The organism is Streptomyces sp. NPDC050264 (assembly GCF_040655895.1).
GTDB lineage: Bacteria > Actinomycetota > Actinomycetes > Streptomycetales > Streptomycetaceae > Streptomyces.
Genome location: NZ_JBFAKV010000009.1, coordinates 36,283 through 218,382, shown reverse-complemented (window position 1 = coordinate 218,382; position 182,100 = coordinate 36,283). Strand labels below are relative to the sequence as shown.

The window sequence follows — 182,100 nt, the reverse complement described above, 5'->3', positions numbered from 1 at the left end:
CGGCGCCGGGGTGTCGGGGCTGGCCGGCCCTTGCGGGTAGCCGTACTGCGGAGCGGGCGGCGGGGTGTGGGAGCCGGCGGGGCCCTGCGGGGTGCCGTACGACGGTGGCGGCGTCGCGGACGCGTCCAGCGGCGGGGTGACCTCCGTCCGCGGCAGCCCGCTGCCACCGGAGATCAGGGCGGTCTTCGCGTCCGGGGTGACGCCGGGCGGCGGCGTGTCCTCGGAGAGCGGCGGCGAGAACACCGTCTCGGGCAACGGCACCGAGCGGTCCTCCTCGTCCCCCGCGCCGTTCGTGTCCGTACCGGCCCACGGCGTGGCACCGACCGGCGCCGCGGGAGAGGAGTCCCGCGGCTCGGCGGCGGCAGCCGGCGAGGACGCCTGGGACGACGTGGACGAGGCGCGGTGGTCCGGGATTCCCAGCTTGTCCGCCGCCTCCTGCAACCATTCCGGCGGGCTCAGCAGGAACGACGTCTGGTTGAGGTCCACCCGCTCGGGTGGCCGCGGTGCGGCGGGCCCGGCCGGGGCGTCCGGCAGCCCGTACTCCTCCTCGTACCGCCGGATCACCTCGCCCACGGGCAGCGACGGCCACAGCGTGGCCTCACCGCTGTCCCGCGCGAGCACGAGCCGCTGACGGCCGCCGTCGGAGACGGGACCGGTCTCCCGGTCCTCCGCCCAGACCACGAAACCCAGCTCGAACTCCCGCACCCGCACCTCACGGTGCTGGTAGGCGGGCACATCCCCGTTGATCCATTCCTCGGCGCGCTCCTGCGCCTGCGCGAACGTCACCATCGGACCTTCACCCCTCGTCCGCGTTCGTCGGCACGGCGTTCGCGAAACCGCCGTCCACCATCAAGTTCGCCACCGTCTCCAGCTCCGGGGGATTACCGGCCAGCCGGGACAGGAACACGTCGAAGTCGTCCCCGCACGGGAGCAGCAGCCGCTCCACGCGCTCGGCGGCCGACCAGCGGGCCGGGTCTCCGCCGTCCCGCGCGTCGTCGTACGCGCAGAACCACACGGAACCGGTCGCCGCGCCCCGCACCTTCACGGCGAGGATGCCGCCCTGCACGAACCCGACCGCCAAGTAGTCCTTCGTCAGGTGATCGCGCAGACATTTGTTGACGTAGAGGACGTCGTTGACCGCGGCCTCGTCGCGCACCGTGAAGAACGGCTGGTCGATGAGGAGTCCCAGCTCGGCGTCGAGCGCGGCCCCCACGGGCGCGCACCCGCCGGCCACCTTCAGGAACGACCGGTACGCGCCCGGCAGCCGGTACCCGAGGTCCTCCTCCACGCCGAGCACCTGCTGCTCGGTCACGGCCACCGACGACTTCGGCAGGGCGAAGTGCGCGGGCCGGGTGTCCTGCAGCGGACGCGTGCCCCGCTTGTGCTGGTCCACGGACGCCGTCGCGAGACCGCCGTGATGCCGCAGCAACGCCTTCACCTCGACGGGCACCAGCTCCAGGCGGCGCGAGCCGCGCACGTGGTGCCAGGTCCAGCCGTGCGGTGTCGCGACCGCCGGGATCGTGTCCCACAGCTCGTGTCCGGACGCGGCGAGCGCGGCGTTCGCCGACACGTAGTCCGTGAGGCGCAGTTCGTCGACGCCGAAGCCCTCGGGCGGCTCCGCGATCTCGGCCGCGGCCCGCGCGTACGCCGAGAAATCCGGATAGCCGTCGCCGTCCACCCGTACCCCTCGCGGGTGCCGGGCGGCGCGGACCGGGTCAGGGAAGTTCACTACCTGCCCGGCATAAGCCGCGTTCGGCGGCGCGGCCTGCTGCCCGAGCCGACCTGTCGTCATGGCGGTTGCCCCCTGCGGCGCTGTTGACGGTTCTTGTTCCGTACCGAACCCGTGCTCTGCTTTTTGACACGTATCGATCGCGGACAACGACAGCCTATGCGGTTGTACGACACGGGTCACCGGCCCTCCGGTTCCATGACCAGCAGTCACCCCAGTGTCACCACCCCGTGACGATCGGGCGTGTCGACGGGTACCGGCTTCCGCACCAGCCGCCCCATTTGGCACTCTGTGCAGGCAACCTGGGGGATTGCAGGAGGGGAAGCACCACATGCACAGCGGTACCGCAGAGCCATCCGCAACCACGGACGCGCCGTCCGGCGACGACCCGCGCGTCGGCTGGAGCGCCACCGATCCCAACGACGTCCCCGTACTGCGCGGTCGCCGCGACGGCATCCTGCCCGCCGTCGCCGCCGCGCTCTCCGTACGCGGCAGCACGCTCACGTCCACCGCCGCCCGCGGTGAACTGGCGCCCGCCCTGCACCCGTTGGTCCAGGATTTCCTGGATACGCTGACGAGTGCCCAGCGGGACCGCTTCACCGGACGCTGCGCCGAGGCCATCCTCATCTCGCGGCGGCTCGCGACCACGGACACCGAGCGTGCCGAGAAGTCCAAGCGCGCCCGGCGCAGACCCATGACGATGAGCGAGGCCCGCAAAGCCCTCAAGCACGCCAAGCTGACCACCCGGCGCATCCGCGAGGACGGCGACCCGCTGCACGGCGGCTTCGCCCGGCCCTGCCGCGCCTGCGCCGCGCTCGCCGCCCACTTCGGCGTGCGCGTCGTAGACCCCACAGCAGACACAGAGGACAGCGAGGCCGCCCACTGATGCCGAACTCCGCACCCGTGGAGCGCACTTCGAGCACCCGCTTCACCGGGCCCGTCGACGCCACGCTGCGGGCCGCCGGCTGGCAGCCCGGACGCTGGGACATCAAGCAGGCCGAGTTCTGGGCGGACGCGCTGCGCACCCACGTCTCCCCCGCGGGCCACCGGCACGCCGTCTTCCCCGCCGCGGTGGAGGCCTGGGCGGAGTTCGGCGGGCTGCATCTCACCCCCACGGGCCCCGGCCGCCAGATAGCCCCGGTCCAGCCGCACCTCGACCCCCTGCACGGGCTGCACATGGCCCGCACCCTCGGCGACCTCGGCCGCGCCCTGGACACGGAGGTCTGCCCGCTCGGCGCGGAATCCGGTACGGAAGCCCTGCTGGCCATCGACACCGAGGGCCGCGTCTACGCCCTCGACCACAGCGGCGACTGGTACCTGGGCCCCGGCATCGACCAGGCCCTGGAGACCCTGGTCACCGGCGTACAACCGCCGCGGCTGCAGGCGGTCCAGGGAGGCTAGGGGGCCGGCGCGGCTACGCCGCCGGCAGCACGGCCGACACCCGGAAGCCGCCCGCGTCCGTCGGCCCGGACACGAAGACCCCGCCGATCCCGGCCACCCGCTCCTTCATCCCGACCAGCCCGTTCCCGCCCGACGGCAGCCCCGCCGCCGCCGCGTCCGAAAGCACCGGCGGCGGCTCGTTCTCCACCTGCATCGCCACCTCCGCGCCCCGGTGCGCCAGCCGCACATACGTCTTCGCCCCGGCCGCGTGCTTGTGCACGTTCGTCAACGCCTCCTGCACCACCCGGTAGGCGGTCTGCTCCACCACCGCGGCGTACTCCCGCACCTCCCCCTCCCACGTCATCTCCACCACCATCCCGGCCTCCCGGGACTGCCCCACCAACTCGTCCAGGTCGGCCAGACACGGACCGCCGTCCACCGCCCCGGCCTCCTCCGCCTCGGCACGGGACGCCGCCGCGGCGGCCGCCATCCCCACCGCCGCCAGCGGCACCGCCTGCACCGCCCGGCCACCACGCTCCGGCACCGGATCACCCGCCCGCAGCACCCCGAGCATCTCCCGCAGCTCCGTCAGCGCCTGTCTGCCCATGTCCCCGACCAGCGCCGCGTTCTTCACCGCCTTCTCGGGGTCCTTCCTGGCCACCGCCTGCAGCGCCGCCGCGTGCACCACCATCAACGACACCCGGTGCGCCACCACGTCGTGCATCTCCCGCGCGATCCGCGTGCGCTCCTCACCCCGCGCCCACTCGGCCCGCTCCTCGGCCCGCTCCGCGAGCAGCGACAGCTCCCGCTCCAGCGACTCGTTCCGCTCCCGCAGCGACTCCATCAGCCGCCGCCGCGCACCCACGTACAGCCCGAGCAGCAACGGCGGCGCCGTCACACCCAGCGACGTGGTGATGGCGACGAACGGTACGAACCAGCCGCCCACCTGGAACCGCTCGCTGTGCACCATGTCCTGCTGGGCCCGGACCACCGAGACGATCAGCGTCCCGACGAACGACATCCCCGCCAGGGCGCCGATGATCCGGCGCGGCATCTCGGAGGCGGCCAGCGAGTACAGCCCGACGACGGTGAGCATGATGCCCATCTGGGCCGGTGTCACCGCCACCGAGACCAGCACCACGGCGATCGGCCACCGTCTGCGCAACAGCAGCGTCGCGCCGGTCAGCACGCCGAAGACGATTCCCATCCAGACCGGCAGCCCGGCCTTGTGCGCGAACGGCACTCCCTCGAACGCACACTCCGTGGCGGACGCCGCCGCGAGCCCCACATCCAGCCCGGCACTGCGCCACCGATCCCACCACCACGCCCCCCGGCCGTGGCTCGGTGAACTTCCCCCGTCGCGGTCATGCCTCCAGCCTACGGGCGCACACCGCCCGTTTTCCGGCGAGTTTTACTTACCGGCCCGCCACCGCGTCGGCCGGAGGGCCGAGTTGTACCGTCGCATCGAGGGCATCGGGTACGGCATAGTGTTGGGTGCCCACTCGGCGAACCGACGTAATGTCCGGTTTAACCGAGTTGTTCCCCCGTGGTGTAATTGGCAGCACTGTGGCTTTTGGTGCCATCTGTCCGGGTTCAAGTCCTGGCGGGGGAGCCTGCGCGGTCCGGGGCCCGGCCATCGGTCGGGCCCCGCCCCCATTTCTCCTCTCGAACGCCCCGGTATCCTGCGGATGTCCACCCCATTCGAAGCCGAAGGGCACACCCGTGAGCGCCAATCGCCCGGCCGCCGTCGTCGTTCTCGCAGCGGGTGAGGGCACCCGTATGAAATCGGCCACTCCCAAAGTCCTGCACGATCTCTGTGGCCGCTCGCTGGTCGGACATGTACTGGCCGCTTCGCGCGAGTTGGACCCTGAGCGGCTCGTCGTGGTCGTGGGGCACGAGCGCGAGAAGGTCGCCGCGCACGTGGGAGCCGTCGACCCCGCGGCCCGCACCGCCGTGCAGGCCGAGCAGAACGGCACGGGGCACGCCGTGCGGATGGGCCTGGAGGGCCTCACGCCCGAGGGCGCGCTCGACGGGACCGTCGTGGTCGTCTGCGGCGACACCCCGCTGCTGACCGGCGGGACCCTGACCACGCTCGCCGCCACGCACTCCGCCGACGGCAACGCCGTGACCGTGCTGACGGCCGACGTCCCCGACGCCACCGGCTACGGCCGCATCGTCCGCGACAGCGTCTCCGGCACCGTCACGGCGATCGTCGAGCACAAGGACGCCACCGAGGCGCAGCGCGCGATCACCGAGATCAACTCGGGTGTCTTCGCGTTCGACGGCCGGCTGCTCGCCGACGCGCTGAAGAAGGTGCGTACGGACAACAGCCAGGGCGAGGAGTACCTCACGGACGTGCTGGGGATCCTGCGCGCGGCCGGGCACCGGGTCGGCGCGTCCGTGGCCCGCGACCACCGCGAGATCGCCGGCATCAACAACCGCGTACAGCTTGCCGAGGCGCGTCGCACGCTCAACGACCGGCTTCTGGAGCGCGCGATGCTGGACGGCGTCACGATCGTCGATCCGGCCGGCACGTTCATCGACGTGACGGTGACCTTCGACCGGGACGCGACGATCCTGCCGGGCACGCAGCTGCACGGCGCGACGCACCTCGGCGAGGGTTCCGTCGTCGGGCCCAACACGCGCCTCACGGACACCGCGGTGGGCGCGGGAGCCCGGGTGGACAACACGGTCTCCGACGGCGCGGAGATCGGCCCGCAGGCGAGCGTCGGTCCGTTCGCGTATCTGCGCCCGGGGACGCGTCTCGGCGCCAAGTCGAAGGTCGGCACGTACGTCGAGTTGAAGAAGGCGACGCTCGGCGAGGGCACGAAGGTGCCGCACCTGTCCTACGTGGGCGACGCGACGATCGGCGACTTCACCAACATCGGCGCGGCGAGCGTGTTCGTGAACTACGACGGTCAGGACAAGCACCACTCCACGATCGGGTCGCATTGCAGGACCGGCGCGGACAACATGTTTGTGGCGCCTGTCACGGTCGGGGACGGTGCGTACACCGCCGCGGGCTCGGTCATCACGAAGGATGTGGCGGCCGGTTCACTGGCCGTGGCCCGGGGCCAGCAAAGGAATATCGAGGGTTGGGTGGCCCGTAAGCGTCCGGGGAGCGCGGCCGCGAGGGCGGCCGAGGCGGCCGCCCGGGAGCCGGGCAGCGAAGGCTGACCGGAAACAGGTGCGTCCGACACGGCGTACCGTGATAGATGCTCACGATTCGCCTGGCTCGCTGCTATAGGGACGCGCGGGCAGCTGCGGCGGACGAACTCGTCTGAGGAGACTAGTGCTGTGACCGGGATCAAGACGCAGGGCGAGAAGAAGATGATGTTCTTCTCTGGCCGCGCCCACCCCGAGCTTGCCGAGGAGATCGCGCACCAGCTCGGTGTCGGGATCGTCCCGACCAAAGCTTTCGATTTCGCCAACGGCGAGATCTACGTCCGTTATCAGGAGTCCGCTCGCGGCGCCGACTGCTTCCTGATCCAGAGCCACACCGCTCCGATCAACAAGTGGATCATGGAGCAGTTGATCATGATCGACGCGTTGAAGCGCGCGTCGGCCCGCTCCATCACGGTCATCGTGCCGTTCTACGGTTACGCGCGGCAGGACAAGAAGCACCGCGGACGTGAACCGATCTCGGCGCGCCTGATCGCGGACCTGATGGCGACCGCGGGTGCCGACCGGATCCTGACCGTGGATCTGCACACGGACCAGATCCAGGGCTTCTTCGACGGCCCGGTGGACCACCTGTTCGCGCTGCCGATCCTGGCGGACTACGTGGGCGCGAAGGTGGACCGCGCGAAGCTGACCGTCGTCTCCCCCGACGCCGGCCGCGTGCGCGTCGCCGACCGCTGGTGCGACCGCCTCGGCGCTCCGCTGGCGATCGTGCACAAGCGCCGCGACAAGGACGTCGCCAACCAGGTCACCGTGCACGAGGTCGTCGGTGACGTGGAGGGCCGGGTCTGTGTCCTGGTCGACGACATGATCGACACGGGCGGCACGATCTGCGCCGCCGCGGACGCGCTGTTCGCGCACGGCGCCGAGGACGTCATCGTGACGGCCACGCACGGCGTGCTGTCCGGTCCGGCCGCGGACCGGCTGAAGAACTCGAAGGTGAGCGAGTTCGTCTTCACGAACACGCTGCCGACGCCGAACGAGCTGGAGCTCGACAAGATCACGGTCCTGTCGATCGCCCCGACGATCGCCTCCGCGGTGCGCGAGGTCTTCCAGGACGGCTCGGTGACCAGCCTCTTCGAGGGCGAAGCCTGATCCTGCCGGGGATCTCGTAACTGAAGATCCATTTGGGTACGGCCTCCCTCGCCGAGTAGACTGCCAAAGTTGCTCGGCGAGGGAGGCCGTACTTTTCTGTACGGCGATCCGTTATCGACGCGCTCTTCGTAGCAGGCCGTTTCGTGGCCGGGTGACCACCTTTCTCTGGTTTTACCCCAGTTCTACGAGGAGTTGAGAGCGCATGTCCGAGGTCAAGCTCGCCAGCGAGGTCCGTACCGAGTTCGGCAAGGGCGCTGCCCGCCGCATCCGCCGCGAGAGCAAGGTTCCGGCCGTCGTCTACGGTCACGGTGGCGAGACCATCCACATCACGCTGCCGGGCCACGAGCTGCTGCTCGCCCTGCGTACGCCGAACGTCCTGCTCTCCCTGGACATCGACGGCACGACCCAGCTGGCCATCCCGAAGGCCGTGCAGCGCGACCCGCTGAAGGGCTTCCTCGAGCACGTCGACCTGCTCCTCGTGAAGCTCGGCGAGAAGGTCACCGTCGAGCTCCCGATCGTCGCCGAGGGCGAGCTCGCCGCGGGCAGCAACCTGCTCGAGTACGTGCTGAACACGCTGGCCGTCGAGACCGAGGCCACGCACATCCCCGAGTCGGTCGTCATCTCGATCGCGGGCCTGGACGCCGGTGACGCCGTGCACGCCAAGGACATCAAGCTGCCGGCCGGCACCACGCTCGCCGTCGACGAGGACGCCATCGTGCTGCAGGTCCTGGCCGCGCAGGCCGAAGAGGCCGCCGCCGAGAGCGACGAGTCCGCGGAGGCCTGAGCCTTCGGCTTCTGAGCTGTTGTACGGGGTGGCAGGCACGGCCTGCCACCCCGTACCGCTGTATCCGGCGGTATCCGGCCGCAACGATGTCCCGTACGTACGCGCGTGAGGAATGTGCATGTCCGACGACAACGCTCCCTGGCTGATCGCCGGGCTCGGCAACCCCGGCCCCGAGTACGCGATGAACCGCCACAACGTCGGCTTCATGGTGGCCGATCTGCTGGCGCGCCGGATGGGTGCCAAGTTCAAGCGGGCGACGAAGGGGCAGGCCCAGGTCGTGGAGGGCCGGATCGGCCCTCCCGGACTCGCGAGCCGGCGCGTGATCCTCGCGAAGCCGATGTCGTACATGAACGTCTCCGGCGGTCCGGTGACGGCGCTGCGCGACTTCTACAAGGTGCCGACGGACCGGATCGTGGCCGTCCACGACGAGCTGGACATCGACTACGGGGTGCTGCGCCTGAAGCTGGGCGGCGGCGACAACGGGCACAACGGGCTGAAGTCGATGACCAAGGCGATGGGACCCGACTACCACCGGGTGCGGTTCGGGATCGGCCGGCCGCCGGGGCGGATGCAGGTCGCGGACTTCGTCCTCAAGGACTTCTCGTCGGCGGAGCGCAAGGAGCTGGACTACTTCGTGGACCGGGCGGCCGACGCGGTGGAGGCGCTCGTCATCGAGGGCCTGGAGCGCGCGCAGTCGTCGTACAACTCCTGAGAGCGTTCCGGGACGGCGCCGAGTGTTGACCGTACGCGTATGCATGGCCAAAGATCACGGCCATGGCTTCAGCGATGTCGGTGTCCCGGCGGGTGGCGGCGTTGGCCCTCGCCCTGCTCCTGGTGGTGGCGGGGTTCTGGGCGTCGTGGGGCGCGGCGCAGCACGTGGTGTTCCCCAAGGGGCGCCAGCACGGTGAGCTGGTGGTGGCGCGGTGCGCGGGCGGCTCGTGCAGCGGTCCGCTGGCCTCGGGCGGCGGCGCGGACGTGTCGATCCGGCGCTCGGTCGGTGTGAAGAAGGGCGCCCGCATCCCCGTCGTCGTCAAACCGGGCACGCGGCAGGCGGTGCGGTCGGGTACGGCGGGGTTCTTCGGTTCCTGGATGCCGCTGGGCGGTGCGCTGCTGCTGGCGTCCGTGGTGCTCGCGGGCGGAATGCTGAACCGGCGCCTGGCGTGGATCACGTCAGGCGCCGGTTTCCTGCTGCTGACGGCGGCGTTCGTCACCGTCAGCCTGGTATAGCTGTCAGCCGGTGTTGCGCAGGCCGGCGGCGACGCCGTTCACCGTGAGGAGCAGGGCCCGGCCGAGGGTCGGGTCGGGCTCCTGGCCGGCGGCGGCCGCGTCGCGCTGCCGCTTGAGCAGGGCGACCTGGAGGTAGGAGATCGGGTCGAGGTAGGCGTCGCGGATGTCGAAGGTCTGCTTCAACACCGGGTGCGCGTCCAGGAGTTCGGTCTCCCCGGTGATCCGCAGCACCTCGCGGACGGTCAGCTCGTGCTCGGCCTCGATGTCGGCGAAGATGTGCTTGAGCTCGTCGGGCACGAGGGTGTCGACGTAGTGCCGGGCGATCCGCAGGTCGGTCTTGGCGAGCGTCATCTCGACGTTGGAGATGAAGTTCTGGAAGAAGTGCCAGCGCTCGTGCATCTCGTCGAGCACGCTGTCCAGGCCCGTCTCGCGCAGCGCCTTCAGACCGCTGCCCACGCCGTACCAGCCGGGCACGATCTGCCGCGACTGCGTCCAGCCGAACACCCACGGGATGGCGCGCAGGCCGTCGAGCGAGGCGTCCGAGCCGGGGCGTCGGGAGGGCCGGGAGCCCAGGTGCAGGTCGGCGAGCTGGTCGACCGGGGTCGAGGCGAGGAAGTACGGCGACAGGTCCGGGTCCTGCACGAGCTTGCGGTACGCGTCGTGCGCGGCGTCCGAGACGACGTCCATGGCCGCGTCCCAGCGGGCGAGCGCCTCGTCGGACTGGCGCGGCGCGGTGTGCAGGGCGGAGGCCTGCAGGGTGGCCGCGACGGTCAGTTCCAGGTTCTCCCGGGCCAGCGAAGGCACCAGGTACTTGTCGCTGATGACCTCGCCCTGCTCGGTCACCTTGATCTCGCCCTCCAGGGTTCCCCAGGGCTGGGCGAGGATCGCGTCGTGCGAGGGGCCGCCGCCGCGGCCGACGGTGCCGCCGCGGCCGTGGAAGAGGCGCAGGCGCACGCCGTAGCGGTGGGCGACGTCGCGCAGCCGGCGCTGGGCGCGGTGGATCTCCCACTGCGAGGTGGTGATGCCGCCGAACTTCGAGGAGTCGGAGTAGCCGAGCATGACCTCCTGCACGTCCCCGTTGAGCGCGACGAGGCGCCGGTAGGACGGGTCGGAGAGCATGTCCTCCAGGATCGTGTCGGCGGCCTTGAGCTCGTCCGTCGTCTCCAGGAGCGGCACGATGCCGATCTTCGCCCAGCCGGCGTGCAGGTCGATGAGTCCGGCCTCGCGGGCGAGGACGGTCGCGGCCAGGACGTCGTCGGCGCCCTGGCACATCGAGATGATGTACGACTCGATGACCTCGGGCCCGAACACGTCGAGGGCCTTCTTCACCGTGTGGAACACACCGAGGGTCTTCTCGCCGGCCGCGTCGAGCGGCGCCGGGGTCGGGGCGAGCGGGCGCCGCGACCTGAGCTCCTTGGCGAGCAGCTTGCCGCGGTAGTCGCGGGGCATGTCGGCGTAGCGCCAGGACTCCTCGCCGAGCCGGTCGAAGAGCTGGCCGAGGGCGTGGTGGTGGGCGTCCGCGTGCTCGCGTACGTCCATCGTGGCCAGCTGCAGGCCGAACGCGGAGAGCGTGCGGATCGTCCGGTTCATCCGGCCGTCGGCGAAGAGGCCGCCGCGGTGCTCGCGCAGCGAGGTCTGGATGAGGGTGAGGTCGCGCAGCAGTTCGGCGGTGCCGAGGTAGTCGCGGCCGTCGACGTGCGGGGTGTTCCTGGCGAGCCGCTCCTTGGTGTTCTCCAGCTTCTGCCGGATCGCGGTCGCCTTGAGCCGGTAGGGCTCCTCGGAGTTCAGCCGCTTGTAGCGGGGGCTGATCTCCGGCAGCCGCTCCAGGTCGCACTGGAGCGAGGTGAGCAGCTCCTCGGTGGCGCCGGTGTAGCGGATCGAGTTCGACAGGAAGCCGCGCAGCTCGTCGATCAGGTCGAGCGCGTCGTTGATGCCGTGCTCGTGCTGCAGGATCAGGACGTCCCAGGTCACCTGCGGGGTGACGTTCGGGTTGCCGTCGCGGTCGCCGCCGATCCAGGTGCCGAAGGTGAGCGGGCGGGTCTCGTCGGGGAGGGTGACGCCGACGCGCTCCAGCTCGGCGGTGAGGTCCTCCAGGACGTCGCCGACGGCTCCGGCGTGCAGCTCGTCGAGGTAGTAGATCGCGTTCCGCGATTCGTCGGTGACCTCGGGGCGCACCACGCGCAGCTCGTCCGTCTGCCACACCAGGTCGATGTTCTCGGCGAGACGGGTGTCGTAGCGGCGGCGGTCGGTCTCCAGGACCGGCGTCTCCAGGAGCGTGGCGATCCGGCGCAGCTTGTTCAGTACCGAGCGCCGGGCGGCCTCGGTCGGGTGGGCCGTGAAGACGGGGCGCACGTTGAGGTTCCGCACGGTCTCGCGCAGGTGGTCCGGGTCGGCGTCCTTGAGGCGGTCCGCGGTACGGGCGAGCAGACCGCCCTCGTCGGCGCGCTTGGCACGCAGCTCGCGGCCTCGGTGCACCTGCTCGGTCACGTTGGCGAGGTGGAAGTAGGTGGAGAAGGCGCGGACCAGCTTGGCCGCCGTCTCCAGTTCGGTTCCGCGCAGCAGCTCGGCGGCGGCCTCGCCGTCCTCACGCGTCAGGCGGCGGACCTTCTCGACGAGTTCGAGGAGCTCGGGCCCCTCCTGTCGTACGAGGGTCTCGCCCAGCAGATCACCGAGACGGCGGATGTCGGCGCGCAGCTCGGCGCTGGTGCTCGTCGGGGCGGTCGATTCGTCGGCACTGCTCACAGGTGCGGCTCCTTGCAGTGGTGAAGCTCGTCTGGAGGGAGGAGTCCCCGGAACCGGGTAGTAGTCCCAGGTGGAGATTCAGAGCGGACCGCGCTGTCCGACCGTGTCCAAGGATATGTGCCCGCGCTCTCGGCACTCTCCGGGGCCTCGCGGCATCCGGATACGCGCCGCGATGCTTACGACCCCGTAAGTTACGGAACCGTAGGAATGACGAAGGCTCTCTTCCGCGGATCTCCGTTGATCTCCTGACCCATCACAGACCCTCTCAACCCTCGACGTACAGGGGACTCCCATGGCCACACGTTCCGATGTGATCGACGACGTCCCGGAGGGGGCGCCCGGACCCACCTCCGGCCCACCGGTGTCGGCGACGCTCGGCGGTGAGCGCAAGCGTTCCGTGGAGCAGCTCACGCTGCTCCTGTTCATCGTCGTACCGTTCCTGGCCGTGCTCGCGGCGGTGCCGCTGGCCTGGGGCTGGGGGGTCAGCTGGCTCGACCTCGGGCTGCTCGTCTTCTTCTACTACCTGGGCTGCCACGGCATCACGATCGGCTTCCACCGCTACTTCACGCACGGTTCCTTCAAGGCGAAGCGCCCGCTGCGCGTCGCGCTCGCCGTCGCCGGTTCGATGGCGGTCGAGGGACCGCTGGTGCGCTGGGTCGCGGACCACCGCAAGCACCACAAGTTCTCCGACGCGGAGGGTGACCCGCACTCGCCGTGGCGGTACGGGGAGACCGTGCCGGCCCTGATGAAGGGCCTGTGGTGGGCGCACATGGGCTGGATGTTCGACGAGGAGCAGACCTCGCAGGAGAAGTACGCGCCGGACCTGATCAAGGACCCGGCGATCCGCGCGGTCTCCCGCCAGTTCATCGCATGGACGATGCTGTCGCTGTTCCTGCCCGCGCTGATCGGCGGTCTGGTGACGATGTCGTGGTGGGGCGCGTTCACGGCGTTCTTCTGGGGCTCGCTCGTGCGGGTGGCGCTGCTGCACCACGTGACCTGGTCGATCAACTCGATCTGCCACGCGGTCGGCAAGCGCCCCTTCAAGTCCCGCGACCGCTCGGGCAACGTGTGGTGGCTGGCCGTGCTGTCCTGCGGCGAGTCCTGGCACAACCTGCACCACGCCGACCCCACGTCGGCGCGCCACGGGGTGCTGCGCGGCCAGGTCGACTCCTCGGCCCGCCTCATCCGCTGGTTCGAGCAGCTGGGCTGGGCGCATGACGTGCGCTGGCCGTCGAAGGAGCGGGTGGCCGCGCGACGCATGACTGAGATCCTGTGAACAATGCCCCGTCGTCCGCCCGCAGCGCGGGCGGGGGAATGTTCACAGGATCCGAGGCCGCCGACGCGGGGTGACCCCGGCACGGCATGATGGGACGCGTGGCGACCGACTCAAGCACCCCGAGCAATGCGAGCAGCGACAGGCCCGACAAGCCGCGGCGTGCGCGCCGTACGCGGATGACGGGGGCCGAGCGCCGCCAGCAACTGCTGGAGATCGGTCGCACGCTCTTCGCCGCCAAGGGTTTCGAGGGCACGTCGGTGGAGGAGATCGCGGCGAGGGCCGGGGTCTCCAAGCCGGTGGTGTACGAGCACTTCGGCGGCAAGGAGGGCCTGTACGCGGTCGTCGTGGACCGGGAGATGCGCCAGCTCCTGGACATGGTGACCGGTTCGCTGACGGCCGGCCATCCGCGCGAGCTGTGCGAGCAGGCCGCGTTCGCGCTCCTCGACTACATCGAGGAGTACACGGACGGTTTCCGCATCCTCGTCCGTGACTCCCCCATCCCGCAGTCGACGGGTTCCTTCGCGTCGCTGATCTCCGACATCGCCACGCAGGTCGAGGACATCCTGGGCCGTGAGTTCAAGGCCCGCGGCTTCGACTCCAAGCTCGCCCCGCTGTACGCGCAGGCGCTGGTCGGCATGGTCGCGCTGACGGGCCAGTGGTGGCTGGACGCCCGCAAGCCCAAGAAGGCGGAGGTCGCCGCCCATCTGGTGAATCTGGCGTGGCACGGCCTGGACGGCCTGGAGCCGAAGCCGCGCCTGATAGGTCACCGGAAGAGTTAGCCCGGGCCTGCGCCCGAGAGCGTGCGGCTTCGCCGCTGCCCTGTGAGATGACGCACGAAGTGCGCATCTCACAGGCGCGGGGAACCGCGCGACCAGCCACGACGAGAGCGGCACCCGCCCGACGTCGGGAGAACCTGCGGCGCAGGCGCGTCGCCAGGCTCCCTCAGCGACAGACCCGCACCGAGCGCCACCACGGAATGTTCGGCGCGACCCCGGCGAACAGCACGGTGACCAGTGGCGCGACGGCCCCGGGGACGAGACGCAGGGCCACCGGCGACGGCACGGTCAGCGCGGAGCCCAGCTGCACCGTGCGCACCATCACGATCCGGTCGGCGATCCGCCCGGCGGGCAGATGCCGGATCCAGTACAGCTCCACGAAGGTGAGCGCCCCGAAGAGCGCCACGGAGCGCGAAGCCTTCGCGGTACGGGGCACTGGCTGGGGCATGCCGCAAGAATTCCGCTCGCCCCGCACGGCGGGCCGGCAATAGTCTGCCGTCTTATGCCGACCGTCCGCCATGACCCTTCGGGCACGTCCCGGGTGCCGCTGGCCCACGGGCAGCGGATCGACTGGCACCTGCACGACGACCACCAGCTCTACTTTCCGCACCGGGGCGTGCTGCGCGTACGGACCGCGCACGGCGACTGGATGGTGCCGCCGCACCGGGCGGTGTGGCTGCCGGCGCGGGTGCCGCACGGGCACGAGGCGCTCGGCCCGACGGAGCTGCGGGCGGTGGCCTTCGACGAGGAACAGAACCCGCTCGGCCTGGACCGCCCCGCCGTCCTGTCGGTGACGCCGCTGCTGCGCGAGGTCGTCGCCGCGCTGACCGACGACGGCGGACTGGCCCCGGGCCCGCGCCGGAACCTGAAGGCGGTCGCCCTGGACCAGTTGGAGCGGGTGGAGACGCTCCGGGCCCACCTGCCCACCCCGGACGACCCGCGCCTCGCGGACATCGCCCGGATCCTGCACGGGGAACCCGGCGACCCGCGCTCCCTGGCCGAACTGGGCGGGGCGATCGGCGCCTCGGAGCGCACGCTCAGCCGGCTGTTCCGGTCCCGTACGGGGATGACGTTCCCGCAGTGGCGGACCCAGCTGCGGCTGCACCACGCGCTGGCCCGGCTCGCCGCGGGCGCACCGGTCACGCGGGTCGCGGCGGAGTGCGGGTACAGCTCCCCCAGCGCGTTCATCCACGCGTTCCGCGCCGCGTTCGGCACGACGCCGGGGGCCTACGCGTCCGAGGGCTCCAGGAATTCGAGCCGGTTGCCGACGGGGTCGGCACAGTAGAACCGCCGGTGCCCGGGGAGCAGTTCGTCCCAGATGACCGTGGCGCCACGCTCCGCGAGCCGTCGCGCGCAGGCCTCGATGTCCCGTACCCGCAGCCCGGGATGGGCCTTGCGCGCGGGCCGGAAAGGGCCCTCGGTCCCGAGGTGCAGCCGGGCGTTCCCGGCCTCGAACCAGCAGCCTCCGCGCGCCGCGAGCGCGCGCGGCTTGGGCGTCTCGGTCATGCCGAGGACGTCGACGTAGAAGGCGCGCAGGAGCGCCTCGCTGCCCACGGGCGCCGCGAGTTGGACGTGGTCCAGTGCCTCGATCACGTCGGCTTGACCGCCACCACGAAGATCCGGCGGAACGGCAGCACCGTGCCGTGCGGTGTCGCCGGGTAGGCCTCGCGCAGCAGGTCGCGGTAGTCGGTGACGAACGCGTCGCGCGCCTCGGGGTCGTCGGCGAGGGCGGTGAGCACGGGTCGCAGGCCGGTCCCCTTGACCCAGTCCAGGACCGGGTCGGCGCCGGTCAGCAGATGCGCGTACGTCGTCTCCCACGCGTCGACCGCGCAGCCGAGGTCCGCGAGCCGTTCCAGGTAGGCGGGGGGCGTGAGCACCGCGTCGGCGTGCCGCAGGACTCCCGCGAGCCGGTCCCGCCAGGGTGCGGACTCGGCGAGTTCGCGCATCAGGGCGTGGCTGGGCGCCGCGAAGTTGCCGGGCACCTGGAAGGCGAAGGTGCCGCCGGGCGCGAGCCCGTGGAGCAGACGGGGGAAGGCGTCGGCGTGGCCCGGGACCCACTGCAACGTCGCGTTCGATGCGATCAGGTCGTACGTCTCGGTGGGCGTCCAGTGCGCCACGTCGGCGTGGGCGAAGTCGAGGTGCCCGCCGCCGGCCGTGGGTCCTGCGTACGGTTCGGTCCTGGCCAGCATCTCGGGTGAGTTGTCGTAGCCGGTGATGTGCGCGGTGGGCCAGCGGTCGGCGAGCAGTGTCGTGACGTTGCCGGGGCCGCAGCCCAGGTCGGCGATGCGGGCCGGTTCGCGGGGCAGGGCCGGGACGCGGGCGAGCAGGTCGGCGTAGGGGCGGCCGCGGTGGTCGGCGTGGCGCAGGTACTGCTGGGGGTCCCAGGTGGGAGAGGTGCTCGTCATGTCTCCAGCGTCCCGAATCCGATCTCTCGATGTCAAGAGACTCGACGTCAAGAGACTTCATGTCGACACACCCTCTACACTGATCGGCATGGAGGACGAGGTCGACCGTCTGGTCGCAGCGTGGCGCCGAGAGCGCCCCGACCTCGACGTGGAGCCCCTTGAGGTGCTCAGTCGGGTCAGCAGACTCGCGCGCCATCTCGACCGCGCCCGCCGCCTCGCGTTCTCCGAGCACCAGCTGGAGCCGTGGGAGTTCGACGTCCTGACGTCGCTGCGGCGCGCCGGGGAGCCGTATCAGCTCTCCCCCGGGCAGTTGCTCACCCAGACCCTGGTGACGTCCGGCACGATGACCAATCGCATCGACCGGCTCACCAAGAAGGGCCTCGTCGAACGCCTCCCGGACCCCAGCGACCGCCGTGGCGTCCTGGTCCGGCTCACGGAAGAGGGCCGCGACCGCGCGGACCAGGCCCTGGCCGGCCTCCTCGCGCAGGAACGGGCGATCCTGGCGGAACTCTCCCGCACCGACCGCTCCGAACTGGCCTCGCTGCTACGGCAGTTGACGGCACCGTTCGACAACATTCCCGGTTAGCGGGTTCGCCCCCGAAATGGCGCACGCAGTGCGCATTTCAGGGGCGCGCGACCAGCCCCCACCGGGCCCGCGACCGACCATGAGCCGGGACCCGGCAGGACTTCAGCTGGCGGCCTCAAGATCAACCGGCCCGACACCCGCCCGGCGCGCGAGCGCGACCGCGGCCAGCGTCGAGTGCACCCCCAGCTTCCCGAGCACATTCTGCATGTGCGTCCGCACCGTGTGCGGCGAGAGGAACAACCGCTCGGCCACGGCCTTGCGCCCGAGACCCGCGACCATGCACCGGAGCACCTCCCGCTCACGCGGGGTCAGGGACTCGACCAGCCGCTCCGACTCGGTCCGGTGCTTACGGGCCGCGGTCAGCTCCCGCAGTACACCCGTGAGCAGCGCCGGAGGCAGATGCGTCTCGTCCCGCAGCACACCTCGTATGACGGTCAGCAGCCGCGAGAGCGAGCAGTCCTTGGCGACCCAGCCGGAGGCCCCCGCCTGCAGCGCGAGCGCGGCGCGCCGCGGATCGTCCCGCTCGGCGAGCACCACCGTACGTACGGCGGGCTGGCCCGAACGGACGCCCGCGACCAGCGAGATGCCGTCGACGAGCCCTTCCTGCGCGGGACCGTCGGGCACGACGGTCGGCGGGCGCATGCCCTGCATGGACGCCGCGCCCAGGTCGGCGTCGACCAGCAGCACATCGAATCTGCGCCCCTCGGCGGCCGCCCGGTCCAAGGAACGCAGAGCGGCCGGGCCGCTGCCCGCGGCCGACACGTCGACGTCCGGCTCGGCCGCGAGCGCCGCGGCGAGGGACTCGGCGAAGATGCGATGGTCGTCGACGACCAGAACCCGGATACGAACCACTGATAACCCCCACTGGTCGGGAGACTGACCAACGCGGGTACGGCGCCCGGAGTACGGATCACCGCAGCCGCACGGCCGCCGCCGCGCCAAGACCGCTACCCCCACTCCGGGCGTCGTACCCGGCTGTCTCGCCCCCTGATCAACACCGGCCCCCACCGGTGTTGGTCCTCAGACTAGGGCTGCGGGCCCGGAGGGGAAGCCAATTCGCAGAACTGGTTACCCGTTGGCCGACAGACGACCACGGAGCGCGTTTAGGGTGAGTCACATGTTTCGCATTGAGACAGAAGTCGACAAAGAGCGCGGCCTTCTGCTCCAGTCACTGCTCCGGGAAACCAACGCGGCGGCCTCCCCCGCGCTGCGCGGTCTGCGCGGCACCGCGGCCGAACGCGAAACCCCGCTCCAGGTATGGGCGTTGGCGGACGACGGCACTCTCGCCGCGGGCCTGGACGCGCACACCTGGGCGACCTGGCTGCACGTGAACCTGCTCTGGGTCGCCGACCAGCACCGCGGCGCGGGCCTCGGCTCCCGGCTCCTCGCGGAGGCGGAGCGCATCGCCGTCCACGACCGCGACTGCGTCAACTCCCGCGTGGAGACCTGGGACTTCCAGGCCCCCGGCTTCTACCGGCAGCACGGCTACGACGTGGTCGCGGTGGTGCCGGACTACCCACCGGGGGTCAAAGAATTCACGCTGACGAAGCGGCTGGGCTGAGACAAACAGGTTCAGGCCACCCGGCGGGCGCCCGGCGAAGGCACCGCGGGGAACACGCGCGGCGCCGTGTGTCCGGCCTCGTCGAAGGCGGTCAGGACCGACTTGGTGACGGCGTCCGCGTCGGCGGTCTCCACCAGCACGACCGCCGAGCCGCCGAAGCCGCCGCCCGTCATCCGGGCGCCCAGCGCGCCGGCGGCGTTCGCCGTGGCGACGACCAGGTCCAGTTCCTGGCAGGAGATGCGCAGGTCGTCGCGGAGCGAGGTGTGGCCTTCGGTGAGGACGGGCCCGATGGCGCGTACGTCACCGGCGTCGAGGAGGTCGATGACCTGCTCCACGCGGTGGTCGTCGGAGACGACGTGCCGGACGTAGCGCACGACCTTCTCGTCCGCGCCGACCCGCTGCAACTCGCCGAGTGAGTCGGCGAGTTCGGCGTAGGCGACATCCCGCAGGTGCGATACGCCGAGGAGGCGCGCGCCCTCCTCGCAGCCGGCGCGGCGCTCCGCGTACGCCCCGTCGCCCAGCTCGTGCTTGACGCGGGTGTCGACGACGAGGAGCTGCAGGCCCTGCGCCGCCAGGTCGAAGGGGATCTGCCGGATCGACAGGTCGCGGCAGTCCAGGTGCAGCGCGTGGCCCTCGGTGCCGCAGGCGGACGCCATCTGGTCCATGACGCCGCACGGGACGCCGACGAAGACGTTCTCGGCGCGCTGCGCGAGGACGGCCAGCTCCTGGCGGTTCAGGCCGAGTTCGAAGAGTTCGTTCAGCGCGTACGCGGTCACGACCTCCAGGGCCGCGGAGGACGACAGGCCCGCGCCCGTCGGCACGGTGGACGCGAGGTGGATGTCCGCGCCGGTGACCGGGTGGCCCGCGTCGCGCAGCGCCCACACCACACCGGCCGGGTAGGCGGCCCAGCCGCCCTGCCCGTACTTGGACAGCGGGGTGAGGTCGTCGACGCGCAGTTCGGCGACGGGGGCGTCGATGTCGGCGGAGTGCAGACGCAGCACGCCGTCCGTCCGCGCGGCCACCGCGGCGACCGCGGTGTGCGGCAGCGCGAGCGGCATGACGAAGCCCTCGTTGAAGTCGGTGTACTCGCCGATGAGGTTGACGCGGCCGGGAGCCGCCCACACCCCCGCGGGCTCGTACCCGTACAGATCACTGAACTGCGCGGCGACAGACATGAATTGGCTACCTACCCCTGTTACGAATGACGACTGCCCTACGACGTACTACTGCCGGCGCGCCTGGGCGAACTCCCAGGCGTCGGCGACGATTCCCGCGAGGTCCGCGCGGGACGGGTTCCAGCCGAGGCGCTCGCGCGCGGTGGCGGCGGAGGCCACGAGGACCGCCGGGTCGCCGCCGCGGCGCGGGGCGACGACCTCGGGGATCGGATGCCCGGTGACCTGGCGGACCGTCTCGATGACCTCGCGGACGGAGAAGCCGTTGCCGTTGCCGAGGTTGCAGATGAGGTGCTCGGACGGGCGGGCCGCGTCGACCGCGAGGAGGTGCGCCTCGGCCAGGTCCGCGACGTGGATGTAGTCGCGGACGCAGGTGCCGTCGGGCGTCGGGTAGTCGTCGCCGAAGACGGAGATGGCCTCGCGCCCGCCCTGGGCGACCTGGAGGACGAGCGGGATGAGGTGCGACTCGGGGTCGTGGCGCTCACCACAACTTCCATATGCACCAGCCACGTTGAAGTAGCGGAGCGATACGGCGGCCAGACCGTGCGCGGTCGCCTCACCCGTGATCATGTGGTCGACGGCGAGCTTCGAGGCGCCGTACGGAGACGTGGGCGCGGTCGGGTCCGTCTCGGTGATCGGGGTGCTGACCGGCTCGCCGTACGTCGCCGCGGTGGAGGAGAAGACGAGCTTCCTGACGTCCGCGGAGCGCATCGCGGCCAGCAGGGCCATCGTCCCGCCGACGTTGTTGTCCCAGTACTTCTCCGGCTTCACGACGCTCTCGCCGACCTGCGAGAACGCGGCGAAGTGCAGGACCGCGTCGTAGGAGGAGTCGAGCCACTTGCCGGCGTCGCGGATGTCACCCTCGACGAAGGCCGCGCCCGCGGGCACGCCCTCGCGGAAGCCGGTGGAGAGGTTGTCGAGGACCGTGACGTCGTGGCCCGCCTCGATCAGGTGCTGCGCGACGACACTGCCGACATATCCCGCACCACCCGTGACCATGTATTTCTTAGGAACGCCCTTGCCCATTACTTGCTCGCTACCTCTCGCAGTCGCTCGGCCGCGGTCTCCGGCGGCACGTCGTTGATGAACACGCTCATGCCGGATTCGGAACCCGCGAGGAACTTCAGCTTGCCGGAAGTGCGGCGGATGGTGAAAAGCTCGAGGTGGAGCGCGAAGTCGTCGCGGTTGACGCCCTCGAACTCCTCCAGCGTGCCGAAGGGAGCCTGGTGCCACGCCGAGATGTACGGCGTCGGCGGCTCGCCCTCACCGAAGATCCGGTCGAAGCGCCTCAAGAGTTCCAGATAAATCTTGGGGAACTCTGTGCGCGCCGCGTCGTCGAGCCCGAGCAGGTCCGGGACCTGCCGCTTCGGGTACAGGTGAACCTCGTAGGGCCAGTGCGCCGCGTACGGCACGAAGGCCACCCAGTGCTCGCCTTCGAGGACGATCCGCGACCCGGCGCCGGTCTCGCCGAGCTCCTTCTCCACCACGTCGGCGAAGAGGTTCCGTCCGCCGGTCTGCTCCTTGTGCTGCGCGAGCGAGCGCAGCATCAGGGCCGTGCGCGGGGTGGTGAAGGGGTAGCCGTAGATCTGCCCGTGCGGGTGGCCGAGGGTGACGCCGATCTCGGCGCCCCGGTTCTCGAAGCAGAAGACCTGCTCGACGGAGTCCAGGTGCGAGAGCTCGGCGGTCCGGTCGGTCCAGGCCTCCAGGACCAGGCCGGCCTGCTCCTCGCTCAGGTCCGCGAAGGACTTGTCGTGGTCGGAGGTGAAGCAGACCACCTCGCAGCGGCCGGAGTCACCGGCGAGCGAGGGGAAGCGGTTCTCGAAGACGGCCACGTCGTACGAGGAGTCGGGGATCTCGCTGAGGCGCTCCCCCTCGGACGGGCAGAGCGGGCACTCGTCGGCCGGCGGGTGGTAGATGCGCCCCTGCCGGTGCGAGGCGATCGCGACCGCGTCCCCGAGCAGTGGGTCGCGGCGGACCTCCGAGGTGGTGACGGTGCGGTCGAGGGGACGGCGGTCGGCCGCCTCCCGGACGACGTCGTCGCGCGAGTCGTAGTAAATGAGCTCACGACCGTCGGCGAGCCGGGTCGACGTCTTCTTCACGTCCGATTGCTCCTCATCACACCAACCAAACAGAACCAAACACAACAAAGCATAAGTCAACAGGACCGTCAAGGGAACAGGCGGGACCGAGCGGACCGGGTCCGAAACGGGCTGTGTGCTTTCTGTGCAACAAAGAGGGTATCCGGGGAGCCGGAACGAGCCCTCGATCACAATCCAACAAAGAACATCACGCTAACTGTTCACTTATTGAAGACGGAGGCGTAGGTTCCGGTCTGATTCAGTTCGCGCAACGAAGCGAGTTCCCCCATGCAGTCCCCCACACTGTCTGCCACGACAACCCTGGCCGAAGGGCTACGGCTGCCCACCAACGGCCTCGACTACGCGATCCTCGCGATCTACTTCGTCGTCGTCCTCGGCATCGGCTTCGCGGCCCGCCGCTCGGTGAAGACGAGCCTCGACTTCTTCCTCTCCGGGCGCTCCCTGCCCGCCTGGGTCACGGGTCTCGCGTTCGTCGCCGCCAACCTGGGCGCCACCGAGATCCTCGGTATGGCCGCCACCGGCGCGCAGTACGGCGTCGCGGTCGTCCACTGGTACTGGATCGGCGCCATCCCGGCCATGGTCTTCCTCGGCCTGGTCATGATGCCGTTCTACTACCGCTCGAAGGTGCGCTCGGTCCCCGAGTTCCTGCTCCAGCGGTTCGACAAGTCCGCACACCTGCTCAGCTCGATCCTGTTCGCCTTCGCGGCGATTCTGATCGCGGGCGTCAACCTGTACGCCCTGTCGATCGTCGTCGAGGCCCTGCTCGGCTGGCCGCAGTGGGTGGCCATCGTGGTCGCGGGCGCCTTCGTCCTCGCCTACATCACCATCGGCGGCCTCTCCTCCGCGATCTACAACGAAGTCCTTCAGTTCTTCGTGATCCTGGCGGCCCTGATCCCCATCTGCATCATCGGCCTCAAGCGGGTCGGCGGCTGGGGCGGCATGAGCGACTCCCTGAAGGCCCAGCACGGCGACAACTTCATGTCGGCCTGGGGCGGCACCGGCATCGGTGACGCCAACCCGCTCGGCGCGAACTGGCTCACGATCATCCTCGGCCTCGGCTTCGTCCTCTCCTTCGGCTACTGGACGACGAACTTCGCCGAGGTGCAGCGCGCCCTGTCGGCCAAGAACCTCTCCGCGGCCCAGCGCACCCCGCTGATCGCCGCGTTCCCGAAGATCTTCATCGTCTTCCTGGTGATGATCCCGGGCATGGTGGCCGCGGTGCTCGTCCCGAAGATCGGCGGCGCCGGCTCGGACCTCACCTACAACGACGCGATCCCGTACCTGATGCAGGAGCTGCTCCCGAACGGTGTCCTCGGCATCGCGGTGACCGGCCTCCTCGCCGCCTTCATGGCCGGCATGGCCGCGAACGTCTCGTCCTTCAACACCGTCTTCACGTACGACATCTGGGCCAAGTACGTGAAGACCGACAAGCCCGATGGCTACTACCTGAAGTTCGGCCGCGCGATCACGGCGATCGGCGTCGTCCTCTCCATCGGTACGGCGTTCATCGCGTCGTCGTTCTCGAACATCATGGGTTACCTCCAGACCCTGTTCTCCTTCTTCAACGTCCCGATGTTCGTCGTCTTCATCATCGGCATGTTCTGGAAGCGCGCGTCCATGAAGTCGGGCGTCTGGGGTCTGCTCGCCGGCACCTCGGCCGCGATGATCAACTACTTCTACATCTACAAGCAGGGTGTCATCGACATCCCGACCGACCAGGGCGCCAACTTCGTCTCCGCGATCGTCGGCTTCGTCGCGGGCGCGGTCGTCATGGTGGTCGTCACCCTCTTCACGGCTCCCAAGCCGGAGGCGGAGCTGGCAGGGTTGGTCTACGGCACGACGGCCCCGGGCCTGGAGGAGCCGCCCGCCGAGGGCGACGACGCCTGGTACCGCCGTCCGGCGCTGCTCGGCTGGGGCGCCATCGTCGTGGCCGCGCTCTGCTACCTCCCCTACTCCCTCTGATCGGAGGCTCGACCCACCATGTCCGAACTCCAGAACGAAGTCTCCGAGTTGGAGCGCAAGTCGGCGACGGCGGCACGCCTCTTCGACATCCGTCGCATCATCGGCGGCCTGTTCGTCCTCTACGGCGTCATCGTCACGATCGCCGGCATCACGGCCTCCGACGCCGACCTCAAAAAGGCCGAGGACATCAACATCAACCTGTGGACGGGCCTCGGCATGCTCGCCCTGGGCCTCTTCTTCCTGATCTGGCTGAAGCTCCGCCCCACGGCGCCGCCCACGCCGGACGAGTCGGAGTAGCGCCCCTTTTCCTACGGGCCTGCGCGGGGCCGGAGTTCATCGCTCGAGGGCGAGGGGCTCCGGCCCCTTCGCTATGCCGCGCCCAGGTCGCACCACACATATTTGCCTCGGTCGTCGATGCCCGTAGCTCCGCCGCTCACCAGCGGATACCACCCCCAGCCATCGGCGCAGGCCCGCACCAGGTCGAGGCCCCGGCCCCGCTCCGCGTAGGCGGGAGTGAAGAGGGGTGGGGCGGGCGGCTTCGGGTCCGCGTCCCATACGCCGATCCGCAGCACCCCGTCCTTGAAGTGAAGACGCAGCCCGGCCGGGCCCTTGGTGTGGCGAACGGCGTTGGTCGCCAGCTCCGTCGCCAACAGCTCGGCCATTTCGGCCAGTTGAGGGGGCCCGTGCAGCGTGAGGATCAGGCGCAGGGTGCGGCGGCAGACCGTGACGGCTCGGGCGTCGTTCGGGAAGTACACGGTGTACTCCCAGGGCTCGGGTCCGGATTCGGGCATGCGTGTACTCCGTTGGTCAGTACGGAAGTTGGAGCCGGGCCGGTGGCATTGTCACGGCCGTCGGGGCGTGACGGGGTGGTGCGCTTCCGGCGCGATGATTGCGTTACGTAGCGATTACGTCGCTGACGGTACGCCTGAAAATTAAGGCGTTGCAAGCTTGTCGCGTAATCTGGCACCCGAATGAGGCAGCCGAGAGGGCGAGTTGGCACATGGCGACACGGCGCAACCCCACTGCACGCCAGATCCGCTTGGGTACTGAGCTGCGTAGACTCCGCGAGGCCGCGGGCCTCAAGGCGCGGGAAGCCGCGACTCTGCTAGGTGCCGACTCCGTCCAGATGAGTCAGATCGAGTCCGGGGCCTCAGGCGTCAGCGAAGAGCGGGTGCGTCGAATGGCAGCCAACTACGCCTGCGGCGACCCCGCATTGATCGACGCCCTCGTGTCATTGGCGACCGACCGGACGCGCGGGTGGTGGGAGGAGTACTTGGGAATCCTCCCACCGGCGTTCCTTGATCTGACCGAACTCGATCACCACGCCACGTTCCGGCGTGACGTGGAGTTCATCCACGTTCCCGGGCTTCTGCAGACCGAGGACTACGCCCGTGCCCTCTTCTCCTACATGGTCCCCGAGCTGCCGAAGAGCGAATTGGAACCCAGGGTCGAGCACCGTATGCGACGACGCACCATCCTCGATCGCGACAACCCGACCGCGTACGAAGCCGTGATCCACGAGGCCGCTCTGCGCATCCGCGTCAGCGGCCGGGAGGCTGCCCGCTCGCAACTTGCCCGCATCCTCGACGCGAGTACGGCGGAGCACGTGACGGTACGGGTCATCCCTTTCGACCTCGACAATTTCGCCGGGGCCAGCAGCGCCATGATGTACGCAGGTGGCGCGGTGCCCCGCCTGGACACCGTGCTCCGTGACGCACCGCACGGCAGCGCATTTCTTGACTCGGAAGCCCAACTGGCGCGGTTTCGAACGCTCTTTCATAAGGTGGGAGCGGCGGCACTCGACCCAAAACGGTCCCGTGACCTCATCCACCAGGTGATCCAAGAACTGTGAGGCACCCCATGGTCACCCCACTGCACTGGCAGAAATCGTCTTTCTCAGGCGGCGGCGACGGCAACAACTGCCTGGAACTGGCCGCTGCCAGCGGTGCCATCCGTCTCCGCGAGAGCGATGAACCCGGCGTCGAACTCGCCACCGGCACCGCCCCCTTGGCCAATCTCATCCGGGTCCTCAAGGCACAGCACCGCGATGGCTGACCTCAGCTGAAGGCCCGTAGGAGCCGCCGGAGGCCTGGTGCCCTGGTTCGGTCTCGTCGCGGGCGGTGCGGCCGGTGGGGGTTCAGGTCCGGCGCGTGCGCGCCGGTGGGGTGGCGTGGGTGGGTTTGATGTGTCTGCCGGCCGGTGGGCGCCTTCTTATGGGATTACGTGGCGGGTGCCCGGTGGGTGGTTGCTGTACCTCCGCATGTCTCGTCGCTGTCGCTCCGCCGTCTTGGGCTGGCTTTCGTGGGCTGGGGTGGTGGGTGGAAGGGGCGCGAGTCAGTCGTATGGCACTGCCCTTTCGGGCTCAGCCGCCGCAGTCGCCGGCGGGGCGAGTGCGGCTATGAGTGGGGTGGCCGTGGACAAGCGCAGCAAGAGCGAACGCGAGTGGGCGAGGGTGTCAGGGAGTCGGCGGAGTCCGGGCCAGGGCGTGGCGGATGCGGGTGATCATCTGGGCGGGGGAATGCATGACCTCGCCTGCGGTGAAGCGGAGGACGAGGCGTACCTGGGGGCACAGTTGGAGGTCGTTGAAGCGGGCGAGGTCGCGGCGGTGGGCCTCGCGGCTGCCGTGGTAGGCGTAACCCTCGATCTCGACCACGACCCCTTCACGGGTGAAGAGGAAGTCGGGCCGCACCCTTCGCCCCTCGGGGGTGGTCAATTCGGCCTGGCTTGTAGGACGTAGCCCCGCTTCGCGCATGCGCAGCCTGGCCAGGGTCTCGGCGGGGGAGGCGGCGTGGGGGTCGATGAGGCTCAGCCGCTGCAGGGCCTGGTGCCGCCCGTGTATACGAGGCTGGGCGGCCTCCGCCGCGACCCTGTCCAAGGTGGTGAGCGGGGCGCGCCGATAGGTGCGGATGCGCCGCCAGGTGAGGGCGGACTCGACGCCGATGACGGCCTCGTCCTGCCCGGCGCTGCGCAGCAGATCCCCCAGGGTCCGGTCCACCTTCGTGCACCGCAGCCCGCGCCGCACAGTGACGTCGGTCTCCGCCAGCGGCAGGCACCGTACGCCGGAACGCTTACGGCTGAGGTTGCGACGCAGCGCAGTGAACTCGGCGCTGGCATGTGGCAGTTCGACATCCCACAACCAGGCGGCGGCGGAGTGACTGACCACCAGATGCGGCGCGGCCCACTGCTCCGCCAACAGCCGCACTCGCACCCCTTCAAAAACCCCGGGCGCCAGCCAAGCCCCCTCACTGAGCCGCCGCCACCCGTCATCTTTCAGCCGCTGGTACAGGGAGCTCCGCTTCCACCCATGAGCCAGGGCCCAGGCACAGAGCAACACCCCTACAACAGCCAACTCCCGCAGCTCAACGCCCTTTTCACGCTTCAGCAACCGCTTTCCACACCCACTTTCCATCTCCCCACTCCCACCTGCCCGCACCCCGACCACCACCGGGACCAACGGTGCAGAAATCGCTTTCCCCGCCCCCGCCCCCGCCCACCCACAGAAACCAAACACCAGCATCCCGCGCCCCCCACCCCCAGAAGACCCCTGTGGATAACGGCCCCACCCGTCACTCCTCCTCCTGCTGCGCTTTTCGGCACCCACCGCACTGATAGCAGCACTCGCCCCGCCGGCGACTGCGGCGGCTGAGCCCGAAAGGGCAGTGCAATACGACTGACTCGCGTCCCTTCCACCCACCACCCCAGCCCACGAAAGCCAGCCCAAGACGGCGGAGCGACAGCGACGAGACATGCGGAGGTACAGCAACCACCCACCGGGCACCCGCCACGTAATCCCATAAGAAGGCGCCCACCGGCCGGCAGACACATCAAACCCACCCACGCCACCCCACCGGCGCGCACGCGCCGGACCTGAACCCCCACCGGCCGCACCGCCCGCGACGAACCCGAACCAGGGCAGCACTCCCCCGGCGGCCCCACAACGCACAAGTCCCACCCCGCCGAAGCGGGATGGGACTTGGGGTGGAGCGCCGGGCAGGCCTTGCACCTGCATTTCCCCGCAGGAAGCGGGGCGTCTTTCCTTGGACCACCGACGCACTGTCCGCCACCGCGTGTTGCGGTGACCAACGCATGATCGACTATAGCTCAGGAATCCGGATCCGCGGAATCCGCGGCCGAGCCCACAGGGCCCGCGCGATCCAGCAATCCGGTGCGCGCGGCCAGCGCGGCCGCTTCCAGGCGGGATCCCACGCCGAGTTTCATCAGCACGCGCTGGACGTGCGTGCGGGCCGTTGAGGGGGCGATGCCCATGCCGGCCGCGATCAGGCGCGTGTCCTCGCCGTCCGCGACCCGGACCAGGACCTCGACCTCACGCGGCGTCAGCATCTGGAGGAGGCGCTGGCCTTCGTCGTCCGGCTGGGCCGCGGGGTTGAGGAGTTCGCTGAACGCGCCCTGCAGCAGCGCCGGGGCGACCGCCGCCTCTCCAGCCCTGGCCTTCATCAGGGCGCGCTCGACGCCCTCTATGCGCTCGTCATGACGTACGTAACCGGCGGCGCCGGCCGCGAAGGCCGCAGCGATGCCACGGGGGGACGGGACCGGGCCGAGGACCACGACCGCCACCTGGGGGCGCTCCCGTTTGATACGGAGAACCGGGTCGAAGGTGCCCGGTTCGGCCGGGGTGGCCGTGCCGATGAGGCAGACCTCCGGAGCACGGGAGATGACCAGTTCGGCGGCGCCCGCGGCGGGCGCGGCCGCGGCGAGCACCCGGTGCCCGCGCAGTTTCAGTGCCGAGGCGAGCGCCTCGGCGAGCAATCGGTGGTCGTCGACCACCATGAGCCGAACACCCATTGAGAGCCAACCCCCCAGTTCGCCCCGAGAGCGTCTATGGACCTCCGGGACCCCCACGGACAGGCGAGCCCCCCGACTCCCGGTCCTCTTTCATCCCCGGAAGCTACACGCTTGTTCGACGTTGCGCGCCCCCTACTGATGAGAAGCGGCCCGCAATGCTGAAATCCCCTCCTTTCAGGGGTGATTGCCGGTAGAGGGGGGCGCATATGCCGACGGCTCCGCCCCCCGTCATCGGGGTGCGGAGCCGTCAATTACTTAAGGAAAAGGCTTACTTGGCCGTGAAGCCGATGGCCGCGTACTCCTTGTCGTCCGCGGAATACGGTTCGCTGATCAAGTCCTTGCCCAGGAACAGGCGGCCGTTGGAGTACAGCATCTCGGACGACTTGGGCACCATGTGGCTCAGCGCGTCCCGTACCGTCTGCGTCGCGGGCGTCTCGAGCAGCACCGTCTGCTTGCCGGCCTTGGGGTCGATGGTGACGACCTGGGCGCCCTTGTCGTACGGGCCGTCCTTGTACGCCAGCACGTTGCCGCCGTCCATGCGCAGCGGGAAGATCTCGTAGTCCGCGCCGCTGTCGAAGCGGTCGCCGGTGATCTTGCCGTCGGCCAGGGCGAACGACACGACCTCGTTGACCTGGTCGGTGCCGCTGCCGTCGTGCTGCTTGGACGGCAGGTAGAGGCGGTCGTTGCCGACGACGACGCCCTTGCAGCCGTGCACCTCGCCGACCTCGCAGTCGACGTCGTACTTCTCCGGGTCGATGGTGATCTTGGCGCGCAGCTTGTTGCCGCTGTCGTCGAGCGAGAACGCGTCGGTGTACTTGACCTCTTCGCCGAGCGCGACACCGAAGGTGACCGGCTTGGTGGAGAACACCGAGAGCAGGTTGACGCTGCCGGGCGTGCCGGGAACCTTGTACGTCGACTTCGGCTTGCCCGAGGCCGGGTCGAGGACCTGGACCTCGTACGTCTCCGCGTCGAAGTCACCGCACTTGCGGACCGCGACGAGCTGCTCGCCGCCGCGGTAGCCGACGTCCTCGCAGCTGCCCTGCTGCGGCTTCCACAGCGACTTGCCGGAGGTGACGTCGAAGGCCGCTCCGCCGTCGTAGCCGCCGCCGACCGCCAGCGTGGAGCCGCTGATGGACAGCTCCTTGAACGCGATCTTCTGGCCGCTGACCTCGACGCTGTCCGACCACACCTTCTTACCGGTGTTGACGTCGAACACCGTGATGTCGGTGCACTTGAAGTAGTCCTTGTCCTTCTTGCGCTTGCCGTCCTCGGAGAGCACGGCGGCCAGGCCGGCCTCGGTCACCTCGGGCGAGGCGCCGCAGGTCTGCCCGGACAGCGGCAGGGTCCACTTCTTGGTGCCGGAGTCCGGCTCGTAGCCGACGACCTGGTCGAGGTCCGCCTTGGCGTACGTCGAGTCGGTCAGCCAGGAACCCGCCACGCTCCACACGGCGTCCTTGGCCACCTTGGGGGCGGGCAGCTGGAAGGCGATGCTCGCGGCGGTGCTGGCCGGGACCTTCTCCTGGCCGGCGCCGAAGCCGTCCTTGCCGTTGTCGCCGCCCTTGTCGCCGTCGGCGGAGTTCTTCTGGTCGTCCTTGCTGTCGTCGGAGGAGGTCGCGTAGAGGATTCCGCCGCCGACGATCAGCGCGATCACGACGACGGCCGCGGTGATGATCCACACGATCGGCGAGGGCTTCTTGCCTCCGCCGCCACCGCCACCGGGGCCGGCCATCGGCGTGGTGGGCGGCTGCGGGTAGCCGTACTGCTGCTGCCCGTACTGCGGCTGACCATAGGGCTGCTGGCTGAACTGCGGCTGTCCGTACGGCTGTTGGCCGTAGGCGGGGGTGGGCGGCTGCGGGGCCTGCGGCTGCTGCTGGCCCGGGTAGCCGTAGCCCGGCGCGCCCTGGGGCGGCGGGGGCGGGGTCTGCGGGTAGCCGTAGCCCGGCGCGTCCTGCGGCGGCGGGGGCGGGGCGCCGAAGCCGCCGGGCGGGGGCGGCGTGGGCGCGCCGAAACCGCCGGCGGGCGGCGGCCCGGCCGGGGCGGCGGGGGGCTCGGGGGACTCGGGCTGCTTGCGGAACGGGTCCTGCGGGGGTTCGTTCGGCGGGGGCGGGGGCGGCTGCGTCATGACGTGGGTACCTCGGGGTGCCTGAAGACGGGGACGGAAGGTTACGGGTGGGGCGCGCGGTGTGTGACGTCAGTCGCCGTACGCCAGCATCAGCTTCTGCTGGCCCTTGGCACTGCCGGACAGGTTGGTGACGGAGATGTAGAAGCGTCCGTCGGCCCAGTCGACGGCCTTCGAGTAGAAGCCGCTCTCGATCTCGGCCGTGCCCGCCGGGTTCTGCAGCAGCGTCTTCGGCGTGTGGGAGCCGGAGACCGGGATGGACACCACGCGTCCCGCTGAGCCGCCGTACGACGCCTCCATGTACGCGACGACGGAGCCGTTCTCGACCTTCAGCGGCAGCAGCGACTGGTCCTCGGGCGACTTGGCCCGCCAGCGCTCCTTGCCGCTGGTGAGGCTGATCGCGACGACCTCGTTCTCGCCGCCCGTCTTGCCCTTGGTCGGCATGTAGAGGGTGGAGGAGTCCGCGGTCACACCCTGGCAGCCGTCCAGGTTGCGGGAGAGGAAGGAGAAGGTCGACCCGCAGCCCGTGTCGAGGCCGTCGACGCTGACCTCGGCCTGCAAGGAACTGCTGTTGTTCTTGAAGGAGGCGATGTTGTACTTCTTGTCGTCCTCGTTGGTGCTGTACACGACCAGCGGGCTGACGGAGTACACGTTCCCGATCGACCAGTCCTTGGGGAACTTCTTGGTCCACAGGACCTTGCCGGTCTCCGGGTTCAGCTGGCGCAGCTCCTCGTGCGAGTTGTTCCCGCCCGCGCCGCAGGACGCCACCGAGAGCAGCTTGTCCTTGGTGCCGGTGTAGGCCTTGGGGAAGCAGTCGGTGCCGTACTGCTCGACGACGAACTTCTTCTTCGTGCCGGTCTTGGCGTCGAGCGCGAGGCCGGACATCTGGCGGCCGACCATCAGGGTGTCGCCGCCGACGTAGGTCAGCGAGATGCTGGAGCCGGTCCCGTCGAAGAAGTTGTCCTCGTCCTCCCGCTCGGGGATCTTCGCCGTCCAGCCCTTGGCGCCGGTGGCCAGGTCGATCTCCTGGACCTGGTTGCACTTGGCGCGCGAGCTGGTGCCGCTCATGTACGCGACGATGATCTTGCCTGCGTCGGACGGGGTCTTCGTGACGGAGCAGATCTTCTGCGGCAGCTCGACCGCCGGCCAACTGACCTTGCCGTCGGCGACGTTGTACCCCAGGACCTCCTTGAACGCGGCCTTGGCCGCGACCTTGTCGGTGATCCACATGCCGGGGGCGGTGGCACCGTCGCTGCCCACCTTGGGGGCCGTCTTGTACCAGAGGACCTTCGCCTCGCCGCTCTGGCGGCCCGCGTTGAGGTCCTCCTCGCCGCCGTGCCCGTCGCCCTGGCCGTCGCCCGGGTCGACGGGGGCGGACACGGACGCCTTGGGGTCCTTGTTCTTGTCGGCGGTGTCCTTCTTGTCGTCCCCGTCGTCGCCGCCGACCACGGCGTACACGACGCCGCCCGCGACGACCAGCAGGGCGACGGCCGCGGCCGCGATCACCCAGGCCTTCTTGGAGACGCCGCCACCGCCCGGCGGGGCCGGCTGCTGCTGCTGCGGGTAGCCGTACTGCGGCTGCTGCTGCCCGTAGGGGCCGGGCTGCTGGGCGTACGGGCCCTGCTGCTGGGGATAGCCGTACGGTCCCGGCTGCTGCTGCGGCTGACCGTACGGGCCCGGCTGCTGCGGCGGCTGACCGTAGGGACCCGGCTGCTGCTGGTACGGGCCGGGCTGCTGCTGGGGATATCCGTAACCGGGCTGCGGCGCCGGCGGCGTCTGGGCCGGAGGCGTCTGCGGCGGAGCGGCCGGCGGAGGCGGCGTCGGGGCCGGCTGCTGCGGGCTCGGCGACGCCTGCGGATCCTGTGGTGCTCCGAAGCCGCCGGACGGCGGCTGGTTGGGCGGCTGAGTCATCAGCGCTCCCCCCTGTTCAGTGCTGATGTACCGGCACGCCTGGGTGTTTTCCGGACGTTCTCAGGTCGGTCACGGGATGCGCTCAGGCCGCTCCCAGCCGCCCTTTCTATCACTCTGGACACGCACGCAGAGGGCCGGTCCGCCCCCTGTTCCCAAGGGTGGACCGGCCCGTGATGCGTCCGTTACGCGTCTACACGCCGCCTTCACGCATCGTCGGCGAGTTCCAGCCAGCGCATTTCCAAGTCCTCGCGCTCGGCGACGAGTTCCCTCAGCCCGGCGTCCAGCTCGGCCACCTTCGCGAAGTTCGTGGCGTTGTCGGCGATCTGCGCGTGCAGTCTGGACTCCTTGTCGGAGACCTTGTCCAACTGCCGCTCGATCTTCTGCAGTTCCTTCTTCGCGGCGCGGGCGTCGGCGGCCGACGGCCCGGACTTCGCGGCGGCGGGGGCCGCCACGGGCGCCGGGACGGCGGCGTCGATCATCCGCTGCCTGCGCTCCAGGTACTCGTCGATGCCGCGCGGCAGCATCCGCAGGGTGGCGTCGCCGAGCAGCGCGAACGTGTTGTCGGTGGTGCGCTCGATGAAGAACCGGTCGTGGGAGATCACGATCATGGAGCCGGGCCAGCTGTCGAGGAGGTCCTCCAGCTGCGTCAGGGTCTCGATGTCGAGGTCGTTCGTCGGCTCGTCGAGGAAGAGCACGTTCGGCTCGTCCATGAGCAGGCGCAGGATCTGCAGGCGGCGGCGCTCACCACCGGACAGGTCGCCGACCGGCGTCCACTGCTTCTCCTTGCTGAACCCGAACTGCTCGCACAGCTGGCCCGCGGTCATCTCCCGGCCCTTGCCCAGGTCGACGCGGTCGCGGACCTGCTGGACGGCCTCCAGGACCCGCAGCGAGCCGGGCAGTTCGGTCACGTCCTGCGACAGGTACGCGAGCCGGACGGTCTTGCCGACGACGATCTTCCCGGCGGCGGGCTGCTCCTCGCCGTGCGTGCGGGCGGCCTCCGCGAGGGCGCGCAGCAGGGACGTCTTGCCCGCGCCGTTCACCCCGACCAGGCCGACGCGGTCGCCGGGGCCGAGGTGCCAGGTGAGGTGCTTGAGCAGCACCTTGGCCCCGGCCTGGACGGTCACGTCCTCCAGGTCGAAGACGGTCTTGCCGAGGCGGGCGTTCGCGAACTTCATCAGCTCGCTGGTGTCGCGCGGCGGCGGCACGTCCGCGATCAGTTCGTTGGCCGCCTCGATGCGGTAGCGGGGCTTGGAGGTGCGGGCGGGGGCGCCGCGGCGCAGCCAGGCCAGCTCCTTGCGCATCAGGTTCTGCCGCTTGCTCTCCTCGGTCGCGGCGATCCGCTCCCGCTCGGCGCGGGCGAACACGTAGTCCGAGTAGCCGCCCTCGTACTCGTAGACATCGCCCTTCTGCACGTCCCACATGCGGGTGCAGACCTGGTCGAGGAACCACCGGTCGTGCGTGACGCAGACGAGCGCCGAGCGGCGGGCCCGCAGGTGGCGAGCGAGCCAGGAGATGCCTTCCACGTCGAGGTGGTTGGTGGGCTCGTCGAGGATGAGCAGGTCGGGGTCGTCGATGAGCAGCTTGGCGAGCGCGATACGGCGTCGCTCGCCGCCGGAGAGCGGGCCGATGACGGTGTCCAGGCCCTGCGCGAAGCCCGGCATGTCGAGCCCGCCGAACAGGCCGGTCAGCACGTCCCTGATCTTGGCGTTGCCCGCCCACTCGTGGTCGGCGAGGTCCCCGATCACCTCGTGCCGGACGGTCGCCTGCGAGTCGAGCGAGTCGTGCTGTGTGAGCACGCCCAGGCGCAGCCCGCCGTTGTGCGTGACGCGGCCGGTGTCGGCCTCCTCCAGCTTGGCGAGCATCCGGATCAGGGTCGTCTTCCCGTCCCCGTTCCGGCCGACCACACCGATCCGGTCACCTTCCGATACGCCGAGGGAGACGCCGTCGAGCAGCGCACGGGTCCCGTAGACCTTCGTGACGTTCTCGACGTTGACCAGATTGACTGCCATTTCGCTCCTGCCAGGGGGTGACCGGTTGTCCAGCGTAGTCGGGGTCACGAGGTGGGCTTCGCGCCGCGGGTCCGGGGAGCGATGGCGGCCGCGGGCCGGCGGGGCTTCTCGCGCGGTTACCCGCGCCCCTGAGATGCGCACCGCGTGCGGCTGCGGCGGGAGCGCGCCCGGACCAGGGGGGAGACCTCCCTGGGGCGGAGGACGCGGCCCGTGCCGGGGGCCGGGGGCGGGAGCGGGTGGCCGCGCAGGGCCAGGGTCGCGTGCACCCCGAGCAGGGCGACCGCGCCCAGCGGGAGCGCGGCACGGCGCAGGCGGCGGCGACGGCGTCCGGAGGTCTTCATGGGGCTCAGCGTCCCGCGCCGGGCGGTCGCCGCGGCAGCGTGCGCGTACTCAACCGGGGGCTGAGTACGCCCCGTGCTCAGACGATCGTGGCTCCCGGGGCCGGCGACGGCGCCACCCGTACGGTCCGGCACGTGCCGGACGCGGTGAGGGTGTCGGCCACCCGGCGCGCGGCCGCCTCGTCCGCCGCGAGGAACGCCGTGGTCGGGCCCGAGCCGGAGACCAGGGCGGCGAGCGCACCGCCGGAGGCGCCCGCGTCGAGCGTGGCCCGCAGGGACGGGAAGAGGGAGAGGGCGGCGGGCTGCAGGTCGTTGGTGAGGGTCGCGGCGAGGGCCGTCACGTCACCGGTGCGCAGCGCGTCCAGCAGGGCGGGCGACGCGACGGGGTCGGGGGCGTGCGGGCTCAGCCGGTCGAACTCCCGGTACACGGCGGGCGTGGACAGGCCGCCGTCGGCGGCGGCGAACACCCACCAGAACTCCCCGCCCACGTCGAGGGGGTCGAGTTTCTCGCCGCGCCCGGTGCCGAGCGCCGCCCCGCCGACCAGGCTGAACGGCACGTCGCTGCCCAACTCGGCGCAGATGTCGAGGAGTTCCTCGCGCGAGGCGCCGGTCCCCCACAGCGCATCGCAGGCCACGAGGGCGCCGGCCGCGTCCGCGGAGCCGCCCGCCATGCCGCCGGCGACGGGGATGTCCTTGGCGATGTGGATGCGGACCTTCGGGTCGCCGAGTCCGTGCCGTGCGGCCAGCGCGATGGCCGCGCGGGCCGCCAGGTTGGTGGCGTCCAGGGGGACCTGGTCGCTGCCCGGGCCGGTGCACGTGAGGCTCAGGGAGTCCGCGGCCCCGACCGTCACCTCGTCGTACAGGCCGACGGCGAGGAAGACGTTGGCCAGGTCGTGGAAGCCGTCGGGGCGGGCGGGGCCCACCGCGAGCTGGACGTTGACCTTGGCGGGTACGCGTACGGTCACGCTCACGCGGCCGCCCCCTTGTGCTCGGCGATCCGCGCGAACTCCTCCACCGTCAGCGCCTCGCCGCGTGCCTGCGGCGAGACGCCGGCCGCGACGAGCGCCGCCTCGGCCGCGGCGGCCGAGCCGGCCCACCCTGCGAGTGCCGCGCGCAGCGTCTTGCGGCGCTGGGCGAACGCGGCGTCGACGACCGCGAAGACCTCTTCCTTGGACGCGGTCGTGGCGACCGGTTCCGTGCGGCGGACCAGGGCGACGAGGCCGCTGTCGACGTTGGGCGCGGGCCAGAACACGTTGCGTCCGATGCTGCCCGCGCGCTTGACCTGCGCGTACCAGTTGGCCTTGACGGACGGGACGCCGTAGACGCGCGAGCCGGGGCCCGCGGCGAGCCGGTCGGCGACCTCCGCCTGGACCATGACGAGGGTGCGCTCGATGGTCGGGAAGCTGTCGAGCATGTGGAGGAGGACGGGGACCGCGACGTTGTACGGGAGGTTCGCGACGAGGGCGGTCGGGGCCGGGCCGGGCAGCTCGGTCACCTGCATGGCGTCGCAGTTGACGAGGTCGAAGACGTCCTTCTTGGCGGGCAGGCGGGCCGCGATCGTGGCGGGCAGCGCGGCGGCGAGCGTGTCGTCGATCTCGACGGCCGTCACGTGCCGGGCCACGTCGAGCAGCGCGAGGGTGAGCGAGCCGAGGCCCGGGCCGACCTCGACGACGACGTCGTCCGCGGTGACCTCCGCGGTGCGGACGATCCGGCGGACCGTGTTGGCGTCGATGACGAAGTTCTGGCCGCGCTGCTTGGTGGGGCGCACGCCGAGGGCGGCGGCCAGCTCGCGGATGTCGGCCGCGCCGAACAGGGGGCCTTGGGGGTCAGGGGTGCTCACCGTTCAAGGGTACGGGGCGCCTTCGCCCGGGGGTCACCCGTGCGGCCCGGGTCAGCCGTGCAGCCTGGGTCCGCAGTGCGGCCAGGGGCTGGCGCCGCTGCGTACGTACAGCTTCTTCGCCCGGTACGTCTGTTCCGCGGCGGGTGCGTCCTGCGGGCGGCCCGAGCCGCCGAGGCTCTGCCAGGTGCGGGTGTCGAACTGGTAGAGGCCGCCGTAGGTGCCGCTGGCGTCGGTCGCGGCGGGGCGGCCGCCGGATTCGCAGCTGGCCAGCGAGGACCAGTTCAGGGTGTCGGCGCCGTCGACGGAGGAGGGCATCGGTTTCGTGCCGACCTTGATCAGCTGCGTGCGGGGTTCGCGCACCACCTCGGTCCTGACCCGGCGCGGCTTCTGCTTGACGCCGTTGACGGTGCGCAGCGTGTACGTGACCCGCCGCAGGCCCGCCTCGCCGGCCCGGGTGACGACCTCCGTGCCCTGGAAGGAGTTCGGGTCCTGGGTGCGCTCGGTGGCGTACGCGATGGGTTCCTCGCGCACTTCTTTCGTGCCGGTCACCCGCATCACCGTGATCGTCTGCCCGTCGCGCGGGTAGCTCGCCGCCGGTACGGAGGTGGTGTCCTGGCCGTGCAGCCGGATCCCGGCCTCGTCGAGGGCCTCGCGCACGGTCGCCGCGTTCGTGCGGAGAGTGCGGCGCCGCCCGTCGGCCATGACGGTGACGCTGCGCTCGGTGCGGACGTCGAGGTCGAGGCCGTGCCGTTCGATGCGCTGGGAGCGGGAGATGGAGACGTAGGCGCCCTCGGCCCGCACCCCGAGCTGTTTGAGCGCGCCGTCGACGGTGTGCGCGGTGGTCCACACCTGGCGGCGTTCTCCGTCGAGGGTGAGCCGGACGGGGCGGCCGTAGCGGACGGCGACCTCGTCACCGTTGGCCAGTGCGCTGGTTCTGCCGGGCGCCACGATGTCGTGCGCGCCGACGTCGACGCCCTCGTCGGCGAGGAGTTCGGTGACGTCGTCGGCGAAGGTGTGCAGGGTGCGTTCCTTGCCGTCGACGCTGAGCTGGATCGCCTTGTCGTTGGCGACGAACGCGGAGGTGCCGCCGGCGAGGAACGCGACGACCAGGGCCTGCGGGAGCAGCCGGCGCAGCGCGTCGGGGCGCTGGTCGGACTTCTTGCGGCGGGCGGCGCGCCGGGCGGCGGCCCGGCCGGTCTGCGGCGCGGGTGCCGGGCGGGCCGCCGCGGGTGCGGGGGTCTGGCGCGGCAGCCGGGGTTCGGTCGGGGCGGTGGCCTGTTCGTACGCGTAGGCGGGCCGGTAGGTGTCGTGCGCCGGGGCGGCGGGCTCGTAGGAGCTCGGCGGGTGGCCCTGCGGGTAGGACTCGTACAGCGTGCCGCCGGGGCCGGTGGGCGTCCGGTACGTCACGTACGTGTCCTCGTGCGTGGCCTCGTACGTGTCCTTGTACGTCTCGTACGGCGAATTGCTCACGACGACGCTCCAGGCGCTCCAGGGGTCCGGCCCCCGGGCGGGGGCGGATCGGGCGAGCAGAACCTAGCGGAGCGTCCGTCACTCTCCAAAGCAGCGCGACTACTCAGTGTCGCGACTCTGCCCGAAGGTGAACGGGTTCGACCGTTATCGGTCAGTAACCAAAAGCGCGGGCCGTGTTGGCGGAGACCGCCGCCGCAAGGGTTTCCTCGGTGACGTCCTTGACCGCGGCCATGGCCCGGAGCGTGACCGGAACGAGATACGGGGCGTTAGGCCGACCGCGGTACGGGGCCGGGGTCAGGAAGGGCGCGTCGGTCTCGACCAGGACGAGTTCGAGCGGGGCGACGGCGAGGGCGTCGCGCAGCGGCTGCGCGTTCTTGAAGGTGACGTTGCCCGCGAAGGACATGAAGTAGCCGTTCTCCGCGCAGACTTGGGCCATGTCGGCGTCGCCCGAGTAGCAGTGGAAGACGGTGCGCTCGGGGGCGCCCTCCTCCTTCAGGAGGCGTAGCACATCCTCGTGGGCCTCACGGTCGTGGATGACCAGCGCCTTGCCGTGCCGTTTGGCCATCTCGATGTGGGCGCGGAAGGACCGCTCCTGGGCGGCCTTGCCCTCGGGGCCGGTGCGGAAGTAGTCGAGGCCCGTCTCGCCGACGCCCTTGACCTGTGGCAGTGCGGCGAGCCGGTCGATCTCGGCGAGTGCCTCGTCGAGCCCGGCGTCGCCGAGCGGCTGCCGGGCGCCCTGCCGCGACCAGCCGTCGGGGTCGCCGTGGACGATGCGGGGGGCTTCGTTCGGGTGCAGGGCGACGGTCGCGTGCACGCCGGTGTGGGCGGCCGCGGTCTCGGCGGCCCAGCGGGAACCGGCGAGGTCGCAGCCCACCTGCACCACGGTCGTCACGCCCACCGATGCCGCTTTGGCGAGGCCCTCCTCCACCGTGCCCGCCTGCATGTCCAGGTGGGTGTGCGAGTCGGCGACCTCCACCGCGAGGGGCGCGGGCAGCGGCGGCGGGGTGACGTCCTTGGAACGGTCGGGGCTCATGCCCCGATCCTACGAAGCCGTGCTCACGCCTCCTTCTTGTGGTGCGCGAAGGGGTGCAGCAGATCGGACAGGTGCCAGTGGTGGTGCTCCGCCGGGGCCGCGGCTGCGGGCTCGGGGGCCTCCAGCGGACCGGCGGCCGGGCTCTGGTGGTGGCTCCGGTGCAGTACGTCCTGCACCGAGGAGACCCGGCCGGCCCGCATGATCCTTACGACGTTGCCGCCGCAGTTGAGGCAGGTGGGCCGGGTCAGCGGCGACGGCACCCGATCGCCGTTCGCTACGTACGTCACGAACTCCGCACCGTCACCGTCGACGTGGTGCTCTATCTCGTAGGACTGCTCCCAGCCGTGCCCGCAGCGCATGCAGGCGAAGGAATATGACTCGTGGGCTGTCGATATCGCCGCGCTGCGATTCGGGACGGGGGGCGCCTGCGCACCGGTGGCCGTCTTGGAGACTGCGAACTCGCTCATGCCAGCTCCTCTTGTCCGCTGGACAAGCGCTGCCCGGGGGCAGCGTGGGGACGGGTGCGTCCCTTCAACCAGTGGACGCCTCCGCCGGGCCGAGCGCAAAAGACCTGTCGACTATTGGATCCCTTTTGGCATTTCCCTGCCGAAATGGCCGTGACACCCGGTCTTCGCTTTGCTTTTCAGGTTAGTCCTTTGCGCGCCTATGGGGTGTCCCGGGACGCATTCTTTGCCGCGACCACCGCATCGAAGACGTCCCGCTTGGGCAGCCCGGCGTCCGCGGCGACGGCGGCGATCGCCTCCTTGCGCCGCTCGCCCGCCTCCTCCCGCACCTGGACCCTGCGCACCAGTTCGGCGGGGGTGATGTCCTCGCCCGACTTCTCGGGGGCGCCCTCCACGACGACGGTGATCTCGCCCCGCACGCCGTCGGCGGCCCACTCGGCGAGCTCCTTCAGCGGCCCGCGCTTCACTTCCTCGTATGTTTTGGTGAGCTCCCGGCAGACGGCGGCCCGGCGCGACTCGCCGAACGCCTCGACCATCGCGGCGAGGGTGTCGTCGAGGCGGTGCGGGGCCTCGAAGTAGACGAGGGTGCGGCGCTCGGCGGCGACGTCCTTCAGCCGGCTCAGGCGCTCGCCCGCCTTGCGCGGCAGGAACCCCTCGAAGCAGAACCGGTCGACGGGCAGCCCGGACAGCGCGAGCGCGGTCAGCACCGCGGACGGCCCCGGCACGGCCGTGACCCGGATGTCCTGCTCGACGGCGGCCGCGACGAGCCGGTACCCGGGGTCGGAGACCGACGGCATGCCGGCGTCGGTCACGAGCAGCACGCGCGAACCGGCCACCAGGGCCTCGACCAGCTCCGGTGTGCGGGCGGCCTCGTTGCCCTCGAAGTACGACACGACGCGCCCGCCGACCTGCACACCGAGCGCCTGGGTGAGCCGCTTCAGGCGCCGGGTGTCCTCGGCGGCGACGACGTCGGCGGCGGCCAGTTCCTGGGCGAGCCGCGGCGGCGCGTCGGAGATGGCGCCGATGGGCGTACCGGCAAGCACGAGCGTTCCGGCGGACTGGGGGGAATCAGGGCTTCCTGTCACGGTTCCATCCTCGCAGGGACGCATGTCCGGCCGAGTCGGGCCCGCGCACGGGACTCGCACAGCGCGGTTCCCTACGATGGCGCGGTGACCAGTACCGCGTCGTCGTCCCAGTCGACCCCGACCAGCGCCCCGCCCGAGCAGGCCCCCGACGGGGAGCGGCAGCCGTCGCCGTGGCTGCGCGGCCTGCGCCGTTTCGGGTACCGGGCGCCGGTGAGCGGCGGTGATGTCCGTGCGCACCTCGTGCCGCCGCACCCCGCGCCGTCGTCCCGGCTGTGGGCGTCGTTCGGCCTGAGCCGGTTCACCGCCGGGCAGGCGAACCGGCTGCTCGGCTGGGCCGGTCCGCTGCTCGTCACGCTCGTCGCGGGGCTGCTGCGGTTCTGGAATCTCGGCAGCCCGAAGGCCGTGATATTCGACGAGACGTATTACGCGAAGGACGCGTGGGCGCTCATCCACCGTGGCTACGAGGTGAACTGGGCCAAGAACGCCAACGATCTGATCCTGTCGAAGAACGGCCACGTCGGGATTCCGACGGACGCCTCGTACGTCGTTCATCCGCCGGTCGGCAAGTACGTCATCGGGATCGGCGAGTGGCTCTTCGGGTTCAACCCGTTCGGCTGGCGGTTCATGACGGCGGTCCTCGGGACGCTGTGCGTGCTCATGGTGTGCCGGATCGGGCGGCGCCTGTTCCGCTCCACGTTCCTGGGGTGCCTGGCCGGGGCGCTGCTCACGGTGGACGGCCTCGCGTTCGTGATGAGCCGTACCGCGCTGCTCGACTCGGTGCTGGTCTTCTTCGTCGTCGCCGCGTTCGGCTGCCTGGTCGTGGACCGGGACAGGACCCGGGAGCGGCTGGCGGCGGCGCTGCCGGTCGACGAGTACGGACTGGTCCGCCCCGACGCGCACATCGCCGAGACGCTGCGCCTGGGATGGCGCCCGTGGCGTCTCCTCGCGGGGCTCTGCCTGGGCCTGGCCGCCGGCACGAAGTGGAACGGCTTCATCTACCTGGCCGCCTTCGCGCTGATGTCGGTCCTGTGGGACGTCGGCTCACGGCGCGTGGCCGGGGCGCGGCGCCCGTATCTCGCGGTGCTCAAGCGGGACGTCGTGCCCGCGTTCGTCTCGACGGTGCCGGTCGCGGTCGCCACGTACGTCCTGTCGTGGCTGGGCTGGATCCTCTCGCCGTCCGACGGCACCGGCGGCTACTTCCGCGACTGGGCGGCGACCGCGGGCAAGGGCGGCCACTTCACCTGGCTGCCGGACTGGGTGCGCAGCATGTGGCATTACGAGCACGAGGTCTGGGAGTTCAACACCCACCTCAGCTCGCCGCACACCTACCAGTCCAACCCGTGGAGCTGGATGGTCGACGGCCGCCCGGTCTCGTACTTCTACGAGTCACCGTCGGCGGGGCAGCAGGGCTGCCCGGCGGACGCGGCCGACAAGTGCGCCCGCGAGGTCCTCGCGCTCGGTACGCCGCTGCTGTGGTGGGCGGCCTGCTTCGCGCTCCTCTTCGTCCTGTGGCGCTGGTTCTTCCGGCGCGACTGGCGGGCGGGCGCGATCGTCTGCGGTGTGGTGGCGGGTTACGCGCCCTGGTTCCAGTACCAGGAGCGGACGATCTTCTACTTCTACGCGGTCGTCTTCGCGCCGTTCCTGTGCCTGGCGCTGGCCATGATGCTGGGCGCGATCATCGGCCGGCCCGGGTCGGGCGAGCGCCGGCGGGTGGTCGGTGCGGCGGGGGCCGGAGTGATCGTCCTGCTGATCACGTGGAACTTCGTGTACTTCTGGCCGATCTTCACGGGCCATGCCATCCCGATCGACTCGTGGCGGTCGCGGATGTGGCTGGATACGTGGGTCTAGCTGGGCGAACGTACTTGAGGGGCGCGACTGTTGCCGCGCCCCTCTCGTCGTTATTGGTCGTTGTTGGTGGGCCTGGGCCGCCGTCGGACGGCCCAGAGACGGCCCGTGTGCAGGAGACGCGTCGCTCGACCAGAGGCCTGTGCCGTCGGCAAGCGGTCGCGCGACGTCGATCGCAACAACGCGCGACGAACTCCAGCCGACGATGTCGACGCGTGCTCACATTGCCGCCCTGACACGGCACTTGGCGTACTGGACTGACCTAGGGCACTGCCAACATGCGCCGTCCGCATCTCGTCCATGCAGTCGCACATCAGATGCGGCGCCTGTCATCATCGGGAACCAGCTGGGCATCGCCTCTACACAAGGGATTGCGACCTGCTGCTCGAAATCGCCTCCGGTAAGCAGCCACCAGCCGGCCTACGTCGACAGCTAGTCGCATCGCACTGACCATGGCTGACAACTCCGGACCGTGCTCCTGAACGAACTGCAACAACTCCATCTGCTTCCCCTGTCCGTGTCCTGACTGCTCTGGCGCCGTTTGGCACTCCTCTTGTGTAGGTTCGAAAGCTGCTGTCCAGAACCGTCATAGGACAGCGGCAGGACACCGGTGCGCCTACCTGCACCTTTGCGAGATGTCCGCCGTCCACCGGACGTCCGGCGGGACACCGAATAGGCTCGATGACGTGGGGAGCAGAGAGGCGGGAGCTTGCCGTGGGATTCGGACAGGTGGATGTCAACGCGCCAGGGGCCGTGCGGGATCTCGCCGAACGGCTGCAAGACGTTGCCCAACAGGCTGACTACCTAGGGGTGCGAGAGCTTGCAGCTGGTACCGGTGTGGGTCGTACGACCGTTTCTGATGCGCTAACAGCCAAGCGCGTCCCGACCTGGCAGACACTCGCGAGTCTCCTGCGCGGCTGTAACGTCACGCCAGATCGAGAGTGGGCCAGGGTCCACGAGATGGCCCGCATGGCGATGGAGCAGGGGAGGCAGGCAGCCAAAAACGACGACCGCCCTGCCGCAGAGCCCGCTGCTGAGGACCTGGCTGTGCCAACTTCGCACGGTCCAGGCACATTCTCCATCCGAGCGCCCTACGGAGATCTGCCGCCACGGCTGCGTGGCCGAGACGATGTCTTGGGCCAACTGGAGGCCAAGCTAGCGGAAGGTGAGAGCCGAGTTCAGGTTCTCTACGGCCTCGGTGGTTGCGGCAAGACCACTGTGGCGCTGCACATGGCTCGCTACGCCCGCGACCGGGGGTACAACGTCTTTTGGCTGTCTGCGGCCACCCCCGATCGGCTCGCCACTGGGATGCGGGAGGTCGCCCGCGAACTTGGCGCCGAGGAAGAGGCCATTACAGCTGCGTGGACCGGTCGGATCAGCGCAACCGATCTGGTCTGGCGTGAGCTGGATGCTGCCGAGCGACCTTGGCTGCTAGTCGTGGACAACGCTGACGAGCCTGGGGGGCTTGCCGCCGAGGGAGGCCGCCCCGGCGATGGCACCGGGTGGTTGCGGTCAAGTACTGCTGGCATGACCGTCGTTACTTCTCGCCTGAGCAACCCGGATACATGGGGGCGCAATTCTGACACTCATCGCATTGAGGTACTGAGCCCGGCGGATGGACGCGACGTGCTGCTGGACCTTGCGGGGCAGTCCGGCGATCCAGCCGAGGCGCTCGTTCTGTCTGAACGCCTCGATGGCCTGCCCCTAGCCCTGAAGCTCGCTGGGTCGTACCTCGCGCGATCGGCACGCGGCGCGGGCCTTCTCCGGCAACATGGTCGGAGTGGACGCAGAATGCGTACGTTCGCCGCGTACACCGAGGCGCTGGGAGAGGCTGGCGCCGCCTTTCTCGACGAAGGGGAAGAGTGGCGTCCAGAGGAGCCAGACCTAGAGCGCACCCATCGCCGCTTGATCGGGCGCACGTGGGAGATATCCCTCGACTTGCTGGATGAGCAACAACTGCCTGAAGCCCGCTCCCTCATGAGACTGCTGTCATGCTGTGCTGCGGGCCCACTGCCCGTCCAGCTACTCGATCCGGCTCTCTGGACCACGCCATCAGAAGCGGATCCTTTGATGGAACGCGCAGACCGAGCCCTTGACGCTTTAGTCGATCTAAGTCTCATCGACGTTGTCGATATCGAACCCAGCGGCGCACTTAAGGGCGGAGAACCGACTCCCTGCCTGGTTAGCCACCGGCTCGTATTGGAAGCAAATGCACTCCGCTTGACCGAGGCTCAGCCGCAGGAACGATTGGCCGTTTGGCGTGCCATCGCAAGAATTATCGAGGAGGGCTCGCACCCTGCTCCCGAGGTGCCTCGTAATTGGTCTTGGTGGCGCCTGCTAGAACCGCATGTGGCTTCCGCACTGAACGCGGCCCCCGAAAACGATGAAGTCATTTTACCGCTCCTCCGCGCAGGACTCAAGGCCTATGCGTTCCACGCCTTCTCCAACCATTACGAAAGAGCTAAAGACTTCGCGCATATACTAAAAATGCGCGAACCTCTCCTTTCCGATGCCGATCCAATCCGCCTTGCTATTCGACATCGCACGGCACTCTCCTTGCTCCAAGGAGAAGAGCAGCTGCTCGCATTCAATAAGATTCTCTCCGATCAGCTCTCAAACCTCGGTCCCGACCATCCGGAAACATTGATTACTAGACACGACGTTGCAGTGCACACTGAGGAAGCCTCTTCGGAGAAGGAAGCTGAGCTTCGATCAGTACTAGAAGCACGCCGTCGAGTCCTCGGCCCCGCTGACCCGTACACCCTCCTCACTCACGGCATGCTGGCAGCTACGATTGAAGCTCGCGGGCACGACGATAACGGAGCGAAGGCCGAGTACCGCTCGCTAATCGAGCACATACAGAGCACCACGCCAGGAGACCATCGATTCCTATCTGTGCATAGTCGCCACCACATGGCCCATGCGTTAGATTCCGCCGAGCGATGGCCCGAGGCCGAGGCGGAATACTATTCGATCCTTGAAGATCTGGAATCTTATGACGAGCAGAGCTCACATTTTTACATCGACATGAGCCAATGCCTCGCCCAGAACCTTCGCAAGCAACAAAAATACCCAGAGGCCGTTGAGACGTTAACCAGAGCACTTCCATGGTTCGACGGACGAGACGCACAACATTCCCCAACAAGCCCCAGAGCTCTCCACATTAGGCACCTTCGCGGGGATCTTCTGCGGAGTTGCGGGCGCTATTCAGAAGCACTTATCGACATTCAAGAAACTCTAGAAGAACGACGGCGCACGGCCGACGAAAATGACTCTGTCATCCTAAACGAACGTCACTGCCTTGCTCATTCACTGGAAGGCTTGAGTCGACTCACCGAAGCATGGAACGAGTTCCGCGAAGTTGCTGCGGCTCAGACTCAAATCCTAGGTCCGAACGCTACACGTACACGCACCACCCGTTTCTGCCTGGCCCGCTCTCTACATCGAAATGCGGAATACAGCGAAGCGCTAAGACTGTACAAGAAAGTACTTTTCTCGGAAAGCACTGAACTCGGATCCGCGCACTCCGACACACTAGTAACACAATTCAGACTCGACCAGTGCCGTTTCGACATGGGGTTATTTACAGTATCGGAGGCACTAGACAGGCTTGAGCGCACGAAGATGGAACAACTTAAGGCCGTAGCGAACCAGGGTCACACTCGCATAAAAGCGATCGAAAGGGTGGTCTCGGGAATTAAGTCAATCCAGGAGCGGAAGATATCCCAGGACCTGGCCGACCCTTCACAACGAGCCTAGATCCGTCCACCCGAAAATTTCATTGCTCGCTGAGCGCATCAAGATGCGCCGCGAAGTCCTCTACGAGACTCTCCAAAACTGCCTTGCCCTTCGCTGTCGTTGCATAAGAGGGAAATCCGATGACGCCGGTCTCGGTGTAAGCCTTCATACCGCGGGTTAGGAGGAACGGACGTTCTCCGCCGTCGTGGTCCGCAGTCTCATAACCGTCACGTACAAGGCTCGGCTCCGCGTGCAGCAGGATCGAGGTTTCAATCTCTCCCGCGTGCATGTCGCCGTGAGCGTCCGACACGAGGCCGGCGCGCTCGCGAGAACGATTCCACTCGCGCCCCTGCGGAAAGAGAGTCATCCGGGGCTCGGTGAGGTTCGCTTCCTGGACGATGTTCGAGAGCACGTAATTGCCGCCGTGAGCGTTGACGAGCACGAGCTTGCGAATGCCCTGTGCTTCAAGGGACACGGCGATGTCGTTGACCAAAGCGTGAAGGGTCCGAGCACTGATGCTCACCGTGCCGGGCCACGTGCCGTGCTCGTGGCTGCACGCGATCGTCACGGGCGGGAGTTGGAGCACCGGGTAGGCCGCAGCAATCTCGCGGGCGATGATGCACGCGATGGCCGTGTCCGTGACGAGCGGCAGGTGGGCGCCGTGCTGTTCGTACGAGCCGATCGGGAGGATGGCGACTCGGGGTTCCTGTTCCTGGACGTCAGTGGTTGTGATCGTGGGAAGCAGGTTCACGGTTCTCCTTCATCTCGTCAGGTCCCCCTCATACTGCCCAGGGCCCGGTTGAATTCCGCAACCTCCACGAGCTTGCGGAAGGGTGTCAGGTGCGTTTGCAGCCTGGTCAACTCTGCCAAGATCCGGGCCGATCCGGTCGCCTGCGCGATAGCCACGGCTTGCGATGCCACGTTGACGGCACCCTCCAGGTCCTCGCTCTGCGCGTACGCCGTGGCCAGTCGAGCAAGGCACAGGCCGCGGTCGCGTTCTTGCTGAACAGGCCACCGTGTGAGGCTTTCTTCCAACGTCTTCACCGCGTCCTCAGGCCGATTGAGCTCGATGGCACAGTTGGCCGCTTCCATGTCGATGTACTCGACGGAGACGTATGGCGCGAGGCCTTCATCGTCTTCTGGGGCCTTGGCCGCAAGGACACGGGCCCCTTCGAGCGCGCGGGCGGTCTCGCTAGCGTTGCCCAGCACAGCCAGGGCGTTCGCTCGTGCGCGTAGAGCGACGGCTTCCACCTGGCTCGGGATCTGGCCCGAGTAGTTCAGCGCGGCATTGACCAGACCTTGGGCGTAGCCAGCGTGCCCCGCCTCCGTCGCGATGTTGGCGCGTCGCTGCAAGACGTACGCACTCAAGGTCGGGTTGTCGAGCTCGTACGCGTAGTCAAGGGCCCGGTTCGTCCAGAGCATCGCTTCCTGAGAGTCCCCCGAGTCCTGATAGAGCCACCCCAGGAACTCCGCGTACCGCAGGCTGACGCGGAGGACTTCAGCCCTCATCGAGCCCCTTGTGTCCGCACACAGCTGCTCTATGAGCGGCATTTGGCTCAGCACCGGGGGCACGAGGAACCTTGGGCCGACCAGCGGCTCAGCCTGTGCGTGCTGCACGAACACAGACTTGAGATAGCCGAGAACTTCCGGCGAGGCCGTGGGGGCGGGGCCGCGCGGGCTGGGCAACTTTGGCAGCGCATCGAGCTGCGAGGGCGCTGTCTCCAGTGCGAACCCAAGTTCCTCGCGGGTCGCCTCGTAGACCTCGCAGAACATGGCCTGGTACTCGGGGCCGGGTGGCCGGCGCCCGTTCTCGAACATGGAGACCTGTGTCTTCAGGCTGGATCGAGACGGGAGTTCGAAGCCGAGTCGTTCGGCAGCGTCGTCTAGCGCGTCCATCAGTTCAGCCTGCGACCACCCACGCGCAAGGCGGGCGGCTTGCAACTTGGTCTTCATCGCTTCCCCAACGTCAGCGGTGCAGCAGATTTCCATGATTGCTCAACAACACCGCTGACGTGGGGAGTTAACAGGTAACACAGCGAGGGTGTTAACCCCTGTCCACTGTCAACCAGCGCGGAATCGGGCTTACTGGTTCTTGTCAGCGCGACCGGAGTTACCGGCTTCCAGCCTCTCGACTCGGTCGCGAAGTTCCGAGAGCTGGGAGGTGACATGTTCGAGCCGACGAAGGACTTCGGAGAGATCCGCAGCGCTGCCGGGCCTGCCAGCGTCGGCGGCCTGCTCCGGGTCCCGGGCGTAGTTACCTCGCCCGGTCGTCATCAGGAGCCCTTCATCACGAAGGACCCCAAGGGCTTTTTGGACGGTGGTCGGCGAGATGCTGAAGCGGCTCGCCAAGTCCCGTACGGAGCCCACCTTGTGGCCGGGCCTGATGACTCCATCCCTGATCTCGCGTCGCAGGGTTTCGGCTGCCTGCTCGTAAGGCTGTCTGGGGTCGTCCTCAGCAATCGTCACGCATCCGAGCGTACCCACTAGCACGACCTAGCACGTTCATTGCGCGCACCCCTTGCGCGATGTCACGTGCTAGTACATGCTGTTACGTATCAGCAAGGGGCCCGGAAGGGCTTCGCCGCTGCATGCACTGCTGCTTGACCTGCACGAACGCAAGACCAGGAGCCCCGCATTGGACGGGGGGAGGGCACCGGACAGTCGTCTACCTCACGGTGGGCGATCCCTTGGCAGTCCGGATGGCAGACCGAAAGGTCTGGTCTCTGCCTACAGCGGGGCCCTAGCGCGCTGTTCCTTGAACCGGCAGCCGCGTCCCCGAAAGAGACCACTCATCCACTGCCGCTCACCGAGCGGCCGATTGCCTCCGCTGCTCGTCTCGTACGAGCGGCGCTGAGGGGAGCCGGAGACTCCGGCCCCGGAAGGGGGCACGTCATGTCGTTCAAGGCTGGCGACAGGGTGCGGATCGTTTCCTGTGCGGACGACCCGCGTGCGGCCGGCAAGACCGGCCGGATCGTCGACGAGGTCCCGCCGGGCGCCCTGACGGGTGGTCGGTGGACCGTCGGCAACATCAGCTTCCTCATCGCCCCTGTGCTGTGCAGCACGGGCGAGCTGACGAAGCTCTGAACCTCTCCTCTCGGTCGGCAGTCGCCGACCTCATCGCCGCAAAAAGCGGCACCCCATCAACGGCGCGCGGCTCCCAGGTTGCACCCCGGGAGCCGCTGTTCGGGCCGTACCTACTGCTAGGGAGTCACGACCCATGGATCACATCGTCACTGTTCAGGAAGCTGTTACCGCGTTCGCCGACTTCATGGAGCCGACGGGCGGGGAGCTGGACGCGATCGAGCAGGAGATGCCCGTCATCCTGGCGGACGTCGACCTGCTTGACGCGCAGATCGTCACGCTGGACCGCACGCCGAGCGAGCTGGACGAGCGCCGCATCCGCCGCGCCCGCCGCCGGGCGCTCGCCGCCCGCGTCGCCCTGCTGAACAGCACGGCCACGGCGAACCTGTCCGGCGGTGTCGCATGAGCGTCGCCATCCGCGACCTGACCGCCGCGCATGCCGAGGTGAAGGCAGAGATCAGCCGGACCGACAGCAAGGCCAGTCTCCTGCTGGCCTTCATCGGCGCTGTCCTGGCAGGGGTGTGGAGCGCGGGCCAGGGCTTGCCGCTCAGCGTCTACGTGCTAGCACCGGGGCTTGCCGGGCTCGCGCTGCTGCTGGGCGCCGCGGCGCTGCTGCTGTCCTCGGTCCGGCCGAACCTGTCAGGCCGCCACGGTTTTCCCCTGTGGGCCACCCTCACCCCGGAACAGATCCGGGATGCGGTGGCCACCGACACCGCCGCCGACATCGCGGGCCTGTCCCGCATCGCCGTCACCAAGTTCACCGCCCTGCGCCGCGCGATCGACCTGACCCGCATCGGCGGCGCCCTGCTCCTCGTGGCCGCCGTGGCCGCGTTCGGGGGTGCGGCATGAAGAACGGCCACACCAACTCGCCATTGAGCGGCCTGCCGCTGGTCCTGATCGTGACCGGCACGATGGCGCTCATCCTGGCAATGACCATGCCCGCGGCGACCGGGCCCGCCGGATGGCGCTGGGTGACCGTCGGCGGGAGCGTCCTGCAGTTCGTCGGCTGGGTGCTGCTCGGCCGGCGCATCCGACGCCGGACGGGAGGCCAGGCATGAACCTCCATCGCAAGGGCCGCACGGCCCTCGTTCTCGCTCTGGTCGCCGTGGTCGCCATGGCGTTCCGGGTCTCCTGGAACGCGCTGCGCGACATCGCGGGTGCCGTCGGCGCGGACGAGACAGCGGCGACGCTGTACCCGTTCGTCGTCGATGGCTTGATGGCCCTGGCCCTGATTGCCACCCTCGTACTGGCGGGCAAGGACCGGACGTTCGCGCTGCGGGTGCTGGGCACCTACACGCTCGCCTCATTGGTCCTCAACTACGTGCACGGCCTGGTACCGGAGCTGCACGGCCGCACGGTCGAGTGGGGTCGACTGGCCGAGTGGGACCCGGCGAACTGGGCGCTTGTCCTGCTCGCCACGTCGCTGCCGGTCGGGTCGATCTACTTCGGCTCGGACCTGGTGGCGAAGGTGCTGCACCACCGGCCCGCCCCGATCGAGCCCCCGATCGGGAATGCGGAGGAATCTGCCGAGACCGAGATGAATCGGTCTACGGCTGACCTGCCGGTATCGACCCCGGCACCGATCACAGCGAACGTGCGGGAACTGCCCCGACCGGTCGCCGTCGGCTTCCTGAAATCGAGCATCCCGACCAAGTCCGTTCCCTCGATCGTCCCGGCCCCGGTCGAGCCAATCGAACGGCGGACAGTGGCCGCAGAATCGATCCGACCGCGCGGGGCCACCGGCCGCGTGCCAGACGTCGCCCGCACCCCGCGACCGAAGCGCACCCCGGACGAACTCCTCACCGAGGCCCGCACCGCGACGGCCAATTGGGCGGACGACAAGCTCACCGCCGAGGGCATCCGCCGCGAAGTCCGCACCTCCCCGGCCAGGGCCCGCACGCTGCGCGACACCCTGCGCTCCGAGCGCGGGTTGCAGGTCGCCTGATGGCCACGCTGCCGGTCTACCGGTGGCGCCTGGCCCCGGACGGCTACGCCACCGTGCGCCAACTCCGGGCCCGCGGCCTGCGCCCCGGGGGCCAAGACGTGGCCGCGCAGTTGGAACGACCGCGCCGCCGCCGGGGCCCGCTGGTCGCCTACCTCTACCGGATCGACCGCGCGCTTCCCGTGCGGCCGATGACCCCGGCCCGGTGGGCGGCCCTGGCCAAGGCCAACACCGCCCGCCGCATCTGCCCCGAGTGCGAGCGCGATGCCGGATACGTCATCCCCACCTCGCTCGGCATGTGCGTGCCCTGCCACGACACCCCCTCAGCCGCTGTTCGTGCCGCGTGACCTGCGGCGACACGTGATCGGAGACGCTGTGAAGCCCACCATCTCTACCTACCTGCTCCGCGGCCGACGCGACCTGCTCAGCGAGACCAAGCAGCTCGCCCCGCGGGCGATGAAGCACGTGAACTGGTCGGTCAACGGCCGCATGCCCGCCGTCGAGATCACCCTGACCAACACCCGGGGCCTGGCCGAACTCGCCGTGAAGGCCGAGGCCGAACTCACCGGATGCACCGACAAGAAGACCACCGGCCGCGCCCTGAAGGGCGCCACCCGGCACTCCCGCGACGCCGCCGGCCGCGCCGTGGCCCGCACGGATGGCTCGGTGCTGATCCTGCTCAACGGCGACAACCACCGCACCACCAAGGAAGTTGCCGTCACGCTCGTGCACGAGCTGGTCCACGCGATGCAGTTCTCCCGGCGCGGAGTGCGGGACCGGATGATCCAGTCCCTGCGCGACGAGTACGGCATCGAGAAGCAGTCCCGCCGCGACCAGCGTGAGCATCAGCGGCTCGTCGAGGCCGAGGAGCGCGAGGCGTACCAGGCCGAGCACATCGCCGACGACCTCCTGCTCTAACCCCCTCCTCCCCCTCTCGTCTTCCGGGGCCAGTCGACGGCTGGCCCCGGTTTTCCCTGCCCGCATGGGCTGTCAGGAGTCAACGCGCATGAGTGACAACGTCGTTCACCTGCACAAGCACACCGGCACCACGCCTGCACCCGAAGCGTCCGTGACCACGTTGAAGGTGGTGCCGGAGCTGGTGGCCAAGCCGGTGCCGTTGTGGGTGCGCTCCGGCCGGGCCGTACGGCACGTGGCCACCCACGACCGCACCAAGACCTCCGGCCGGTTGGCCGTCCGCCACACCATGTATGTGGCCGGTGGCACGAAGATCGTGGCCCACCGCGCCTGGGACGGCCGCACCGCTGCCCGCTACGAACGGATGCTGCGGGCCGCCGAGGCGGCCGGGAACACCGAGTTGGCGCAGGAGTGGGAGGAGCGCGGGCAGCGGTACCGCGAGGCCCGCCACCGCCGCCGCATGGACCTCTTGACGTCCCCGATCGACGCGGCCAAGGGCGCCGCCGCCGGGGTCGGTCTCGGCATCGGCGGCCTGCTCGTACTCGGCATCGCCATGGCCGTGGCCACCAAGGACGTGGGCGACGTGGTCACGCCGTTGATGGCGGTCGTCGGCTTCATCCGCCTCATGCTCTGGATTGTCCAAGTCGTCTGGGGGCCGCTGACCATCGTCGGGCCGTTGCTCGCCCTGCTCGGTCTGTGGGCGGTCGGCCGGCACTCGCAGGCAGCCCCGCACTGGGCTCTGCCGGACAACATCCGCAGCAGTGAGGGGGAGCCGATCACGCCGTCGATCGTGGTCAAGGCCCTGCGCGACCTCGGGGTGGCCCCGCTGCGCAACGCCATCAAGGACATGGGCGACGTCGGCGCCTCGATGCTCGGCCCGATCCGGATCGCCGGATGCGGCGTCGAAGTCGACGTCACGCTCCCGTCCGGGGTGTCGACCAACGAGGTGCAGGGGCGCCGCAAGAAGCTGGCAGAGAACCTGACCCGCCACGAGCACGAGGTGTTCATCACCATCCCCGAGGCGGCCCGCACGGTCCGCCTGTGGATCGCCGACTCGGGCGCGCTGGACGAGCCGATCGGCCCGTCCCCGCTGGTCACCGACGAATCGATGACCGCCAACTACAAGTCCGGAAAGGCCCCGTGGGGGCAGGACCTGCGCGGCGACGCCGCCGAACTCAGCGTCTACCAGCGCCACCTGCTCATCACCGGCCGCTCGAACCAGGGCAAGACCGCCGCCCTGCGCGCGCTGGCCCTGTGGCTGGCCCTCGACCGGTCCGTGCAGTTCTGGATCGCCGACCTGAAGGGCGTGGGCGACTGGAGCATGTTCGACGGCATCGCGGACGTCCTGATCGAGGGCCCCTCCGACGAACACGTCATGCAGGCGACCGAGATGATCGAGGCCGCAGTGGAGGAGATGAACCGGCGCATCGAGGTACGCCGCAACGACCCCACGGCCACGTTCGCGCCGCTCATCGTGACCGTGGACGAGGCGCAGATGGCGTTCATGTGCCCGGCCGTCGGCGACGACAGGCGGCCCTACGGCGGGGCCAAGGCCACCTCCCGCTACTTCATGGCCGCCCGCTACCTCCACAACCAGGGCCGGGCAGTCGATGTGCTGCTGTGGCAGGGCACCCAGGACCCCACCGACCAGAACCTGCCCAAGCTGGTCCGCGAGGGCGCCCACACGCGCGCCTCCCTCGTGCTGGGCACCGACACGCAGTCCCGCATGGCTTTGGGCGATAAGGCTGTCGACGACGGGGCCGCCCCGCACCTGCTGCGCCAGGGCCTGGACAAGGGAACCCTGGTCGTCGCCTCGGACGGCATCGACCTGCCCAAGGGCCAGTCGTTCATCACCGTGCGCACGCACTTCATCGACGACGACCCGGCCAAGGAGATCGCCGCACGCGCCAAGGCCCTGCGCGACGGCGTCACCACCCTGCACGTCATCGACAACACCGAGGACCGCGATGCGCTGGCCGACGTGGCAACCGTCATCGGCAAGGCCCCTCGGATGCGCACCGACGAGGTCCTGAAGCTGCTGCACGCCCTCGACACCGCCACCTACGGCGAGTGGAACAACGGCCGCCTCAAGCGACTGCTTGAAGAGCACGGCGAGACGCCGAAGAAGTCCCACGGCGTCATGGTCGTCCACCACGACGCCGTGGCCCGCGCACTCGCCAACCGCGACGAGACAGGTTCCGCTTCCGCCGCCGAGTAGCGGGGAGGAACGAGGGCCCGCGCCGGGGAGGCGGGGAGAACTCCCCAACCCCCTCCCCGGGACCAAATCCCCCTGCTGATCAGCGCAAACATCGTTTCAGGGAGGCGGGGAGGCGCCCTGCTCACACCCCTGAAACACCCCTCCAGGAGGCACCCCCAGGGGGGTGCCTCCACCTCCCCAGCCGAGCACCGGAAGGGATTCCGCATGCTGCCCGAACACGTCCACCCCACGGCCGCACAGGCGCCCGTCATCGTCCATCAGCCCGCCCCGATACAGCACGTCCAAGCCGCTCCGGTCGTCGCCGTGCAGCTGGGCCACATCCCCACCGTGCAGACCATCGTGCTGCCCGACGGGCGCGCGGTCACCGGCTACGCCATCAACCCCGTCCAGCCCGAACCGGTCGCCACCAAGCCGGCCGTGTCGCGGGCGGCGGTGAACGTCGCGCTCGGCGGCGTCGGCTTCCTCACCGTGTGCGGCGGGCTGCTGCTGCTCACCACGTTCATCGCCGCACTCGCCGCGCTCATCCAGCAACTCATCATCCTGACCGCGGTCGTCTTCGGCGGCTGGATCGCCGTGCAGGTCCTCGGCGCCTCCCGCGGCGGGACCACGGTCAACATCCGCAAAGCCGTCATCAAGCGCAACCACTTCCACAGTTGACCCCGCCGAAGGAGACCCGCTGATGACCAAGCGCACAGTCGACGCGGACCAGTACCCGCGCCGGGCCGCCGACGCCATCCGCACCTTCAACCACGCGACCCGCCCGCGCAGGGACGTCCGGTCCGCCATCGCCCACCCCGGCACCGCGTACCACGTGATCGGCGAACTCACGACGCTCGCACAGCGCCTGCCGCAGGCCCTGGATCAGACCGCCGAAGCCGTCGGCGCCATGAACGCGACCGGCCACCTCACCGCCGACCACGGCGTCCCCGCCCTGCACGTCGTCGACACCCTCACCGCCCTGCGCGACGCCATCCAGCACGCGAACGCCCTCACCGACGCCCTGGAACGCGCCCACGGCTCCATGAGCCCGCTCGGCTGGTCCGGCCCGCTCCCCGACACCGAGTAGCTACGCCAAGGGCGGCCCCACCGTCTCGCCAAAGCCGCGGGGCCGCCCTTGCCACCCAGCACTCAGAGAACTGGAGGACCTCCAGCATGACTCAACCGACCCCCCTTCAGGGAGAGCACCTGCGTAACGCTCTCGCCCTGGCCGCCTCCGGCGTGCCCGTACTGCCCCTGCGAGCCGGGAAGGTCCCGTTCGGCAACTGCCGCCGCTGCACCGACAACGCGTGCGGCGGCCGGCCGAACATGAAGACCCCCGGGCCGTGCGCCTGCCCCGGCCTCTGCCACGGCTGGTCCGCCGCGACCACCGACCCGCACATCATCAACTCCGGCATCTGGCGCCGCGCCTGGATGGCCGCGGCCGCGGTCGCCTACCACCCGGGCGGCGCGGGGTTGACGGTCGTGGACCTCGACGACGCCGACGCGATCACGTGGGCTCGCGAGAATCTGCCCACCACGCAGACTGTGCCCACCACCCGGGGTGAGCACTGGCTGTACCTCGGTGCGATGCCGTCCGCCAACGCGGTACTGCCCGGCGTGGACATCAAGTCCACCATGGCCTACGCCCGGTGGCTCGGATTCGGCACCGGCACCATGACCGCCCTGCCCGATGCTGTGCGCGCGCTGACCGTGAAGAAGCCCGCCGAGGTTCGGCCGGCGCCGCAGGCCATCACCGTGCCGGCCCCGGCCGGGGGCGGGGAGTGCCGCCACCGCACCCCGGCCTACCTGGACCGTGGCATCGCCATGGCGGAGCAGCGCATCACCGGAGCCAGCTCGGCGATCCACACGACCGTCTACCGGACTTTCCTGGCCGTGCTCTCCAAGCACGGCCGGTGCGGCTGCCTCACCGAGACGCACGTCGCGCGGCTGTTCACCGCCGCGCAGACCAAGGGCGAAACCGCCCGGCACTGCACCGACGCGTGGACCAACGCCCGCACCAGGTTGGGACTGTGACCATGGCTGACGACGAGAAGAACCCCGCCCGCGAGGTCATCACCGACTACGCGCAGGCGCACTTCCGGTACTTCCGCACCGCCGACGGCACCGTCTACGCGCAGAAGAACGGCCACCCCGTGGCCCGACCGATCCGCTCCCAGGGCACCACTGGAAGCCACCGCCAGGAACTCATGGTCGGCCTGTTCAAAGACGGGCTCGGCGTCTTCAACGGCACTGCCCTCAAGGAGGCGTTGGACTTGATCGAAGCACTCGCACTGAACGAGGACACCCAGGCCGTGCACATCCGCGTCGCCCCCGGCTTCGACGGGGCCACCTGGCTGGACCTGGGCCGCATGGACGGGCAGTCGGTGCGCATCCACCCCACCGGCTGGGACATCCGCGTCCCCGACCCCCGCGAGGTGTGCTGGCGGCGCACCCAGCTCACCGGGGAACTGCCCCTGCCGGCCAAGGACACCAACGGAACGGGCATCGACCTCCTGCTCCGGCTGTGCAACTTCGCCAACGCCGAGACCGAATGCCTGGCCATCGCCTGGCTAATCGGCTGCCTCGGCCCGTCCGTGCCCGTCCCCGCCCCGTTCCTCACCGGGCCACAGGGCGCGGGCAAATCCACGGCAGGCCGGATGCTGGTCCGGATCATCGAGGGCATGACCGGCGACCTGCGGCGCGCCCCGAAGGACGAGGAGAACCTGATCGCCGCCGTCTCAGCCGGGTGGGTCACCGCGCTGGACAACCTCTCTCACCTCACCCCGGACCTGTCCGACGCCGTGTGCTGCATCGTGACCGGCGCCGAGAGCGTCAAGCGCGCCCTGTTCACCGACGGGGACGTGTTCCGCGTCGGCTACCGGCGCCCCCTGCTGCTGACTGGCATTGACGTCGGGCTCATCCGGGGCGACCTGGCCGAACGCCTCCTGCCGCTGCGGCTGGAGCGCCCCAAGGTCCGGCGCACCGAAGCGGAGTTGTGGGCGGAGTACGCGGAAGTTCTGCCCGTCATTCTCGGCTCGCTCCTGGACCTGACGGTCAAGGTCCGCGCCGCCGACGCAGAGACTCCCACCGACCTGCGGATGGCGGACTTCGCGCACCTGTGCGCGCAACTCGACACGGCGACCGGCCTGGGGGCGCTCACCGCGTACCGGGCCAGCCTGGACGACCTCAACGACGACGTCATCGAGGGCGATCTGCTTGCACAGACGGTCCTTCGGCACGCCGAGACCCTCACCCCGGGCGCGGATCAGCGGATGACGTCCACTGAGTGGCTGCACCTCCTCAGCGGCCTCTACAACGACGATGGGCTGCGCCCGCTGCCCAAAGGGTGGCCGACCACCGGCAAGGTCCTCTCCGACCGTCTCAAGCGCCTTCAACCGACCCTGGCCGCCCGAGGTGTCCTCATCGACGCGGGGCGCACCAGCGAAGGCCGCTACCTCGAAATGACCCGCCCGGCCACCCCGCCCCCACACGAGCAGAAGCGGGCATTCTGACCCACGGACCGCGCGCCCGGACAAGCAAGAGGAGCACCACCACCAAGGCGTGCTCCTCTTGCTGTTCGGCGCAACGCGCCGCCTCATAAGACGCGCCGCCAAGGCGGCTCCTTCTTCACGCTTGAAGCGGCACCGCACCACAACAGACGCCCCCTCTTTTGTCCTAAGAGGGAAGACGCTGCGTCATCTGCGTCATGAAGGCCGAAAAACGGTTCCTGACCTGCGCCAAGAGGCATGACGCAGACGACGATCTCTGCGTCATCCTGCGTCATCTGCGTCACCCGATGACGCAGCACATGACGCGCCGATGACGCACCCCGCGCCTACTGCGTCACGCAAAGCCCCAGGTCAGAAGCTCACATGACGCTGATGACGCAATGACGCAGAAATCCGCACCTCGGACACACACGGACGCAGAGCAGCCGCGAACGCCAACACGACGCACTGCCGAGGACCCCATGAGCCGAAGCCCTTCCGCTCCATCCGACCCCCGCGCCACCCTCCGGGGCGGCCTGCCCGACCGGTACCTCACCCCCGACGACATCGCCGAAATCTTCGAGGTGCCCAAGGAAACCGTCTACCAGTGGCGCAAGAAGCGCACCGGCCCGCCCGGCTTCCGCATCGGCAAGCACATCCGCTACGACCCCGCCGACGTGAAGACCTACGTCACTGAGCTCCGCCGAGTGGACGCCGAGGCTGCCTGACCTCACCAGCCGAGACCACTCGTTCAACTCCCAAGGGAGGGCCACCCCGTGGCCCTCCCTTCGTGCTGTCGAGAAGGGACCGCCGCCACATGGCCGGCCACATCCAAGACCGCTGGTTCAAGACCGAAACGACCGCAGACGACAAGACCACCCGCGTCAGGACCGACCGCTACGGTACCGGCCTCCGCTACCGAGCCCGCTACATCGGGCCAGACGGAAGTGAGAAGTCGAAGAGCTTTCGCGACGGGCAGAAACGCCTCGCCGAGAAGTGGCTCATCAACGTCGAAGCCGACATGTCGCGCGGCCAGTACACCGACCCTCGCGCTTCCCGCACCACCTTCCGGCAGTACGCCGAGAAGTGGGTAAAGGCCCATCCCGGCGAGATCAACAGCCGCGAAGCGGCAGAACGGCGTCTGCGGCTGCACGCCTACCCGTACTTCGGGACCCGCCCGCTCGGCTCGTTCAAGCCCGAGCACATCCGGACCTGGCTTGCTGAGCTGGAGCCCATGGCCCCTGCCGAATCCAGCCGCCGCATCATCTATGGCACGGTCGCCGCAGTACTCAACGCAGCCGTCGACGACGGACTACTCGCGAAGAACCCTTGCCATGCAAGGTCGGTGACGATCCCCAAGGATGTTCCAGGGCAGATCGTTCCCTGGACAATCCCTCAGGTACTCACCGTGCAGGAGGCACTTCCCGAACGCTTCCGGGCCACGGTCGATGCCGGCGCCGGTTGTGGTCTGCGGCAGGGTGAAGTGTTCGGCCTATCCGTTGATGAACTCGACATCGACGGTGGCTGGCTTCACGTGAACCACCAGCTCAAGCGAATCCGGGGCAAATACGTCTTCGCCCGACCGAAGGGGAACAAGACCAGGAAGGTGCCACTCCCCCAGGCCGTCGGCGTGGCGCTCAGTGCACACATCAAGCGGTTCCCACCGGTGTCCATCACGCTGCCGTGGCGCGCCCCGGACGGGGCGCTCGTCACCAAGCGTCTGCTGTTCTCCGGAGACCGAGGCGACCACGTCCGAGTGAGCAACTTCAACGACTTGAAATGGAAGCCTGCTCTCGTGGCTGCCGGAATCATCCCGGAAGCGGAGAAGGGCGAGCGGTACGCGTCCGCGCCGGACAACGGCATGCACGCGCTGCGCCACTTCTACGCTTCGCTGCTGCTCGATGCCGGCGAGAACATCAAGGCCCTGAGCCAGTACCTCGGTCACGCTGATCCCGGGTTCACGTTGCGCACGTACACGCACCTCATGCCGAGCAGCGAGGGCCGCACCCGCAAGGCTGTGGATCGGGCATTCAGGGGGCCCGTTGAACAAGATCACGGCCCTGAGGCGGCCCAGGCGGCCTGACGAGCCGCAGGACTTACGGATCGTCGCAGGTCAGGGCTCACAGGGCCCTGGCCACTAGGGATTCCGTGTACTTCTGGCCGATCTACACGGGCCACGCCATCCCGATGGATTCCTGGCGTTCACGGATGTGGCTGGATACCTGGGTCTGAGCTGTTTTCGGCCGTATTCGCGATCACTCTTCGGACACCTTCGGACACCATCTGGAAAACACCCCGCACCACGGGCCCCTGACATGCCTACAGTCCCTTCCGTCAACCTGGGGAGGGGCGCGCACATGCGCAAGGGGGTCAAGGCCGCCATCGTCGGCGGGGTGTTCACCGTGATGGTGGGCGGTGCCGGATACGGGGCGTACAACATCATCTCGACGGTGACGGGGGACGGCGGTTCGTCGTCCGCGGGTGCGCCGGGGGCTCGCAGGAGCGGGCCGCCGACGAGCGACGAGGTCAAGGAGACGTCGCAGAAGTTTTTGTCGGCGTGGGCGAAGAACGACGCGTCGGGCGCGGCGGCGTACACGAACTACGCGACGAACGCGCGGAGCGCGCTGCAGGGCTGGCACGACGAGGCGCACATCACGCACACCGTCCTGACCGCGGGCACGCCGGCCGGGGCGAAGGTGCCGTTCAAGGTCAGGGCCACGGTGTCGTTCGACGGCAAGAAGCGGACGATGACGTACGACTCGTCGCTGACGATCGTGCGCGGCGACACCACGGGCCGGGCGCTGGTGCGCTGGCGGCCGTCCGTCCTGCACCCGGACATGCGCGAGGGCGACACGCTCGTCACCGGCGAGTCGGCGGCGCCGCCCATCGAGGCCGTGGACCGGAACGACACGGTGCTGACCAAGGCGAAGTACCCCTCGCTCGGGCCCGTCCTGGAGACGCTGCGCGCCAAGTACGGGGACGATGCGGGCGGTACGCCGGGCGTCGAGACGTTCATCAAGCGTGCGGGCGCGGACGGTACGACCACCGCGAAGACGCTGCTCACCCTCACCAAGGGCAAGCCCGGCAAGCTGCGGACGACGATCAGCGCGAGCGCGCAGGCGGCTGCCGAGCAGTCGGCGGCGAAGTTCTCCAAGTCGGCCGTGGTGGCGGTCAAGCCGTCCACCGGCGAGGTGCTGGCGGTCGCCAACCACGGGTACGGCGAATGGAACGCCGCGTTCGAGGCCAAGCTGGCGCCCGGCTCCACGATGAAGATCATCACCGCGGCGGCGCTGATCGACAACGGTGTCACGTCGATGACCGGACAGGCCCCCTGCCCGTCGTCGGTGGTCGCGCTGAGCCAGACCTTCCACAACCTCACGGGCATGCAGCCCAACGAGGGCGCGACGCTGTCCAACAGCTTCCAGCGCTCCTGCAACACCGCCTTCATCAAGCTCTCCGACGACCTGGGCGCGCAGAAGTTCGCGGCCGAGGCGCAGAACCGGTTCGGGCTCGGCAAGGACTGGCAGACCGGGATCGTGTCGTACGACGGTTCCGTGCCGGTCAACGGCGACTCGGACGACCCGGCCGGGATGATCGGCCAGGGCAAGGTGGCGATGAACCCGCTGAACATGGCGTCGGTCACGGCGACCGCGATCACCGGCACGTTCCATCAGCCGGTGATCGTCTCCCCGAAGCTCGGCGACCGTCAACCGGCCACCGCGCAGGGCCTGCCGAACTCGACCGTGTACCAGCTCAAGCAGATGATGCGGCTGACCGCGACCTCGTCCATCGGCACGGCCACGAACGCGATGGCCGGGCTCACCGGTGACATCGGGGCGAAGACGGGCTCCGCGGAGGTCGACGGGGCGAACGTGTCCAACTCCTGGTTCACGGGATACCGGGGCGATGTCGCCGCCGCCGCGATGGTGGAGGGCGGCGGCCACGGCGGCGACGCGGCCGGACCGATCGTGGCTTCCGTGCTGCGGGCCGGATCGTAACGAAACCACGGGCTCGTGTACGGCGTTCTGCCCTTCGGCGCAAGCGACTTGGGGCACGCCGTAATCTGAGCTTCCCGCAGAACCACCGGAGGACGACGTTGGGCACCAGAGGCAAGCGCAAGGCCGCGCCGCCGCGCCGGAACACCAACGCCGTGGTGATCGGCGCGGCCGCCGTGGTCGCCGTCGTCGGGGCGGGTGTCGGCGCCTACGTCCTGATGGACAGCGGCGGCCTGTCGTCCGCCGCGACGTCGGACGGGAAGCCCGAGGTGAAGACGGGTCCGCCGAGCGCCGCGGAGGTGCGGACGGCGGCCGACGGATTCCTCACCGCCTGGCAGTCCGGGGACGTGGCCAAGGCCGCCTCGTACACGGACGACACGAGCGCCGCGCGGACCGCGCTGACCGGTCTGACCAAGGACGCCCACCTCACCGACGTGAAGGTCACCCCGGGCACCCGAGCGGGCGCCAAGGTCCCCTTCCACGTCACGTCGATGGTCTCGTACGAGAAGAAGGCCGGCGGTCCCGGGATCAGCAAGCCGTACGCGTACGACTCCTCGCTGACGGCGGTGCGCCGCAAGAGCGACGGCAAGGTCCTCGTCGGCTGGCAGCCGTCCGTCGCGCACCCGGAGCTGAAGGACGGCGACCGGCTCGTCACCGGGGAGGCCGGCGACCCGCCCGTCAAGGCGGAGGACCGGGACGGCGGAGAGCTGACCGCCAAGAAGTACCCGTCGCTCGGCATCGTCATCGACGGGCTGCGCGAGAAGTACGGCAAGAAGGCGGGCGGCACGGCCGGCGTCGAACTGCGCGTCGTGCGCAAGGCCCCGGAGAAGGGTGCCGAGAAGAACGCGGTGCCCGACAAGACGCTGGTGACGCTCTCCGAGGGCACCCCGGGCACGGTGAAGACGACGATCAGCCCCGGTGTGCAGGCCGCCGCCGAGAAGCAGGTCGCCTCCCGCGAGCGGGCCTCCGTCGTCGTGCTGCGGCCCTCGACCGGCGAGATCCTGGGCGTGGCCAACTCCAGCCCCGGCTTCAACACGGCGTTCCAGGGCTCCCTCGCCCCCGGCTCCACGATGAAGGTCATCACGTCGTCGCTGCTCCTGGAGAAGGGCCTGGCGGGCGTGGACAAGAAGCACCCGTGCCCGAAGTACTTCACGTACGGGCACTGGAAGTTCCAGAACGACGACAAGTTCCAGATCAAGAACGGCACGTTCAAGGCGAGTTTCGCCGCGTCCTGCAACACCGCCTTCATCAGCCAGGCCCCGAAGCTGGAGAACGACTCGCTGACCAAGCAGGCACAGCAGGTCTTCGGGCTCGGCCTCGACAACTGGGCGATCGGCGTGCCGAGTTTCGACGGTTCGGTGCCGGTGCAGTCGGACGCGCAGATGGCGGCCTCGCTGATCGGGCAGGGCGGGGTGCGGATGAACCCGCTGAACATGGCGTCGGTCGCGGCGACCGTGAAGTCCGGCACCTTCCACCAGCCCTACCTGGTCTCGCCGGACGTCGACCACCGCACGCTCGCGAAGGCCGCTCGGACGCTGTCCGCCGGGACCGTCGCCGACCTGCGGGAGCTGATGCACTACACGGCGGTCGCGGGCACGGCCGTGGAGCCGATGTCCGGGCTCGGCTCCGACATGGGCGCGAAGACCGGCTCGGCGGAGGTCGACGGGCAGAAGGAGCCCAACGGCTGGTTCACCGCATGGCGCGGTGATCTCGCCTCGGCGGCGGTGGTGGAGCAGGGCGGGCACGGCGGCGACTCGGCGGGCCCCGTCGTACGCCAGATGCTGCTCAACGGCGCCGGGTGACCGTTCTCCCGAGGTCGTGCGTTACCCGGTCGCGTGGGCGCTACACCGACCGTTAGCGTGCCGGTCATGACGTCAGCAGCAAACGCAGCGCATCCTCTGTTCGCCTCGGCCGTGACCGACATGGGACTGGCCGGACTCCTGCCGCGGGTGCGGCGGTTCCCCGAGGCGACCCGTACCGCGCAGGAGGCCGCCGACGCGATCGGCTGCGAACTGAGCGCCATCTGCAAGTCGTTGATCTTCGCCGCGGACGGGGTGCCGGTGCTGGTCCTGATGGACGGCGCGTCGCGGGTCGACGTCGAGCGCGTGCGGTGGGAGCTGTGCGCGGCGAAGGTGACGCGCGCCAAGGCGGACGTGGTGCGGGAGTTCACCGGGTACGCGATCGGCGGCGTCCCGCCCTTCGGCCACCGCAACAAGACCAGGGTTCTCGCGGACCGTTCGCTGCTCGCGCACGACGTCGTGTGGGCGGCGGCGGGCACCCCGTACGCCGTCTTCCCGATGGCGCCCGAGGCCCTGGCCTCGCATGCGGGCGCCACACTCGTGGACGTGCGCGAGGACGCCCTCGGATGACCCCGGCAGTCGCCGCCGCGGTGCTGCTCGCCGCGGTCACGCACGCGTCGTGGAACGCGCTGGCGCACCACATCACCGACAAGCTCGTCGGCTTCACGCTCATCTCCGGCGGCGGCACGCTCATCGGGCTCGTCATCGCGCTGTTCGCGCCTGTCCCGGCGGCGGGCGCGTGGCCGTACCTGATCGTGTCGGCGGTCATCCACATCGCCTACTACGTGCTGCTGATGACGTCGTTCAAGCTCGGCGACTTCGGCCAGGCGTATCCGATCGCGCGCGGCACGGCGCCGCTGGTGGTGACCGTGCTCGCGGCGGTGTTCGCGGGCGAGGTGCCGGGCGGCTGGCAGGCGGCGGGCGTCGCGGTGTCCTGCGCGGGCCTGACCGGGCTCACGGTGTGGGGGCTGCGCGGCTCCGGGCGCAGGCCGGACTGGCGGGCGGTCGGCGCGGCGCTCGCGACCGGGGTCTCCATCGCCGCGTACACGGTGGTGGACGGGCTAGGGGTGCGCGCGTCCGGCTCCGCGATGGGGTACATCGCGTGGCTGATGGTTCTCGAAGGGATCGCGGTGCCGGTGTACGCGGCGTACCGCTGGCGCGGTGAACTGGTCGCGAGACTACGCCCGTTCGCGCTGCTCGGTCTGGTGGGCGCGGCGCTGTCCGTGGCGGCGTACGGCCTGGTGCTGTGGGCGCAGACCCGGGCGGACCTGGCCCCGATCTCCGCGCTGCGGGAGTCGTCGATCATCGTGGGGGCGGCGATCGGGGCGGTGTTCTTCAAGGAGCGGTTCGGGTTGCCCCGGATCGTCGCCGCCGGGGTGATGGTGGCCGGGATCGGGCTGATGCTGCACGCGGGGTGAGTCCCCAGGGTTCAGAGGGTGGTGCGCTTGAACCCTGTGTTCACCGCCGTGATCCCGCCGTCCACGGGCAGCACCACGCCCGTCACCCAGGCCGCGTCGCGCGACGCCAGGAACGCCACCGCTGCCGCGATGTCCTCGGGCTCCCCGACCCGGCCGAGCGGATACAACTCGCTCATGACGTCGGGGTTGCGGCCCCGGTCGGTCCAGGCGCGGGTGCGGACCGTTCCCGGGGCGACGAGGTTGACGCGGACGCCGCGGGGGCCCGCGTGTCCCGCGAGGGTGCGGGTCAGGGAGATCAGCCCGGCCTTGGCGGCACTGTAGGCGTGGTTGCCGAAGTCCTGGAGGCCGTTGACGGAGCCGATGGTGACGACGGCGCCGCGGCCGGACGCGGCGAGGTGCGGGAGGGCGGCCTTGCAGCAGCGGTAGGCGCCGGTGAGGGAGAGGTCCAGGTCGCGGGACCACGCCTCGTCGTCCTCGTCCTCGAAGAGCGCGGTGTCGGGGTGGCAGGCGTAGGCGTTGTTGACGAGGACGTCGAGGCGGCCGAAGCTCTCGACCGCGCCCGCGACGGCCGCCGCCACGGAGTCCCGGTCACCCACGTCGCAGTGCCACGCGGTGGCGGCGCCGCCCTGTTCCCGGATCTCCCCGGCGGTCTTCTCCGCGGCCGGCACGTCGATGTCGGTGACCAGGACGTGGGCCCCCTCGGCGGCGAGGCGGTGCGCGACGGCCGCGCCGATGCCGCGTCCCGCGCCGGTGACCAGTGCCGCGTACCCCTCGAAGCGTGTCATGGCCCCGACGCTACCCGGGGTGGCACGCGGAGGATCCCTAGGGGTCCAACCAGGGTGATTCCGGATCGAGTTGGCGCCGCGCGGCCTCGAAGATCGTCGCATGACAACCACACAGCAGCGCGCCTTCCTCTACGGTCCCGTCCTGTTCGGCGCGTACGGGGTGATCCGGCTTCTCGACGGGATCGACGGGGAGAAGGGCCCCGGGCTCGCCTGGACGGCCGGACATCTCTGCTTCCTCGCGGGCCTCGCCTTCTTCGCCCAGGGCTTCGCCGCCATGCGCGAGGCAGCGGTACGCAAGGCGGCGGGCCGCGACCGATGGTCGTCGGCCGGGCTGTGGATCGGCGGCGCCGGGATCGCGGCGCTCGTGGTGCAGTTCGGGGCGGACATCGTGACGGGCCTGATGGCCGCCGACCACGCCGGGATGAGCGACCGGGTCGGCGACTTCCAGGCGCTGCCGGGCGTCGAGCTCGCCTTCTACGTCCTCGGCCCGCTCCTGTTCTTCGTGGGCCAGCTCCTGCTCACCGGCCGGCTGGCCGCCCTGCGCACCCTCAAGGCGTGGGCGCCGGTCCTGGTCCTCGCCGACTCACTGCTCTCCTACGCCGTCAAGGACCTCATCCCGCTCGGCGCCGTCCTGCTGGTGCTCTCCTACGCTCCCCTGTGGCGCGGCACCATCGACACCACGCGCACGGCCTTCATCAAGGCCTGAGTTCACGTATCCACCGGATCTCGCCGTCCTGCCGGATGCCGGTGGGGGCGAGTCCGGCGGACCGGGCCACGGCGGCGGAGGCGTGATGGTCGGGGTGGACGTGGGCGATCACGGACCGCACCCGCTGCCCGCCCAGCCAGTCCACCAGGCCCCTGGCAGCCTCCCCCGCGATTCCCCTGCCCTGCCAGGGAGTTCCGACCACCCACGCGATCTCGGTGACGGATTCGGTCACCGTCGCCTGGACCGTGCCCGTCGGGCAGGACTCGTCGCGCAGCCGGATCACCCAGTTCAGCCAGGTGACGGCCGGGTCGGGGGAGCCCGCGGTCAGGCGCTCGTAGCGGGCCCGCAGGGAGTGCGGGGTGTGCGGGGCGCCGCCGATGAAGGTGTGCAGCGCCGGGTCCGACAGCACCCCGGCCATCTCCTCGGCGTGCGCGACCTCCAGGGGCAGGAGGTCGAGGCGTTCGGTGGCGAAGGACTCGGCCACCAGGAGGCTCAACGTGCCTTCCCCGCGACCGACTTGGGGTCGAATCCGAAGGGGAGCTCCAGGCGGTGCGCCCGCATGAGGTCCTCGTCCACGAGCAGGTCGCCGGTCGCGCCGTCCGCCGCGATGACGCCCTCGCTGAGGATCAGCGCCCGCGGGCAGAGCTCCAGGGCGTAGGGCAGGTCGTGCGTGACCATCAGGACCGTCACGTCCAACGAGCGCAGGATGTCGGCGAGTTCGCGGCGGGAGGCGGGGTCGAGGTTGGAGGACGGCTCGTCCAGGACGAGGATCTCCGGTTCCATCGCGAGGACCGTGGCGACGGCCACCCGGCGGCGCTGGCCGAAGGAGAGGTGGTGCGGGGGCCGGTCGGCGAACTCCTCCATGCCGACCGACGCGAGCGCCTTGCGGACCCGCGCCTCCAGTTCCGGCCCCTTCATGCCCGCCGCGGCCGGGCCGAACGCGACGTCCTCGCGGACCGTCGGCATGAACAGCTGGTCGTCCGGGTCCTGGAAGACGATGCCGACCTTGCGCCGGATCTCCGCCATGTGCCGCTTGCCGACGGGCAGGCCCGCGACGGTGACGGTGCCCGCGCCGCCGGTCAGGATGCCGTTCAGATGCAGGACGAGGGTCGTCTTGCCCGCGCCGTTCGGGCCGAGCAGCGCGACCCGCTCGCCCTGCCCGATGGTCAGGTCGACGCCGAAGAGGGCCTGGTGCCCGTCGGGGTAGGCGAAGGCGAGCCCGGACACCTGCAGGGATACGGCGGCAGAAGCAGAATCAGTCACAGCACCCATCCCAGCAGACACACCACGAGCGCCGCACCCGGCAGGGCCAGCGCGGACGACCACTGGGTCCGGGAGGCCGTCACCTCGTCGATCACCGGCATCGACCCCGCGTACCCCCGGCTGACCATCGCCAGGTGCACGCGCTCGCCCCGTTCGTAGGAGCGGATGAACAGCGCCCCCGCAGATTTGGCGAGGACCCCCCAGTGCCGTACGCCGCTCGCCTCGAAGCCGCGCGACTCCCGCGCGATCTTCATCCGCCGCATCTCGTCCGTGATGACGTCCCCGTAGCGGATCATGAAGGACGCGATCTGGACGAGCAGGGGAGGCAGCTTGAGCCGCTGCAGTCCGAGCAGCAGTTCCCGCAGCTCCGTCGTCGAGGCGAGGAGCACCGACGCGGCGACGCCGAGCGTGCCCTTGGCCAGTACGTTCCACGCGCCCCACAGGCCGCTCTCGCTCAGCGACAGGCCGAGCACCTGCACCCGCTCGCCCTCCGCGACGAACGGCATCAGGACCGCGAAGGCGACGAACGGGACCTCGATGAGCAGCCGCTTGAGCAGATAGCCGGCCGGTACACGCGCCGCGAACGCCACCGTGGCAAGCAGCATCGCGTACAGCGCGAACGCCCACATCGCCTCGCGCGGCGTGGAGACGACGACCACGACGAAGCCGAAGACGGCGGCGAGCTTGGTGTGGGGCGGCAGCGCGTGCACGGGCGAGTGCCCGGCGCGGTAGAGGCGGTGTGCGTGTCCGGCGCCCATCTCAGACGGACTCGCGCGCGGTGACCTCGGTGGAGGCCGCGTCGCCCGTACGCCGCCTGCGCAGCGCCCAGAAGATCCCGGACCCGGCGACGACGGTCACGCCGACGCCGATGATCCCGGCGAGGCCGCCGGAGAGACGGGCGTCGGTGACGTCCTTGACGCCGTAGTCGGCGAGCGGCGAGTCGGCGGAGGCGTGCTCCTTCGCCTTCTGGTCGATGCCCTTGTCGTGGGCGACCTTCTCCAGGCCGTCGGGGTTGGCGGAGGCGTAGAAGGAGACGAACCCGGCGAGCACGAGCGAGGTGATGAGGCCGGTGATCCAGATCTTGCGGTGCGAGCGGGCGGCCACGGGGGCGGGGGCCGCGGCCGGGACGTCGACCAGTTCGCCGCCGACCTTCAGCTTGAGCGGCTGCGTCAGGCCCCGGGCGCCGTGGACGAGGTCGGGACGGACGGCCACGACGGCGCCGACGGTGAGGGCGGTGATCGCGGCCTCGCCGATGCCGATGAGGACGTGCACGCCGATCATCGCGGTGGCCACCTTGCCGATGGAGACGTCGGTCGTCCCCCCGATGGCGTAGATGAGGGTGAAGACCACGGCGGCCGCCGGGACGGAGAGGACGGCGGCGACGAAGGAGGCGGCGGTGATCGAGCGGCGGCCGCGGGGCAGCACCTTCACGAGGCCGCGGAAGACGAGGTAGGCGACGACGGTGGTGGTGATCGCCATGTCCGTGATGTTCACGCCGAGCGCGGTCAGGCCGCCGTCGGCGAACAGCACGCCCTGCATCAGGAGCACCACGGACACGCACAGGACCCCTGTATAGGGGCCCACCAATATCGCGGCCAGGGCACCGCCCAGGAGGTGGCCGCTGGTGCCCGCGGCGACAGGGAAGTTGAGCATCTGCACGGCGAAGATGAACGCCGCGACCAGACCGGCGAGCGGCGCGGTGCGTTCGTCCAGTTCACGGCGGGCGCCGCGCAGGCTGACGGCGACGGCGCCCGCGGCGACGACACCGGCGGCCGCCGACACGGGGGCGTTGATGAATCCGTCGGGTACATGCATGGCAGGGCACTCCGGCGCTCGGGCAGATGGTTAACCGTTCGATGATAGTGCCTTGTTGCGAATGCCTTGCAAGAGCGTCTCGGCACCAATTAACCCTGGCCCGTAAACCCAGACATATGGGACATTGGATGGCATGACCGTCTCCGAGCAGTACGTGGAGCAGTACGCCCGGGCGCATGTCGTCACCGATTCCCCCGACGCGCCCCGGGCCGTGCCGGTCGTGCTGCGTTACGACGGCCGGATCCGCGTCACGCTCCCCGACGCCGGCGAGTGGATCTTCCCGCGCGATCTCCTGGAACAGGGGCTGCGCGCCCCGGTCACCGGTGACTCCGTGCGGATCTGGCCCTGCGGGCGGGTGCAGGCGGTCATCGAGTTCCACCCGCACGGCCCCGGACAGCCGAACGGGGTGACGGTCGTGCAGTTCGACGTCAAAGCGCTGATCCGCTTCCTGCGTCGTACGTACACGGCCGTCACCCCGGCGACGATCACGCACTGAGTCATCCGGTCAGGTCACCCGGCCGGGCCACCTGGTCGGGTCACTGGTCAGGCGTCGACGAGTTCCTTGTTCTCCCCGGGACGCCCGGCGGCCTCGGCCGCGTTCAGGCCCTCGCCCTCGACGTCCACGTTGGGCAGCGCGCGGTCCAGCCACTTCGGCAGCCACCAGGCCTTCTTGCCGAGCAGCGCGAGCACCGCGGGCACGATCGCCATACGGACGACGAACGCGTCGAAGAAGACGGCGATCGCCAGACCGAAGCCGATCATCTTCACCATCTGCTCCGAGGAACCGATGAAGCCCGAGAACACCGCGATCATGATGATCGCCGCGGCCGTGACCACCCGGGCGCCGTGCCGGAACCCGGTGACGACGGCCTGCGCGGGTCGCTCACCGTGGACGTACGCCTCCCGCATCCGGGTCACGAGGAAGACCTCGTAGTCCATCGCGAGACCGAAGACCACACCGACCATGAAGATCGGCATCATCGACATGACCGGGCCGGTCTGCTCGACGCCGAAGACCGAGCCGAGCCAGCCCCACTGGAAGACGGCGACGACGGCGCCGAGCGCGGCGAGCACCGAGAGCAGGAAGCCGAGGGCCGCCTTGAGCGGGACGAGGATCGAGCGGAAGACGACCATCAGGAGCAGGAACGCCAGGCCGACGACGAGTGCCAGGTAGGGCACGAGCGCGTCGTTGAGCTTCTGCGAGACGTCGATGTTCATGGCCGTGGAGCCGGTGACCGCGAGCTCGGCGCCGGTGTCGGCCTTGATGTCCTGGCCGGCGTCACGGATGGCGTGGACGACGTCCTCGGTCTCGACGGAGGACGGCTTGTACTTCGAGACGACGCTGATGATCGCGGTGTCTCCGGCCTTGTTGAACGTGGCCGGGGCGACGACCGCGACGCCGTCCGTGTCCTTGATCGTGGAGACGACCTTGTCGACGGCGGCCTTCGGGTCGTCCGTGCCCTTGGCGTCGACGACCGTCATGAGCGGACCGTTGAAGCCGGGCCCGAAGCCTTCCGACAGCAGGTCGTAGGCCTTGCGCTGAGTGGTGTCGGTGGGCTGGGCGCCGTCGTCGGGCAGGCCCAGCTCCAGCGAGGCGACCGGGATCGCGATCGCGCCGAGCCCGATGACGCCCGCGACCAGGACCATGACCGGGCGGCGCAGCACGAAGCGGGCCCAGCGGGTGCCCATGTTGGCCTTGGGCTCCGCCTTCTCGGTGGAGTCGAGCGTCTTGCGGGCCTTGCGGCCGTGGACCCGCTTGCCCGCGAAGCCGAGCAGCGCCGGGATCAGGGTGAGCGCGATGAGGACCGCGATGGCGACCGTGCCGGCCGCGGCGACGCCCATCTTCGTCAGCATCGGGATGTTGACGACGGCGAGGCCGACCAGCGCGATGACGACGGTCAGACCGGCGAAGACGACGGCCGAGCCGGCGGTGCCGACGGCCCGTCCGGCCGCTTCCTCGCGCTCCCGGCCCTCGGCCAGTTCGGTGCGGTAGCGGGAGACGATGAAGAGGGCGTAGTCGATGCCGACCGCGAGGCCGATCATCATCGCGAGGGTGGAGGTGGTGGTGCCCAGGTCGAGCGCGTTGGCGAGCGCCGTGATGCTGGAGACGCCGATGCCGACACCGATCAGCGCGGTCAGCAGCGGGAGCCCGGCCGCGAGCAGCGAGCCGAACGTGATGACGAGGACCACGGCCGCGATGGCGATGCCGATGACCTCGGTGGCGCCGGTCTCGGGCATGGCCTGCAGCGCGTCACCGCCGACCTCGACGGTCAGGCCGGTCTCTTTCGCCTGGTCGATGACCTTCTGCAGCGCGTCCCGGTCGTCGTCGGTCAGCTCCATCGAGGAGACCTTGTACGTCGCCGAGGTGTAGGCGATCGTGCCGTCCTTGCTGACCGTCTTCGCGGCGAACGGGTCGGCGACGGAGGCGACCTGCTTCGAGCTGGACTTGAGCTCGGCGACGGTGTCCTGCACGTCCGCCTTGTTCGCGGCGCCGGTGAGTTTCTCGCCGGCCGGGGCCTTGAAGACGACGCGGGCGGTGGCGCCGTCGGCGGAGGAGCCGGGGAAGCGCTGGTCGAGGAGGTCGAAGGCCTTCTGGGCCTCGGTGCCGGGTATCGAGAAGGAGCTGGAGGCGGCGGTCGGCGCGGTGGCCGCGCCGACGCCCGCGAGGGTGAGCAGGGCCACCCATATCAGGGCGACGAAGTGCCGTCGACGAAAGGCGAGTTTGCCGAGTTTGTAGAGGAAAGTGGCCACGAAGGCGTACTCCCGGTCAGGTCGTTAAATACAGCTGGGCAGGGAAGATCAGCCCGACGACGTGAGCGGTCGCGTCAGGTGCGGGGAAAAGCTGGTCGGATCAGGCGCTGAGGGCGGGGAGGACGACAGCGTCGATGTACGAGGTGAGGTACGCCTGTGTCGGTGGCTGCTCGTCGATGAGCGTCCGGGTGGCGAAGGCACCGATGATCATGTGGAGCACATAGCCGAGCGCCGGGTTGTCGGTCCGGATCTCGCCGCGCTCCACGGCTCTGCGCAGCAGCCGGTCGAGGCCAGACAGCTCGGGCGCGACGATCCACTCCCGGAAGGCCTCCAGGAGGTCCGGGTTGGCGTGCACGGCCACCATCAGGCCGCGCATCAGCGCGCTGTTCTGCTCCATGTGACAGTCGTCCTCGCGGACGGCCATCGCGTGCAGGTCACCGCGGAGCGAGCCCGTGTCGATCTCGGCGAAGCGCGGCTTCTGGTGCCGCAGCGCCTTCACGACCAGCTCGGCCTTGCCGCCCCACTGACGGTAGAGCGTCGCCTTGCTGGCCCGGGTGCGGGCCGCCACGGCGTCCATCGTCAGGGCGTCGTAACCGACCTCGCGGAGCAGCTCGAGCACGGCCCCGTACAGCTCGGCCTCGCGCTCGGGCGTGATCCGGCTGCGGCGCGCCGTTGCTTCCGCGACCATGATCGTCACCTCTCCTCGGTCCACCTACGCCCTGAACATACCCCGTCCACTAACGAAACGAAACCGTTTCGTACGTGCGGTGCGCCACATCTCTCACGAGGTGCCCGGTTGCCGGAGGTCCCGTCGCGGAAAAGCATGGGGAGGTGACAGAAGATGCAGCCGAGGCGTACCTGAGGTTCCCGCACGTGAGCGGCGAGCGACTGTGCTTCGTCGTCGAGGACGACCTGTGGGTCGCACCGCTCGACGGCTCGGCGCGGGCCTGGCGGGTCACCGTCGACCGCACCAAGGTCAGCCACCCACGGTTCTCCCCCGACGGCACGCACATCGCGTACACGACCTGGCGCAGCCTCGACCCGGAGATCTACCTGGCACCGGTCGACGGCGGCTCCGCGCGCCGCCTCACCTACTGGGGCAGCGTGGACACGCAGGTACGCGGCTGGTCCCCCGACGGGGACATCCTCGCGGTGGCCTCGCACGGCGAGCCGTTCTCCTACTTCACCTTCGCCTACAGCGTCCCCACCGACGGCACCCCCGGCGGCAAACTGCCCTGGGGCCCGGTCTCCGACATCCAGGTCGCCGACATCGACGGGGAGCGGCAGACCCTGCTCCTGACCGGTACGCCGCCGCACGAGCCGGCCGCCTGGAAGCGCTACCGGGGCGGCGCCCAGGGCCGGTTGTGGGTGCACGGGCAGCGCATCCTCGCCGACCTGGACGGGCACCTCGACGACCCGATGTTCGTGGACGGCCGGATCGCGTTCCTCTCCGACCACGAGGGCATCGGCAACGTCTACTCGTGCCTCCCGGACGGATCGGACCTGACCCGGCACACCGACCACGCCGAGTTCTACGCCCGGCACGCCTCCTCCGACGGCGCCCGGATCGTCTACCAGTGCGCGGGCGAACTGTGGCTCCTGGACGACCTCTCCCCCGGCTCGCAGCCCCGCCGCCTGCACGTCCGTCTGGGCGGCCCGCGCGCCGGGCGGCGCGGCTACCAGGTCCCGGCCGCCCTGCACGTCGACGCGCTCTCCGTCGACGAGACCGGCCGGGCCGGCGCGATCGTCGTACGCGGCTCGCTGTACTGGCTGACCCACCGCGACGGTCCGGCCCGCACCCTCAGCGACACCCCGGGCGTGCGCGTCCGGCTGCCCGAGATGCTCGGCTCCGGCGGGCAGGTCGCCTACGTCACCGACGCCGACGGCGAGGACGCCGTCGAGATCGCCTACCTGCCGCGCGCCTCCGGCGACCGCGCGCCGCGCCGGCTCGCCTCCGGCGCACTGGGCCGCGTACAGGAACTGGTCAGCGATCCGGACGGCGAACGGCTCGCCATCGCCTCGAACGACGGCCGGCTGCTGCTCCTCGACACGGCCGAGGAGTCCGACGGCGAGGTCACCGAGCTGATCCGGTCGGTGAACGGCCCGGTCCGCGATCTCGCCTTCTCCCCCGACGGCCGCTGGCTGACCTGGGCGCACCCGGGCATCGGCCGCTCGCTGCGGCAGATCAAGATGGCCCGCATCAAGGACCGCACCATCGTCGACGTCACCAACGGCCGCTTCGAGGACGAGAACCCGGTCTTCACCCGCGACGGCCGCTACCTGGCGTTCCTGTCGTGGCGCGGCTTCGACCCGGTCTACGACGTGCACACCGGCGACCTGTCGTTCCCGCTCGGCTGCCGCCCCTATCTCGTACCGCTGTCGTCGGCGACGCCCTCGCCGTTCGCGCTCTCCCCCGACGGGCGCACGGCGGCCGGCGGCCTCGACCCGGTCGAGGAGTCCGGCCTCACCCAGGCCGCGCCGACCGTGGAGATCGAGGGCCTGCCGAACCGCGTGGTCCCCTTCCCGGTCGCCGCGTCCAAGTACTCGGCGCTCAACCCCGTCGCCGGCGGCGGTCTGGTCTGGCTGCGCTGGCCGATCTCGGGCGCGCTCGGCGAGACGTTCGCCAACCCCGCCGACACCTCCTCCCAGCCCACCCTCGAACACTTCTCCCTCGCCAAGTGCAAGAAGACCCAGCTCGTCGACCACATGGACTGGTTCGAGGTCAGCGGCGACGGCACCCGGCTCGTCGTCGGCGACGAGGGCGAGCTGCGCGCCGTGCCCTCCACCGAGGCCGGCGACAACGACACGACCGTCTGGATCGACCTGCGCCGCATCCTGCACGAGGCCCAGCCGCCCGCCGAGTGGCGCGGCGCCTTCGAGGAGGCGGGCCGGATCATCCGCGCCTACTTCTGGGAACCGGACATGTGCGGCATCGACTGGCCCGGCGTGCTCGACCAGTACCGCCCCCTGGTCGAACGGGTCGCGTCGCCGGACGAGTTCGCGGACCTGCTGCGCGAGGTCCTGGGCGAACTGGGCACCTCGCACGCCTACGTCTCCGCGGCCCGCCGCAACGAGGGGCCGGCGCACTACCAGCGCGCCCAGGGCCTGCTGGGCGTCAACTTCGTCTGCCGGGAGGAGGGTTGGGCGATCGTCCGGATCCTGCCCGGCGACTCCTCCGACTCCAAGGCCCGCTCCCCGCTGTCCGGTACCGGCATCCGCGAGGGCGCGATCCTCACGCATGTCGACGGCCGCCCGGTCGACCCCGTCACGGGCCCGTTCCCGCTCCTGGCAGGCGCGGGCGGCACGACCGTCGAGCTGACCTTCACCCGGGCCGAGGGCGGCGGCCGCGCGCGCCGCGTGGCGGTGGTGCCCCTGGTCGACGAGCGGCCGCTGCGCTACCAGGACTGGGTGGCCCAACGTCGCGAGTACGTACGGGAGTTGAGCAACGGCGAGTGCGGCTATCTGCACATCCCCGACATGGGCGGGTCCGGCTGGGCCCAGTTCAACCGGGACCTGCGCAAGGAGGTCTCCCGGCCCGCGCTCATCGTCGACGTACGCGGCAACGCGGGCGGCCACATCAGCGAGCTGGTCGTCGAGAAACTCACCCGCAAGATCATCGGCTGGGACCTGAGCCGTAACGCCCAGGCCGTCTCCTACGCCTCGAACGCGCCCCGGGGCCCGGTCGTCGCCATCGCCGACGAGGCGACCTCGTCCGACGGCGACATGATCACCGCGGCGTTCAAGCTCCTCGGTCTCGGCCCGGTCGTCGGCCAGCGCACCTGGGGCGGCGTCGTCGGCATGACCGGCCGGCACCGGCTCGGCGACGGCACGGTGATCACCGTGCCGATGAACGCGGCGTGGTTCCCCGAGTACGGCTGGTCGATCGAGAACCGCGGCGTCGACCCCGACATCGAGGTGCTGCGCACCCCGCTGGACTGGGCGGAGGGCCGGCACGCGCAGCTCGACGACGCGGTCCACCTCGCCCTCGACCTGCTGAGGGAAGAAGGCGCGAAGAACCCGCCGGACCACTCGGACGTCCCGGACCGGCGCCGGCCCACGCTGCCGCCCCGGCAGTAACGGGGCAGGCAGGACAAGCAGTAGGGCCCCGCCCGGCGTCCCGGGTGGGGCCCACTTCGCTCAGGGAAGAGCGTCAGGAGTCGCGGTCCTGGCTGAACTTGTCCTGCTGCTCCTGGGCGCGGTCGCGAGCCTCGTCCCGGCCCTGCGAGCCACGCTCGCGAAGCTGGTCCTGGCCCTGCTGTCCGCGCTCGCTCGCCTCGTCCTTGGCACCGCTCGCGCGGTCCTTGGCCTTGTTGGAGAGCTCTTCGCCCTTGTCCTTGAACTGGTCCATGATGCCCATGCTTTGTTCACTCCCGTAGTGGGTTGGAGGGGGTGGGGCTCGACCAGATTGACACGCCAGGACATCACGCGCATTTCGATCAATAACGGACCGTGCGCAGCCGGGGAAACCGCGGGTCAGCGCCCCCGTACCGTCTCGTCGGCCGCACCGCCCGCACCCACCAGGCCCCGCGACACGCTGCCGAGCCGCGGCTCGAACCGGCGCATCTCGCGCTGCCCCACGGCCCCGATGACCCCGGGCAGATATCCGCGGATGCCCTGCATCCCGCGCAGCCACCACTGCGCGTACACGTGCGACGACCGCCGCTCGATGCCCGCCACGAGCCGGTCGACGGCCGGGCCCAGCGGATACGTCTTGTTCGACGGCCACGGCAGCCGCTGGCGCAGCTCGCGCATCACGTCGTCCTGGTCGGCGCCGCGCACCATGTCGGTGTCGGTCCAGGACAGATAACCGACGCCGACGCGTACGCCCTTGTAGCCGACCTCGGCGCGCAGGGCGTGCGCGTACGCCTCGACTCCCGACTTGGACGCGCAGTACGCGGTCATCATGGGCGCCGGCGTGATCGCCGCGAGCGAGGCGACCTGCAGCAGGTAGCCGCGCGACTCCATCAGGACGGGCAGGAAGGCGCGGGCCGTCACGGCGGAGCCGATGAGGTTCACCTCGATGACGCGGCGCCAGGCGACCGGGTCCGAGTCCACGAAGGGGCCGCCCGTGGCCACACCGGCGTTCGCCACGACGATGTCGACCTTCCCGAACCGCTCCTTCACCTCCTCGGCGACCCGCGCCATCGCCACGTGGTCCGTGACATCCGCGTGCCACCAGTCGGCGTCGGCGTGCAGCCGGCCCGCGACCTGCTTCAGCTCGTCCGGCTCCAGGCCGACCAGCGCGATCTTCGCGCCGCGCGCCGACAGCTTGCGCGCCAGCAGTTCACCGACTCCGCGCGCCGCGCCCGTGACGACCGCGACCTGACCCTCCAGGCTGACCCTGCTCATGCGACATCCGCCCCCTTCTCCGACTGATTCTGAGACTGCTGCTTCTGCGGCTGCTTCTGCGATTCCAGGTAGGCGGCGGCCAGTTCACGGATGTTCTCCGTGACGGTCTCCGGTGCCTCGATGGGCGTCATGTGCCCGAGGCCCGGCAGCTCGGTCAGGCCCACGCAGTGCGGCAGTTCGGCCGCGATCCGCCGGGCGTGCACGATGGGCGTGAGCCGGTCCACGGTGCCGCCGAGCACCGCCACCGGCATCGTCAACTCCCGTACGGCCTCGTCCATGTCGAGCGTCTCCAGGACGTGCGACCAGCCGTACCGCACCCCGCGCGGACACGCGTGCACGATCCGCGCGCAGGCCTCGACCTTGCCGGGCGACGCGCCCGGTCCCATGGTCGCGAACTTCAACACCCGCTTGCCCAGCGGCGTGACAGGACCGAGCGGCGCCTTCGACCCGAGGATCGAGCGGGTCACCCTGGTCCGCAGCGCGCCCGCGACCAGCAGCGGCACCACCGTCGCCTCCGCGACCAGCCGCGAGCTGCCGGTGCTGCACAGCAGGACGGCCGCGGCCCGTTCCTTGAAGCCGGGCCGCGCGGCCGCGGCCATCATCGTCATGCCGCCCATGGAGTGCCCGGCGAGCACGGCCCGCTCCCCCGGCGCCAGCGTCGCGTCGAGCACGGCCTCCAGGTCGTCGGCCAGCATGCCGGCGGTGTACGGCAGTCGCGTGGCGGCGGGCGAACGCCCGTGCCCGCGCTGGTCGTACGTGATCACCCGGTGGTCGGTGGCGAGCGCGCGGATCTGCGCGGCCCAGAAGGCCGTCGAGCAGGTCCACCCGTGCGACAGCACCACCGCGGGCGCGTTCTCGGGACCGTGCACCTCGACGTGCAGCCGCGCCCCGTCCGCCGAGACGGCGGTCAGCTCGCGGGCGGCGACGGGCGGCGCGAAGGGCCCGGTCTGCATGTGCATGAGACGGCTCACGCCGTGCTCACCTCCGTCTTCTTCTTCGAGCCCTTGGCCTGTACGGCACGGGCCTGCGGTACCTGGGCCGGGGCGCGCAGCACCTCGTACTCCCCCACGTCCACATGGCGTGTGGCCTGCCGGAACTCGGTCGTGGTGCCGGGCCACACGGTCGTGTTGACCCCGTTCTCGTCGAGGTACCAGCTGTTGCAGCCGCCGGTGTTCCACACGGTGCGCTTCATCCGGTCCTGTACGCGGTTGTTCCAGCCGGTGACGGCGCTCTCGCGCGGGGTGAGGGCGACGCGGCCGCCCAGCACGTTCAACTGCCGCATGTAGTCGGCCAGGTAGTTCAGCTGCGACTCGATCATCAGGATCATCGAGGAGTTCCCGAGGCCGGTGTTCGGCCCGATGACGGTCATGAAGTTCGGGAACCCGGCGGCGGTGGCCCCGCGCAGGGCGGCCATTCCGCCCTTCCAGCTCTCGGCCAGGCTGACGCCGTCCGCGCCGATGACGCGCCGAGCGATCGGCATGTCGGTGACGTGGAACCCGGTGCCGAAGACGATCGCGTCCACCTCGGCCTCGCTGCCGTCTGCGGCCACGAGGGTGTTGCCCCGGATCTCGCTGAGCCCCGACGCCACGACGTCGACATTCGGCTGCGCGAGCGCGGGGTAATAGGTGTTGGACAGCAGGATCCGCTTGCAGCCGATGCGGTAGTCCGGGGTGAGTCTGGCGCGCAGCGCCGGGTCCTTGACCGCCCGGTGCATGTTGCGCTTGGCGAGCTGCTCGACCATGCCCATCTCATTGGGCCGCTTGGTGAACGCCTGGACCTGCAACTCCCGTATGCCCCACAGGAGTCCGCGCCGTGCCTGCGTGGTGAAGGGCAGCCGGCGGTGCAGCCAGCGCTCGGCCTTGGTGATCGCCCGGTCGGCGCGCGGCATGACCCAGGGAGGCGTGCGCTGGAAGAGCGTCAGTTCGGCGACGTCCTTCTGGATGGCGGGCACGATCTGGATGGCCGAGGCGCCGGTGCCGATCATGGCGACGCGCTTGCCGCGCAGGTCGTAGTCGTGATCCCACTGCGCCGAGTGGAAGACCTTGCCCGGGAAGGTGTCGATCCCGGGGATGTCCGGCGTCTTGGGGTCGGAGAGCGGCCCGGTGGCGGAGACGACGACGTCGGCGGTGAGCGTCCCGCTCGCGGTCTCGATCTCCCACCACAGCCGCTCGCTGTCCCACCGCAGCTCCCGCACCTCGGAGTCGAGCCGGATGTGCGGACGCAGCCGGAAGACGTCGGCGACGTGCTCCAGGTACTCCCGGATGCGCCCCTGCGCCGAGAACGTGCGCGGCCAGTCCGGGTTCGGCGCGAAGGAGAACGAGTACAGGTGCGACGGCACGTCGCACGCGCATCCCGGGTAGCTGTTGTCGCGCCAGGTGCCGCCGACCGCGTCGGCCCGCTCCAGCACCACGAAGTCGGTGATGCCCTCGCGGCGCAGTCTGACCGCCGCGCCGAGCCCGCCGAAGCCGGACCCGATCACCGCCACCCGTACGTGCTCGTGTCCCTGCTCGGTCATCCCGGCGCCTCCCCTGCCGCGCGACTCTGCCAGTGAACACTGGCGCAATTGGAGCGTAGAGCAGCACCGTACCGATGGGTAGGGGTCGGGCCGAGGAAAGTTACCGGCAGTACGGCATAGGGTTTCCGACGTGGCAGAAATGGCGACCGAACCCGGTGACGAGGACAACGGCCTGCGCGAATTCCGCATGGAGGAACTGGCGAAGGAGGCCGGCATCACCGTGCGTACCGTGCGCTTCTACCGCGAGCGCGGCCTGATCAAGCCGCCCCGCCGCGAAGGCCGTATCGCCTGGTACGACGAGACGCACCTGACCCGGCTGCGCACGATCGCCGCCCTCCTGGACCGCGGCCACACCCTCAACGGCATCGCCGAACTCTCCGAGGCCTTCGACCGCGGCCGCGACGTCGGCGAACTCCTCGGCCTCGGCGAACCCACCGAGGAGACCCCGGTCCGCCTCTCCCCCACCGAACTGGCCGACCATTTCGCGGGCGAAGTGACCCCCGAGAACCTCCAAGCGGCCCTGGACCTCGGCTACTTGGGCACCGACGGCGAGGAGATCGTGCACATCAGCCGCCGCCTCCTGGAGGTCTCGGCGGCCCTGGTACGCGAAGGCATCCCGCTGGCGGAGGTCCTCCTGGCGGCGAGCCGCGTCCGCGAGCACGCCGACGCCATGGCCACCCTCTTCACCGAGCTGATCCTCGCGCACGGCACCGAGAAGGACGTCCAGCGCCTGCGCCCGCTGGCCAAGTCGGTGGTCGAGGCCGAACTCTCGATGGCCCTGGACCGCAAACTCGGCCCGCCCGCCCCCTGAGCGCGCTCAGACCGGCAGCCACCAGCGGGCCTTGTAGATCCCGCCGCCGAGAAGCTTGTACGCGCCCGGCGGCCGGTGCACGCTCACCGTCGTCGTCCACCAGGTCTCCCCGAGCCCCGCCTCGGGCACGGTGGTCACGACCCGCCCGGAGCGCGGATCGTTCCCGGCGCACTTCACGCCCTTGCGGACGATCTCCCCGGCCCCCGCGAAGTCCTGCGCGAAGGTCCGGCCGCGCGTCTCGTACTGGAAGACCGAGGCGCTGGTCGTCACCCACATCCGTCCCGCCCGCCCCGCGACAGGGAAGAGATCGTGCCCGCCGGCCGACTTCCCCGGCGTCGCGACCGGCAGCGGATCGGCGAACCGCCGCACGAGCCGCGGCCGCGCCACCGTCCCCGCCACCTCGAACGCCACCAGCTCGTCGTCCCCCATCGCCCACAGCACCCGGCGCTCCCGGTCCCAGTGCAGCCCGTGCCCGCCCTTCAGCTCGGCCTCCGTGAACCGCGTGGCCCGCGGACCGAGCGAGGCGGCATAGAGCCGCACGCGGGCCCCGGTGCTGCAGGCGACGGCGACGTTCCCGTCCGGCAGGATCTCGGCGGTGTGCGGGTTGTACAGATCGTCCCCGGGCCCGATGGCCGTACCCCAGTACCTGCGCCCGGTCGGCCACTCCACCACGCCCACGAACCCGAACGACGCCGTGGTCAGCACGAACGTCCGCCCGCGATGGAGCCGCACCTTCGCCTCGCTCGGATACACCCAGCTGACCTCGGGCGCGCAATCCCGGTACCGGGCGTCCCCGAGCGGCGAGAACGCCCACCGCACCACTCCCGGATCGGCCCCCGGGTCCCAGACATCCGTCCCCGGATCAAGCACCAGAATCCGCTTGCTCGCCTGCTCGGTGAGCAACACGGGCGGCACCCCCGCGCCCGCCGCGGCTCCCCCCGCCCCGGCCATCCCGAGCGCGGCCCCGGCCCCGGCCCCCGCGGCCCCGAGCAGCAGACCGCGCCGGGACGGGACATGAGAGGAGCGAGACATGAAGTACCCCCGTACGAAAGGCAGTTACCCCAGGGAGTCGACCCCGGGCTCATCATGTACGCGACCAGAATCTGCCATGCCGCACGAGGGTACGTAAGCCCTGCGACGAGCTCTGTTCCTACTCGTAGACGACTGTCACGGGGGCATGGTCCGACCACCGCTGCTCGTGCGTGGCGGCCCGCTCCACGAACCCCTTGACCGCACGCCCCGCGAGCCCGGGCGTCGAGACATGCATGTCGATCCGCCACCCGGTGTCATTGTCAAAGGCCCGCCCCCGGTACGACCACCACGAGTACGGCCCCTCGACATCCGGATGCAGCGCCCGTACGACGTCGACGTAGCCGCCGTCCGACGCCTCGAAGACCTGGCTCAGCCACTCCCGCTCCTCGGGGAGGAAGCCGGAGTTCTTCTTGTTGCCCTTCCAGTTCTTGAGATCGGCCTCGGCGTGGGCGATGTTCCAGTCGCCGCAGACGACGACCTCGCGACCCTCGGCGGCGGCCCGCACCCGCAGCCCCTTCAGGTACTCCAGGAACTCGGCCATGAAGCGGATCTTCTCGTCCTGCCGCTCGGTGCCGACCTCACCGGACGGCAGGTAGAGGCTGGCGACGACGACACCAGGGAGGTCGGCCTCCACGTAGCGGCCGCTGCCGTCGAACTCGGCCGACCCGAAGCCGATCCGCACCCGCTCCGGCTCACGCCGCATGTAGAGCGAGACCCCGGCCCGTCCCTTGGCGGCGGCCGGGGCGTGCACGACGTGCCAGCCCTCGGGCTCGCGCACCCCGGCGGGCAGCTGGTCCGGCTCGGCGCGCACCTCCTGCAGGCACAGCACGTCGGCGGAGGTCTCGGCGAGCCACTCCACGAAGCCCTTCTTGGCGGCCGCACGCAGCCCGTTCACGTTCACAGAGGTCACAGTCAGCACCGGGACACCGTACCGGCACACTTAATGCGTAAACCGCACCCTCAAGCATAGAGTTACGATCATCCGCATGAGTATTCATCCCGCGCCCGCCACCGTGCCCACCCTGCGCACCGTCTCCTTCGACCACCCCGACGCGGTGGCGCTGAACGACCGCGTCCAGCTCGAATACGCGGAGCGCTACGGCGACGAGGGCGATGTCACACCGCTCGATCCGACGATGTTCACCCCGCCGCGGGGCCTGTACCTGATCGCGTACGACGCGGCGGGCACGCCGCTCGCGACCGGCGGCTGGCGCGCGCAGGACGAGAACGAGGAGGGGTACGCGGACGGCGACGCCGAGCTGAAGCGCATGTACGTCACCCCGGAGGCGCGCGGCCTGGGCCTGGCCCGCCAGATACTCGCGGCTCTGGAGGCGGACGCCCGCGCGGCGGGCCGCACCCGCATGGTCCTGGAGACGGGCACGAAGCAGCCGGAGGCGATCGCGCTCTACGGTTCCAGCGGCTACGAGCCCTGCGCCAAGTTCGGTCTCTACCGTTTCGAGGACCTGAGCCGCTGCTACGCCAAGGCGCTGTAGCCCCTTGCTGCGCCCCTGCGTACGGGGGCAAAGCAAGAACCCCGCCGGATACCCGGCGGGGTTCTCAATTGCGGTGGACCTGTGGGGATTTGAACCCCAGACCCCCTCGATGCGAACGAGGTGCGCTACCAGACTGCGCCACAGGCCCTTGCAACGAGTGAAACTCTAGCATCCTCATCCGGGTGCTCGGAAATCGGTTCCCGAGCTGGTCAGCCCAGTCACTCGTTGGCGGCTCGCGGCCGTCCGTCGGCGCCGTCGTCGTACTGGTCGAAGAGCGGCGTGCGCCCGCGCTCGCGGGAGCGCCGGGCGGACGCGGCGCGGCGGGCGTCGCTGCGCCCGTCGTCGGCGACCTGCTCCTGCTCCTCTTCCAGCAGCGGCTCGGGCTCGGCCTGCTGCTCCGCCGCGGACGAGCGGGCCGCGCTCCACGTCTCGGGAGCGCCGTAGTCGATGCCACCGCCGGCGCGGGGGGCGACCGGGGCGGTCACGTAGGTGGGCAGCGGCACCGGGACGGGGTCCCAGCTGTCGCCGGGACCCGGGCGGCGCTGCCGCTCCCGCTGCTGGTCGACCCACTCCGCGTGGTCGGTCTGCTCGACGAGCGCGCGCCGGTCGGCGGCGAGCGCCTCCAGACCGGAGTCGGCGGCCGGGTCGCCGCCTGGACCCTCCTCCAGATCTTCGCCGCCGGCGCGCTGCCCGGCCGCCTGCCGCCTGCGCGGCTGCCGCTCCCGCAGGCGCTGCGCGGCGATCTCGGCGCGGCGGCGGTCCATGACGTAGGCGAAGCGGCGTCGTTCCTGGGCCCGCAGATAGACGATGTACGTGCTGAGCAGCAGTGCGGGCGCCACGGGTGCCCACAGGAACGCGGTGCCGCCGACCGCGGCCACGACGGCGCCGATGGAGAAGGCGACGAAGAGCAGCACGGTGGTGCGGCGGCGGCGCGCGAGCACCTTGGTGCGCCGGGCGCGGGCCTGCGCCTCGGCGGAACTGACGCGCGGGGGGCGGGACGTGACGGGGGCGGCGGGTTCCGGTGCCGGTTCCGGCTCGGGTTCGGGCTCGCGGACGGGCTCCGTGTACTCCCGCGCGACGGGCTCCCGCGTGACAGGCGGGGGCGTGACGAAGCTCCGGGCGTCCACCGCGTCGGTGGCCGCTTCCGGGTCGACCGGGGTGCCGCGCTGCTCGCCGGTCTCCGGCGAGCGCGCCTGCAGGTCCTTGGCGTACCGGCGCTCCATGCCCGCCCGTCCGGAGAGAAGCCGGATGGCGGTGCTGAAGCGTTCCGTCGGACGGGCTTCGTTCAGCTCGTCCTGCCTACGGAGCCACATCGGCACCAAGTAGGCGGCCCAGGCCCCGACGATGACTGCGTAGATGAGGCCGCTGCTGCTCACGCCTCACACCGTAGAGGGGTTTGCGTGAGGCCATCCGCCAATTGAGTCGGTGTGTCGCACGATCTGGCTGATATTTCGAGCTTTTTTTGCGACTGGTGCGATCAACTTGCCACGCGGGACGTGAATTTAATGGCTCCGGTGGCTGTTCGGTGATCAATTTCGAACATTTATTTTATTTCGAGGGAGCACCCGGGTCGATGGCGTTGGAGGCGCCCGGACCTGCGGTGTTGCCGCGCCGTCCGCGCCGCCAGCGCTTGAGGAGCCCTTCCGGGACCTCCTCGGCGGTGAGCGCGAAGACGAGATGGTCCCGCCAGCCGCCGTCGATGTGGAGATACCGTGGACGCAGGCCCTCCTCGCGGAATCCGAGTTTCTCCACGACCCGGCGGCTCGGCCCGTTCTCCGGGCGAATGCAGACCTCGATGCGGTGCAGGCCCACCGTGCGGAAGCAGTGGTCGACGGCGAGCGCGACGGAGGCGGGCATCACTCCGCGCCCGGCGACGCCCTGGTCCACCCAGTAGCCGACGTGGCCCGAGCACATCGAACCCCAGGTGATCCCGGCGACCGTCAACTGGCCCACGAGACGTCCCTGGTACTCGATGACGAAGGGCAGCATCCGGCCCGCGTTCGCCTCCGAGCGCAGATGGCGCACCATCTGACGGTAGGTCGGGCGGTGCGCGATCGGGCCGCTCGGGGTGGGCGGCGGGATGGTCGCCTCCCAGGGGCGCAGCCAGTCGCGGTTGCGGCGGTTGACCTCGCGCCAGGCGCGCTGGTCGCGCAGCCTTATGGGGCGGAGGACGACATCGCCCTCCGCCAGGACGACGGGCCAGGACGGGCTGTTCAGTGCGCACCCCCGGCGGCGTGGGCATCGGGTCTGGGGTGGTCGCCGCCGCGGATCTGGTCGACGGCGTGGGCCAGCAGCGGCTCCAGGACGGCGAGGCCGTCCTTCACGCCGCCGCTCGAACCCGGCAGGTTCACGATCAGCGTGCGCCCCGCGACTCCGGCGAGGCCACGCGAGAGCGCGGCGGTCGGCACGTGCTCCCGCCCGTACGCGCGGATCGCCTCGGGGATGCCCGGTACGGCGTACTCGATGACGCGGGCCGTCGCCTCGGGCGTGCGGTCGGTGGGCGAGATCCCGGTGCCGCCGGTGGTGACGACGACGTCGTACGCCGCCTCGACCGCGGCGCGCAGCGCGGCTTCCACGGGGTCGCCGTCCGGCACGACCTGGGGGCCCTCGACGTCGAAGCCCAGCTTCTTGAGGCCCGCGGCGATCAGGGGGCCGCCCTTGTCCTCGTAGACGCCCGCGGCGGCCCGGTTGGAGGCGGTGACGACGAGGGCGCGGTAGGTCCTGGTCATGGCGGTCATGCCCGGTCCCCGCGCTGCCAGTCGCCGGACTTTCCGCCCGTCTTCTCCTCGACGCGGACGTCCGTGATGACCGCCCCCTTGTCGACCGCCTTGACCATGTCGACGACCGTGAGCGCGGCGACGGAGACGGCCGTGAGCGCCTCCATCTCGACGCCCGTACGGTCCGTCGTCTTCACCGTGGCGAGGATCTCCACGGCGTCGTCCGCCACGGACAGGTCCAGTTTCACGCCGGAGACGGCCAGCGGGTGGCAGAGCGGGATCAGGTCGGGGGTGCGCTTGGCTCCCATGATCCCGGCGATCCGGGCCGTCGCGAGGGCGTCGCCCTTGGGCACGCCCTCGCCGCGCAGCAGTTCGACCACGCGCGGCGAGACGAGGACACGGCCGCTGGCGCGCGCGGTGCGCGCGGTGACGTCCTTCTGCGACACGTCGACCATGCGGGCGGCGCCCGCCGCGTCGATGTGGGTGAGTCGGTCCTGCGAAGTGCTCATGGTGCTGTGGCGCTCCCGATCCGAGCCGTGCGCGGTGCGGCGCGCCGGACTGTTGTGCGCGACACGGTATCGCGGGCCCCGGAAAAACAGGTCGGCCGGGCCGGTCAGCCCAGCAGAACCACGTCCACCTCGGTGCCGGGCTCGACGGCGGTCACGTCCTCGGGCACCACGATCAGCGCGTCCGCGTGGGCGAGCGCCGCGATCAGGTGCGAGCCGGAGCCGCCGACGGGAGCGACCTCGCCCGCCTCGGCGTCGTACGCGCCGCGCAGGAACTGGCGGCGTCCCTCCGGTGAGGTCAGTGCCTTGTCGGTGGTCAGCACCGCGCGCGTGGTGGGGCGTTGCACGCTGCTCTCCGGCAGGCCCATCAGCGCGCGGATCGCCGGCCGGACGAACAGTTCGAAGGAGACGTAGCTGGAGACCGGGTTGCCCGGCAGGGCCAGCAGCGGGGTGTGGTCGGGGCCGACGGAGCCGAAGCCCTGCGGCTTGCCGGGCTGCATCGCGAGCTTGCGGAACTCGACGCCGCTGCCCGCGCCGATGCCGTTCTCCTCGTCCGGGTCGCCGATCGAGGAGAGGGCTTCCTTCACGACGTCGTACGCGCCGACGCTGACGCCGCCCGTCGTGACGACGAGGTCGGCGCGGATCAGCTGGTCCTCGATGGTGGAGCGGAGCGTCTCGGCGTCGTCGGCGACCGCGCCGACCCGGTAGGCGATGGCTCCGGCGTCCCGGGCCGCGGCCGTGAGGGCGAAGCTGTTGGAGTCGAAGATCTGGCCCTGGCTCAACTGCTCGCCGGGCTGGATGAGTTCGCTGCCGGTGGAGACGACGACCACGCGCGGGCGCGGGCGCACCCGCACCGTGCCGCGGCCGATGGCGGCGAGCAGCGCGATCTGCGGCGGGCCGAGGACGGTGCCCGTCGTCAGTGCGCGGTCGCCTGCCTGGACGTCACTGCCCTGCGCGCGTACGTGCGCGCGTGCCTCGGCGGGGCGGTGGACCCGGACCTCGCCCGAGGCGCCTTCGGGGGCGGTGCTGTGGGCGGGCATCGAGGAGACCGGGCCCTCGCCGAGCCCTCCGTCGGTCCACTCCACGGGGACGACTGCCTCGGCGCCGGGCGGCAGCGGGGCACCGGTCATGATGCGGGCTGCCTGGCCCGGGCCGACGGTGGGCTGCTCGGCCTGGCCCGCGGCGACGTCGCCGATCACCGTGAGCACGGCGGGGTACTCCTCGCTCGCGCCGGCGACATCGGTGACGCGTACCGCGTACCCGTCCATCGAGCTGTTGTCGAACGGGGGCAGCGAGACCGGGACCGTCACGTCCTCGACGAGCACACAGCCCTGGGCGTCGAGGAGCTGGAGCTCGATGGGGTCCAGCGGGTGGACGGTGCTGAGAATGTCGTCCAGGTGCTCGTCCACCGACCACAGGTGCTGCCGGCCGACGGTGGACGAGGTGGTCGCGCTGCTCAAGGTGCTACATCTCCTCGGTGACGTAACTGCGAAGCCAGGCGCGGAAGTCCGGGCCCAGGTCCTCACGTTCGCACGCGAGTCTGACAATGGCACGCAGATAGTCGCCACGGTCGCCGGTGTCATAGCGGCGGCCCTTGAAGACGACGCCGTGCACCGGGCCGCCGATCTTCTCGTCCGCGGCGAGCTGCTGCAGGGCGTCGGTGAGCTGGATCTCCCCGCCGCGGCCCGGCTCGGTCTTGCGGAGTATGTCGAAGACGTGGGGGTCCAGGACGTAGCGCCCGATGACCGCGTAGTTGGAGGGGGCGTCGGCCGGGTCCGGCTTCTCCACGAGGTCGGTGACCTTGACGACGTCACTGTCCTCGGTGGCCTGGACCGCGGCGCATCCGTAGAGGTGGATCTGCGAGGGCGCCACTTCCATGAGGGCGACGACGCTGCCGCCGTGCCGCTCCTGGACCGCGACCATCCGGGCGAGCAGGGGGTCGCGCGGGTCGATCAGGTCGTCGCCGAGGAGGACCGCGAACGGCTCGCGGCCGACGTGGGGGGCCGCGCACAGCACCGCGTGACCGAGGCCCTTGGGGTCGCCCTGGCGCACGTAGTGCATGGTCGCCAGGTCGCTCGACTCCTGGACCTTCGCGAGGCGGGCGGCGTCGCCCTTCTTCTGAAGGGCGGACTCCAGCTCGTAGTTGCGGTCGAAGTGGTCCTCCAGGGGGCGCTTGTTGCGGCCCGTGATCATGAGGACGTCGTCCAGGCCCGCCGACGCGGCCTCTTCGACCACGTACTGGATCGCCGGCTTGTCGACCACCGGGAGCATCTCTTTTGGAGTCGCTTTCGTGGCCGGCAGGAACCGGGTGCCGAGGCCTGCTGCGGGGATGACAGCCTTGGTGATCCTGGGGTGCGAGTCAGTCATGCCCGTCACCATATCCGGCGACTATGGGCGGAATCTGTGCATCCGATTTGTTGTCACATATATGCACAGATTAGGAGAGGTTTGTGAGCCGACTATGAGCCCGCACACAAGTGATGCCCCCGGCGCCCACCCTGACAAGCGCACATTGCGGCGGAAGTTCCTCGCGGTGAGGAACACCTTGCCAATGGATGACGTGCGGGAGACGGAGAAGGTTCTGGCCGAGCGGGCTTTCGAGGTCGAGGAGTTGGCGGAGGCCCGAACCGTCGCGGCCTACGTCTCCGTGGGCGGCGAGCCGGGAACCGCGGCACTGCTCGACGCGCTCCGCGCGCGCGGGACGCGGGTTCTGCTGCCGGTGCTGCTGCCCGACAACGACCTGGACTGGGGGGCCTACGAGGGCACCTCCTCACTCGTTGACGTGCAACACCCGGGCCGGATGGCCCTGTTGGAGCCGGGTGGCGAACGGCTCGGACCCGACGCCGTGACGGCTGCCGATGTCGTGCTGCTGCCCGGGCTCGCCGTGGACGCGCGCGGGATGCGGCTCGGACGGGGCGGAGGCTCGTACGACAGGGTCCTCGCGCGCCTCGAAGCAGCCGGGGCGCACCCCACCCTGGTCGTGCTGCTCTACGACGAGGAAGTCGTCGCACACGTCCCGGAGGAGGCGCACGACAAGGCCGTGCACGCCGTGGTGACCCCCACGGGCGCGCGCCGCTTCACGTGAAGTGACTCCTGCTGCGGAAAGGGGGCCTCCACGCGCGCGTGGAGGCCCCCTTTCCGTACGTACTGCCGGTCTACGGTTTCAGGACCAGCGTGTCCGACGTGCTGTCGCCGACGGCCTTCTCGGTGAAGTGCCAGGGCAGCAGCTCGCCCTTGACCCACTTGTCGGTCTGGTCCGTGTAGTGGGAGCTGTAGGTGTGGCCCGAGGCGCCCGTGAGGTTGATCCACTTGGACTTGTCGAGGTCGGCCAGGTTGACCACCATGCGCATCGACGGCACCCAGTCGACGCCGTAACCGCCCGCCGCGTTCCAGCCGGTCGCGTTCACCGCCGCCTCGCCGCCGCCGAGCTTCCAGGGACCGCGGTTGAGCACGTACTGCAGCCAGCCCGGGCCCTCGGTGCCGAGGGTCTGGTTCTTCAGCTCCAGCTTGTGCAGGCGGCCCCAGCTCCAGGTGTCGATGTCCTTGCCGAGCTTGGCCGTGAGGTCCCAGCGGGCGTCGCCCAGGGCGCGCGCGAACAGCTGGTCACGGTTGACGGCCGCCTTGTCGGTGCGGGTCTTGGGGGCCCGCCACCAGTCGTTCTTCTCATCGTCGATGATCTTGCGGACGACCTCGAACCAGCGGTCGCCGCCGTCCGGCTGCGCCGAGTCCGCGTCCCGCTGACCGCACTCGCGCACCTTGACGTCGTCGTCGGCCGGACCGCTGTTGTCGACCGGCGTGACGCTCAGGCACTGGCCCTTGACCCGCAGCTCCTTGGGCAGCTTGTTGCCGAAGGCGAGCTTCAGGATGTTGCGCCACACGGAGTTGAAGTACGCGGCCGCCGCCGAGTCCGGGTTCTGGGTGTAGTCCCAGTTCTCCAGGAGCTGCTGCGCCTCACGGACGTCCTTGTCCTTGACGTCGATCTTGAGCAGCTTGGGCACGAGCAGCTTGGCGATCTCGCTGCTGTTGTCCATCTGCATGGTGCGCATGTCGTCGGTGGAGATCTTCCCGCCGCCGTCGATCTTCGACTTGATGAGATCGGTGATCCGCTGGCTGCGGGTGCCGTAGCCCCAGTCCGTGGTGAGCGTGTACGGGTACTTCTTGTCGACCACGGCCTGGTTGGCGGTCACGATGTAGCCGCGCTTGGGGTTGTACTCGTAGGGGAGTTCGGCCTGCTTGATGTAGCCGGTCCACTTGTAGTCGGAGCTCCAGCCCGGCGACGGCAGCGAGCCGTCGTCGCCCTCGCTGCGGGTCGGGATGCGGCCGGGCAGCTGGTAGCCGATGTTGCCCTCGACGTCGGCGTACGTGAGGTTCTGCGAGGGCACCTGGAAGTCGGCGGACGCCTTGCGGAACTCCGTCCAGTTCTTCGCCTTGTCGAGCCCGAAGACGGCGTCCATGGTGTTGCCGGGGTCGAGCGCGGTCCAGCGCAGCGCGACGCCGTAGCCGTCACCGCGGTCGGGCGCCGTGCTGCCCACCGGGGCCTTCTTGCCGACCTTGACCAGTTCGTCGTTGCGGTCCGACACCAGCGGGCCGTTGTTGGTCTCGCGCACGGTGATCGTCTTGGATTCGCCGCCGGCGACCTTGATGACTTCCTTGCGGGTCTTGAAGGGCACCGTCTTGTCGTCGTACAGGTACCCGTCGCCGTTGAACCGCTCCAGGTAGAGGTCGGTCACGTCGGCGCCCGAGTTGGTCAGGCCCCAGGAGATGTTCTGGTTGTGGCCGATGACCACGCCCGGCATACCGGCGAACGTGTAGCCCGTCACGTCGTACTGGCACTTCGCGGAGACGCTCGTGCAGTGCAGGCCCATCTGGTACCAGACGGACGGCAGTTGCGGCGCCAGGTGCGGGTCGTTGGCGAGCAGTGGCTTGCCGGTGATGGTGTGGTTGCCGGAGACCACCCACGAGTTGGAGCCGATGCCGTTCCCGTTGGGCCCCAGGCCCGCGGAATCGGGGATCTGGTCCAGAACGTCGGCGAGGCCGCCCAACTGGCTCTGGAGGCCGTCCGGGGCCTCTGCGTTGCCCGTCAGGCCGGTACCCGCCGTCCCGGCGGTGCCGGACTGCGTCTCGGTGCCCGACGCGGAGGAGTCGAACGACTGCGTGGCGCTGTTGTAGGCGCCCTCCTGCACGATCGGCTTGTTCCGGTCGTACGGGTAGTCGGGGTAGAGATCGGCGATCTGCTTCGGGCCGAGGCGGCTCGTCATCAGGGAGCGGTCGATCTCGTCCTGCATGTTGCCGCGCAGGTCCCAGGCCATCGCCTTCAGCCAGGCCACGGAGTCGACCGGGCTCCACTTCTGCGGCTTGTAGTCGTTCTCCAGGCCGAGGGCCACGTACTCGGCGGAGATCGCCTTGCCGCTCTTGCCGGCCAAGTAGGAGTTGACTCCCTTGGAGTACGCCTGGAGGTACTTCTTGGTCGACGGCGAGAGCTTGGAGTCGTACTCCTTCTGCGCCACCCGGTGCCAGCCCAGGGTGCGCAGGAACTCATCGGTCTTGACCTGGCCCTTGCCGAACATCTCGGAGAGCCGACCGGAGGTCGTATGACGGCGCACGTCCATCTCGTAGAACCGGTCCTGCGCCTGGACGAAACCCTGCGCCATGAACAGGTCCTCGTCCGAGGAGGCGTAGATCTGCGGGATGCCGTAACTGTCCCGCTTGACCTGCACGGGCCCGTCGAGCCCGTCGAGTTGCACGGAGCCCGTGGTCTGCGGCAAGGAGGCGCGGACGCTGTCGACGCCCCAGTAGGCGCCGTATCCGATGCCCGCGACGACGGCCAACACGAGGACGATCACGAGCAGTCGGGCTCGGCGCCCCTTCTTCTTGCCGGACTGGCGACCGGAAGAGGCGTTCGTAGTGGAGGGCATCGCGATCCTTGCTGTCCTTCGCTAGCGGCTGGCTGGAGCAACCATACGAGCAGTGCGGTGCGGGCCCGGACGCGGAGTCGGGAAGCGAGGGCGTACGAAGGTTCGCGGATGAGGCCCGAGCGTCAAGAAAGCGTTAACGATTAGGTAAGGTAACGAAGTAACCCTTCGCTCGCTGCCCACGGAGCGAAGGGGGCGAATCCCCCACACCCCGCCCTGCGACGACCTCTCGCGGAAGGAACAGCCCCTGACTGTCCACCACCTCAACCAGCTCCTGCTCGTGAGTGCTCTCGTGCTGCTCATCGCGGTCGCCGCGGTGCGCATCTCCTCGCGCAGCGGGCTGCCCAGCCTGCTCCTGTACCTGGGCATCGGCATCGCCATGGGCCAGGACGGCATCGGCGACGTCTCCTTCAGCGACGCCGAGTTGACCCAGGTCATCGGCTACGCCGCCCTCGTCGTGATCCTGGCCGAAGGCGGCCTCGGCACGAAGTGGAAGGAAATCAGACCGGCGCTCCCGGCGGCCGCGGCCCTGTCGCTCGTGGGCGTCGCGGTGAGCGTGGGCGTGACGGCGGCGGGCGCCCACTACCTGGTCGGCCTGGAATGGCGACAGGCCCTCATCATCGGCGCCGTGGTCTCCTCCACGGACGCGGCAGCCGTTTTCTCCGTCCTACGTAAGGTGCCGCTCCCGACGCGCATCACAGGCGTCCTGGAAGCGGAGTCCGGCTTCAATGACGCCCCTGTCGTCATTCTTGTCGTCGCTTTCTCGACAGCCGGCCCTGTAGAGCACTGGTACGTCCTCATCGGCGAGATCGCCCTGGAACTCGCCATCGGCGCCGCGATCGGTCTCGCGGTCGGCTGGCTCGGCTCCTACGGGCTGCGGCACGTCGCCCTGCCCGCCTCCGGCCTCTACCCGATCGCCGTGATGGCCATCGCCACCGTCGCGTACGCCGCGGGCGCCATGGCCCACGGCAGCGGCTTCCTCGCCGTCTACCTGGCCGCCATGGTCATGGGCAACGCCAAACTGCCGCACTGGCCGGCCACCCGGGGCTTCGCCGAAGGCCTCGGCTGGATCGCCCAGATCGGCATGTTCGTGCTGCTCGGACTGCTCGTCACCCCGCACGAACTGGCCGACGACATCGTGCCCGCGCTCCTCATCGGGCTCGTGCTCACGGTGGTCGCCCGCCCGCTGGGGGTGATCGTCAGCCTGGCACCCTTCCGCATCCCCTGGCGGGAAGAGGCCCTCATGTCCTGGGCGGGGCTGCGCGGCGCCGTGCCCATCATCCTGGCGACCATCCCGATGGTGACCGGCATCGCGGGCAGCCGACGGATCTTCAACATCGTCTTCGTGCTCGTCGTCGTCTACACCCTCATCCAAGGGCCCACACTGCCGTGGCTGGCCAGAAAGCTGCGCCTCGGCGCCTCGGAGGAGGCCGCCGACCTGGGCATCGAGTCCGCGCCCCTGGAGCGGCTGCGCGGCCACCTGCTGTCCGTGTCCGTCCCGGAGGGCTCCCGCATGCACGGCGTGGAAGTCGGCGAACTGCGGCTCCCCAAGGGCGCCGCCGTCACCCTGGTCGTACGCGAAGGAACCTCCTTCGTGCCCGGCCCCACCACCGTGCTGCGCCACGGCGACGAACTCCTGGTCGTGGCCACCGACCCGGTGCGCGACGCGGCGGAAGCGCGCCTGCGGGCCATCGCGCACGGCGGCAAGCTCGCCGGCTGGCTGGGCACCGGGGGCGAAACCGCCCGTTAACATGGTCGGGTAGACCAAAGATCCACGAACCACCGACTCTGCCTGACGTAGAGCCGGCGCGACCGCAAAGCGGCCGCGGTCCCCTTGCAGCACTGCGCTTCAAAGTGCCTGATCTGCATGGCCCAGGGCCTCTCCTGGCGCGGACCGTAGGTATCACTCGGTTCCCGGCGCACATGAGGACGGCTCTCGGCCCGGTGCCCCTCGACCACGAGGCCACCGGGCTACCAGGCGGCAGAAAGGCGAGGACCGTGCCACAGAAGGACACGGTTCCCGGCACCCCCGGCACACGCCCCGGCTACGGACAGCTGCTGCGCACGCGCGGGGCCTGGACGTTCCTGCTCCCCGGCTTCGCGGCACGCCAGCCGTTCGCGATGCTGACCATCTCCATCGTGCTGCTCGTCCAGCACACCACCGGCTCGTACGGGACCGCCGGCGCGGTCTCCGCGGCGACCGGCGTCTCCATGGCGCTGTTCGCGCCCTATGGAGGCAAGCTGGCCGACCGCTTCGGCCAGCGGGCCGTCCTGCTGCCCGGCGTCCTCGTGCACACCGCCTCGGGCCTCACGCTGACCGTGCTGGCCCTGTCCGGGGCGCCCACGTGGACCCTGTTCCTCGCGGCCGTGCCGACCGGCGCCTCCACACCCCAGGTCGGGCCCATGGTGCGCTCCCGGTGGGGCGTCAAGCTCCAGGGCTCGCCCCTGATGCAGACCGCGGCCGCCTTCGAGTCGGTCACCGACGAGTTCACGTTCGTACTCGGCCCCCTGTTCGCCACCGCCCTGTGCACCGGGATCAACCCTGCCGCGGGGCTCATCACGGAAGCCGCGCTGACCCTCGTCGGCGGCCTGCTGTTCGCCGCGCAGAAGGGCACGCAGCCCACGCCGTCGGCCCACTCCCCCGAGGGACACGCGCGCGTGGAGCACTCTTCCGCGCTGCGCGTCCCCGGCGTGCGGGTGCTGATCGTGGCGTTCCTCGGCATCGGCTCCGTCTTCGGCGGCATGCAGGTCTCGCTCGCCGCCTACACGGAGGCGATCGGCGAACCCGGCCTCAACGGCGTGCTCTACGGGACCTTCGCCGCGGGCAACATGCTCTCCGGCATCGTCTGCGGCGCCATCGCCTGGAAGATCGCGCCGCAGCGCCGCCTGCTCGTCGGTTACACGGCCCTGGCCCTGACCGCGTCCGGCCTCTGGGCGGCACAGTCGGTACTGCTGCTCGCCGGGCTCGGCCTGCTCGTCGGCGTCTGCATCGCGCCCGCCCTGATCACCGGCTACACCCTCGTGGAGTCGATCGTCCCGGCGAGCTCCCGCACCGAGGCCTTCACGTGGCTGACGGGCTCGGTCGCTCTCGGCCAGGCGGTCGCCGTGACGGTGGCCGGACAGCTCGAGGACCGCTTCTGGGACGGTGCCGGATTCCTGGTGCCGATGGGGGGCACGGTGTTGGCCCTGGGGGTCATGTATCTGCTGCGTTCACGGCTCGTGCCGCCGCCCTCGGGGCGCACCGTGGCACGTGGCGTGGGTCACCGCGTGCCGGTGGCAGTGGACTGATCTCGCGGAATACGTCACTATGGACCGTCGTTAGCACTCATCGAGTGAGAGTGCCAGGAGGAAGACACAGTGCCGACTTACCAGTATCAGTGCACCGATTGCGGCGAGGGCCTCGAGGCGGTGCAGAAGTTCAGCGATGACTCCCTCACCGAGTGCCCCAACTGCGGTGGACGCCTGAAGAAGGTCTTCTCGGCCGTCGGCATCGTCTTCAAGGGCTCGGGCTTCTACCGCAACGACAGCCGCGGCTCCTCGTCGAGCAGCAGCCCGGCGCCGTCGTCCGCGAAGTCGGCCTCCGAGTCGAAGTCGTCGGACACGAAGTCGTCCTCGGACACCAAGACCGGCGCGTCGAGTTCGTCCGGCTCGTCGACGTCCTCCGGTTCCTCCAGCCCGTCCAGCTCGTCGAGTTCCTCCAGCTCGTCGTCCGCCGCCTAGGCGCGACCTTCCACGAGACGTCTTACGAGACCCTGTCGTCCCCGACGGCAGGGTCTTCGGCGTTCCCGCCCTTGGTTACTGTGCTGACCATGGCGACCAATGCGAACACACCCGCCGATGCCGAGATCGGCGTGATCGGCGGCTCCGGCTTCTACTCGTTCCTCGACGACGTGACCGAGGTCCAGGTGGAGACCCCCTACGGACCACCGAGCGACTCCCTCTTCCTCGGCGAGGTCGCCGGGCGCCGGGTCGCCTTCCTGCCCCGCCACGGCCGCGGCCACCATCTGCCGCCGCACCGCATCAACTACCGCGCCAACCTGTGGGCGCTGCGCTCGGTGGGCGTACGCCAGGTCCTCGGGCCGTGCGCGGTGGGCGGGCTCCGGCCGGAGTTCGGGCCGGGGACGCTGCTGGTGCCGGACCAGTTCGTGGACCGTACGAAGTCCCGGGCGCAGACCTACTTCGACGGGCTGCCGCTGCCGGACGGCACCGTGCCGAACGTCGTGCACGTCTCGCCCGCCGACCCGTACTGCCCGACGGGCCGCAAGGTCGCCGTGAAGGCCGCGCGGGGCAAGGGCTGGGAGCCGGTGGACGGCGGGACCCTCGTCGTGGTCGAGGGCCCGCGCTTCTCGACCCGCGCCGAATCCCGGTGGCACGCCGCGATGGGCTGGTCGGTGGTGGGCATGACCGGGCACCCGGAGGCGATGCTCGCCCGTGAACTGGAGCTCTGCTACACGTCGTTGACCCTCGTCACGGACCTCGACGCGGGTGCCGAGAGCGGTGAGGGCGTCTCGCACGACGAGGTGCTCGAGGTGTTCGCGGCGAATGTGGACCGGCTGCGGACGGTGCTGTTCGACGCGGTCGCGGGGCTGCCGGCGAATGGGGAGCGGGACTGTTTGTGCGCGGGGGCGCTCGGGGGGATGGACCCGGGGATTCGGCTGCCGTAACTGCCTTGGCCCGCGGGGCAGGCGGGCGCGGGATCGGGCGCGGCTGTCTTTTCGGAGCTGGGCTGCGGAACTGCCCCTTCGGGTGAGGGAGTTGTCCACAACCGCGCGGTAGTGCACGGGGCTCAGCGGGATCCGGCGGGGCGGCGGATCGTGGTCGGCGAGACGGGCGTGGTGCCCGTCCGTTCCGACGCGATCCGCAGGCGGTGACGGCCTTGTCCTCGATGACTCCCCCGGCCCAGCTCAGTACTCCTCCGACGTCCGAGGTGCCCTCGTTCCCTCCCGTGCGCGTACGGGGTCCGCGGTGGCGCTCGGGACGCGCGGGGCGCCGTCGGCGCGGGCCCGCCGCGGCCGCGGGCCTCGTCCTGGCCGCGGCGGCGCTGGCGGCCGCGGTGCCGTCGTCCGGCGCGGGCCGTGCACATGAGAGGGCGCAGGCGCCGCCCGGCGAGCGGGCGCGCGGGCCCGCCGTCCTTGTGTCGGCGCCGGTGCGGATCGCGGATGCGGGGGCGGTGCGGCTGCTGCGGCCCGGCGACCGGGTCGACGTGGTGGCGGCGCGGGCCGACGGCCGGCCCGGGGTGCGGGTCCTCGCCTCGGGGGCGCGGGTGACGTCCGTTCCGGAGGAGGAGCCCCCGTCCGATCCGGCGGCGTCCGACCTGCCGGGCGACACCGTGACGGCGGGCGGGTCGCTGGTGGTGCTGTCGGTGGGACGCGCCACCGCGGCGCGGCTCGCGGGCGCCGGTGCCACCTCCCGGCTGGCGGTGACGGTGTGGTGACGGTGGAGACGTACGTGTCGTCAAGTCCCCCGATCGAGTTACCGAATTGGACAGGTCTGACCCGTGCTGTCGTAGGTTGCGAAGTCGATTGCTCCGCATCCTGTGCACGTGAAGAAAGGCCTCCTGGTGAGCGAGAAGAACCAGAAGAACCAACCGAGTCTGTGGGAGGGCTTCAAGGCCTTCCTGATGCGCGGCAATGTGATCGACCTGGCGGTCGCGGTCGTCATCGGCGCCGCGTTCACCAACATCGTGAACGCGGTGGTGAAGGGGGTCATCAACCCGATCGTCGGCGCCTTCGGCACCAAGGACCTGGAGGGCTACAAGTCCTGCCTGAAGGGCCCGTGCACCGCGGACGAGGGCATCGAGATCCTCTGGGGTTCGGTCCTCAGCGCGGCGCTCGGCTTCGTCATCACGGCCGCGGTCGTCTACTTCCTGATGGTGCTGCCCATGGCGAAGTACCTGGCAAGGAAGGCCGCGCAGGACGCCGCGAAGGACGGTACGCAGGAAGTGCTGGAGCTCTCCGAGCTGGAGGTCCTCAAGGAGATCCGCGACGTCCTCGTGGCCCAGCGTGGCTCCGGGCCGGGGACGGGAACCGGGTCCACCGAGGCCTAGTCCGTGCCGGACAGGGACTGGCGGCGCTTCACACGTGGTGGGGCGGCTTCTCGTCGAGGAAGCGGGCCAGGTCGGCGGCGCTGTTGTCGCCGGCCGCCGGCCGGTCGCCCCATCCGCGGTCCGTGTCGTCGGCGGACTGGGCCGTCAGCGGATCGTCGAAGATCAGCGCGGCCTTGGGGTCGCGCGGCTCGGGGCCGGGGGCGGTACTCATGCCTCCAGGGTACGTCGCGGGGGCGTCCCCCCGATCAGACCGCGACTCGGGCTGCGGATCAGATCGCGGCTCAGATCGCGGTGAGGCCGTGGGCCTCGAAGATCGTTCTGGCGGCGGCGATCTGCCCGGGGGCGGGCGAGGGGGTGTCGTGCAGCGTGAAGGTCCTGCCGAGCGCCTCCCACTTCGCCTCGCCGAGTTTGTGGAAGGGCAGCACGTCGACCCGGGAGACGTTGCCCAGGGACGCGGCGAAGGCGGCGACGCCCTCGATGTCGGCCGGGTCGTCGGTCAGGCCGGGGACGAGCACGTAGCGCACCCAGACGTTCTTGCCGAGGTCGGCGAGGCGGCGCGCGAAGTCGAGGGTGGGCTGAAGGGGCCGGCCGGTGACCTTCTTGTAGGTGGCGCGGTCCCAGGACTTGATGTCGAGCAGGACCAGGTCGACGTCGCGCAGCAGGGCGTCGGTGGCGCGCGCGCCGAGGAAGCCCGAGGTGTCCAGGGCGGTGTGCAGGCCCAGCTCGTGCTGGAAGCGGTGCAGGAGTTCACCGGCGAACACGGGCTGGAGGAGCGGTTCGCCGCCGCTGACGGTGGCGCCGCCGCCCGCGGCCTCGATGAACCGGGTGTATTTGGCGGCCTCCGCGACGACGGCGTCGGCCGAGGTCCGCTGGCCGTCGCGCATCCGCCAGGTGTCGGGGTTGTGGCAGTACAGGCAGGTCAGTGGGCAGCCGGAGAGGAACGTGACGAACCGGGTGCCCGGTCCGTCGACGCCGGTCGACAGGTCCCAGGAGTGCACCGAGCCCGCGGTGGGGCGGTGCGTCGCGGCGGCGGCCGGGGTGGTGGCGCCGTTCGGGCTCAGGTTCTGGGTGAGCAGCACGGTCATGGCAGGACTCCTCTCCGGTGCGGCTCAGAGGGAGCCGTGGAAGGTGCGGTGGATGACGTCCAGCTGCTGCTCGCGCGTCAGCCGGACGAAGTTCACCGCGTAACCCGAGACCCGGATGGTCAGCTGCGGATAGTTCTCCGGGTGTTCCATGGCGTCCTCGAGGGTCGTCCTGTCGAGGACGTTGACGTTCATGTGAAAGCCGCCACTGGCCGTGAAGCCGTCGAGGACTCCGGAGAGGTTGCCGATCCGCTCCGCGGGAGTGCGGCCCAGGGCGTCCGGCGTGATCGTGTTGGTCAGCGAGATGCCGTCCTCGGCGTCGTCGTAGGGCAGTTTGGCGACCGACAGGGCGGAGGCGATGTAGCCGTGCTCGTCGCGCCCGTTCATCGGGTTGGCGCCGGGGGCGAAGGGGGTGCCGGCGCGGCGGCCGTCGGGGGTGTTGCCGGTCTTCTTGCCGTAGACGACGTTCGAGGTGATGGTCAGCACCGACTGGGTGTGCACGGCGTCGCGGTACGTCGGGTGCTTGCGGATCTTCTCCATGAAACCGTGGACGATGGACCTGGCGATCTCGTCGGCACGGTCGTCGTTGTTGCCGTAGGCCGGGTAGTCGCCCTCGATCTCGTAGTCGACGGCGAGGCCGGTCTCGTCGCGGACGACCTTGACCTTGGCGTGCTTGATGGCCGAGAGGGAGTCGGCGGCGACCGAGAGACCCGCGATGCCGCACGCCATGGTGCGCAGGATCTCCTGGTCGTGCAGCGCCATCTCGATGCGCTCGTAGGCGTACTTGTCGTGCATGTAGTGAATGACGTTGAGCGCGTGCACGTACGTCTTGGCCAGCCAGTCGAGCATCGCGTCGTACTGCCGGGCGACGGTCGGGTGGTCCAGGTACTCGCCCTCGATGGGTGCGAAGCCCTGCACGACGGTCCTGCCGGTCTTCTCGTCGCGGCCGCCGTTGATCGCGTAGAGGAGCGCCTTGGCGACGTTGACGCGGGCGCCGAAGAACTGCATCTGCTTGCCGACTGCCATCGCGGAGACGCAGCAGGCGATGGCGGTGTCGTCGCCGTACTTGGGGCGCATCAGATCGTCGGACTCGAACTGGAGGGCCGAGGTGTCGATGGCGACCTGGGAGGCGAAGTCCTTGAAGCCCTTGGGGAGGTCACGCGACCAGAAGACCGTCAGGTTCGGCTCGGGGGCGGGGCCGAGGTTGTAGAGGGTCTGCAGGGCGCGGAAGGTGGTGCGCGTGACGAGGGGGCGGCCGTCCTCGCCGATGCCGGCCATCGACCAGGTGACCCAGGTCGGGTCGCCGGAGTAGAGGTCGTTGTACTCGGGGGTGCGCAGGAAGCGGACGATGCGGAGCTTGATGACGAAGTCGTCGATGAACTCCTGGGCCTGCTCCTCGGTGATGCGGCCGGCCGCGATGTCCCGCTGGAGGTAGACGTCCAGGAAGGCGTCGATGCGGCCGATCGACATGGCCGCGCCGTTCTGCTCCTTCACGGCGGCGAGGTAGCCGAAGTACAGCCACTGCACGGCCTCGCGGCCGGTGGTGGCCGGGCGCGAGATGTCGTGGCCGTACGTCAGGGCCATCGACTTGAGCTCGTTCAGCGCCTTGATCTGTTCGGAGATCTCCTCGCGGTCGCGGATCACGTGCTCGGTGGCCCACCGGGCGCCGGCCTCGTCCTTGTCGGCCTGTTTGGCTGCGATGAGCCGGTCGACGCCATAGAGGGCGATGCGGCGGTAGTCGCCGATGATGCGGCCGCGGCCGTAGGCGTCGGGCAGGCCGGTGATGATGCCGGAGGAGCGGCAGGCGCGGATCTCGGGGGTGTAGGCGTCGAAGACGCCCTCGTTGTGGGTCTTGCGGAGGTGGGTGTAGATCTCGCGGACCGCGGGATCGGCCTCGTGGCCATAGGCGTTGAGGGCTCCCTCGACCATCCGCCAGCCGCCGTTCGGCATGATCGCGCGCCGCAGGGCGGCATCGGTCTGGAGGCCGACGATGAGGTCCTTGTGGTCGGCGGGGGTGCCGTCGATGTAGCCGGGCTCGAATGCGTCGATGCGGGACGGGGTCCGCGCGTCCACGTCGTAGATGCCGCGCTCGATCTCCGTCGGGAACATGCCGAGGAGCTTGTCCCACACGGCGGTGGTGCGCTCGGTCGGGCCGGCGAGGAAGGAGCCGTCGCCCTCGTACGGGGTGTAGTTGTGCTGGACGAAGTCGCGGACGTCGATGGCGTCCCGCCAGAGGCCTCCCTGGAAGCCGTCCCAGGCTCCACCGTCCCGGGTTTCGCCTTCCCGGGCCTCTGTGTGCGCCGTCTTCTCCACGGGAGTGGCAGTCATCGCCGACACCTTCCCCATCATCTGCTCGACCGGTCTGTGGCGTTCTTCGCTACGTATTCATTGGACTCCGGGCGGGCCGGCCCGGCGGGCCGCAATGGTCCTGAGTTCGGGACCCTTGGGCCCTGTGCCGCTCCGAAGCGACGGACAATAGCTGCTCTGACCTGGTCTTTCCTCAAGGACTTTCGACCCAGGACCACTTGTGAACGCATTCACAAGAATGCGGCCGCCTTCGCACGCCACCGGTCCGGCCCGGGTGGGTCGCGCGTCGTGCCGCCCCGTCTGCTGTGCTTGCCGCATGACGTCCACGCCTGCCACACCCGCCGCGCCCGGCCCGGAACCCGCGCAGCTCACCTCATCCCACCGCTCCCCGATACGCCGCTTGAAGGAGAGGGGGCGGGACGAGAAGCACCGCGTCGCCTCGTCGCTCGAGCTGTTCTTCGACCTCTGTTTCGTGGTGGCAGTGGCGCAGGGCGGCGTGGAGCTCGTGCACGCGATCGCGGAGGGGCACGCGGGCGACGGCGTGATCGACTACGCGCGGGTCTTCTTCGCCATCTGGTGGGCGTGGATGAACTTCACCTGGTTCGCGTCGGCGTACGACAACGACGACGTGCTCTACCGGGTCGTCACGCTCGTTCAGATCGCCGGTGTGCTGGTGCTCGCGGCCGGGGTCTCGCGCGCCTTCGCGGACGATTTCACGGTGGTCGTGCTCGGCTACCTGATCATCCGGCTCGCCATGGCGGCGCACTGGCTGCGCGCGGCGAAGTCGACGAGCGGCGCCGAGCGGACCGTCGCGCTGCGGTACGCGGGCGGGGTGCTGCTCTGCCAGGTCGGCTGGGTCGCGATGATGTTCACCCCGTCCGGCGCGCGGAACTGGGTGTTCCTGGCGATGGCGGTCCTGGAGATGTGCGTACCGGTGTTTGCCGAGAGGCACCGTCGGACGGCGTGGCATCCGCATCACATCGCCGAGCGGTACGGCCTGTTCACGATCATCGTGCTCGGCGAGACGATCGCCGCGGCGACGGTCGCGGTGAAGTCCGGCGTGGAGGAGAACGACGCGCTCGGCGAGCTGCTGCCGATCGCGGCCGGCGGTGTCCTCATCGTGTTCGCGGCGTGGTGGATCTACTTCGGAGTGCCGATCCACGACCGGCTGCGGAGCCCCCGGCAGGCGTTCCTGTGGGGCTACGGCCACTACCTGGTCTTCGCGTCGGCGGCGGCGATCGGTGCGGGCCTCGAGGTCGCCGTGGAGCAGGCGGTCGGCGAGGCGCACCTCTCCACGACCGCGGCGTCCGCGGCCGTGACGATCCCCTCGGCGGTGTTCCTGCTGACGGTGTGGGCGTTGCACGCGCGGTACTTCAAGGTGGGCATCGCGCAGCAACTGACGTTGCCGGTGAGCGCGTTGCTGGTGCTGGTCTGCACGTTCGCCGGGCGCTGGGCGGTGTTCGCGGCGGGACTGGTGGCGGCGCTCACGGTGGCGGTGGGCGTGACGTTGTCGGCCGGGAGCGCGCGGGAGACGCGGACCGGGCCGGCCCAGCAGGTCTAGGCCCTTCTGATGGATCTCCGTGGGAGAAGGAGCGGCGTTCGGTGCGTGCCCTCGGTGTGCGGTGTGAAGGGTCATGTGGCGGAGCCACCCATCCCATTGCGCCGTGCGGCGAGGGTGCGTGCCGGAAGCCGCGACGCCGCGGGGATCCGTCAGAAGGGCCCTGGGGGGCCGCGCGGGTTCAACGGGTCCGACCGGGCCGCCCCGCGAGACCAGAGCCGGGCTCAACCCCCGTGGTACGCATGCCGCATGACGACGTACAACGATGCCCTCACCGACGTGGCGGGGCTGCGGGTCGGCCACGCCACTCTTACCGGGGACGGATTTCTGACCGGCACCACCGTCGTGCTCGCTCCCCGGGGTGGCGCGGTCACCGCCGTCGACGTGCGCGGCGGCGGCCCCGGCACCCGGGAGACCGACGCGCTCGACCCGCGCAATCTGGTGCAGCGCATCGAGGCGATCGTGCTGACCGGCGGCAGCGCGTACGGGCTCGACTCGGCGTCCGGGGTGATGGCCTGGCTGGAGGAGCAGGGGCGCGGGATTCCGGTCGACGGGCCCGAGCGGGTCGTCCCGGTGGTGCCCGCGGCCTGCGTCTTCGACCTCGGCCGGGGCGGCGACTGGCGTGCCCGTCCCGACGCCGTCACGGGCCGCGCCGCGGTGGCGGCCGCCGCGGCGACGGACCCGCACTCCCCCGTCCAGGAAGGCAATGTGGGCGCGGGTACCGGCACGCTCGTCGGGGCGTTGCGGGGCGGTATCGGCACCGCGTCCACCGTGCTCGGTTCCGGGATCACGGTGAGCGTGCTGGTGGTCGCCAACGCGGCGGGCTCGGCGCTGGATCCGGCGACCGGGGCGCTGTACGGGGAGTTCTTCGCGGGGCGCGGTCCGGTGACGTACCCCTCGCCCGGACTCCACGAAGCGGCCGCCGAACGCCTGGCCGACGCCACCACCGCCAATGGCCCGGCCCCCCTCGCGGAGCCCGCCACACCTCCCTCGGGATCCGCCACGCCCCCCTCGGACCCCGCCGCCGGAGGACGAACGCCCCCGGCCCTCAACACCACGCTCGCCGTCGTCGCCACCGACGCCGACCTCAGCCGTGCTCAGGCGCAGAAGGTCGCGGGTACCGCGCATGACGGGATCGCGCGCGCGGTGCGGCCCGTGCACCTGCTCAACGACGGTGACACGGTCTTCGCCCTCGCCACCGGCGCCCGCCCGCTGGACGCCGCGAACCCCCTCGCCCTGAACGAGATCCTGGCCGCCGGCGCGGACCTGGTGACGCGCGCGATCGTGCGGGCCGTGCGCGCGGCGGAGTCGGTGCGCGGGCCCGGCGGCACGTTCCTGTCGTACAGCGACCTCTACGGCCGTCCGGAGGCGGCGCCCTCGCCTACGTAACAGCGCGTTCACCTGCGTAACAGAACTGTCCCTGTGTCTCCCTTCACAGCAAACGGAAGGAACCTCTCCGGTCGCCTGGGGCTCTCTCCCCGTACCGGATCAATTACCGGATCAATCAACTGCAACACCACAGAAGGAGCAGACCGTGAGAAGGCAGAACATGGCCGTCGCGTGCGCCACTCTCGCCCTCGGCGCACTCACCCTCACGGCCTGCGGTGGCAATGCCAACGCCGACGACGACAAGGCGGGCAAGGGCGGCGCTCAGGACGCCCCGCAGATCACCCTCTCCGCCAAGGACGGTTCCACCGGCGCGTCCATCAACGCGACGGGGGTCAAGGTCAGCGACGGCAAGCTCACCGACGTGAAGCTGACCGAATCGGCGTCCGGCAAGCAGGTCCCGGGCACCATCGCCGCGAGCGGTGCGAACTGGAAGCCGAAGGAGCAGCTGGAGCGCGGCACCAAGTACCGCCTCTCCGCGACCGCCAAGGACGCGGACGGTCACACGGCCGCCGCCAACTCGATCTTCACGACGGTCTCGTCAGCGAACAGCTTCATCGGCACGTACACGCCGGACAACGGGTCGACGGTCGGCGTCGGCATGCCGGTGTCGTTCACGTTCGACAAGGCGATCACCGACAAGAAGGCCGTGCAGTCGCACATCACGGTCACCTCCAGCAGCGGGCAGCAGGTCGCCGGCCACTGGTTCGGCACGCAGCGCCTGGACTTCCGGCCCGAGGAGTACTGGAAGGCCGGCTCCAAGGTCACCATGAAGATCGCCCTGGACGGGGTCGAGGGGGCGAACGGCGTCCACGGGGTGCAGGACAAGACGGTCACCTTCACCGTCGGCCGCAAGCAGGTCTCCACGGTCGACGCGAACACCCAGAAGATGACGGTCGTGCGCGACGGGCAGACCGTCAAGACGGTCCCCGTCTCGACGGGCAGCACCGCGCACCCCACCTACAACGGCCAGATGGTGATCTCCGAGAAGTTCGTGCAGACCCGGATGAACGGCTCGACGGTCGGCTTCGGCGGCGAGTACGACATCGCGGACGTGCCGCACGCGATGCGCCTGTCGCAGTCCGGGACGTTCATCCACGGCAACTACTGGAGCTCGCCGGGCATCTTCGGCGCCCAGGGCACCAGCCACGGCTGCGTGGGCATGCGCGACGTCAAGGGCGCGGGCGGCGACACGACCGCCAAGTGGTTCTACGACAACTCGCTCGTCGGCGATGTCGTGGTCATGAAGAACTCCCACGACGAGACGATCGCCCCCGACAACGGCCTCAATGGCTGGAACATGAGCTGGAGCCAGTGGACGGCGGACAGCGCCGCCTGACCCTCCACCAACGCCCCCTCCACCAGCACAGAACGGCATGGGCCGCACGGGAACCTCCCGCGCGGCCCACACGTTGTGTAAGCAGGTTTCCCAAATCCCGTTCCCTGTTTGCGATTTCACGGACATGATGTCGGATGTAGGGGCTACGGTATGCACCCACAAGGTGACATGCAGCAATGCCGGGAGGTGCCTTGAGCGTTCCGCACGACTACGAATTCGACGCCCTGTCGTCCGCGTCGGCCACGGCCCCCACGTCACCCGACGAGCACCTGGCTCGTCTCCTCGGCCGCACGCTCAACTCCTTCGAACTGCCGGACGAGACGCTGCTCCTGCTCGACAGCGCGCTCGCGTACGCCGGTTCCCTCCACTCGGCGCACCACAGCGCGGGCCGGCACCGTGAGACGTACCGGCACACCTGGCTGCTCGCCGACGGCAACGCCCTGACTCTCTGGGAGCTGGTCCACAACACGGGCCGGGACGGCAGGGAGCAGCACGAGGTCTACGTCACGGAGGACGAGCTGCACCTGGCGACGGGCCGGCTGCCGCTGCCTCCGGAGGCCACTCCGGACTTCGATCTCCAGGTCCCCATCGCACCCCTGCAGCTTCCGATGGTCCCGCCGGAGCGGCGCCGCTTCGGCCCCGCCGACCCGGACAGCTCCGTGGACCACGCCCGTCGGCTGCTGCGCCGCGCGGAGAACCCGGACGCGGCGACCCGCCCCGGGCCGGGCACGGCCAGGCTGCTGCGGGAGGCGTGCGCGCATCAGATCACGCAGGCTTTCGGCCGCCGGGTCAGCCAGGGATTCGCGCTGTACGAGCACGCGTTCCTGCTGCGCGACGGCTGCGAGGTCAGTCTCTGGGAGGTCGAGCACACGGCGACGCCGGACGGGCGGCACATGTGCGAGGTCTATCCGACCCAGGAGGCGGCCCGCGCGGCGATCGAGCTGCGGGCGGCGACGCGCCGGACGAGAGCCTGAGTCCCCGCGGGGGGACGCGGAAGGCGCGTCTCAGCGTCGGCTGAACTGGCGCACGAGCCCGGCGAAGGCGTCCTGTTCGTCGGCCGTCAGCGGGACCGACTCCAGGGCGGGCGCCTGGGACTGCCCCGGCAGCGCGCCCATCGGCAGGCGGGGCGGCTGCGGCGCGGCGAAGGCGACGACGCGCACCAGCCGCACCAGACCGACCACCCATGCCACCGTGGCGACCGCGAGGATCACCAGGGCTATCTGCTGAAAGACCGACACATGCTCAGGCATGCGCTCCAGTGAACACCACGGTCCGGGCCTTTGGTCCCGGACCGTGACGTATCTCGCAGCAACGGACAGTTCCGGCTTCCCGCGCCTTATGCGGCGGCCGGAACCTTCGCCTCGGCCGCCCCGGGTGCGTGCTCGTCGGCAGCGTCGGGAGCCGTCGAAGGCGCCGCCTTGCGCATGCCCTTCAGGAGGACGACCAGGGCGGCCGAGACGCAGACACCGACGGCGATGGCGAGCAGGTAGAGGAACGCGTTGCCGATCAGCGGGACCACGAAGATGCCGCCGTGCGGGGCGCGCAGGGTCGCGTCGAAGGCCATCGACAGCGCACCGGTGACGCCACCGCCGACGATCGACGGGACGATCACGCGGATCGGATCGGCCGCGGCGAACGGGATCGCGCCCTCGCTGATGAAGGACGCGCCGAGGACCCAGGCCGCCTTGCCGTTCTCCCGCTCGGTCTTTGTGAACAGCTTCGGGCGGACCGTCGTCGCCAGCGCCATGGCCAGCGGCGGGACCATACCTGCCGCCATCACCGCGGCCATGACCTTGAGAGAGCCGTCGTTGGGAGTGGCAAGGCCGCCGACGGCGAAGGCGTACGCGACTTTGTTGAGGGGGCCTCCCAAGTCGCTGGCCATCATCACGCCGAGCACGATGCCGAGCAGGATCGCGTTCGAGCCGGACAGCGAACCCAGCCAGTCCGTCAGACGGGTCTGCACCCATGCGATCGGGTGCCCCACGACCGCGAACATCAGGAAGCCGACAGCCGCCGACGAGAAGAGCGGGATCACCACCACCGGCATGACACCGCGCAGCACGTCAGGCACCTTGATCCGCTGGATCGCCAGTACCACGGCGCCCGCGATCAGACCGCCGGCCAGTCCGCCGAGGAAGCCGGCGTTGATCGTGACCGCGATGGAGCCCGCTACGAAACCAGGGACCAGACCCGGCCGGTCCGCCATGCCGTACGCGATGTACCCGGCCAGTACCGGCACCAGGAAGGCGAAGGCCGCCTGGCCGGTCCAGAACATCAAAGCTGCCCAGCTGTGCGTGGAGCCCCAGTTGAAGCTGTCGATGAGCGACTGGACTTCCGTATTGGCGATCTTGTAGCCGCCGAGCGCGAAGGAGAGCGCGATGAGCAACCCGCCGGCGGCGACGAACGGCACCATGTAACTGACGCCGGACATCAGCCATTTGCGCAGCTTCGCCCCGTAACCGTCCGTGGATTCACCGGAGTTGTCCACAGGTGTGGATGACGAGGGTGTGCCGGGGGCGGTCGTCTCGCCGCGGGATGCCCTTTCCCGTACTTCCTTGATGAGTTCGGCGGGGCGGTTGACGCCGGCCTTCACACCGACGTCGACCGTGGGCTTTCCGGCGAAGCGGGCCTTCTCGCGGACCGGGACGTCATGGGCGAAGATCACGCCGTCCGCGGCGGCGATCACCTCGGGAGCGAGGCGGGTGAAGCCCGCGGAGCCCTGCGTCTCGACCACCAGCTCGACGCCGTCGGTCTCCCGGGCCGTGTTCTCCAGGGACTCGGCCGCCATATAGGTGTGGGCGATGCCGGTGGGGCAGGAGGTGACGGCGACGATCTTGAACGTGCCGGGCGCCGCGGAGGCGCTCGTCGCGTCGGGCTCGGGCTCGGGCTCGGCGGCCGGGGCCCCTTCTGCCCCCGCGCCCCCGCTCCCTTCCAAAGCCGCCTGTTCGCCGCGGATCAGTGCTGCCGCCTGCCCGGCGTCGGTCGCCGAGCGCAGCGCCGCCTTGAACTCCTCGTCCATCAGCTGACGGGCGAGGGAGGAGAGGATCGTGAGGTGGGCGTCGTCCGCCCCGGCCGGTGCCGCGATCAGGAAGATCAGATCGGCGGGGCCGTCCGGCGCGCCGAAGTCGATGCCCCGCGGCGCGCGGCCGAACGCGAGCGTCGGCTCGGTGACGTGGGCGCTGCGGCAGTGCGGGATGCCGATGCCGCCGTCGAGGCCGGTCGGCATCTGGGCCTCGCGGGCGGCGACGTCGGCGAGGAAGCCGTCCAGGTCGGTGACCCGGCCCCGGGCGACCATGCGCTCCGCGAGCGAGCGGGCGGCCTCGTCCTTGGTCTGGGCGGACAGGTCGAGGTCGACCAGGTCCGCGGTGATCATCTCGGCGGTCATCGCGGGCTCCTTTGCCTACGCGGCTGCTGGGTGTGTCCAGTCATGGCGGGTGCAGGTTCGTCGTGGCCGGGCGCGCGGTTCCGCGCGCCCCTGGCGGGGCTGTTCATCACGTCACCGGTTCCTTGAGAGGGCGATCGTGCGGCACCTCGGCCGTCAGCGTCACCGCGTCCGGGTCCAGGTCCGCCGGTGTCGGCATGGCGCTGCCCGGCAGCTGTACCGCCGCCGCGCCGTGGGCGACCGCCGATGCCAGCGCCGCGGGGCCTTCGCCGCCCGCGATGAGGAATCCGGCGAGGGAGGAGTCGCCGGCGCCCACGTTGCTGCGTACGGCGTCGACCGGGGCGCTCGCGAACCAGGTGCCCGCGGCGTCGACGAGGAGTTGTCCGTCCGCGCCGAGCGAGGCGAGCACGGCCGCCGCGCCCAACTCCCGCAGCTCCTCGGCCGCCTTGACCGCGTCGCCGACCGTGGCGAGCGAGCGGCCGACGGCCCCGGCGAGCTCCTCGGCGTTCGGCTTCACGACGTCGGGGCGCTCGCGCAGGGCCGCCAGGAGCGCGGGCCCCGAGGTGTCGAGGGCGATACGGGCGCCGGCGTCGTGCGCGCGGGCCACCAACTCGGCGTACCAGGACGGCGCGAGGCCGCGCGGGAGGCTGCCGCAGCAGGCGATCCAGTCGGCGCCGCCGTCGAGCCGCGCCTGTTCACCGACGACGGAGAGCAGCGCTTCGGCTTCTTGCGCGGTGAGTTCGGGGCCCGGGGCGTTGATCTTCGTGAGCGTGCCGTCCGGCTCGGCGAGCGCGATGTTCGACCGGGTCTGGCCCACGACGGGGACCGGGGCGACCTTGATGCCCTGGGCGTCCAGCAGGTCGGCGACCAGGGTGCCGGGGGCGCCGCCCAGCGGGAGCACGGCCAGGGTGGGGGCGCCGGCGGCGGCGACGGCCCGCGAGACGTTGACGCCCTTGCCGCCCGGGTCCATGCGTTCGCCGGTGGCGCGCACGACCTCGCCGCGGTCGAGGCCGGGGACCTCGTAGGTGCGGTCGAGGGAGGGGTTGGGGGTGACGGTGAGGATCATGCCGCGTGGCGCCGTTTCCGTGCGAGGAGTGCTGATGCGTCCGGTGGGGCCGGTGGGGCCGGTGGGGCTCATGCGCGGATCACTTCCGTGCCGCCCGCCTCGATCGCGGCGGCGTCCTCGGGGGCGAGGCCGGTGTCGGTGATGAGCAGGTCGACGTCGGCGAGGTCGCCGAACCGGGCGAAGTGTTCCTGGCCGTGCTTGCCGGAGTCGGCGAGCAGGACGACCCGGCGGGCCGCGGCGACGGCCGCGCGTTTCACGGCGGCCTCGGCGAGGTCGGGGGTGGTCAGGCCGGCCGCGGCGGAGAATCCGTTGGCCGCGAGGAAGGCGACGTCCGCGCGGATCTCGCCGTACGCGCGCAGCGCCCAGGCGTCGACGGCGGCGCGGGTGCGGTGGCGGACCCGGCCGCCGATGAGGTGGAGCTGGATGCCGGGGTGGTCGGCGAGCCGGGCCGCGGTGGGCAACGAGTGCGTGACGGCGGTGAGTTCGGCCTCCAGCGGGAGGGCGGCGGCGAGGCGGGCCACCGTCGAACCGGCGTCCAGGATGACGCTGCCCTCGGCCGGCAGTTCGGCGAGCGCGGCGCGCGCGATGCGGTCCTTCTCGTCGGCGGCGGTGCCCTCGCGCTCGGCGAGGTCGGGCTCGAAGTCGAGCCGCCCGGCCGGGATGGCGCCGCCGTGCACGCGGCGTACGAGACCGGCCCGGTCCAGTGCCTTCAGGTCACGCCGGATGGTCTCGGCTGTCACCTGGAACACCTCGGCCAGCGACAGCACGTCGACCCGGCCGCCGTCGCGGGCGAGGCGGAGGATCTCCTGCTGGCGCTCCGGTGCGTACATGCCCGTTTACCTGTGCCTTCATCTGCGAGTGTGCCCGAACCTGTGACTTCACCCCGAGATTACGACTGGACTTCGGGAAAGTAAACAGGTTCGGGCATCTCGCGGACACAAACAGACATTCAGTTCTGAGCTGCTGTCCCGCTCGGCCGAGCTGTCGCGCTCAGCCGACCAGTTCGGGCTCGCGCTCGTCCTCGTCACGCCCGTCGGCGACGGCCGTCGTCTCGCCCACCCCGCCGGAGGCCTTGCGGGGCAGGGCGAACATCAGCAGGAAGATGCCGACCAGGATGCCCGCGGACCACAGCAGCGAGCTGTGGAATCCGTCGATGAAGGCGGTGCTGCCCGCGCCCTGCTTCGCGTGGTCCTCGACCACGTTGAAGAAGATCACCGAGACCAGGCTGAGGCCGAGCGCGTTGCCCATCTGCATCACCGTGTTGATGAGCCCGGACGCCGAACCGGCGTGCTCGCGCGGCACCTCGGAGAGCACCGCGTCGGTCAGCGGGGCGACGATCAGGCCCATGCCGATCCCCATCACGACGAGCGGCAGGGCCATCTGCCAGGAGGCGATGCCCAGGCCGTAGTGCCCGGACTCCCATACGTAGACGAGGACACCGGCGGCCATCGTGAGCGCGCCCGCCTGCAGCACCTTGCGGCCGAAGCGCGGCACCAGCTTCTGCACGGACATACCGGCCGCGACCGAGACGGCGATGGAGAACGGCACCCCGGTCAGGCCCGCCCGCAACGCGCTCCAGCCGAGGCCGAGCTGCATGTAGAGCGTCCACGTGAGGAAGAAGATGCCGGTGGTGACACCGAAGACGGTCTGCACGGCGATGCCCGCCGCGAAGCTCTTGACCTTGAACAGGGACAGCTCGATGAGCGGCGATCCGTCGCGCCGCGTCTTCGCCTTCTCGTACGCGATCAGCACGGCGACGATCACGACGGACGCCGCCATCATCACGTAGCCCCACACCGGCCAGCCGTTCTCCCGGCCCTGGGTCAGCGGGTAGACGAGGGCCAGCATGGCGAGGGTGACGAGCACGACGCCGACCAGGTCCAGCTTCAGCGCCCTGGGGGCCTTGGACTCGCTGATGACGCGCGAGCCGAGGATCAGGGCCGCGATGCCGACGGGCAGGTTGATCAGGAAGATCGGGCGCCATTCGAGCCCCGCGATGTTCCACTCCGTGAGCAGCGCGCCGAGCAGCGGTCCGGTCACCGCGCCGAGGCCGACGATCGCGCCGAACAGACCGAAGACCTTGCCGCGCTCGTGCGCCGGGAACGTCGCGTGCACGATCGACAGGACCTGCGGCACCATCAGCGCCGCCATACCGCCCTGGAGGATGCGGGAGGCGACGAGCATCTCCGGGTTCGCGGCGAAACCGCACAGCGCGGAGGCCACGGTGAACCCGGTGATGCCGAGAAGGAACAGCCGCTTGCGGCCGAAGATGTCGCCGAGCCGGCCGCCGGTGATGAGCAGCGCCGCGAAGGCCAGCGCGTACCCGGCGGTTATCCACTGGATCTGCCCGGTGCTGGCACCCTCGTCGTGCTGGATGGTGGGCAGGGCGACGTTGACGATCGTGACGTCGACGAGGTCCATGAACGCCGCCGTCATCACGATGGCGAGCGCGAACCAGCGCCGACGGTCGTCGGTCGCGTTTGCCGCGGGTGGCTCCGGTGCTGCTGCCGGGGTGGTCGGTGAGGTCATGAAAGAAGCGTAGGGGCCATCTAGGTCAGGTCATGTCCTACTCGGGCGGCATCCTGGGGACATGACGACGAACAGTACGGACACCCCGGCCCGGCTGCTCCAACTCCTCTCCCTCCTGCAGACCCCGCGCGAATGGCCCGGCGGCGAACTCGCCGAGCGGCTGCGGGTCTCCCGGCGCACCGTGCGCAGGGACATCGACCGGCTGCGCGACCTCGGCTATCCGGTCCAGGCCTCGATGGGCGCCGACGGCGGCTACCGGCTGATCGCGGGCAAGGCGCTGCCGCCGCTCGTCCTCGACGACGAGGAGGCGGTGGCGATCGCGGTGGGCCTGCGGGCCGGGGCCGGGCACGCGGTGGAGGGCGTCGAGGAGGCGTCGGTGCGGGCGCTGGCCAAACTGGAACAGGTACTGCCGTCGCGGCTGCGGCACCGCGTCGCGACGCTCCAGGCCGCCACGATCCCGCTGACCTGGGGCGACGGCCCCACCATCGCGACCGGAACGCTGACGGTGATCGCGTCGGCCACGGCCGGCACGGAGCGGCTCCGGTTCCATTACCGCGCGGCCGACGGCTCGGAGACGCGCCGCTTGGTGGAACCGTTCCGGCTGGTGTCGACCGGGCACCGCTGGTACCTGGTGGCGTACGACATCGATCGCGACGCGTGGCGTACGTTCCGGGTCGACCGGGTCTCGGAGCCGTTCGCCACCGGGGCGCGGTTCGCTCCGCGGGAGGTGCCGGAAGGGGACGCGGCGGAGTATCTGCGCCGGTCGATGGAGTCGCGGGGCGGCGCCGCCTACGAGGTGGACGTCGAGTTCGCGGCGCCGGCCGAGGAGGTCGCCGCGCGGGTGCCTCCGGCGGTGGGACGGCCGGAGCCGGTGCCGGGCGGGGGATGCCGGTTGCGGGCCACCGCGTCGGGGCCGGTGGAGTGGATGGCGGTACGCCTCGCCATGACCGGGTTCGAGTTCCAGGTCCGGGGGCCGGAGGAACTGGTCGTGGCCGTACGGGACATGGGGGCGCGGATGACGCGGGCTGCTTCCAGCGGGCCCGTGTGACGCGTCGCCGGGTGCGGGCCGGCGGGGGCTGGTCGCACCCGGCGACACGGCGCAAAAAGGTCGGGCGGCTCGCACGATGAGGTGCGGGCCGCCCGATGACCTGGTCTTCGAAGGGTCACGCCGCGGCGTCGAACCCCGTGTCCCGCGCCAGCTTCTTCAGTTCGAGAAGCGCGTGCTTCTCGATCTGCCGGATCCGCTCGCGGGTCAGACCGTGCTCCTTGCCGACCTCGGTCAGCGTCCGCTCACGCCCGTCGTCGATGCCGTACCGCATCTTGATGATGGACGCGGTGCGCTGGTCGAGCCGGCCGATCAGGTCGTCCAGCTCCTCGGAGCGCAGCAGCGTCAGCACGGACTGCTCGGGAGAGACGGCCGACGTGTCCTCCAGGAGGTCGCCGAACTGCGTCTCGCCCTGGTCGTCCACCGCCATGTTGAGCGAGACCGGGTCGCGGGCCCAGTCCAGGACGTCCACGACGCGCTCGGGCTTGGTGTCGAGCTCGGCGGCGATCTCGGTGGGCTCGGGGTCCCGCCCGTTCTTCCGGTTGAACTCGCGCTGGACTCGGCGGATACGGCCCAGCTCCTCGACCAGGTGGACGGGGAGGCGGATGGTGCGGGACTGGTCGGCTATCGAGCGGGTGATGGCCTGGCGGATCCACCACGTCGCGTACGTGGAGAACTTGAAGCCCTTGCGGTAGTCGAACTTCTCGACCGCGCGCACCAGGCCCGCGTTCCCCTCCTGGATCAGGTCGAGCAGGGGGAGGCCGCTGCGCGGGTAACGGCGGGCGACCGCCACGACCAGCCGCAGGTTCGACCGGATGAAGATGTCCTTGGCCTTCTCCGACTCGGCGACCAGCGCCTCGAGCTCCTCGCGGGACGCCTTGCCCGCGGTCTCGCTGTCGGAGACCTCCCCGTCGAGGATCTGCTGGGCGTACACGCCCGCCTCGATGGTCTGGGAGAGATCGACTTCCTTTGCGGCGTCGAGCAGCGGTGTCCGCGCGATCTCGTCGAGGTACATACCGACCAGGTCGCGGTCGGCGATCTCCCCGCCTACGGCGCGAACACTGCGTGCCGCATCAGTCTCGCCGGAGGCGGCGGACTTACGACGGGCTACGGCACGGGTTGCCATGCGTGCTCCCTTGCGATGGTAGGTCGGCTGGGCCGGACGGCTCGTACACCCTCCCGGGTGCCCTGCATCCGTAGGAAACAACGACTGGAATCCGGACAGAATTCCCAAGCCGCCCCTTCTTTTTTGTGATCATGCAGTACCCTGTGCCGCCACGCGGCCGCCAAAGGGAAGGCGATTGATGTCAAACCTCACAGAGGTGCAGGTCAGGCCAGGAGTCGATGACGACCTCACAGCACTCACAGACCTCTACAACCACTACGTACGTGAGACGCCGATCACCTTCGACACGGTCGCCTTCACTCCGGAGGAGCGACGTCCTTGGCTGCTCTCCCATCCTGAAGACGGCCCGTACCGCCTCTTGGTTGCGCAGGAGCGCGGAGAGGGGACCTTCGGCCCGATCCTCGGATACGCCACGTCCAGCCCGTTCCGCCCGAAGGCCGCGTACGACACGTCGGTCGAGGTCACGGTGTACTGCGCCCCGGACGCGGGCGGCCGCGGCATCGGCACGCTCCTCTACAAGTCCCTCTTCGAGGCCCTCGCGGACGAGGATCTGCACCGCGCGTACGCGGGTGTCGCCCTTCCCAACGAAGCCTCGGTCCGTCTCCATACCCGCTTCGGCTTCAGTCATGTGGGCACCTACCGGGAGGTCGGCAGGAAGTTCGGCTCGTACTGGGACGTCGCTTGGTATGAGAAGCCGCTCGGCCGTAAGGCTTAGGGCCACGGACCGTTACGACCCGAGTACAGCCGTGCCTAATCTCCCCGCATGAACGACATGAGCGACACCTCAGGCACGCTCGACGAAGCGCTTCAGCGGCTGCACGCCACCGGCCCCGAGTTCGAGGGCCGGCTCAGCAATCACGGTCCGATGGCGGTGGAGTCCCTGGTACGCGGCGGCCAGGCGCCCCGCGTGCACCGCTGGCTCGACCACTACGAGCGGCGGCTCGACGAGATGCCCGCCCCCGGCTCCCCCGTCCGCGACGACGACTGGCGCTCCGCGCTCGGCGACCCCCGTCGCCTCGCGGACTGGATCAGGTACTTCGAGCGGGCGGTGGCCGAGCGGCCGTGGCGGGACGTGCTCGCCGAGTGGTGGCCGCGGCTGCTGCCCGGGATCGCGGCGGGCGCCACGCACCCGGTGATCCGCGTGGGCCATGCCGTACGCACGCTGCTGTCCACCGAGCCGACCGCCCCGCGCCTCGCCGAACTGGCCCACGGCCTGGGCTACTGGGCCGCCCGCCATCAGCCGCTGCCGGCGCTGACCGCGCTGCCGAGCGCGCCGGACGCCGCGACGGCCCTCGACGCGGTGCCGCGGATCGCGGACCGGAGCGGGGGCGTCGTGGCCCGGTTCGGCCAGCTCACCGGCCTGCCCGCGTGGGCCGGCGGCCCGGTCGACCCGGACACGGCCCGGGACCGGCTCGCCGAACTGGTCACGGCGGCGGTGCACCGTTACGCGACGCACGCCCAGGGCGACCCGGTGATGCTCGTGCACGCGGCAACAGCCCCGAACGCGGTCCTGCGCACGCTCCCCGCCCTGCCCCGCGAGCTGTGGCCGGACTCCCTCGCCGCCGCGTGGGCCGCGAGCGCGGCCGTCACAGCGGCGTACGCGCCTGCCGCGCCGGACCCGTATGCGATCCCGGGCGGGGCCGGGTCCCCCGAGGAGGTCTTCGCGCGGGCCGCGGCGCACGGCAACGACCACGCGATCAAGTTCGCGGACACGGCCTTCGACGTGGGCACCGACGAGGCCATGACCGCGGCGGAACGAGCCCTCGGCCTGATCGAGCCGGCGTGACCGGACCCCTCCGGCGCAAGCTCACCCGAACTGGACGGACCGCTTGGCCAGCCCCATCCAGAACCCGTCGATCACCGACCGCTGCACCCCCAGCTCACCGGCGGCCTCGGCCACCCCCATCGTCACGAACAGCGGAGCGAAGTGCTCGGTACGGGGGTGGGCCAGCGCCCCGGCGGGCGACTTGTGGGCGAAGTCGAGCAGCCCGTCCACATCCCCCGCGTCCAGCGCCCGCTGCCCCCAGTCGTCGAACTCCGCCGACCACGAGGGGATGCCGCCCTGCCGCAGCGCGGCCAGGTTGTGCGTGAAGAACCCGGAGCCGACGATCAGCACGCCCTCGTCCCGCAGCGGAGCGAGCCGCCGCCCGATGTCCATCAGCTTCTGCGGGTCGAGCGTCGGCATGGAGACCTGGAGGACCGGGATGTCGGCGTCCGGGTACATCTCCACGAGCGGTACGTACGCGCCGTGGTCGAGCCCGCGATCCGGCACGTCCTGCACCGGGGTGCCCGGAGCATGCAGCAGCTTCCGTACGGAGGCGGCGAGTTCGGGTGCACCCGGGGCGGCGTACCGCACTTGGTAGTAGTGCTCGGGGAAGCCCCAGAAGTCGTAGACGAGCGGCACGGTCTCGGTGGCGCCGAGGGCGAGCGGGGCCTCCTCCCAGTGCGCGGAGACCATCAGGATCGCCTTGGGGCGCGGCAGGTCGGCGGACCAGGCGGCGAGCTGGCCGGTCCACAGGGCGTCGTCGGCGAGCGGCGGGGCGCCGTGGCTGAGGTACAGCGCGGGCATGCGCTCGGGCGCGGGTGCGGTGGACACGACGACCTCCTTGAAGTTTCAAGCTCTGGGCACTGCCAAAAGTAACCGTTGTTTGTTTAATCTTCAAGAAGGGGGTCTATACGATAGGACCGATGGAACAGATGGAGCCGATGGAACAGACCGAGAACCAGAAGAAGCCGAAGCGGTCCGCAGAGCCCCAGTGGCTCAGCGATGACGAGCAGCACGTCTGGCGTGCGTATTTGCACGCCACCACCCTCCTGGAAGACCACCTCGACCGGCAGCTGCAGCGCGACGCGAAGATGCCGCACATCTACTTTGGTCTGCTGGTCCAGCTCAGCGAGGCGCCCCGGCGCCGGCTGCGGATGACCGAGCTGGCGATGAGCGCCAAGATCACCCGCTCCCGGCTCTCGCACGCGATCGCCCGCCTGGAGAAGAACGGGTGGGTGCGGCGCGAGGACTGCCCGTCGGACAAGCGCGGCCAGTTCGCGGTCCTGACGGACCCGGGCCTGGAGATCCTGCAGCAGACCGCCCCCGGCCATGTCGCGGCGGTCCGCCAGGCCCTCTTCGACCGGCTCACCCCCGCACAGCAGAAATCCCTCGGCGAGATCATGCGGATCGTCGCCGAGGGACTTCAGCCGAAGGAGGCCGGGGCCGACCTCCCCTGGCTCAGGTGAGGCCGGAACCGGTTCCGGAGGTCAGTGCGCGACCACCGGGATCTTGAACTCGTCCTCGACGCCCTCCGCGTCACCGGAGGCCGCGGCCGAACCCGAGCCCGGGACACCGGTGTTGATGAGCGTGAAGGCGATCGTGGCCGAGACGGCCAGGATGCCGACGGCCCACCAGATGGCGTGGGTGTAGCCGCTGACCATCGCCTGCGCCTGGAGCAGCTGCGCGTTGCGCGCGCCGGCCGCGTGGTCCGCGACGTACGCGGTCGTGGCGGAGGCGGCGATCGTGTTCAGCAGGGCCGTGCCGATGGCGCCGCCGACCTGCTGCGAGGTGTTGACCATCGCGGAGGCGACACCGGCGTCCCGCGCCTCGACGCCGATCGTGGCGAGCGACATGGCGGGCATGAACGCCGTACCCATGCCGAGGCCGAGCAGCAGCTGGCCCGGGAGGATCACACCGGCGTACGACGTGCCGACCTCGAGCTGCGTCAGGAACAGCATGCCGACCGCCGCGAGCAGGAAGCCCGGGGCCATCAGCAGGCGCGGCGGGACGCGGGTCATCAGACGGGCGCCGATCTGGGTGGAGCCCGTGATCATGCCGGCGATCATCGGCAGGAACGCGAAGCCGGTCTTGACCGGGGAGAAGCCCTTCACGATCTGCAGGTAGTAGGTCAGGAAGAGGAACAGGCCGAACATCGCGATCACGGCGAGACCGAGGGACGCGTAGACACCGCCGCGGTTGCGGTCGGCGATGACGCGCAGCGGCAGCAGCGGGTGCTTGACCCGGGCCTCGGTGGCGACGAAGGCGGCCAGCAGCACGACGGCGGCGACGAACAGGCCGATGGTGCTCACGTCGGACCAGCCGCTCGACTCGGCGCGCGTGAAGCCGTAGACGAGGGAGACGAGACCGAGGGTCGACAGGACGACGCCCGGGATGTCGAGCGGCGAGCGGTTGCGGCCACCGGCCGGCTCACGGATGACGAAGACGGCGCCGAGCGCGGCGACGGCCGCGAACGGGATGTTGACGAAGAAGGTCCAGCGCCAGTTCAGGTACTCGGTGAGGAAACCGCCGAGGATCAGGCCGACGGCGCCACCGCCACCGGCGATCGCACCGTAGATGCCGAACGCCTTCGCGCGCTCCTTGGCGTCCGTGAACATCACGGCGAGCAGGGAGAGGGCGGCCGGGGCGAGCAGCGCGCCGAACAGGCCCTGCAGGGCGCGGGCGCCGAGCATCATGGCCTCGTTCTGCGCGGCACCGCCGACGGCGGAGGCCAGCGCGAAGCCGATCAGGCCGGTGACGAAGGTCTGCTTGCGGCCCCACAGGTCCGCGATGCGGCCGCCGAACAGCAGCAGACCGCCGAAGGCGAGCGCGTAGGCCGTGATGACCCACTGGCGGTTGCCGTCGGATATGCCGAGGTCCGTCTGGGCGGAGGGCAGCGCGATGTTCACGATGGTGGCGTCGAGGACGACCATCAGCTGGGCGAGCGCGATGAAGACGAGTGCCTTCCAGCGGCGCGAGTCGCCTTCGAGAGGTGCCGATTTCGGCAAGGGGGTACCCACAGCGGGACTCCAAGTCGTGACAGTCGAGAAAGTCGAGAGATCCGAGAAAGTCGAGAAAGTCGAGAAAGTCGAGAAATTCGTGAAGAAGGCTGAGAAATCGGTTCGGTACGGAGATGCGGGGCTGGGCTGCCCCGCGTGTGCGGGGCGGCTTCCCTATGTGTGCGAGGCGGCTGCCCTACGTGTGTGAGGCGCGGGCCGCCCCGGAGGGGCAGTCCTTGCGGAGGTCCTCCAAGGTCGCGGCCGCGCCCGGGAGTTCGGAGCGGGCGGGCGCCATCAGGCCGTCGAGGAACAGCTGCAGATGACGGTGGACGAAGCGGTCGAAGTCCAGGCAGGCCTTGCCGGGCAACGGCCGGGTGAGCTGGGAGAGGGCGACCATCAGATCCCCGACGCCGATGTCGGTGCGCAGCTCTCCGGCCGCGCGGGCGCGCCTCAGAAGCTCCTCGATAGCGGCGGTCAGCCGGTCGAGGGAGGCGAGCAGATCCGGGTGGTCCTGGTCGAAGGTGGCCTGCAGCGTCGGGCAGAGCGCGCCGATGCGCTCATCGGCGGCGGCGTGCACGAAGGTCCGCAGCGCGTCGAACGCGCTGCTCTCACCGGCTTCCTCGGCGGCGAGTGCCCGCTCGGCGTGCTCGAAGACGCGGCCGGTGACCGAGAGGACCACGTGGTGCATCAGCTCACCGCGGTCCTTGAAGTTCCGGTACAGCGTGGCGTTGCCGACACCGGCGCGGCGGGCGGTCTCGTCGAGCGGGAGGTCGCTCCCGTACTCCACGAGCAGTTCCCGTGCGGCGGCGACGATCCGCTCCCGGTTGCGCAGCGCGTCGGCCCGCGGGCGCGGGACGCGGCGCTGTGGCTCGGTGGGGGCGGCGGTGGCCACGGCGGTCTCCTTCGTCTTTTCGGTCATGCACGGCCGGGTCGGGTCGGTCACCTCCGGCCGGGTCGGTCTCTTCCGGCCGGCCGGTCACTGGTGGCTGTCCGGCGAACCGGGGAGCGAGTCCCCGCTTTCTGCGGACACAGGGCTAAACGGGGAGAGCGTCCCCGGTTATTTCCCGTGCGCCATGTGACCTGACTCACACCACCCAGGCCACGGAATCCCACGATCGGCGCACCCAGCGCGCGGCCCCCCGCACCTCGACACAGGGTGATCGAAAGGGAGCCGAGGGTGAGGCGGGTCTGATGCTGCAGCAGCGGATAGGCGGGGGCCGACGCGGTGCGATGCTCGCCGGAGCCACCGCCGTGGCCCTCGCCCTGACGATGACCGCCAGCACCGGACGGCTGCTCGACAGGTCGCCGACCGCGGCGGGGCCGGTGGCGCTCGCCAAGGCGGCCTCGCTCGGCCCCTGCATGATCCGCGGCGCACTGGGCGTACAGATGTCGGAAGGCGTGCCCACCTCCCCCGGCTACGCCCGCTCCACCGGTACTGTCCACGCCCTCAACCTGATGATCGACTTCCCCGACGCGCCCGGTGAGGGCACGGCCATGGACCGGCTCGCGGAGTTCTTCCCCAAGACGCAGAACTGGTTCCGCACGGGCTCGTACGGCCGCCTCGACTACGTCCCCGAGGCCCCCGTCAAGCACTGGCTGCGCATGCCGAAGGCGTTCTCCGCGTACGGGATAGAACGCGGCGCCCCCTTCGAGCCCGGCTACCGCGAGCTGGTCGACGACATCGTGGCGGCCGCCGACCCGGACGTGGACTTCAGCCGCTACGACCTGGCGAACATCCTGGTCACGCCGAACGCCGGGCCCTCCGCCCTCGACACGGTCCTGTCCGTGACCTTCGCGGGCAACCGCGAGGCGCCGGTCGCCGACGGCGTCCCCCTGTCGAACGCCTCCTTCGTGTACTCGCGCCAGGACGACGGCTCCGGCTCGTACGCGGAGACCGGCTACCGCGTCCTGCCGCACGAGAACGGCCACGTCTTCGGTCTCCCCGACCTGTACACCCAGGAGGGCGGCGGGGCCGTCGGCCACTGGGACATCATGAGCGAGGACTGGGGCGTCGGGAACGACCTGCTCGGCTGGCACAAGTGGAAACTGGGCTGGCTCGACGACTCGCAGATCGGCTGCGCCGCGCAGCCCGGCACCAGCGAACACCTGCTGTCCCCGCTCTCCCGGAAGGGCCCCGGCACGAAGCTGGCGTTCGTCCCGCTGACCGGGTCGACGGGCTACGCGATCGAGGTCCGCGGCCAAGAGGGCAACGACGAGGCGGTGTGCCGCCCCGGCGTCCTGATCTACAAGATCGACGCGAACGTGGACACCGGCCGCGGCCCCATCACCGTCGAGGACTCCACCCCCGACAGCGGCGGCTGCACCCGCCGCCCGAACGTCCAGGCGGAACTGTCCGACGCGCCCTACCGGCCGGGCGAGGTGTTCCGGGACCGGCAGACGGGCGTACGGATCTCGGTGGCGGGCGCGGACGCCTCCGGCAATTACCGGGTGTACGTCACTCGGCGGTAGCTGCCTTCGGGGTGCCGCCCCGCGGCCCGGGACGCCGGGCGCACGTCACTCGGCGGTAGCTTCCTTCGGGGTCTCGCCCCACGCCGCCCGGGAACCTTCGGGGTGCCGCCCGGGAACCCGGGACGCCGGGTGTGCGTCACTCGGCGGTAGCTGCCTTCGGGGTGCCGCCCCGCGCCGCCCGGGACGCCGGGTTCACGTCACTCCGCGGCAGCTGCCTTCGGGGTCTCGCCCCGCGGCCCGGGAGGCCGGGCGCACGTCACTCGGCGCCAGCTCGCCACGGGGTCTCGCCCCACGCCGCCCGGGACGCCGAGTTCACGTCACTCCGCGGCAGCTGCCTTCGGGGTGCCGCCCGGCGACGCGGGACGCCGGGCGCACGTCACTCGGCGCCAGCTCGCCCCGCGCCGCCCGGTGTACGTCACTCCGCGGTAGTTCTCTACGGGGTGTCACCTGGCGGCCTGGGACCGAAGCTCAGCCGTACCTCGCGCTTGAGCACCTTCCCGGTGGCGTTGCGCGGCAGCTCCGTCTCCTGCACCAGCACGTGCGCGGGCACCTTGAACGGAGCCAGCGTCGTGGCGGCGAACTCGCGCAGGGCCTGCCCGTCGAGGTCGGAGCCGGGGCGCGCGCGGACCACCGCGGCGACCTCCTCGCCGAGCACCGGATGCGGCACTCCGACGACAGCCGCCTCCAGGACGTCGGGGTGGCCGTGCAGACACGCCTCGACCTCGACGCAGTAGACGTTCTCGCCGCCCCGGATCACCATGTCCTTGATCCGGTCGACGACGCTGATCCGCCCCTCCGACAGCACCGCCAGGTCACCCGTGCGGAACCAGCCGTCCTTCGTGAACGCCGCCTCGGTCGCCGCCGGGTCCTCCCAGTAGCCGCGGATCACGCACTGGCCGCGCAGCAACAGCTCCCCGACCTCCCCATCGGGCAGCGGCTCACCGACGGGCCCGGCGATCCGCGCCTCCACGGCGGGCGCGGGCTTACCCACGCTCCCCGGCCAACTGCGGTACTGAGCGCCGAAGTTGGCGGTGACCCCGCCGAGTGTCTCGGTGAGCCCGTAACCGTTACGGGGCTCGATGCGCTCACCGTGGCGGGCGGTGAGGCGGGCGACCAGGTGCGGCGGCGCGGCGGCGCCTCCGGTGCTGAACCCGGTCAGCGTAGGCATCTCGTCCCCCAACTCCTTGGCCCGCTCGAGGAGTTGCAGCGCGGTCGCGGGCACCCCGCCGAACGCGGCGACGCCGTGCTCCCGGATCGCCGCGAGCGCCTTGTCCGCGTCCCACTTGCGCAGCACCACCAGCGTGCCGCCGGCCGCCATCGCCCCGTAGAACCCGGTGAACGCCGCGACATGGAAGAAGGGAAAGGTGAGAAGCCCGACCGGGGCCGGCCCCTGCCCCGGTACGACTCCGCGCGACAGGGCCGAAAGCGCCGCGAAATAACGGGGGTTGGCGATGGCCCCCATGTGCGCGTGGTGGGTGGCGACAGCGCCCTTGGGCCGGCCCGTCGTCCCGGACGTATAGAGGATGGTGGCGTCCGCGTCCGGCGACACGTCGACGTCCGGCGGCCCGAGCAGCGGATCGGCGGCGGGCAGATCCACGTACCGCTCGACGCGCTCGCCCCCGGCCGCGCGCCCCTCCTCATGAAAGACAAGAACCCAGGGCCGCTCTCCCGCCCCTTCCCGCCAGGCGGCGATCCGCTCGTACCGCTCCCCGTCCACGAGCAGCACGCCGGGGCGGCAGTCGCCGAGGGCGTACGCGAACTCGTCCGCGGTCCACCACGCGTTGAGCGGCACCGCCACCAGCCCCGCCAACTGGGCCGCCCAGAAGGCGATATGCCACTCGGGGTGATTGCGCATGGCGATGGCGGCGCGATCGCCGGGCCGCAGTCCGTACCCGCCGTCGGCCTCGGCGTCCAGAAAGCGGCGGGCGAGCGCGCTGGCGGCGGCGAAGAACTCCCCGTACGTCAGCCGCCCGCTCTCGGCGATCAGAAACGGGGTGTCGCCGAACGCCCACGTCGTCTCGACGAACTCCCGCAGGGTCCGCGGCCCCTCGGCGTAAGCGAGACGCCCGTCCTCGCCCCGCACGACGGCGAAGGGGGCGCCGGGCGCGGTCAGCAGCGCTTCCAGATCTTCCAGGTTCCGCGGGGCTTCCGGGGTTTCCAGCTTGTGCAGGGGTTCCAGGGTTTCCAGGTCTTCGACGGCTTCCGGCGATTCCAGGGGCTCCAGGGGTTCCATTTCCGGACGGTACGTCCCCGCGCCTGGCCCGCGTCAAGATGCGTGCACCCGACATCCGCCGGGCCCCGAGCCCCCTTGCCCACCCTTTTACTCATCCTGGCTCGTCCTGGCTCACCCTGGCTCATCCGGAGAGGGCCCGCGCGTAGGCTCCGGCCTCCTGCGTCACGCCGCTGCAGTCCGTCGCCGGGTCGTGCGTAGCCGTACCCGCCTTGCACTGCACATCGCGGAACGCCGCCCACATCGACACCCACGCGATGCCCCGCTCCCGGGCGAACGTGCGGACCTGCGCCGCGTCGGACAGCGTGAACGTCTCGCCGTCGACGTCGTTCACGCCGAGCATCGAAGTGAGCGCCATACCTTTCCAGGCACCCGCGTCGGACAGACCGAACACCTTCTTCAGCTGGGTGTGGGCGGCCCGGGCGGCGGTGATCGCGTACCCGCCCATGTCACCGTCGTAGGACTCGGCGTAGTTCATCGTCATGAGGTTGACGGTGGAGACCCGCACTCCCTTGTCATTGGCCGCCTCGAGGAGCGCGATGCTGTCGGCGTCGAGCCCGTCGGGCATCACCGGCAACGTGAAGGTGACATCGAGATCACGCCTCTTCTGCAGCAGTGCGATGGCCTCGGCCCGCAACGCAGTCGACTCCCCGTCCCCCAGTTCATCCCCCTCGATGTCGAAATCGGCGAGGGTCGCGCCCCCGGCCGCGTCCAGCGCCCTCGCGTAGGCGGCGGCGAGAGCGGAGGCACTGTCACAGGTGGCAGCGAGCTCCTTCCCGCTGGCCCCACCAAAGGAAACGCGCACATCGGCCCCGCCCGAACCCAGCTTCCCGATCCGGGACTTGACGCCGACCGCGCCGATCTCCGTCCGGTCATCCCAGACGGGCGCACAGGCATCACCGTCGGCGACGACGAAGGAGAGGTTGTACGCGGAGGGAGAACCGGCACGGTCGGTGGCGGAGGCCGTCGTAGCGCTGACATAGGGCGCATACGGCACACCGCCCCGGCCCGCACTGTCCGCGCCGCCCTCGCCGGAACACCCGGAACAAGCGAGCAGCCCGAGGAGCAGCACGCCTAGGCCGGCTTTCAGCGACCCGGGCATGGTCACTGTCGGCGTCGTCATCGGCGCGGCCATCGACTCCGTCACGGGCTTCGCTGTGGCCTTCGTCATGGGCTTCGTCATCGTGCGGCCCCCCTCTTGCTTGTGTAGGTCGCAGCTTCGCAAAAAGCGGCTCATGCGGGGGAGAATTCCGGCACGCGCGGCACAGAGGACGCCACCGCCTGAACGCCACCCGCGCTCGCGGACCGCGGTGCGGCGGCACCAAGGACGCCTCGCCCCTTCGCCGCTCCAGACCTGCGCCCCCGAGGACGCCCGGGGCCTACCGCGGCCCCGCATATGAACCGAAACAGCGGCCCGGACCACCCGCTACACTGACGGCGGTGTCTCAGACTCGCCGTCTGACCACCTGCCCCGCCTTCGTAGCTCAGGGGATAGAGCACCGCTCTCCTAAAGCGGGTGTCGCAGGTTCGAATCCTGCCGGGGGCACCAGTGCAAAGGCCCCGGACCGATCATGGTCCGGGGCCTTTGACATCTACAGGTGACATCAACGCGAGTGGTCACTGACGACCAGGACGCCTCTTGAGCAGCCGATCCATGTGGCTGATCGCTTCGCGCTGCGTGTCCTGCACGACGTGCGTGTACACATCCATGGTGATGCTGATCTGGCTGTGCCCGAGGATCTCCATCACGACCCGGGGCGCGACTCCGGCCGCGGTGAGGAGGGTGGCCGTGCCGTGCCGGGCATCGTGAAGACGAACAACCCGGATGCCGGCGGACTCGGCGACGCGCGTGAACGAGCGGTACACATTGCGCGGCTCGACCGGACGGCCGGTGCGGGTGGTGAAGACGTAATCCGGCCCAGTTGCCCAGGCCTCCCCCGCCTTGGCACGAGCAGCTTCTTGCCGCATCCGGTGCCAGCGCAAGGGCGCGATGCAGAGGCCCGGCAGCGGGACGACTCGACGGCGGCGGCTCTTGGGGTCGTCGTCGTACAGGACGCCTCGGCGGCGCTGCGTCTGCTGGCGCACGTGGAGGACGCGGTTTTCGAGGTCGAGGTCCGACCAGCGCAGGCCGACGATCTCTCCCCGACGGAGACCCATCGCGATGGCGAGGACGAAGGCGGCGTAGAGCGGGTCTTTCCGGGACGCAGCGAGGAAGTCGAGGGTCTCGTCCAACGTCCAGGGGTGCAGCTCTCGTGAGTCGGTGCGGGGCGGTTCGACGAGCTTGGCCACGTTGCGCGTGATCAGCTCCTCGCGGCATGCGGAGGAGAGAGCCGAGCGCAGCACGCGGTGCGATTCCTTGGCCGTCGCGGCGGTGGTCTGATTCTCCAGGCGTACGAGGAAGCGGCGCACGTCGGCGACGCCGAGGGATTCGAGCCTCTTGGCGCCCAGCATCGGCGACAGGTAGAGCCGACTGTGTGCCTCGTACTTGTCGTACGTGCTGAGCTTCCGGCGGGGCTTGATGACGTTGTCGAGCCAGTACGGCAGCCACTCGGAGAGCTTGGCCGACCGAGTAGGAACGGGCACGCCTTGGTCGACCTTGTCGAGGAGCTCCCGGCGCTTGGTGTCGCACTCCGCCCAGGACTTGCCGTAGGCGAACTTGCGGGCACGGGTGCCATCGGGCTGGAGCACGTAGACAGCAGCCTGATAGCGGCCGTCCTTGCGCTTGGTGATGGTGCCCGCCCCGTTCGGGTTGCGCTTGCGCTGGCCGGCCATCAGGCAGCCGCCTCCAATTCGTTGGTGATGTAGTCGCTGAGGGCTCGGGCGGGGATACGGCGGCACCGGCCGATGGTGATCGAGGGAAGCCGACGGGAGCGGATCAAGTCGTAGACCGTCGAGCGGCCGAGCTTGAGTCGCGCCATGACGTCGGCCACGGTCAGCAGTTCGTCATCACGCATGCGTCGGTTCTCCTTCGGTTCCTGGGGCGGGTTCGAGGGTTTCGGCGAGCCAGGTTTCGGTGTCGGTGAGGCCGGTTCCGGCGTAGACCCAGTGGGCGAGGACGAGGGTCGTGTCCGGGGCGGCCTGGTCGTCGGTGACGGCTTGGACTCGGCGCCACTCGGCTCGGGCGGTGCGGAGGGCGCCGAGGGTGGTGGAGTAGCGGCGGGACTTGGTCGAGAAGTGGCCGCGGAAGCCGAGCATGTGGGCCCAGGTGCGGAGCCGGAGTTCTTGCAGTTCTTTGCGGGCGCCGAGGGTCCAGGCGGTGCGGATCATGCGGCGGGCGTGGTCGCTGATGTCGAGCTGGGCGAGTTCGGCAAGGAACTTGAGAGGGCGGTCCAGCGCTCCCGTGGCGGTTTCGGCTCCCTTGGTGGCGTACTTGGCGATGTACGCGGCGACGGCCCGTTCAGTGAGTTCCTGGCCGCCGTCGAAGTCGGTGGATCGGATGGTGCGGACGTCGAGTTGGCGGCCGAAGGTGAAGGTGTGGGCGCGGTTGTCGATGACCGGGCCGTCCACGCGGGCGGCAGTCGCGGCGGCGCGGATGGCGTCGGTCAGCAGTTCGGCGGTTGCCCAGGCGGGCGGTGGGGTGTCTCCGCCTTCGGGGCCGTCGATGCGGATGACGGCATGGAAGTGGACGGCGCCGCGTTTCTGGTATTCGGCGACCTTGGCGAAGGAGACGCGGGCGTAGCCGCGGAAGTCGCGTTGGGTGAGGCCGGCGCGCTTGGCGACTTCCCGGCGGAGGTAGATGGAGAAGCGTCGCCAGAGCAGGCCCGCGTGTGCGTTCCAGAGGACGGCTGCGTCGTAGTCGTAGGTGTCGGGGTCGAGGGGTGTGCCGAGGGCGGGGTCGTCTTGGTCGTGGAGGAGGCCGCAGCGGCAGGGGCGGATCGTACGGGCCGGGCCGGTGGGGCGGTTGTGGACCGGGCCGAAGCCGGGGGCGGTGAAGGTGGCGAAGACGCGGGGGTGGGCGGCGACGCGTTCGGGGACGCCCTTGCCGCCGCGTAGGCCGGAGGTGATCAGGTGGAAGGTGTCGCGGCGGTAGACCTCTGCGCAGGCCGGGCAGCGGGTCGTGCGGCGGTTGTTGCAGCGGACCAGGAGGTGTCCGGCCGGGAGGTCGGTGGAGTCGAGGCGGTGGAGGACGTTGCCGATCTCGCCGGTTCGGGTGTCGACGGCGTGCTCGGTGCGGTGGCCGTCGAGGCGGATCGGGTGCGTGCAGCCGCCGAGGCCGGAAAGCTGGCGCAGGAGTGCGGGCATGGTGCCGGAGGCGGCCAGTTGACCCAGTTCCGGCAGCGGGGCCGGGGTGGCGCGGGTGATGATGGTCTTCTCCTTCTGGCTTCGGTCAGGAGGGGTAGGGCCCCCGGGGCGGCGGATGCTTGGCGGTATCGAGGCCGCCCCGGGGGTCTGTTGTGTCTGCGGTTGGTCAGCGGTGGCGCTGGTCGCGGAGCATCGAGCGCAGGACCACAGCGGCGACGGCCACGGAGATGGCCGAGACGGCGACGGCGGCCAGGAGCGCGGTCAGCACGACTCCGCCCACGAGGACGGCCACGACCGCTCCGGTACTGACGGATATCTGCGGGGCCGGCCGACGAACAGGGGCCGGGGCGGTCGGCGCGTGCGTGTGCGCGGGCGGCGGGGTCGGGCTGTCGGGGTACTTGGGCAGGAACACGGCGGATCTCTCCTTGCCTACTCGTCTAGTTATGTGAGCCGTTGATGACGTCCACGCCGGAGCGCGTACCGGATTCGATGGCCGGGGCCATGAAGGTGTGCGAGAGCCAGAAGCCGAACAGGGCGATCACGACGACGATCCACGTGCGGACGCCGAGGAACTTGACCGCACCCCAGGCGAAGCAGCCGAGGACGAAGACGAGCGGCAGGCTGACGGTCACGGGGATCGGTCCTTTCAGCGGACGGGGCAGCGATGGGTGCGGGCCGCCAGCTCGGCGGCGGCGCGGCTGTCGTAGTCGGCGGAGAAGCCGCAGCACGGGGCCGTGCAGGCGGCGGTGTGCTTCTCTCGGCCGCGACCGTCGTAGGCCGTGCCGACCTGAACGGGGCCGATGCGGGTGACGGAGCGAAAGCGGCGGTTGGCGCTCATGTGGATCTCCCTTCAGAGCTGTGCGGCGATGGCGTCGGCCATGGGCAGCGGGACGCCGAGGCGGGCGCGGAGGGTCGTGGTGTCGATGGACGTACCGGTGCGGGCGTGGTGCTCGGTGGCGACTTTGCGGGCGTGCTCGACCAGGGCGGCCGGGACGGGGACGGCGGGCGGAGAAGGCGAGGCGGGAACCGGCCCGGTGGCCGGTGACGACGGGAGCGCCGGTACGGGATCGGGCGCGTCCTCCTGGCCGTCGATATCGTCGCCCTGGTCCCCGGTGACGTGACCCTCCTGAGTCGCGTCGTACAGGGTCGGCGTCGGCTTCGGCGTCGAGTGAGCGAGGAGTGTTCCGCCGAGGAAGCCGATGGCAGGCCAGCCCGCGACGAGGATGCGGAGCCAGGCCGGCACATGGTCCATGTCGAGCAGTCCGGCGGTGGCGACGTTCGCTCCGAGGGAGGCCGCGAGCGCGATGGCGAACCAGCACCACCCGGCGGCTTTCGCTCGACCGGCCCGCAGTCGACGCCAGGCGGCGACGAGCAGCAGGTCGACCGAGACCGGGTAGGCCCACGCCTTCCACCCGTCCTGTCCGGCCGCCGACGCGACGTCGTGCAGGTGGGCGAAGGACAGGGCGGCGGCGATGACGGCCTGGACGAGTACCGCGTCGACACGGGCCAGTTGGGCGCGCATGCTGCGGCTCCTTCCGGGTTCAGGCATGGGAGGGGTAGGGACGTGGCGCGAGGCGGTCACGCCGACCGGGAGGAGAGGGAGTAGCTCAGTCGGTCACGGGGCGCGGCCGGACGGCCGGGGCCGTGGACTCGACCGGCGGCGGTACGGGTAGGTCGGGCCGGAAGGGCTTGAGCGCGGGCAGGTCGGGGACCAGGTGGGCCGAGGTGCGGCATGTCTCGGCCGCGTCGGCGAGGGAGAGGTACGGGGTGCGGATGCGGGACCAGCCGCCAGAGGTGTCCCCGGCGACGGCCAGGCCGGGCAGTTCGGGCGCGATGGCGCAGGCGGCGGAGACGGCCTCGGGGGCGATGTCGCCGAGTGCCATCTTGGCGGAGGCTTCGTCGTTGACGCGATGACAGACACGGCCGGTGAGCTGGGCCCGCAACATCGTGGCCCCCTTCCCGAGTTCGGCGCCGAAGCGCTGCCCGCAGACCTCCAGGTAGATACCGGCGGCGCGACCGAGCTGGGCGAGGCGGATGAGCTGGGTGACCATCTCGTCCCGTCGTTCCTCCTCCTTCTTTGAGGCGACGAGGAAGAGTTCCGCCACTTCGTCGACGAACAACACGACGGGCACGGGGCGTTCGCGTTCGGGCAGGCCCCAGATGTCGGAGGTGACCTCCTCGTCCGGAGTGGTCGGCGCGATGCCCTGCCGGGACTTGATCAGGTCGTAGCGGTCCTCCATTTCCTTGATGAGCACGGGCAGTAGTTCGACGGCCTGGTCGGGGTCGGTGGCCAGCGCGGAGAGCCGGGCGGCGAAGGGTGCCAGCTCCACGCCGCGTTTGCAGTCGATGCCGACCAGGGCGACGGACTGCCGGGCGAGCCCGGCGACGAGGTGCCGCAGGTACATGGACTTACCCGACAGCGTGGCCCCCAGGGTGAGGCCGTGCGGAACGGTCCGGTAGTCGCGCACGAAGGGAGTCGAGTCCTCCCGCAGCGCCACCGGGACCTTCAGGAAGTCGGCGGCCGTCTTGCGCGGCATACGGACCTTGCGCAGTACGTCGAAGCCGACGAGCCGCAGTTCGACCACACCGGGCTTCACCGTGGTCACGTAGACGGCGTGAACGCCCCAGGCGTGCCGCAGCCGTTCGGCGGAGGCGGCGACATCGGCCGGTTCCTGGCCCGGGGCCAGCCTCAGACGGAGCCGCAGCCCGGTCGAGGTGGGGCGGATGAGGCCGCGACGGGGCGGGACGGGGCGGACCTCACGGCGGGTGGTGGCCTGGACCGCCAGGGCCCGGAACCGGGAGGGCGCGACGGTCAGGCCGCAGGCTTCCATGACCGAGCCGTACGAGCTGAGCAGCCGGGCCGTCGAGAGCGGCAGGCCGACCGTGGACCAGTAGACCCCGGGGTGGTGGACCCGGGTGTAGGCGGCCCCACCGCCGAGTGCGGCAAGGGGGCCTCCCACCTCCAGAAGCGTCGTCAGGTCGGTCATCAGGCCGAGGCCCCCACGGCGGCCGGGAAGGCGGCCGGAGTGACGGCGGCGGCACGGAAGGCGATGCCGTGCCGCTGCTGGCCATTGAACACGCTCTCCCAGGGACGGGCCACCAGGCCGGGCAGCGAGACCGGAGCGCCGAGCGCGAGCCCCTCGGACACCCCGCTCTCCGGGACGGTGACCTTGAACAGCGACGACTCCCCTTCCTCGATGTAGACGACGCCGATGGTCATCAGTGCCTCACCGCTGTTGACGTCCTTGGCGATCTCGCCGGTCTGCCGGTCGCGGACCTTGGGCTCGGGCGCTTCGGTCAGGAGGATCGTCGCGGCCGAGGTCTCCACACGGATGGTGCGCAAGGCTTCTTCCTATCTACTCGTCTATACAAGCTGCATCCTTCGTACCCGACGTTGCCGGGAACGGGGGTCACTCTGACACACAACTTGCCCACTCGTCTATACGAGTATGCGTGTCGGGGTGTACGAGTTGGACGAGGATGCTGCGCACCGTCTCTCGAAGGCCGCAGCTGTCAGACCCTCCAGGCAGACTCCAGCCATGCTGATTGCTACGAGCGCCAGGGGACGCAGGGTGAAGCGCCCGTCGAAGCCGACGATAAGCACCATGCTTGCGAACCTGGGTCGCGACAACGAGCACATGGTCATCGAACGAGAAGACGAGGAACGCGCTGGGGACTGGTACATCCAGGTCCTGTTGCGCGAGAACAACACCTACCAGCTTGAGTACCGGGACGGCGTTGCCGCCGAGCATTACCAGACGGAGACCATCTCGCAGGAGAAGGTGCTCCGGGCGCTGCTCGGCTGGACGGCCGGCACATCGGATTGGCGGGAAGAGTTCATGTGGAACAACATCGGCTCCACGTTCGCGCCCTCCGACACGAATGACCCGGCGGGCCCCAGCACCTAGCGTCGGCGCCTCTCCACTCACGCGATCACGTGGCCGGGAGCTGGTACGCCAGCACGTAGGCATCCGCCGCCATCACCGTGTCGCAGACCTCCACGGCCCGGTTCTCGGTGTCGTACGCGGTGCGGATCAGGTGGATCACGGGCACGCCGGAGGCCAGTTGCAGCGTTTTGACCTCGGCGGGCGAGGGCATCCGGGCGCGGATCTCCTCCTCGAAGTGGTCGAGGTGGTGGCCCAGTTCTTCGAGCCGGGCGTAGATGCCGCCAGGGCCGGGGTTCGGCTCGGCGATCTGCGTGCCGCGGGCGATGTCGAGCGGCAGGTAGGAAGTGGCGAACTCGACCGGGCGGCCGTCGAGCAGGTACCGGCGCCGCCGGGCGAGCACCCGCCGCACAGAGCCGAGCCGGGCAGAGATGTCCTGGCCGGCCTTCTCCTCCTTGACCTCCAGGCTGTCCACCTTCGGGTGACTGCCTGCGGCGTCGGCCTCCACGATGAACGCGGACTTGCCCTGTTCGCGGTGGCGCCGGGCGAACCGGTCCGAGGCCAGTCGCCGCACGGGCGGCCGGGGCCGGACGAACACACCCTTGCCGTGCTCGGCGTGGACTAGGCCCTCGCCCTGCAGGACAGAGAAGGAGTTGCGAACAGTCATCCGGGAGACCCCGAAATGCTCGACCAGCTCGGCCTCCGAGGGCAGCTTCTCGCCCTCCTTGAACCGCCCACGGTCGATGGCCTCGCGCAGCTGGTCAGCGATCTGCCGGAAGACCGCGCGATCACTCGTGGGATCGAGCGCGCCGAGAAGACTCGGAAGGGACGCCACGTTTACTCCTTTAGGTATCTAGACGAGTGGGCAAGTGTTGTTGCTACGGTGGAAAGCCTAGCCAGCCGAGAGGGCCGAGGAACGTGAGCACTGACCGTCCGCACTCCGTAAGCGTTGCCGGAGTCATCGTCGACGACCAGGGCCGGGCCCTTTTGATCAAGCGCCGCGACAACGGCCGCTGGGAGCCCCCGGGCGGAGTCCTCGAACGCGAGGAAACCATCCCCGAAGCCCTCCAGCGCGAAGTCCTCGAAGAGACCGGCATCAAGATCGAGCTTCCGGCGACCTTGACCGGCATCTACAAGAACATGACGGGCCTGATCGTCTCCATGGTCTTCCGCTGCCGGGCAGTCGACGGCACACCCACCACCGGGGACGAGACCCGCGCATTGCGCTGGGCCACCCGTGAAGAGGTCATCGAACTCTCCGACGAGGCGTACGCGATCCGCGTCCTGGACGCACTCGACGCCACGACCCCGCCGGCCATCCGCGCCCATGACGGCGTGAAACTCGTCTAGCTCGAACCCGCTGCACATGGCGGCCTACCAGCGTGAAGGAACTTGTATGCACGAGTATACGAGCACTACGCGAGTCTGGGGCCTGTCTTGCCCAGGTTCACCAGAAGAGGTCAGCCGGGCCCGCCGGTGGACACGCGACATCCTGCGGGATTCGCCCCTGGTCGACGACGCCGCCCTGATCGTCAGCGAGCTGAGCGCGAACGCGATCTCCCATACGGCCAGTGGTCGAGGATGCGGAAGTTTCCGACTGGCGCTCGCGGTATCCCCGCAGATGATCGCCCTGTCGGTCACGGACGCTGGAGGCACTAATACGGCCCCCAAGGTCACACAGCAGGACCACGACCAGGACGCCGAACACGGCCGCGGTCTGTGCCTGGTTCATGCGCTCGCCCACCGTGTTGTCATCCACCACAGCGAGATCGGCTGCACGGTTACTGCGGAACTTTTCACGGCCGCATCCTCATAGGTCGCTGTCGTTGCGGGCTCCAGCTGGTTCGATGACATCGCTACTGGGTACGGCCGCGAGCGCCTGCCGTCTTCCGGCCGGGGATTGTGAGTTCGTTGAATGCGTTGTGCACCTACTGAGGCGCCTATCGTCCCGCTACTACCTGTCAGTCACATGCGTCTTGTCTGGTCGGCGACTCTCACATATGCCTGAGGCCTGTTCACTCTCAAGGTATGGGGGTCATAGAAGAGTCAACGGGACGCTCGATTGCTGGCAGAAACCCATGCGAGTTCTGCGGACTACCGCAGGACCGGGTTGCGACGTTGAGCCATGAGTTTGTACTGCTGGAACCAAACATGGAGGTGTCAGCACATCTGATACCTGCCGAGTCACGGTGGATCACCGTGTCAGACGGCCAGGTGGTGGTGTACGGGGTGTGCCCGCCGGATACTGCTCAGCTCGGTCGGATCGAACACCGCCTGGTATGTCCCGAGCAGGAGCTACCGGACCTGTGGCCATGGCTGACAGAACTACGGGAGAAAAACGCGTGGCGGGCACAGCGGCTGGTAGACCCCCCGCCCCCAGACCCGGGCGAGGACGCCGCGTAGGCACACGGCAGGAGCCCTGACTCAACGGCTACAGCTAACACAGTCACCGCAGAACTCCTCACCGACACCAGCCACTCAGGTGAGCTACTGAGTTACAACTTTCTCTACTGGTTCAAGCACCCGGCTGCGCTCCGCTCCGCCGGGCGGGCTTCCCGGCTCCGCTCGGGGCTGCGCTCCTGCCTTCGGCCCGCGCTGCCCCGGCTGCGCCGACGCCCGCCCGCTGTGGATAGGCCCGGAGGTCATGAGTCGAGCACCCGACCTACGCGGCCACCGGTCAAGGACGATGCCTCCGGCGGGGATCGGCCGGCACCGGGGGGAGGGGGCGCCGTTCCCGGCCGCGGGCACATCGTGGTGAGCGTGGTGGGCTCCCATCCCGTCCACCGTCGACCCAGGCAGAGCCGAGCAGACGCGGCCCATGGCGTCCAGGTCGTTCGTCCAGTGGGGCGCTCCACCTGGACGCCATGAACCACGCCCGCTCCACGGTGTGTGGGTCGACGGCGGACGGGATGGGAGCCCGGGGCGAGTGATGGGCTGAGATCGCCGCTAGACAATTGCTCTAGACGTGAACAAAAACCACATGTTGCTTAATTTTCGAATCAAGTCACCGCGAGAACAATTGCGCACAAAAACAAACTCCCGCTCCTTGAAAGAGCAACAGTAGGTAGATGTTTCCACATCATCAGACCATGCCCAACCGACAGAAAGCGCCGACGCGATGTCCATCACCCCCCGAGGAATGTCGATCCAAGAAGCCTACAGCCTTTTCAGAAGCGAGAGGCTGATCGTGAATCGAAACTACCAAAGAAAGCTCGTATGGGGAGTGGACGAAAAAATACACTTGATCGACAGTATCCTGAAGGGATTTCCCATTCCGTTGTTCTTGCTCGCTGAAACGGCGGACGGGGAATTCGAAATCATCGATGGCATGCAAAGGCTCGACGCCATTTTTGGCTACATTGAGCATAAGTATGCTATAACCGATGACAATGAAAAACAATTTTTCGATCTGAAAGAATTTTCGCGCGCACGTCAATTCGCCGAAGCGGGGGCGTTCGAAACCGAGGCGGGCGACCCAACTCTCCTCCCCGCAGAAAAGTGTGCAGACCTTCTGGACTACCAGCTCGCCGTAACCATTTTCGACTCCAAAGAGGAAACACAAGTCACCGAAGTGTTTCGGAGAATCAACTCAGGAGGTCGCCAGCTAAGCGCTCAGGAAAAGAGACAAGCGGGCGTGGTGAGCGACTTCGTTCGGATGGTGAGGAAACTTGCCTCCGACTTCCGCTATGACGGGTCCCCCGACATTTTGCCGCTCACGAAAATGCCCGTTGTATCCATCGATTCTGCTCGCGAGAGACTCGGATACGGCATTGCAGCAGAAGAGACCTTCTGGTGCAGTCTGGGTGTGCTGAACCCTCGCCAGCTTCAGCAGAGCGAAGACGAACAACTTCTGGCCGACATCTGCATCTCGGTGGTTAGAGGGAATACATTCAGCGTCAGCACAGAGGTCCTAGATAAATATTTCGACCCAACCACCCCTGAAGCCTACGTGCTCTCTATTGACTTGAATACCTATGGAACCGAGACCCTCTCCAGGGACGTCAAAAACGTCCTTGGAGCTATGAAGTCGATGGTTGAGTCGGAACGTCCGGGAATAAGTGGAGCATTTCGATCGCACGTCAGCACAAGCAGTTTTACGTCAGCCAAGACACCATTTTACGCAATATTCATGGCGTTTTACGATCTCATGATCAGGCAGCAGAAGCTGCTTGCAGACCCCAAAGCCGCATTCACTGCTATCGGGAAAATTTCTGCGCGGCTAACACCGAGCAGGAATACGACGACGGAGCGGCAGCGACAGGAGAACATAGACATCGTCCGCGGACTTTTGGAAAAGTACTTCGCCAGCACGCCCGGCCCAGCACTAACCCACGGACCCGCCATGGAGATTGAGTTCCCCAACATCATTAGGCGCGCCCCTATCGAAAGCGCGCGCTATGAATTCAAACAAGGAATAGCAGCCCTTAGCGGAAGTCGGGAGATTAATTCCGACTTCCTTAAGAAGCTGCCGAAAATCATTTCGGCCATTGCAAACGTTGGGCCCGAGGCGGATGGGTTCATCGTATTTGGCGTTGCGGACACCACAAGAGATGCGGAAAGAGTCGAGCAGCTGGATTCCGTGTCTCCACTCCGTATGGGACGACAGCTTCTCGTCGGCGTGGACCGAGAGTGCCGAGTTTTGGGAATTTCGCTTACCGACTACACACGGAAAATCTTGAGGGCTATTCAATCTGCCCCCCTGAGCGAACCTCTAAAGAGTGCAGTATTGGCGAACGTGGATACCATCTCATACTCTGGGCGAGCATACGTGATTGTCAGAATCCCGGCACAGTCAGAATTGGCCAGCTATGACGATGAATACTACGTTCGCGATGGCGAGGACCTTCGCAAGATGAAAACCAGCGAAGCTCTTGCTACGTCAAAGCGATTTTCGGCATAACTCACTATGCGTCAGAGGAATCGCACCGCTCGGTGAAGTTCTGAGTTCACTTCGTACCGCTAATTTCTACTTGAACCGGTCATCCCTATTTGTGGGATGCGTGGCCAAATCCGTCAGCGTTTTGACTGGGCTAGCCGACCACCAGGCCCACGGGGAAGAGGCAGCCTCCCTAAGGGTCAAACTGCGTGACAACCAGGACGCACAACCGCGAACAATCGCGGACACCAGCGGCCCATCAGCGCAGGTGGCACGGGCGGCAGCCCCAGGACAGCGGCCGTCTCAAGTTGCTTCGGGACGAGGCAGTCACCCCGTTAAGGTGCGCTTCATGACCGACGACACCCCTGTCTGCCCCAACTGCGGCGAGCCCATGAAGTCCGGCGGTTTCCTTCTCTCACACCGGGAGGACGACGGCCGGCGGGCCTGCCGGGCGCTCTGAAAGTGTGCCGGTCGCCACGTCTGGTGGCACTGGGCCGACCGGCCGGACGATCCGTTGACGGTCTGTCCTGTGCCGGAGCAGTTCAGCTGACATCCAAAGCTGACATCAACGGCCCCGTACGGTGACGACACCCGGCAGTCCTGCACGGCAGCGAAGACCGAAGAAGGCCATGCCCACACCAAGGGAAGATCGAACTCCTAAAGCGGGTGTCGCAGGTTCGAATCCTGCCGGGGGCACAAACAGAAGGGCCAGTTCAGGGGCTTGACCCCCTCGAACTGGCCCTTTGTCGTTGTCGCCGCCGTGCCACATCTCAGCCGCGGCTCGGGCGGGTGAGTTCTCGGCGAGGATCTCGTAGGGCCTGTAGGAGTGCTCCGAGGGCGAATGACTGGACCAGCGCACTGATGATGAGCCCGATGGCCAGGTACCGGACCGGCGCGTCCATGCCTCCGACCGCCCCGACCGCCCCCACCGCAAGAAAGGACGTGGGGGCGGTCAGAAGGAACGGCCATATTCCGACGATTCCGGGGGCGGAGAACAGCGCGGCAGCCACCTCGAAGATGACGGACGCACCGACTAGTCCCAGGTAGGCAGCAGAGGCCGCGTTGGTGAAGGTCAGACGGGACAGGGTGCGGGCATTCATTGATTTCCCCCGGAGATGTGGTGCTCCCCATGCTCCTGGCGGCACCGCGTCGCCGGCGTGAGTATCCGTACTCAATCCGACTCGCCTCGGCCCCAGAGGGATCAGATCGCAGAGACCTTGTGGTGGAGGAGCGTCTCGGCTGTCATCGCCCGCTGCTGGAAAAGGTCCATGACCTACAGATTTACGGCGCGGTTTGCCTGTGGGCTGGATGATCCGGACACCGACGACTGCGTGCTGGCGGGCGTGGCCGAGTCGAACGGCGAGGACGGATTCTCCTTGTTGTTCATGTGCGACTTCGACGAGCCCGACGAGCAGGAAGTGTCCTTGGGGATGGACACGCATTGTTTGGTCACGTCCGACCAAGGCACTGCCTACGGCTGCGTGCGTGAACTGGGATGGGTACGGCGACGTGTTGCGCGTTTTTTTGGATCCTGCGTCGTTGGGCGCACGCGGCTGACCGATCCCGTCATCGAGGCCGTGTTGCGTGCGCCGGCCGTAGATCTGGCCCGCATGCGGGAAGTGCTGCCGCGCGTTCTGGCGTACGGTCGCGCGGACGCTCGCCCCGGGCGAATCGTGATGTAGCGGGACTCAGCTGTGCCGGCGCCGCCCTTTCCTCCGGAGGTAGCTTGCGCTGAGTGCGGTGACAGCGATGACGGTAAGCAGAACGGCGCCCAGGACCACCGTCACTCCCGCCGAGATGACGAAGATGGCCCACCAGGGTGGATCGCCCTCCATGTTCGGCCCTCCTGATCGCCTCCGATGACGTCATGAGGCAGAGGACGGTTCCCGGAAGCCGCGGCCACCGCCGGCCACTGACCGGTCCGCTACGGTCCGCCCCACATCAACAGACCTGGAAAGCGCGGGTACAGCTTCGTCCAACGCCTCGCCGTGTCATGGCGCCTGTGATCAGCTTGCGGAGTGGAAGCCGTCATCGCCAGTGCCGTAGCTGTCCTGGGCACCTTGCTGGGCTCTGGAATCACTTTGATCGTTCAGCAGCGCACCACGGAGAAGGGGCACCGGTTCACCCGCGACGAGCGGCTTCGGCAGGAACGGCTCGACGCGTACTCCGCCTATGCCGGCGCCCTGGTCAACTATCGCCGCTGCCTGGTGCATCTGTGGTTCTGCGTGCACGAGCAGCCACCTCCCGAGGACGCGGAGGAAGTGCGAATACGCGGTTACGATCTCCGCTCCAGCGCACAGGAGGCACTGTTCAGAGCGCAGATGCTCACCGACGACGCCATGTTGAGTCATGCCGCTGCGGAGGTTCTCGCCCGGGTCACTGTTCTGTACAAGGTCGATACCCGGGCGGAGCTTGATGCGCGCAGAATCGAAACGCGCGATGCGATTCAGCAACTCGTCATGACCGCCAAGCGCCATCTCTAAGGCAGGCGGCCGGGCTCAGGAATACGGTTGCGTGTGTGGCCTGCGGCCGTAGCAAGGAACGTGTTGCCCGGAGCGACCGGGTGGCTTGAACGCCTGACCCTGACCGTGTACTGGCTCCGCCGGCCCTGGTACCAGTCGTCAGTAAGCTCGGCGACATGACCGAAGACGTCGGCCTCATAGCGAATTACCGGGTCCATGTCGTGCCCGTCGTCCTGGCTTTGGCCAATCCACCCTGGCAGCGCGGCGTCTGGCTCGACCCCTCTGCATTCGAGAACCTGGACTACGTCTTCCACACTCTCTTCGATGACTTCTGCGACGCCGACGAGCCCGAGAAGTACCTCGGTATCAGTCTGCGTACCGACGAAGAGGTGGTTCTCATGCGCGAGTTGGGCATCGCGCTCGCCACCGTGGAGTCCGAGGTGCCTGAGGCGCCCGACGACACCGATGCCGAGTATGTGGAGGCACCTTCTTGGCCTGCGGTCGTGGCCGTCGCCGGTCGTCTCGCGCGGGTCATGGTCACGAACGATCTGGGAGAACTGGCGAGAGTGTACGAGTCCGCCCCGGCGCAGTCGCTTCCACGGAGCCGTCCGCCCGCGCCCCAGCGCCCCTGATCGGCGCGGGCCCGATGGGCCGACTGCGCGTCGACCGGGCCGGCCCGGGCCGGGCCGGCCCGGTCGCTAGACCGCTGCGTAGCGCTTGGCGATCAGGTGGATCTCCTGTGCTGTTCCCGCTCGCGCGAAGAGCATGGCCCCCGCTTCGCGTCCCTCGTGGTGGACGCGTAGGCGCGGGCCGTCGGTGAAGACGCGTAGTTCTGGCCACGGGTACCGCCACAGCAGTGCGGAGCGTTCCCACATCTGCAAGCCGTGGCTGGTGACGAGGAGTTGGTACTGCGGGCCCTCGTGGGCGGCGGGTGGGGTGTGGTCGCGGAACGGGGGGCTGACGGTGTAGGTGCCGAGCACCGTCTCCCCGGGCTCCAGGGCTTCGCTGCGGACGCCGCCGCGGCGGCCGATCTGCGCCCCGGTCCAGACGGCGGGGCCGATCGCCACCAGAGCCAGGCCCGTCACCGCCCACCACGGCAAGGATCCCCTGATGCCGATGGCCACGATCGCCGACACCGCGAGGAACACCGACCCGACGGCGCCGCCCAGCGTCGCCCGCCGCGTTCTTCCGTCTCCGCGATCGCTACCCGTGCCCCGCCCGTTCGCGTTCCTGCCTCAAAAGCCCTGCTGCTCCCCGCTGTTCACCCTACTTGCAAGGCTTGTGCACATAAAAGGCACAGTGAGCTCAAGCCACCAGCAGCGGCGTGATCAGGCGCGCCGGGTCCGTCCCGGCCGGGAGGTCGCTGACCTGGCCGTCGCCTACCTCGATCATCCGCCACGTGCCGTCCGTCCGGTGGGCCAGGTCCGTCGTCACGAAACGGCAGCCGAGCGCTTCGACCGAGCCTCGAAGGTGGTCGACATTCGGGCTGGGGCGCAGGTCAGGGGTGTCGGGGTGGGGGGTGGTGAGCAGTGGTTCGCCGTCCAGCCACCAGATCCTGGCCTCGCCCGCCGTCCGGTCGAATCGTTCGAAGGCGCGGAGCACGATGCCGCCCGCGAGGTCGTCGCCCTGGAGTTCGACGAAGCGGGCGACCACGCGGTGCACCGCGGCCGGGTCGGCGAGGTCGGGGAGGTAGCAGGCCTCGTTCCAGTCGTGCTTACGGGACTTGACGTAGTCCTTGACGATTCCGGGGCCCGGAGGGAGCGTCGCCGTGAGTTCGGCCAGCGCGGCCGGGCCGGGGGGCTGGTGCGGGGCAGCCTCGGCGTAGGCGCTGCGCGGGGTGGTGTCGGTGAACTTGGCGTACCAGCACGGGAGTTCGTGTGCGGTGCGGTACATCGCGGCGGTGGTGCGGAGGTGGGTGCCTCGGCCGGCCAGCGCGGCTTCCAGGTCAGCGTAGGCCGCCGCGGGGATCATCCATCCCCGGTACCAGACGGCGCCGAGGCCCCGCGGGACGCGGCGCACGGCTTCTTCCGCGCGGCCCGCGAGCAGCGCGTCGTGGTCGATCAGCGCCGCAGGCCGCGCCGGCCTGTCGGGCCGCCGCGGCCTGCGGCGCGAAATGCGGGTCGGTCCGTGTCGGGCGCAGCGGGTCGCTGCACAGCAGCAGAGAGGTGGGCGAAGAGGTGGGCACTCGATCACCGTAGCGGCGCGGTCCGGGCAACCGAAGGGATCATCCGCGCGGAGACAGGCCGCCGACCCGGCCGAGCGGCGGGCCGCTACGTCGCACCGCCGTCACCACCGCGGAGACGGCCGCCGTGGCCGCGAGGCTGCCCATCATGACCAGTGCCACGCCGACCGCGAAGAGGCCGCTGGAGTCGTCCGACCAGTCGACGTAGGCGGCGACGGTCAGGCCCGCCGTGGTGCCGAGTACGGCGGGTGCGACGTGATGCCGGGCCGCCGTCCAGCACACCGGGGCGAGCAGCGTCACCACCAGGCCGATCACCTGCCATGCCGCGTACGGGCCGGTCTCCGTGCCGTCGGGGTGCACGTCGCGGTGCTGGTCCCAGCCCAGCCAGCCGGCCCACGCCGCCGACGCGAGCACGGCCAGGGCCAGGGCCCGGAGCAGCGGGCGGACGGTATTGCCGAGCGGGTGCGGCTGCGGGTGTTCCATTCGTCGGTCCATGGGACGAGCGTTCCCGCTCGCCCCCGCCCGGCCCAGAGCGCGCGTACTCAGCAGGTACTCATGGGGGACCCGAGTACTACCGCGAGCCGCCCTCCCGCATCGACCCCACCGTCTTCAGCAGGCGGTCCGCCCGCTCCCGCAGCGCCGGATGCGCCAGCACCGTGTTGCGCAGCCCCCGGACCGGCCGCCGCCACAGCCGGTGCGCGGCCGCCACCGGGTGTGTGCGGGTCGCGAAACCCTCGCAGACGCGCAGTTCGCGGGTCTTGAGCCAGTCCTTGTACTCCTTTTCGCCGCGGCCCCAGTCCATCAGGCGGATGCCCTGCCGGCCGGCCGCCTCGACCATGCGCAGATGCATCATCAGGCCGGGCGAGTAGTAGCTGAACTCCGGGTCGTAGGCGGTGAACCAGGCCGCGAAGACCGTACGGGACGTCGGGCCGAAGTGGGCCGCCACCGGGCGGTCGTCCGCGTACACGACGGAGAGGACGCCGGTGAAGTGGTCCTCGCGGACGTCGAAGAGGTGGTTGACCAGGTCGACGATCCATGGCTTGGCGAAGCGGTCCATGCGGCCGGTCCTGCGGTACTGGGCCGATTTCCACGTCATGAGCCGGCGCAGCACCGTCGGGTCGCGCTCGTCGTAGACGAAACGCATCTCTCCTACGTTGCGGCTCAGGCGGCGTTCTTTCTTCAGCGTCGTCTTGGCCTGGCCCGGGTAGGTCGCGCGCAGCCACTCCTCGTACGTGTCGTGCCCGCCGTCCTTCAGGTCGAGCACGGGCGAGGCGAACGAGCCGGTGACGTAACGGCCGAACGGTTTCTGCTCCTCCACCAGGTGATCGAACTCGAAGACCGAGAGGCCGCAGGCGCGCAGGAGTTCGTGCACGTCCCAGCTGACCCCGGGCCGGTGCACCAGCGCCTGGCAGTCCGAGAGGCCGAGACCGATGGCACGGCCCACGCCCAACGGGCCCTTCTCGTACGGGAAGAAGCCGACGGGTTCGCCCCCCTCGCGCAGGACGGCCACCTGCGCGCGCCCCCGGTGTCTGCCGACGCCGGCCGCGAACTCCGGTGCCAGGAAGGGATTCTGGTAATCCGGCGACTGGTCCATCGTCTCGTGCCAGGCACCGCGAAGCGCGGCGCTCAGCTCCTCGGGTCTATAGGTAGTGATCTTCACCTGCGGACGCCCCCTATTCCCCCATGGGGCTCAAAGGTCGCGAAACAGTACGCACGCTGTCAAGAGGGCTTCGGGCAGGATCAGTTCCGCGTTCGGTGCCACATGAAAGTGGAGGTATGCGGCCCGGTCGCCGCCGCGCTCGACCTCCCGTATCTCTGGCGTAGCGCGTGCGTAGATCACGCGTTCTGCCTGTAGGTCATGCGCTCTGCCTGTAGATCACACGCTTTGGATGCAGCTCACGCGTTCTGGATGCGGACGTGGACGTGCATGTCGTGCCAGCCGTCCGTGTGCAGCGCCGAGCTGCGGCGCGTACCCTCCAGCGGATATCCGGCCTTGAGCGCCACCCGGCACGACGCCTCGTTGCGAGTCGAGTGCCGCACTTCGAGGCGGTGGAAGCCCGCATCGAGGGCCCACTCCGTCAGCGTGGCCAGCGCTCTGGGGGCAGCGCCCTGACCGCGGGCCGCCGGCAGCACCCAGTAGCCGATCTCCGCGAAGCCCTCCAGGAGGTCCATGTCGCGCAGTGCCATCCGGCCGAGCGGGGCTCCGTCGGCGGCCCGCGTCACGAACCACTGGGCCGCCGCTTCCGTGCGCCAGCCCTCGCGGGTCGTCTCCACCCAGGCGCGGGCCTCGTCCAGGGACTCCATGCTGCGCGCGTGCCAGTAGCGCAGGACCGGGTCCTGGAAGGCGTCGTGGACGGTTTGCGCGTCACTCAACTCGACGGGGCGCAGGACCAGTTCGCCGTCTGCCGTACGCAGCGTCGGCTGGGGGGGGCCGCGGTGAAGGTGCCAGGCGCGATGACGGGATCTGTCTCGATCGGCATGATCCGCATCATCGCCGGGGTCCGCGGTTCGCGCATCCGAGATTCGAGTGGCTCGACCCCTTGGCGTCCGCCCCCAGCGGCCCGCCTGTTGCAACATATGCACGCCTGTTGCATCGATGCTGCTAGGGTTTTCCGGAAGCCCGGCGGGATGCCATGGGATGTCTATGGAGGGACGGCGCATGTCCGGTACGGCTGTCTGTCTCGGCGAGACGATGGCGCAGGTCGCCCCGGCCGACGGGGCGGGGCTCGAACACAGCCGTGAACTGCGGCTCGCCGTCGCCGGTGCCGAGTCGACCGTGGCCCAGTACCTCGCCGACCTCGGCCACCGGGCCTCCTGGGTCAGCCGCGTCGGGGACGATCCGTTCGGGCGGCGGATCGTGGCGGAGGTCGCGTCGCGGGGTGTCGACGTGAGCGGCGTACGGGCCGACGCGGACGCCCCGACCGGCGTCTACTTCAAGGACCCGGGGCCCGACGGCACCCGCGTGCACTACTACCGCGCCGGTTCGGCGGCCTCCCGCATGGGCCCCGGCGACGCCGACCGCGTGGACCTGACCGGCGTACGGCTGCTGCATCTGACCGGAATCACGCCCGCGCTGTCCGAGGGGTGCGCCGCGCTCGTGCGAGCCCTGATGGAGCGGGCCGCCGACACGGGAACGATAATCTCGTTCGACGTCAACTACCGCGCCGCGTTGTGGAGTTCGAAGGGCGTGGCGGCCGACGAGCTTTGCGGACTCGCCCGCCGGGCCGATGTCGTGTTCGTCGGGCGCGACGAGGGCGAGGACCTGTGGGGCGCCCCGACCGCCGAGGACATCCGCGACCACCTCGCGCCGCGCGGCACCCTCGTCGTCAAGGACGGGCCCGTCGGCGCCGTCGAATTCGGCGCGGAGGGCAGGGAGTTCGTGGCGGCACCCGTCGTCGAGGTCGTCGAGGCCGTCGGCGCCGGGGACGCCTTCGCCGCCGGATACCTCGGCGCGCTGCTGAACGGCGCGGCCGCGCGCGAGCGGCTCACCCTCGGGCACCGGCTCGCCGGGCGCACCCTGCGCAGCATCGAGGACTACGTACCAGCGGCACGTGAGGAGAGGTGCTGACGCCGTGTCACAGACCGTACGGCGGGCCATCGACATCCTGGAGTTCGTCGCCCGCAGACCCCGCACCCAGACCGAGGTCGGCGAGCACCTGGGCGTGCACCGCTCGACCGCGCTGCGCATCCTGGAGTCGCTGACCGACGGCGGGCTCGCGCGCCGGCTGCCCGACGGGCGGTACGCGGTCGGGCACCGGCTCGCCGGGCTCGCCCACCTCGCGCTGGAACAGTTCGGGCTGAAGGACGTCGCGGGCGAGCACCTGCGCGGCCTCGGCGACCGGTGCGGGCACACCGTGCATCTCGCCGCCCTCGAAGGCGACCGAATCGTGTACGTCGACAAGGTCGACCCGGTCGACGGGGTGCGGCTCTACTCGCAGATCGGCCGCCCGGTGACGCTGCACACCGCCGGGGTCGCCAAGGCGATCCTCGCGCACCTGCCGCGCGAGCGGGCCGCCGCACTCCTCGCCGACTGCGACTTCGCGCCGCACACCGGCACGACGCTCACCGGCGCGGCCGCCTACCGCAGGGCCCTCGACGAGACGCTGGCGCGCGGCTTCGCCGTCGACGACGGCGAGTACGAGGACTACGTGAACTGTGTCGCGGTCCCCGTCCGGGACAGCGCAGGCGAGGTGGTCGCCGCCGTGTCCGTGACCGCGCTCAAGGCGAGGGCGGACCTTCCCGCCCTCGTGTCCGACGTGCTGCCCGACCTGGCGGCCACCGCCGAGACGATCTCCAAGGAGCTGGGATGGCGTCCGTGAAGCCCGCGGTACCTTTCGACGAGCTGTTCGCGGGGGTGCCCGTGATGGCGATCCTGCGGGGCATGCCGGTCGACAAGACCCTTGAACTCGCTGCACGTGCCTGGGATTTGGGCATCGAGTGCGTCGAGGTACCGGTGCAGGACGAGGCGGCCGGGCAGGTCCTCGCCGCCGTCGTGGCCGCCGGGGCCGAGCGCGGCAAGCCGGTCGGCGCGGGCACCGTGACCTCGGCCGAGCGGCTCGGCCGGGCGGTGGCGGCCGGGGCCGCGTTCACGGTCGCCCCGGGCCTCGACCCCGACGTGGTGCGGGCCGGTGTCGCGGCCGGCCTGCCGCATCTGCCCGGGGTGGCCACGCCCACCGACGTCCAGGCGGCGCGGGCGCTCGGGCTGACCTGGCTGAAGGCGTTCCCGGCGAGCGTGCTCGGCGTGGACTGGTTCCGGGCGATGCGGGGGCCGTTCCCGGAGGTGCCCTTGGTCGCCACGGGGGGCATTGATGCCGGGAACGCCGCCGCGTATCTGGCGGCCGGGGCTCGGGTCGTCGCCGTGGGGTCGGCGCTGGAGGATCCGGCGCAACTTCCCCTTCTGGCAGGGCTTTTGCACCGCTGACACGGGGCTCTCCGCCCGGACCCGCTCCTCGATCGCCGGAGGGGCTCAATACTTCCGAAGGCCGCTCGGACCCTGGAGCCGCACCCATGAAGATCACCGCCCTCACCACGTACCTCGTCGCCCCCCGCTGGCTCTTCCTGAAGATCGAGACGTCCGACGGGGTCACCGGCTGGGGCGAACCCGTCGTCGAGGGGCGCGCCCACACCGTCGCCGCCGCCGTCGACGAGCTCTCGGACCACCTCGTCGGCAAGGACCCGCTGCGCATCGAGGACCACTGGCAGGTCATGACGAAGGGCGGTTTCTACCGCGGCGGGCCCGTCCTGTCCTCCGCCGTGTCCGGAATCGACCAGGCCCTGTGGGACATCAAGGGCAAGTTCCACGGCGTACCGGTGCACGATCTGCTGGGCGGCGCCGTCCGGGACCGGATGCGGATGTACTCGTGGATCGGCGGCGACGATCCGGGCGAGGCCGCCGAGCATGCGCGCGAGCGGCTCGAACAGGGCTACCGGGCCGTGAAGATGAACGTCGGCGGACGGCTCAAGCACCTGGAGACCGCACGCGAGATCGACGCGGTCGTGGAGCGCGTCGCCTCCGTACGGGAGGTCATGGGCCCGGACGGCGACGTCGCCGTCGACTTCCACGGCCGCACGTCCCCGGCCCTCGCCAAGCAGCTCGCCCGCGCCCTCGAACCGTTGCGCCCGATGTTCAGCGAGGAACCCCTGCTGCCCGAACTCACTGCGCAGTACGCCGAGTTCACGGCCGCGACCAGCATTCCGGTGGCCACCGGCGAGCGCCTCTACTCCCGCTGGGACTTCGATCCCGTGCTGCGTTCGGGCATTGCGCTCGCCCAGCCCGACCTCTCGCACGCGGGCGGCATCTCCGAGGTGCGCAGGATCGCGGCGCAGGCAGAGGTGCACGGCGTGGGGCTCGCCCCGCACTGCCCGCTCGGCCCGATCGCGCTCGCCGCCTGCCTCCAGGTGGACTTCGCGAGCCCGAACGCGTTCATCCAGGAGACCAGCCTCGGCATTCACTACAACGTCGGCTCCGACCTGGGCGATTACCTCGTGGACTTGTCCGTCTTCGCCTTCGACACCACGGACGGGCACATGGCCCGCCTCACCGCGCCCGGCCTCGGCATCGAGGTCGACGAGCGGGCCGTCGCCCAGGCCGCGGCGACCGGCCACCGCTGGCACAACCCGGTATGGCGGCACACGGACGGCTCCTTCGCGGAGTGGTGACCGCCGGGCACCCGCCGCGCCCCCGTCGCGCCTCCGCCCCCGCCCCCCACTTGGGCCCGCCCTTTACCAACACCAGCCTCCTGTAACCGAGTTGTAGTCGAATCCGCACAGTCCGCAAGGGGTGGATACCAGCCGCACGCACCTATTCTGGGTCGCCATGGAGGGGGACTCCTCGGGGCCACTGTTCGTCATGCCGCTGTCCGGCGCGCCGCGTGACGCCGATGTCGTGCTGCCTCCGGAGGGCCCCGATGTCACGGCGCTGCCGGAGATACGGCCCCGCGCCCCGGTGGCCGGCAGCGCGCTGGACGACGGGCCCGGCCTGGCCAGGGACGAACTGCTCGCCGGGCAGTACCGGGTGGTGCGGCGGCTCGGGCTCGGCGGGATGGGCGACGTGTATCTCGCCCGTGACGAGAAGGTCGACGACCGGGAGGTCGCCGTCAAGACCCTGCGCCCCGGACAGGTCGCCTACGCGGCGTCCCAGGCGCTCTCGGAGGAACGGCAGGCGTTCGCCGACCTCAACCACGAGAACATCATCCCCGTCTTCAACTACGGCACCCACGAGACGGTCGGCGACTTCCTCGTCCTGCCGTACGTCGACGGGCTGAACCTGGACGAGGTGCGGGAGCTCGCGGAGGACACCCCGAGACGGTTCGGCGGCGCCCGCTTCCACGAGTTCGTCCTCGCGTACGGGGTGCGGATCCTGTCGGCCCTGGACCATCTGCACTCCCGGCCGTCGGACGCCGTCCTGGTGTACGGGGACCTGAAGCCGCAGAACGTGATGCACGACGGCGCCGCCATCAAGGTCGTGGACGTCGGCTCGATCCGGCCGGCGCTCGCGGCGGGCCTGACGACGGAGGGGTTCCGCGCCCCGAACGTGCCGTACGGGCCGAACGCGAAGTCCGGCGCGAGCGAGCCGCAGGACGATCTGTTCGGGCTCGGCGAGACGCTGCGCGCCCTGTGCGGGCTCGGCCGGGACGTCGAGGACCTCGCGGAGCTCGGCGCGCTCGACCGGCTGCGGGAGAACGACGAGCGCGCCGCCGCGGCCGCGCTGGAGACCACCACCCCCGCGCCCGAAGGTCTCGGCCCGCTCTCGCTGGCCCGGGTGCTGGCCCGTGCCACCCGCTCCGAGCCCGCCGACCGGTTCGCCGACGCCCACGAGATGGAGGCTCAACTACGAGGTGTATGGCGAGAGTTGCGGTCGCTGCGCACGAAGGACGAGACCTTCGAGCCGTCACCGCTGTTCCAGCAGTCGCCGTACGCCCTCGACGCCGGACTCGGCACCGCGCCCGCCCTGCCCCGCTGGGCCGTCCCGCCCGGCGAGGACCCCCCGGGCCCGCTGCACGAGCCGCCGGCCGCCGCCGACGCCGCGGCCCGCCTCCCGGTGCCCCGGCCCGACCCGCACGACGACCACCACACGGAGCTGAGCCGCCTCGCCGACGCCGACCCGGCGGCGCTGCTGCAGCACACCGCCGACTGGCCCGAGTCCCCCGAAGTGCACCTGCTGCGCTGCCGGTTGAGACTCCGGGTCGCCCTGCGCGCCGACCCCGACGAGGCCGGCCTCGCCCTCGCCGAGGAGGAACTGAGCGGCGCCGTCGACGCCATAGGAGAACGACGCGCCCAGCGCGACTGGCGGATCGACTGGCACCGCGGCCTCCTCGCGCTCGCCCGCGACGAGGTCGCCGCGGCCCGCGACCACTTCGACCGGGTCTACGCGGCGATCCCCGGCGAGTACGCGCCCAAGCTCGCCCTCGGGCTCTGCGCCGAGCGCCTCGGCCGCCACCAGGAGGCGAACCTCCTCTACGAGGCCGTGCGGCTGCGCAATCCGTCACTGGGCAGCGCCGCATTCGGGGCCGCGCGGACCCAGCTCGCCCTGGGCGCACGGAACGCGGCGGCGAAGGCGGTCAAGGCGCTGAACGCGGTGCCGCAGCACTCCCGGCACCGCACCGCCGCACGCACCGCGACGGTCCGGATCGCCATCGAGTACGCCGCCGACACCGAAGCCCTGGGCACCGCCCTCCACCACCTGGCCCGCCTCTTCACCGAGCACGGCCTCACCGACGAACCGGCCCGGGTACGCATGAAGGCCGAGGTGTGGGAGGCGGCCCAGCAGCTCGTGACGGGCGGCATCATCGACGCCGAAGGACTGGAGTGGCTGGCCCGGAAGGCGCAGTCGCGCGACCACGACGCGCGCGACGCGGGCGCACGGCTCGCCTTCCCGACCGGGGAAAGGGCGCTGGGCAGAGACCTGTCCCGGTTCTACCTCTTCCTCGCGCGCCAGGCCGCCCGCTCCGCGGACCTGCCGCACGGCGACCGGATCACCGAACGTCTGCTGGACCGCGCCTACTACGTACGGCCCCTCGCGCTGCGCCACCAGCGGGAAAGCCCTTCCATGACCGTGCTGCTCCGAGCGCTGCTGAGGCGGAGCGGGTGAGACGACTGCCGCGCCGCCCGGCGCCGCCGCCCTGGCTGGGTGTCCTGCGCCGTCTGCTGTGGCCGCCGCCGGAGAACCGCACCCGCAACCGCGCCTACCTGCTCGACCGGCTGATCGCCCTGCCGCTGCTCGCGGCCGTCGCCTTCGCCACGTTCGGCTGGGCCTACGCGGACATCCGTGACGACTCGACGTACATCCGAACCCAACTCGCCCCCGCACTCGGTGACTTGGCCGACGCGAGGATCTCCCTGCGGATCGCCCAGCGAGAGGCCGAGGTCAGCCTCGACGCGGGCCGTGCCATCGAACTCTCCGGCCTCGGCCCCCGTTACGCAGCCCGCACCGGCGCCGCCACCCAGGACATCGCCCGGCTCTCCCGCGGCGGCGCGTTCGGCGAGGCGCAGCGCCAGGAGCTCGACGTCATCTCGGGTCTCATCGACGGCTACGAGGAATGGATCGCCTGGGCCAGGACGAACGTCGGCAACCCGTCGCTGCGCAACCCGTCGCTGAGCAAGGCGGGACTCGCGTACGCGCAGAGCATGCTGTGCTCGGAGGTCACCGCCGAACCGGCCACGCGCCGGGACGCGGCCTACCCGCCGTGCGGGGCCGCGCGGGGTGTCGACGCCACGACCGTCGTCGACCGCATCGCCGCCCTCGAACGCGATCTCCGCCACCGCCTGACCGAACGCTCCGCCCTCGGCCCGGGCGTGCTGGCGGCCGCCGCCGTCTCCCTGGTGTCCTTCACCCTGCTGGTGGTGGGCCTGTGGCGCACGCTCGTCTTCCTGCACCGCCGGATGCGGATCCGGGCGAGCGTGCCCCTGCTCGCCGCGGCGCTGCCCCTGCTCCTGGTGCCGTGGGCGGTCGCCGACGGGGTGCGGGCGTGGCAGGCGCAGCGGGACGCCGTGCCGTACGCGCGGGTGCTGGCGGACCGGGCGACACCCGAGAAGGAGGTCGCCCTGGACAACGACCCGCTGGCCACACCCGACCCCGCGGCGATCCGCCCGACGACGGAACGGATGGAACACACCGTGCGGCACGGGGAGTTCGGCTCCGTCGGAACGGTCGCCGGCTGGCTCGCGCCGGTCGGCCTCGTGGCCGGCGTGATCATGGGCGGCACGCTGCACGCGTACCGGCGGGAGTACCTGGTCGTCGGCCGCGGCGGAGGCGGGTTATGAGAAAACTCCTGCAACTGCTCCTGGCCGCCTGCCTGTTGGGCCTGGCCGCGCTCAGCGGCGGCTGCTCCTCGGGCGGCGGCACCCCGGTCGTCGTGCTCGGACCGTGGACCGGCCCCGAGGGCGCCGCGTTCGAGAGCGTCCTGCGCGACCTGTCCCGCGGCTCCGGGCACACGTACGTGTACAAGGGCACGCGCTCGCTGCGCGAGACCCTCATCGCGCAGCTCGCCGCCGAGGCGCCGCCGGACGTGGCCATCCTCAGCAGCATCGGCGAACTCACCGAGTACGCGATCCAGGACAAGCTGGAGCCGCTCGACCCGTCCACCGCCGAACGCGCCTACTCGCCCTGGTCCCCCACGTTCATGGTCGACGGCAGGCGCCGCACGTACTGGGTGCCGCTCAAGGTCGACCTGAAGAGCCTGATGTGGAGCAGGACCGACGCCTCCGGCACCAAGCCCAAGTGGTGCGTGGGCATGGCGGCGCAGGCCACGTCCGGGTGGCCCGGCACCGACTGGGTCGAGGACATCCTGCTGCACCAGGCGGGCCCGGCCACGTACACGCGGTGGGCGACCGGGCAGCTCAGCTGGGACTCCCCCCAGGTGAAGCGGGCGTTCACCACCTGGGCGCGGCTGCTCGCGTCGGGCGGCTCCCGCTCCCCGGCCGCGGTGGAACGCTCCCTGACCATGTCGTTCTGGGGCACCGCCGCCCCCCGGCACCCGACCGGGGATCCACGCGGTCTGCTCGGCGGTTCGCTGCCCGGCTGCACGCACGAGCACCAGGGGTCGTTCGTCCGGTTCGTGTACGCGCCGCGCAGCGACATCCGGGTCGAGCCGGCGGCCCGGTTCCTGAAGGGTTCGGCCGCGTACAAGAACGCCTTCGAAGTCTCCGGCGACATGGCCGCCGTCCTCACCGAGAACCCCGGCGCGCAGGAGCTGGTGAAGCGCCTGACCAGCGAGGAAGGCCGCGAGCAGTGGAAGAAGGCGGCGCGCCCGCACCTGCGCCCGTTCTTCCCCGACGCGACGGATCCGCGGCCCGACGACAACCCGGCGGCGCATGAGATCGCGAGCTACCTCGCCGCGGACGGGAACACGCTCTGCCTCGACGCGTCGGACGTGATGCCGCCGGTGCTGCGCGACGCGTTCTACCGCGCGGTCCTGGAGTACTTCCGCTCACCGGACAACGCCACGCTGCGCAAGCTGGTGGGCCAACTGGACACGGTGCGCACGCAGATAGCGGGACCGGAGGCCCCCGCGGGCATCCGTCCGCCGACGGACATCTGCAGATAGCCGCGCCGGCCCCGGGGCCTGCTTCCTACTTCAGCTCCTCCGGGCAAGGCGTGCCCCGCGACCACCACTTGTAGGGCGCCGCGAGGTGGTACGTGCCGGCCCGCGGAGCGACCAGCTCCGTCCACTTGTCGCCGGAGGCGTCCTCCTCCGTCTCGAACAGGCACCCGTGCTCGTTCTCGTACCGCTTCGGCGACGTGTCGTCGCTCTCCCGCGCCCGCTTCGACGCCTCGGTCTCCTGCGGGGCCTCCAGCGCCTTGCCGTCCGCGTCGACGACCGCCAGCCACGGCGAGTACGGGACGCGGATGAGGACCCGTCCCGGCTTGGACACCTCGATGGTCAACTCGGCCTGCTCGGCGGCGTCCACGCTCGCGTTCGGCTCGGCCATCGGCTCCGCGTCGGTGACGGCGAACAGCTGCCAGTTGGCGTCGCCCCACACCTGCTTGAGGTACGGCAGCCCGCGCTGCACCAGCTCCCGCTCGCGCTCGCCGCCGTCCCCGTCCGGTTCGCCCTTGGGGAGCACGACGTAGTGCACGGCCCAGCGCTTCAACCACTCGTGATAGTTCGCCGAGTTGAGGGTGTCGTCGTAGAAGAGGGGGTTGCGCTTCATGTCGGCCTGCCGGGTCCAGCCGCGGGCCAGGTTCACGTACGGGGCGAGCGCGGACGCCTCCCGGTGCGAGCGCGCCGGCACGACCTCGACGCGGCCGCGCTCGGCCTTGACCTGCTGGAGTTCATTGACGAGCGGGGCGAGTTCACGGGCCCAGGAGGCGGCCGGAGTCGTATGCACGACGTCGTCGACGGACTTGTACCCGACCCAGACGTTCAGGCCGACGAAGGTGATCACGGTGACGTACCACTTGCGCGAGCGCGGCACGGTGAACGGCAGTACGGCGAGCAGCGCGACGCCCGCGAACAGCATCGGCAGGCGCGTGATGTTGGAGCCGATCTGCGAACTGATCAGCCACACGAGCAGCACCGACAGGGTGTAGACGGCGGAGGTGATCCGGACCGTCAGCCACTCCTTGGGAGCCAGGAAGCAGATGAGCGCGCCGTAGACCATCGGCAGCAGCGCCGACCAGAACGACATCGGCTGCGTGCCGGAGAACGGGAACAGCCACGCCGAGAGCCCGACCACGGCGGCGGGCGCGAGCCCGAGCGCGTACGCGCCGGGCCGCCGCTTCTGAAGGAAGAGCGCGACGGCGACGAGCCCGACGAACAGCCCCGCCACCGGCGAACAGGCCGTCGCGATCCCGGCCAGCGGCGCGGCGACGACGGCCTTCGCCCACCGCTTGTAGCGCCAGCGGTACGGCCAGCAGAACACGGCCGCGGCCGCCGCGAGCCCGAACATCATGCCGAGACCGAAGGTGACACGGCCCGACGCGGCGTTGCACAGCAGCGCGAAGACTCCGGCGAGCGCGGGCCACAGCGGCTTCGTGACGACGCGCGTACGGATCAGGATGAGGGTCAGCAGCGCGGCGGAGAGCGTGCCCGCGATCATCATCGTCGTCCGCACGCCCAGCACGGACATCAGATACGGCGACACCACGCTGTACGAGACCGGGTGCATGCCGCCGTACCAGGCGAGGTTGTACGCGGAGTCGGGGTGCCGGCCCACGAACTCGGCCCAGGCGTCCTGGGCCGCGAGGTCGCCGCCACTGTTCGCGAACGTGAAGAACCAGATGATGTGCAGCGCGGCGGCGACGGCGGTGACGACGATGACGGGGTGCCGCCCGGCACGCGCCATCCAGGAGGCCGCGCCGCCGTCGCCGTCGGGTGCCGGCTCCCGGCCCTGCGGCGGCCGCTCCCGAACCCGTATTCGTCCGCGCCCGCCACCCGGCTCGGCGTCGTCGTCGGCGCGCGTCGGCTCCGCTGTGGCCACTACTGACACTCCCGTACGTCGTAAGCGACCGAGGGAACGTCCCGGTCCTGCCCCGGTCTCGCGACGCTAGCACGGGGGCCCTGCGCGGGCGCCGCGGGAGACAGGCGCGCACCGGCCTCCCGCGGATGTCCTAGCCGACGCGCTTGATCTTCGCCCCGAACCCGGGCTCGGTGAGGTCCTTCTGGAGCGCCACCGGTACTTCGACGGCGTCGTTCTTGCCGTCGCCGACGCTGAGCACACCGACCTCGGTGCCGGCCTTGGCCGAGTGCGGAGGCGTCTCGCCCTTCTTGTCTCCCAGCTTCAGCTTGACGGTCAGCCCCGACCAGCCGACGGCGGTGACGTCCTTCGTGGCGACGACCGGAGCGGTGCCGCCCAGGCCGTCGTCGACCTGCCCGACGACATCGCCCTTCTTGACGATCTTCTTGGCGGTGAGCGCGCTCTGACCCGACTCGATCAGTTTGCGGACGACGCCGGTGACCTCGTCGATGTTGGCCGTGCCGTTGCGGCCGTACTGGCCCAGGGCCGCGCCGATGATCGTCTGGGTCTTGCCGCCGACCTGCTTCTCCGCGGCGAAGAGGATGTTGCCGCCCGCCGCCGTGGTGGTGCCGGTCTTGATGCCGATGGCGACGGTGGGGACGAGCCCGAAGAAGTTGTTCTGCTTGTCCCCGTTGAGGTCCACGTAACTGGGCTGCCTGGAGACGTCCTTGAAGACCGGGTTCTCCATCGCGGCGCGGCCGAGCTTCACCAGGTCCTCGGCGGTGGAGACGGTCGTCTTGTCGAGGCCGCTGGGGTCCGTGTAGGTGGTGTTCTTCATCCCCAGCTCCTTGGCGGTCTTGTTCATCTTGTCGACGAACGTGTCCTCGGAGGAGCTTCCGGTGTCCCAGCGGGCCAGCAGCTTGGCGATGTTGTTCGCGGACGGCAGCATGACCGCCTGCAGCGCCTCGTACTCGCTGATCTTCTGGCCCTCGGTGACCTTCACGACCGACTCGTTCTCGGCCTTGCCGGTCTCGTAGTGCTTCTGCGCGGCCGCGTCGACCGGGATCTTCGGACCCTTCTCGCCGGTCTTCAGCGGGTGGTCGCGCAGGATCAGGTAGACGGTCATGACCTTGGCGATACTGGCGATCGGTACGGGCTTCTGGTCGCCGGACGTGCCGAACGTACCGATGCCGTTCACGTCCATCGCCGCCTGGCCCTGACCGGGCCACGGCACGGACGGCTTGCCGCCGTCGAAGGAGACGGACTCCTGCGCGGTGAGCTGCAGCGTGGGCGTCGGCAGCGGACGCACGGCCTGTACGACTGCGAAGACGACCACCAGGAGCAGCACCAGCGGCGTCCAGACCTTGACCCGGCGCACGGTGGTGCGGACGCGGGTCTCCGGCGGGGCCGGGGTGTTGGTCAGCTCGGCCAGCAGGTCCAGCGGCGGCTTCGGCGGCAGCGGCTGCTGCGTGGTCCGCTCCGGGACCGGGGGCTCCGCCGGTTTGCCGGTACCGGCCTTGGCCGCGCTGTCGAGCCCCTTGAGCGGTACGAACTTGCTGGTCCGCTCGGCCGCGGACTCCGGCGGCGTCCCACTCTTCGCGCTCTTCGCGGCGTCCGTCTTGGCCGGCGACTTCAGCATGGTCGTCGGCTGGTCGACCGGGGGTGCGACCGCCTTGAACACGGCGGTGGGCTGATCGACGGGCGCGTCCGCTCCGGGCTTCGGCTTGGCGTCGGCCGTCTTCGGCTTCGACTCCGGCTTCGGCTCCGGCTTCTGCTTCGACTCCGGCTTGGCGTCGGTGTCCTCGGGGGCGGCCGCGGCGGCCGCTATCGGCTTGGCGTCGTCGGCGTCGGCATCGGTCGGCTCGGCGTCCGGCTTGGCGTCGGCGTCGGTGTCCGGCTTCGGCTTGTCGCCTACGGTCGGCTCCGCCTTCCGCTCGGCGTCGGCGTCCTTGGGGGCGTCCGGCTCGGCGTCGTCGTCCTTGGCACCGGCGCCGGACTTCGCCTCGGGCTCGGTTTCGTCGCCCTTGGAGGCATCCGCGTCAGCCTTTCCGGGCTTCGGCTCGGCGTCGTCACCGGTCGGCTTCGACTGCGCGTCGGCGTCCGCGTCCGCGTCGGAGTCCTCAGGCGCGGCCGCACCGGCCGGCTCCACCTCGACCCCGTCATCGGCATTGGCATCGGCATCGGGCTCCGCGCCCTCGGCATCCGATGCCGACTTTGCATCCGCACTCGGAGCCGCGTCGGCCCCGGCCCCCTCGGCCGCGTCCGTCTCCGCGCCACCGCCACCGCCACCGGCAGGGCCTGCCGACGACACCCACGCCGCCACGGCGTTCCTCAGCCGCGCGTTCCCGGGCTCCGCCGCGGAAGCGGAACCGTTTCCGGACCCGGCATCGGCCTCGGCCTCCTCCGCGGGAGCTGAACCGTTTCCGGAGCCGGTCGCGGAACCGGGCTTCGACTCCGCGACGTCACGGACGGAGAACACCGCCGTCGCCTGATCCACGCGCGGCGGAGTCTCCCGCGCCACCGCAAGGCGCGGGTCCCGCTCGTCCGGGGTCGGGCCGCCCGACGCCTTCTGCTCTTCGCCCGACCTGTCCGGGGTCCCCGCCACCGATGCCTCCTCGACCGCTAACCACTGAGCGCCGGACGGGCCGATCCCTGCCCGGCCCTGTCCGAACCATGTACCAGTGTCCTGTGTGGGGTCTTAACCCCCGTGGTAGACGAGAACGACATACCTACTGGTTCCCGTCCAAAGCCCCCACGCACTCTCGACAGACCAATGTGAGAGGGGTCACCCTGTCATTCATCCACGCGGGGAGGCATGGATGGGCAGGAGCCGCAGAACACTTCCGGAGGAGCTTCTGCTGCTGGCGCTGGACCCGACCACGGGTACCACCGCACAGCCGCAGTCGCTCGACCTAGGTCTGGCCGGAGCACAGCTAGTAGAGCTGGCGCTGGCCGGACGGATAGCCCCAGACGGGGATCGTATCGCCGTGGTGGCACCACGGCCGACCGGAGATCCGACTCTGGACTGCGCGTTGGAGTTGCTGCGAAGGCGCGGCGCTCCTGTGCGGGCGGTCCACTGGATTGGCGGGCCGCGACTAGGGCTGCGCCAGACCTACCTCTCGCACCTGGAGCGGTGCGGCATGGTGCATGCCGTGGCGGGCCAGATGTGCGGGGTACTGCCGACGACTCGCTATCAGGCGACGGACACGGCAATCAGCCGGGAGATCAGGTCCCGGCTGGATTCAGCGATCCGTACCGGCGTTCCGCCGGACCCACGGACCGCGGCGCTCGCCGCGCTGGCCCATGCGGTCGGTCTCGGCAAGCACCTGTATCCGGGTAATGAGGGACGCTCGTCCCGCTCCCGGCTACGGGACCTGATCAGGCACGACCCGATGGGCGGTCTCGTGGCGCACGCCGTGATGGACGTCCAGAACGGGGTGGCCGCTCAGCCACGCCGTTCGCCCGCCATCCCGGCGGGCCGGCCCGCACCGGAGCCCGCCAGGGGCGTTCCGATGCAGCCACGTCGTGGAACCATGGCGCGCGCAGTGGCCCACTGAGGGCCGGCACAAAAGCACCACCAGCACCGCCCGCGCCACAAGCAGCACACGCAGCACACGCAGCACCTGAAGTAACACCCGCATCAGCGCCGCGCCGCAGTCCCCAAGACCCGGTTCGGGAGCCGCTGTACCGCGCGGGGCGAGGACCGGACGTCCGGACGACGACCCCGGCCCTCGCCCCGCGCGGTCGCGTTTGTGCTGGGTACCCCGCACATATCCGCTGTTTCCCAGCGGCAGGAAGCCCCGGAGTGGCAATCTGCTGAGCAGCAGATACACAACGTACAAAAGATGCACGCAGCCGGAGGTGCACGTCCCGTGGCGTCCAATGTGAATCCCACCGTCAGGCGACGCCGGTTGGGCCAGGAGCTGCGTCGGCTCCGCGAGCTCAAGGGCATGACCGCCGAAGAGGTCGCCGAGCGCCTGCTGGTCTCGCAGTCGAAAATCAGCCGCCTGGAGAACGGGCGGCGCAGCATCAGCCAGCGCGACGTACGCGACCTGTGCGGGGTGTACGAGGTCGAGGACCACCGGATCGTCGACTCGCTCATGCAGATGGCCAAGGACTCGCGCCAGCAGGGCTGGTGGCACTCCTTCGGAGACATCCCGTACAGCGTCTACATCGGCCTGGAGACGGACGCGGCGAGCCTGCGCGTCTACGACCCCCAGGTCGTGCCCGGACTGCTGCAGACCCGCGGCTACGCGGAGGCGCTCATCAACGGCGCGCTGCCGGAGACGACCCCGCAGGACATCGAGAAGCGCGTCCAGGTCCGGATGCGCCGCCAGGAGCGCATCCAGGCGCCGGACAACCCGCTGCGGCTGTGGACCGTCCTCGACGAGGCGGCGCTGCGCCGGCTGGTCGGCGGCAAGAACATCATGCGGGAGCAGCTGGAGCACCTGGTCGAGCAGTCCCAGCTGCCGCATGTCACGGTGCAGGTCATCCCGTTCGAGATGGGCGCGCACCCGGGGCTCAACGGGCAGTACGCGATCCTGGAGTTCCCCGACGCGGCGGATTCCAGCGTGGTCTACATCGAGGGTGTCACCAGTGACCTTTACCTGGAGAAAGCCAACGACGTCCAGAAGTACAGTGTCATGTACGAACATTTGCGGGCGCAAGCCCTGAATGTGGAGCAATCCCGACAGTTCATCTCGGAAATCGCCAAGGAGTACGCGCACTGAGGGCGGTGACACCTTCCGCGACGTAATCCGGAAGGTCAGATTCCGCTCCGCATGCCCCGGATTTCGTGCCTCCGAGGCAAAGGCGCGGCACGGTACACCTTCGCCTCGGAGGAATGGAAGACCCCAATGGAATATGCCATCCGGTCGGGTGAATGCCCGCTTCACGCACTCAATTTGGCGAGTAGCGTCGATCACGCCATCAGGACAACATCGTTGGCGAGAACCGCTCTGGACCTCCGGGCGGGGCTGTAATTCGACCACTGGCTAAAGCGGAGAAAACATGGCAATTCAGCAGGGCGCCACGGAATCCTGGACCAAGTCCTCGTATTCGACAGGGAACGGCGCGTGTGTAGAGGTCAAGTCGCCCGAGGTGCGCGCGATCGCGGTGCGGGACTCGAAGGTGGCGCAGGGTCCGTCGATCGGCTTCGGCCCCGAGACCTGGAATGCGTTCGTACACGAGGTGAGCACGGGTTCGTTCTGAGCGAAGAACGGCACAACAATCACATACGCACCACAGCACCACAGCACCACTGTAGGAGCCCTCTCGACTGGCCCGCCGTCCCGGCCGAGGGGGCTCGGCCATACCCGCCCGCCTTCTCGCCGCTCGCGCGTTCGCACATTCGCTCAACGCAATTGATCCACATAGCGATCGGTCCCCGGCACCGTCGGGACGAACGGCGCCATGAGCTCCACCCGCGCCCCGAGCCCCGCACCGGCCACCTGCTCCCCGAGCCCCGCGAAGCGCTCCTGCCAGCACGTGCGCGGATCCTCCTCCAGGAACCACAGCAGCGTCAGCCGGGTGTCGACGCCCTCCACCTGCTTCACGTACGTCATGCGGTCGCCGGGAAGCGGCGTGGGCCTGAAGACCGTGACCATCGCGGCCGGTGAACCGGCCAGCGCCCTGGGCAGATGACGCGAGCGCAGCCACTCCAGAAGCTCGGCGCGGCGCCCGGGCGACTCGACGTCGACGACCTCCACCACGAGCCCCGCGTAGGGGTGGTCGAGGGCGTGGTAGTCGCGCGGCCCCGCGGCCCCGTCCCGGTAGACGGTCGCCTCGTGGTCCTGGAAGGCCGTGAAGACGTGGGTACGGTCCTGGTAGACGCGGCCGTCGCGGTTGAGTCGCTTGTTGATGCCGACGGTCCACTTCATGTGGTCGTCGTAGCGTCCCTCGGTGACCCAGTACGTCGAGAGGTAGCAGCCCGCCGTGACGGGCTGGGCGACCGCGGACTTCTCGGGGTAGCGCAGGAGTTGGAGGTCCCGGGTGGCGACCCAGCGCCGTCCCGCGTACATCCAGGGCATGGCCATCGCACCGGCGTAGTAGTGGTCGTCCTCGTACCAGCGGTTGTACGCGTACTCGTGCCCCGGGTGCGGTTCGACCATGGTGATCAGGGCGTGCCCCGGGCGCACCCCGTACGGACCGAGGGCCGCCAGTTCCGCATACGTCTCGCTGCGGGTGCCGGAACCGCTCTCCATGCCACTCCCCTTCCGCGTGAGGCCCGTACGGGCCTTCCAAACTGCGTGTGCCGCCCATACTCTGACGCCCCGTCAGGTGAATGGCCAGAGTCGGGAGGGCCCCAATGGGCAACGGTGAGCTGCTCGCCGGAAAGACCGTGATCGTCTCGGGGGTCGGCGCCGGGCTCGGCCACCAGGTGGCGGCGGCGGTGCTGCGCGACGGCGGCAACGCCGTGCTCGGGGCGCGCACGGCGTCCCATCTCGCCGAAGTGGCAGCCGAGTTGGACCCGGAGGGCACCCGGACGGCGTACCGGTCGACCGACATCGGCGACGAGGGGCAGTGCGAGGCGCTCGCGGTGCTGGCGCGGGAGCGGTTCGGCGGGGTGGACGCGGTGGTCCATGTGGCCGCCTGGGACAGCTACTTCGGGGGCCTGGAGGATGCCGACTTCGACACCTGGAGCCAGGTCCTCGACGTGAATCTGCTCGGCACGCTACGGATGACCCGCGCCTGCCTGCCCGCCCTCAAGGAGCGCGGCGGCTCGGTCGTCATCATCGGCACGCAGTCGGCGGTGGCCGCCCCGTCACAGGTGTGGCAGGCGGCATACGCGGCCTCGAAGGGGGCGCTGACGAGCGCGATGTACTCGATGGCACGCGAACTCGGACCGCACCGGATCAGGGTCAACACGGTGCTGCCCGGCTGGATGTGGGGCCCGCCGGTGCAGGCCTACGTCCAGTTCACCGCGCACACCGAGGGAGTGCCCCAGGACGAGGTGCTGGCGAGGCTCGCCGAGCGGATGGCCCTGCCGGAACTGGCCACCGACGGCGACGTGGCGAACGCGGCGACCTTCCTGGCATCGGACCGCGCCCGAGCCATCACCGGCCAACAACTACTGGTGAACGCGGGCGAGTTGATGCGCTGACGTCGAGACCGATACCTGCCCACCCCCTTCCCTCACGAGACCGCACGGGACCCGCATCCCGTGCGGTCGTTCGCGTATGTGCGGCTACTGACGAAGTGCCCGCTCATGGTGTGGCCGAGGTCACGTTCACGACAACTCCCCACCCGGTAACGAAAATGCAAAATCGTTCGACTTACTGATCTCGGTTCACATCCGTGACCCACTGGGCCCTTGACCGGCTGACCGAACAGGCGGTTCAATCCCGGAAGTCCCCACTCCCGCACGGGGGCGCCCGCTGAAACGGACGTACTGACGAAGAGCCGCAACGTTCACAAGGCGGACCCCTGGAGGGGGCACATGAACAGTCTCGACTGGGCCGTGCTCATCGGCTATTTCGGCATCATGGTCGCGATCGGCGTCTGGTCCCACAAACGTGTGGACAACGTCTCCGACTTCTTCACGGCCGGCGGAAAGATGCCCTGGTGGCTGTCCGGCATCTCGCACCACATGTCCGGCTACAGCGCGGTGATGTTCACCGGGTACGCGGGCATCGCGTACACGTACGGCGTGACGTCCTTCGTCACCTGGTCGTTCCCGATCGCGCTGGGCATCGCCATCGGCGCGAAGCTGTTCGCGCCACGGATCAACAGGCTGCGCTCACGCCTGCACGTGGCATCACCACTGGAATACCTCAAAAACCGCTACAACCTGGGCACTCAGCAGGCGCTCGCCTGGTCGGGCATGCTCCTGAAGATCGTGGACGTGGCGGCCAAATGGGCCGCGATCGCCACCCTGCTCTCGGTCTTCACCGGCATCTCGATCAACCAGGGCATTCTGATCACCGGCGTGATCACCGCCATCTACTGCACCATCGGCGGCCTGTGGGCCGACGCGCTGACCGAACTCGGCCAGTTCGTCATCCAACTCATCGCCGGTATCGCGATGTTCGTGGCCGTCGTCTCCAAACTCGGCCCGTTCGGCGGCATCTTCGGAGTCTGGGACGAACCGGAACTGGCAGGCCACGGCAAACCCCTCGTGGGCCCCTACGGCACGGTCTTCCTCCTCGCGTTCCTCTTCATCAAGCTCTTCGAGTACAACGGCGGCATGCTGAACCAGGCCCAGCGCTACATGGCCACGGGCAGCGCCCGCGAGGCCACGCGCTCGGCCCGGCTCTCCGCCATCCTGTGGCTGGTGTGGCCGGTCGTCCTCTTCTTCCCCATGTGGGTGTCACCGCTCCTGGTGAAGGCACAGAAGCCCGACGGCTCCGACTCCTACGGCCTGATGACCGAACAGCTCCTCCCCCACGGCCTCCTGGGCCTCGTCATCGTCGGCTTCTTCTCGCACACGATGGCCATGTGCTCCTCCGACGCGAACGCGATCGCCGCCGTCTTCACGCGAGACGTGGCCCCCGCGCTCTCGAAGAAGGCGAAAGAACAGTGGACCGGGAACAAGGGCCTGCTGGCCGCGCGCCTGACCACGGTGATCTTCCTGGGCCTGTCCATGGCAGTCGCCACGCAGGTCAACTCGCCCACCTTCAAGGACATCATCACGGTCGTCATCAAGTGGGTCGCCGGTCTCATGGGCCCCATCGCGATCCCGATGATGCTCGGTCTGCTCCGCACCTTCCGCAAATCCGGACCGACCGCGGCGCTCACCAGCTGGGCGATGGGCCTGCTCGCGTTCTGGCTGGTCAACTACCCGATCAGCTGGAACGTCGAGGGTGGCGTGCCGCTCCAGTACCAGGTCTCGATCCCGCTGGCCGTCTCGCTCGTCCTCTACATCGTCATCGGCTACGTCAAGCCGGAGGACACGCCTGAGCGGGACGCACTCATCGAGCGCCTCAACACCGACGACGACGCCCCCGGCACGGCCGGCGCCGCCGCGGTCCCGTCCCCGGCAACAGCCCAGGACGACGTCCAACGCCTGTAGCTCCGCCCTCGAACGCGCCCTGCCCCGGCCCACCTTTGGCGGTGTGTCGGGGCGGGGCCGTTGTGCGGTGCTTTTGCGGGGGCCTGTTAGGGGTGCACCCGGCGCGAGGGTTTCCCACCGGCACATCGGCTCGGGCCCGCTTACGTGCTGCGCCCGGCGCGAGGGTTTCCCACCGGCACATCGGCTCGGGCCCGCTTGCGTGCTGCGCCCGCGCTGGGGTTTCCCACCGGCGTTTCCGCTCGGGCCCACTTGCATAGTGCGCCCGGCGTGAGGAGCCCTCATCGGCGTATCAGCTCAAGCCCGCTTGCATGGTGCGCCTGCGCTGGGGTGCCGCCTTGCCCACCCTGCCGCCCAAGGCGGCAGATTGCCCAAGTCGGGGCGGGCGGGGCGACTGGCGGCAGAGCCGGCCGGCGACGACGAGGCGGGGTCGCTGAGGCGTCAGCCGACGGCGCTGCACCCGAACCGGACGTCCCACGCACAGGCAGTCGCAATACGACGGGAGGGGACGTGGCGGGGTGCCCCCGCAGGACACCGCAGGCACTCCGCGCAGGATGACCCGCCTACGGCGTACAGAAGACGACGACACCGATCCGGCCGAGGAGGTACCCCGCCACGGCCCCGCCCCACGACACAACCCGGCGGCACCACGGCCCCGGAACTCTCGGCACACGCCACGGCCCCGCCCCACAACACGGCGGCGCAACAGGTTCAGGCCCGCGGATACCGTGCCAGCCACCCCGGTGACGAGGAACCCGGCCCGTGCAGCGCCGCCCCCTGGGTCATCTCCATCGCGAAATCGTCCGCGAGTTCCAGGATCGTGGCCCGGCCCTCAAGCTCCGCAACCCACGCGGGCGGCAACGCGGTCTCCCCGTGCAGCGCCCCGAGCAACCCGCCGCACAACGCCCCGACCTCCGCCGAAGGCCCGTCGTGGTGGACGGCGAGCCCCAGCCCGTGCCGAACGTCCTCGCCGACCAGCGAGCAGTACACGGCCGCGGCAAGCGCCCCCACCGCCCCGCCGTCATCGACGAGTTCACCCACCCGCGCAGCGCTCGGCATGCCCTGCCGCACGGCCCCCACCGCATGCTTCAGCGCGTCCACGACCGGCGGATGCCCCGGCCGCGCCGCAAGCAGCACGAGCGTGCGCTGCACGGCCGCGTCCAGCGAGTCACCGCGCGCCAGGGCGTGCACGATCACGGCGTACGCGCCGGCGGCCAGGTACGCCTCGGGAGCGCCGTGGGTATGGACGGCGCATTCGACGGCCAGTTGCAGTACGAGCTGCGGTTCCCATCCGACGAGGAGCCCGAAGGGGGCCGAGCGGGTCACCGCCTCCGGCCCCAGCGCGTCCGGGTTCTTGGGCTTTTCCAGGGTGCCCATGACGTCGTTGCCGAGCCCCAGCAGACAGACCTGGGAGGCGCCGCGCCGCGAGTACAGCCACTCCTCGCGGGCGAGCCAGCCGTCTTCCTTGCGGCGTTCGTCGGGCCCCCAGTCACGCTGGGTCGCGGCCCACCGCAGATAGGCCCGGTGCACATCGGTGGGCGGATGCCAGGCACCGGTGTCCCGGCGGACCTGGGCGCGGACGAGCCCGTCGACGGTGAACAGCGCGAGCTGCGTCGCCGCCGTCACGGCTCCGGTACGGCCGTACGACGGCGCGAGCTGGGTGAGCCCGGCGGCGCCGTGCGCGTCCCGGATCTCGTCGAGCGTGAGGTCGGTGAGCGGAGCGCCGAGCGTGTCGCCCAGCGCGGCCCCGAGCAGTGTGCCCCGCACACGGCTGCGGAAGTCCTGCTGCTCGACGCGCCCCCAGACGGCCGCGGCGGCAACCGGTGCGCCCATGGGATTCCCTTCACTCCGGCCCCTGCGACCCCTCCGACTGCAGCACTGTAATCGACCGAGCGCGACCGGGAACGTTCGCTTGCGCGACTCATGCGACCTCAACTGGTATGTGAGGAGTGGGCCTTGAGGACGGTTCGGACCGGATTTGCCCAATTAGCGAAGGCGTACGCGCAGCCGGATCAAGCCCTTCCCCCGGGATCCGGCCAGATCAAGCGCTTCCGCCGTCGGCGAGCAACGGAAACCGCCCCGAGCCCAACAACCCCAGCACCGCTTCGGAGCGGGCCCGGGGCGCCGCGTAATCCGGGTGGGAGCGGAGCACGGTCGCCGCGTCGTGCAGCCGGCCCATCTGGGCCGAGGCCCGGGCCAGATCGCGGCCGCCCGGGCTGACCGGGTGGGTCGCGAGGGCCGGCCGACGCGGATCGACGCGCCCCGAGGCCACGGCGGGCGCCACCCGGCGGGCACAGCGGCACGGCGCGGCAGGGTTCGCGAGCCCGCACGTGGCGTCCATGAAGGTGCGCAGGCGCGTGCGGGTCCGTTCGAGGCGCTTGCGGTACGCGGCCGGTGAGATGTCGAGCACCCAGGCCGCCTCGCGCGAGGGCAGTTCGAAGACCTCCCCCAGTACGTAGGCGACGCGTTCGCCGCGTTCCAGGCACTGGAGCATGGCCTGGGTGCAGGTGAGCCGCACTTCGCGGGCCAGCAACTCGGCGTCGGGGCCCGCGAATCCGGTGTCGGCGAGCCCCTCCAGCAGGCCCTCGCCGAGCGCGTCGAGGCTGAGCCCCGCCGTCTCCTGGGGCGTGCGGCGCTTGAGGTTCAGGAGGTGGTTGACGCCGATCCGGTAGGCCCAGGTGAGCAGCCGCGCCTCGGCCCGCCAGGTGGCGAGTCCGGTGACTACGCGGATCAGGATCTCCTGGGCGGCGTCCTCGGCGTCGGCGGGCCGCCAGGTCATCCGCAGGGCCAGCCGGTACAGCGGGTCCTGGACGCGCCGCACTACGTCCTCCAGGGCACCTTTGTCACCGGCGACAGCGCGAGCGACCAGCTCCCGTTCCTCATCGAGCAATTCGGTGGGGCCGACACCACCGCTCCGCCCAAGAGCATCACGCGCATCACTCATACGGACAGTGTGAGCACGTCGGCGTGCCGGCGCAGCCAGTCGGAGACGGCGGAGCCGATCGCGTCCGGCCGGTCCTCGGGGGCGTGGTGCCCGGCGGCGCCGATGTCGGCCGTCTCGACGTTGGTGAAGGTCCCCCGGGCCCAGGCCACGACCTCTGGCGACCCCATACCGGCCCCGTCGGTGGCGTGCATGACCAACTTCGGTACCGGGGAGGCTTCTTGAGAGGCCAGCCACTCCCCGTACGCCACCATGCGCGCGTGCACGTCGGCGGGTTCGCCGTCGAAGGGGATCTCGCGGGGCCACGCGAGGAGCGGCTTGCGGGAGGCCTCGGTCGGATACGGCGCGCGGTACACGTCGTGGTCCTCGGCGGACAGCTGGGCGATGCCGTGCGGCAGGTTGAACTCGATGAACATGTTGTCCCGCAGAATCATCTCCTCGCCCTTGCCCGGCGTACGGAAACCACGGAACAACTCCTGTCCGAGCGGAGGCAGTTCGGCCCAGCTCAAGGGCCGCAGGAAGGTCTCGACGACGGCGAGACCGCGCACCCGTCCGGGGTGCCGCGCCGCGTGGTCCATGGCGAGGGCGCCGCCCCAGTCGTGCCCGACGAACACGATGTCGCCGAGCCCGGCCGCGTCGATCCAGGCGTCGAGGTAGCGGGCGTGGTCGGCGAACCGGTAGCCGATATCGGGCTTGCCGGAGGCGCCCATGCCGATGAGGTCGGGGGCGAGGACGCGTGCCTGGCCGGCGACGTGCGGGATGACGCCACGCCACAGATGGGACGAGGTGGGATTCCCGTGCAGAAACACAACAGCCGGACCGCCGTCCTGCCTGGTCTCCTGATGGGACATGAAGGAGTCGAGAACAGGAGTGACGCGCGTACGGATCTCCGTACGGTCGCGCGGAATACGGTGGCGCGGGGGGCTGATCGACATGTCCGTGTCCTCCGGCGAATGCGATGCGGTCCCGGACTCCCCGGGCCCTTCACTCGGGTTGGACACAGAGAAGCCCCGGCCTGTGACATCGCACCCGAAACTTTCCCATCCGCGCCCGCGCTCATACGGGGCCGCGCGGGAGGCCCGGTCAGCGGAGGCGCCGGCCCGGGCCCGGGTCGGCCTCCGGCTGGTCGGGCCTGGGTGCCCTGAGCTGTCGGCGCGGTGAGCGGGGTGCGCGGGGTTGCGGCTGCGCGTGGCGGGCTTCGGGCAGCGGCGCCGCTTGCGGATTCGGCGGCCGCTGCGGTTGCCGGTCCCGCGGGTGCGGAGGCTTGTTGTAGGAGAGGGTGCGCGGGTCGATCCGCCCGGACGGGAACCGTTCCGCGATGCGCTCCAGGTATCCGTGGGCCTCCAGCTCCCGCACAGCTGCCGCGATTCTCATTTCCCCCTCGGGGAACCGCGCCGCCAGGTCCTTGATGCCGACCTTCGACCCCTCCGGCAGCGACTGGACATGCGTGGCCAGTCCGATCGCGACGAGAGACAGGCCGGCAAGCCGGGCGAGGTGTTTGCCGGTGACCGTGAACTGGTCCATGTGGCGCTCCCGCTTCTGGTGAAGAGCACGTGCCGGAGTGGGCGCGCCCCCGTCACGGCGAGGGCCGATCTCGCGTGGGCCCGAGGCTGTCGCATGAACTCGCTTGTGCGCCAGTCGAGTGAGTGAACGTCACCCGTGTGAGTTACTCACGCGGTACGCCCGCCCGGAGAGCCGCGACGGAACCGCGCTCCCGTGTCGTACAACGCTTCAGCCCCCTCACACGTCTCCCCTTCACGAATACGTACCCCTACGTAACCTGCAATCCGCCCAGCGGACATCGGAACCCCGGGAGCCAACGTGCGCCGCAGCATCACCATCGCCCTGACCGTCACCGCAGCCCTCACCGCCACATCGGCCTTCACCGTCACGGCGGCCGGGGCCGCCGCTCCCGTCCCGCCCCGCATCCCCGTCACCGACTTCAACCACGACGGGTACGCCGACCTCGCGTTCGGCGCGCCCGGGAGTGCGGTGGGCGGGAAGGACGCCGCAGGGGCCGTGTCCGTGGTGTACGGGGGGAAGGGCGGGGCCGATGTCGCGCACGCGCGTGTGGTGAGCCGGGCGTCCGCCGGGGTGCCGGGGGCGGCGACCGGCGGGGAGTACTTCGGGGAGCGGGTCGCCGCCGGGGACCTGGACGGGGACGGGTTCACCGATCTCGTCGCCGGGTCGGTGAACGGCGCCCACCCCGTGGTGCTGTGGGGTTCCGCGACGGGCCTGAGCGGCGCGGGGGCCGTGAGCCTGCCGGGCGGGTCCGGGCTGTTCTCCGTCGGTGACTTCAACGGGGACGGCCACCGCGACCTGGTCACCGACGACTACCCGCGCAGCGACGACCCGGACGACGACAACGCCGGGATGACCGTCTCGTACGGGCCGTTCGAGCGCGCGACCGGCGCCGCCGCGCGGACCGACGCCATCGTGACCAGCCAGACGTTCGGTCCCGGTGACTTCGTGGTCGGCGACGTCACGGGTGACGGCGCCGACGACATCGTCACGAGCCACGGCTTCGAGGAATCGGCGTACCAGAGCAAGTTCTGGAAGGGCGGGAAGGACGGTGTCGGTCATACGCCGACCGGGCTCACGTCCAGCCTCGCCGGGGCCGTCGCCGATGTGGACGGGGACGGGTACGGCGACCTCGTCGTGCACGACATCGGCGACAACTACGAGGACATCGCCTACGAGAAGGGGACGGTGCGGGTGATGTACGGGTCCGCCGCCGGGCCCTCCACCACCCGCACGAAGACGATCACGCAGGAGACGAGCGGCGTCCCGGGCAGCGGGGAGAGCGGCGACCAGTTCGGGACCGACATCGCCGCCGGTGACGTGAACGGCGACGGGTTCGCGGACATCGCCGTCGGCGTACCCGGCGAGGCCATCGGGAACATCGCCCAGGCGGGTGCCGTCGTACTGCTCAAGGGCGGCAAGGGCGGGCTGAGCGGCAGCGGCGCGCAGGCCTTCCACCAGTCGACCGCCGGGGTGCCCGGCGCGAGCGAGAAGGGCGATCAGTTCGGGCTGCAGGTGCTGCTGTCCGACGTCGACGGGGACGGGCTCGCCGACCTGACCGCGGCCGCGCCGCTGGAGGACGGGACGTTCAAGGACTCGGGCGCGGCGTGGGTGCTGCGCGGTGCCGCGGGCGGCCTCACCGTCAAGAACATCACGTCCTTCGGCCCGGCCACCGTGGGCGTGCCCGAGGATGACGCCCAGTTGGGCCGCGATCTCGGGCGGTGACCCGAGATCGCGGCCCGGGGTCAGTCCAGTACCGGCAACAGTTCCGGCAGGTGCCCGTCCGACGCGGCCGCGGCCCGCACCCGCTCCTCCGGTACGGCCCCGTACAGCGTCGTGCGGGGCTTCGCCGGGCGGCCCGCCGCGTCGGCGACCGCCACCAGGTCCTTGACCGACTTGTACGAGCCGTACGACGAGCCAGCCATCCGGGAGATGGTCTCCTCCATGAGCGTGCCGCCGAGGTCGTTGGCCCCGGAGCGCAGCATCTCGGCGGCGCCCTCGGTCCCCAGCTTGACCCAGCTGGTCTGGATGTTGGGGATGTACGGGTGCAGGAGGATACGGGCCATGGCGGTGACGGCCCGGTTGTCGCGGGTCGTCGGGCCGGGCCGTGCGATGCCCGCCAGGTAGACCGGCGCGTTCGTGTGGATGAAGGGCAGCGTCACGAACTCCGTGAAGCCGCCCGTCTCCTGCTGGATGCCGGCCAGGGTGCGCAGGTGGCCGAGCCAGTGGCGCGGCTGGTCCACATGCCCGTACATCATCGTGGAGGAGGAGCGGATGCCCAGCTCGTGCGCCGTCCTGATGACCTCGATCCACGTCGCCGTCGGCAGCTTGCCCTTGGTGAGGATCCAGCGGACCTCGTCGTCGAGGATCTCGGCTGCCGTGCCGGGGATCGAGTCGAGGCCCGCTTCCTTGGCGGCGGTGAGCCATTCGCGGATGGAGAGGCCGGTGCGGGACGCGCCGTTCACGACCTCCATCGGGGAGAAGGCGTGGACGTGCATGCCGGGCACCCGCTCCTTCACCGCCTTCGCGATGTCGAAGTAGGCGGTGCCGGGCAGGTCCGGGTGGATGCCGCCCTGCATGCAGACCTCGACCGCCCCGACGTCCCAGGCCTGTTGGGCGCGGTCCGCGACCTGGTCGAGGGAGAGCGTGTACGCGTCCGCGTCCGTGCGGCGCTGCGCGAAGGCGCAGAAGCGGCAGCCGGTGTAGCAGACGTTCGTGAAGTTGATGTTCCTGGTGACGATGTACGTGACGTCGTCGCCGGAGACCGTCTTGCGGATGTCGTCGGCGATCCCGCACAGGGCGTCGAGCGCCGGCCCGTCCGCGTGCAGCAGCGCGAGCGCCTGCTCGTCGGTGAGCCGGGTGGGGTCGTCGGCCGCCACGGCCAGCGCTTCCCGTACGTCGCCGTCGATGCGGGAGGGCACCATGCCGGGCACGGCCTGTTCGCGCAGCGCCTCCCAGTCGCCGTACACGACGTCGAAGTCGTCGCGGCGGTCGCTCGTGCGGCCCTCGGTGTCGATGGTGCGGTGCAGGTCGGTGCGGCCGGACGCGGCGACGTACCCCTCGTCGGGTTCCTGCCAGGGCCGGCCCACCACGGGCGCGTCGGCGATCGCGAGGCCCGTCCCGGGGTCGGCGAGGGCGCGGACGTGGGGCAGCAGCCGCGGGTCGAGCCAGGGTTCGCCGCGCGTGACGAACTCCGGGTACACGCAGAGCCGCTCCTGGAGGGTGAAGCCCGCCGCACCCGACTGCTCGGCAAGTTCGGCGAGTTGGGGCCACGGCTTCTCGGGGTTGACGTGGTCGATGGTCACCGGGGAGACCCCGCCCCAGTCGTCGATCCCGGCGCCGATGAGGCGCGTGTACTCGCCGTCGACGAGGTTCGGCGGAGCCTGCAGGTTCCCCGACGGGCCCATGATGTGCCGGGCGACGGCGACCGTGGCGACCAGGTCGTCGAGTTCGGCGTCGGGCATGCCGCGCATCGCCGTGTCCGGCTTGGCGCGGAAGTTCTGGATGATCAGTTCCTGGATGGCGTGGTACGAGCGGGCGACGCGGCGCAGCGCGAACAGCGACTCGGCGCGCTCCTCGTACGTCTCCCCGATCCCGATGAGCAGCCCGCTGGTGAAGGGGACCGAGGACCGGCCCGCGTCCTCCAACACCCGCAGCCGCACGGCCGGTTCCTTGTCCGGCGAGCCGTAGTGCGGCATGCCCGGCTCGGACCAGAGCCGCTCGGCCGTCGTCTCCAGCATCATGCCCATCGACGGCGCCACCGGCTTGAGCCGCTGGAAGTCCGTCCAGGACATGACGCCCGGGTTGAGGTGCGGCAGCAGACCCGTCTCCTCCAGGATCCGGATCGATATGGCGCGCACGTACGCGATCGTGTCGTCGTAGCCGTGCGCGTCGAGCCATTCGCGGGCCTCGGGCCAGCGGTCCTCCGGCTTGTCGCCGAGGGTGATCAGGGCTTCCTTGCAGCCGAGTTCGGCGCCCTTGCGCGCGATGTCGAGGACCTCGTCCTGCGACATGAACATTCCGTGGCCCTCGCGCCGCAGCTTGCCGGGGACGGTCACGAACGTGCAGTAGTGGCACTTGTCACGGCACAGCCGGGTCAGCGGGATGAAGACGCTCTTGGAGTACGTGATGACGCCGGGCCGGCCGGCCGCGGCCAGGCCCGCGTCGCGCACCCGGGCGGCGGACGTGGTGAGGTCCGCCAGGTCGTCGCCGCGCGCCTGGAGCAGGACGGCGGCCTCCGTGACGTCGAGGGCGACACCGTCCCTGGCCCGTTTGAGCGCGCGGCGCATCGCGTTGGCGGTGGGACGTTCTGCCTGCGGTCGGTCTGCCTGCGTCTGGGATACGGCGTCCGGATCACTCATGAAGCGAGCATACGAGCGCGACCCGGACGCTTCGAGGGCGCCCGGACGCCGCGCACCGCCGCTTCCCCGAGTCTCACAGGTACTGGCCGAAGTCGTCGAGGACCGTGAGGACGGCCGTCTCGTCGCCCGGTGGCAGTTGCAGCACGACCTCCTCGACGCCCTGGCCGGCGTAGTGCGCGAGCTTGCCGGGCGTCGGCAGGACCGCGTACGGGACGACCTGGAGGACGCCCGGGTCCCGGCCCGCCGCCTCCCAGACCGCGCGCAGCCCGGGCAGGGTCCGGCTCAGGCCGCCGCCCCCGATGGGCATCCAGCCGTCGGCGTACCCGCAGATGTGCTCGAAGAGCTTCGGGCCCGCGGCGCCACCGACGAGGATGCGGGGCGCGCCGCCGCGCACCGGCTTCGGGAAGGCGTGGCTGGCGCGCACGGACTGCCCGGAGCCGCCTTCGTACGCGGTCGGTTCGGCCGCCCACAGGGCGCGCATGAGCCCGATCCGCTCCCGGGTCAGGTCCCTTCTCGTACGCCATTCGACGCCGTGGTCGGCGGCTTCCTCCTTGTTCCAGCCGAAGCCGACGCCGAGCGTGAAGCGGCCGCCGGAGAGGTGGTCGAGGGTGGCGATCTGTTTGGCGAGGGCGATCGGGTCGTGCTCGGCGACGAGCGTGACGCCGGTGCCGAGGGCGAGGCGCTCGGTGACGGCGGCGGCCTGGCCGAGCGCCACGAACGGGTCGAGGGTGCGGGTGTATTCGCGGGGCAGGTCGCCGCCGTTGGGGTACGGGGTGGTGCGTTCGGCCGGGATGTGGGTGTGTTCGGGGAGGTAGAGGCCCGCGAATCCGCGCTGTTCCAGCTCGCGGGCGAGGCGTACGGGGGTGATGGTCTCGTCGGTCAGGAAGATCGTGGTCGAGATCCGCATGCGGCATTCCTAGCGGCGGGGCTTCCAGGAGTCCATGGCCTCGTCTACGCTCACCCGCTACTCGCACAACGGGGGGTTTGCCATGCTTGTACGTTCCCGTCCCACGACCGTGCTGCTGTTGCTGGGTGCGCTGCTCTTCGGCGGTGTACCGGCGGCGGCGGCGTCCGTCTCGTCGTCCGCGCAGTCGGCCGTGGCGGCCCAGCCGGTGCGGGAGGCCGCCGCGAAGCACGTCTCGCAGCAGGTCGCGAAGTCCAGTACGGGCAAGAAATCCAAGAAGAGCAAGAAGAAAAAGAAGAAGGGCGGGTCGCTCGGGGTGGTCGGCTGGATTCTGATCATCGCGGTCGTGATCATCGTGCTGATCGTCGCGGGCCTGTTCCGCAAGCGGCGTCGCTAGTCGCGATCCGCTGGTCACCAGCAGACGCCCGTAATCCGTCGCTCCCCTTCCCTTGGAGGGGAGTTCACGGCTCAATGCCAGGGTCGCACACGTCACATCCGACACCCTGGGGAGCCGCGATATGTGCACCGACGACACACACGTACAGGAAGCCGGCGAACACGGCATCGGCAGGAGGGCGTTGTTCGTGACCGGGGCCGCGGGCGCGCTTACGCTCGCGACCATGAGCTTCGCCGACGCCGCCGAGGGCTCGCAGTCCACGAGGACCCTCAAGGGCACGCTGCCGCCGGGCGCGCCGGACTTCGTGTACCTGCCGGTGGAGGTGCCGCGCGGGGTGCGGGAGTTCAAGGTCTCCTACGCGTACACGAAGGCGACGGTCCCGGCAGGTACGCAGAACAACGCGCTCGACATCGGCGTCTTCGACGAGCGCGGCACGGCGCTCGGCGGCAAGGGTTTCCGCGGCTGGTCGGGCGGCGCCCGCACGGAGTTCTTCGTGCGGGCGGACGACGCGACGCCCGGTTACATCCCGGGCCCGGTACGCGCAGGCACCTGGCACATCGCGCTCGGCCCGTACACGGTCGCGCCGGAGGGCCTGCCGTACGAGGTGACGGTGACGCTCACGCACGGCGCGCCCGGCAAGGCGCCCTCCCGCGGGTACCCGCCCGAGCGGGCGCGCGGCCGCGGCCGGGCCTGGTACCGCGGCGACTGCCACCTGCACTCCTGGTACTCGGACGGCCGCCGCACCCCGGCCGAGATCGGCGCCCTCGCGCGTGCGGCCGGCCTGGACTTCATCAACACGTCCGACCACAACACGCACTCCTCGCACGCGCACTGGGCGGACGTGGCGGGCGACGACCTGCTCGTGCTGATCGGCGAGGAGGTCACGACGCGCAACGGTCACGTCCTGGCCCTCGGCACGGAACCGGAGACGTTCATCGACTGGCGCTACCGGGCGCGGGACAACCGCTGGGCGACGTACGCGCGGGAGATCCGCCGGGCGGGCGGCCTGGTCGTCCCGGCGCATCCGCACGCGACGTGCATCGGCTGCGGCTGGAAGTTCGGTTTCGGCGAGGCGGACGCGGTGGAGGTGTGGAACGGCCCGTACACCCCGGACGACGAGATCTCGCTCGGCGACTGGGACAACACCCTTGTCGCCTATGCCCGTTCGGGCCGCCGGTCGGGCTGGATCCCGGCGATGGGCAACAGTGACGCGCACCGCGACCCGGACCGGATCGGCGGCCCCCAGACGGTGGTCCTCGCCGACGACCTGACCCGGGACGCCATCCAGGCGGGCATCAAGGCGGGCCGGTCCTACGTCGCCGAGTCCAGGGACGTCGAGGTCTCCTTCACGGCGGCCGGCGGCAAGGGCGCCCACGCGGGCATCGGCGAACGCCTCCCGGTCGACCCCGACACCCCGGTCACGGTGACCCTGGAGGTCAAGGGCGCCCCCGGCTGCACGCTCCATCTGGTCACGGACCAGGGCACGCTGTTCACGTCCGCCGCGCTGCCCGAATCCGGTGCGGGCAAGGCGAGTTGGCGGACGACGCCGTCCTACGCGGCCTACGTCCGGGCGGAGGTCCGCCACGCGCCCTCGGTACCGGGCCTGCCGGGTGCGCTGGCGGCCTTCACGAACCCGGTGTTCTTGGGGACGTGACGGGAGAGGACTGATGGGCCCCCTGGTTGCTGGACACGCACGCGGCGCGATCGAGGCACGACCGAGCCACGACCGAGTTCGCCAGGGGGCACGGCCCCACTACCTTCCCCCGCATTCCGCCCAGAGCAGCTTCCCGCCGGTCGCCGCCGGGAACGTGTACGCCCCCCAGTCGTCCGCGTAGGCCCGTACGAGGAAGAGTCCGCGGCCGCCCTCCACGGTCACGTCCGCGGTGGGCACGCACCTGCCGAAGCCGAGGGGGATCTTGGGGTCGCCGTCCCACACGGCCACCCGCACCCGGCGCGCGTCCACGGCACCCGGCCCGATCCGCAACGCGTAGGAACCCTTGGTGTGCACGTGCGCGTTGGTGAGGAGTTCCGACGCCAACAGCTCTGCCGCGTCGGCCAGTTCCGTCCGCCCGTGTGCCGCGAGGACCGACCGGAGCGCGGCCCGGGCGATTCCGGGGGCCCGGGGGTCGTGGGGAAGCTGAAAGGTGTACGTGCCGGGAACGGGGGCGGGCGAGGAGTCCAGCGGCGATACGGTTGACATGGAAGTCTCCGTTCAGCGGGATGAGTTGGCGTTGCGGTGGTTGTTGCCCAGTGACCCGGCCACTCCGTCGAGCGGGGTGCTTCTGGGCGGCGGGCGCCGAGCCGGTAGCGACATCCAGTTAACGTATTCACCGAATGCCAGAGATTGCAGTAACTGCTACTCGTGTGAGTGAAGGAGCCGGAAGCACCTCGTGAGAAGCAACCCGACGGGCCGTCAACTGCGCTTCGGTGCCGAGCTGCGCAAACTCCGCGAGCGTGCGGGCCTGACCGCGACCCAGGCCGGTCAACTCATGGGGATCAAGCAGACCCAGGTCAGCAACATGGAGGCCGGCCGCGTCGGGGTCAGCGCAGAACGCGTCCGTGTGCTTGCCTGCCACTACGACTGCGCGGACCAGGCCCTGGTGAACGCCCTCGCCGACATGACTGCCGAGCGCACGCGCGGCTGGTGGGAGGAGTACCGGTCGATGCTCCCCGTCGGCCTCCTCGACCTGGCCGAACTCGAGCACTCCGCAACACGGCTGCGCACGGCCGTCACCCTGCACATCCCCGGCCTGTTGCAGACCGCGGAGTACGCCCGCGAGGTCTTCCGTCAAGCCGTGCCTGAACTACCGCCGCCCGACGTCGAGCACCGGGTGTCGTTCCGCGTGAAGCGCCAGGCCGTCCTCTTCCGGGACCCGCCCACCCCGCAGCACGTCATCATCCACGAGGCCGCACTGCGCATGCGGCTCGGCGGCCCGCACGTCACGAGCGCCCAGCTCAAGTACGTGCTGAGCCTGAACGAGCGCGAGCACATCACCGTACGGGTGCTCCCGTTCGCCGCCGAAGCCCTGCCCGGATCGGGACAGGCGCTCTATTACTTCGAGGGCCCCGTGCCCCAGCTCGACACCGTAAACCTGGACCAGTCGCACGGCCCCGTCTTCCTCGACGCCGAGGCGCAGTTGCGCAAGTACCGCGTACTGCTCGACCGCATGGAATCGGCATCCCTTCCGCCCGAGAAGTCACGAGACCTCATCCACAACATCATCCGAGAGCTATGAAGGAGCTGACGATGCACGATTCGGACTGGCAGAAGTCGTCCTACTGCGCCGAAGGCAACTCCTGCGTCCACGTATCCGGCGGAGCCACCCACATCCGCGTCACCGAATCCGCCGACCCCCGCGAAGCGATACTCACCGCCACCCCGGCCGCGTTCGCCTCACTCCTCCGTACGCTGAAGAAGAACACGCCCCATGTCTGACATCCCCACCGACCTGACCTGGACCCGCGCCGCCCCCGAGGACGCCGAGGGCCCCGGGCCCTGGATCGAGATCGCTTTCGACGAGGGCGACTTGGTGTACCTGCGCGAGACGTCCGCGCCGGACAACGTGGTCACGACCACGCGGACGAAATGGGACGCCTTCGTACTCGGCGTCCAGGCGGGCGAGTTCGACCATTTCGTCGAAGGGGCCGAGAGCTAGCGGACCCCGTTCGGTCTCACCCCGGCCAGACGATCGACTGCAGCTCGCTGTACGCGTGCAGCGCGTACGAGCCGACGTCCCGCCCCACTCCGCTCTTCTTGAAGCCTCCGAACGGGGCCTCCATGTTCCTGCCGATGGTGTTCACACCGACGCCGCCCGCCCGCAACCGCCGCGCGACGCGGAACGCGCGGGCGACGTCACCGGACCAGACGTAGTCGATGAGCCCGTAGTCGGAGTCGTTGGCGAGGGCGACGGCCTCGTCCTCGTCGCCATCGAAGGGAACGACAGCTACGACAGGGCCGAAGATCTCCTCGCGGACCACGCGCATGTCGTTGGTGCAGTCGGCCAGGAGGGTCGGCGCCACATAGAACCCCGTGTCGAACGCCGGGCGCACCCCGCCCGCGACCACCGTCGCACCCTCCTTGCGCCCCAACTCCACGTAGGCCTCGATGCGTTCACGATGCGCGGCCGAGATGACGGGCCCGACCACGGTCCCCCGCGCCCGCGGATCGCCGACCTTCATGAAGCCGATGTACGCGGTCAGCTTCGCCACGAACTCGTCGTACACGGAGCGGTGTACGAGGGCCCGCGTCGGCGCCGTGCAGATCTGTCCGCTGTAGAAGGCGTACGTCGTCCCGATCCCGGCGACCGCCGAGTCCAGGTCGGCGTCGCCGAAGACGATCGCGGCGCCCTTTCCGCCCAGCTCCATCAGCTGCCGCTTCATGGACCGCCCGCACACCTCGCCGATGCGCTGCCCGACGGACGTGGACCCGGTGAAACTGACCATGTCGACGTCCGGCGAGTCGACGGCGGCCTCCCCCACCTCCACGGCGGCGCCGCTGACGACGTTCACGACGCCGGGCGGCGCGCCCGCCTCCTGCAAGGCGGCCGCCATCCGGTACACGGACAGCGGGTCCTGCGGCGCGGGCTTCACGACGACGGTGTTGCCCATGGCGAGGGCAGGGGCGACCTTGCCCGCCGGGTTGGCCCACGGGTTGTTGTACGACGTGATGCAGGTGACGACGCCGACGGGCTGCCGGACGGCCAGCGCGCCCACCACACCGGCCTTCCCCATCGGCCCGGCCTCGTTGATCTGCGGCGGCAGCCCTTCCTCTACGGGTTCCAGGGCGCCCTGCGCGTACCGCCGGAAGCGGGCGATGCCGACGGCGACCTGCATGCCGCGCGCGGTGCCGCCGGTGGCCCCGCTCTCGGCCTGCGCCAGCTCGGCGTTGCCCGCGAAGTCGCGCTGCATGAGGTCGGCGGCCCGGTCGAGGATCGCCGAGCGCTCCCGGGGCGTCGTACGCGACCACGTCCCGAAGGCGTCGCGGGCGGCGCGCGCGGCGTCGTACACCTGCTGCCGGGACGCCTCGGGCGCCTGCCCGACGACGGTCTCGCCCGCCGGGTCGACGACGTCGTAGTGCCCACCGCCCGGCTCGACCCACTCACCGCCGATGAGCAGTTTCCCGGAGTCGGAGTCGCTCACCGGGTGCTCACCGTCCGCGTGTCCTGCCCGGAGCGGAGCACCTTGCCGGGCACCGCGCCGCTCACCACGTCATGGCGCATGGCCTCGACTCCGTTGACCCACACGGCGGTTATGCCGATGGCCTTCGAGTCGAGGCGCGGGCTGTCGCCGGGCAGGTCGTGCACGAGCGTGGCCTTCCCCGCGTCGATCGTCTCGGGGTCGAACAGCACGAGGTCGGCGTGCCAGCCCTCCCGCACCCGCCCCCGCTCACGCAGCCCGAACAGCTGGGCGGGATCGTCGGTGAGCATCTTCACGGCCGCTTCGAGCCCCATCAGCTTCCGCCCGCGCAGGCAGTCCCCGATGAACCGTGTCGTGTAAGGCGCCCCGCACATCCGGTCGAGGTGCGCACCCGCGTCGGACCCGCCGAGCATGACGTCCTCGTGCTGCCAGGTCTCGGCGCGCAGGGCCCACGAGTCGGGGTCGTTGTCGGTGGGCATCGGCCAAAGGACCGTACGCAGGCCGTCGTTGGCGCAGATCTCGACCAGGCACTCGAAGGGCTCCTGGCCCCGCTCGGCGGCGATGTCCCGCACGACGCGTCCGGTGAGCCCTTCGTTGGTCTCCGCGTACGTGTCCCCGATGACATACCGCCCGAAGTCGGTGAGCCGCCGGAAGACGCCGGCCTCCTTGCTGTCGGCGCGGCGCAGCATCCCGGCCCGCACGTCCGGGTCGCGCAGCTTCGCGATCCGCTCGTCGACGGGCAGCCCGAGTATCTCTCCCCACCCGGGGATGAGGTTGAGCGCGCAGAACGTCCCGAGCGACATGTTCATCGGCGTCAGGATGGGCATCGTCAGCGCGACGATCCGCCCGGCCGCCTTCCGCGCCCGCTCGCTCGCCGCGAGCTGCCGGGGCACGCGCTCGGGCACGGCGGCGTCGATGGTCAGCACGTTCCAGTTGAGCGGGCGCCCGGCGGCGGCGCTCATCTCGACGAACAGATCGATCTCGTCGTCGCTGAACTGATCCAGGCACCCGGCGACGATCGCCTCGATCTGCGTCCCCTCGTGCTCCCCGACGGCCCGGCTCAGGGCGATGAGTTCGGCGGGCAGCGCGTGCCGGGAGGCGACGGGCTTGCCGTCGCCGTCCGAGTGCGTGGACGACTGGGTGGTGGAGAACCCCCACGCCCCCGCGTCCATGGCCTCGTGGAAAAGGTCGAGCATGGCCCGCAACTGCTCCTGCGACGGCTGCCCGCCGACCGCGTCCGCCCCCATCACGTACCGCCGCAGCGCGCAATGCCCCACCATGAAGCCCGCGTTGACGGCGATCCGCCCGTCCAGGGCGTCGAGGTACTCCCCGAACGAGTTCCACGTCCACGGCGCGCCCTCTTCCAGGGCGACCAGCGACATCCCCTCGACCTTGGACATCATGCGCCGCGTGTAGTCGGCGTCCTCGGGCCGCTCGGGATGCAGCGGCGCGAGCGTGAAGCCGCAGTTCCCCCCGGCGACGGTGGTCACGCCGTGGTTGAGCGAGGGCGTCGCGTACGGGTCCCAGAACAGCTGCGCGTCATAGTGCGTATGCGGATCGACGAACCCGGGCGCGAGCACGAGCCCGGCGGCGTCCTCACTGTGACGGGCCTCCTCGGTGACAGCGCCCGGCTCGGCGACGACGGCGATCCGCCCGTCCCGAATCCCGACATCGGCGACAAAGGCGGGAGCACCGGTCCCGTCGACGACAGTGGCCCCTTCGATGAGGTGATCAAGCATGAACGTGAGCCCCTTATCTCCAGCCCGGCAACATCAAGCCCCTCCGGCGATCGAGGAGCGGGGTCCGGCAACATCAAGCCCCTCCGGCGATCGAGGAGCGGGGTCC

168 protein-coding genes, 4 tRNA genes and 5 pseudogenes are annotated in these 182,100 nt (G+C 70.1%); 87 read left to right on the top strand and 90 right to left on the bottom strand.

Annotation, left to right across the window (positions count from 1 at the left end):
• Both AB0J02_RS18595 and AB0J02_RS18590 read right to left on the bottom strand, forming a co-directional pair.
• Positions 1-789: pseudogene (locus AB0J02_RS18595) on the bottom strand (hypothetical protein); the annotation flags it as partial.
• A gap of 7 nt (positions 790-796) precedes the next feature.
• A complete protein-coding gene (locus AB0J02_RS18590; RefSeq protein ID WP_363194756.1) occupies positions 797-1,792 on the bottom strand; it encodes an SMI1/KNR4 family protein in 996 nt (331 codons plus the stop codon).
• 268 nt (positions 1,793-2,060) lie between these two features.
• Between AB0J02_RS18590 and AB0J02_RS18585 the strand changes: the two genes are divergently transcribed.
• Both AB0J02_RS18585 and AB0J02_RS18580 read left to right on the top strand, forming a co-directional pair.
• Positions 2,061-2,615, top strand: coding sequence for a YwqJ-related putative deaminase (locus AB0J02_RS18585; RefSeq protein ID WP_363194755.1), 555 nt, complete (start codon positions 2,061-2,063; stop codon positions 2,613-2,615).
• Positions 2,616-2,632: 17 nt separating this feature from the next.
• Complete coding sequence (locus tag AB0J02_RS18580) at positions 2,633-3,130, top strand: SUKH-3 domain-containing protein (protein WP_363194754.1); 498 nt, start codon at positions 2,633-2,635, stop codon at positions 3,128-3,130.
• A 13-nt stretch (positions 3,131-3,143) separates the two neighbouring features.
• Here the strand turns inward: AB0J02_RS18580 and AB0J02_RS18575 are convergent.
• Positions 3,144-4,477 (bottom strand): annotated as a pseudogene (locus AB0J02_RS18575) (histidine kinase).
• A gap of 172 nt (positions 4,478-4,649) precedes the next feature.
• Between AB0J02_RS18575 and AB0J02_RS18570 the strand changes: the two are divergent.
• The 6 genes from AB0J02_RS18570 to AB0J02_RS18545 all read left to right on the top strand — a co-directional run bounded on the left by AB0J02_RS18570 (position 4,650) and on the right by AB0J02_RS18545 (position 9,395).
• Positions 4,650-4,721, top strand: a tRNA-Gln gene (locus AB0J02_RS18570).
• Between the two features lie 110 nt (positions 4,722-4,831).
• Positions 4,832-6,286, top strand: coding sequence for a bifunctional UDP-N-acetylglucosamine diphosphorylase/glucosamine-1-phosphate N-acetyltransferase GlmU (gene glmU, locus AB0J02_RS18565; protein WP_363194753.1), 1,455 nt, complete (start codon positions 4,832-4,834; stop codon positions 6,284-6,286).
• A 120-nt stretch (positions 6,287-6,406) separates the two neighbouring features.
• Positions 6,407-7,384, top strand: coding sequence for a ribose-phosphate diphosphokinase (locus AB0J02_RS18560; RefSeq protein WP_363194752.1), 978 nt, complete (start codon positions 6,407-6,409; stop codon positions 7,382-7,384).
• A 202-nt stretch (positions 7,385-7,586) separates the two neighbouring features.
• Positions 7,587-8,168, top strand: coding sequence for a 50S ribosomal protein L25/general stress protein Ctc (locus AB0J02_RS18555; protein ID WP_363194751.1), 582 nt, complete (start codon positions 7,587-7,589; stop codon positions 8,166-8,168).
• 118 nt (positions 8,169-8,286) lie between these two features.
• On the top strand, positions 8,287-8,880 hold the full coding sequence (pth, locus tag AB0J02_RS18550; protein WP_363194750.1) for an aminoacyl-tRNA hydrolase: 594 nt from the start codon (positions 8,287-8,289) through the stop codon (positions 8,878-8,880).
• A 62-nt stretch (positions 8,881-8,942) separates the two neighbouring features.
• Positions 8,943-9,395: a hypothetical protein gene (locus tag AB0J02_RS18545; RefSeq protein WP_363194749.1), complete on the top strand. Its 453-nt coding sequence runs from the start codon at positions 8,943-8,945 to the stop codon at positions 9,393-9,395.
• Between the two features lie 3 nt (positions 9,396-9,398).
• Here AB0J02_RS18545 and ppc read toward each other — a convergent pair whose 3' ends face one another.
• Positions 9,399-12,137 carry a phosphoenolpyruvate carboxylase gene (gene ppc / locus AB0J02_RS18540; protein WP_363194748.1) on the bottom strand — a complete coding sequence of 913 codons (2,739 nt, stop codon included), beginning with the start codon at positions 12,135-12,137 and terminating at the stop codon, positions 9,399-9,401.
• Between the two features lie 292 nt (positions 12,138-12,429).
• Between ppc and AB0J02_RS18535 the strand changes: the two genes are divergently transcribed.
• Both AB0J02_RS18535 and AB0J02_RS18530 read left to right on the top strand, forming a co-directional pair.
• The gene (locus AB0J02_RS18535; protein WP_363194747.1) at positions 12,430-13,413 is read left to right on the top strand and encodes a fatty acid desaturase; all 984 of its coding nucleotides are present in this window, start codon (positions 12,430-12,432) and stop codon (positions 13,411-13,413) included.
• Between the two features lie 86 nt (positions 13,414-13,499).
• Positions 13,500-14,192, top strand: coding sequence for a TetR/AcrR family transcriptional regulator (locus AB0J02_RS18530; RefSeq protein WP_363194746.1), 693 nt, complete (start codon positions 13,500-13,502; stop codon positions 14,190-14,192).
• 163 nt (positions 14,193-14,355) lie between these two features.
• Here the strand turns inward: AB0J02_RS18530 and AB0J02_RS18525 are convergent, their stop codons facing one another.
• Positions 14,356-14,637 carry a hypothetical protein gene (locus AB0J02_RS18525; protein WP_363194745.1) on the bottom strand — a complete coding sequence of 94 codons (282 nt, stop codon included), beginning with the start codon at positions 14,635-14,637 and terminating at the stop codon, positions 14,356-14,358.
• 54 nt (positions 14,638-14,691) lie between these two features.
• Here AB0J02_RS18525 and AB0J02_RS18520 point away from each other — a divergent pair, with 54 nt between their 5' ends.
• On the top strand, positions 14,692-15,474 hold the full coding sequence (locus AB0J02_RS18520; protein ID WP_363194744.1) for a helix-turn-helix transcriptional regulator: 783 nt from the start codon (positions 14,692-14,694) through the stop codon (positions 15,472-15,474).
• On the opposite strand, the gene AB0J02_RS18515 is transcribed toward AB0J02_RS18520, so the two are convergent.
• Both AB0J02_RS18515 and AB0J02_RS18510 read right to left on the bottom strand, forming a co-directional pair.
• Positions 15,417-15,782 (bottom strand): VOC family protein, encoded by a 366-nt coding sequence (locus tag AB0J02_RS18515; protein WP_363194743.1) that lies wholly within the window; start codon positions 15,780-15,782, stop codon positions 15,417-15,419. The genes AB0J02_RS18520 and AB0J02_RS18515 overlap by 58 nt on opposite strands.
• On the bottom strand, positions 15,779-16,594 hold the full coding sequence (locus AB0J02_RS18510) for a trans-aconitate 2-methyltransferase (RefSeq protein WP_363194742.1): 816 nt from the start codon (positions 16,592-16,594) through the stop codon (positions 15,779-15,781). The genes AB0J02_RS18515 and AB0J02_RS18510 overlap by 4 nt, the downstream gene beginning before the upstream one ends.
• An 88-nt stretch (positions 16,595-16,682) precedes the next feature.
• On the opposite strand from AB0J02_RS18510, the gene AB0J02_RS18505 reads away from it, so the two are divergent.
• Positions 16,683-17,180 (top strand): MarR family transcriptional regulator, encoded by a 498-nt coding sequence (locus AB0J02_RS18505; RefSeq protein WP_363194741.1) that lies wholly within the window; start codon positions 16,683-16,685, stop codon positions 17,178-17,180.
• A gap of 102 nt (positions 17,181-17,282) precedes the next feature.
• Here AB0J02_RS18505 and AB0J02_RS18500 read toward each other — a convergent pair whose 3' ends face one another.
• Positions 17,283-18,032 (bottom strand): response regulator transcription factor, encoded by a 750-nt coding sequence (locus tag AB0J02_RS18500; protein ID WP_363194740.1) that lies wholly within the window; start codon positions 18,030-18,032, stop codon positions 17,283-17,285.
• A 265-nt stretch (positions 18,033-18,297) separates the two neighbouring features.
• Here AB0J02_RS18500 and AB0J02_RS18495 point away from each other — a divergent pair, with 265 nt between their 5' ends.
• On the top strand, positions 18,298-18,741 hold the full coding sequence (locus tag AB0J02_RS18495) for a GNAT family N-acetyltransferase (protein WP_363194739.1): 444 nt from the start codon (positions 18,298-18,300) through the stop codon (positions 18,739-18,741).
• 11 nt (positions 18,742-18,752) lie between these two features.
• On the opposite strand, the gene galK is transcribed toward AB0J02_RS18495, so the two are convergent.
• Genes galK through galT form a run of 3 tightly spaced genes read right to left on the bottom strand, consistent with a single transcriptional unit; the run spans position 18,753 to position 22,012 of the window.
• Positions 18,753-19,916, bottom strand: a complete 1,164-nt coding sequence (gene galK, locus AB0J02_RS18490; protein WP_363194738.1) for a galactokinase — start codon at positions 19,914-19,916, stop codon at positions 18,753-18,755.
• Positions 19,917-19,964: 48 nt separating this feature from the next.
• Complete coding sequence (gene galE, locus AB0J02_RS18485; RefSeq protein WP_363194737.1) at positions 19,965-20,939, bottom strand: UDP-glucose 4-epimerase GalE; 975 nt, start codon at positions 20,937-20,939, stop codon at positions 19,965-19,967.
• Entirely contained in the window at positions 20,939-22,012 is a 1,074-nt protein-coding gene (galT, locus tag AB0J02_RS18480; protein WP_363194736.1) for a galactose-1-phosphate uridylyltransferase, read from the bottom strand. The genes galE and galT overlap by 1 nt, the downstream gene beginning before the upstream one ends.
• A gap of 267 nt (positions 22,013-22,279) precedes the next feature.
• On the opposite strand from galT, the gene AB0J02_RS18475 reads away from it, so the two are divergent.
• Positions 22,280-23,974 carry a sodium:solute symporter family protein gene (locus AB0J02_RS18475; RefSeq protein WP_363194735.1) on the top strand — a complete coding sequence of 565 codons (1,695 nt, stop codon included), beginning with the start codon at positions 22,280-22,282 and terminating at the stop codon, positions 23,972-23,974.
• An 18-nt stretch (positions 23,975-23,992) separates the two neighbouring features.
• Positions 23,993-24,271: a hypothetical protein gene (locus AB0J02_RS18470; protein ID WP_363194734.1), complete on the top strand. Its 279-nt coding sequence runs from the start codon at positions 23,993-23,995 to the stop codon at positions 24,269-24,271.
• Between the two features lie 71 nt (positions 24,272-24,342).
• On the opposite strand, the gene AB0J02_RS18465 is transcribed toward AB0J02_RS18470, so the two are convergent.
• Positions 24,343-24,765, bottom strand: a complete 423-nt coding sequence (locus AB0J02_RS18465; RefSeq protein WP_363194733.1) for an ATP-binding protein — start codon at positions 24,763-24,765, stop codon at positions 24,343-24,345.
• Between the two features lie 209 nt (positions 24,766-24,974).
• Here AB0J02_RS18465 and AB0J02_RS18460 point away from each other — a divergent pair, with 209 nt between their 5' ends.
• Positions 24,975-25,826, top strand: coding sequence for a helix-turn-helix transcriptional regulator (locus AB0J02_RS18460; protein WP_363194732.1), 852 nt, complete (start codon positions 24,975-24,977; stop codon positions 25,824-25,826).
• A gap of 8 nt (positions 25,827-25,834) precedes the next feature.
• On the top strand, positions 25,835-26,029 hold the full coding sequence (locus tag AB0J02_RS18455) for a DUF397 domain-containing protein (RefSeq protein ID WP_363194731.1): 195 nt from the start codon (positions 25,835-25,837) through the stop codon (positions 26,027-26,029).
• A 400-nt stretch (positions 26,030-26,429) separates the two neighbouring features.
• Here the strand turns inward: AB0J02_RS18455 and AB0J02_RS18450 are convergent, their stop codons facing one another.
• From AB0J02_RS18450 to rsmI, 13 genes are all read right to left on the bottom strand, one after another.
• Positions 26,430-27,176 (bottom strand): hypothetical protein, encoded by a 747-nt coding sequence (locus tag AB0J02_RS18450; protein WP_363194730.1) that lies wholly within the window; start codon positions 27,174-27,176, stop codon positions 26,430-26,432.
• Positions 27,177-27,953: 777 nt separating this feature from the next.
• A tRNA-Gly gene (locus tag AB0J02_RS18445) sits at positions 27,954-28,026 on the bottom strand.
• 49 nt (positions 28,027-28,075) lie between these two features.
• The gene (locus AB0J02_RS18440; protein ID WP_363194729.1) at positions 28,076-28,777 is read right to left on the bottom strand and encodes a LuxR C-terminal-related transcriptional regulator; all 702 of its coding nucleotides are present in this window, start codon (positions 28,775-28,777) and stop codon (positions 28,076-28,078) included.
• Between the two features lie 268 nt (positions 28,778-29,045).
• Entirely contained in the window at positions 29,046-30,899 is a 1,854-nt protein-coding gene (locus tag AB0J02_RS18435; protein ID WP_363194728.1) for a PQQ-binding-like beta-propeller repeat protein, read from the bottom strand.
• A gap of 69 nt (positions 30,900-30,968) precedes the next feature.
• On the bottom strand, positions 30,969-32,807 hold the full coding sequence (locus AB0J02_RS18430) for a PQQ-binding-like beta-propeller repeat protein (RefSeq protein WP_363194727.1): 1,839 nt from the start codon (positions 32,805-32,807) through the stop codon (positions 30,969-30,971).
• A 203-nt stretch (positions 32,808-33,010) separates the two neighbouring features.
• The gene (locus AB0J02_RS18425) at positions 33,011-34,816 is read right to left on the bottom strand and encodes an ABC-F family ATP-binding cassette domain-containing protein (protein WP_363194726.1); all 1,806 of its coding nucleotides are present in this window, start codon (positions 34,814-34,816) and stop codon (positions 33,011-33,013) included.
• Positions 34,817-34,932: 116 nt separating this feature from the next.
• Positions 34,933-35,157 carry a hypothetical protein gene (locus AB0J02_RS18420; RefSeq protein WP_363194725.1) on the bottom strand — a complete coding sequence of 75 codons (225 nt, stop codon included), beginning with the start codon at positions 35,155-35,157 and terminating at the stop codon, positions 34,933-34,935.
• 77 nt (positions 35,158-35,234) lie between these two features.
• On the bottom strand, positions 35,235-36,125 hold the full coding sequence (locus AB0J02_RS18415) for a 4-(cytidine 5'-diphospho)-2-C-methyl-D-erythritol kinase (RefSeq protein WP_363194724.1): 891 nt from the start codon (positions 36,123-36,125) through the stop codon (positions 35,235-35,237).
• The gene (gene rsmA, locus AB0J02_RS18410; protein WP_363194723.1) at positions 36,122-36,994 is read right to left on the bottom strand and encodes a 16S rRNA (adenine(1518)-N(6)/adenine(1519)-N(6))-dimethyltransferase RsmA; all 873 of its coding nucleotides are present in this window, start codon (positions 36,992-36,994) and stop codon (positions 36,122-36,124) included. The genes AB0J02_RS18415 and rsmA overlap by 4 nt, the downstream gene beginning before the upstream one ends.
• Positions 36,995-37,045: 51 nt before the next feature.
• Positions 37,046-38,464, bottom strand: a complete 1,419-nt coding sequence (locus AB0J02_RS18405) for a ubiquitin-like domain-containing protein (RefSeq protein ID WP_363194722.1) — start codon at positions 38,462-38,464, stop codon at positions 37,046-37,048.
• Positions 38,465-38,615: 151 nt separating this feature from the next.
• Positions 38,616-39,497, bottom strand: coding sequence for a TatD family hydrolase (locus AB0J02_RS18400; RefSeq protein ID WP_363194721.1), 882 nt, complete (start codon positions 39,495-39,497; stop codon positions 38,616-38,618).
• 23 nt (positions 39,498-39,520) lie between these two features.
• A complete protein-coding gene (locus tag AB0J02_RS18395; RefSeq protein ID WP_363194720.1) occupies positions 39,521-39,964 on the bottom strand; it encodes a hypothetical protein in 444 nt (147 codons plus the stop codon).
• Between the two features lie 197 nt (positions 39,965-40,161).
• Positions 40,162-41,046: a 16S rRNA (cytidine(1402)-2'-O)-methyltransferase gene (rsmI, locus tag AB0J02_RS18390; protein WP_363194719.1), complete on the bottom strand. Its 885-nt coding sequence runs from the start codon at positions 41,044-41,046 to the stop codon at positions 40,162-40,164.
• Between the two features lie 84 nt (positions 41,047-41,130).
• On the opposite strand from rsmI, the gene AB0J02_RS18385 reads away from it, so the two are divergent.
• From AB0J02_RS18385 to AB0J02_RS18370, 4 genes and pseudogenes are all read left to right on the top strand, one after another.
• Positions 41,131-42,894 carry a phospholipid carrier-dependent glycosyltransferase gene (locus AB0J02_RS18385; RefSeq protein ID WP_363194718.1) on the top strand — a complete coding sequence of 588 codons (1,764 nt, stop codon included), beginning with the start codon at positions 41,131-41,133 and terminating at the stop codon, positions 42,892-42,894.
• Positions 42,895-42,960: 66 nt separating this feature from the next.
• Positions 42,961-43,152 carry a DUF6233 domain-containing protein gene (locus tag AB0J02_RS18380; RefSeq protein ID WP_363194881.1) on the top strand — a complete coding sequence of 64 codons (192 nt, stop codon included), beginning with the start codon at positions 42,961-42,963 and terminating at the stop codon, positions 43,150-43,152.
• A 420-nt stretch (positions 43,153-43,572) separates the two neighbouring features.
• Positions 43,573-43,815, top strand: a pseudogene (locus AB0J02_RS18375) (helix-turn-helix transcriptional regulator); the annotation flags it as partial.
• Positions 43,816-43,851: 36 nt separating this feature from the next.
• Entirely contained in the window at positions 43,852-46,650 is a 2,799-nt protein-coding gene (locus AB0J02_RS18370) for an AAA family ATPase (protein ID WP_363194889.1), read from the top strand.
• A gap of 19 nt (positions 46,651-46,669) precedes the next feature.
• Here AB0J02_RS18370 and AB0J02_RS18365 read toward each other — a convergent pair whose 3' ends face one another.
• The 3 genes from AB0J02_RS18365 to AB0J02_RS18355 all read right to left on the bottom strand — a co-directional run bounded on the left by AB0J02_RS18365 (position 46,670) and on the right by AB0J02_RS18355 (position 49,095).
• Entirely contained in the window at positions 46,670-47,380 is a 711-nt protein-coding gene (locus tag AB0J02_RS18365) for a creatininase family protein (RefSeq protein WP_363194717.1), read from the bottom strand.
• 17 nt (positions 47,381-47,397) lie between these two features.
• Positions 47,398-48,582 carry a helix-turn-helix transcriptional regulator gene (locus tag AB0J02_RS18360; protein ID WP_363194716.1) on the bottom strand — a complete coding sequence of 395 codons (1,185 nt, stop codon included), beginning with the start codon at positions 48,580-48,582 and terminating at the stop codon, positions 47,398-47,400.
• 129 nt (positions 48,583-48,711) lie between these two features.
• On the bottom strand, positions 48,712-49,095 hold the full coding sequence (locus tag AB0J02_RS18355) for a winged helix-turn-helix domain-containing protein (protein ID WP_363194715.1): 384 nt from the start codon (positions 49,093-49,095) through the stop codon (positions 48,712-48,714).
• Positions 49,096-49,521: 426 nt separating this feature from the next.
• Between AB0J02_RS18355 and AB0J02_RS18350 the strand changes: the two genes are divergently transcribed.
• From AB0J02_RS18350 to AB0J02_RS18265, 18 genes are all read left to right on the top strand, one after another.
• Positions 49,522-49,713, top strand: coding sequence for a hypothetical protein (locus AB0J02_RS18350; RefSeq protein WP_363194714.1), 192 nt, complete (start codon positions 49,522-49,524; stop codon positions 49,711-49,713).
• Positions 49,714-49,846: 133 nt separating this feature from the next.
• Positions 49,847-50,116, top strand: a complete 270-nt coding sequence (locus tag AB0J02_RS18345) for a DUF6284 family protein (RefSeq protein WP_363194713.1) — start codon at positions 49,847-49,849, stop codon at positions 50,114-50,116.
• On the top strand, positions 50,113-50,559 hold the full coding sequence (locus AB0J02_RS18340; protein WP_363194712.1) for a Pycsar system effector family protein: 447 nt from the start codon (positions 50,113-50,115) through the stop codon (positions 50,557-50,559). The genes AB0J02_RS18345 and AB0J02_RS18340 overlap by 4 nt, the downstream gene beginning before the upstream one ends.
• On the top strand, positions 50,556-50,768 hold the full coding sequence (locus AB0J02_RS18335) for a hypothetical protein (protein WP_363194711.1): 213 nt from the start codon (positions 50,556-50,558) through the stop codon (positions 50,766-50,768). Before AB0J02_RS18340 ends, AB0J02_RS18335 begins: the two co-directional genes overlap by 4 nt.
• A complete protein-coding gene (locus tag AB0J02_RS18330; RefSeq protein WP_363194710.1) occupies positions 50,765-51,655 on the top strand; it encodes a DUF2637 domain-containing protein in 891 nt (296 codons plus the stop codon). The genes AB0J02_RS18335 and AB0J02_RS18330 overlap by 4 nt, the downstream gene beginning before the upstream one ends.
• Complete coding sequence (locus AB0J02_RS18325; RefSeq protein ID WP_363194709.1) at positions 51,655-51,999, top strand: RRQRL motif-containing zinc-binding protein; 345 nt, start codon at positions 51,655-51,657, stop codon at positions 51,997-51,999. The genes AB0J02_RS18330 and AB0J02_RS18325 overlap by 1 nt, the downstream gene beginning before the upstream one ends.
• 28 nt (positions 52,000-52,027) lie before the next feature.
• Entirely contained in the window at positions 52,028-52,570 is a 543-nt protein-coding gene (locus AB0J02_RS18320; RefSeq protein ID WP_363194708.1) for a hypothetical protein, read from the top strand.
• 88 nt (positions 52,571-52,658) lie between these two features.
• On the top strand, positions 52,659-54,785 hold the full coding sequence (locus AB0J02_RS18315; protein ID WP_363194707.1) for an FtsK/SpoIIIE domain-containing protein: 2,127 nt from the start codon (positions 52,659-52,661) through the stop codon (positions 54,783-54,785).
• Between the two features lie 204 nt (positions 54,786-54,989).
• On the top strand, positions 54,990-55,442 hold the full coding sequence (locus AB0J02_RS18310) for a hypothetical protein (RefSeq protein ID WP_363194706.1): 453 nt from the start codon (positions 54,990-54,992) through the stop codon (positions 55,440-55,442).
• 22 nt (positions 55,443-55,464) lie between these two features.
• Positions 55,465-55,851: a hypothetical protein gene (locus AB0J02_RS18305; RefSeq protein WP_363194705.1), complete on the top strand. Its 387-nt coding sequence runs from the start codon at positions 55,465-55,467 to the stop codon at positions 55,849-55,851.
• A gap of 86 nt (positions 55,852-55,937) precedes the next feature.
• Positions 55,938-56,798, top strand: a complete 861-nt coding sequence (locus tag AB0J02_RS18300) for a bifunctional DNA primase/polymerase (RefSeq protein WP_363194704.1) — start codon at positions 55,938-55,940, stop codon at positions 56,796-56,798.
• 2 nt (positions 56,799-56,800) lie between these two features.
• Positions 56,801-58,276 carry an ATP-binding protein gene (locus AB0J02_RS18295; RefSeq protein WP_363194703.1) on the top strand — a complete coding sequence of 492 codons (1,476 nt, stop codon included), beginning with the start codon at positions 56,801-56,803 and terminating at the stop codon, positions 58,274-58,276.
• Positions 58,277-58,734: 458 nt separating this feature from the next.
• Positions 58,735-58,980 (top strand): helix-turn-helix domain-containing protein, encoded by a 246-nt coding sequence (locus AB0J02_RS18290; protein ID WP_363194702.1) that lies wholly within the window; start codon positions 58,735-58,737, stop codon positions 58,978-58,980.
• Positions 58,981-59,069: 89 nt separating this feature from the next.
• A complete protein-coding gene (locus AB0J02_RS18285) occupies positions 59,070-60,335 on the top strand; it encodes a site-specific integrase (protein ID WP_363194701.1) in 1,266 nt (421 codons plus the stop codon).
• A 274-nt stretch (positions 60,336-60,609) separates the two neighbouring features.
• Positions 60,610-62,250, top strand: coding sequence for a penicillin-binding transpeptidase domain-containing protein (locus AB0J02_RS18280; protein WP_363194700.1), 1,641 nt, complete (start codon positions 60,610-60,612; stop codon positions 62,248-62,250).
• A gap of 215 nt (positions 62,251-62,465) precedes the next feature.
• Entirely contained in the window at positions 62,466-64,049 is a 1,584-nt protein-coding gene (locus AB0J02_RS18275) for a penicillin-binding transpeptidase domain-containing protein (RefSeq protein WP_363194880.1), read from the top strand.
• A gap of 66 nt (positions 64,050-64,115) precedes the next feature.
• The gene (locus tag AB0J02_RS18270; RefSeq protein ID WP_363194699.1) at positions 64,116-64,616 is read left to right on the top strand and encodes a YbaK/EbsC family protein; all 501 of its coding nucleotides are present in this window, start codon (positions 64,116-64,118) and stop codon (positions 64,614-64,616) included.
• The gene (locus AB0J02_RS18265) at positions 64,613-65,464 is read left to right on the top strand and encodes a DMT family transporter (protein ID WP_363194698.1); all 852 of its coding nucleotides are present in this window, start codon (positions 64,613-64,615) and stop codon (positions 65,462-65,464) included. Before AB0J02_RS18270 ends, AB0J02_RS18265 begins: the two co-directional genes overlap by 4 nt.
• 11 nt (positions 65,465-65,475) lie before the next feature.
• Here AB0J02_RS18265 and AB0J02_RS18260 read toward each other — a convergent pair whose 3' ends face one another.
• Positions 65,476-66,249 carry an SDR family NAD(P)-dependent oxidoreductase gene (locus AB0J02_RS18260; protein ID WP_363194697.1) on the bottom strand — a complete coding sequence of 258 codons (774 nt, stop codon included), beginning with the start codon at positions 66,247-66,249 and terminating at the stop codon, positions 65,476-65,478.
• Positions 66,250-66,349: 100 nt separating this feature from the next.
• Between AB0J02_RS18260 and AB0J02_RS18255 the strand changes: the two genes are divergently transcribed.
• Complete coding sequence (locus AB0J02_RS18255) at positions 66,350-66,955, top strand: hypothetical protein (protein WP_363194696.1); 606 nt, start codon at positions 66,350-66,352, stop codon at positions 66,953-66,955.
• On the opposite strand, the gene AB0J02_RS18250 is transcribed toward AB0J02_RS18255, so the two are convergent.
• The 4 genes from AB0J02_RS18250 to AB0J02_RS18235 are packed head-to-tail and all read right to left on the bottom strand — an operon-like array spanning position 66,945 to position 70,033.
• On the bottom strand, positions 66,945-67,451 hold the full coding sequence (locus AB0J02_RS18250; protein ID WP_363194695.1) for a GNAT family N-acetyltransferase: 507 nt from the start codon (positions 67,449-67,451) through the stop codon (positions 66,945-66,947). The two genes, AB0J02_RS18255 and AB0J02_RS18250, sit on opposite strands and share 11 nt — an antisense overlap.
• Positions 67,448-68,227 carry an ABC transporter ATP-binding protein gene (locus AB0J02_RS18245; protein WP_363194694.1) on the bottom strand — a complete coding sequence of 260 codons (780 nt, stop codon included), beginning with the start codon at positions 68,225-68,227 and terminating at the stop codon, positions 67,448-67,450. Before AB0J02_RS18245 ends, AB0J02_RS18250 begins: the two co-directional genes overlap by 4 nt.
• Positions 68,215-68,976: a cobalt ECF transporter T component CbiQ gene (cbiQ, locus tag AB0J02_RS18240; RefSeq protein WP_363194693.1), complete on the bottom strand. Its 762-nt coding sequence runs from the start codon at positions 68,974-68,976 to the stop codon at positions 68,215-68,217. Before cbiQ ends, AB0J02_RS18245 begins: the two co-directional genes overlap by 13 nt.
• A 1-nt stretch (position 68,977) precedes the next feature.
• Positions 68,978-70,033: an energy-coupling factor ABC transporter permease gene (locus AB0J02_RS18235; protein WP_363194692.1), complete on the bottom strand. Its 1,056-nt coding sequence runs from the start codon at positions 70,031-70,033 to the stop codon at positions 68,978-68,980.
• Positions 70,034-70,166: 133 nt separating this feature from the next.
• Between AB0J02_RS18235 and AB0J02_RS18230 the strand changes: the two genes are divergently transcribed.
• Positions 70,167-70,529: an SsgA family sporulation/cell division regulator gene (locus tag AB0J02_RS18230; RefSeq protein ID WP_363194691.1), complete on the top strand. Its 363-nt coding sequence runs from the start codon at positions 70,167-70,169 to the stop codon at positions 70,527-70,529.
• Between the two features lie 47 nt (positions 70,530-70,576).
• Here AB0J02_RS18230 and AB0J02_RS18225 read toward each other — a convergent pair whose 3' ends face one another.
• Together AB0J02_RS18225 and AB0J02_RS18220 are read right to left on the bottom strand one after the other, a co-directional pair.
• Positions 70,577-72,784, bottom strand: a complete 2,208-nt coding sequence (locus tag AB0J02_RS18225; protein ID WP_363194690.1) for an MMPL family transporter — start codon at positions 72,782-72,784, stop codon at positions 70,577-70,579.
• Positions 72,785-72,884: 100 nt separating this feature from the next.
• Positions 72,885-73,472, bottom strand: a complete 588-nt coding sequence (locus tag AB0J02_RS18220) for a TetR/AcrR family transcriptional regulator (RefSeq protein ID WP_363194689.1) — start codon at positions 73,470-73,472, stop codon at positions 72,885-72,887.
• Positions 73,473-73,615: 143 nt separating this feature from the next.
• On the opposite strand from AB0J02_RS18220, the gene AB0J02_RS18215 reads away from it, so the two are divergent.
• A complete protein-coding gene (locus AB0J02_RS18215; RefSeq protein ID WP_363194688.1) occupies positions 73,616-76,861 on the top strand; it encodes a S41 family peptidase in 3,246 nt (1,081 codons plus the stop codon).
• Positions 76,862-76,934: 73 nt separating this feature from the next.
• On the opposite strand, the gene AB0J02_RS18210 is transcribed toward AB0J02_RS18215, so the two are convergent.
• The 4 genes from AB0J02_RS18210 to AB0J02_RS18195 all read right to left on the bottom strand — a co-directional run bounded on the left by AB0J02_RS18210 (position 76,935) and on the right by AB0J02_RS18195 (position 80,648).
• Positions 76,935-77,132: a hypothetical protein gene (locus AB0J02_RS18210; protein WP_363194687.1), complete on the bottom strand. Its 198-nt coding sequence runs from the start codon at positions 77,130-77,132 to the stop codon at positions 76,935-76,937.
• A gap of 125 nt (positions 77,133-77,257) precedes the next feature.
• Positions 77,258-78,133 (bottom strand): SDR family oxidoreductase, encoded by an 876-nt coding sequence (locus tag AB0J02_RS18205; protein ID WP_363194686.1) that lies wholly within the window; start codon positions 78,131-78,133, stop codon positions 77,258-77,260.
• A complete protein-coding gene (locus AB0J02_RS18200) occupies positions 78,130-79,104 on the bottom strand; it encodes an alpha/beta hydrolase (protein WP_363194685.1) in 975 nt (324 codons plus the stop codon). Before AB0J02_RS18200 ends, AB0J02_RS18205 begins: the two co-directional genes overlap by 4 nt.
• Positions 79,101-80,648 (bottom strand): NAD(P)/FAD-dependent oxidoreductase, encoded by a 1,548-nt coding sequence (locus tag AB0J02_RS18195; protein WP_363194684.1) that lies wholly within the window; start codon positions 80,646-80,648, stop codon positions 79,101-79,103. The genes AB0J02_RS18200 and AB0J02_RS18195 overlap by 4 nt, the downstream gene beginning before the upstream one ends.
• Before the next feature lie 139 nt (positions 80,649-80,787).
• Here AB0J02_RS18195 and AB0J02_RS18190 point away from each other — a divergent pair, with 139 nt between their 5' ends.
• Entirely contained in the window at positions 80,788-81,459 is a 672-nt protein-coding gene (locus AB0J02_RS18190; RefSeq protein WP_363194879.1) for a MerR family transcriptional regulator, read from the top strand.
• 6 nt (positions 81,460-81,465) lie between these two features.
• Here the strand turns inward: AB0J02_RS18190 and AB0J02_RS18185 are convergent, their stop codons facing one another.
• Both AB0J02_RS18185 and AB0J02_RS18180 read right to left on the bottom strand, forming a co-directional pair.
• A complete protein-coding gene (locus tag AB0J02_RS18185; RefSeq protein ID WP_363194683.1) occupies positions 81,466-82,491 on the bottom strand; it encodes a DUF6528 family protein in 1,026 nt (341 codons plus the stop codon).
• Between the two features lie 118 nt (positions 82,492-82,609).
• Positions 82,610-83,431, bottom strand: coding sequence for an exodeoxyribonuclease III (locus AB0J02_RS18180; RefSeq protein ID WP_363194682.1), 822 nt, complete (start codon positions 83,429-83,431; stop codon positions 82,610-82,612).
• 46 nt (positions 83,432-83,477) lie between these two features.
• Here AB0J02_RS18180 and AB0J02_RS18175 point away from each other — a divergent pair, with 46 nt between their 5' ends.
• On the top strand, positions 83,478-83,984 hold the full coding sequence (locus AB0J02_RS18175; protein WP_363194681.1) for a GNAT family N-acetyltransferase: 507 nt from the start codon (positions 83,478-83,480) through the stop codon (positions 83,982-83,984).
• A 74-nt stretch (positions 83,985-84,058) separates the two neighbouring features.
• Here the strand turns inward: AB0J02_RS18175 and AB0J02_RS18170 are convergent.
• The 7 genes from AB0J02_RS18170 to galU form a co-directional block, all read right to left on the bottom strand.
• A tRNA-Ala gene (locus AB0J02_RS18170) sits at positions 84,059-84,132 on the bottom strand.
• A gap of 70 nt (positions 84,133-84,202) precedes the next feature.
• On the bottom strand, positions 84,203-85,360 hold the full coding sequence (glpR, locus tag AB0J02_RS18165) for a gephyrin-like molybdotransferase receptor GlpR (RefSeq protein WP_363194680.1): 1,158 nt from the start codon (positions 85,358-85,360) through the stop codon (positions 84,203-84,205).
• A 172-nt stretch (positions 85,361-85,532) separates the two neighbouring features.
• Positions 85,533-86,201, bottom strand: coding sequence for a GNAT family protein (locus AB0J02_RS18160; protein ID WP_363194878.1), 669 nt, complete (start codon positions 86,199-86,201; stop codon positions 85,533-85,535).
• Complete coding sequence (locus tag AB0J02_RS18155) at positions 86,198-86,722, bottom strand: MogA/MoaB family molybdenum cofactor biosynthesis protein (RefSeq protein WP_363194679.1); 525 nt, start codon at positions 86,720-86,722, stop codon at positions 86,198-86,200. The genes AB0J02_RS18160 and AB0J02_RS18155 overlap by 4 nt, the downstream gene beginning before the upstream one ends.
• Positions 86,719-87,210 carry a cyclic pyranopterin monophosphate synthase MoaC gene (moaC, locus tag AB0J02_RS18150; protein WP_363194678.1) on the bottom strand — a complete coding sequence of 164 codons (492 nt, stop codon included), beginning with the start codon at positions 87,208-87,210 and terminating at the stop codon, positions 86,719-86,721. The genes AB0J02_RS18155 and moaC overlap by 4 nt, the downstream gene beginning before the upstream one ends.
• Positions 87,211-87,314: 104 nt before the next feature.
• Entirely contained in the window at positions 87,315-88,667 is a 1,353-nt protein-coding gene (glp, locus tag AB0J02_RS18145; protein ID WP_363194677.1) for a gephyrin-like molybdotransferase Glp, read from the bottom strand.
• 4 nt (positions 88,668-88,671) lie between these two features.
• The gene (gene galU, locus AB0J02_RS18140) at positions 88,672-89,574 is read right to left on the bottom strand and encodes a UTP--glucose-1-phosphate uridylyltransferase GalU (protein ID WP_363194676.1); all 903 of its coding nucleotides are present in this window, start codon (positions 89,572-89,574) and stop codon (positions 88,672-88,674) included.
• Positions 89,575-89,668: 94 nt separating this feature from the next.
• Here galU and AB0J02_RS18135 point away from each other — a divergent pair, with 94 nt between their 5' ends.
• Complete coding sequence (locus tag AB0J02_RS18135; protein ID WP_363194675.1) at positions 89,669-90,292, top strand: 5-formyltetrahydrofolate cyclo-ligase; 624 nt, start codon at positions 89,669-89,671, stop codon at positions 90,290-90,292.
• Between the two features lie 70 nt (positions 90,293-90,362).
• Here the strand turns inward: AB0J02_RS18135 and AB0J02_RS18130 are convergent, their stop codons facing one another.
• Complete coding sequence (locus AB0J02_RS18130; RefSeq protein WP_363194674.1) at positions 90,363-93,122, bottom strand: penicillin acylase family protein; 2,760 nt, start codon at positions 93,120-93,122, stop codon at positions 90,363-90,365.
• 277 nt (positions 93,123-93,399) lie between these two features.
• On the opposite strand from AB0J02_RS18130, the gene AB0J02_RS18125 reads away from it, so the two are divergent.
• From AB0J02_RS18125 to mscL, 6 genes are all read left to right on the top strand, one after another.
• Positions 93,400-94,869, top strand: coding sequence for a potassium/proton antiporter (locus AB0J02_RS18125; protein WP_363194673.1), 1,470 nt, complete (start codon positions 93,400-93,402; stop codon positions 94,867-94,869).
• 248 nt (positions 94,870-95,117) lie between these two features.
• Entirely contained in the window at positions 95,118-96,407 is a 1,290-nt protein-coding gene (locus AB0J02_RS18120) for an MFS transporter (protein WP_363194672.1), read from the top strand.
• Between the two features lie 69 nt (positions 96,408-96,476).
• Positions 96,477-96,839, top strand: a complete 363-nt coding sequence (locus tag AB0J02_RS18115; protein ID WP_363194671.1) for an FmdB family zinc ribbon protein — start codon at positions 96,477-96,479, stop codon at positions 96,837-96,839.
• An 89-nt stretch (positions 96,840-96,928) separates the two neighbouring features.
• Entirely contained in the window at positions 96,929-97,783 is an 855-nt protein-coding gene (locus AB0J02_RS18110; protein ID WP_363194670.1) for an S-methyl-5'-thioadenosine phosphorylase, read from the top strand.
• A 281-nt stretch (positions 97,784-98,064) separates the two neighbouring features.
• Positions 98,065-98,553 (top strand): RcpC/CpaB family pilus assembly protein, encoded by a 489-nt coding sequence (locus AB0J02_RS18105; RefSeq protein ID WP_363194669.1) that lies wholly within the window; start codon positions 98,065-98,067, stop codon positions 98,551-98,553.
• 126 nt (positions 98,554-98,679) lie between these two features.
• Entirely contained in the window at positions 98,680-99,165 is a 486-nt protein-coding gene (mscL, locus tag AB0J02_RS18100; protein ID WP_363194877.1) for a large conductance mechanosensitive channel protein MscL, read from the top strand.
• A gap of 28 nt (positions 99,166-99,193) precedes the next feature.
• Here mscL and AB0J02_RS18095 read toward each other — a convergent pair whose 3' ends face one another.
• From AB0J02_RS18095 to pflB, 3 genes are all read right to left on the bottom strand, one after another.
• On the bottom strand, positions 99,194-99,376 hold the full coding sequence (locus AB0J02_RS18095) for a hypothetical protein (RefSeq protein ID WP_363194668.1): 183 nt from the start codon (positions 99,374-99,376) through the stop codon (positions 99,194-99,196).
• A 70-nt stretch (positions 99,377-99,446) separates the two neighbouring features.
• Entirely contained in the window at positions 99,447-100,250 is an 804-nt protein-coding gene (gene pflA, locus AB0J02_RS18090) for a pyruvate formate-lyase-activating protein (protein WP_363194667.1), read from the bottom strand.
• A 24-nt stretch (positions 100,251-100,274) separates the two neighbouring features.
• Positions 100,275-102,575: a formate C-acetyltransferase gene (gene pflB, locus AB0J02_RS18085; protein ID WP_363194666.1), complete on the bottom strand. Its 2,301-nt coding sequence runs from the start codon at positions 102,573-102,575 to the stop codon at positions 100,275-100,277.
• 295 nt (positions 102,576-102,870) lie between these two features.
• On the opposite strand from pflB, the gene AB0J02_RS18080 reads away from it, so the two are divergent.
• From AB0J02_RS18080 to AB0J02_RS18065, 4 genes are all read left to right on the top strand, one after another.
• Positions 102,871-104,115, top strand: a complete 1,245-nt coding sequence (locus AB0J02_RS18080) for a low temperature requirement protein A (protein WP_363194665.1) — start codon at positions 102,871-102,873, stop codon at positions 104,113-104,115.
• A 246-nt stretch (positions 104,116-104,361) separates the two neighbouring features.
• Positions 104,362-105,501, top strand: coding sequence for a P1 family peptidase (locus AB0J02_RS18075; protein WP_363194664.1), 1,140 nt, complete (start codon positions 104,362-104,364; stop codon positions 105,499-105,501).
• 160 nt (positions 105,502-105,661) lie between these two features.
• Entirely contained in the window at positions 105,662-106,837 is a 1,176-nt protein-coding gene (locus tag AB0J02_RS18070) for an Ig-like domain-containing protein (protein WP_363194876.1), read from the top strand.
• A 191-nt stretch (positions 106,838-107,028) separates the two neighbouring features.
• Positions 107,029-107,811 carry a DUF6227 family protein gene (locus AB0J02_RS18065; RefSeq protein WP_363194663.1) on the top strand — a complete coding sequence of 261 codons (783 nt, stop codon included), beginning with the start codon at positions 107,029-107,031 and terminating at the stop codon, positions 107,809-107,811.
• A gap of 30 nt (positions 107,812-107,841) precedes the next feature.
• Here the strand turns inward: AB0J02_RS18065 and AB0J02_RS18060 are convergent, their stop codons facing one another.
• The 5 genes from AB0J02_RS18060 to AB0J02_RS18040 all read right to left on the bottom strand — a co-directional run bounded on the left by AB0J02_RS18060 (position 107,842) and on the right by AB0J02_RS18040 (position 113,814).
• On the bottom strand, positions 107,842-108,087 hold the full coding sequence (locus AB0J02_RS18060) for a hypothetical protein (protein WP_363194662.1): 246 nt from the start codon (positions 108,085-108,087) through the stop codon (positions 107,842-107,844).
• Between the two features lie 86 nt (positions 108,088-108,173).
• On the bottom strand, positions 108,174-110,222 hold the full coding sequence (locus tag AB0J02_RS18055) for a fructose-specific PTS transporter subunit EIIC (RefSeq protein WP_363194661.1): 2,049 nt from the start codon (positions 110,220-110,222) through the stop codon (positions 108,174-108,176).
• 106 nt (positions 110,223-110,328) lie between these two features.
• Positions 110,329-111,285: a 1-phosphofructokinase gene (gene pfkB / locus AB0J02_RS18050; RefSeq protein ID WP_363194875.1), complete on the bottom strand. Its 957-nt coding sequence runs from the start codon at positions 111,283-111,285 to the stop codon at positions 110,329-110,331.
• 68 nt (positions 111,286-111,353) lie between these two features.
• On the bottom strand, positions 111,354-112,115 hold the full coding sequence (locus tag AB0J02_RS18045) for a DeoR/GlpR family DNA-binding transcription regulator (protein WP_363194660.1): 762 nt from the start codon (positions 112,113-112,115) through the stop codon (positions 111,354-111,356).
• A 160-nt stretch (positions 112,116-112,275) separates the two neighbouring features.
• Positions 112,276-113,814 (bottom strand): MFS transporter, encoded by a 1,539-nt coding sequence (locus AB0J02_RS18040; RefSeq protein ID WP_363194659.1) that lies wholly within the window; start codon positions 113,812-113,814, stop codon positions 112,276-112,278.
• Between the two features lie 61 nt (positions 113,815-113,875).
• Between AB0J02_RS18040 and AB0J02_RS18035 the strand changes: the two genes are divergently transcribed.
• Complete coding sequence (locus tag AB0J02_RS18035; RefSeq protein ID WP_363194658.1) at positions 113,876-114,862, top strand: YafY family protein; 987 nt, start codon at positions 113,876-113,878, stop codon at positions 114,860-114,862.
• Positions 114,863-114,977: 115 nt separating this feature from the next.
• Here the strand turns inward: AB0J02_RS18035 and AB0J02_RS18030 are convergent, their stop codons facing one another.
• Complete coding sequence (locus tag AB0J02_RS18030; RefSeq protein WP_363194657.1) at positions 114,978-115,985, bottom strand: sigma-70 family RNA polymerase sigma factor; 1,008 nt, start codon at positions 115,983-115,985, stop codon at positions 114,978-114,980.
• Between the two features lie 178 nt (positions 115,986-116,163).
• Here AB0J02_RS18030 and AB0J02_RS18025 point away from each other — a divergent pair, with 178 nt between their 5' ends.
• Together AB0J02_RS18025 and AB0J02_RS18020 are read left to right on the top strand one after the other, a co-directional pair.
• A complete protein-coding gene (locus tag AB0J02_RS18025; protein ID WP_363194656.1) occupies positions 116,164-116,700 on the top strand; it encodes an N-acetyltransferase family protein in 537 nt (178 codons plus the stop codon).
• Between the two features lie 57 nt (positions 116,701-116,757).
• The gene (locus tag AB0J02_RS18020; protein ID WP_363194874.1) at positions 116,758-117,771 is read left to right on the top strand and encodes a questin oxidase family protein; all 1,014 of its coding nucleotides are present in this window, start codon (positions 116,758-116,760) and stop codon (positions 117,769-117,771) included.
• A 21-nt stretch (positions 117,772-117,792) separates the two neighbouring features.
• Here the strand turns inward: AB0J02_RS18020 and AB0J02_RS18015 are convergent, their stop codons facing one another.
• Complete coding sequence (locus AB0J02_RS18015; RefSeq protein ID WP_363194873.1) at positions 117,793-118,554, bottom strand: class III extradiol ring-cleavage dioxygenase; 762 nt, start codon at positions 118,552-118,554, stop codon at positions 117,793-117,795.
• A gap of 128 nt (positions 118,555-118,682) precedes the next feature.
• Between AB0J02_RS18015 and AB0J02_RS18010 the strand changes: the two genes are divergently transcribed.
• Positions 118,683-119,216, top strand: a complete 534-nt coding sequence (locus AB0J02_RS18010; protein WP_363194872.1) for a MarR family transcriptional regulator — start codon at positions 118,683-118,685, stop codon at positions 119,214-119,216.
• 21 nt (positions 119,217-119,237) lie between these two features.
• Here AB0J02_RS18010 and AB0J02_RS18005 read toward each other — a convergent pair whose 3' ends face one another.
• Positions 119,238-120,767: an MFS transporter gene (locus AB0J02_RS18005; protein WP_363194655.1), complete on the bottom strand. Its 1,530-nt coding sequence runs from the start codon at positions 120,765-120,767 to the stop codon at positions 119,238-119,240.
• 175 nt (positions 120,768-120,942) lie between these two features.
• Positions 120,943-121,665 carry a TetR/AcrR family transcriptional regulator gene (locus tag AB0J02_RS18000; RefSeq protein WP_363194654.1) on the bottom strand — a complete coding sequence of 241 codons (723 nt, stop codon included), beginning with the start codon at positions 121,663-121,665 and terminating at the stop codon, positions 120,943-120,945.
• A 272-nt stretch (positions 121,666-121,937) separates the two neighbouring features.
• Between AB0J02_RS18000 and AB0J02_RS17995 the strand changes: the two genes are divergently transcribed.
• A complete protein-coding gene (locus tag AB0J02_RS17995; RefSeq protein ID WP_363194653.1) occupies positions 121,938-123,215 on the top strand; it encodes a M6 family metalloprotease domain-containing protein in 1,278 nt (425 codons plus the stop codon).
• Positions 123,216-123,648: 433 nt separating this feature from the next.
• Here AB0J02_RS17995 and AB0J02_RS17990 read toward each other — a convergent pair whose 3' ends face one another.
• A complete protein-coding gene (locus AB0J02_RS17990; protein WP_363194652.1) occupies positions 123,649-125,448 on the bottom strand; it encodes a class I adenylate-forming enzyme family protein in 1,800 nt (599 codons plus the stop codon).
• A 121-nt stretch (positions 125,449-125,569) separates the two neighbouring features.
• Positions 125,570-126,547 carry a hydrolase gene (locus tag AB0J02_RS17985; protein ID WP_363194871.1) on the bottom strand — a complete coding sequence of 326 codons (978 nt, stop codon included), beginning with the start codon at positions 126,545-126,547 and terminating at the stop codon, positions 125,570-125,572.
• A gap of 371 nt (positions 126,548-126,918) precedes the next feature.
• Here AB0J02_RS17985 and AB0J02_RS17980 point away from each other — a divergent pair.
• Positions 126,919-126,994, top strand: a tRNA-Arg gene (locus tag AB0J02_RS17980).
• Positions 126,995-127,062: 68 nt separating this feature from the next.
• Here the strand turns inward: AB0J02_RS17980 and AB0J02_RS17975 are convergent.
• The 9 genes from AB0J02_RS17975 to AB0J02_RS17935 all read right to left on the bottom strand — a co-directional run bounded on the left by AB0J02_RS17975 (position 127,063) and on the right by AB0J02_RS17935 (position 133,030).
• The gene (locus tag AB0J02_RS17975) at positions 127,063-128,217 is read right to left on the bottom strand and encodes a site-specific integrase (RefSeq protein WP_363194651.1); all 1,155 of its coding nucleotides are present in this window, start codon (positions 128,215-128,217) and stop codon (positions 127,063-127,065) included.
• Complete coding sequence (locus AB0J02_RS17970; protein WP_363194650.1) at positions 128,217-128,399, bottom strand: helix-turn-helix domain-containing protein; 183 nt, start codon at positions 128,397-128,399, stop codon at positions 128,217-128,219. The genes AB0J02_RS17975 and AB0J02_RS17970 overlap by 1 nt, the downstream gene beginning before the upstream one ends.
• Positions 128,392-129,687, bottom strand: a complete 1,296-nt coding sequence (locus AB0J02_RS17965; protein ID WP_363194649.1) for a replication initiator — start codon at positions 129,685-129,687, stop codon at positions 128,392-128,394. The genes AB0J02_RS17970 and AB0J02_RS17965 overlap by 8 nt, the downstream gene beginning before the upstream one ends.
• A 166-nt stretch (positions 129,688-129,853) precedes the next feature.
• Positions 129,854-130,099 (bottom strand): SpdD protein, encoded by a 246-nt coding sequence (locus tag AB0J02_RS17960; RefSeq protein WP_363194648.1) that lies wholly within the window; start codon positions 130,097-130,099, stop codon positions 129,854-129,856.
• Positions 130,100-130,124: 25 nt separating this feature from the next.
• Positions 130,125-130,319: a hypothetical protein gene (locus AB0J02_RS17955; protein WP_363194647.1), complete on the bottom strand. Its 195-nt coding sequence runs from the start codon at positions 130,317-130,319 to the stop codon at positions 130,125-130,127.
• A gap of 14 nt (positions 130,320-130,333) precedes the next feature.
• On the bottom strand, positions 130,334-130,525 hold the full coding sequence (locus tag AB0J02_RS17950) for a mobile element transfer protein (protein ID WP_363194646.1): 192 nt from the start codon (positions 130,523-130,525) through the stop codon (positions 130,334-130,336).
• A 12-nt stretch (positions 130,526-130,537) separates the two neighbouring features.
• Positions 130,538-131,209 carry a DUF2637 domain-containing protein gene (locus tag AB0J02_RS17945; RefSeq protein ID WP_363194645.1) on the bottom strand — a complete coding sequence of 224 codons (672 nt, stop codon included), beginning with the start codon at positions 131,207-131,209 and terminating at the stop codon, positions 130,538-130,540.
• A gap of 85 nt (positions 131,210-131,294) precedes the next feature.
• Positions 131,295-132,674: an FtsK/SpoIIIE domain-containing protein gene (locus tag AB0J02_RS17940; protein ID WP_363194644.1), complete on the bottom strand. Its 1,380-nt coding sequence runs from the start codon at positions 132,672-132,674 to the stop codon at positions 131,295-131,297.
• A complete protein-coding gene (locus AB0J02_RS17935) occupies positions 132,674-133,030 on the bottom strand; it encodes a hypothetical protein (protein WP_363194643.1) in 357 nt (118 codons plus the stop codon). The genes AB0J02_RS17940 and AB0J02_RS17935 overlap by 1 nt, the downstream gene beginning before the upstream one ends.
• A gap of 262 nt (positions 133,031-133,292) precedes the next feature.
• Between AB0J02_RS17935 and AB0J02_RS17930 the strand changes: the two genes are divergently transcribed.
• Positions 133,293-133,595 (top strand): hypothetical protein, encoded by a 303-nt coding sequence (locus AB0J02_RS17930; protein ID WP_363194642.1) that lies wholly within the window; start codon positions 133,293-133,295, stop codon positions 133,593-133,595.
• A 25-nt stretch (positions 133,596-133,620) separates the two neighbouring features.
• Here the strand turns inward: AB0J02_RS17930 and AB0J02_RS17925 are convergent, their stop codons facing one another.
• Positions 133,621-134,406, bottom strand: a complete 786-nt coding sequence (locus AB0J02_RS17925) for a GntR family transcriptional regulator (RefSeq protein ID WP_363194641.1) — start codon at positions 134,404-134,406, stop codon at positions 133,621-133,623.
• An 83-nt stretch (positions 134,407-134,489) separates the two neighbouring features.
• On the opposite strand from AB0J02_RS17925, the gene AB0J02_RS17920 reads away from it, so the two are divergent.
• The 7 genes from AB0J02_RS17920 (at position 134,490) to AB0J02_RS17890 (ending at position 141,541) form a co-directional block, all read left to right on the top strand.
• Positions 134,490-134,921, top strand: coding sequence for an NUDIX domain-containing protein (locus tag AB0J02_RS17920; RefSeq protein ID WP_363194640.1), 432 nt, complete (start codon positions 134,490-134,492; stop codon positions 134,919-134,921).
• Between the two features lie 46 nt (positions 134,922-134,967).
• Complete coding sequence (locus AB0J02_RS17915) at positions 134,968-135,387, top strand: ATP-binding protein (protein ID WP_363194639.1); 420 nt, start codon at positions 134,968-134,970, stop codon at positions 135,385-135,387.
• 212 nt (positions 135,388-135,599) lie between these two features.
• Positions 135,600-135,974 (top strand): DUF6083 domain-containing protein, encoded by a 375-nt coding sequence (locus AB0J02_RS17910; RefSeq protein WP_363194638.1) that lies wholly within the window; start codon positions 135,600-135,602, stop codon positions 135,972-135,974.
• A gap of 715 nt (positions 135,975-136,689) precedes the next feature.
• Entirely contained in the window at positions 136,690-138,471 is a 1,782-nt protein-coding gene (locus AB0J02_RS17905) for a DUF262 domain-containing protein (protein ID WP_363194637.1), read from the top strand.
• Between the two features lie 1,244 nt (positions 138,472-139,715).
• Positions 139,716-140,129: a hypothetical protein gene (locus tag AB0J02_RS17900; protein ID WP_363194636.1), complete on the top strand. Its 414-nt coding sequence runs from the start codon at positions 139,716-139,718 to the stop codon at positions 140,127-140,129.
• Between the two features lie 336 nt (positions 140,130-140,465).
• Positions 140,466-140,930, top strand: coding sequence for a hypothetical protein (locus AB0J02_RS17895; RefSeq protein WP_363194635.1), 465 nt, complete (start codon positions 140,466-140,468; stop codon positions 140,928-140,930).
• 155 nt (positions 140,931-141,085) lie between these two features.
• Positions 141,086-141,541, top strand: coding sequence for a hypothetical protein (locus AB0J02_RS17890; RefSeq protein ID WP_363194634.1), 456 nt, complete (start codon positions 141,086-141,088; stop codon positions 141,539-141,541).
• A 66-nt stretch (positions 141,542-141,607) separates the two neighbouring features.
• On the opposite strand, the gene AB0J02_RS17885 is transcribed toward AB0J02_RS17890, so the two are convergent.
• The 5 genes and pseudogenes from AB0J02_RS17885 to AB0J02_RS17865 all read right to left on the bottom strand — a co-directional run bounded on the left by AB0J02_RS17885 (position 141,608) and on the right by AB0J02_RS17865 (position 145,464).
• Entirely contained in the window at positions 141,608-142,057 is a 450-nt protein-coding gene (locus tag AB0J02_RS17885; protein ID WP_363194633.1) for a hypothetical protein, read from the bottom strand.
• 157 nt (positions 142,058-142,214) lie between these two features.
• Positions 142,215-143,070 (bottom strand): annotated as a pseudogene (locus AB0J02_RS17880) (ATP-grasp domain-containing protein).
• Between the two features lie 63 nt (positions 143,071-143,133).
• A complete protein-coding gene (locus AB0J02_RS17875; RefSeq protein ID WP_363194632.1) occupies positions 143,134-143,586 on the bottom strand; it encodes a hypothetical protein in 453 nt (150 codons plus the stop codon).
• Between the two features lie 76 nt (positions 143,587-143,662).
• Complete coding sequence (locus AB0J02_RS17870; protein ID WP_363194631.1) at positions 143,663-144,751, bottom strand: GNAT family N-acetyltransferase; 1,089 nt, start codon at positions 144,749-144,751, stop codon at positions 143,663-143,665.
• Between the two features lie 236 nt (positions 144,752-144,987).
• A complete protein-coding gene (locus AB0J02_RS17865) occupies positions 144,988-145,464 on the bottom strand; it encodes a GNAT family N-acetyltransferase (protein ID WP_363194630.1) in 477 nt (158 codons plus the stop codon).
• Positions 145,465-145,750: 286 nt separating this feature from the next.
• On the opposite strand from AB0J02_RS17865, the gene AB0J02_RS17860 reads away from it, so the two are divergent.
• The 7 genes from AB0J02_RS17860 to AB0J02_RS17830 all read left to right on the top strand — a co-directional run bounded on the left by AB0J02_RS17860 (position 145,751) and on the right by AB0J02_RS17830 (position 154,136).
• Positions 145,751-146,659 carry a sugar kinase gene (locus AB0J02_RS17860; RefSeq protein ID WP_363194629.1) on the top strand — a complete coding sequence of 303 codons (909 nt, stop codon included), beginning with the start codon at positions 145,751-145,753 and terminating at the stop codon, positions 146,657-146,659.
• A gap of 4 nt (positions 146,660-146,663) precedes the next feature.
• Positions 146,664-147,410 carry an IclR family transcriptional regulator gene (locus tag AB0J02_RS17855; protein WP_363194628.1) on the top strand — a complete coding sequence of 249 codons (747 nt, stop codon included), beginning with the start codon at positions 146,664-146,666 and terminating at the stop codon, positions 147,408-147,410.
• Positions 147,398-148,012, top strand: a complete 615-nt coding sequence (locus AB0J02_RS17850; RefSeq protein ID WP_363194627.1) for a bifunctional 4-hydroxy-2-oxoglutarate aldolase/2-dehydro-3-deoxy-phosphogluconate aldolase — start codon at positions 147,398-147,400, stop codon at positions 148,010-148,012. Before AB0J02_RS17855 ends, AB0J02_RS17850 begins: the two co-directional genes overlap by 13 nt.
• 86 nt (positions 148,013-148,098) lie before the next feature.
• Positions 148,099-149,250, top strand: coding sequence for a galactonate dehydratase (gene dgoD / locus AB0J02_RS17845; RefSeq protein ID WP_363194626.1), 1,152 nt, complete (start codon positions 148,099-148,101; stop codon positions 149,248-149,250).
• A gap of 157 nt (positions 149,251-149,407) precedes the next feature.
• Complete coding sequence (locus AB0J02_RS17840) at positions 149,408-151,681, top strand: tetratricopeptide repeat protein (RefSeq protein ID WP_363194625.1); 2,274 nt, start codon at positions 149,408-149,410, stop codon at positions 151,679-151,681.
• On the top strand, positions 151,678-152,853 hold the full coding sequence (locus AB0J02_RS17835) for a hypothetical protein (protein WP_363194624.1): 1,176 nt from the start codon (positions 151,678-151,680) through the stop codon (positions 152,851-152,853). The genes AB0J02_RS17840 and AB0J02_RS17835 overlap by 4 nt, the downstream gene beginning before the upstream one ends.
• On the top strand, positions 152,850-154,136 hold the full coding sequence (locus AB0J02_RS17830; protein WP_363194623.1) for an alpha-glucoside ABC transporter substrate-binding protein: 1,287 nt from the start codon (positions 152,850-152,852) through the stop codon (positions 154,134-154,136). Before AB0J02_RS17835 ends, AB0J02_RS17830 begins: the two co-directional genes overlap by 4 nt.
• 25 nt (positions 154,137-154,161) lie before the next feature.
• Here the strand turns inward: AB0J02_RS17830 and AB0J02_RS17825 are convergent, their stop codons facing one another.
• Together AB0J02_RS17825 and AB0J02_RS17820 are read right to left on the bottom strand one after the other, a co-directional pair.
• Entirely contained in the window at positions 154,162-156,012 is a 1,851-nt protein-coding gene (locus tag AB0J02_RS17825) for an MFS transporter (RefSeq protein WP_363194622.1), read from the bottom strand.
• A gap of 130 nt (positions 156,013-156,142) precedes the next feature.
• Positions 156,143-158,593, bottom strand: a complete 2,451-nt coding sequence (locus AB0J02_RS17820; protein WP_363194621.1) for a D-alanyl-D-alanine carboxypeptidase — start codon at positions 158,591-158,593, stop codon at positions 156,143-156,145.
• A gap of 214 nt (positions 158,594-158,807) precedes the next feature.
• Between AB0J02_RS17820 and AB0J02_RS17815 the strand changes: the two genes are divergently transcribed.
• From AB0J02_RS17815 to AB0J02_RS17805, 3 genes are all read left to right on the top strand, one after another.
• Positions 158,808-159,545: a GPP34 family phosphoprotein gene (locus tag AB0J02_RS17815; RefSeq protein WP_363194620.1), complete on the top strand. Its 738-nt coding sequence runs from the start codon at positions 158,808-158,810 to the stop codon at positions 159,543-159,545.
• 315 nt (positions 159,546-159,860) lie between these two features.
• The gene (locus tag AB0J02_RS17810) at positions 159,861-160,718 is read left to right on the top strand and encodes a helix-turn-helix transcriptional regulator (protein ID WP_363194619.1); all 858 of its coding nucleotides are present in this window, start codon (positions 159,861-159,863) and stop codon (positions 160,716-160,718) included.
• 280 nt (positions 160,719-160,998) lie between these two features.
• Entirely contained in the window at positions 160,999-161,199 is a 201-nt protein-coding gene (locus tag AB0J02_RS17805) for a DUF397 domain-containing protein (RefSeq protein WP_363194618.1), read from the top strand.
• Between the two features lie 143 nt (positions 161,200-161,342).
• Here the strand turns inward: AB0J02_RS17805 and AB0J02_RS17800 are convergent, their stop codons facing one another.
• Positions 161,343-162,191 carry a hypothetical protein gene (locus AB0J02_RS17800; RefSeq protein ID WP_363194617.1) on the bottom strand — a complete coding sequence of 283 codons (849 nt, stop codon included), beginning with the start codon at positions 162,189-162,191 and terminating at the stop codon, positions 161,343-161,345.
• A 104-nt stretch (positions 162,192-162,295) separates the two neighbouring features.
• On the opposite strand from AB0J02_RS17800, the gene AB0J02_RS17795 reads away from it, so the two are divergent.
• Both AB0J02_RS17795 and AB0J02_RS17790 read left to right on the top strand, forming a co-directional pair.
• Entirely contained in the window at positions 162,296-163,090 is a 795-nt protein-coding gene (locus AB0J02_RS17795; protein ID WP_363194616.1) for an SDR family oxidoreductase, read from the top strand.
• A gap of 336 nt (positions 163,091-163,426) precedes the next feature.
• A complete protein-coding gene (locus AB0J02_RS17790) occupies positions 163,427-164,998 on the top strand; it encodes a sodium:solute symporter family protein (protein ID WP_363194615.1) in 1,572 nt (523 codons plus the stop codon).
• Between the two features lie 708 nt (positions 164,999-165,706).
• Here the strand turns inward: AB0J02_RS17790 and AB0J02_RS17785 are convergent.
• The 4 genes and pseudogenes from AB0J02_RS17785 to AB0J02_RS17770 all read right to left on the bottom strand — a co-directional run.
• Positions 165,707-166,828: an ADP-ribosylglycohydrolase family protein gene (locus tag AB0J02_RS17785; protein WP_363194614.1), complete on the bottom strand. Its 1,122-nt coding sequence runs from the start codon at positions 166,826-166,828 to the stop codon at positions 165,707-165,709.
• 208 nt (positions 166,829-167,036) lie between these two features.
• Complete coding sequence (locus AB0J02_RS17780) at positions 167,037-167,939, bottom strand: sigma-70 family RNA polymerase sigma factor (RefSeq protein ID WP_363194613.1); 903 nt, start codon at positions 167,937-167,939, stop codon at positions 167,037-167,039.
• Positions 167,936-168,871 (bottom strand): haloalkane dehalogenase, encoded by a 936-nt coding sequence (locus AB0J02_RS17775; protein ID WP_363194612.1) that lies wholly within the window; start codon positions 168,869-168,871, stop codon positions 167,936-167,938. Before AB0J02_RS17775 ends, AB0J02_RS17780 begins: the two co-directional genes overlap by 4 nt.
• A gap of 325 nt (positions 168,872-169,196) precedes the next feature.
• Positions 169,197-169,460: pseudogene (locus tag AB0J02_RS17770) on the bottom strand (helix-turn-helix domain-containing protein); the annotation flags it as partial.
• A gap of 297 nt (positions 169,461-169,757) precedes the next feature.
• On the opposite strand from AB0J02_RS17770, the gene AB0J02_RS17765 reads away from it, so the two are divergent.
• Positions 169,758-171,182 (top strand): FG-GAP and VCBS repeat-containing protein, encoded by a 1,425-nt coding sequence (locus AB0J02_RS17765; RefSeq protein ID WP_363194611.1) that lies wholly within the window; start codon positions 169,758-169,760, stop codon positions 171,180-171,182.
• 20 nt (positions 171,183-171,202) lie between these two features.
• On the opposite strand, the gene AB0J02_RS17760 is transcribed toward AB0J02_RS17765, so the two are convergent.
• On the bottom strand, positions 171,203-173,818 hold the full coding sequence (locus AB0J02_RS17760; RefSeq protein WP_363194610.1) for a bifunctional FO biosynthesis protein CofGH: 2,616 nt from the start codon (positions 173,816-173,818) through the stop codon (positions 171,203-171,205).
• 73 nt (positions 173,819-173,891) lie between these two features.
• Positions 173,892-174,725: an LLM class F420-dependent oxidoreductase gene (locus tag AB0J02_RS17755; protein WP_363194609.1), complete on the bottom strand. Its 834-nt coding sequence runs from the start codon at positions 174,723-174,725 to the stop codon at positions 173,892-173,894.
• Between the two features lie 82 nt (positions 174,726-174,807).
• Here AB0J02_RS17755 and AB0J02_RS17750 point away from each other — a divergent pair, with 82 nt between their 5' ends.
• On the top strand, positions 174,808-175,119 hold the full coding sequence (locus AB0J02_RS17750) for a hypothetical protein (RefSeq protein WP_363194608.1): 312 nt from the start codon (positions 174,808-174,810) through the stop codon (positions 175,117-175,119).
• A 121-nt stretch (positions 175,120-175,240) separates the two neighbouring features.
• On the top strand, positions 175,241-176,773 hold the full coding sequence (locus tag AB0J02_RS17745) for a CehA/McbA family metallohydrolase (protein ID WP_363194607.1): 1,533 nt from the start codon (positions 175,241-175,243) through the stop codon (positions 176,771-176,773).
• 99 nt (positions 176,774-176,872) lie between these two features.
• Here the strand turns inward: AB0J02_RS17745 and AB0J02_RS17740 are convergent, their stop codons facing one another.
• A complete protein-coding gene (locus tag AB0J02_RS17740) occupies positions 176,873-177,319 on the bottom strand; it encodes an ATP-binding protein (RefSeq protein ID WP_363194606.1) in 447 nt (148 codons plus the stop codon).
• A 190-nt stretch (positions 177,320-177,509) separates the two neighbouring features.
• On the opposite strand from AB0J02_RS17740, the gene AB0J02_RS17735 reads away from it, so the two are divergent.
• The 3 genes from AB0J02_RS17735 to AB0J02_RS17725 are packed head-to-tail and all read left to right on the top strand — an operon-like array spanning position 177,510 to position 178,775.
• Entirely contained in the window at positions 177,510-178,355 is an 846-nt protein-coding gene (locus AB0J02_RS17735) for a helix-turn-helix transcriptional regulator (protein ID WP_363194605.1), read from the top strand.
• A gap of 11 nt (positions 178,356-178,366) precedes the next feature.
• On the top strand, positions 178,367-178,555 hold the full coding sequence (locus AB0J02_RS17730) for a DUF397 domain-containing protein (protein WP_363194604.1): 189 nt from the start codon (positions 178,367-178,369) through the stop codon (positions 178,553-178,555).
• Entirely contained in the window at positions 178,548-178,775 is a 228-nt protein-coding gene (locus AB0J02_RS17725) for a DUF397 domain-containing protein (RefSeq protein WP_363194603.1), read from the top strand. Before AB0J02_RS17730 ends, AB0J02_RS17725 begins: the two co-directional genes overlap by 8 nt.
• 16 nt (positions 178,776-178,791) lie before the next feature.
• Here AB0J02_RS17725 and AB0J02_RS17720 read toward each other — a convergent pair whose 3' ends face one another.
• A complete protein-coding gene (locus tag AB0J02_RS17720; RefSeq protein ID WP_363194602.1) occupies positions 178,792-180,258 on the bottom strand; it encodes an aldehyde dehydrogenase family protein in 1,467 nt (488 codons plus the stop codon).
• Positions 180,255-181,994: a D-aminoacylase gene (locus AB0J02_RS17715; RefSeq protein ID WP_363194601.1), complete on the bottom strand. Its 1,740-nt coding sequence runs from the start codon at positions 181,992-181,994 to the stop codon at positions 180,255-180,257. Before AB0J02_RS17715 ends, AB0J02_RS17720 begins: the two co-directional genes overlap by 4 nt.
• Between the last annotated feature and the right edge of the window lie 106 nt (positions 181,995-182,100).

Coding starts and splice junctions, on each gene's coding strand:
- AB0J02_RS18590 (WP_363194756.1), bottom strand. CDS start 1,792: ATGACGACAGGTCGGCTCGGGCAGCAGGCCGCGCCGCCGAACGCGGCT.
- AB0J02_RS18585 (WP_363194755.1), top strand. CDS start 2,061: ATGCACAGCGGTACCGCAGAGCCATCCGCAACCACGGACGCGCCGTCC.
- AB0J02_RS18555 (WP_363194751.1), top strand. CDS start 7,587: ATGTCCGAGGTCAAGCTCGCCAGCGAGGTCCGTACCGAGTTCGGCAAG.
- pth (WP_363194750.1), top strand. CDS start 8,287: ATGTCCGACGACAACGCTCCCTGGCTGATCGCCGGGCTCGGCAACCCC.
- AB0J02_RS18545 (WP_363194749.1), top strand. CDS start 8,943: ATGGCTTCAGCGATGTCGGTGTCCCGGCGGGTGGCGGCGTTGGCCCTC.
- AB0J02_RS18535 (WP_363194747.1), top strand. CDS start 12,430: ATGGCCACACGTTCCGATGTGATCGACGACGTCCCGGAGGGGGCGCCC.
- AB0J02_RS18530 (WP_363194746.1), top strand. CDS start 13,500: ATGATGGGACGCGTGGCGACCGACTCAAGCACCCCGAGCAATGCGAGC.
- AB0J02_RS18525 (WP_363194745.1), bottom strand. CDS start 14,637: ATGCCCCAGCCAGTGCCCCGTACCGCGAAGGCTTCGCGCTCCGTGGCG.
- AB0J02_RS18520 (WP_363194744.1), top strand. CDS start 14,692: ATGCCGACCGTCCGCCATGACCCTTCGGGCACGTCCCGGGTGCCGCTG.
- AB0J02_RS18510 (WP_363194742.1), bottom strand. CDS start 16,594: ATGACGAGCACCTCTCCCACCTGGGACCCCCAGCAGTACCTGCGCCAC.
- AB0J02_RS18505 (WP_363194741.1), top strand. CDS start 16,683: ATGGAGGACGAGGTCGACCGTCTGGTCGCAGCGTGGCGCCGAGAGCGC.
- AB0J02_RS18495 (WP_363194739.1), top strand. CDS start 18,298: ATGTTTCGCATTGAGACAGAAGTCGACAAAGAGCGCGGCCTTCTGCTC.
- galK (WP_363194738.1), bottom strand. CDS start 19,916: ATGTCTGTCGCCGCGCAGTTCAGTGATCTGTACGGGTACGAGCCCGCG.
- galE (WP_363194737.1), bottom strand. CDS start 20,939: ATGGGCAAGGGCGTTCCTAAGAAATACATGGTCACGGGTGGTGCGGGA.
- AB0J02_RS18475 (WP_363194735.1), top strand. CDS start 22,280: ATGCAGTCCCCCACACTGTCTGCCACGACAACCCTGGCCGAAGGGCTA.
- AB0J02_RS18470 (WP_363194734.1), top strand. CDS start 23,993: ATGTCCGAACTCCAGAACGAAGTCTCCGAGTTGGAGCGCAAGTCGGCG.
- AB0J02_RS18465 (WP_363194733.1), bottom strand. CDS start 24,765: ATGCCCGAATCCGGACCCGAGCCCTGGGAGTACACCGTGTACTTCCCG.
- AB0J02_RS18460 (WP_363194732.1), top strand. CDS start 24,975: ATGGCGACACGGCGCAACCCCACTGCACGCCAGATCCGCTTGGGTACT.
- AB0J02_RS18455 (WP_363194731.1), top strand. CDS start 25,835: ATGGTCACCCCACTGCACTGGCAGAAATCGTCTTTCTCAGGCGGCGGC.
- AB0J02_RS18440 (WP_363194729.1), bottom strand. CDS start 28,777: ATGGGTGTTCGGCTCATGGTGGTCGACGACCACCGATTGCTCGCCGAG.
- AB0J02_RS18435 (WP_363194728.1), bottom strand. CDS start 30,899: ATGACGCAGCCGCCCCCGCCCCCGCCGAACGAACCCCCGCAGGACCCG.
- AB0J02_RS18430 (WP_363194727.1), bottom strand. CDS start 32,807: ATGACTCAGCCGCCCAACCAGCCGCCGTCCGGCGGCTTCGGAGCACCA.
- AB0J02_RS18425 (WP_363194726.1), bottom strand. CDS start 34,816: ATGGCAGTCAATCTGGTCAACGTCGAGAACGTCACGAAGGTCTACGGG.
- AB0J02_RS18420 (WP_363194725.1), bottom strand. CDS start 35,157: ATGAAGACCTCCGGACGCCGTCGCCGCCGCCTGCGCCGTGCCGCGCTC.
- AB0J02_RS18400 (WP_363194721.1), bottom strand. CDS start 39,497: ATGAGCCCCGACCGTTCCAAGGACGTCACCCCGCCGCCGCTGCCCGCG.
- AB0J02_RS18395 (WP_363194720.1), bottom strand. CDS start 39,964: ATGAGCGAGTTCGCAGTCTCCAAGACGGCCACCGGTGCGCAGGCGCCC.
- AB0J02_RS18370 (WP_363194889.1), top strand. CDS start 43,852: ATGGCCCGCATGGCGATGGAGCAGGGGAGGCAGGCAGCCAAAAACGAC.
- AB0J02_RS18360 (WP_363194716.1), bottom strand. CDS start 48,582: ATGAAGACCAAGTTGCAAGCCGCCCGCCTTGCGCGTGGGTGGTCGCAG.
- AB0J02_RS18350 (WP_363194714.1), top strand. CDS start 49,522: ATGTCGTTCAAGGCTGGCGACAGGGTGCGGATCGTTTCCTGTGCGGAC.
- AB0J02_RS18345 (WP_363194713.1), top strand. CDS start 49,847: ATGGATCACATCGTCACTGTTCAGGAAGCTGTTACCGCGTTCGCCGAC.
- AB0J02_RS18340 (WP_363194712.1), top strand. CDS start 50,113: ATGAGCGTCGCCATCCGCGACCTGACCGCCGCGCATGCCGAGGTGAAG.
- AB0J02_RS18335 (WP_363194711.1), top strand. CDS start 50,556: ATGAAGAACGGCCACACCAACTCGCCATTGAGCGGCCTGCCGCTGGTC.
- AB0J02_RS18330 (WP_363194710.1), top strand. CDS start 50,765: ATGAACCTCCATCGCAAGGGCCGCACGGCCCTCGTTCTCGCTCTGGTC.
- AB0J02_RS18325 (WP_363194709.1), top strand. CDS start 51,655: ATGGCCACGCTGCCGGTCTACCGGTGGCGCCTGGCCCCGGACGGCTAC.
- AB0J02_RS18315 (WP_363194707.1), top strand. CDS start 52,659: ATGAGTGACAACGTCGTTCACCTGCACAAGCACACCGGCACCACGCCT.
- AB0J02_RS18310 (WP_363194706.1), top strand. CDS start 54,990: ATGCTGCCCGAACACGTCCACCCCACGGCCGCACAGGCGCCCGTCATC.
- AB0J02_RS18305 (WP_363194705.1), top strand. CDS start 55,465: ATGACCAAGCGCACAGTCGACGCGGACCAGTACCCGCGCCGGGCCGCC.
- AB0J02_RS18300 (WP_363194704.1), top strand. CDS start 55,938: ATGACTCAACCGACCCCCCTTCAGGGAGAGCACCTGCGTAACGCTCTC.
- AB0J02_RS18295 (WP_363194703.1), top strand. CDS start 56,801: ATGGCTGACGACGAGAAGAACCCCGCCCGCGAGGTCATCACCGACTAC.
- AB0J02_RS18290 (WP_363194702.1), top strand. CDS start 58,735: ATGAGCCGAAGCCCTTCCGCTCCATCCGACCCCCGCGCCACCCTCCGG.
- AB0J02_RS18285 (WP_363194701.1), top strand. CDS start 59,070: ATGGCCGGCCACATCCAAGACCGCTGGTTCAAGACCGAAACGACCGCA.
- AB0J02_RS18280 (WP_363194700.1), top strand. CDS start 60,610: ATGCGCAAGGGGGTCAAGGCCGCCATCGTCGGCGGGGTGTTCACCGTG.
- AB0J02_RS18275 (WP_363194880.1), top strand. CDS start 62,466: ATGGACAGCGGCGGCCTGTCGTCCGCCGCGACGTCGGACGGGAAGCCC.
- AB0J02_RS18270 (WP_363194699.1), top strand. CDS start 64,116: ATGACGTCAGCAGCAAACGCAGCGCATCCTCTGTTCGCCTCGGCCGTG.
- AB0J02_RS18265 (WP_363194698.1), top strand. CDS start 64,613: ATGACCCCGGCAGTCGCCGCCGCGGTGCTGCTCGCCGCGGTCACGCAC.
- AB0J02_RS18260 (WP_363194697.1), bottom strand. CDS start 66,249: ATGACACGCTTCGAGGGGTACGCGGCACTGGTCACCGGCGCGGGACGC.
- AB0J02_RS18255 (WP_363194696.1), top strand. CDS start 66,350: ATGACAACCACACAGCAGCGCGCCTTCCTCTACGGTCCCGTCCTGTTC.
- AB0J02_RS18245 (WP_363194694.1), bottom strand. CDS start 68,227: ATGGGTGCTGTGACTGATTCTGCTTCTGCCGCCGTATCCCTGCAGGTG.
- cbiQ (WP_363194693.1), bottom strand. CDS start 68,976: ATGGGCGCCGGACACGCACACCGCCTCTACCGCGCCGGGCACTCGCCC.
- AB0J02_RS18235 (WP_363194692.1), bottom strand. CDS start 70,033: ATGCATGTACCCGACGGATTCATCAACGCCCCCGTGTCGGCGGCCGCC.
- AB0J02_RS18230 (WP_363194691.1), top strand. CDS start 70,167: ATGACCGTCTCCGAGCAGTACGTGGAGCAGTACGCCCGGGCGCATGTC.
- AB0J02_RS18220 (WP_363194689.1), bottom strand. CDS start 73,472: ATGGTCGCGGAAGCAACGGCGCGCCGCAGCCGGATCACGCCCGAGCGC.
- AB0J02_RS18210 (WP_363194687.1), bottom strand. CDS start 77,132: ATGGACCAGTTCAAGGACAAGGGCGAAGAGCTCTCCAACAAGGCCAAG.
- AB0J02_RS18205 (WP_363194686.1), bottom strand. CDS start 78,133: ATGAGCAGGGTCAGCCTGGAGGGTCAGGTCGCGGTCGTCACGGGCGCG.
- AB0J02_RS18195 (WP_363194684.1), bottom strand. CDS start 80,648: ATGACCGAGCAGGGACACGAGCACGTACGGGTGGCGGTGATCGGGTCC.
- AB0J02_RS18190 (WP_363194879.1), top strand. CDS start 80,788: ATGGCGACCGAACCCGGTGACGAGGACAACGGCCTGCGCGAATTCCGC.
- AB0J02_RS18185 (WP_363194683.1), bottom strand. CDS start 82,491: ATGTCTCGCTCCTCTCATGTCCCGTCCCGGCGCGGTCTGCTGCTCGGG.
- AB0J02_RS18175 (WP_363194681.1), top strand. CDS start 83,478: ATGAGTATTCATCCCGCGCCCGCCACCGTGCCCACCCTGCGCACCGTC.
- AB0J02_RS18155 (WP_363194679.1), bottom strand. CDS start 86,722: ATGACCGCCATGACCAGGACCTACCGCGCCCTCGTCGTCACCGCCTCC.
- moaC (WP_363194678.1), bottom strand. CDS start 87,210: ATGAGCACTTCGCAGGACCGACTCACCCACATCGACGCGGCGGGCGCC.
- galU (WP_363194676.1), bottom strand. CDS start 89,574: ATGACTGACTCGCACCCCAGGATCACCAAGGCTGTCATCCCCGCAGCA.
- AB0J02_RS18135 (WP_363194675.1), top strand. CDS start 89,669: ATGAGCCCGCACACAAGTGATGCCCCCGGCGCCCACCCTGACAAGCGC.
- AB0J02_RS18130 (WP_363194674.1), bottom strand. CDS start 93,122: ATGCCCTCCACTACGAACGCCTCTTCCGGTCGCCAGTCCGGCAAGAAG.
- AB0J02_RS18110 (WP_363194670.1), top strand. CDS start 96,929: ATGGCGACCAATGCGAACACACCCGCCGATGCCGAGATCGGCGTGATC.
- AB0J02_RS18095 (WP_363194668.1), bottom strand. CDS start 99,376: ATGAGTACCGCCCCCGGCCCCGAGCCGCGCGACCCCAAGGCCGCGCTG.
- pflA (WP_363194667.1), bottom strand. CDS start 100,250: ATGACCGTGCTGCTCACCCAGAACCTGAGCCCGAACGGCGCCACCACC.
- pflB (WP_363194666.1), bottom strand. CDS start 102,575: ATGACTGCCACTCCCGTGGAGAAGACGGCGCACACAGAGGCCCGGGAA.
- AB0J02_RS18080 (WP_363194665.1), top strand. CDS start 102,871: ATGACGTCCACGCCTGCCACACCCGCCGCGCCCGGCCCGGAACCCGCG.
- AB0J02_RS18075 (WP_363194664.1), top strand. CDS start 104,362: ATGACGACGTACAACGATGCCCTCACCGACGTGGCGGGGCTGCGGGTC.
- AB0J02_RS18070 (WP_363194876.1), top strand. CDS start 105,662: ATGGCCGTCGCGTGCGCCACTCTCGCCCTCGGCGCACTCACCCTCACG.
- AB0J02_RS18060 (WP_363194662.1), bottom strand. CDS start 108,087: ATGCCTGAGCATGTGTCGGTCTTTCAGCAGATAGCCCTGGTGATCCTC.
- AB0J02_RS18055 (WP_363194661.1), bottom strand. CDS start 110,222: ATGACCGCCGAGATGATCACCGCGGACCTGGTCGACCTCGACCTGTCC.
- pfkB (WP_363194875.1), bottom strand. CDS start 111,285: ATGATCCTCACCGTCACCCCCAACCCCTCCCTCGACCGCACCTACGAG.
- AB0J02_RS18045 (WP_363194660.1), bottom strand. CDS start 112,115: ATGTACGCACCGGAGCGCCAGCAGGAGATCCTCCGCCTCGCCCGCGAC.
- AB0J02_RS18040 (WP_363194659.1), bottom strand. CDS start 113,814: ATGACCTCACCGACCACCCCGGCAGCAGCACCGGAGCCACCCGCGGCA.
- AB0J02_RS18035 (WP_363194658.1), top strand. CDS start 113,876: ATGACGACGAACAGTACGGACACCCCGGCCCGGCTGCTCCAACTCCTC.
- AB0J02_RS18030 (WP_363194657.1), bottom strand. CDS start 115,985: ATGGCAACCCGTGCCGTAGCCCGTCGTAAGTCCGCCGCCTCCGGCGAG.
- AB0J02_RS18025 (WP_363194656.1), top strand. CDS start 116,164: ATGTCAAACCTCACAGAGGTGCAGGTCAGGCCAGGAGTCGATGACGAC.
- AB0J02_RS18020 (WP_363194874.1), top strand. CDS start 116,758: ATGAGCGACACCTCAGGCACGCTCGACGAAGCGCTTCAGCGGCTGCAC.
- AB0J02_RS18015 (WP_363194873.1), bottom strand. CDS start 118,554: ATGCCCGCGCTGTACCTCAGCCACGGCGCCCCGCCGCTCGCCGACGAC.
- AB0J02_RS18010 (WP_363194872.1), top strand. CDS start 118,683: ATGGAGCCGATGGAACAGACCGAGAACCAGAAGAAGCCGAAGCGGTCC.
- AB0J02_RS18000 (WP_363194654.1), bottom strand. CDS start 121,665: ATGACCGAAAAGACGAAGGAGACCGCCGTGGCCACCGCCGCCCCCACC.
- AB0J02_RS17995 (WP_363194653.1), top strand. CDS start 121,938: ATGCTGCAGCAGCGGATAGGCGGGGGCCGACGCGGTGCGATGCTCGCC.
- AB0J02_RS17990 (WP_363194652.1), bottom strand. CDS start 125,448: ATGGAACCCCTGGAGCCCCTGGAATCGCCGGAAGCCGTCGAAGACCTG.
- AB0J02_RS17985 (WP_363194871.1), bottom strand. CDS start 126,547: ATGCCCGGGTCGCTGAAAGCCGGCCTAGGCGTGCTGCTCCTCGGGCTG.
- AB0J02_RS17975 (WP_363194651.1), bottom strand. CDS start 128,217: ATGGCCGGCCAGCGCAAGCGCAACCCGAACGGGGCGGGCACCATCACC.
- AB0J02_RS17970 (WP_363194650.1), bottom strand. CDS start 128,399: ATGCGTGATGACGAACTGCTGACCGTGGCCGACGTCATGGCGCGACTC.
- AB0J02_RS17965 (WP_363194649.1), bottom strand. CDS start 129,687: ATGCCCGCACTCCTGCGCCAGCTTTCCGGCCTCGGCGGCTGCACGCAC.
- AB0J02_RS17950 (WP_363194646.1), bottom strand. CDS start 130,525: ATGAGCGCCAACCGCCGCTTTCGCTCCGTCACCCGCATCGGCCCCGTT.
- AB0J02_RS17945 (WP_363194645.1), bottom strand. CDS start 131,209: ATGCGCGCCCAACTGGCCCGTGTCGACGCGGTACTCGTCCAGGCCGTC.
- AB0J02_RS17940 (WP_363194644.1), bottom strand. CDS start 132,674: ATGACCGACCTGACGACGCTTCTGGAGGTGGGAGGCCCCCTTGCCGCA.
- AB0J02_RS17930 (WP_363194642.1), top strand. CDS start 133,293: ATGCTTGCGAACCTGGGTCGCGACAACGAGCACATGGTCATCGAACGA.
- AB0J02_RS17915 (WP_363194639.1), top strand. CDS start 134,968: ATGCACGAGTATACGAGCACTACGCGAGTCTGGGGCCTGTCTTGCCCA.
- AB0J02_RS17910 (WP_363194638.1), top strand. CDS start 135,600: ATGGGGGTCATAGAAGAGTCAACGGGACGCTCGATTGCTGGCAGAAAC.
- AB0J02_RS17905 (WP_363194637.1), top strand. CDS start 136,690: ATGTCCATCACCCCCCGAGGAATGTCGATCCAAGAAGCCTACAGCCTT.
- AB0J02_RS17900 (WP_363194636.1), top strand. CDS start 139,716: ATGACCTACAGATTTACGGCGCGGTTTGCCTGTGGGCTGGATGATCCG.
- AB0J02_RS17890 (WP_363194634.1), top strand. CDS start 141,086: ATGACCGAAGACGTCGGCCTCATAGCGAATTACCGGGTCCATGTCGTG.
- AB0J02_RS17875 (WP_363194632.1), bottom strand. CDS start 143,586: ATGGACCGACGAATGGAACACCCGCAGCCGCACCCGCTCGGCAATACC.
- AB0J02_RS17860 (WP_363194629.1), top strand. CDS start 145,751: ATGTCCGGTACGGCTGTCTGTCTCGGCGAGACGATGGCGCAGGTCGCC.
- AB0J02_RS17850 (WP_363194627.1), top strand. CDS start 147,398: ATGGCGTCCGTGAAGCCCGCGGTACCTTTCGACGAGCTGTTCGCGGGG.
- dgoD (WP_363194626.1), top strand. CDS start 148,099: ATGAAGATCACCGCCCTCACCACGTACCTCGTCGCCCCCCGCTGGCTC.
- AB0J02_RS17840 (WP_363194625.1), top strand. CDS start 149,408: ATGGAGGGGGACTCCTCGGGGCCACTGTTCGTCATGCCGCTGTCCGGC.
- AB0J02_RS17830 (WP_363194623.1), top strand. CDS start 152,850: ATGAGAAAACTCCTGCAACTGCTCCTGGCCGCCTGCCTGTTGGGCCTG.
- AB0J02_RS17815 (WP_363194620.1), top strand. CDS start 158,808: ATGGGCAGGAGCCGCAGAACACTTCCGGAGGAGCTTCTGCTGCTGGCG.
- AB0J02_RS17805 (WP_363194618.1), top strand. CDS start 160,999: ATGGCAATTCAGCAGGGCGCCACGGAATCCTGGACCAAGTCCTCGTAT.
- AB0J02_RS17800 (WP_363194617.1), bottom strand. CDS start 162,191: ATGGAGAGCGGTTCCGGCACCCGCAGCGAGACGTATGCGGAACTGGCG.
- AB0J02_RS17795 (WP_363194616.1), top strand. CDS start 162,296: ATGGGCAACGGTGAGCTGCTCGCCGGAAAGACCGTGATCGTCTCGGGG.
- AB0J02_RS17790 (WP_363194615.1), top strand. CDS start 163,427: ATGAACAGTCTCGACTGGGCCGTGCTCATCGGCTATTTCGGCATCATG.
- AB0J02_RS17785 (WP_363194614.1), bottom strand. CDS start 166,828: ATGGGCGCACCGGTTGCCGCCGCGGCCGTCTGGGGGCGCGTCGAGCAG.
- AB0J02_RS17780 (WP_363194613.1), bottom strand. CDS start 167,939: ATGAGTGATGCGCGTGATGCTCTTGGGCGGAGCGGTGGTGTCGGCCCC.
- AB0J02_RS17775 (WP_363194612.1), bottom strand. CDS start 168,871: ATGTCGATCAGCCCCCCGCGCCACCGTATTCCGCGCGACCGTACGGAG.
- AB0J02_RS17760 (WP_363194610.1), bottom strand. CDS start 173,818: ATGAGTGATCCGGACGCCGTATCCCAGACGCAGGCAGACCGACCGCAG.
- AB0J02_RS17755 (WP_363194609.1), bottom strand. CDS start 174,725: ATGCGGATCTCGACCACGATCTTCCTGACCGACGAGACCATCACCCCC.
- AB0J02_RS17750 (WP_363194608.1), top strand. CDS start 174,808: ATGCTTGTACGTTCCCGTCCCACGACCGTGCTGCTGTTGCTGGGTGCG.
- AB0J02_RS17745 (WP_363194607.1), top strand. CDS start 175,241: ATGTGCACCGACGACACACACGTACAGGAAGCCGGCGAACACGGCATC.
- AB0J02_RS17740 (WP_363194606.1), bottom strand. CDS start 177,319: ATGTCAACCGTATCGCCGCTGGACTCCTCGCCCGCCCCCGTTCCCGGC.
- AB0J02_RS17730 (WP_363194604.1), top strand. CDS start 178,367: ATGCACGATTCGGACTGGCAGAAGTCGTCCTACTGCGCCGAAGGCAAC.
- AB0J02_RS17725 (WP_363194603.1), top strand. CDS start 178,548: ATGTCTGACATCCCCACCGACCTGACCTGGACCCGCGCCGCCCCCGAG.
- AB0J02_RS17715 (WP_363194601.1), bottom strand. CDS start 181,994: ATGCTTGATCACCTCATCGAAGGGGCCACTGTCGTCGACGGGACCGGT.